General features: G+C 57.5%; 217 protein-coding genes (2 of these 217 only partly in view). 114 read left to right on the top strand and 103 right to left on the bottom strand.

What is annotated here, in order from left to right:
- The 3 genes from F6Y09_RS02795 to F6Y09_RS02805 form a co-directional block, all read left to right on the top strand.
- A protein-coding gene (locus F6Y09_RS02795; RefSeq protein WP_152205383.1) for an alpha-E domain-containing protein crosses the window boundary here: on the top strand, positions 1-262 show its 3' portion. 677 nt of this gene lie to the left of the window's left edge; 262 of the gene's 939 nt are visible here — the last part of the coding sequence; the start codon falls outside the window, past its left edge; its stop codon occupies positions 260-262.
- Positions 259-1,044, top strand: coding sequence for a transglutaminase family protein (locus tag F6Y09_RS02800; RefSeq protein ID WP_152205384.1), 786 nt, complete (start codon positions 259-261; stop codon positions 1,042-1,044). Before F6Y09_RS02795 ends, F6Y09_RS02800 begins: the two co-directional genes overlap by 4 nt.
- A gap of 99 nt (positions 1,045-1,143) precedes the next feature.
- On the top strand, positions 1,144-1,878 hold the full coding sequence (locus F6Y09_RS02805; protein WP_152205385.1) for a proteasome-type protease: 735 nt from the start codon (positions 1,144-1,146) through the stop codon (positions 1,876-1,878).
- Between the two features lie 29 nt (positions 1,879-1,907).
- Here F6Y09_RS02805 and F6Y09_RS02810 read toward each other — a convergent pair whose 3' ends face one another.
- The 5 genes from F6Y09_RS02810 to F6Y09_RS02830 all read right to left on the bottom strand — a co-directional run bounded on the left by F6Y09_RS02810 (position 1,908) and on the right by F6Y09_RS02830 (position 6,924).
- Positions 1,908-2,891: an acyl-ACP desaturase gene (locus F6Y09_RS02810; RefSeq protein WP_152205963.1), complete on the bottom strand. Its 984-nt coding sequence runs from the start codon at positions 2,889-2,891 to the stop codon at positions 1,908-1,910.
- 297 nt (positions 2,892-3,188) lie between these two features.
- Positions 3,189-4,103: an HAD-IIA family hydrolase gene (locus F6Y09_RS02815; RefSeq protein ID WP_152205386.1), complete on the bottom strand. Its 915-nt coding sequence runs from the start codon at positions 4,101-4,103 to the stop codon at positions 3,189-3,191.
- A 521-nt stretch (positions 4,104-4,624) separates the two neighbouring features.
- A complete protein-coding gene (locus tag F6Y09_RS02820) occupies positions 4,625-5,545 on the bottom strand; it encodes a lysophospholipid acyltransferase family protein (protein WP_152205387.1) in 921 nt (306 codons plus the stop codon).
- A 107-nt stretch (positions 5,546-5,652) separates the two neighbouring features.
- On the bottom strand, positions 5,653-6,024 hold the full coding sequence (locus F6Y09_RS02825; protein ID WP_152205388.1) for a VOC family protein: 372 nt from the start codon (positions 6,022-6,024) through the stop codon (positions 5,653-5,655).
- A 123-nt stretch (positions 6,025-6,147) separates the two neighbouring features.
- Entirely contained in the window at positions 6,148-6,924 is a 777-nt protein-coding gene (locus tag F6Y09_RS02830) for a sulfite exporter TauE/SafE family protein (protein WP_152205389.1), read from the bottom strand.
- 240 nt (positions 6,925-7,164) lie between these two features.
- Here F6Y09_RS02830 and F6Y09_RS02835 point away from each other — a divergent pair, with 240 nt between their 5' ends.
- The 3 genes from F6Y09_RS02835 (at position 7,165) to F6Y09_RS02845 (ending at position 10,887) form a co-directional block, all read left to right on the top strand.
- Complete coding sequence (locus F6Y09_RS02835; RefSeq protein WP_152205390.1) at positions 7,165-8,226, top strand: PA0069 family radical SAM protein; 1,062 nt, start codon at positions 7,165-7,167, stop codon at positions 8,224-8,226.
- Between the two features lie 206 nt (positions 8,227-8,432).
- The gene (locus tag F6Y09_RS02840) at positions 8,433-9,749 is read left to right on the top strand and encodes an SAM-dependent methyltransferase (protein WP_152205391.1); all 1,317 of its coding nucleotides are present in this window, start codon (positions 8,433-8,435) and stop codon (positions 9,747-9,749) included.
- Positions 9,750-9,762: 13 nt separating this feature from the next.
- On the top strand, positions 9,763-10,887 hold the full coding sequence (locus F6Y09_RS02845; protein ID WP_152205392.1) for an NAD(P)/FAD-dependent oxidoreductase: 1,125 nt from the start codon (positions 9,763-9,765) through the stop codon (positions 10,885-10,887).
- A 105-nt stretch (positions 10,888-10,992) separates the two neighbouring features.
- Here F6Y09_RS02845 and F6Y09_RS02850 read toward each other — a convergent pair whose 3' ends face one another.
- Entirely contained in the window at positions 10,993-11,466 is a 474-nt protein-coding gene (locus F6Y09_RS02850) for a Dps family protein (RefSeq protein ID WP_152205393.1), read from the bottom strand.
- A 134-nt stretch (positions 11,467-11,600) separates the two neighbouring features.
- Between F6Y09_RS02850 and F6Y09_RS02855 the strand changes: the two genes are divergently transcribed.
- The gene (locus F6Y09_RS02855; protein ID WP_343031057.1) at positions 11,601-11,984 is read left to right on the top strand and encodes a DUF2061 domain-containing protein; all 384 of its coding nucleotides are present in this window, start codon (positions 11,601-11,603) and stop codon (positions 11,982-11,984) included.
- Positions 11,985-12,000: 16 nt separating this feature from the next.
- Here F6Y09_RS02855 and F6Y09_RS02860 read toward each other — a convergent pair whose 3' ends face one another.
- Both F6Y09_RS02860 and F6Y09_RS02865 read right to left on the bottom strand, forming a co-directional pair.
- The gene (locus tag F6Y09_RS02860; RefSeq protein WP_152205394.1) at positions 12,001-13,443 is read right to left on the bottom strand and encodes a dihydrolipoyl dehydrogenase; all 1,443 of its coding nucleotides are present in this window, start codon (positions 13,441-13,443) and stop codon (positions 12,001-12,003) included.
- A 91-nt stretch (positions 13,444-13,534) separates the two neighbouring features.
- Positions 13,535-14,569, bottom strand: a complete 1,035-nt coding sequence (locus F6Y09_RS02865) for a 3-deoxy-7-phosphoheptulonate synthase (RefSeq protein WP_425481808.1) — start codon at positions 14,567-14,569, stop codon at positions 13,535-13,537.
- Between the two features lie 362 nt (positions 14,570-14,931).
- Between F6Y09_RS02865 and F6Y09_RS02870 the strand changes: the two genes are divergently transcribed.
- Positions 14,932-15,705 (top strand): secretin, encoded by a 774-nt coding sequence (locus tag F6Y09_RS02870; protein ID WP_152205396.1) that lies wholly within the window; start codon positions 14,932-14,934, stop codon positions 15,703-15,705.
- Between the two features lie 16 nt (positions 15,706-15,721).
- On the opposite strand, the gene F6Y09_RS02875 is transcribed toward F6Y09_RS02870, so the two are convergent.
- Positions 15,722-16,228, bottom strand: coding sequence for a DnaJ domain-containing protein (locus F6Y09_RS02875; RefSeq protein ID WP_152205397.1), 507 nt, complete (start codon positions 16,226-16,228; stop codon positions 15,722-15,724).
- A 297-nt stretch (positions 16,229-16,525) separates the two neighbouring features.
- Here F6Y09_RS02875 and F6Y09_RS02880 point away from each other — a divergent pair, with 297 nt between their 5' ends.
- From F6Y09_RS02880 to F6Y09_RS02905, 6 genes are all read left to right on the top strand, one after another.
- On the top strand, positions 16,526-17,653 hold the full coding sequence (locus tag F6Y09_RS02880; RefSeq protein ID WP_152205398.1) for an efflux RND transporter periplasmic adaptor subunit: 1,128 nt from the start codon (positions 16,526-16,528) through the stop codon (positions 17,651-17,653).
- Positions 17,653-20,724, top strand: a complete 3,072-nt coding sequence (locus F6Y09_RS02885) for an efflux RND transporter permease subunit (RefSeq protein WP_152205399.1) — start codon at positions 17,653-17,655, stop codon at positions 20,722-20,724. Before F6Y09_RS02880 ends, F6Y09_RS02885 begins: the two co-directional genes overlap by 1 nt.
- A gap of 105 nt (positions 20,725-20,829) precedes the next feature.
- Entirely contained in the window at positions 20,830-21,156 is a 327-nt protein-coding gene (locus tag F6Y09_RS02890; RefSeq protein WP_152205400.1) for a DUF3301 domain-containing protein, read from the top strand.
- 141 nt (positions 21,157-21,297) lie between these two features.
- Positions 21,298-22,224, top strand: a complete 927-nt coding sequence (locus F6Y09_RS02895; protein WP_152205401.1) for an esterase/lipase family protein — start codon at positions 21,298-21,300, stop codon at positions 22,222-22,224.
- A gap of 93 nt (positions 22,225-22,317) precedes the next feature.
- On the top strand, positions 22,318-23,433 hold the full coding sequence (locus tag F6Y09_RS02900; RefSeq protein ID WP_152205402.1) for a lipase secretion chaperone: 1,116 nt from the start codon (positions 22,318-22,320) through the stop codon (positions 23,431-23,433).
- Positions 23,434-23,510: 77 nt separating this feature from the next.
- Complete coding sequence (locus F6Y09_RS02905) at positions 23,511-25,343, top strand: hybrid sensor histidine kinase/response regulator (RefSeq protein WP_152205403.1); 1,833 nt, start codon at positions 23,511-23,513, stop codon at positions 25,341-25,343.
- A gap of 32 nt (positions 25,344-25,375) precedes the next feature.
- Here the strand turns inward: F6Y09_RS02905 and F6Y09_RS02910 are convergent, their stop codons facing one another.
- Both F6Y09_RS02910 and F6Y09_RS02915 read right to left on the bottom strand, forming a co-directional pair.
- On the bottom strand, positions 25,376-26,029 hold the full coding sequence (locus F6Y09_RS02910; RefSeq protein WP_152205404.1) for a response regulator transcription factor: 654 nt from the start codon (positions 26,027-26,029) through the stop codon (positions 25,376-25,378).
- 164 nt (positions 26,030-26,193) lie between these two features.
- Positions 26,194-27,828: a methyl-accepting chemotaxis protein gene (locus F6Y09_RS02915; RefSeq protein WP_152205405.1), complete on the bottom strand. Its 1,635-nt coding sequence runs from the start codon at positions 27,826-27,828 to the stop codon at positions 26,194-26,196.
- 237 nt (positions 27,829-28,065) lie between these two features.
- Here F6Y09_RS02915 and F6Y09_RS02920 point away from each other — a divergent pair, with 237 nt between their 5' ends.
- The 4 genes from F6Y09_RS02920 to F6Y09_RS02935 all read left to right on the top strand — a co-directional run bounded on the left by F6Y09_RS02920 (position 28,066) and on the right by F6Y09_RS02935 (position 32,847).
- Complete coding sequence (locus F6Y09_RS02920; RefSeq protein WP_152205406.1) at positions 28,066-29,742, top strand: acetolactate synthase large subunit; 1,677 nt, start codon at positions 28,066-28,068, stop codon at positions 29,740-29,742.
- Positions 29,743-29,904: 162 nt separating this feature from the next.
- A complete protein-coding gene (locus F6Y09_RS02925) occupies positions 29,905-30,582 on the top strand; it encodes a substrate-binding periplasmic protein (protein WP_179959323.1) in 678 nt (225 codons plus the stop codon).
- 88 nt (positions 30,583-30,670) lie between these two features.
- Positions 30,671-31,966 carry a pyridoxal phosphate-dependent aminotransferase gene (locus F6Y09_RS02930; protein WP_152205408.1) on the top strand — a complete coding sequence of 432 codons (1,296 nt, stop codon included), beginning with the start codon at positions 30,671-30,673 and terminating at the stop codon, positions 31,964-31,966.
- Between the two features lie 83 nt (positions 31,967-32,049).
- Positions 32,050-32,847: an inositol monophosphatase family protein gene (locus F6Y09_RS02935; protein WP_152205409.1), complete on the top strand. Its 798-nt coding sequence runs from the start codon at positions 32,050-32,052 to the stop codon at positions 32,845-32,847.
- Between the two features lie 201 nt (positions 32,848-33,048).
- Here the strand turns inward: F6Y09_RS02935 and slmA are convergent, their stop codons facing one another.
- From slmA to F6Y09_RS02980, 9 genes are all read right to left on the bottom strand, one after another.
- On the bottom strand, positions 33,049-33,645 hold the full coding sequence (gene slmA, locus F6Y09_RS02940; RefSeq protein WP_152205410.1) for a nucleoid occlusion factor SlmA: 597 nt from the start codon (positions 33,643-33,645) through the stop codon (positions 33,049-33,051).
- Between the two features lie 77 nt (positions 33,646-33,722).
- Entirely contained in the window at positions 33,723-34,532 is an 810-nt protein-coding gene (locus tag F6Y09_RS02945) for a thiazole synthase (protein ID WP_152205411.1), read from the bottom strand.
- 59 nt (positions 34,533-34,591) lie between these two features.
- Positions 34,592-34,792, bottom strand: coding sequence for a sulfur carrier protein ThiS (gene thiS, locus F6Y09_RS02950; RefSeq protein WP_152205965.1), 201 nt, complete (start codon positions 34,790-34,792; stop codon positions 34,592-34,594).
- Positions 34,793-34,794: 2 nt separating this feature from the next.
- Positions 34,795-35,136 carry a DUF423 domain-containing protein gene (locus F6Y09_RS02955; protein ID WP_152205966.1) on the bottom strand — a complete coding sequence of 114 codons (342 nt, stop codon included), beginning with the start codon at positions 35,134-35,136 and terminating at the stop codon, positions 34,795-34,797.
- Positions 35,137-35,197: 61 nt separating this feature from the next.
- Positions 35,198-35,998, bottom strand: a complete 801-nt coding sequence (locus F6Y09_RS02960; protein ID WP_152205412.1) for a symmetrical bis(5'-nucleosyl)-tetraphosphatase — start codon at positions 35,996-35,998, stop codon at positions 35,198-35,200.
- Positions 35,991-36,824 (bottom strand): 16S rRNA (adenine(1518)-N(6)/adenine(1519)-N(6))-dimethyltransferase RsmA, encoded by an 834-nt coding sequence (rsmA, locus tag F6Y09_RS02965; RefSeq protein WP_152205413.1) that lies wholly within the window; start codon positions 36,822-36,824, stop codon positions 35,991-35,993. The genes F6Y09_RS02960 and rsmA overlap by 8 nt, the downstream gene beginning before the upstream one ends.
- Positions 36,821-37,819, bottom strand: coding sequence for a 4-hydroxythreonine-4-phosphate dehydrogenase PdxA (pdxA, locus tag F6Y09_RS02970; protein WP_152205414.1), 999 nt, complete (start codon positions 37,817-37,819; stop codon positions 36,821-36,823). The genes rsmA and pdxA overlap by 4 nt, the downstream gene beginning before the upstream one ends.
- Positions 37,816-39,147 carry a peptidylprolyl isomerase gene (locus tag F6Y09_RS02975; protein ID WP_152205415.1) on the bottom strand — a complete coding sequence of 444 codons (1,332 nt, stop codon included), beginning with the start codon at positions 39,145-39,147 and terminating at the stop codon, positions 37,816-37,818. Before F6Y09_RS02975 ends, pdxA begins: the two co-directional genes overlap by 4 nt.
- Positions 39,148-39,191: 44 nt before the next feature.
- Entirely contained in the window at positions 39,192-41,504 is a 2,313-nt protein-coding gene (locus tag F6Y09_RS02980) for an LPS-assembly protein LptD (protein ID WP_425481809.1), read from the bottom strand.
- Between the two features lie 276 nt (positions 41,505-41,780).
- Between F6Y09_RS02980 and F6Y09_RS02985 the strand changes: the two genes are divergently transcribed.
- The 3 genes from F6Y09_RS02985 to F6Y09_RS02995 are packed head-to-tail and all read left to right on the top strand — an operon-like array spanning position 41,781 to position 44,253.
- On the top strand, positions 41,781-42,812 hold the full coding sequence (locus F6Y09_RS02985; RefSeq protein ID WP_152205416.1) for an aminoglycoside phosphotransferase family protein: 1,032 nt from the start codon (positions 41,781-41,783) through the stop codon (positions 42,810-42,812).
- 4 nt (positions 42,813-42,816) lie between these two features.
- Complete coding sequence (gene murU, locus F6Y09_RS02990) at positions 42,817-43,503, top strand: N-acetylmuramate alpha-1-phosphate uridylyltransferase MurU (RefSeq protein WP_152205417.1); 687 nt, start codon at positions 42,817-42,819, stop codon at positions 43,501-43,503.
- Between the two features lie 3 nt (positions 43,504-43,506).
- On the top strand, positions 43,507-44,253 hold the full coding sequence (locus tag F6Y09_RS02995; RefSeq protein WP_246180274.1) for a co-chaperone DjlA: 747 nt from the start codon (positions 43,507-43,509) through the stop codon (positions 44,251-44,253).
- A gap of 17 nt (positions 44,254-44,270) precedes the next feature.
- Here F6Y09_RS02995 and F6Y09_RS03000 read toward each other — a convergent pair whose 3' ends face one another.
- Entirely contained in the window at positions 44,271-45,185 is a 915-nt protein-coding gene (locus tag F6Y09_RS03000; RefSeq protein ID WP_152205418.1) for a DUF3530 family protein, read from the bottom strand.
- 126 nt (positions 45,186-45,311) lie between these two features.
- On the opposite strand from F6Y09_RS03000, the gene rpe reads away from it, so the two are divergent.
- The 7 genes from rpe to F6Y09_RS03035 all read left to right on the top strand — a co-directional run bounded on the left by rpe (position 45,312) and on the right by F6Y09_RS03035 (position 51,816).
- Positions 45,312-45,983: a ribulose-phosphate 3-epimerase gene (gene rpe / locus F6Y09_RS03005; protein ID WP_152205419.1), complete on the top strand. Its 672-nt coding sequence runs from the start codon at positions 45,312-45,314 to the stop codon at positions 45,981-45,983.
- Positions 45,980-46,669: a phosphoglycolate phosphatase gene (locus F6Y09_RS03010; protein ID WP_152205420.1), complete on the top strand. Its 690-nt coding sequence runs from the start codon at positions 45,980-45,982 to the stop codon at positions 46,667-46,669. Before rpe ends, F6Y09_RS03010 begins: the two co-directional genes overlap by 4 nt.
- Before the next feature lie 251 nt (positions 46,670-46,920).
- Entirely contained in the window at positions 46,921-48,408 is a 1,488-nt protein-coding gene (trpE, locus tag F6Y09_RS03015; protein WP_152205421.1) for an anthranilate synthase component I, read from the top strand.
- A gap of 15 nt (positions 48,409-48,423) precedes the next feature.
- Positions 48,424-49,002, top strand: a complete 579-nt coding sequence (locus F6Y09_RS03020; protein ID WP_152205422.1) for an aminodeoxychorismate/anthranilate synthase component II — start codon at positions 48,424-48,426, stop codon at positions 49,000-49,002.
- 42 nt (positions 49,003-49,044) lie between these two features.
- A complete protein-coding gene (trpD, locus tag F6Y09_RS03025; RefSeq protein ID WP_152205423.1) occupies positions 49,045-50,076 on the top strand; it encodes an anthranilate phosphoribosyltransferase in 1,032 nt (343 codons plus the stop codon).
- A 37-nt stretch (positions 50,077-50,113) separates the two neighbouring features.
- A complete protein-coding gene (gene trpC, locus F6Y09_RS03030; protein WP_152205424.1) occupies positions 50,114-50,926 on the top strand; it encodes an indole-3-glycerol phosphate synthase TrpC in 813 nt (270 codons plus the stop codon).
- 119 nt (positions 50,927-51,045) lie between these two features.
- On the top strand, positions 51,046-51,816 hold the full coding sequence (locus F6Y09_RS03035; protein WP_152205425.1) for a substrate-binding periplasmic protein: 771 nt from the start codon (positions 51,046-51,048) through the stop codon (positions 51,814-51,816).
- Between the two features lie 26 nt (positions 51,817-51,842).
- Here the strand turns inward: F6Y09_RS03035 and F6Y09_RS03040 are convergent, their stop codons facing one another.
- From F6Y09_RS03040 to F6Y09_RS03055, 5 genes are all read right to left on the bottom strand, one after another.
- Complete coding sequence (locus tag F6Y09_RS03040; RefSeq protein ID WP_152205426.1) at positions 51,843-52,508, bottom strand: glutathione S-transferase family protein; 666 nt, start codon at positions 52,506-52,508, stop codon at positions 51,843-51,845.
- A gap of 51 nt (positions 52,509-52,559) precedes the next feature.
- Positions 52,560-53,174 carry a glutathione S-transferase family protein gene (locus tag F6Y09_RS03045; protein ID WP_152205427.1) on the bottom strand — a complete coding sequence of 205 codons (615 nt, stop codon included), beginning with the start codon at positions 53,172-53,174 and terminating at the stop codon, positions 52,560-52,562.
- Between the two features lie 99 nt (positions 53,175-53,273).
- Positions 53,274-53,672 carry an alpha/beta fold hydrolase gene (locus tag F6Y09_RS20445; RefSeq protein WP_246180275.1) on the bottom strand — a complete coding sequence of 133 codons (399 nt, stop codon included), beginning with the start codon at positions 53,670-53,672 and terminating at the stop codon, positions 53,274-53,276.
- A complete protein-coding gene (locus F6Y09_RS20450; protein WP_246180276.1) occupies positions 53,669-54,007 on the bottom strand; it encodes an alpha/beta fold hydrolase in 339 nt (112 codons plus the stop codon). The genes F6Y09_RS20445 and F6Y09_RS20450 overlap by 4 nt, the downstream gene beginning before the upstream one ends.
- 2 nt (positions 54,008-54,009) lie before the next feature.
- On the bottom strand, positions 54,010-54,255 hold the full coding sequence (locus F6Y09_RS03055) for a hypothetical protein (protein ID WP_246180277.1): 246 nt from the start codon (positions 54,253-54,255) through the stop codon (positions 54,010-54,012).
- Positions 54,256-54,419: 164 nt separating this feature from the next.
- On the opposite strand from F6Y09_RS03055, the gene F6Y09_RS03060 reads away from it, so the two are divergent.
- The 3 genes from F6Y09_RS03060 to F6Y09_RS03070 all read left to right on the top strand — a co-directional run bounded on the left by F6Y09_RS03060 (position 54,420) and on the right by F6Y09_RS03070 (position 56,966).
- Positions 54,420-55,607: a M24 family metallopeptidase gene (locus F6Y09_RS03060; protein WP_152205428.1), complete on the top strand. Its 1,188-nt coding sequence runs from the start codon at positions 54,420-54,422 to the stop codon at positions 55,605-55,607.
- Positions 55,608-55,851: 244 nt separating this feature from the next.
- Entirely contained in the window at positions 55,852-56,301 is a 450-nt protein-coding gene (locus F6Y09_RS03065) for a PAS domain S-box protein (RefSeq protein WP_179959324.1), read from the top strand.
- Complete coding sequence (locus F6Y09_RS03070) at positions 56,277-56,966, top strand: EAL domain-containing protein (protein WP_246180278.1); 690 nt, start codon at positions 56,277-56,279, stop codon at positions 56,964-56,966. Before F6Y09_RS03065 ends, F6Y09_RS03070 begins: the two co-directional genes overlap by 25 nt.
- Positions 56,967-56,978: 12 nt before the next feature.
- On the opposite strand, the gene F6Y09_RS03075 is transcribed toward F6Y09_RS03070, so the two are convergent.
- Positions 56,979-57,869, bottom strand: a complete 891-nt coding sequence (locus F6Y09_RS03075; RefSeq protein WP_152205431.1) for an NAD-dependent protein deacetylase — start codon at positions 57,867-57,869, stop codon at positions 56,979-56,981.
- A gap of 92 nt (positions 57,870-57,961) precedes the next feature.
- The gene (crp, locus tag F6Y09_RS03080; protein WP_152205432.1) at positions 57,962-58,603 is read right to left on the bottom strand and encodes a cAMP-activated global transcriptional regulator CRP; all 642 of its coding nucleotides are present in this window, start codon (positions 58,601-58,603) and stop codon (positions 57,962-57,964) included.
- A gap of 314 nt (positions 58,604-58,917) precedes the next feature.
- Between crp and F6Y09_RS03085 the strand changes: the two genes are divergently transcribed.
- The 4 genes from F6Y09_RS03085 to F6Y09_RS03100 all read left to right on the top strand — a co-directional run bounded on the left by F6Y09_RS03085 (position 58,918) and on the right by F6Y09_RS03100 (position 61,931).
- Positions 58,918-59,337: an OsmC family protein gene (locus tag F6Y09_RS03085; RefSeq protein ID WP_152205433.1), complete on the top strand. Its 420-nt coding sequence runs from the start codon at positions 58,918-58,920 to the stop codon at positions 59,335-59,337.
- 178 nt (positions 59,338-59,515) lie between these two features.
- Positions 59,516-60,307 (top strand): adenosylmethionine decarboxylase, encoded by a 792-nt coding sequence (gene speD / locus F6Y09_RS03090; protein ID WP_152205434.1) that lies wholly within the window; start codon positions 59,516-59,518, stop codon positions 60,305-60,307.
- 148 nt (positions 60,308-60,455) lie between these two features.
- Positions 60,456-61,058 (top strand): FMN-dependent NADH-azoreductase, encoded by a 603-nt coding sequence (locus F6Y09_RS03095; RefSeq protein ID WP_152205435.1) that lies wholly within the window; start codon positions 60,456-60,458, stop codon positions 61,056-61,058.
- Positions 61,059-61,085: 27 nt separating this feature from the next.
- Complete coding sequence (locus F6Y09_RS03100; protein ID WP_152205436.1) at positions 61,086-61,931, top strand: pirin family protein; 846 nt, start codon at positions 61,086-61,088, stop codon at positions 61,929-61,931.
- A gap of 63 nt (positions 61,932-61,994) precedes the next feature.
- Here the strand turns inward: F6Y09_RS03100 and F6Y09_RS03105 are convergent, their stop codons facing one another.
- The gene (locus tag F6Y09_RS03105; protein WP_152205437.1) at positions 61,995-62,861 is read right to left on the bottom strand and encodes a phosphoribulokinase; all 867 of its coding nucleotides are present in this window, start codon (positions 62,859-62,861) and stop codon (positions 61,995-61,997) included.
- A 21-nt stretch (positions 62,862-62,882) separates the two neighbouring features.
- Complete coding sequence (locus tag F6Y09_RS03110) at positions 62,883-66,662, bottom strand: DUF1631 family protein (protein ID WP_152205438.1); 3,780 nt, start codon at positions 66,660-66,662, stop codon at positions 62,883-62,885.
- A 162-nt stretch (positions 66,663-66,824) separates the two neighbouring features.
- Here F6Y09_RS03110 and F6Y09_RS03115 point away from each other — a divergent pair, with 162 nt between their 5' ends.
- Positions 66,825-67,895, top strand: coding sequence for an aminopeptidase (locus F6Y09_RS03115; RefSeq protein ID WP_152205439.1), 1,071 nt, complete (start codon positions 66,825-66,827; stop codon positions 67,893-67,895).
- Here the strand turns inward: F6Y09_RS03115 and argA are convergent.
- The 7 genes from argA to coaBC all read right to left on the bottom strand — a co-directional run bounded on the left by argA (position 67,866) and on the right by coaBC (position 77,202).
- The gene (argA, locus tag F6Y09_RS03120; protein ID WP_152205440.1) at positions 67,866-69,176 is read right to left on the bottom strand and encodes an amino-acid N-acetyltransferase; all 1,311 of its coding nucleotides are present in this window, start codon (positions 69,174-69,176) and stop codon (positions 67,866-67,868) included. The two genes, F6Y09_RS03115 and argA, sit on opposite strands and share 30 nt — an antisense overlap.
- A 43-nt stretch (positions 69,177-69,219) precedes the next feature.
- Positions 69,220-70,395 carry an acetylornithine deacetylase gene (gene argE / locus F6Y09_RS03125; protein ID WP_152205441.1) on the bottom strand — a complete coding sequence of 392 codons (1,176 nt, stop codon included), beginning with the start codon at positions 70,393-70,395 and terminating at the stop codon, positions 69,220-69,222.
- Between the two features lie 16 nt (positions 70,396-70,411).
- The gene (locus F6Y09_RS03130; RefSeq protein ID WP_179959325.1) at positions 70,412-71,791 is read right to left on the bottom strand and encodes an acetylornithine deacetylase; all 1,380 of its coding nucleotides are present in this window, start codon (positions 71,789-71,791) and stop codon (positions 70,412-70,414) included.
- A gap of 45 nt (positions 71,792-71,836) precedes the next feature.
- Positions 71,837-72,733, bottom strand: coding sequence for an acetylglutamate kinase (argB, locus tag F6Y09_RS03135; protein ID WP_152205442.1), 897 nt, complete (start codon positions 72,731-72,733; stop codon positions 71,837-71,839).
- A 34-nt stretch (positions 72,734-72,767) separates the two neighbouring features.
- On the bottom strand, positions 72,768-75,401 hold the full coding sequence (locus F6Y09_RS20665) for a phosphomannomutase/phosphoglucomutase (protein ID WP_152205443.1): 2,634 nt from the start codon (positions 75,399-75,401) through the stop codon (positions 72,768-72,770).
- 107 nt (positions 75,402-75,508) lie between these two features.
- Positions 75,509-75,970 (bottom strand): dUTP diphosphatase, encoded by a 462-nt coding sequence (gene dut / locus F6Y09_RS03145; RefSeq protein ID WP_152205444.1) that lies wholly within the window; start codon positions 75,968-75,970, stop codon positions 75,509-75,511.
- Positions 75,967-77,202 (bottom strand): bifunctional phosphopantothenoylcysteine decarboxylase/phosphopantothenate--cysteine ligase CoaBC, encoded by a 1,236-nt coding sequence (gene coaBC / locus F6Y09_RS03150; protein WP_152205445.1) that lies wholly within the window; start codon positions 77,200-77,202, stop codon positions 75,967-75,969. Before coaBC ends, dut begins: the two co-directional genes overlap by 4 nt.
- A 141-nt stretch (positions 77,203-77,343) precedes the next feature.
- Here coaBC and radC point away from each other — a divergent pair, with 141 nt between their 5' ends.
- The 3 genes from radC (at position 77,344) to rpmG (ending at position 78,649) form a co-directional block, all read left to right on the top strand.
- Positions 77,344-78,018, top strand: coding sequence for a RadC family protein (radC, locus tag F6Y09_RS03155; protein WP_152205446.1), 675 nt, complete (start codon positions 77,344-77,346; stop codon positions 78,016-78,018).
- A gap of 227 nt (positions 78,019-78,245) precedes the next feature.
- Positions 78,246-78,482, top strand: coding sequence for a 50S ribosomal protein L28 (gene rpmB / locus F6Y09_RS03160; protein ID WP_152205447.1), 237 nt, complete (start codon positions 78,246-78,248; stop codon positions 78,480-78,482).
- Positions 78,483-78,493: 11 nt separating this feature from the next.
- Positions 78,494-78,649, top strand: a complete 156-nt coding sequence (gene rpmG / locus F6Y09_RS03165; protein WP_152205448.1) for a 50S ribosomal protein L33 — start codon at positions 78,494-78,496, stop codon at positions 78,647-78,649.
- 86 nt (positions 78,650-78,735) lie between these two features.
- Here the strand turns inward: rpmG and F6Y09_RS03170 are convergent, their stop codons facing one another.
- The 3 genes from F6Y09_RS03170 to F6Y09_RS03180 all read right to left on the bottom strand — a co-directional run bounded on the left by F6Y09_RS03170 (position 78,736) and on the right by F6Y09_RS03180 (position 81,059).
- Complete coding sequence (locus F6Y09_RS03170) at positions 78,736-79,596, bottom strand: endonuclease/exonuclease/phosphatase family protein (protein ID WP_152205449.1); 861 nt, start codon at positions 79,594-79,596, stop codon at positions 78,736-78,738.
- Positions 79,597-79,670: 74 nt separating this feature from the next.
- Complete coding sequence (locus F6Y09_RS03175; protein WP_152205450.1) at positions 79,671-80,306, bottom strand: thiol:disulfide interchange protein DsbA/DsbL; 636 nt, start codon at positions 80,304-80,306, stop codon at positions 79,671-79,673.
- A 144-nt stretch (positions 80,307-80,450) separates the two neighbouring features.
- Positions 80,451-81,059: a c-type cytochrome gene (locus tag F6Y09_RS03180; RefSeq protein WP_152205451.1), complete on the bottom strand. Its 609-nt coding sequence runs from the start codon at positions 81,057-81,059 to the stop codon at positions 80,451-80,453.
- Positions 81,060-81,232: 173 nt separating this feature from the next.
- On the opposite strand from F6Y09_RS03180, the gene yihA reads away from it, so the two are divergent.
- Positions 81,233-81,859, top strand: coding sequence for a ribosome biogenesis GTP-binding protein YihA/YsxC (yihA, locus tag F6Y09_RS03185; RefSeq protein ID WP_152205452.1), 627 nt, complete (start codon positions 81,233-81,235; stop codon positions 81,857-81,859).
- Between the two features lie 157 nt (positions 81,860-82,016).
- On the opposite strand, the gene F6Y09_RS03190 is transcribed toward yihA, so the two are convergent.
- Positions 82,017-82,688, bottom strand: a complete 672-nt coding sequence (locus F6Y09_RS03190; protein ID WP_152205453.1) for a TetR/AcrR family transcriptional regulator — start codon at positions 82,686-82,688, stop codon at positions 82,017-82,019.
- Between the two features lie 154 nt (positions 82,689-82,842).
- Between F6Y09_RS03190 and F6Y09_RS03195 the strand changes: the two genes are divergently transcribed.
- The 4 genes from F6Y09_RS03195 (at position 82,843) to ggt (ending at position 86,896) form a co-directional block, all read left to right on the top strand.
- On the top strand, positions 82,843-84,288 hold the full coding sequence (locus F6Y09_RS03195) for a coniferyl aldehyde dehydrogenase (protein WP_152205454.1): 1,446 nt from the start codon (positions 82,843-82,845) through the stop codon (positions 84,286-84,288).
- 117 nt (positions 84,289-84,405) lie between these two features.
- A complete protein-coding gene (gene coaD / locus F6Y09_RS03200; RefSeq protein ID WP_152205455.1) occupies positions 84,406-84,891 on the top strand; it encodes a pantetheine-phosphate adenylyltransferase in 486 nt (161 codons plus the stop codon).
- 45 nt (positions 84,892-84,936) lie between these two features.
- The gene (locus F6Y09_RS03205; protein ID WP_152205456.1) at positions 84,937-85,185 is read left to right on the top strand and encodes a YfhL family 4Fe-4S dicluster ferredoxin; all 249 of its coding nucleotides are present in this window, start codon (positions 84,937-84,939) and stop codon (positions 85,183-85,185) included.
- A 4-nt stretch (positions 85,186-85,189) separates the two neighbouring features.
- Entirely contained in the window at positions 85,190-86,896 is a 1,707-nt protein-coding gene (gene ggt / locus F6Y09_RS03210; RefSeq protein ID WP_152205457.1) for a gamma-glutamyltransferase, read from the top strand.
- 25 nt (positions 86,897-86,921) lie between these two features.
- Here ggt and F6Y09_RS03215 read toward each other — a convergent pair whose 3' ends face one another.
- From F6Y09_RS03215 to F6Y09_RS03230, 4 genes are all read right to left on the bottom strand, one after another.
- Positions 86,922-88,217, bottom strand: coding sequence for a DUF945 family protein (locus F6Y09_RS03215; protein WP_179959326.1), 1,296 nt, complete (start codon positions 88,215-88,217; stop codon positions 86,922-86,924).
- A gap of 66 nt (positions 88,218-88,283) precedes the next feature.
- Positions 88,284-90,431, bottom strand: a complete 2,148-nt coding sequence (ppk1, locus tag F6Y09_RS03220; protein WP_152205459.1) for a polyphosphate kinase 1 — start codon at positions 90,429-90,431, stop codon at positions 88,284-88,286.
- A gap of 21 nt (positions 90,432-90,452) precedes the next feature.
- Entirely contained in the window at positions 90,453-91,463 is a 1,011-nt protein-coding gene (gene hemB / locus F6Y09_RS03225) for a porphobilinogen synthase (protein ID WP_152205460.1), read from the bottom strand.
- A gap of 318 nt (positions 91,464-91,781) precedes the next feature.
- Positions 91,782-92,003, bottom strand: coding sequence for a hypothetical protein (locus F6Y09_RS03230; RefSeq protein ID WP_152205969.1), 222 nt, complete (start codon positions 92,001-92,003; stop codon positions 91,782-91,784).
- 279 nt (positions 92,004-92,282) lie between these two features.
- Between F6Y09_RS03230 and F6Y09_RS03235 the strand changes: the two genes are divergently transcribed.
- From F6Y09_RS03235 to panP, 4 genes are all read left to right on the top strand, one after another.
- Entirely contained in the window at positions 92,283-92,915 is a 633-nt protein-coding gene (locus F6Y09_RS03235) for a TetR/AcrR family transcriptional regulator (protein WP_152205461.1), read from the top strand.
- A 2-nt stretch (positions 92,916-92,917) separates the two neighbouring features.
- Complete coding sequence (locus F6Y09_RS03240) at positions 92,918-94,621, top strand: isovaleryl-CoA dehydrogenase (protein ID WP_152205462.1); 1,704 nt, start codon at positions 92,918-92,920, stop codon at positions 94,619-94,621.
- A gap of 80 nt (positions 94,622-94,701) precedes the next feature.
- A complete protein-coding gene (locus tag F6Y09_RS03245; protein ID WP_152205463.1) occupies positions 94,702-95,040 on the top strand; it encodes a DUF503 domain-containing protein in 339 nt (112 codons plus the stop codon).
- Positions 95,041-95,234: 194 nt separating this feature from the next.
- A complete protein-coding gene (gene panP, locus F6Y09_RS03250; RefSeq protein ID WP_152205464.1) occupies positions 95,235-96,911 on the top strand; it encodes a pyridoxal-dependent aspartate 1-decarboxylase PanP in 1,677 nt (558 codons plus the stop codon).
- On the opposite strand, the gene F6Y09_RS03255 is transcribed toward panP, so the two are convergent.
- Positions 96,908-97,174 carry a hypothetical protein gene (locus F6Y09_RS03255; protein ID WP_152205465.1) on the bottom strand — a complete coding sequence of 89 codons (267 nt, stop codon included), beginning with the start codon at positions 97,172-97,174 and terminating at the stop codon, positions 96,908-96,910. The two genes, panP and F6Y09_RS03255, sit on opposite strands and share 4 nt — an antisense overlap.
- 95 nt (positions 97,175-97,269) lie before the next feature.
- On the bottom strand, positions 97,270-98,832 hold the full coding sequence (locus F6Y09_RS03260) for an inorganic phosphate transporter (RefSeq protein ID WP_152205466.1): 1,563 nt from the start codon (positions 98,830-98,832) through the stop codon (positions 97,270-97,272).
- Positions 98,833-99,044: 212 nt separating this feature from the next.
- Here F6Y09_RS03260 and F6Y09_RS03265 point away from each other — a divergent pair, with 212 nt between their 5' ends.
- Positions 99,045-99,494: a flavodoxin gene (locus F6Y09_RS03265; RefSeq protein WP_152205467.1), complete on the top strand. Its 450-nt coding sequence runs from the start codon at positions 99,045-99,047 to the stop codon at positions 99,492-99,494.
- Positions 99,495-99,538: 44 nt separating this feature from the next.
- On the opposite strand, the gene F6Y09_RS03270 is transcribed toward F6Y09_RS03265, so the two are convergent.
- The gene (locus tag F6Y09_RS03270) at positions 99,539-100,402 is read right to left on the bottom strand and encodes an acyl-CoA thioesterase (RefSeq protein ID WP_152205468.1); all 864 of its coding nucleotides are present in this window, start codon (positions 100,400-100,402) and stop codon (positions 99,539-99,541) included.
- Positions 100,403-100,466: 64 nt separating this feature from the next.
- Here F6Y09_RS03270 and F6Y09_RS03275 point away from each other — a divergent pair, with 64 nt between their 5' ends.
- Positions 100,467-100,928, top strand: coding sequence for a hypothetical protein (locus F6Y09_RS03275; RefSeq protein ID WP_152205469.1), 462 nt, complete (start codon positions 100,467-100,469; stop codon positions 100,926-100,928).
- 10 nt (positions 100,929-100,938) lie between these two features.
- Here the strand turns inward: F6Y09_RS03275 and F6Y09_RS03280 are convergent, their stop codons facing one another.
- Both F6Y09_RS03280 and rd read right to left on the bottom strand, forming a co-directional pair.
- Positions 100,939-102,093 carry an NAD(P)/FAD-dependent oxidoreductase gene (locus F6Y09_RS03280; RefSeq protein WP_152205470.1) on the bottom strand — a complete coding sequence of 385 codons (1,155 nt, stop codon included), beginning with the start codon at positions 102,091-102,093 and terminating at the stop codon, positions 100,939-100,941.
- A gap of 24 nt (positions 102,094-102,117) precedes the next feature.
- On the bottom strand, positions 102,118-102,285 hold the full coding sequence (gene rd / locus F6Y09_RS03285; protein WP_152205471.1) for a rubredoxin: 168 nt from the start codon (positions 102,283-102,285) through the stop codon (positions 102,118-102,120).
- Positions 102,286-102,487: 202 nt separating this feature from the next.
- On the opposite strand from rd, the gene F6Y09_RS03290 reads away from it, so the two are divergent.
- From F6Y09_RS03290 to F6Y09_RS03315, 6 genes are all read left to right on the top strand, one after another.
- Positions 102,488-103,045 carry a hypoxanthine-guanine phosphoribosyltransferase gene (locus tag F6Y09_RS03290; protein ID WP_152205472.1) on the top strand — a complete coding sequence of 186 codons (558 nt, stop codon included), beginning with the start codon at positions 102,488-102,490 and terminating at the stop codon, positions 103,043-103,045.
- The gene (locus tag F6Y09_RS03295) at positions 103,026-103,586 is read left to right on the top strand and encodes a chorismate--pyruvate lyase family protein (protein WP_152205473.1); all 561 of its coding nucleotides are present in this window, start codon (positions 103,026-103,028) and stop codon (positions 103,584-103,586) included. The genes F6Y09_RS03290 and F6Y09_RS03295 overlap by 20 nt, the downstream gene beginning before the upstream one ends.
- A gap of 63 nt (positions 103,587-103,649) precedes the next feature.
- On the top strand, positions 103,650-104,537 hold the full coding sequence (ubiA, locus tag F6Y09_RS03300) for a 4-hydroxybenzoate octaprenyltransferase (protein ID WP_152205474.1): 888 nt from the start codon (positions 103,650-103,652) through the stop codon (positions 104,535-104,537).
- Between the two features lie 115 nt (positions 104,538-104,652).
- A complete protein-coding gene (phoB, locus tag F6Y09_RS03305) occupies positions 104,653-105,348 on the top strand; it encodes a phosphate regulon transcriptional regulator PhoB (protein ID WP_152205475.1) in 696 nt (231 codons plus the stop codon).
- 43 nt (positions 105,349-105,391) lie between these two features.
- Positions 105,392-106,711, top strand: coding sequence for a phosphate regulon sensor histidine kinase PhoR (phoR, locus tag F6Y09_RS03310; RefSeq protein WP_152205476.1), 1,320 nt, complete (start codon positions 105,392-105,394; stop codon positions 106,709-106,711).
- Between the two features lie 203 nt (positions 106,712-106,914).
- On the top strand, positions 106,915-108,102 hold the full coding sequence (locus tag F6Y09_RS03315; RefSeq protein ID WP_246180344.1) for a lytic murein transglycosylase: 1,188 nt from the start codon (positions 106,915-106,917) through the stop codon (positions 108,100-108,102).
- On the opposite strand, the gene arfB is transcribed toward F6Y09_RS03315, so the two are convergent.
- The gene (arfB, locus tag F6Y09_RS03320) at positions 108,099-108,512 is read right to left on the bottom strand and encodes an alternative ribosome rescue aminoacyl-tRNA hydrolase ArfB (RefSeq protein WP_152205477.1); all 414 of its coding nucleotides are present in this window, start codon (positions 108,510-108,512) and stop codon (positions 108,099-108,101) included. The two genes, F6Y09_RS03315 and arfB, sit on opposite strands and share 4 nt — an antisense overlap.
- 38 nt (positions 108,513-108,550) lie before the next feature.
- Between arfB and F6Y09_RS03325 the strand changes: the two genes are divergently transcribed.
- Together F6Y09_RS03325 and F6Y09_RS03330 are read left to right on the top strand one after the other, a co-directional pair.
- Positions 108,551-109,597, top strand: coding sequence for a metal-dependent hydrolase (locus F6Y09_RS03325; RefSeq protein ID WP_152205478.1), 1,047 nt, complete (start codon positions 108,551-108,553; stop codon positions 109,595-109,597).
- 2 nt (positions 109,598-109,599) lie between these two features.
- Positions 109,600-110,292: a pseudouridine synthase gene (locus F6Y09_RS03330; protein WP_152205479.1), complete on the top strand. Its 693-nt coding sequence runs from the start codon at positions 109,600-109,602 to the stop codon at positions 110,290-110,292.
- Here the strand turns inward: F6Y09_RS03330 and F6Y09_RS03335 are convergent.
- The 4 genes from F6Y09_RS03335 to ilvD all read right to left on the bottom strand — a co-directional run bounded on the left by F6Y09_RS03335 (position 110,281) and on the right by ilvD (position 114,099).
- Positions 110,281-110,769 carry an asparaginase domain-containing protein gene (locus F6Y09_RS03335; protein ID WP_152205480.1) on the bottom strand — a complete coding sequence of 163 codons (489 nt, stop codon included), beginning with the start codon at positions 110,767-110,769 and terminating at the stop codon, positions 110,281-110,283. The two genes, F6Y09_RS03330 and F6Y09_RS03335, sit on opposite strands and share 12 nt — an antisense overlap.
- A 28-nt stretch (positions 110,770-110,797) precedes the next feature.
- On the bottom strand, positions 110,798-111,718 hold the full coding sequence (gene pbpG / locus F6Y09_RS03340) for a D-alanyl-D-alanine endopeptidase (RefSeq protein WP_152205481.1): 921 nt from the start codon (positions 111,716-111,718) through the stop codon (positions 110,798-110,800).
- A 12-nt stretch (positions 111,719-111,730) separates the two neighbouring features.
- Positions 111,731-112,186, bottom strand: a complete 456-nt coding sequence (locus F6Y09_RS03345; RefSeq protein WP_152205482.1) for a CopD family protein — start codon at positions 112,184-112,186, stop codon at positions 111,731-111,733.
- 236 nt (positions 112,187-112,422) lie between these two features.
- Positions 112,423-114,099: a dihydroxy-acid dehydratase gene (gene ilvD, locus F6Y09_RS03350; RefSeq protein ID WP_152205971.1), complete on the bottom strand. Its 1,677-nt coding sequence runs from the start codon at positions 114,097-114,099 to the stop codon at positions 112,423-112,425.
- Positions 114,100-114,279: 180 nt separating this feature from the next.
- Between ilvD and F6Y09_RS03355 the strand changes: the two genes are divergently transcribed.
- Positions 114,280-116,910 (top strand): EAL domain-containing protein, encoded by a 2,631-nt coding sequence (locus F6Y09_RS03355; protein WP_152205483.1) that lies wholly within the window; start codon positions 114,280-114,282, stop codon positions 116,908-116,910.
- Here F6Y09_RS03355 and F6Y09_RS03360 read toward each other — a convergent pair.
- Complete coding sequence (locus F6Y09_RS03360; protein WP_152205484.1) at positions 116,907-117,518, bottom strand: Yip1 family protein; 612 nt, start codon at positions 117,516-117,518, stop codon at positions 116,907-116,909. The genes F6Y09_RS03355 and F6Y09_RS03360 overlap by 4 nt on opposite strands.
- A gap of 300 nt (positions 117,519-117,818) precedes the next feature.
- Between F6Y09_RS03360 and F6Y09_RS03365 the strand changes: the two genes are divergently transcribed.
- Positions 117,819-118,811 carry an LLM class flavin-dependent oxidoreductase gene (locus tag F6Y09_RS03365; RefSeq protein WP_218944087.1) on the top strand — a complete coding sequence of 331 codons (993 nt, stop codon included), beginning with the start codon at positions 117,819-117,821 and terminating at the stop codon, positions 118,809-118,811.
- A gap of 35 nt (positions 118,812-118,846) precedes the next feature.
- Here the strand turns inward: F6Y09_RS03365 and F6Y09_RS03370 are convergent, their stop codons facing one another.
- Positions 118,847-119,419 (bottom strand): glutathione S-transferase family protein, encoded by a 573-nt coding sequence (locus F6Y09_RS03370; protein ID WP_152205485.1) that lies wholly within the window; start codon positions 119,417-119,419, stop codon positions 118,847-118,849.
- Positions 119,420-119,567: 148 nt separating this feature from the next.
- On the opposite strand from F6Y09_RS03370, the gene F6Y09_RS03375 reads away from it, so the two are divergent.
- The gene (locus tag F6Y09_RS03375) at positions 119,568-120,368 is read left to right on the top strand and encodes a dienelactone hydrolase family protein (RefSeq protein WP_152205486.1); all 801 of its coding nucleotides are present in this window, start codon (positions 119,568-119,570) and stop codon (positions 120,366-120,368) included.
- An 81-nt stretch (positions 120,369-120,449) separates the two neighbouring features.
- Here F6Y09_RS03375 and F6Y09_RS03380 read toward each other — a convergent pair whose 3' ends face one another.
- The 6 genes from F6Y09_RS03380 to cysZ form a co-directional block, all read right to left on the bottom strand.
- Positions 120,450-121,361: a bile acid:sodium symporter family protein gene (locus tag F6Y09_RS03380; protein ID WP_152205487.1), complete on the bottom strand. Its 912-nt coding sequence runs from the start codon at positions 121,359-121,361 to the stop codon at positions 120,450-120,452.
- A 247-nt stretch (positions 121,362-121,608) separates the two neighbouring features.
- Positions 121,609-121,815 (bottom strand): cold-shock protein, encoded by a 207-nt coding sequence (locus tag F6Y09_RS03385; RefSeq protein WP_152205488.1) that lies wholly within the window; start codon positions 121,813-121,815, stop codon positions 121,609-121,611.
- A gap of 253 nt (positions 121,816-122,068) precedes the next feature.
- Positions 122,069-122,449 (bottom strand): fluoride efflux transporter CrcB, encoded by a 381-nt coding sequence (gene crcB, locus F6Y09_RS03390; RefSeq protein WP_152205489.1) that lies wholly within the window; start codon positions 122,447-122,449, stop codon positions 122,069-122,071.
- Positions 122,450-122,519: 70 nt separating this feature from the next.
- Positions 122,520-124,967: an acyl-CoA dehydrogenase gene (locus F6Y09_RS03395; RefSeq protein ID WP_218944110.1), complete on the bottom strand. Its 2,448-nt coding sequence runs from the start codon at positions 124,965-124,967 to the stop codon at positions 122,520-122,522.
- A gap of 118 nt (positions 124,968-125,085) precedes the next feature.
- Entirely contained in the window at positions 125,086-127,938 is a 2,853-nt protein-coding gene (gene rapA, locus F6Y09_RS03400) for an RNA polymerase-associated protein RapA (protein ID WP_152205491.1), read from the bottom strand.
- Between the two features lie 40 nt (positions 127,939-127,978).
- Entirely contained in the window at positions 127,979-128,734 is a 756-nt protein-coding gene (gene cysZ, locus F6Y09_RS03405) for a sulfate transporter CysZ (protein WP_152205492.1), read from the bottom strand.
- A gap of 93 nt (positions 128,735-128,827) precedes the next feature.
- On the opposite strand from cysZ, the gene F6Y09_RS03410 reads away from it, so the two are divergent.
- The 6 genes from F6Y09_RS03410 (at position 128,828) to F6Y09_RS03435 (ending at position 134,393) form a co-directional block, all read left to right on the top strand.
- The gene (locus F6Y09_RS03410; protein WP_152205493.1) at positions 128,828-129,217 is read left to right on the top strand and encodes a VanZ family protein; all 390 of its coding nucleotides are present in this window, start codon (positions 128,828-128,830) and stop codon (positions 129,215-129,217) included.
- Between the two features lie 483 nt (positions 129,218-129,700).
- A complete protein-coding gene (gene mnmH / locus F6Y09_RS03415) occupies positions 129,701-130,798 on the top strand; it encodes a tRNA 2-selenouridine(34) synthase MnmH (RefSeq protein ID WP_152205494.1) in 1,098 nt (365 codons plus the stop codon).
- A 170-nt stretch (positions 130,799-130,968) separates the two neighbouring features.
- Positions 130,969-131,802 (top strand): mechanosensitive ion channel family protein, encoded by an 834-nt coding sequence (locus F6Y09_RS03420; protein ID WP_152205495.1) that lies wholly within the window; start codon positions 130,969-130,971, stop codon positions 131,800-131,802.
- A 234-nt stretch (positions 131,803-132,036) separates the two neighbouring features.
- A complete protein-coding gene (locus F6Y09_RS03425; RefSeq protein ID WP_152205496.1) occupies positions 132,037-132,603 on the top strand; it encodes an aminoacyl-tRNA deacylase in 567 nt (188 codons plus the stop codon).
- Between the two features lie 65 nt (positions 132,604-132,668).
- The gene (locus F6Y09_RS03430; protein ID WP_152205497.1) at positions 132,669-133,997 is read left to right on the top strand and encodes an FAD-dependent monooxygenase; all 1,329 of its coding nucleotides are present in this window, start codon (positions 132,669-132,671) and stop codon (positions 133,995-133,997) included.
- Positions 133,998-134,027: 30 nt separating this feature from the next.
- Complete coding sequence (locus tag F6Y09_RS03435) at positions 134,028-134,393, top strand: histidine triad nucleotide-binding protein (RefSeq protein ID WP_152205498.1); 366 nt, start codon at positions 134,028-134,030, stop codon at positions 134,391-134,393.
- Between the two features lie 4 nt (positions 134,394-134,397).
- Here F6Y09_RS03435 and F6Y09_RS03440 read toward each other — a convergent pair whose 3' ends face one another.
- The 6 genes from F6Y09_RS03440 to F6Y09_RS03465 form a co-directional block, all read right to left on the bottom strand.
- The gene (locus F6Y09_RS03440) at positions 134,398-135,231 is read right to left on the bottom strand and encodes a DUF2059 domain-containing protein (protein ID WP_152205499.1); all 834 of its coding nucleotides are present in this window, start codon (positions 135,229-135,231) and stop codon (positions 134,398-134,400) included.
- 142 nt (positions 135,232-135,373) lie between these two features.
- Positions 135,374-136,096: a phosphate signaling complex protein PhoU gene (phoU, locus tag F6Y09_RS03445; protein ID WP_152205500.1), complete on the bottom strand. Its 723-nt coding sequence runs from the start codon at positions 136,094-136,096 to the stop codon at positions 135,374-135,376.
- 34 nt (positions 136,097-136,130) lie between these two features.
- The gene (pstB, locus tag F6Y09_RS03450; protein ID WP_152205501.1) at positions 136,131-137,021 is read right to left on the bottom strand and encodes a phosphate ABC transporter ATP-binding protein PstB; all 891 of its coding nucleotides are present in this window, start codon (positions 137,019-137,021) and stop codon (positions 136,131-136,133) included.
- A 10-nt stretch (positions 137,022-137,031) separates the two neighbouring features.
- Entirely contained in the window at positions 137,032-138,309 is a 1,278-nt protein-coding gene (gene pstA / locus F6Y09_RS03455; protein WP_152205502.1) for a phosphate ABC transporter permease PstA, read from the bottom strand.
- Entirely contained in the window at positions 138,302-139,690 is a 1,389-nt protein-coding gene (gene pstC / locus F6Y09_RS03460; RefSeq protein WP_152205503.1) for a phosphate ABC transporter permease subunit PstC, read from the bottom strand. Before pstC ends, pstA begins: the two co-directional genes overlap by 8 nt.
- Before the next feature lie 149 nt (positions 139,691-139,839).
- The gene (locus tag F6Y09_RS03465) at positions 139,840-140,898 is read right to left on the bottom strand and encodes a substrate-binding domain-containing protein (RefSeq protein ID WP_152205504.1); all 1,059 of its coding nucleotides are present in this window, start codon (positions 140,896-140,898) and stop codon (positions 139,840-139,842) included.
- Positions 140,899-141,176: 278 nt separating this feature from the next.
- Between F6Y09_RS03465 and F6Y09_RS03470 the strand changes: the two genes are divergently transcribed.
- Positions 141,177-141,575, top strand: a complete 399-nt coding sequence (locus F6Y09_RS03470) for an acyl-CoA thioesterase (RefSeq protein ID WP_152205505.1) — start codon at positions 141,177-141,179, stop codon at positions 141,573-141,575.
- Between the two features lie 22 nt (positions 141,576-141,597).
- On the opposite strand, the gene uvrD is transcribed toward F6Y09_RS03470, so the two are convergent.
- Positions 141,598-143,763, bottom strand: a complete 2,166-nt coding sequence (gene uvrD / locus F6Y09_RS03475) for a DNA helicase II (protein ID WP_152205506.1) — start codon at positions 143,761-143,763, stop codon at positions 141,598-141,600.
- A 227-nt stretch (positions 143,764-143,990) separates the two neighbouring features.
- Entirely contained in the window at positions 143,991-145,445 is a 1,455-nt protein-coding gene (locus F6Y09_RS03480) for an NAD-dependent succinate-semialdehyde dehydrogenase (protein ID WP_152205507.1), read from the bottom strand.
- 206 nt (positions 145,446-145,651) lie between these two features.
- Between F6Y09_RS03480 and F6Y09_RS03485 the strand changes: the two genes are divergently transcribed.
- A complete protein-coding gene (locus tag F6Y09_RS03485; RefSeq protein WP_152205508.1) occupies positions 145,652-146,668 on the top strand; it encodes a histone deacetylase family protein in 1,017 nt (338 codons plus the stop codon).
- A gap of 82 nt (positions 146,669-146,750) precedes the next feature.
- A complete protein-coding gene (ppnN, locus tag F6Y09_RS03490; RefSeq protein WP_152205509.1) occupies positions 146,751-148,136 on the top strand; it encodes a nucleotide 5'-monophosphate nucleosidase PpnN in 1,386 nt (461 codons plus the stop codon).
- Positions 148,137-148,208: 72 nt separating this feature from the next.
- Here the strand turns inward: ppnN and F6Y09_RS03495 are convergent, their stop codons facing one another.
- Positions 148,209-148,496, bottom strand: a complete 288-nt coding sequence (locus F6Y09_RS03495) for a c-type cytochrome (RefSeq protein WP_152205973.1) — start codon at positions 148,494-148,496, stop codon at positions 148,209-148,211.
- 266 nt (positions 148,497-148,762) lie between these two features.
- Between F6Y09_RS03495 and F6Y09_RS03500 the strand changes: the two genes are divergently transcribed.
- Positions 148,763-149,866: an enoyl-CoA hydratase/isomerase family protein gene (locus F6Y09_RS03500; RefSeq protein ID WP_152205510.1), complete on the top strand. Its 1,104-nt coding sequence runs from the start codon at positions 148,763-148,765 to the stop codon at positions 149,864-149,866.
- Here the strand turns inward: F6Y09_RS03500 and F6Y09_RS03505 are convergent.
- Together F6Y09_RS03505 and F6Y09_RS03510 are read right to left on the bottom strand one after the other, a co-directional pair.
- Positions 149,815-152,040 carry a tRNA(Met) cytidine acetyltransferase TmcA gene (locus F6Y09_RS03505; RefSeq protein WP_246180283.1) on the bottom strand — a complete coding sequence of 742 codons (2,226 nt, stop codon included), beginning with the start codon at positions 152,038-152,040 and terminating at the stop codon, positions 149,815-149,817. The genes F6Y09_RS03500 and F6Y09_RS03505 overlap by 52 nt on opposite strands.
- A 5-nt stretch (positions 152,041-152,045) precedes the next feature.
- The gene (locus F6Y09_RS03510) at positions 152,046-152,429 is read right to left on the bottom strand and encodes a DUF2237 family protein (RefSeq protein WP_152205512.1); all 384 of its coding nucleotides are present in this window, start codon (positions 152,427-152,429) and stop codon (positions 152,046-152,048) included.
- A 106-nt stretch (positions 152,430-152,535) separates the two neighbouring features.
- On the opposite strand from F6Y09_RS03510, the gene F6Y09_RS03515 reads away from it, so the two are divergent.
- The 4 genes from F6Y09_RS03515 to F6Y09_RS03530 all read left to right on the top strand — a co-directional run bounded on the left by F6Y09_RS03515 (position 152,536) and on the right by F6Y09_RS03530 (position 158,261).
- Positions 152,536-154,809, top strand: a complete 2,274-nt coding sequence (locus F6Y09_RS03515) for an ATP-dependent helicase (RefSeq protein ID WP_152205513.1) — start codon at positions 152,536-152,538, stop codon at positions 154,807-154,809.
- A gap of 169 nt (positions 154,810-154,978) precedes the next feature.
- Complete coding sequence (locus tag F6Y09_RS03520) at positions 154,979-156,178, top strand: OmpA family protein (RefSeq protein WP_152205514.1); 1,200 nt, start codon at positions 154,979-154,981, stop codon at positions 156,176-156,178.
- A 104-nt stretch (positions 156,179-156,282) separates the two neighbouring features.
- Positions 156,283-156,759, top strand: coding sequence for a DUF4124 domain-containing protein (locus tag F6Y09_RS03525; RefSeq protein WP_152205515.1), 477 nt, complete (start codon positions 156,283-156,285; stop codon positions 156,757-156,759).
- A gap of 11 nt (positions 156,760-156,770) precedes the next feature.
- Positions 156,771-158,261: a flavin-containing monooxygenase gene (locus tag F6Y09_RS03530; protein WP_152205516.1), complete on the top strand. Its 1,491-nt coding sequence runs from the start codon at positions 156,771-156,773 to the stop codon at positions 158,259-158,261.
- A gap of 9 nt (positions 158,262-158,270) precedes the next feature.
- On the opposite strand, the gene F6Y09_RS03535 is transcribed toward F6Y09_RS03530, so the two are convergent.
- A complete protein-coding gene (locus F6Y09_RS03535) occupies positions 158,271-159,542 on the bottom strand; it encodes a D-amino acid dehydrogenase (protein WP_152205517.1) in 1,272 nt (423 codons plus the stop codon).
- A gap of 202 nt (positions 159,543-159,744) precedes the next feature.
- Between F6Y09_RS03535 and F6Y09_RS03540 the strand changes: the two genes are divergently transcribed.
- The gene (locus F6Y09_RS03540; RefSeq protein WP_152205518.1) at positions 159,745-160,182 is read left to right on the top strand and encodes an acyl-CoA thioesterase; all 438 of its coding nucleotides are present in this window, start codon (positions 159,745-159,747) and stop codon (positions 160,180-160,182) included.
- A 1-nt stretch (position 160,183) separates the two neighbouring features.
- Here F6Y09_RS03540 and F6Y09_RS03545 read toward each other — a convergent pair whose 3' ends face one another.
- The 4 genes from F6Y09_RS03545 to F6Y09_RS03560 form a co-directional block, all read right to left on the bottom strand.
- Positions 160,184-161,482 (bottom strand): ABC transporter substrate-binding protein, encoded by a 1,299-nt coding sequence (locus F6Y09_RS03545; RefSeq protein ID WP_152205519.1) that lies wholly within the window; start codon positions 161,480-161,482, stop codon positions 160,184-160,186.
- Position 161,483: 1 nt separating this feature from the next.
- Entirely contained in the window at positions 161,484-162,860 is a 1,377-nt protein-coding gene (locus F6Y09_RS03550) for a sigma-54-dependent transcriptional regulator (protein WP_152205520.1), read from the bottom strand.
- Complete coding sequence (locus F6Y09_RS03555; protein ID WP_152205521.1) at positions 162,835-164,577, bottom strand: sensor histidine kinase; 1,743 nt, start codon at positions 164,575-164,577, stop codon at positions 162,835-162,837. Before F6Y09_RS03555 ends, F6Y09_RS03550 begins: the two co-directional genes overlap by 26 nt.
- A 74-nt stretch (positions 164,578-164,651) precedes the next feature.
- On the bottom strand, positions 164,652-165,686 hold the full coding sequence (locus tag F6Y09_RS03560) for a DUF2235 domain-containing protein (RefSeq protein ID WP_152205522.1): 1,035 nt from the start codon (positions 165,684-165,686) through the stop codon (positions 164,652-164,654).
- A 191-nt stretch (positions 165,687-165,877) separates the two neighbouring features.
- Between F6Y09_RS03560 and F6Y09_RS03565 the strand changes: the two genes are divergently transcribed.
- From F6Y09_RS03565 to F6Y09_RS03615, 11 genes are all read left to right on the top strand, one after another.
- On the top strand, positions 165,878-166,657 hold the full coding sequence (locus F6Y09_RS03565) for an SDR family NAD(P)-dependent oxidoreductase (RefSeq protein ID WP_152205523.1): 780 nt from the start codon (positions 165,878-165,880) through the stop codon (positions 166,655-166,657).
- A gap of 13 nt (positions 166,658-166,670) precedes the next feature.
- The gene (locus tag F6Y09_RS03570; protein WP_152205524.1) at positions 166,671-167,867 is read left to right on the top strand and encodes an acyl-CoA dehydrogenase family protein; all 1,197 of its coding nucleotides are present in this window, start codon (positions 166,671-166,673) and stop codon (positions 167,865-167,867) included.
- Between the two features lie 3 nt (positions 167,868-167,870).
- Positions 167,871-168,917 (top strand): phosphotransferase family protein, encoded by a 1,047-nt coding sequence (locus F6Y09_RS03575; RefSeq protein ID WP_152205525.1) that lies wholly within the window; start codon positions 167,871-167,873, stop codon positions 168,915-168,917.
- Positions 168,914-169,282: a DUF6285 domain-containing protein gene (locus F6Y09_RS03580; RefSeq protein ID WP_152205526.1), complete on the top strand. Its 369-nt coding sequence runs from the start codon at positions 168,914-168,916 to the stop codon at positions 169,280-169,282. Before F6Y09_RS03575 ends, F6Y09_RS03580 begins: the two co-directional genes overlap by 4 nt.
- Before the next feature lie 48 nt (positions 169,283-169,330).
- Positions 169,331-170,953, top strand: coding sequence for an AMP-binding protein (locus F6Y09_RS03585; RefSeq protein WP_152205527.1), 1,623 nt, complete (start codon positions 169,331-169,333; stop codon positions 170,951-170,953).
- Between the two features lie 46 nt (positions 170,954-170,999).
- Entirely contained in the window at positions 171,000-172,229 is a 1,230-nt protein-coding gene (locus tag F6Y09_RS03590) for an ABC transporter substrate-binding protein (RefSeq protein WP_152205528.1), read from the top strand.
- 81 nt (positions 172,230-172,310) lie between these two features.
- Entirely contained in the window at positions 172,311-173,183 is an 873-nt protein-coding gene (locus F6Y09_RS03595; RefSeq protein ID WP_152205529.1) for a branched-chain amino acid ABC transporter permease, read from the top strand.
- Entirely contained in the window at positions 173,180-174,124 is a 945-nt protein-coding gene (locus F6Y09_RS03600) for a branched-chain amino acid ABC transporter permease (protein ID WP_152205530.1), read from the top strand. Before F6Y09_RS03595 ends, F6Y09_RS03600 begins: the two co-directional genes overlap by 4 nt.
- A complete protein-coding gene (locus tag F6Y09_RS03605; protein ID WP_152205531.1) occupies positions 174,121-174,909 on the top strand; it encodes an ABC transporter ATP-binding protein in 789 nt (262 codons plus the stop codon). The genes F6Y09_RS03600 and F6Y09_RS03605 overlap by 4 nt, the downstream gene beginning before the upstream one ends.
- Positions 174,906-175,610 (top strand): ABC transporter ATP-binding protein, encoded by a 705-nt coding sequence (locus F6Y09_RS03610; RefSeq protein WP_152205532.1) that lies wholly within the window; start codon positions 174,906-174,908, stop codon positions 175,608-175,610. Before F6Y09_RS03605 ends, F6Y09_RS03610 begins: the two co-directional genes overlap by 4 nt.
- A 53-nt stretch (positions 175,611-175,663) precedes the next feature.
- A complete protein-coding gene (locus tag F6Y09_RS03615; RefSeq protein WP_246180284.1) occupies positions 175,664-176,377 on the top strand; it encodes a TetR/AcrR family transcriptional regulator in 714 nt (237 codons plus the stop codon).
- Between the two features lie 41 nt (positions 176,378-176,418).
- On the opposite strand, the gene F6Y09_RS03620 is transcribed toward F6Y09_RS03615, so the two are convergent.
- A complete protein-coding gene (locus tag F6Y09_RS03620; protein WP_152205533.1) occupies positions 176,419-177,252 on the bottom strand; it encodes a polyphosphate kinase 2 family protein in 834 nt (277 codons plus the stop codon).
- A 126-nt stretch (positions 177,253-177,378) separates the two neighbouring features.
- On the opposite strand from F6Y09_RS03620, the gene F6Y09_RS03625 reads away from it, so the two are divergent.
- On the top strand, positions 177,379-178,185 hold the full coding sequence (locus tag F6Y09_RS03625; protein ID WP_152205534.1) for a TatD family hydrolase: 807 nt from the start codon (positions 177,379-177,381) through the stop codon (positions 178,183-178,185).
- Positions 178,186-178,258: 73 nt separating this feature from the next.
- Here the strand turns inward: F6Y09_RS03625 and F6Y09_RS03630 are convergent, their stop codons facing one another.
- Positions 178,259-179,479: an EAL and HDOD domain-containing protein gene (locus F6Y09_RS03630; protein WP_179959328.1), complete on the bottom strand. Its 1,221-nt coding sequence runs from the start codon at positions 179,477-179,479 to the stop codon at positions 178,259-178,261.
- An 88-nt stretch (positions 179,480-179,567) separates the two neighbouring features.
- A complete protein-coding gene (locus tag F6Y09_RS03635) occupies positions 179,568-180,851 on the bottom strand; it encodes an NAD(P)/FAD-dependent oxidoreductase (protein WP_152205536.1) in 1,284 nt (427 codons plus the stop codon).
- 152 nt (positions 180,852-181,003) lie between these two features.
- Between F6Y09_RS03635 and F6Y09_RS03640 the strand changes: the two genes are divergently transcribed.
- Positions 181,004-182,503 carry an aldehyde dehydrogenase gene (locus F6Y09_RS03640; protein ID WP_152205537.1) on the top strand — a complete coding sequence of 500 codons (1,500 nt, stop codon included), beginning with the start codon at positions 181,004-181,006 and terminating at the stop codon, positions 182,501-182,503.
- Positions 182,504-182,558: 55 nt separating this feature from the next.
- On the opposite strand, the gene F6Y09_RS03645 is transcribed toward F6Y09_RS03640, so the two are convergent.
- Positions 182,559-183,923, bottom strand: coding sequence for a glutamine synthetase family protein (locus tag F6Y09_RS03645; RefSeq protein ID WP_152205538.1), 1,365 nt, complete (start codon positions 183,921-183,923; stop codon positions 182,559-182,561).
- Positions 183,924-184,260: 337 nt separating this feature from the next.
- Here F6Y09_RS03645 and F6Y09_RS03650 point away from each other — a divergent pair, with 337 nt between their 5' ends.
- From F6Y09_RS03650 to F6Y09_RS03705, 12 genes are all read left to right on the top strand, one after another.
- Positions 184,261-185,073, top strand: a complete 813-nt coding sequence (locus tag F6Y09_RS03650) for a gamma-glutamyl-gamma-aminobutyrate hydrolase family protein (RefSeq protein WP_152205539.1) — start codon at positions 184,261-184,263, stop codon at positions 185,071-185,073.
- A gap of 58 nt (positions 185,074-185,131) precedes the next feature.
- Positions 185,132-186,238, top strand: coding sequence for a polyamine ABC transporter substrate-binding protein (locus tag F6Y09_RS03655; protein ID WP_152205540.1), 1,107 nt, complete (start codon positions 185,132-185,134; stop codon positions 186,236-186,238).
- Positions 186,239-186,255: 17 nt separating this feature from the next.
- Entirely contained in the window at positions 186,256-187,338 is a 1,083-nt protein-coding gene (potA, locus tag F6Y09_RS03660) for a polyamine ABC transporter ATP-binding protein (RefSeq protein WP_152205541.1), read from the top strand.
- Between the two features lie 18 nt (positions 187,339-187,356).
- Positions 187,357-188,274, top strand: a complete 918-nt coding sequence (locus F6Y09_RS03665) for an ABC transporter permease subunit (RefSeq protein ID WP_152205975.1) — start codon at positions 187,357-187,359, stop codon at positions 188,272-188,274.
- Positions 188,267-189,100 (top strand): ABC transporter permease subunit, encoded by an 834-nt coding sequence (locus tag F6Y09_RS03670; protein ID WP_152205542.1) that lies wholly within the window; start codon positions 188,267-188,269, stop codon positions 189,098-189,100. Before F6Y09_RS03665 ends, F6Y09_RS03670 begins: the two co-directional genes overlap by 8 nt.
- A 275-nt stretch (positions 189,101-189,375) precedes the next feature.
- Positions 189,376-190,698 (top strand): ABC transporter substrate-binding protein, encoded by a 1,323-nt coding sequence (locus F6Y09_RS03675; protein WP_152205543.1) that lies wholly within the window; start codon positions 189,376-189,378, stop codon positions 190,696-190,698.
- A 63-nt stretch (positions 190,699-190,761) separates the two neighbouring features.
- On the top strand, positions 190,762-191,661 hold the full coding sequence (locus tag F6Y09_RS03680; RefSeq protein WP_152205544.1) for a branched-chain amino acid ABC transporter permease: 900 nt from the start codon (positions 190,762-190,764) through the stop codon (positions 191,659-191,661).
- Complete coding sequence (locus tag F6Y09_RS03685; protein ID WP_152205545.1) at positions 191,661-192,602, top strand: branched-chain amino acid ABC transporter permease; 942 nt, start codon at positions 191,661-191,663, stop codon at positions 192,600-192,602. Before F6Y09_RS03680 ends, F6Y09_RS03685 begins: the two co-directional genes overlap by 1 nt.
- Positions 192,599-193,381: an ABC transporter ATP-binding protein gene (locus F6Y09_RS03690; protein ID WP_152205546.1), complete on the top strand. Its 783-nt coding sequence runs from the start codon at positions 192,599-192,601 to the stop codon at positions 193,379-193,381. The genes F6Y09_RS03685 and F6Y09_RS03690 overlap by 4 nt, the downstream gene beginning before the upstream one ends.
- A 1-nt stretch (position 193,382) precedes the next feature.
- The gene (locus F6Y09_RS03695; protein ID WP_152205547.1) at positions 193,383-194,075 is read left to right on the top strand and encodes an ATP-binding cassette domain-containing protein; all 693 of its coding nucleotides are present in this window, start codon (positions 193,383-193,385) and stop codon (positions 194,073-194,075) included.
- Between the two features lie 19 nt (positions 194,076-194,094).
- Positions 194,095-195,225, top strand: a complete 1,131-nt coding sequence (locus tag F6Y09_RS03700) for a zinc-dependent alcohol dehydrogenase family protein (protein ID WP_152205548.1) — start codon at positions 194,095-194,097, stop codon at positions 195,223-195,225.
- A 105-nt stretch (positions 195,226-195,330) separates the two neighbouring features.
- Positions 195,331-196,374: a cyclase family protein gene (locus F6Y09_RS03705; protein WP_152205549.1), complete on the top strand. Its 1,044-nt coding sequence runs from the start codon at positions 195,331-195,333 to the stop codon at positions 196,372-196,374.
- A gap of 30 nt (positions 196,375-196,404) precedes the next feature.
- On the opposite strand, the gene F6Y09_RS03710 is transcribed toward F6Y09_RS03705, so the two are convergent.
- The gene (locus tag F6Y09_RS03710; protein WP_152205550.1) at positions 196,405-197,100 is read right to left on the bottom strand and encodes a YciC family protein; all 696 of its coding nucleotides are present in this window, start codon (positions 197,098-197,100) and stop codon (positions 196,405-196,407) included.
- Positions 197,101-197,271: 171 nt separating this feature from the next.
- The gene (locus tag F6Y09_RS03715) at positions 197,272-197,478 is read right to left on the bottom strand and encodes a cold-shock protein (RefSeq protein ID WP_027831301.1); all 207 of its coding nucleotides are present in this window, start codon (positions 197,476-197,478) and stop codon (positions 197,272-197,274) included.
- Positions 197,479-197,751: 273 nt separating this feature from the next.
- Here F6Y09_RS03715 and F6Y09_RS03720 point away from each other — a divergent pair, with 273 nt between their 5' ends.
- Positions 197,752-198,468, top strand: a complete 717-nt coding sequence (locus tag F6Y09_RS03720; protein WP_152205551.1) for a dienelactone hydrolase family protein — start codon at positions 197,752-197,754, stop codon at positions 198,466-198,468.
- Here F6Y09_RS03720 and F6Y09_RS03725 read toward each other — a convergent pair.
- Positions 198,465-199,025, bottom strand: a complete 561-nt coding sequence (locus F6Y09_RS03725) for an LOG family protein (protein ID WP_152205552.1) — start codon at positions 199,023-199,025, stop codon at positions 198,465-198,467. The two genes, F6Y09_RS03720 and F6Y09_RS03725, sit on opposite strands and share 4 nt — an antisense overlap.
- 163 nt (positions 199,026-199,188) lie before the next feature.
- Here F6Y09_RS03725 and F6Y09_RS03730 point away from each other — a divergent pair, with 163 nt between their 5' ends.
- The 3 genes from F6Y09_RS03730 (at position 199,189) to F6Y09_RS03740 (ending at position 201,891) form a co-directional block, all read left to right on the top strand.
- Positions 199,189-199,458 (top strand): hypothetical protein, encoded by a 270-nt coding sequence (locus F6Y09_RS03730; RefSeq protein WP_152205553.1) that lies wholly within the window; start codon positions 199,189-199,191, stop codon positions 199,456-199,458.
- A gap of 29 nt (positions 199,459-199,487) precedes the next feature.
- Complete coding sequence (gene nfsA, locus F6Y09_RS03735; protein WP_152205554.1) at positions 199,488-200,225, top strand: oxygen-insensitive NADPH nitroreductase; 738 nt, start codon at positions 199,488-199,490, stop codon at positions 200,223-200,225.
- 94 nt (positions 200,226-200,319) lie between these two features.
- A complete protein-coding gene (locus tag F6Y09_RS03740) occupies positions 200,320-201,891 on the top strand; it encodes a Na/Pi cotransporter family protein (RefSeq protein ID WP_152205555.1) in 1,572 nt (523 codons plus the stop codon).
- A 17-nt stretch (positions 201,892-201,908) separates the two neighbouring features.
- Here the strand turns inward: F6Y09_RS03740 and F6Y09_RS03745 are convergent, their stop codons facing one another.
- From F6Y09_RS03745 to F6Y09_RS03770, 6 genes are read right to left on the bottom strand one after another with little or no spacing between them, the layout of a single operon-like run.
- Complete coding sequence (locus F6Y09_RS03745) at positions 201,909-202,817, bottom strand: LysO family transporter (RefSeq protein WP_152205556.1); 909 nt, start codon at positions 202,815-202,817, stop codon at positions 201,909-201,911.
- A gap of 43 nt (positions 202,818-202,860) precedes the next feature.
- Complete coding sequence (locus tag F6Y09_RS03750) at positions 202,861-203,232, bottom strand: PA4575 family protein (protein WP_152205557.1); 372 nt, start codon at positions 203,230-203,232, stop codon at positions 202,861-202,863.
- A gap of 21 nt (positions 203,233-203,253) precedes the next feature.
- Positions 203,254-203,574: a DUF2288 domain-containing protein gene (locus F6Y09_RS03755; protein ID WP_152205558.1), complete on the bottom strand. Its 321-nt coding sequence runs from the start codon at positions 203,572-203,574 to the stop codon at positions 203,254-203,256.
- Between the two features lie 2 nt (positions 203,575-203,576).
- Complete coding sequence (locus F6Y09_RS03760) at positions 203,577-203,972, bottom strand: response regulator (RefSeq protein ID WP_152205559.1); 396 nt, start codon at positions 203,970-203,972, stop codon at positions 203,577-203,579.
- Entirely contained in the window at positions 203,965-204,156 is a 192-nt protein-coding gene (locus tag F6Y09_RS03765; protein ID WP_152205560.1) for a hypothetical protein, read from the bottom strand. The genes F6Y09_RS03760 and F6Y09_RS03765 overlap by 8 nt, the downstream gene beginning before the upstream one ends.
- Before the next feature lie 12 nt (positions 204,157-204,168).
- Positions 204,169-205,863, bottom strand: coding sequence for a diguanylate cyclase (locus tag F6Y09_RS03770; RefSeq protein ID WP_152205561.1), 1,695 nt, complete (start codon positions 205,861-205,863; stop codon positions 204,169-204,171).
- A 108-nt stretch (positions 205,864-205,971) separates the two neighbouring features.
- Here F6Y09_RS03770 and F6Y09_RS03775 point away from each other — a divergent pair, with 108 nt between their 5' ends.
- Both F6Y09_RS03775 and F6Y09_RS03780 read left to right on the top strand, forming a co-directional pair.
- Positions 205,972-207,783, top strand: coding sequence for a sensor histidine kinase (locus F6Y09_RS03775; protein WP_246180286.1), 1,812 nt, complete (start codon positions 205,972-205,974; stop codon positions 207,781-207,783).
- Positions 207,770-210,208: an ATP-binding protein gene (locus tag F6Y09_RS03780; RefSeq protein ID WP_152205562.1), complete on the top strand. Its 2,439-nt coding sequence runs from the start codon at positions 207,770-207,772 to the stop codon at positions 210,206-210,208. Before F6Y09_RS03775 ends, F6Y09_RS03780 begins: the two co-directional genes overlap by 14 nt.
- Here the strand turns inward: F6Y09_RS03780 and acnA are convergent.
- Both acnA and F6Y09_RS03790 read right to left on the bottom strand, forming a co-directional pair.
- On the bottom strand, positions 210,195-212,957 hold the full coding sequence (gene acnA / locus F6Y09_RS03785) for an aconitate hydratase AcnA (RefSeq protein ID WP_152205563.1): 2,763 nt from the start codon (positions 212,955-212,957) through the stop codon (positions 210,195-210,197). The genes F6Y09_RS03780 and acnA overlap by 14 nt on opposite strands.
- Positions 212,958-213,140: 183 nt before the next feature.
- On the bottom strand, positions 213,141-214,925 hold the full coding sequence (locus F6Y09_RS03790) for an ABC transporter ATP-binding protein (protein ID WP_246180345.1): 1,785 nt from the start codon (positions 214,923-214,925) through the stop codon (positions 213,141-213,143).
- Between the two features lie 304 nt (positions 214,926-215,229).
- Between F6Y09_RS03790 and F6Y09_RS03795 the strand changes: the two genes are divergently transcribed.
- Positions 215,230-216,699, top strand: coding sequence for a DUF4013 domain-containing protein (locus F6Y09_RS03795; protein WP_152205564.1), 1,470 nt, complete (start codon positions 215,230-215,232; stop codon positions 216,697-216,699).
- A gap of 148 nt (positions 216,700-216,847) precedes the next feature.
- Here the strand turns inward: F6Y09_RS03795 and F6Y09_RS20455 are convergent, their stop codons facing one another.
- Positions 216,848-217,579, bottom strand: coding sequence for an OmpA family protein (locus F6Y09_RS20455; protein WP_246180288.1), 732 nt, complete (start codon positions 217,577-217,579; stop codon positions 216,848-216,850).
- A 119-nt stretch (positions 217,580-217,698) separates the two neighbouring features.
- On the opposite strand from F6Y09_RS20455, the gene F6Y09_RS03805 reads away from it, so the two are divergent.
- The gene (locus F6Y09_RS03805; protein WP_152205565.1) at positions 217,699-219,147 is read left to right on the top strand and encodes a rhomboid family intramembrane serine protease; all 1,449 of its coding nucleotides are present in this window, start codon (positions 217,699-217,701) and stop codon (positions 219,145-219,147) included.
- Between the two features lie 233 nt (positions 219,148-219,380).
- Here the strand turns inward: F6Y09_RS03805 and F6Y09_RS03810 are convergent, their stop codons facing one another.
- The 5 genes from F6Y09_RS03810 to F6Y09_RS03830 form a co-directional block, all read right to left on the bottom strand.
- Positions 219,381-219,770: an MAPEG family protein gene (locus F6Y09_RS03810; protein ID WP_152205566.1), complete on the bottom strand. Its 390-nt coding sequence runs from the start codon at positions 219,768-219,770 to the stop codon at positions 219,381-219,383.
- A 3-nt stretch (positions 219,771-219,773) separates the two neighbouring features.
- On the bottom strand, positions 219,774-220,016 hold the full coding sequence (locus tag F6Y09_RS03815; protein ID WP_152205567.1) for a GlsB/YeaQ/YmgE family stress response membrane protein: 243 nt from the start codon (positions 220,014-220,016) through the stop codon (positions 219,774-219,776).
- A 118-nt stretch (positions 220,017-220,134) separates the two neighbouring features.
- Positions 220,135-220,845, bottom strand: a complete 711-nt coding sequence (locus tag F6Y09_RS03820) for a lysophospholipid acyltransferase family protein (protein WP_152205568.1) — start codon at positions 220,843-220,845, stop codon at positions 220,135-220,137.
- A 44-nt stretch (positions 220,846-220,889) separates the two neighbouring features.
- Entirely contained in the window at positions 220,890-221,459 is a 570-nt protein-coding gene (locus F6Y09_RS03825) for a sortase (protein WP_152205569.1), read from the bottom strand.
- Entirely contained in the window at positions 221,456-223,600 is a 2,145-nt protein-coding gene (locus F6Y09_RS03830; protein ID WP_152205570.1) for a marine proteobacterial sortase target protein, read from the bottom strand. Before F6Y09_RS03830 ends, F6Y09_RS03825 begins: the two co-directional genes overlap by 4 nt.
- 195 nt (positions 223,601-223,795) lie before the next feature.
- On the opposite strand from F6Y09_RS03830, the gene pdsR reads away from it, so the two are divergent.
- A complete protein-coding gene (gene pdsR, locus F6Y09_RS03835; protein ID WP_152205571.1) occupies positions 223,796-224,497 on the top strand; it encodes a proteobacterial dedicated sortase system response regulator in 702 nt (233 codons plus the stop codon).
- A gap of 27 nt (positions 224,498-224,524) precedes the next feature.
- Positions 224,525-226,510, top strand: coding sequence for an ATP-binding protein (locus F6Y09_RS03840; protein ID WP_246180289.1), 1,986 nt, complete (start codon positions 224,525-224,527; stop codon positions 226,508-226,510).
- Here the strand turns inward: F6Y09_RS03840 and F6Y09_RS03845 are convergent.
- Positions 226,507-227,289 carry an ATP-binding protein gene (locus F6Y09_RS03845; RefSeq protein WP_152205573.1) on the bottom strand — a complete coding sequence of 261 codons (783 nt, stop codon included), beginning with the start codon at positions 227,287-227,289 and terminating at the stop codon, positions 226,507-226,509. The two genes, F6Y09_RS03840 and F6Y09_RS03845, sit on opposite strands and share 4 nt — an antisense overlap.
- Before the next feature lie 170 nt (positions 227,290-227,459).
- Here F6Y09_RS03845 and F6Y09_RS03850 point away from each other — a divergent pair, with 170 nt between their 5' ends.
- Positions 227,460-227,927: a DUF4124 domain-containing protein gene (locus F6Y09_RS03850; RefSeq protein ID WP_152205574.1), complete on the top strand. Its 468-nt coding sequence runs from the start codon at positions 227,460-227,462 to the stop codon at positions 227,925-227,927.
- A gap of 33 nt (positions 227,928-227,960) precedes the next feature.
- On the opposite strand, the gene gloA is transcribed toward F6Y09_RS03850, so the two are convergent.
- Positions 227,961-228,401, bottom strand: a complete 441-nt coding sequence (gene gloA, locus F6Y09_RS03855) for a lactoylglutathione lyase (RefSeq protein ID WP_152205575.1) — start codon at positions 228,399-228,401, stop codon at positions 227,961-227,963.
- An 82-nt stretch (positions 228,402-228,483) separates the two neighbouring features.
- Between gloA and F6Y09_RS03860 the strand changes: the two genes are divergently transcribed.
- Positions 228,484-229,479, top strand: coding sequence for a bile acid:sodium symporter family protein (locus tag F6Y09_RS03860; RefSeq protein ID WP_152205576.1), 996 nt, complete (start codon positions 228,484-228,486; stop codon positions 229,477-229,479).
- Positions 229,480-229,493: 14 nt separating this feature from the next.
- On the opposite strand, the gene F6Y09_RS03865 is transcribed toward F6Y09_RS03860, so the two are convergent.
- Positions 229,494-230,222, bottom strand: a complete 729-nt coding sequence (locus F6Y09_RS03865; protein ID WP_152205577.1) for a polyamine aminopropyltransferase — start codon at positions 230,220-230,222, stop codon at positions 229,494-229,496.
- Positions 230,223-230,423: 201 nt separating this feature from the next.
- On the opposite strand from F6Y09_RS03865, the gene F6Y09_RS03870 reads away from it, so the two are divergent.
- Positions 230,424-230,686 carry the beginning of an SDR family oxidoreductase gene (locus F6Y09_RS03870; RefSeq protein WP_152205578.1) on the top strand. It continues 436 nt past the right edge of the window, so 263 of the gene's 699 nt are visible here — the first part of the coding sequence; it begins with the start codon at positions 230,424-230,426; its stop codon lies beyond the right edge, outside the window.

Here is a 230,686-nt window from a genome sequence, read left to right on the forward strand (position 1 = left end):
AGAGCTGCTGATTCTTAACGCGGATCTGCCCCGATCTTTACACGGCTGCCTGCAGGAAATTGCCAGCCTGTTAGAACAGATCGAAGGCCAGCGCGGGCGCCGGGCCAAACGTCTGGCCACCAGCCTGTTCGCGAACCTGCGTTACGGCGACCGCCATTACATCGAAGAACACGGGCTGCATGAATATCTGGCGGATTTTCTGACCCGCATCCAACGCATTGCTGATCAGATTCAAAAAGACTACATGGGGTGGCAAATATGAGACTGCGTATCAAGCATGACACCACCTACCGTTATGAATCCCCGATAAGCGGAAGCATCCAGTACATCCGGTTGCGGCCACGCAATACCACCCAGCAAAGGGTGGTGGAATGGCACCTCCACACCCCCGGCGATACCAGCCAGATGATCGACGGGTTCGGCAATCAGGTCACGGTAATGACACTGGACGACGAGTTCTCGGAAATCACCCTGACCGCCGAAGGCACAGTGGAGCTGACCGGCAAACCCCTGGCCCTCAATGATTCGGTGTTCCCGACCCAGGTTTTGCTGCGATTTACCCGCTTGACCGAGCCCGACGCTGAGCTGAAGGCCTTTGCCAGCCAGTTCTCCCCCAACAAGCGCGGTCTGTTACGAATGATGGCGCTGATTCGTGACCGCATTGCCTTCACCCCGGGCGTCACCACTGTGAACCATACCGCGTCGGAGGCATTCAAGATGCACGCCGGTGTATGCCAGGATCATACCCATGTGTTTATCGCCTGTTGCCGCTATATTGGCGTGCCGGTTCGATATGTCAGCGGTTATGTACACTCCCATGACGACCACCACATAGCTACCCACGCCTGGGCTGAAGCGTTTCTCGGGCGCAACTGGCACACCTTTGATGTGGTCAATAATCTGAACGTGGCGGAAAGCCATATCAAGCTCGCGGTCGGGCTGGATTATCTGGATGCCGCGCCCGTCCGGGGTGTTCGTCAGGGGGGTGGAGTTGAAGTACTGAGCACCGTCGCCAGGGTATCCAGAATGACGGAAGCCCAATAAACGGATATCAAACGCCAGAACCGGACACAATAAATCACGATCCTTCAGGCATAATACCGGCTAGTATGACCGCTTGAGTTGTGCCTGAAGGAGGCCTGAATGACCTACTGTGTTGCCATGCGCCTGGCTGACGGTCTGGTGTTTGCGTCTGACACCCGAACCAATGCGGGTTTTGACCAGATATCCACATTCCGCAAGATGCATACTTTCCAACAGCCCGGTGAGCGCTTGCTTACCATTATGACTGCGGGCAATCTTGCCACCAGCCAAAGTGTTATCAGCCTGCTGGAGAAACGCATTCACTCGGATCAACCCAATCTGATGAGCGTCGTATCCCTGTTCGAGGCGGCTGAATTACTGGGTGAAACCATGCGCGAAGTAGTCCGGCGGGATAACAGCACGGCGGGCGAAGCCAGCCAGGTGGACTTTACCTGTTCAATGATTCTGGGCGGCCAGGTCCGTGGCGAAGTACCGAAGTTGTATCACATCTATCAGGAAGGCAACTTTATCGAGGCTACCCCGGAAACACCCTATTTCCAGATTGGCGAATCAAAATACGGCAAGCCGGTGCTTGACCGGGTGTTGAGTTTCGAGACGACTCTCGACCGGGCCTACCAATGCGCCCTGATTTCCTTCGATTCCACCATGAAGAGCAATTTGTCGGTGGGTATGCCCATGGACGTGATGCTATACCGCAACGACGGCTTCGAGCCGGCGTACAAAGTTCGGCTGGAAGCCGATGACAGCTACTACACAGAACTCAGACGCCAATGGAACAAGGGCATCCGGGATCTGGTAGCAAGCATGCCGCTTCCTGATATCGGGGCACACTGATCATAAACAACGGATCCTGATCAGAGTTTTTACTCGAAATTGATGCCCCGCTGATAGATAAAGTCGAAAGAAAAGCCCTTGCTTTTGGTCCGGCGCTCGAGGATGTCCGACAGCTTGTCCAGCCGGGCTGGTACTGCCATCAATTTGTCCTGTGCCTCGCGCCCGGCGGCATCTTCAGGCCGCAGATCCGCAATACCCCAGGATTCCAGGCATTCTGCCACCACCCGACGATAATCTCTCGGGCCATAGATACCTGCGCGACGCACCACTTCAGCCATCTCGATATAACCACCGATGGTATGTCCCGGCATCGCCAGGCGCGGCATGACCTTGAGCGCGGACTCCATGGCACGGGTCGGATCCACTTCCAGCAGACCGATAAACGCATCCCGATAGAACTTGAAATGCCGGGATTCATCAGCTGCAATGTGGCCCAGAATACGCTGGATCATCGGCTCGTATTTGGCCGCCAGCTTACCGGTATTGGCATGGGCGGATTGGGTCGCTCGCTCCTGCAGACTGGTGTAAGCCAGCAACTGATAGGGGTCGTTATGCCAGTCCGGATCAAAGCCCGCTTCCAGATACTGGTACTGCAGACGCTCGAAGGCTTTCATATCAAACAGACGGGTATCACGGACATAGTCGTGAAGCACACAACCGTGGCGATCCTCTTCGGCGGTCCACAGGAAATTCCAGCGCGACCAGGCGTTCCCGCTGCCCATGTAAACCGCAATGAGACGGTGGAAGTGTGGTAGCCCTTCCTCGGTGAGCAGGTTCAGTGCCAGTGACACCCGAACAGCATCCGGTATGCCCCGGACACGGTCCGGCAGTTCCCGCAGATCCCGTTCTTCTTCAGCGGTCATCTGCTCACTGGCAGGCATGAAGTCGCTCGGCATCCAGAGCTTACGCTCTTCGATATGCCGGGCCATGTTCCTCTCGACCAGGGGCTCCAGTGAGGCCAGAACCTCAGTCTTTGAGGGAAGTGAAGTTTTCTGAGCCGTTGTAGTATTAATGACATGCGCCTCCTGTGGCGAAATGATGGCAAGCACCTGACCGGGGGAATTCAGCCCAACCCTAAAAATAGACCTACCAGTGTTAATCTTCAAATTAGCACCCCTATTCTGCAAGAGGCAAGTTACACAAAGGTGGCATTGTGCTGGGAGAAACCTGACTTTAATGGCTACAGCACCTGCTTAAGGACCCTGTTGTCGGTACTGGCGTGCAGTCTGGTTGGCTTGATTCCGTGTAAGTTGCTGACAAGTATGAGTATGCCACTGCAGGGGTCACCAGCGATCCAGACCCGGGGAGGGTCAGATTTCCGGGGCAATGAAATCCGGGAAGATGCCCGACTCTGCCATGCAGGTGCCTATGTTCAGCCCCTTGAGAGCCCCATGAGCCGTCACCAACATCGTGCTCAGGCCGGCACAGCGGCCCCCCAGAATGTCGGTGTGCAGGGTGTCTCCCACCATCAGTAGCCTGGAAGCCGGTATATGGGACAGCTTGGTTTTCGCCGCATCAAAGGCATTGCTGAAGGGTTTGCCGAAAAACACCGCATCAAGGCCGATGGTGTCCGCCAGTTGATGGGCATAGTGCCCCGGCTCCAGGGACAGACCATCTTCACGGGGCGCCACCAGGTCAGGGTTCGCAACCCAGACCGGTCGCAGGCGGCGGCGAAGGCTATCGGACAGACCTTGCTGCAATCGGTCAGTCCAGCCCTGGGTGCTGAGCATGAGAACCGCATCGGCGTTGTCGAGCCGATCGCGGTTGGCTTGAATATCCTGATTGGCGATCAAAAAACTGCGACAGGGCAACTGGTCGGAGCGTGCCCAGGATGGCGCCATCACAGCCCAGGTCTGGTCGGTCTCTGAACCCAACGCAGCACTTACCAGCATGCGACTGGAAATCAACTGGTCCGACGTAATCGGAAAGCCAAGGTTGCGGTACTTCTGAACCAATTGCCGTTGCGGTGCCGTGGCAGCATTCGACAGCACCAGACAGCGCTTTCCCATTGCCTGCAAATCGTGGAACCGGGCCCGTGCCGTGGGCAACGCCGTGTTACCCACATTAAGCACGCCAAACGCATCAAAGATAAAACCATCAAAACGATCTGCGATTACCCCCAGGGACGCTACCGACTGCGGCTCGACAGAATCTACAGTGACTGCAGGTAGTCGCGAGCGAATGCGCTGATACGAGTCAAAGGCCCAAAGTGTTGAAGGTGTCATGGCTGGTTCCTGCTGGCGGCCGCATAAACTGCACCGTAAGAGCGACTCCGTCACGATGCGGTGAAGACATTTCGTGTGGCGGAACCAGAGCACAGCCTGCCGTACTTCGGCAGATACCCACTCGGAGACGACGACCGTCACCAGAATAACCAGAAGTATCATGGTTACCTGGTTCCAGGCCAGTGTATTCAAAGACGACTAAAGTTGCAGGACCTGCGGCACGATGGCGTAATCAATAACCTGGGCACCAGCGGCCCCGGTCGGCAACATTCTGCACCAGAGGGGCCAATCATACCTACCAGTTGGACCGGCAGTTGTGAACCACGCCGTTGGCCCCATCAATGTTGCAAATGACTTATCGGTGCTCCTGAAAAGTCATGGGAATAAACTGCGCCTCCTGACTTGAAGAACTCCGCCGTCGGAGCGGTGCCGTTCCGGTCGAAGGAGCCATCAGGGCAGCGCAGGTCAGGGTTTTCAATTTGTTCAGGGCATACCAACTTGGGGTGCCCTTGCTATCCGCTTCAATACACTTTTTCCGCGCCCTCGGGACGGCTCTTGAAGCGCTTGTGCAACCACAGATACTGATCCGGATACTGACGGATAGTCGTTTCGATAAAACCGTTCCAGACTGCGGCGTCTTGCTGATCGTCCTCGCCGAACCCTTCCTGGATTGGAGAAAACACCACCTGATAGCGGCCCTGCGGCGTTCTCAGATGGCTGACACAAATGACTGAAGCGCCCGACTCCCGGGCCAGATGGCTGGGCATGGTAATGCAACCAGCCTCGACCCCGAAAAACGGCGTGTAGATCTTGTTCTTTTTGCCGAAATCCTGATCGCAGGCGTACCAGACCTGCCCGCCATTCTTCAGAAACGTCATCATTGCGGGCATTTCCCGCTTGGTAAAGGGCTGGATATTGAAATGGCGTCGACGGCCTTTCTCGATGATGTGGTCAATCACCGGGTTGTTATTCGGACGGTACATATAGCCGGGTTTGTCCAGCTTGCTGGCTATCAGCGGCAGGGCGAAATCCAGAATGCTGTAATGTCCGCCAATCAGCAACACACCGTTGCCTCGGGCTTTGGCTTCCTCAAGGTGCTCCAGGCCGAAAATTTCAGTGGTGTCCAGGTAAGGCGTCATATCCCGCCACCAGGCATGGGTACTTTCCAAAAAACCCCGGGCACAGGCTATAAAGCAGGATTCCACCAGTTCGTCGCGGGCCTGGGCATCCAGCTCGGGCATGCAGACTTTGATATTGGTCTGCGCCACCCGGGCGCGGGATTTCAATCGTCGGTTCAGCAGACGGCCAATGCCAGCACCCCAGCGCTGCTTGGAGGCCATGGGAAGTTGCGCCAACAAATACAACACGCCCCCCAACAACCACGAGGGCACTAAAGCCGGGTGCCACAACGGGCGGGTACGTTTGTAATGATCCGGATTCATGGCAAAGATCGCTTTTGCAGACTTGGAAACTCAGCCTGGAATTATCGCACAGAGCGGCCTTCGATCACAGGCGCCGGACCAGGCCCGTCCGGCGCTTCCAGAGACGATTAACCGAAGTGGAAAAAGGCGACTTTGTTGCCATCCGGGTCACGGACATAGGCGCCGTAAAACTGGTCCGGAATGCGCTGACCGGGTTCACCATCACAGGTGGCGCCGAGCTCAATCGCTTTATGATAGAACTTGTCTACCAATTCCTTCGAGCCCGGGTTGAAAGCTACCATGTTGCCGTTACCCGGATGGTTGGGTTCGTTATTGTAGGGTGTGCATACCGCCAGCATCGGGGTTTTCATGTTGTTGCCGATAAACGCTATGCGGTCCATATCCAGCAGCAACCTGGCATCAAGGTCCGCCAGCAGTTCCGTGTAGAATTTTTTGGCTTTCGCCATGTCGCTAACGCCAAGCGTTACATATCCGATCATTGAAATTTATCCTTGTTGTCCGTGGGAGTCATTATCACAGCAAATCAACAAATGCCATGCCTGACGTTCTACGCTTATCATCTGCACAAAGTCCACTATTCACCCAAACCCGAGCACCACACCCTAACCTGACAGGCCTTTCCAGAGCCCGATACAGCTGATCAGCAATAAAGTGCCCCCGAGCAGGCGGAAAAAAACCGGTGTTTCCGCCGACATCATACGCTCATGGAAACGCAGGCCTGTGACATGGCCGATAGCGGCGCAGGGCAGCAGCCACAGGTGATGAATCAGTTGCAGATCCACCCCCGCATAGATGAACGCCGCCATTTTGATGGTCACCAGAATAAACCAGAGTGCGAACAGGGTATCCCGCAACTTCTCTTTCGGCAGATGCTGGGCCACCACCGCAATGATCAACGGCGCCCCGATCAGCGAGGTGCCGCTGATGTAGCCGCCCAGCATCAGAAACGCCCCATCCACCACTTTGCTGTTGCTGCGAAACGGCTTGTCGAGGATATAGGAGATGGAGTAAAGCGCCACGATGGAGAAAATAATCACGCTCATAATGTTGGCCGGCAGGGTCAGCAAGCCCAGCACCCCGACCAACTTGGGCACGATCATGATAGCCAGAATTCGCCACAGGTAAGGCCAGTCCACCGTGCCGACCATCGGCTGCCCCGGAACCGTGCGCCTGCGGTTGTTGAGGACAATGGTAAGGGAGGAGAACACCAGCAGATGCACTGCAATCAGCGGCAGATAAACCAGCGGCTGATTCTCCACAAGAAGCAGGAACGGCAAAGACAACACGGCCCCACCGAAGCCCAGACCCGAACGCACAAAGCCGCTCCAGATAAAGATCAGGGCGATGAGCACATACTGGATGAGTGAGAGATCCGTCATAGGTCTGTATCAGCAGGCATAAATGAGGGGAGCACTATAGTCCGCCAGCAAAGAAAGTGCATCCAACGGACCATCAACTGCACAGCCTGGCGGAGGTCGTGTTCGATGGGGGCGTCATGGTCAAGAACTCTTTGTACCGCCCAAATTACTGTACATTTATACAGCTATATCTGCTAGACTTTTGGTACTGTGCCTCCGTGGCGAGACACCTTCGGACTCTTAATCTGGACAGGGGGCTCAATGCGAACACGCGGAACCGGCAACAATCCACACAATCGTTTTCAGACCATTGTCACAGACCGGCAGGTGGAGGATGACTGGTACCGGGACCCGGAAGACGAACTCAATCCCGACAGCCTGGCTACATCGGTCAGCGATGAGATGGTGAAAACCATTATCAGCCGCAACCAGTCGCCAGATGTGCCCTTTGACCGGTCAATCAACCCCTATCGCGGATGCGAGCACGGCTGCATCTATTGTTTTGCCCGACCCAGCCACGCTTACTGGGACATGTCCCCGGGGCTTGATTTCGAGACCCGGCTGATTGCCAAGCCCAATGCGCCCGCGCGCCTGCGGGCGGAACTGGACAAGCCCAACTACCGCTGTTCGGCGATTGCTCTTGGGGTGAATACCGATGCCTATCAACCCATCGAAAAACAGCGGCGCATTACCCGGCAGCTGCTGGAGGTGTTACTGGAATACCGTCATCCGGTGACTATTATTACCAAGGGTGCACTGATACTGCGGGACCTGGACCTGCTCTCAGAGCTCGCCGCCAGCGGGCTGTGTTCGGTAAGGGTCAGTCTGACCACGCTGGATAATGATCTGAAACGTCGCATGGAGCCCCGCACGGCCGCACCAGCGACGCGGTTACGTATCATTCGGGAATTGACCTGCGCCGGTGTGCCGGCTGGCATCATACTGGGCCCGGTCATCCCGTTTGTGAACGATCAGGAACTGGAAGCCATTCTGGAAGCCGCATTCGATGCCGGTGCGACCCGGGCGAGCTGGATCATGCTGCGACTGCCCCATGAAATTGCAGAATTATTCGAAGACTGGCTGCACCGTCACTTCCCTCATCGCGCCAGCCATGTCATGAACCGGATGCGTGATCTGCGCGGCGGCAAAGTCTACGACAGCAGTTTCGGTAAGCGCATGACCGGTCAGGGGCCTTATGCAGACCTGATCCGCCAGCGCTTCAATCGCAAAGCCCGGACTCTGGGAATGGCGCTCCACGAAGCCGAACCGTTAAGGACTGATCTGTTTCAACGCGCTGAGGGTCAACAACTGAGCCTTTTATAACCGAAGGAATAAAAGATTCTTCTTTATATCCACTAATTAACTGTCCTTATCAATTAGAATTAGCCAGCTACGTGACAAAAATCGCCTATTTTCTATACTGAAATCTGGTGTTGTTGATATCGCATCGGGAAGTAGCTGTATCCACCCTTTTACACGAGGTGTACCGCAAAGAATGAACATCAGTGATCATCAGGGAGCGAGGAGTTATGAGCCAAAGCACCAGCAAAGAGGACACGCTGCAGGAACAACTGTCTAACCGACCCCATAAGTTGTCTGAACCGGTGCCAGAGGAAAGCACGGATCGCAAGACTCACAGTTACGAACGCTGGCTGATCGCAAAGTTGTTGAGAATGGCCGGTAACCCACCCGTTCGCTTCCAACTCTGGAATGACGAAATCATAGAATCAGACGTCGGCGCCGCCAGTTTCACGCTCCGGCTGGCTGATCCCAAAGCGCTTTATCAATTGGTCAGCAACCCCAATCTGGCATTCGGTGACCTCTACAGCTCCGGGCGTTTGAAGGTCGAGGGCGATCTGTCAGACCTGATGACGGCGCTTAATCGGGCCGTGCACAAAGCACGTGAGCAGTGGCCAAAGTGGCTTGAGGCTGTCTGGCGTAATCACAACCCCCGCTCTACCAGTGTTTCGGATGCCAGGGAAAACATTCACCATCATTACGACCTTGGCAACGAGTTCTATCGGCTCTGGCTTGACCAGGCCGAAATGCAGTACACCTGCGCCTACTATGAAAGCCCGGACTTGTCTCTGGAGCAGGCGCAATTGGCAAAGTTGGAACACATCTGCCGTAAATTGCGACTCCAACCCGGCCAGACCGTGGTCGAGGCTGGCTGCGGCTGGGGCGGCCTGGCACGCTATATGGCCCGCCAGTACGGCGTCAAAGTTCATGCCTACAACATCTCTCGGGAGCAATTGGCATTCGCCCGAGCAGAGGCTGAGAAACAGGGCCTGAATCATCTGATCGAATACATTGAGGATGATTATCGCAATATCGCTGGCCAGTACGACGCGTTTGTTTCTGTCGGCATGCTGGAACATGTGGGCAAGGATCACTATGACGAGATGGCTCAGGTAATCCGGCGCTCACTGAAACCGGAAGGTATAGCGCTGCTGCACAGTATCGGTCGAAACCGCCCTATGTTGATGAACGCCTGGATCGAGAAGCGCATTTTCCCCGGCGCCTATCCACCCAGCATCGGCGAATTCATGGGCATTTGTGAGAGTGGAAATTTCTCGGTACTGGATGTGGAGAATCTGAGATTGCACTACGTCACCACCCTGGAGCACTGGATGGCACGGTTTGAAAGCGTCCAGGACAAAGTCACCGAATTGTATGATGCTCACTTCACCAGGGCGTGGCACCTGTATCTGGCGGGTTCGATTGCGGCCTTCCGGACCGGCTCATTGCAACTGTTTCAGGTTGTGTTCACCCACGGCGATAACAACAACCTGCTCCCGACCCGCAGACATCTCTACAGTTCTCCCGCTGCGCCGGAGACCTGGTGATATGGAGCCTTCCATGGAGCACTATGACATCATCGTGATTGGCGGCGGCCCTGCGGGATCGACCCTGGCGTGGTCCCTGGAAAAAAGCGGTAAACGGGTGCTGATTATCGACAAACAGGATTTCCCCCGGGATAAAACCTGTGCGGGCTGGGTGACTCCGGCCGTGATGGATACACTGGAAATCGATCTGGACGATTACGCCCAGGGCCGGACGCTACAGCCCATCCGTGCGTTCCGGATCGGCATGATGGGGCAGGCTCCTGTGGACAACGATCATGGTGAAACGGTCAGTTACGGAATTCGCCGTTGCGAGTTTGATGACTACCTGCTGGGGCGGGTGAGTGCCGACAAAAAGTTGAGAACACCGGTTAAATCCATCGAACAGAATGGCCGTAACTGGGTAATCAACGACACCTTCGAAGCACCGTTACTGATCGGGGCGGGGGGGCATTTCTGTCCTGTTGCCAAAAAGCTGGGAGACGGGCCCGGCAGCCATGAGACCGTGGTAGCGGCCAAGGAAATCGAGTTCGAAATGACGGCCGCCCAAGCCCGCGTCTGCCTGGCCCGGGGCGATACACCGGAAATCTGGTTCTGCCGTGACCTGAAGGGCTATGCCTGGGTATTCCGCAAAGGCAATTTCCTCAATATTGGCCTCGGTCGTGAGGACAACCACAAGCTGACGGCTCATCTCAATGACTTTGTTGACGAGATGAAGGCCCAGGGTCGCATTCCCGCTGACGTCCCCGGCCGTTTCAAGGGTCACGCCTACCTGCTCTACGCTCACGCCGAGCGGCCGCTGGTGGATGAAGGCGTCATGCTGATCGGCGATGCCGCAGGCCTCGCCTACACCCAAAGCGGCGAAGGGATTCGTCCCGCCATTGAATCCGCATTGATCGCCGCAGATGTGATCCGGCGTGTGCCGGATGTTTCAGCCGGCAGCCTGCAGCGTTACGGGGAAGCGATATCCGAGCGCTTCGGCACGCGCACGCTGAACGATCAATCCGGCTGGCAAACCCCCGACTGGGTCAAGCTGCCCCTGGCCAGCTGTCTGATGCGGTCCCATTGGTTCACACGCAAAGTGGTGACGGAGAAGTGGTTTCTCCATCAGCAAGTGCCACCACTGGAATCTGCCCTGTAGCGTTCAGCTGAATTTGGCAACCATCACACCACAAAAAGAAACGCCGGATAGTCCCCTGCCCGGCGTTTACCATACTGCATTCAAAACCCGTCAGATCAGTGGGTCTTACTGACCCAGATAGCTCCGGTACATCCAGACAGTTTTTTCCTGCTGGGATATGTAGTCGCTCATCAGAGCAACCGTGCCCTCGTCACTGGCTTCACCCGCAAGGTTTAAAAGACCCCGTTGCTTGCCAATCAGCTTGGCGAAACTTTCAACGATGTTCTCCACGGCTTCTTTACCGCTGTGCACATCTTTGCGCTCGGGGACTTCAGAGCGCTCGATGTAAGTGCTGTAGGCGTGAGCCGGGCGATGCCCCAATGTCAGAACGCGTTCAGCGATCTCATCAATCTTGAGCAAAAGATCGTCGTAAAGTTCTTCGAACTTGGCGTGCAGCTCGAAGAAATTATCGCCCTTTATATTCCAGTGATAGCCACGAACGTTCATATAGAAAATCTGGTAATTGGCCAGCAGTTCATTCAATGAATCGGCAAGATTTTGGGTCTTTACGGTGTCTAAACCAATAAAATTGGTGCTCATAGAGTCACTCCTTATGATTCCGAGCGAAGGATATTGACGCTCAATGTAAAACGGATACGGCAGCCAGTGAAATTCAGACCGGCAATCCCGTTCATAGCCTGCCTGTATAGTTGTGATCTGATTCGATGAATTCAATGGCACCTCTACCGATTGACCAAAGCTATCAGATATCAAAATACAATTTACTTAACAATGATTATCAATCAGCGTCTAATGGAGCCATCGAATCGCCGAGTGTGGAGAAAAACATGGGTGTCCTGAAACCATTAATGCACAATCACCATGGCAAACCTGATAATTCACTGATGAAAACCATCACGTTTGCGGCTACTCACTTCACGGTCGCATTCACGGTCGCCTATCTGCTGACAGGTGACCTTCTGATCGGCGGCCTGATCGCTATAGTGGAACCTGCAATCAATACAGTGGTTTATTTCTTTCACGAGAAGCTGTGGGCGAAAAGCGAGAAAGCCTTGGCCGAACGGCAGGTTATCTGTGAACAGGCCAACGGTTACTGAACATCTCGATGGTAGCTCAGGCACCCGGACCGCAATCCATGCAGCGTTCAACACTTTCAGGACCCAGCTGTAGCTTATAGTTAAGATCTCTCAGCGCAGTTCGCACACCCTCTTCAATGACCGGATGATAAAACGGCATATCCAGCATCTCGCTGACGGTCATTCGCTTCTGGGCAGCCCAGGCCAGCAGATGGCCGATATGTTCTGCCGATGGCCCAAACATTTCTGCTCCCAGGAACAGACCGGTACCGTGCTCGCCGTAGACGTGTAACATACCCTGGTTCTTGCCCAACACCCGGCTTCGGCCCTGGTCTTCGAAGGACACCTCGCCAACCGCGTATCCATCCTTGCAGCGGTCCTCTACCTGTTCAAGCGACAGCCCGACAGTAGCAATCTGAGGCTCGGTAAACACGACGCCGAGAGACGTGCGGCGCAAACCCGCCCGAACATCCGGATACCCGCCCGCATTATCACCCGCAATTCGACCCTCGTCGGCTGCCTCATGAAGCAGCAGCGCGTCATTGTTGGCATCGCCGACAATGAATACATGGCTATTGCCGCATCGCAGAGTGTATCGGTCAAAGAGCGGTGTGCCACGTTCGTCCAGTTCAATCTCAGCGTTCTGGATATCCAGCTTGTCAACGTTCGGACGCCGACCGGTCGCAGCCAGCAAGTAATCAAAGGTTTCGGTAAGCTCGCCTTTTTCGGGGTCGTTAAAGGTAACCTGAACACCCTTATCTGTGCGGGATACATCCGTTACATCCGAATCCGGATCAAAGCGGAATTCCTCGTTAAAGCTTTTGCAGGCGTACTCGCGGATGCCCTTGTTAGTTATCGGGCCAACCGAGCCGCTGACGCCAAACATCCGGATTCGGACCCCGAGCCGGCTGAGGGCCTGGCCGAGTTCCAGGCCAATGGCTCCGGGACCGAACACCGCGACCGATCCCGGCAAATCGTCCCATTCGAAGAGGTCGTCGTTTACAACAAGACGGTCACTCGCAGCCTCCAGAAAGCCGGGGATGCTGGAGCGGGAACCTGTCGCAATAACAATGCGATCCGCTTCAACTTCAAGATCCTCCCCCACCAGCAATCGGTGGGCGCCCAGGAAGCGGGCATTGCCGACCAGCCGGTGCTCTGCAGGCAAGCTCTCTACCGCTTCAACAACAAAGCCCACAAAACGGTCCCGCTCTCGTTTCACCCGCTCCATGACAGCCTTGCCGTCAATTCGGGAACCTTCCGGATATACGCCAAACAAGGGCGCCTTGTGCACATTGTGAGCGCTTTCGGCGGCGGCGATCAGCAGCTTGCTCGGCATACAACCAACCCGCGCGCAGGTAGTACCGTATTGCCCGCCCTCAATCAGAACCAGGTTGTCAGTATGCTTCCGGGCCGCGCGATAGGCGCCCATACCTGCAGTTCCCGCTCCGATAATCGCTACGTCAACTTTGCGCTTTTCCACCTTGCGGCCTCCTTATCAACTGTTATTCGATGACTTTACTATAGCCCGCATACGATGGAGTCCGCCGGTTTTGGCCACTGCCTGAAATAAATCAGAGTGTCCGTAGCAATGTCTCGGTTTGTTCCCATCCAATACACGGGTCGGTAATCGAGCAGCCGTAAACCAGTTCATCTCCATCGTTCTGGCGACCGTACTCGAGGAAGCTTTCCAGCATCAAGCCGCGTATGTGCGCATTACCGGCTCTGTTCTGGGCCATCACCTCCCGGGCAATGTCCAGCTGACGTTCTGCCTGTTTGCAGGCGTTGTCGTGACTGCAATCCACCATGACCGCAGTGTTCAGCCCCGCAGTGGCAAGCAGGTCGGTAGCCGATAAAATACTGTTGGCGTCATAATTTGTAATACCCCGGCCTCCCCGCAAGACCAGATGGGTGTCCCGATTGCCCGCCGTGGTAATCATCGCCGGTTGGCCGGCCTGATTCAGGCCAAACCGGTGATGGCTGTGGGCCGCCGATTTGATTGCATTGATGACCACACCGATACTGCCGTCGGTGCCATTCTTGAACCCCACTGGCATGGCACAGCCACTGACCATCTCCCGGTGAATCTGGGATTCGGTGGTTCGGGCGCCGACTGCGGCCCAACTGATAACGTCCTCCATGTAGTCCATGGCCATCGGACTCAAAGCCTCCGTCGCCAACGGCAAACCCAGGGCCGCCAGATTCAGCAACAGGCGTCTTGAGCGCATCAACCCCTGATTCAGGTCCCCGGAGCCGGTACGCTCCGGGTCATACAACAGCCCTTTCCAGCCCACAGTGGTTCTGGGCTTTTCCAGATACGCCCGCATGACAATATGAAAACGGTCACTTACCTCGTCTGCCAGCGCCGCCAGACGTTCGCCGTACTCCAGGGCAGCCACTTCATCATGCACTGAACAGGGGCCCACCACTATCAGAACCCGGTGGTCTTCCCCGTGCAAAATACGGCGAATGGCTTCCCGATGGCGACCAATTTGCGCCGCCAGCAGCGTCGATACAGGTAATTGCGCCCGCAACTGGTGAACTGTGGGTAACACCGAAGCATCTTCCGTGGGCTGGGCGGTCTCAAGGCTTTGGGCCTTCATGGGCATGGTCATTATCGGTTTTCCTGTTTCCCTGGGTCAGAATCAAAAAAGCCCCGGCTGGGCTACCAGTCGGGGCTTTTCGAGTCCGGTGGCAGCCTGGGCTTTCTCCGGGCTACCTTCCTCGCTAATCAGTCGGTGAAGATCTTACGGGCGGCCCGGGTACTGGCTAAAATAAAAGCCATATCCAAACCACCAAGAACATACAGGCGCACAGCCCGCCATCGAGTTACCGAAAGCTTTCAGAACATTCAATTGACAGGGCGCAGCTGTAGTCTTCATGCTTTTTACTATAACGCCGGCTTTCAGGTTTGCAAACCGTTTAAACGGTTTTTCCTGACGGCACCGACAGGGTCTGACAGGAAACCTTCATGAAACTACAGCTTATCAGTGTCCTGTTCGTTGTTCTTTCCGGTTTCGCAGCCTCCCTGTCAGCAGCTCCGGAGGCCCGCACCCATGCCCTCAATAACCGGCCTGCCCAGGAGATTGCGACTCAGCTGCGGGAGCTTTATCCGGGCAATCAGCTTGCCATCAGCACCAGTGGACAGCAGCTGATCATTCGTGGAGAACCTCAGCTCCTGGATGAAGTCGGCATGCTGGTGAACACCATGGATGTTGCGCCGGTCCAGATGCGCATCACTGTACGCAGCGGCAACGCTGATGACCGGTACCGCCAGGGTGGCGGTGTAACCATCAGCGACAATAATGTGAACATTGGGGCCGAACAGACAGTAACCACCACCCGCCGCAACCGCGAGCAGAACATCGTGGTACAGGATGGCCAGTCGGCGCACATCAGTTCCGGCCAGGTCCGAGCCCTTCCGATGGCCATTCGGGGTGGTCGCAACCCGGCGGCAATTTTTCAGCAGGTGGATATCCGCAGTGGCTTCATCATAATGCCCCAGGTCATTTCTGATCGTCAGATTGAGCTGAAAGTAATGGCATTCGACGACGACCCGAAAAATGACCTCCCCGGCTATGAAACCGAGGCCGTGATGACCATCCGGCGGGTCGAACCCGGCCAGTGGGTGAAGCTGGGCAGTACCGAAACCTCCAGCGCGGGCAGTCGCTCCGGAATCCTCTACGACGTTGGTGGCAGCCGGGTGCAAAGCCAATCCTTTGAGGTTCGGGTAGACATTATGTAACCGGGCCACGGGCCGCCTATGACATCCCTCGGGCAAGCAGAACACTTTTAGCTTCATTCACCTTGGCCGCCAGGTAATCGTTACCCCCCCGGTCAGGGTGTATTTTTTGCATCAGTCGCCGATGAGCGGCAACGACCTCTTCACGGCTGCAGCCCTGATTCACTCCCAGTATCTCGCAGGCCTCCCGGATACCCATCTGGCCCGTTGCAATCGGTGCTTGCTGTCTGCCCTGTTGTCTGTCGTTTTGATGTGCGCCGCCTTTGTAATCCTGATACAGCTTGTTGAGCCACGGCAAGTGCCTCAGCAGCATCGGTAATCTTTTTAAAAGCGGGATCAGCGCTGCAAAACCCGCCACCAGCACATGGACCCGGCCAGTCAGCACCAGAACCACTAAAATGGCGCCGAATATGGCCAGGGCGACCTTCCAGGTGGCCGCTTTTCTTTTTTCCGGCGTCAGACCACCCCACTGCTTCAGTATGACGAACATCAGAGCGGCAAGGCCAATGCCGAGAATCCAGTGCATTCAATCATCCTTTTGTAAGGGATATCCGTAACACCTCAGGAATGTCACGGTGACGCTGCTATCATACCGAGCTTAACGATAGGCAATGTTTACAGCATCGCCGGCATGTGCATCCGAACAAGCATTTTAACGGCCCTTCCTGACAGGTCCACTACAGCTATTCGTCAATTGCATAGGCAGCTATCTTTCACGCTATACTCACGACCATTAAATTAACACATTGAACATGCCCGCTACGGTGACTTTCCGGTGTTTCCGATTGTCACCCATGGACACATGGTAATCAGGACCCGACTCATGCGAACAGCCTCCCGTTTCTTAATCGTCATTCTCTTTCTTGGCGTTGTTCTTGGTGGCATTTTTGGCTACAAGTTTTATCAGTTTGGCCAGATGCAGGAGCAGTTTTCCCAGCCTCAGCCGCCAGCGGTTATCTCTGCGGTAAAGGCCGAGATTGCGTCCTGGCGGCCTGCTGTAAAAGCCGTTGGCAGCATCGTCGCGGTCAACGGTATTGAAGTGGCCAATGAGGTGCCGGGTGTGATTGAGGAGATCAATTTTGACTCCGGCGATACAGTACAAAGTGGCGATGTCCTGATCCGGCTCAACAGCGCAATCGATGAAGCGGCCGTTCGTACCCGCAAGGCAGAAGCCCAGCTGGCCGAACAGGAATTCAAACGGGTCTCCGACCTGCTGCCGAGGCGCGCGGTGTCGCAATCCCAGTATGACGAGTCCAAGGCTAATTTCGATGCGGCTGAAGCCAGGGTCAATGAAGCAGAAGCCCAGCTCAGCAAGAAAGTCATTCGGGCTCCCTTCGACGGCACCGTAGGCCTGCGCATGGTGGATCAGGGTGAATACCTTGCCACCGGCTCTCCGATTGTCGAAATCAATATGCTTGATCCGATTTATGCGGATTACACCCTGTCTGAGAAAGAACTTTCCGAGATCGCCATTGGCTACACTGTTGAAGTGACAGTGGCCGCCGTACGAGGAGAAACCTTTGAGGGCGAGATCACCGCCATTAACTCCTCGGTAAACCCCGAAAGCCGTACCGTTCGACTACGGGCAACACTTCCGAACCCGGGCAACAAACTCAAACCCGGCATGTTTGCCAGCGTTCTGACCCGCCAGCCGGAAGATAAAGCAGTCGTTACCGTACCCAGAACAGCCATTTCCTATAACACTTACGGTGACTACGTGTTCGTGGTCGAGAACAATGACGAGGACGAACTTATCGTTAATCGCCGCACCGTAACCAGCGGCGAGACCCGCGACGGCCGGGTTGCCATCACCCGCGGGCTGGAAGCAGAAGAGCAGGTTGTTGAGAAAGGACTGCTGCGGCTGCGGGCTGAACAGCGCGTGACCATCCAGAAGGATTCGGACTCCGGCGATGACAAGACCACCGATTCATCGGCGGAGGCCTCTGACTGATGCGCTTCACTGACATTTTTGTCCAACGGCCGGTACTGGCCACTGTTGTCAGCCTGCTGATTCTTCTGCTGGGCGCACGGGCGGCCATGGAGATGGAAATCCGCCAGTACCCCGAACTGGAAAGCACCACGGTGACAGTAACCACCGCCTATCCGGGGGCAAGCTCTGATCTGGTCAAAGGGTTTATCACCACGCCACTTCAGCAAGCCATAGCCGAAGCCAGCGGCATTGATTACCTGAGTTCTACCAGCTCCCAGGGCCGGTCCACCATCGAAGCAAAGATGGTACTTAATTACGACGCCAACGCAGCACTGGCAGAAATACAGGCCAAGGTCGCCAGCCAGCGCAACGTGTTGCCAGCGGATGCCCAGGACCCGGTTATCACTTCGACCACCGGCGACTCCACCGCCCTGATGTACATTGCGTTTTACAGCTCCGAGTTGCAGGTACCGCAAATCACCGATTACCTCACCCGTGTGGTGCAGCCCAAGCTACAGGCGCTGGCGGGAGTCGGCAAAGCGGATCTGCTGGGGCGTAAGTTTGCCCTTCGGGTATGGCTCGATCCCGAGCGACTTGCCGCCGTCGATATGACGTCCCGGGAGGTTGTGAATGTATTACTCCAGAACAACTACCAGGCCGCTGTCGGCAACACCCGCAGTGAATTCGTCAAAATCAGCATGACCAGCGATACCGATGTCGGCGATCCGGAACAGTTCAAGGATCTCGTGGTCAAGGAATCGGACGGCTCCCTGATCCGGTTGAGCGACATCGCCCGGGTCGAGCTGGGGTCGGAAACCTACGACCAGCTGGCGCTCTACAAGGGTCAACCTGCCACTTATGTCGCCATTGAACTGTCCCCCGGCGCCAACCCGCTGACCGTCGCCAAACTGGTGAAAGATGAGCTACCGGGTATTGAGCAGCAGCTGCCCGCGGGACTCGATGTACGCCTGGCCTACGATGCTTCCGACTTCATCGACAACTCGATCAATGAGGTCATCAAGACCTTGCTGGAAGCCATGGTCATCGTTCTGGTGGTGGTTTTCCTCACCCTGGGCTCTGTCCGTGCCGCTATCGTCCCCTCCGTGGCAGTGCCACTGTCGCTGGTCGGCGGCGCTTTCGTCATGCTGTTGATGGGGTTTTCGCTGAACCTCCTGACGTTATTGTCGATGGTTCTGGCCATCGGTCTGGTGGTGGATGATGCCATCATCATGGTGGAGAACGTCCACCGTCATATCGAAGCGGGTGAGTCCCGGTTTGATGCGGCCATCAACGGCGCTCGGGAAATGGCTACGCCGATTATTGCCATGACCACGACGCTGGTCGCCGTTTACGCCCCGATCGGTTTCATGGGCGGACTGGTAGGGTCGCTGTTTACCGAATTCGCCTTTACCCTTGCAGGTACCGTGGTTATTTCCGGTATCGTCGCCCTGACCCTGTCACCCATGTTGTCGGCACTGGTGCTCAAACCCCACGGCAATCCGGGCCGCTTTGAAAACCTGGTCGAGCGCACTTTCACCGGCCTTGCCAATGGTTACAAGCGTGCGCTGACGTCAACCATGCAGACAATTTCGGTGGTTATCTTCTTTGCTCTGGTCGTGCTGACCTCGATTTACTTCATGGTCGCCATGAGCCAGAACGAACTGGCCCCGACGGAAGATCAGGGCATTCTCTTCTACCAGGGTCTCGGCGCCCAAACCTCAACGCTGGAATACCTGCAGGAGCATGGCGACGAAGTGCAGGAGCGGATGGCTGGAATCGAGGGCTATAACGAGGATTTCATGATCCTCGGTATCACTGGGCCCAACGCTGTGTTTGGGGGTTTCAAAATGGCACCCTGGGGTGACCGTGAGATCAGCCAGTTCGAGGTCCAGCCCAAACTTCAACAAGAGTTGTCCAAGGTCACGGGTCTGCAAACAGCCGTGTTCCCGCGCCCGTCACTACCGGGCTCCGGGGGCGGCCTGCCCTTCCAGTTCGTACTGACCACGGGTGAGGATTACGAGCGTCTGAACGAGGTTGCCAACGAGTTGCAGGGCAAGGCCATGCAGAGCGGTAATTTCATGTTCCTGCAGAAGTCGATCGATTTTGATCGCCCGGTCACCAACGTCAAGGTGGATCGCGACAGGGTGGCGGACCTTGGCCTGTCGATGCAGGACGTGGGTCAGGCGATGTCGAGCATGCTGGGGGGCGGCTATATCAACCGCTTCAATATGCAGGGCCGTTCCTATCAGGTGATTCCTCAGGCCGATCAGCAATTCCGGACCGACGAGCAAGCCCTGAACGAATATTACATACGGGCGGATAACGGCGAACTGGTGCCCCTGAGCAGCGTCATCACCTTTGAGAAATCGGTGGAGCCCTCGCAACGGACCCAGTTCAATCAGCTCAATTCGCTCACCCTGGAGGGCGTGCCGATGCCCGGCACCACCGCAGGCGATGCCATGGCCTTTATGGAGCAAACAGCTGCAGATACGCTGCCTCAGGGCTTCAGCTACGATTACACCGGGGAAACCCGCCAGCTGGCCAATCAGGGCAGCGCCCTGATGGTGACGTTCTTCCTTTCACTGTTGGTGATTTACCTGGTGCTGGCGGCGCAGTTCGAGAGCTGGCGTGACCCCTTCATTATCCTGGTGTCGGTGCCCATGTCGGTGGCGGGCGCCATGGCCTTTATCGTGCTCGGGTTTGCCACTATGAACATCTACACCCAGGTGGGACTGATCACGTTGATCGGCGTGGTCTCCAAGAACGGCATTCTGATTGTCGAATTCGCCAATCAGCTTCAGGTCGACCGTGGTCTGAGCAAGCGTGAAGCCGTTCTGGAAGCTGCGGCTATACGGTTACGGCCGATCATCATGACCTCGCTGGCATTGATCTTTGCCATGGTGCCGCTGTTGATCGCGGTTGGGCCTGGCGCTGAAAGCCGGTTTGCCATAGGTCTGACCATCGCCACAGGCCTGGGTATCGGCACCTTGTTCACGGTGTTCGTGCTACCTGCCTTCTATATCCTGCTGGGCCGGGACCACAACGGCAGCAAACCAGAAGAGGGCGACCAGACACCGGTGCCCGCACACTGAACCGGATGGTCCCATAAGCCCGACAGCCACCTGGTTGTCGGGCTTTTTTTTGCCTACTCCCCTATACTGAGGAATGACTATCATGACTCGACGGACACCTCGCCCGTGACTCTCAGCTCGCTGTTCTGGATATTCGTTGCCGGTTTTCTGGTGTGGTACTGGTGGAAAGCCAAAGCCATAAAGGACTTCGTCCTGACCGCTGCCAAAGCCTACTGTAAAAAGATGGATGTGTTGCTACTCGATGAGGCTGTTTATCTGCGCGGGCTCTGGATCAAACGTGACCAGCAGGGCAATCTGCGGGTGTGGCGACGTTTTATGTTTGATTTCACCTCCACCGGTGAAGAGCGCTACCTGGGGCGGATCATCATGCTTGGACGCACCATCGAGCACATGGAACTGGAACCCCACCGGTTCAGCGGACCGGAATACTGAGCCCGCCACGACACTTCCCTGTTAGCCCCTCCCCCAAATGGGTGATTCTGTTAAAGCCCCCAATCGCAAATAATCTTCGACGCATTGGAGACAAAGGCTGCCAATCATGACAGCCGCAGACAAAAACAACAGGAGTCAACCATGCGAAAACTCATCACTCTGGCCGTGGTGTTGGGCTGCGTCGTGCTCGCCGCGCCCACTCTCAGCTATGCAGACTACACCAAAACCAAGTATCCGATCGTACTGGTTCACGGCGTTACCGGCTTTAACACCATCGGCGGCCTTATCAATTATTTCCACAACGTTCCCTGGAACCTCGAGCGGAGCGGTGCGCGGGTCTATTCCGCCAGCGTCTCGTTCGTCAACAGCAGTGAGCAGCGCGGGCAACAACTGGCCAACTACATCAACGGCCTCGGCCAATCAAAAGTCAACATCATGGCTCACAGTCAGGGCGCGCCGACCTCCCGCGTGACGGCTTCCCTGATCCCACACAAAATTGCCTCCATCACGTCCATTAACGGGGTAAATAAAGGCTCCAAGGTTGCAGATGTTGCTCGGGGCATCATTCCCCCTGGCAGCTATGTCGAGGGTGGCGCTAACGCCATCGCTGGCGCGCTGGGTGACCTGGTCAACGCCCTGTCAGGATCCAACAACCCTCAGGACGGTGTTGCGGCACTGGAAACCCTGACCACTAATGGCACCACCCAGCTCAATAACGCGCTGGACTGGAAAGGGGTCAACCGCTGGTCCTGTGCGGGAACCAATGAGGACGTGTGGATCAATGGTAACCGGATCAAGTTCTTTTCATGGACCGGCCGCGCGATCTGGACCAACTGGACCGACATCACCGATCCCTTTCTGGGTGTTACCTCTCTGGCCTTTGGCAATGAACCCAATGATGGCCTGGTCGGCGTTTGTGCAACTATGATGGGCAATGTCATCGGCACTCATTATGAGATGAACCACGTGGATGCGATTAATCACCTGTTCGGTGCGCGCTCCTGGTGGACAAACCCGATATCGCTTTATCGCAGCCAGGCTAACCGCCTGAAGAACCGCGGTCTTTAGCCCGAAGCTGAAAACTCTGAGCGAGCCAGGACCCCGGACCGGAGTAATCCGCCGGGGGACTTGCCGTAAGCCGCATTTTCGGGATCTGCTACTATGTCCAAACGTCATCTTTCTTCACGGGGGAAATCCCTGCTTGTGCTGTCTGGAGCAGGTCTTATTGCCGGTTCTGGCTTGTGGTTTTTCGGCTATGATCAGACCCCTCAAGCAAGCGTTGCCGAATTCAGCTCCGGCCAACAACAAACAATCTCCTCTGCGGCAGCTCCAGACCCAATTGCAAGCCAGCAGAAAGCTCAGGTTGCACCTGAAGAGCCGACACAGGCGAACTCATTCCGTACCCCCGTGAGCCTGGGCGACACACCGTTTGTAAACTCGTTGGAGGGAACCGACATTGACGGGCAATTGCGCACCAATGCCGCCGGCAATCTCGTGGTTGACCTGCAAACAAAGGACTTCTTTGACTACTTTCTCAATACCGTGGGCGAAGTGGCGCCCAAGACGGCTCTGGACAAAATTGAAAGTCTTGCCCGTGACAGCTTGCCGGGGCCCGCTGCCGGTGAGGTTATGGCATTGCTGGAGCAATACCTGGACTACAAACAACAAGCTCTTGTCCTGGGGAATGCTCAGCTTGATCCCGCCCGCCAGCAAGACCCCGCCTATCAGCTCTCAGTATTCCGACAGGCGCTGAACGATCTGAAACAGCTTCGCAGCTCAACCTTCAGTTCAGATACGCACCGGGCTTTTTTCGGCCTTGAAGAGGCTTACGGGGAATACACGCTTGCCAGCCTGGACCTTCAGCAGCGAACCGACCTCTCCGAGACGGCCAGAAACACTCTGCAAGCCTGGCACCGTCGCCAATTACCGGATGTTATCCGGCAAACCGAAACCCGCCTGATCGAAGAAGAGGATCTACACTCCCGTCGGCAGGCCATACTGGCGAAAGCATCCTCGCCAAAGGACGCCGGGGAACAGTTAAGAAAGTCGGGGATGGCCCCTGACCAAATCGATGACGTGGTGGCCTACCTGAGTGAACGGGAGCAGTTTGAGGGCACTTTTGACCAGTACCAAGCTGAGCTTACACGATTGCAACAGGCTGGCCTGGCCCCGGCTGATCTGGCGGCGCAAAAAGACCAACTGCTGGAGTCTCATTTTGACGATGAGCAGACCCGAACATGGGCCAGACTGAAATCTATGGAATCGCCATCCCGGTAATATCACCCAGTTCCTTTTTCGGTAGCAGGACAAGGTTACACTAGGGCCTCCGCTTCGCCTCTACCGGAGCCCTCCCGATGAAGCTGACCGAACTCAGAACACAACGCATTGCCGGCTTTCGACACTTACGTTTCGAATCCGGGCTCGAAGGCCGCTATCGCGCTGAGCGGGACCATGCCCTGCGCTTGCGCTCCCGCCCGGTCACCGCGGCGGCACTGGCGCTGTTCCTGCTCTATGCGCTGCTGGACTTGACGATGCTGCCCGCGGAGCTTGCCCGTCATACCATTGCCGTGCGCCTATTCTTTACCTGTCCGGTGATCGCTCTGGTGTACTGGCTGTCCTACCGCCCTATCACCCTGACCACCTTTGTGCGCAGCTATACCCTGGCCTACATGGCTGGGGGTTTCAGTGTGGTCCTTGTTATTGGCCTTGCCCGACAGGCACAGCACCCTATGCCCTACGACGGTATTCTGCTGATGCTGATGTTCGGCTACTTCGTAATGGGCTTGCCTTTCCGAACAGTCTCGGTCGCCTCCGCCATGATCATTCTGGCCTACCTCTCCATGGAACTGGCCACTGGCATGGACTCGGACGAGCTGATGACCAATGGCTTCTTTATCGGCACCACCAACATCATCGGCATGGTAGGTTCGTGGCTAAGTGAATACCGTCAGCGCGCGCATTTCCTGGACCGTCAGATGCTGGAAATTTCTCGGAAGAACGCAGAAGAGGAAAGCCACCAGAAGACCCATCTGATCACAGTCGCCAGCCACGATCTGCGCCAACCCCTGAATGTGATCAGCCTGATGCTGGAGAACCTGATCGCCGAAGGGCTGCCACGGACGCAATCGGAGCTGGTGACAAAACTGAAAACCTCGGTGGCTCACTTCAATAGTCTGCTTGGTTCTGTGCTTGATATCTCCCGCATTCACGAAGGCATGATCAGCCCGGAAAACAAAGCGCTGGACGCTTACCAGGCGCTGCTGCAACTGCAGGATGCCTGTCTGGAGGATGCCAGGAACCGGAATGTCCAACTCGATTTGTTACCGATCGCAACAGGCACCGGCGTCATTGCTGACCCCCAGTTGTTACACAGAATCCTGCAGAACCTGGTAGTCAATAGCCTTGAGCACAGTGCCGCCAGCATCATTCGTCTGCATGCCCTCCGACAAGGCAAAGAAGTCTGGTTTGAGGTAGTCGATAATGGCCAGGGCATCCACCAGGACACCGTCGGCCGAATATTCGAACCCTTCTTTCGCGCCGCTCCTGAACAACAACCACACTCAGGGCTCGGGTTGGGCCTGGCCATTGTAAAAGAACTGACAGAGCTGATGGGGGGCGTCTGCGGTGTCACATCCACGCCGGGGCAAGGCAGCCGTTTCTGGGTCAGATTCCCCGCCACCAACCCGCCGGCTCTGCCTGTCGCTATGGCACCGATAATACCCGGAACTGCTATCGGTGGCGTGACCTTGCTGGTCGTGGAAGATCATGACGAAACGCGCCACTGGCTATGCGAAACCATCAAAGGCTGGGGTTATCGCACTGTTGTATTTTCGAATGCAGAGCAAGCACTGGCAGCGCAAAACGCTGGGAGCACGACCGGAGAAATGATGGAAAGCGCTGGTGAGCGCGCGACCGGACGCCATGGTGAAGGAACCGCAGAAACTTTTGATTTGCTGGTGAGTGATATCCACTTGCCAGGCATCTCCGGACGGGAACTGTTTGACGCCCTGTCCCGCAATGGCGCCATCCGGGGTGGCATCCTGATAACCGCCGATACCAGCGTATTCCAGGGCTATGACGACAATCGGCACCGGTGGGTGATGCACAAGCCTCTGACACCCATGCGTCTGAGGGCGGCTATTGTGCAACTGGCTTCGCAGGCTGAACCCGCGTTGATCTCAACATAACCCCATCAGTTCCGGCCTGATCATTTCTGGGGTCAGATCAGCCCCAGAGCTCGGGCCCGGACAACGCATTCCGTTCGGTTGTGTACATCGAGCTGGGAAAAAACGGCTTTCAGATGGGTTTTTACCGTGTGCCCTGTCAGATCGAGGCGCTGGCAAATACGTTTATTGGGTAATCCGTCCGCCAGCAGTTTCAATACTTCCAATTGCCGGGGCGTCAGCTGTCCCGGCGCGTCCACAATGGGACCCAGGGTCGGATAGAAAATGCCACCTTCACTGATACAGCGAATCATCCGGACCAACGCGTGGCGCCCAGCCGACTTTGGCAGGAAGCCGACAGCACCGGCTGCCTTGGCGGCAAGCACAGAGATTTCATCCTCCCGGCTGGAAATGACAACCACCGCAACCGGCATACTGAATTCCGTCAACCGTTGAAACAGCGTCAATCCTGCCTCGCCCGGTAATGTCAGGTCGAGCAGGATCAGGGCGGTTTCCGGGTAGTCACGCAAATTTTCCAGCGCCGAGGCTATGGAGCCGGCCTTTCCCACCGCACTGACCAGTTTCTCCTGGATCAGGATGCTCGCCAGACCATCTGAAAAAATCGGGTGATCGTCCACAATCAACACCCTGGACAGGGGCATATCAGTTTTTGAGCGCGAACAGAGGTTGCCTGCTGACTGAATATTCATGAGCTCTCCGCGTATGCGCTGTTTTTGTTGTGGCGGTTACAGGCACTATACGCGCCCAGAAGCACACAGGCAGTCATGCGGTTAACCTATTTGTGACGCAGGTCCCTTGTTAGCAGCCCAGCGGGCACCGGCGATTCCGGGCAACGCTGGTGCCAGCATGAAGCTCAGCTGATCCGGAAGCGCTGGACGGCGGAGTCAAGGCTTTCGGAAAGATGGGTAAGCTGCTCGGCAGCCGCTGAGCTTTCGGTGGCCACATCGGCGTTCTCATTCGCCATCTGGGCAATCTGCTCGACATTGGCCGCCACGTCGTTACTTACTGTCGACTGTTCACGCAGTGCGCTGGAAATCACATGAACCACCTCAAGCACCTGTTCGGCACTCTTGCGGATATCGTCCATCGATGCACCGGCCTGGTTCACCATACCCACGCCTCCTTCAACCAGTCCTTCCGCGCCTTCCATACCCTTGACGGCGTGTTCCGCGCCTTTTTGCAGGGTTTCAATCATGCGGGCTATTTCGTCGGTGGATTTCGACGTGCGCTCGGCCAGGCTGCGCACCTCGTCCGCCACCACAGCAAAACCGCGACCCTGCTCGCCCGCCCGCGCCGCCTCAATGGCAGCATTGAGCGCCAGCAGGTTAGTCTGATCGGCAATTTCCCTGATGACGTTGATGATGGTGGAAATCTGCTGGGAGTTCTTACCCAGCTCGGCTATGGCCTTGGAAGTCGTCTGCACGGTCTCGCTGATCCGGCCCATACTGTCAATGGACTGGTTGATAATGCGATAGCCGTCGGTCGCCAACTGGCCGGACGTTGCGGAGATGGTATTCGCTTCCTCAGCACTGTTGGACACATCCGCAATACTGGCGGATAGCTCTTCCATCGCGGTCGCCATCCGGCTGGCGGCATCACTCTGCTGGCTCGAGCTGCTGGCGGTTTGTGACGAGACGGTGGAAATACGCCCGGCAGCCTGGCGCAACTCGGTAGAGCCCTGGGCAATGGTTCCCAGCATGTCACGGAGGTTTTTCTGCATCCTACTCATGGCGTCAATGACGGCGCCTACTTCATCGGACGTGTCGTTATGGATTGTGACGGTCAGATCGCCGTCAGCAATGGCCTCGGCAATCTCGCCCATGTAATTGAGACGGCGTGAGATGTAGCGTCCCAACAGGGTCGCGACCATCAGGGCAATCACGATAGCGGCAACAGCCAGGATTAACTGAAGCAGTTCCAGTCTGGCCTGGTCGGTGTCGGCCCGTTCAGTACGACGCTCGAGCAACGCTTCCTCGGTTTCACGAATCTCCCCCATCAGGGTCCGGATGCGGTCCATGCGTTTCTTACCGCGCCCCTCTGCCAGCTCTTCAATCAGGGACAGTGACGGCTGGGGACTGGCACGATTCTCCCGACGTTGCTTAATAAAATAATCAATGGCGTTGGCTTGCCAGTCCCGAATGGCCACTTCCAGCTCACCGAGGCGCTTCAGCTGGTCAGGATTATCAGACATCATTTTCTTGAGCTGAGTGAGCTCCTCCCGCAACCGGGCCTTGCCAATAGTCAACGAGCCAAGAAACTCCTCCCGAGCAGATATCAGGTACCCTCGCTCACCGGTTTCAATATTACTCAGGGCAAGTCGGACCTCTTCTATTGAGACCAGTATTTCATAGGTGTGGATATTGCGGTCATTGTTGTATTCCAAGGTCTTTCCTGCAGAATAGCTCAGAGCCACCACCGCCAGGATCAACACGATCAGGATCAGAAACCCCCCATACAGCTTCGTTGACAGGTTGAGTGACTTCAGCATGTAAATCTCCAGAACATCCAGGGGGGGGTGCAGCAAAGATCTGCTGAGCAACCTGTTTAACGGCAGTATCCGGGAGGACTTGAGTCTCTTCCTGACAATTCATACTTTACCGTGCGATGACATTACCAAACCGGCATTATCGACGGTTTGCGGGGTTTATGACGCGATCATACCTTGTCGGAATAGCGGTTTTTGCCGCATAGTCGTGACTGTTTGACGAATCTAAAAAGGATGACCATGACAACCACTGACCAGCTGCAGCCACCACTCAAAGGCTCCGACCTGTTTGTTAAGGCCCTCGAGAACGAAGGCGTCAAGTACATCTTTGCGGTACCGGGTGAAGAGAATCTTGACCTTCTGGAGTCCATCCGCACGTCCGGTATCACCCTGGTGCTGAACCGCCATGAGCAAGCGGCCGGCTTTATGGCTGCCACCTACGGCCGGCTGACTGGCCAGGTTGGCGTGTGCCTGTCGACCCTCGGTCCCGGCGCCACCAATCTGGTCACGGCCGCCGCTTACGCCACTCTGGGCGCGATGCCGATGCTGATGATCACCGGGCAGAAGCCGATCAAATCGTCCAAGCAGGGCCTGTTTCAGATTATTGATACCGTTGACCTGATGCGGCCATTGACCAAATACACGCGGCAGATCAGCAACGCCAACACCATTCCCGCGAAACTGCGGGAAGCTTTCCGGCTTGCCACCGAAGAGCGCCCCGGCGCGGTGCACCTCGAACTGCCGGAAGACATCGCCGCGGAAATGGCCGATGGCGGCACCCACATTTTTTCGGCCAGCGACGCCCGCCGTCCGACCGCCAGCAAAAAAAGCCTGCAACAGGCCTGCGATATGATTCTTGCCGCCCGCCATCCACTGATCATGATTGGCGCGGGAGCGAACCGGAAGCGGGTTTCCCAGGCCTTGCTGAACCTGGTCAATGCCACCGGCATCCCCTTCTTTACCACCCAGATGGGCAAAGGCGTGGTGGATGAGCGCCACCCGCGCTACCTGGGTAACGCGGCGCTGTCAGCCGGGGATTTTGTTCACTGTGCGATCGATCACGCGGATCTGGTCATCAATGTTGGCCACGACGTTGTGGAGAAGCCGCCTTTTTTCATGACCCCGGGCGGCAAACGGGTTATCCACATCAATTTCAGCCCGGCGGATGTCGACCCGGTGTACTTTCCCCAGCATGAGGTAGTCGGCGACATAGCCAACACCATCGACTGGCTGGCCGAACATTGTGGTCAGAGCAAAGACCACGACTTCAGCAACCTAATGGAGGTGAGGAGTGCTGCCGAGCGACACCTGGCCGAGCATATCCACGATGATCGCTTTCCGTTGATTCCCCAGCGCATCGTAAACGATGTGCGGGAGGTGATGCCTGAGGATGGCATCATCGCCCTGGATAATGGCATGTACAAAATCTGGTTCGCCCGCAATTACAAAGCCTATGACAACAACACCGTACTGCTGGACAACGCGCTTGCGTCCATGGGGGCGGGGTTGCCCAGCGCCATGACGGCCGCAATGCTCTATCCGGATCTGAACGTCATGGCGATCTGTGGTGATGGCGGCTTCATGATGAACAGCCAGGAACTGGAGACGGCAGTCCGGCTGAATCTTAATATTGTGATCATGATCATCAACGACAACGCCTACGGCATGATTAAATGGAAACAGGACCAGGAAGGCTTTACCGATTTCGGCCTGGACTACAAGAACCCGGATTTTGTCAAGTACGCCGAGGCTTATGGCGCCACAGGCTATCGTGTCAACAGCGCCAGCGAACTGAAGCCGACCCTTGAAAAAGCCCTGGCCGCCGATGGTGTGCACCTGATCGAAGTACCGGTGGATTACAGTGAAAACAAGCGGGTATTTAACGAAGAACTGAGCCAGTTAACCTGCCAGCTATAACGGCAGAGCAGTGAACTTGCTCTATACCCAACAAAATGAAGTTCGGCATATCAACTCATTACAAGACATCCGGGTAGGTTAATGACTGGTCGTACCCTCTGTTCAGTGCTCACTGCTCTCTTGCCCTTGCCGTCACTGGTTTTTGCTGACGACAGACCAGTCATGCAGATTGTCACCTCGGAGTACCCTCCCTTCGAGTACTCCGAAGACGGCCGCATTGCTGGTACCGATACCAAGGTAATCCGGCAGGTGGTCGAAGCCATGGGTTACGAGCCGCGCATTGAATTGCTGCCCTGGATCAGGGCAGAAGCCAAAGCACGCCGTGGCGACGCCGATATGGTTTACTCGCTGACCCATTCGGATGCCCGCGCGGCCCATTACCATTTTACCGACCCGATCAATCAGGTCCACGACATGTTCTTCGCACTCCGCGATGCCAACATTGACTGGCAAACCATGGATGATCTGAATGACCTCAGGGTTGGTATTTCGGCGTCGTACAGTTACGCCCCGGAATTCATGGAATGGATCGAGCGGCATCCGGCCAGTGTCACCCAGGTCAGTCATGAGCAACCGGAGCTGACCAGCCTGAAGATGCTGGTTCACCGCCGGATAGACCTGTTTATTTGTGAGCGGTCTGTCTGTGAATACCTGTTGGAAAAACATGTGGACGAGGAACCGGAATTATCCCGGGTCAGGTCCATTCCCGGTATCGTCGGTGCAAGACGTCCGTTCCGGGCGGCGTTCTCCCGTCGGAACCCCGAGGGCGAAGTACTTCGTGATGCATTCAACCAGGCCCTCCGCAAGCTCAATCCGTCCCTTGGTGACGCCGCCGAATAGGTTGCGGCAATCCCCTATCTGATTTTTTTCTCAATACTGTCGGGGTTTCCTATACTGGTTTCACGTTTCCCAGAATCAGATGGATCCCATGGATATTAATAACGATCATCGTTTTGCCATCAACCTCAACGTAAGAGGCATTCAGCCCTCTGCCACCTTGAGAATCAACGAGCTCAGCAATCAGTTGCGGGCCGAAGGCCGGGATATTATCAAACTGGGCCTGGGACAATCGCCGTTTCCAGTGCCCGAACGCGTGGTTGCAGCTCTGCAGGAAAACGCCCACCAGAAGGACTACCTGCCAGTCAAGGGCCTGAAAGGGCTGCGGGAATCCATCTCCGGTTACATCAATCGCACTGAGCGCATGCGTTGCTCCTGGGAAGACGTCTTGATCGGCCCGGGCTCAAAAGAGCTGCTATTCATTCTGCAATTGGCGTATTACGGGGATCTGCTGATCCCCAGGCCCAGCTGGGTGTCCTACGCACCCCAGGCAAGAATCATCGGCCGTTCGGTCCACTGGCTGCCCACCCATGCGGAGAACAACTGGCAACTGACCGCCGAGGAGCTGGACATCATCTGCCGGGATGACCCCTCCCGGCCACGGATCCTGATTCTGAACTACCCGTCCAACCCGACCGGATGTACCTACACCGACGATCAGCTGCTGGCAATTGCCAACGTCGCCCGCAAGTATCGACTGATTCTGTTGTCAGACGAGATTTACGGGGAGGTCCAGTTTGATGGCAAGCACAAGTCGATCGCCCGCTATTACCCCGAAGGCACCATTATCAGCACTGGCATGAGCAAGTGGCTGGGAGCTGGGGGCTGGCGCCTGGGCACCTTTATTTTCCCGAAAGAGCTGCGACCGCTGCAGGATGCCATGGCCATTATTGCCAGCGAAACCTACACCGCTACCAGCGCCCCGATTCAGTATGCCGGTATCACTGCCTTTAACGGCGGCGATGATATTGACCACTATCTGGAGCAGTCCCGGCGGGTGCTGAAGGTCATTGGCGAGTACATGCACCGCCGCCTTACGGCTATGGACGTAAAGGTGCAGAAGCCGGAAGGTGCGTTCTATCTGTTTCCGGACTTTTCCGCTTATAAAGATGACTTTGATCGGCACGACATCAAAACCAGCGCGGCCTTTTGCCAGAACCTGCTTGAGGACACGGGCATCGCTATTCTGCCCGCCAGTGATTTTGGCTTCGCGCCTGATCAGCTCAGTGCGCGGCTGGCGTTTGTCGATTTCGACGGCACTGCGGCCCTGGCGCTGGCCGACAGCAACTACGCAGACCAGGAGCTGGACGATAGCTTCATTGACCAGGCTGGCCCCAGGCTGAAACTGGCCATGGACAAGCTGGAGGCCTGGCTGAAAAGTCTCTGACAGCGGTGTAGGCTAAACGCCACCGACATTTCGCCCCGGCAGTTTCCGCTGCCGGGAGTACTTCGTTATGAAAGGATTATTCTGTGCAGAGCATCGCTGACTTCGCTGAACAACTTGCCCGGGAAGCCGGCGACCTGATCCGCCATGAACGTGAGAACAGCCCTCTCAGAACCGGTTACAAAGATCAGACCGAACTGGTGACCCACGCTGACCTGATGGCCGACAAGTTGATTACCGAAGCCATCCATAGCCGCTTTCCCGCTCACCGTATCCTGTCGGAAGAATCACGGCCCGATAAAAGTCAGGCCGCTGATCTGGACAGCCCGTTGTGGATAATCGACCCCATCGACGGTACCGTGAACTATGCCTACGGTCACCCTCAGGTGGCAATTTCCATAGCTTACGCCGAGCGCGGCAACGTGCAGGTTGGCGTCGTTCATGCTCCGTTCGCCAGTGAAACCTTTCGGGCGGTGCGCGGCAAGAGGGCCACTCTGAATGGCGAGCCCATCCATCACAGCGGCGCCACCGTGCCCCGTGATTCCCTGTTTGCGACCGGGTTTCCCTACACCAAAGACAAGCTGGCGCCGTTGCTGAAACGTCTGGATGTGATGATTCACCATTGCCGCGACTTGCGGCGGGTGGGGTCGGCGGCGCTCGATATCTGCTGGGTCGCCTGCGGGCGGCTGGATGCCTACTATGAATCCGTCAGCCCCTGGGATTTTGCGGCCGGGCGGCTGATTGCCCTGGAAGCCGGTGCCAGCGCCGGGCACTTTACGGAGGTGCCGGAGGGCTACCCGGAAGATTTGTGGGGACAGGATATACTGATCAGTGCGCCGGGAATTTATGACTCAGTTCGGGGGTTGTTGAAGGGGGCCAACTGAGCGCTTCATTTTACTGAGTAATGACTGCTGGTTCGGGAGTCGGGCGTTGTTGGGAGAGGCTTTCCCAGAGACGCTCCGAGTACGTCCCTGTAGCTTGTTTCCGGCCATCCCTGGTCTCCAACACTCTGGGAAAGCCCCTCCCAAAAACACCTTTTGAACAATTTCGCTGCCTGCAAATGCTGCAATGACTTTGCCTGACGCCTAACTTCCCGCCGCCCAAAATCCTGCTGCTAGCAAAACCCAACTTTCGTCAAAATCCGTCGAGGGCCGCCGCTCGAAAGACGATCGTACGAAGCGTTGAATGCGACCTTCGATAAACACCATCATCCAGTCAGCACTGTGGCCGGCACTGGTCAGTGGCCGTAGACCCTGGCGGATGTCGCCTTCTTTCAGAATCTGGCGTACCTGGGTTTCGAGGCGGTCGAAAAACTGCGACACACGCCGCTGCAAACCCTCGTCTTCCCCCACCAGAGCCCCTCCGGTCAACACCCGGCACAGCCCCGGATTGCGTTCTGCAAAGACCAGCACCAGGTGGGCCAGTTGCTGAAGCCGAATGCGAGCATCTTCATGCTCCTGCAGAATGAGCTGGCAGCGGGAAAACACCGCCTCTTCGGCAAACTCGATCAGGCCTTCAAACATCTTGCGTTTGCTGGGGTAGTGGCGGTAGAGCGCGGCTTCGGTAACACCGACCCGCTTCGCCAGACCGGCGGTGGTAATCCTCGCGCCGGGATCGCTTTCCAGTAAACCAGCCAGAGCCTGAAGAATCAGCTCACGACGACTGGGTTCGGTTTGCTTCATAGTCAGAGTGCCGAAGAATGAGGGTTTCATACCAATGCGGGCGTTAGTAAGCGCACAACATCGGTACCTGAAGTCTGTTAAAAGAATATGCCGTCAACCGGCGAAGACGCACTGGCATAAAGTCTCTTAGGCATGCGCCCGGACAGATATGCTTCGCGACCGGATTCAATGGCCAGGCGCATGGCGTTGGCCATCCGCACCGGGTTTCGGGCCTGGGCAATGGCGGTGTTCATCAAAACACCGTCACATCCCAGCTCCATCGCAATGGTCGCGTCAGAGGCGGTGCCGACACCGGCATCCACCAGAACCGGCACGGTCGCATTCTCGACAATCAGTCGGATGTTATAGCGGTTCTGAATACCCAGACCGGAGCCGATCGGCGCTCCCAGGGGCATGATCGCGATACATCCCATATCTTCAAGACGCTTGGCCAGCAGCGGATCGTCGGAGCAATAGACCATCACCTGGAAGCCATCGCGGACCAGCTCCTCGGTGGCGACGAGCGTCTCCGTCATGTTCGGGTACAGAGTCTTTTCCTCACCAAGCACTTCCAGTTTGACCAGGTTATGGCCATCCAGCAGCTCGCGGGCAAGCCGGCAGGTACGAACCGCATCCTTGGCGGTATAACAGCCTGCCGTGTTTGGCAGCATGGTGTAGTGGTCCGGTGAAACCACATCCAGCAGGTTGGGTTCGTCCGGATTCTGGCCAAGGTTGGTTCTGCGCACCGCAAAGGTGACGATTTCCGCTCCGCTGGCTGCAATTGCCCGGCCGGTTTCGTCCATATCGCGATACTTACCGGTTCCTACCAGTAGACGGGAGTTATAGACACGGCCCGCAATCTCGAGGGGCTTGTCTTCGGGTAACCGCGCTTCGGATGGTTCGCTCATTCAACACCTGTTTTGATCAATAAAGTAGAAAACCCGATAATCGGGTACCCGGTTCCGGATTAACCACCGCCGATCGCGTGGACAATTTCGACCCGGTCACCGGCACTCAGCTGGAATTCTGTATGCTGGCTGCGGGGAACAATGTCTTCGTTAACTTCCACTGCAAGCCGTTTTCCGGTGACCGACAACTGCGTCAGCAACACTGAAATAGTGGCATCGTCTGACACCTCGGTAGTCTTACCATTAACCTGAATTCGCATCATCATAATGACTCCTTACCTTTGCCTTGCCGTAGCCCGGCAATCACCACCAATACCCAGCCCGCCATGAAACAGAGCCCACCCAACGGGGTGACCGGGCCCAGCCAGCGCATCTCCGTCAGCACCAGCAGATACAGGCTGCCACTGAACATCACCACACCCGCCGCCAGAAAACCGGCGGCCAGCACCAACAGACGACGGGATAAATCGAGGGCGCCCAGGATGGCGATCAGGATCAACCCGAGGCCGTGAATCATCTGGTACTGCACGCCGGTCTGGAAAACCTCCAGGCTGCGCTCAGAGACGATCGCCCGCAAAGCATGGGCACCAAAGGCACCCGCCATCACCGCCAACAGGACCAACAGGGCACCCAGTACCAAGGGACATCGCAGGACACTGCCGGAGCTAACAATCACAGTGGGTTTTCTCGCCGGTGTCCAGATTCATGACCGTGAGCGCACCACCCCATACGCAACCGGTATCAAGACCGATGAACTGGTCGGCCGACGTATTGCCTTCCAGCGCTGCCCAGTGGCCAAAAATCACCCGGGTATTATCCGGCCGGGGGAAACTGAACCAGGGTGCATAACCCGCCGGCGATTCGCCTGCCGACTCCTTGGTAGTCAGTTCCAGCGTGCCATCCTCGGCAATAAACCGCATGCGGGTAAAATAGTTGGTGGCTGCGCGCCAGCGGTCCATACCGGTCAGATCTTCCCGCCAGCGGGCCGGCTCGTTGCCGTACATGTGGGTGAAATATTCAGTGGCCTCCGGGCCGCGGATCACGCTCGCCAGCTCTTTCGCATACCCCAGAGCCTGCTCCACCGACCAGATGTGAGGCAAACCGGCATGAGCCATCAAGAAGTTGCGATCCGGGTCGTAAACACAGAAATTCTGTTGTCGTAGCCACTCGATCAGCCTGTCGAGGTCCGGTGCCTGCAAAATGTCATCGAGTGTATCCTTGCCCCGGGTTTTATGGCCACCCAGAGCGACCGCCAGCAGGTGGAGATCATGATTGCCAAGCACGACTTCCGCCGACGCACCCAGACTTTCAATAAAGCGAAGGGTCGCCAGTGAAGACGGGCCCCGATTGATGATATCCCCGGCCACCCAGAGCCGGTCCCGGGAGGGCGAAAAGTCGATTATTGCCAGCACCTCCAGCAGCCTGTCGTAACAGCCCTGGATATCGCCGATGGCATAGTCAGTCATTGTCGGCTCCGTGTGAACACTGCTCGCTCTGCCCGGCGTCCGTTAACGCATCCGCTATGGCAACGTAATTTTCCAGCGTCAGGTTCTCCGGTCGAAGGCCGTCATCAATACCCAGGGCGTGGAGCTGATCCACGGTCACCAGGCTACCCAGCGCCTTGCGAAGTGTTTTGCGGCGGGCGTTAAACGCCGTGCGGACAACGACCTGGAGTGTTTTCAGATCCTTGGCCGGGTAAGGCAAGATGCTGTGAGGTACCAACCTGACAATGGCAGAATCCACTTTTGGTGACGGGCGGAAGGCACCCGGGCCGACCTCGAACAATGGCTGCACCTTGCAGAAATACTGCGCCATGATACCCAGCCGACCGTAATTGTTGTCTCCGGAAACGGCCGCCAACCGCTGCACCACTTCTTTCTGCAACATGAAGTGCATGTCCTGCACCACACCAGACTGGCCCAGCAGGTGAAAGATCAGCGGGGTTGAGATGTTGTAGGGCAGGTTCCCCACTATCCGCAGGGGTTTGTCCGTCACCAACTGGCTGAAATCGAACTTGAGGGCATCCCCCTCGTGAATCTGGAAACCCGGATAGTTAAAGAACTTGGTTCGCAGGATCGGAATCAGGTCCCGGTCCAGCTCCACAACCTGAAGATTCGGGTTAACCGCCAGTATCTCTTCTGTCAGCGCCCCCAGCCCGGGGCCGATTTCCACCATGGTGTCGTCCGGCTTCGGGCTGATCGAGCGCACAATCTGCTCTATCACCCCGGCGTCGTGGAGGAAGTTCTGACCAAATCGTTTACGGGCCTGATGCCCGTGTTTACTGCGGCTCACGCTTGAGCTCCCTGTTTGCTGGCGGCCATTTGAGTTGCCACGCTGATCGCTGCACGCAAACTGCCCGCATCGGCCTTGCCGGTGCCCGCCAGATCCAGCGCCGTGCCATGGTCGACGGAGGTCCGCACAATGGGCAAACCCAGAGTAATATTAACCGCCCGGCCAAAGCCCTGATACTTCAGCACGGGCAGGCCCTGATCGTGGTACATCGCGAGCACCGCATCGGCGTTGTCCAGCCAGTGTGGCGTAAACAGGGTATCGGCCGGTAACGGGCCGATCAGCTGAATACCTTCCCGGCGCAAGGCGTCCAGGGTAGGCTCGATAACGTCAAGTTCTTCGTGGCCAAGGTGACCACCCTCGCCTGCGTGGGGGTTGAGTCCCGCCACCAGGATACGGGGGTGATCGATACCGAAATAGTGCCGCAGATCGCGGTTCAGTATCCTTGTTACCTGGCTCAGACGTGCCGGTGTGATCGCCGCGGCAACGTCTTTCAGGGGCAGGTGTGTGGTGACCAGCGCTACCCGCAGTGACTCGGTGGCCAGCATCATAACGACACGCTCAACCTGGCACATCTCCTGTAGAAATTCGGTGTGGCCGCTAAAGGAAATACCGGCATCGTTGATTACACCTTTATGAACCGGAGCGGTCACCATGCCAGCGAAAATTCCGTCAAGGCAGCCCTGGGTGGCCACTTCCAGCGTCCTGAGCACATAGGCGCTGTTGTTGCGGTCAAGGGTACCGGCCTGGTCAGAGGCCAGGCCCTTAACAGGCAACACCGACAGCTTACCGGGGTCGGTTGCTGCGGCCATGCCCGCTTGCCAGGGCACCAACGTTACCTCAAGACCCAGCTGCTGTGCCCGGGAGGCCAGCAGTCCCATATCAGCAATCGCCACCAGCCCCGCCGCGCGCGACTCCAGCGCGATCGCCAGACATAGCTCTGGCCCGATCCCGGCAGGCTCGCCAGGGGTCAGCGCCAGGGTGACAGAATCACTCATGAATCCTCGTTCGCATCGGCTTCAGGGTCGACGTCGCTTTTGAGATCGACGTAGGCCTCATCGCGGATTTCACGCAGCCAGTTCTGCAGCTCCACATCAAACTTGCGACGGTACAGGGCTTGCCGGGCTTCGGCTTCCTTGATTTGACCGCCCATGTCCTGCCGCCGACGCTCCTGAACTTCCAGCAGATGCCAGCCGAATTGCGAACGGACCGGGCCCTTCAGTTCACCGACCGCCGCCTCTTCCATGGCCTTTTCAAAGGCTGGCACCATTTCGCCGCGGCTTACCCAGCCCAGATTACCGCCATCAGAGCCGGAGATCGGATCATCGGAGAATTCCTTTGCCAGTTCGGCGAAATCCGCGCCATTTTTCAGCCGCTCGGCCAGTTCATTGATGCGCCGCTCGGCCTCCGCGTCCGTTACTGTCTCGGTGGGACGTACCAGGATGTGACGAACCTTCGACTGCTCCACCAGTTGCTGGTCGCCGCCGCGCTTGTTCAGCACTGTAATAATGTGGAAGCCGCTGCCGCTCTCCAACACTTCGGAGGGCTCTCCAATCTCCAGAGCCGGTGCCACATCGGATACCAGCGACGGCAGCTGGTTTTCAGGGCGCCAACCCATCACGCCACCTTCGAGAGCATTACTGGCATCCGATTCCGCCACCGCCACTGCCCGGAAGTCGGTACCGGCACGAATGCGCTCCAACAGGCTATTGGCCTTTTCCCGGGCGGCTTCGACAGCCAACGGGTCGTTAAAATCATCTACGGCCACCAGAATGTGGGCCAGCTGGTATTCCACCCCGGTATCTCCGCCAGCAGCAGTAGCCGCCAGGAAATTGTCAACTTCGCGCCCGGTCACCCGGACCCGGTTGTCAACATTGCGCTGCTGTACCCGGCTCAGCAACATCTCGCGGCGGATCTGCTCACGGGCTTCGCGGTAAGTCAGGCCCTCCTGCTCCAGCTGTTGTTCAAACTGCTGCAGGGTCATGTTGTTGCGGGCAGCAATATTCTGCATGGCATCATTGAGCTCATTGTCGCTGACGCGCATGCCCATTTTCGCTGCCATCTGGAGCTGGATGGAGTCGGTAATCAACTGTTCCAGCACGCGCTCTTCAAGGGCTTCCATGGGCGGTAACCGGGTACCCTGGGTGTTGAGCCGGGAGACGATGGTGCGAACACGGGCGTCGAGCTCCGATTGCAGAATGACATCGTCATCGACAATCGCAATTACGCTGTCCAGTTGCTGGCGCTCGGCAAGAGCCAGGGGCGCACAGACGAGCGCTACCATTAACAAAACGGCTTGTGCGCATTGGCGCAGGGTCGCCTTCATAATCACCTCGGTTGTAACATGCAATAGCGGTCCGGGTTGTCGTTTTATTCACGAGGCCCGAACCGGCGGCGTTCTCTTTCATCAAAGCCATAAATGGCTTCGGAAATCCGCCCCGATGAACCGCCGCTGCCGCCCAGACCTTTTAACTGGACCTGAAACAGAATGCGGTTCTCGAGGTTCTGATCGTCGGTCAGATAATTCTGGCTGACCAACTGGACACTCCAGCAACAATTATTATATTCGATACCGGCCAGTGAGCCGGCAGTTCGGTCAGTCTGGGAATCGTAAACCCAGCGGCCGATCAGGCTGACCTTATCTGTGACAGGGAAAACCGCCCCGATATCCGACTGTTCAAATTCACCACGACGATAGGTGTGTCCGAGGGTGGCCAGATACCGGTAATTCTCCGAGTGGAACACCAGTTGGCTCCGCCCTTCCAGGGTCTGGCGGGTGCGCGGGTCCCAAAGCCCGGAGGTCCGGATATCCAGCGTATCCATTGGCCGCAGAACCGCTTCTCCCGCCAATGCCGAATCACTTCGGTCATCTGCGCCCTCACCGTTCAGGGTGACGTCACGATCATCGTAATAGTACAACTGACCGAGACTCAACCGGGCCCGCTCGGCGCCTGTATTCAGGTCATTGAAACGGGTGGTGACGGCAGTCGCCAGCTGATTGGCGTCACCTACCCGGTCGCCGCCGGTGAACCGGTTGCGGGAGAACAGATCATCGAAACGAAAGCCGCGAATGGCCGAGTCAAAATCCGGTATGAAACTCTGGTCATCGGCATCCGCCCAGGCGTAATAGAGCCTTGGCTCCAGTGTTTGATTGTACGGTATATCGAACAGTGTGGACTGACGATCAAAGTACAACCCCGAATCCCATTCGAACACCGGCACCGTGCGCTCGAAACTTCCGTCGCCAAGGGATCCATCGTCAAGGGTGTAGTCTTCCAGTTCGTAAACGGTATGGTCCAGAGTAACCGAAGGCCGGGCATAACCCCAGAGCGCTCGCATCGGCAGCGCCAGCTCGGGCAGCACGCGCAAACGCTGGCCCGTGGCACGATCAAGACCGGTCAGACCGGAGTTGTCACGATCAAACCAGGTGTACTGGCTTTCAAACACTGTCTCGACCACGCCGAGGTCCCTTTCAAAGCCATAAATGGCTTCCGGTAGCTGATCGAAGGGTTTGTTTTGATCCGCTATCCGATCCGTTATGGTCTGGTAGCCATTCACATAAAGCTCGAAAAACTGCTGACGATCGGTATACCGCACGCCACCACGACGCAAAAGATGGGTGGCCTGGCTGATTTCAAGACTGCGATTAAGATCACTCAGGTAATCGTTATCCGATACCACCGAGTAATCACCATAACCACGCCAGCCCGCCCCAAGATTGGCCCGGGTGCTGAAATCCAGTGCCCAGCGCTCGCCATCCGCGCCGGGTTCTTCATCTTCGTAGGCGCTGTCGTTGGCGATGTAGCCCAGCTGGAGAACGGACTCTCCGAATGGTGACAGATAGCGCCCCTCCACCTCACTGAATAACCCCCGACCATGGATGTACTGGGGCGTCAGAGTGGCATCATAGTAAGGTGCAAGGTTCAGGTAGTAGGGAACCGAGAGGAAAGCACCGCTGCCGGTATTCGACGTCCCGAAGGCAGGATACAGAAAACCGCTCTTGCGGCGATCATCGATCGGAAAGCTGGCGTAGGGCACATAAAACACCGGCACATCTTTTATTTCCAGGCGCACGTGCCTTGCGGTTCCCACACCTTCGATCTGATCAAGCTCGATCTCCGAGGCCACCAGAGCCCAGTCATTCTGGTCCGGAGCACAGGTGGTCAGATTACCCTGCCGAATCAATACCCGTCCTGCCTGCGGTTGCGACAGGCTGAGTGCCGAGCCGCGCATTTCTGCCTCGTGAAGCAAAAACGTTGCGGTGTTGATATCGAGACGGCCGGTGTCGGTGTCATAGTCCGCCCTGTCGCCGGTTAACAAAAAGCCCTGGCCTCGGCTGACCAGCGGACCCGACAGGCGGAGCTGACCGTCTGCCTGGTTATAACGGGCCTCTGACCCGGTGACGTCAAACTGGCCCTGGCGCAGACGGACATCCCCTTGCAGCCAGAGCGTCTGATCGATTTCATAGCGGGCGGACAGGCCGCTGGCCTGTAGTGGCTCATTACTGTTGTCTGTCGGCACGGCTCCGACGTTCTGCCGATAGCCTTCCGGTTGCAGGTAGCCTCCGGAACAGAATTCGGGCAGCGCGTCCCGCTGCTGCTCAGGCAGGTCGGGCCGTTCCCGCCAGTCGGTCTCGGCAGCGGTTAAGGGCTGCTCGGCCACTGCCTTGACGGGCACTGTCATGACCGTCACCATCGCGGCAACCATACCCAGTTGGCACAGAACACGCCCGCCAGCTGGCTGCTTTGGCAGCGCCGGGGCGAGCACATTCCTTGGATAAACTGGCACGTTGGGGGAATCCTGTCCGGAGATGGATGACGATTATTCAGGACCGCCTAGTTTACACGCCGCACTCAGCCTTGTTAACGGAAACCGTTTTAATAAAACCCTTTTACGCGCCATGGCAGCATCTGCTAACTTTCGTGTTTCACAACCCCCAAGAAACCAGCAGAGCCGTCCATGGACACCAGACTTAACGCACTCACCCGATGGGTTCACCAACAGCCCGGCTTTGAGCAGGCAACGCTGTCACCGGTTTCCGGCGACGCCAGTTTCCGGCGCTATTTCCGGGTCGCGACGCCCTCCTCCCAGCGCATTGCCATGGACGCCCCACCGGAACACGAGGACTGCCGTCCATTTGTGGCGATCGCCCGGTACTGGCACCAACAGGGTGTTTCGGTTCCGGAGATTCACGCCGAAGACCTGGCACAGGGCTTTGTGTTGCTTGAGGATTTTGGTAACCAGCTGATGCTCGACGCCCTGTCTGATGACAATGCAGATCAGCTGTATACCAGCGCCCTGGATGAACTTTGCCGGATCCAACAGATTAAGGATCAACCCGGACAACCCCTTCCACAATATGATATTGCCCTGCTCGACCGGGAAATGGCGCTATTCCCTGACTGGTTGTTAACCCGCCAGCTGGGCATGAATCTTTCCAACGGCGAACAATCCATGCTGGATACCGCCTTTGCGTTCCTCCGGGAAAGCGCGCTGGCACAACCGGAAGTGACCGTCCACCGGGACTATCATTCCCGCAACCTGCTGATTCGGAAAAACCGTACTGCTCCCGGAGTTATTGACTTCCAGGATGCCGTACGAGGGCCAGTCACCTATGACCTGGTGTCATTGCTGAAGGACTGTTATGTGCGCTGGCCCGAGCAACGGCTTGCCCGATGGATCGAGTATTACCGCACCATCAGCCTGGCAGCCGGCCTGCACCACGCCGACCCGGACACCTTCCGTCAGTGGCTGGAGCTGATGGGCATGCAGCGTCACCTGAAGGCCGCCGGGATTTTCGCCCGGCTGGCCATCCGGGATGGCAAGCAGAGTTATCTGGCGGATATCCCGCGAACCGTGCACTATCTGGTGGAGGCGAGTGGACGGCAACCGGCGCTGCGACATTTCCACGCCTGGCTCAGAGACGTGGTGGAACCAGAGCTGACAACACTTTCGAAACAGCCGCAGACAGCTGACACTGGAGGTCACTGAACAGGTGAATGCAATGATTCTGGCCGCTGGCAAAGGGGAGCGAATGCGGCCACTGACCTTAACAACCCCGAAGCCCCTGCTCGAAGCCGGTGGCAAAGCGTTGATTGTTCATCATCTGGAACGGCTGAAGGCAGCCGGTTTTTGTCAGGTAGTCATCAACCATGCCTGGCTCGGCGAACAGATTGAGTCCGCCCTGACGGATGGCTCTCGCTTCGGCGTTGTCATCACTTACTCCCGGGAGCAAGAGCCGCTGGAAACCGCCGGTGGTATTTTACAGGCACTTCCCCTGCTGACCGGTGCCGGGCAGGACTGGTTTCTGGTGGTGAACGGCGATATCTGGTGCGACTTTAACCTTGCCCTTTTGACGCCACCGGCAGGAGAAGCCACGGCGGTGCTGGTCATGGTGGACAATCCACCCCACCATCCTGACGGCGATTTCAATCTTGACCACCATGGTCGCGTTCACGATCGTGGCCGTCCCGCGCTGACATTCTCAGGCATCAGTCTTTTGCACCGCTCGTTGTTTGAAGGCCTGGAGCACGGCAAGCAAAAACTCGCGCCGATCCTGAAAGCCGCCATGGGCCGAAATCAGGTGCACGGCATCCATCATCGCGGCCTATGGTTTGATATTGGCACACCCGAGCGGCTGACCCAGCTCGACCAGCAGCTGACCACGCTGGAAGGAGCTTGAATAATGCCTCTGGCCGCCGGTGACCGAATGCTGCCTGCGCGCATTGAATCGGAATTCCATGTTCTGTTGGAAGAATTGAATGCCTGTGGTCACCAGGCCAACGAACTGATCGCCCGCACCCGGCTGCCGGGGTGGTGCAGACGAAGCCTGTTTTACTTTCTTGGTTATATTGCCAAAGCCGAAGGCCCGGTAACCAGTGCTGACATCGGTTTTGCAGAGTCACTGATGAAAGCCCTGAAGCTGTCCCAGCGTCAGCGACGTCATGCCATTAACCAGTTTCAATCGGGCAAGCAGGCAAAAGAACCCTCGTCGTGGCGCGCCTTGCGGTTGCGCCTCAGTCAATGGGCCTGGCCCTCGCCGGCATTACGGGTCGTCTTCTGCCTTTGCCACGCAAGCCAGCTGCACGGCCAGCCTACCAAGCCACGCCGATACCGCTGCGAAGACGCCATTGACCGGCTGGGATTGCCCACCGGCCTGATGCAGGAAATCCTCGATAGCTACGCACGTAAGGTCTGGATTACCCGGCCGGAACTGCAACCCTTGCCGGACAGTTATGACAAAGCCTGCAAGCTACTGGGAGTCGGCACCCGGGACGAGTTCACCAAGATGAAACAAGCCTATCGCCGACGGGTGTCTGAATGCCATCCCGACAAGCTCGACCGCAATCTCGACGCAACCGAAATTGCCCTGGCCAAGGAACGTTTGCTGCGTTATCAGAAAGCCTGGGAGCTGATCAAGCGTCGACAGTAATGTCCTGCCTGACCCGATCAGTCCCGGGGCCGTAGCCAGGCGGTAACCCGATTGACCAGTCCACGGGCGTCCCTGGGTAATGGCCGCGGCCCCATAGCCACGGCCTGCTGCTGATAGCCCGTCATACCCTCTCGCTTCATACGGCTCTGACGCACTTTTGCCGCAGCGCGGTCGGAACGACTGCTGACAATATCCAGTAGCGACAGCGTCGCCACTGCGCTCAGACTGTCGATTGCCGGCTGCCTCTCGGCCGTCTCGAATTCCGGCGCAATCAGCACCAGCGCTGCGGGCCCGGCAGCCCCGCCCGCCACCTGCGATATCGCATGGCCTGCGCCGCGGCCCACGCCGACCAATACCAGGCGCGAATAGCCGCGTGCTTTCAGATCAACCACGGCCGCAGCCAGGTGCGCCTGGATTCGGGCCCGGTAGTTCTCTCTCAGGTCATCCAGTACGTCGTCACTCTCCATCACGTCAATCATGATGGATTGCGGTTCCGGCGCAGCGTCCGCGTCAGCCGCATCGGGCGGCTGCCGTTCGGCCTTACGCGCCGGTTCGAGAGCCAGCGGTAATGGGGGCAAACCCAGGGTCATCGCCGCCCAGCCAGCTTTGGCAAAGAGCCCCCTGACCGCACCCGCCAGACCGGCGTCGGCGGACTGACCCTCATCGGCCAGCAGCAGTACAGCGCCCCTGGGCTGAGCGGTCTGCTCGGGTTCGAACAGCGCAAGGGCGCGGCCAAAACGCTCGCTTTCCAGCCACACCGCCTGATCCGGATAGGCCATGGCGAGGGTCTCTGAATCCAGTCCAGGAGACACCATCGCGCGCTCCGTTAGGGGTTCGCTATCATCATCCTGCGAGAATACAGGAGTCCAGGGCGCGGTAGCGGCGAGCACCCCGACCATGAACACCAAACCCCTTGTCAGCTCCTGCTGCATGATCAAACCCCTGCCCCCCAAACTGTTCGCAAAGTGGTAGACTAGCACTCTTTTTAAGTTGGCAGTTGCCGCTTTTGAGGTGGTAGCTGCCACCGGAATCCTTACAGCCTTGTCGAGAGAGTTGTTATGAAGCCTTATCAGATTGCACCGTCCATCTTATCCGCTGATTTCGCCCGGCTGGGAGAGGAAGTCGATCGCGTACTGGCCGCCGGGGCGGACATCGTGCATTTTGATGTCATGGACAACCATTACGTACCCAACCTGACCATTGGGCCGATGGTCTGCGAAGCCCTGAGGAAACACGGCGTTACCGCCCCGATCGATGTGCATCTGATGGTTTCCCCGGTGGATGATCTGATCCGCATGTTCATTGAGGCCGGTGCCAGCTATATCACCTTTCACCCGGAAGCGACGGGCCATATTGACCGCTCCCTTCAACTGATCCGCAACGGCGGCTGCAAGGCCGGCCTGGTATTCAACCCGGCAACACCGCTGCACTATCTGGATTATGTGATGGACAAGATCGACATGATCCTGCTGATGTCCGTCAACCCCGGCTTCGGTGGCCAGTCGTTCATTCCCGGTACGCTGGACAAGCTGCGGGAGGCCCGCAAGCGCATTGACGACAGCGGCCTGGATATACGGCTTGAGATCGACGGCGGCGTCAAGGTAGACAACATCCGTGAAATCGCAGCCGCCGGAGCTGACACCTTTGTCGCCGGTTCCGCCATCTTCAATACCGATGATTACAAAGCCACCATCGACAAAATGCGGGCTGAACTGGCTAACGCAAAATGACCCTGACCGAACTCTTCAAGGGCCAGGGGCCCGCCACCGTATTGTTTGATCTGGACGGCACCCTGGTCGACAGCGCCCCCGATTTGTCGGCCGCTATCGACCAGATGCTGAGGGCATTGGGCCGGCCACCGGTTGGCGAGGACCGGGTGCGGGAGTGGGTCGGAAATGGAGCGGCGGTTCTGGTTCGGCGCGCCCTGGCCGGCGCTTTTGATCACGAGAAAGACACGACAAGCGACGAGCTGACGTTTCGCCAGGCGCTGGATTTGTTCTTCACCGCCTACGCGGACCTGAACGGCCAGCAGGCCAAGGTCTACGATGGCGTGGAAATCTGGCTCAGAGCACTGAAGAGCAACGGTTGTCGCCTGGGTGTGGTGACTAACAAGCCTTACGCTTTTACCGACCCGTTGCTGAGAAGGATGGGCCTGGATCGCTGGTTCGAGGTGTCCGTGAGCGGAGATTCACTGCCCCAGAAAAAACCGGACCCGGCACCACTGCTCCATGCCATGTGCAAACTGGGCGGAACCCCTGAAACCACCCTGATGGTCGGGGATTCGATAAACGACATACAGGCCGCCCGCAATGCGGGTATGCCGGTGGTCGCGGTTCGCTACGGTTACACCTACGGCACCCCGATTGACGACCTGGGCGCGGATATAGTGGTTGATTCACTGGCGGAGCTTTTGTAACCTCGTGGCTGGTTCCTTTCACTTTCTTGATCTCGGGGGATTCCTGCCGTGCAGGGACTGACTCTGACTGCAACTCACAGTGTACTGACCACCCGGGCCACACGATGGTGGCGATGGCGTACCGGCTGAATTGAGCCCGGCGGTTTAGAGTGCCACTTTGCCGGTGGTAACCAACCGCCCAACCGCTGGACCGGTGTTGTTGCCACAGCGCCGCCGGTCAGCCCAGCAGATCAGAATTCAGGACGATTATCATGACACCCGAGCACTTCGCCTCGCTCGCCGAGGCTGGTTTCAATCGTATCCCTGTGTATCGCGAAGTACTGGCCGACCTGGATACGCCGTTAAGCACCTATCTCAAGCTCGCCAACGCGCCTTACTCCTATTTGCTCGAATCCGTTCAGGGTGGGGAAAAATGGGGCCGCTATTCCATCATCGGCCTGCCCTGCCGGGAAGTGTTACGGGTGGACAACCATCATATTTCCATCAGCCGTGACGGCACAGTGGTCGAAGAAACCCACAGCGAAGACCCCCTGGCCTTTATCGAAGCCTACCAGCAACGCTTCCAGGCACCGGATCTTGAGGAACTGCCCCGCTTTAACGGTGGTCTTGTGGGCTACTTCGGCTATGACACCGTGCGCTACATCGAGAAACGCCTGAAGCAGAGCTGCCCGCCCGATAAAATCGGCACGCCGGACATCCTGCTGATGGTTTCCGATGATCTGGTGGTGTTCGACAACCTCCGGGGCCGATTGCACCTGATCACCCACGTTGACCCCTCCCTTGAGGATGCCTATGGTAACGCCCAACGTACTCTGGACGAGCTCGAAGCCCGCTTGCACCGACAGGTGGCTGATGCCCCGGCGACACCCGCCCATCTGCGCGGCAAGGTAGTGGATGAGAGCGATTTTGTCTCCGGTTTCAACCAGGAAAAGTTCGAGGCCGCCGTGGGCAAGATCAAGGATTACGTGTTGGACGGTGACGTCATGCAAACGGTGATTTCCCAACGCATGTCGATTCCGTTCGAGGCCCCGCCGCTGAATCTCTACCGATCCCTGCGGGTACTGAACCCTTCTCCCTACATGTATTTCCTGGACCTTGGGGATTTCCAGATTGTCGGCTCGTCACCGGAGATCCTCGCCCGGGTGGAAGATGAAGAAGTCACTGTCCGGCCCATCGCCGGCACCCGCAAGCGCGGCGCCACCGACGCCGAAGACAGGGCGCTGGAAAAAGAACTGCTGGCCGACCCCAAGGAAATTGCCGAACACCTGATGTTGATCGACCTGGGTCGCAACGACGCTGGCCGCGTATCAGAAACCGGCACGGTAAAACTGACCGACAGAATGATCGTGGAACGTTACTCCCACGTGATGCATATTGTGTCCAACGTGACCGGTCGTCTGAAAGAAGGCATGTCCTGCATGGATGTGCTGCGGGCGACCTTACCGGCTGGCACCCTCAGTGGTGCACCCAAAATCCGCGCGATGGAAATCATCGACGAGCTGGAGCCGGTCAAACGTGGGGTCTACGGCGGCGCTGTGGGCTACCTGTCGTTCAATGGCAATATGGATACCGCCATCGCCATCCGCACCGCCGTCATCAAGGACCAGACACTCCACATACAAGCCGGTGCCGGCGTCGTGGCGGATTCAGTACCTCGTCTGGAGTGGAAGGAAACCATGAACAAGGGCCGCGCAATTTTTCGCGCGGTGGCCATGACCTACAACGATTTCGACCACTGAGGCGAGGAGACGATTATGCTGATGATGATCGATAACTACGATTCCTTCACCTACAACGTGGTGCAGTATCTGGCGGAACTTGGCGCAGACGTGCAGGTGTACCGCAACGATGAAATCACCATTGAAGAAATCGAAGCCCTGAAGCCCGAACGTCTGGTGATTTCACCGGGACCCTGCACGCCCAACGAAGCGGGCATTTCCATGGCCGCCATCCGGCATTTTGCCGGCAAGTTGCCGATCCTCGGCGTCTGCCTGGGCCATCAGGCGATTGGCCAGGTGTATGGTGGTAATGTCATTCGGGCCGGGCGGGTCATGCATGGCAAGGTGTCGCCGGTCTATCATTCCGACACCGGGGTGTTTCGGGGTCTCAATAACCCGGTGCAAGCAACCCGCTATCACAGCCTGGTCATCGACAAGACTACCCTGCCGGACTGCCTCGAGGTCACCGCCTGGACCCGCAATGACGATGGTTCGGTGGAGGAAATCATGGGCGTGCGGCACAAATCCCTGCCCATCGAAGGCGTACAGTTTCATCCGGAATCGATCATGACCGAGCAGGGGCATGAATTGTTGCGGAACTTTCTGAGAAGCTAATATCTTTAATCCGGAAGACCACAAAGACAAGAGGCCATTCAGATGGACATGAAAGAAGCTCTGAACCGAATTGCTTCCAATCTCGACCTCTCCCGTGAGGAAATGAAGCAGGTCATGGGAATCGTCATGAATGGTGAAGCGACCGATGCCCAGATCGGCGGATTCCTGATGGGGCTGCGCCTGAAAAGCGAAACCATTGACGAGATTACCGGCGCCACGGAAGTCATGCGGGAGCTGGCCAGCAACGTATCGATTAACGCCGAACCCCTGGTGGACATTGTCGGCACCGGAGGCGATGGCGCCAACCTGTTTAACGTCTCATCGGCCGCCTCGTTTGTGGTGGCTGCGGCTGGCGGCTTTGTTGCCAAACACGGCAACCGGGCCGTGTCGTCCAAAAGCGGCAGTGCCGACCTGCTTGAAAAAGCCGGCATCAACATCGCCCTCACACCGGAGCAGGTCGCTCGCTGCGTCGAGCAGATTGGCGTCGGCTTCATGTTTGCTCCCGCCCACCATGGCGCCATGAAAAACGCCATAGCCCCCAGGAAAGAGCTGGGCATCCGCACCCTATTCAATATCCTTGGCCCGATGACCAACCCTGCCGGGGTGAAGCGTCAGCTCATCGGCGTCTTCAGCCGGGAGTTATGCCTGCCAATGGCACAGGTACTGCAACGTTTGGGTAGCGAGCACATTATGGTGGTGCACTCCAGAGACGGGCTGGACGAGATCAGTCTGGCCAGCGCCACCCACGTGGCTGAACTCAAGGACGGCGAAATCCGCGAGTACGACATTACTCCGGAAGAACTCGGGGTCCAGAGCCAGTCCCTGGTAGGCCTGAGCGTTGACACCGTGGAAGGCTCCCTCAAGCTGATCCAGGCCGCTTTTGGCCGGGGCCACGACAATATGGCGGAAAAAGCCCGGGATCTGATCGCACTCAATGCCGGCGCCGCCATCTATCTTGCTGGCCTGGCAGACTCGCTGGCCCACGGTGTGGATATGGCACAGGATGCCATCGGCAGCGGCCTGGCCGCCGGTAAGATGTCGGAGCTGGCGGACTTCTCCCATTGTTTTGACTGATTCCGGCTTTTATCAACGATCTTGGTGACCAATATCTATGACCACTCCCGATAACGACAGAACTCCCACTATCCTGCGCAAAATTGTGACGCGTAAATGGGAAGAAATAGAGGTCCGCAAGCGGTTGGCATCCACGGAAGACCTTCGTGCCCGGGCGGGAGATCAGCCGCCAACCCGGGGCTTTGAAGCTGCGATGCGCCACCGTATGGACCAGCGTAGGCCAGCTGTGATCGCGGAAATCAAGAAGGCCTCCCCCAGCAAAGGGGTCCTGCGCGATCCATTTGATCCTCCTGCGATCGCAGAAAGCTACGCCGAAGGCGGTGCCACCTGTCTTTCGGTACTGACGGACCAGGATTTTTTCCAGGGCCACGAAGACTTCCTGATCAGCGCGCGCAACGCCTGTGAACTACCGGTTATCCGCAAAGACTTTATGGTGGCGCCCTATCAGGTTTATGAAAGCCGCGCCATTGGCGCCGACTGCATACTGCTGATTGCTGCCTGTCTGAACCGCAACCAGTTACAGGAACTTGAAGGCATCGCTTTTGAGCTCGGGATGGATGTGCTGGTGGAGGTGCATGATGACGAGGAACTTGAGGATGCGCTGACACTGAAAACACCCATGGTCGGTATCAACAACCGTAATCTGCATACCTTTGACGTGGCCCTGGCCACCACGTTTGAACTTCACCACCGCATTGCCTCCGACCGGCTCACCATCACGGAGAGCGGTATCCTTACCCGGGATGACGTCAATGCCATGACCGAGCACGGGATCTTCGGATTTCTGGTGGGGGAATCGTTTATGCGGGCGGAAGCACCGGGCTCCAAGCTGCGGGAACTGTTCTTCTGAGCCGTCTTGCACCGGTTACCTGCGTTAACCATTGTTTACGATTGAGTACGCCATAGCCAGGTCAGCCGCATTATACTCCGTGGGCAAGCTCCACTGCTCCCCATGGAACCCCCTGCATCATGAAGCGTGTTGCTCGACTCGTTGTGACGATCGGCGCCATTTTTTTCCCTGTCCTGGCGGGCGCCCAATCGCTCCAGATTCGCACACTTGAAAACCCTCCCCTTGAATTCGTGTTCGACGGTGAAGTCACCGGCGTAGCCGTTGACCTTACCCGTGAAGCTGTTCGGCGCACGAACCTTGAAGCAAACGTTGAAATTCGACCCTGGAAGCGGGCACTGTATGAGGTGGCCGAGGGGCAGGCGGATGCCGTCATCAATACCGGCCGGTCGGAGGAGCGCGAAGCCTGGGGTCTGTTTCCGGACGAAAGCCTGATCGATGAAACCTACGTTTTGTTCTCGTCCAGGCCGATGTCATTACCGAAAGACCTTGCCGGCATCGAACATCTCTCACTGGGGAACCAGCTCGGATATTTCTATGGCGAGCACTTTCACACCAAGGTCACCAACGACCGTTTCCGATCAGTGGAGACCACGCTGACGATTGAACGGAATCTTGAAAAGCTGGCGGCCAAACGGATCGACCTGTTTATCGGTGATATGCTGCCGACCCACTATTACATCAGCCGGAAGGGGTTCGGTGACGATGTCCATATCGTATTGGAGGAAGGCACCAATCAGCCGTTGGTGGTCTCCATATCACCCACCTACGCAGCCTTCTCTCGCAAGACCGTGTCGCCGGAATATGTCGAGCGCTTCAGTCAGGCACTCAAAAAAATGAAAGCAGACGGCACCTACGCCCGGATAGTGAATTCCTACCTCCAGGAATTCTAGCCGTCGCTCTCTCGACCAGTCCGGCCTCAGCGAGTCACCATGTTGCGGGCATGCTTGATCAGCTCCTCTGAATCCTCGATCCGGACCGGTTTGGCAATACCACTCTGGCAGCCGGGCCGATCATAGAGTTCGTCCAGCCAGCGGTTGAGATGCTCAAGGCCTTCTACCGATGCCCCGGACCAGTTATGGGTGCGCACCCAGCACCAGTTGGCAAAATCCGCGATGGTGATTTCGTCCCCGGCCAGATAGGGGGCTTCCGCCAACCGCCTGTCCAATACCTCAAACAAACGCCGGCATTCGTTCTGGTAACGTTCGATGGCCGGTTGGATTTTCTCCGGAAAGTACCGATAGAACACGTTAGCCTGGCCCATCATCGGACCCACCCCACCCATCTGGAACATCAGCCATTGCAAGGCCCGGGAGCGAACTTTCGGGTCCCGGGGGTAGAACTTGCCGTATTTTTCGGCGAGGTACACCATGATCGCACCGGACTCGAACACCACAAAATCGTCGTTGTCCCGGTCCACGATAACCGGAATCCGGCCATTGGGATTCATCGCCAGAAATGCCGGGATTTTCTGTTCCCCACTGGCGAGATCTACCGGAATCAGATTGTACTCAACCCCCATCTCATCGAGCGTAACAGTGACCTTATGGCCATTGGGGGTCGGTGATGTGTAAACATCGATCATGACAGAACGTCCTTCTGATATCTGTGGTGGTCAGGGCCGGGATGACGGAGGTTAAACCCGCGCAGACGGACGGGCCTTGATACGCTCATACCAGGCCTGCAAGTTCGTCTGTTCCGGCTTGATACGAATATTGTTGACCTTATTGAATTCGATGGCGGTAAAGGCATTGATATCCGCAGCGGTGAACTCGTCACCACAAATGTAATCACGATTGGCCAGTTCTTTATCAAGAAAATGGAAGAACTTTTCCACCGTAACCCGGCATTCTTCACCCCATTCCTTGATCGGATTCATCCGGTCCTTGAAGTAACCGGTGGAGTGCTGGAAACACATTCCCGTAGGCATGAAAAAATAGTACTCAATCCACCGCAGCCATTGCTCAATCTGGGCTTTTTGCAGTGGCGAGGTACCCAATAGGGGCCGTTCCGGGTAGCTTTCCTCAAAATATCGGCAGATGGCCATGGTCTCGGCAATACAGGTGCCGTCATCCAGTTCCATCACCGGAACCTTCTTCATCGGGTTGCGGGCCGCGTACTCCGGCGTCAGATTCTCACCTTTCAGCAGGTCGATCTGAACAAATTCCGCTTTGTCGAGCAAACCTTTCTCTTCCATGAACATTCTTACGCGGCGGGGATTGGGTGCGGTTTTGGTTTCGTATATTTTCATTGTCATGACCTCGTGTTCGTTAGGTGCCTAGGCAATAGCCCACACTGAAGACTGCCGCTCCGCAGAGCGGTCGTCAAGTCTGATTGGCCTGGCAGAAAGTTAACTGCGCAGATAACCCACTATCTGGGAAATGACCCAGTCGGGCGCGTCCAGCGGCAAGTCGTGCCCAGCACTCGGATGCACCCGGAGGGACCATTGCCAGCGCCGTTCGAATTCCTGGCTGCAGCGCCAGTCAACGATCCGGTCACCCTGACTTGCCAACACCAGAGCACTTCCAAGCGGGCGCTTTGCCGACAGTTTGAAGCGGGCAGCAGCTGCAATCTGGCGCAGCGCCGTTTGCCAACTGACCGGACGCTGGCGCTGGATGCTGTACCAACGTTTGATGGTAGCGGTAGCCACCGGCTGATTCGATGTCAGAGCCAATATGCCAGCTTCGCGCTCGAACAGCTCTCGCCGCGCCAGCAGCCCCAGCATCCGGGGCAATGCGGTCGGTTTCATGCGATACCAGGGGGGCTGAAACCGGAGCTGGTGTTGATCAGAACCAGATGCTGGATTTCGCCAAGGGCGGCATGTTGCGCCCAGTCAAGCGCCACCATACCGCCCATTGACAGCGCGATAACCCCATAGGGACCGGGAATGTGACTGATCTGGTGACTGACCTGCTGGCGGATCTCGGCAATGGTCCACGGGCTCTGTTCTTTGTAATGAACACCGGTGCCGGGCAGATCAACCGGGTGAAAATGGTGCTCGGGTAACGCATCCCGGAGGGCACTCAACAGCCCACCCCAGTGAGTCTGTTCCCGAGTAAAACCCCGCAACAGAATCCAGTGCATGATCAACCGTGCTCCCGATACCAGTGCATTATCGCGGCCTCTCTTAGCATGGACTCCTGCTCTGCCCGGGGCAACCAGCTTTCGTGGCTGGCCGCTGCACTCATCAAAAAGTCAATGAAGCTCAGGTGGCTGCGCAATACCCGCTGGTGCCGATGAGGAACCTGGGGGTTAAACAGCCCGTCAAGCCGTAATAATTGCCGGGGGCGATTCGGCGCATGGGACGTTTGCGATAGGCATAAGGAAACCATATCCGGTCCTGCCAGCCAAAACCGGATTGGCAATCAAGCGACACGCTGAACGGTCGAGCAGACAGTAGCTGCTGGATTGCCGCCTCCGGGGTAGGATGTTAGCGGGCAAATGCTACAGGTTTGCTACACTTTCACAGTGAAGCCGTTTTCAACGGGAGCCTGACATGGATCACAAAGCGTACCGATTTGCCCTTGCCTCCACCCTGAAAGCCTCCGAGCTGGCGTTTCCCGAAGCCGAATTTGCCGCGCGCTGCCAGCGCGCCCGCCACACGATGGCAGCGGAGGGCCTGGACGCGCTGCTGGTCACCGACCCCTCGGACATCTACTACCTGACCGGCTACAACACCTTTGAGGTGTCCGTGCACACCTGCCTGGTATTTTCGCTCCAGGAGGCCATCCTGCAGGTGCCGTCGATAGAAACCGGCCCTGCTGTTGTGACCGCCGTTGCCGATGACATTCTGGGTTATCGCTGGGAAAGCATTGCGGAGGTGATTGATCCTTTATGCGAGTTGCTGGCGGACTTTCAGGCTATCGGCCTGGACACCTGGAGCCCCACCCTGCGCCACGGTGTCATCAGCCAGTTACAGGACCGGCTGGGAGCACAGTGTTTCAGAGATGGCGGCGCCATACTCGACCGCCTTCGTATTGTGAAAACCGAGGCGGAGCTGGGTTGCCTGCAGGAAAGTGCCCGTATTACCTCTGCCGGAATGCAGGCCGCGCTTCGTGTAATCCGGCCCGGCATCAGTGATAACGAGATTGCAGCCGAAGGCGCCCGGGCGCTTTTAGCCGGGGGCAGCGAGTTTATGAGCCTCCAGCCAATTGTCACCAGTGGCAGGCGCATCAGCGTGATCCATACCAACCACCGCAGGAACCTCATTGCGCCTGGAGATCCGGTGTTTCTGGAATTCGGCTCAGCCTACAAGCGCTACACCGCCCCCATGATGTGCACTGCGGTTGCCGGGCCCGCCACAGCGAGAATGCAGCAAATCCGGGATGTTTGCCTGGCCCTTTACGAAACGCTCAAATCCAACATGCGGCCGGGCAAGAGTTTCCATGACGCAGCTGTTGCCGCTGAAGAAGTGCTCGCGCCCTGGGGCGAGACGGTGTTTTTTTCCGGCGTGTTCGGCTACGCGGTGGGTGCCCAGTTTCCGCCCAGCTGGGTTGAAGGTACCGGTTACATCGCCCGCAATCAGCACGAACCGTTCCAGACCAACATGGTGTTTCACTTGCCCCTGTGCCTGCGGCTGCCGGGACTCTGGGGCATCGGGATCAGCGATACCGTTCAGGTTACCGGGCAAGGTGGCCGGGCGCTGACCGACAATGACTGGCAACTCCAGATCTGTAGTCAGTAACCGCAGCTTCAGACCATTGCCGCGGCTTTGACCCGAGACAAGGTTTGTGGCGGTATTCGCAAATTACCCACGCCTACCCCGGAACGGGGGATATAATTAAAACATAGACGCTTATGTTCAAATGAAGGCGGAGCCATGCCCAGCAACCCAGCCCACTACAACCCGGTGGCATGAAGCTGCCAGGAGATACAACTGGAACAGCAGTGGTGCCTTTCCTGTTCCACTGGATAACCAGCCCTTCAACATGCTTTCGGTGTACCACAACGCCCGGGGCTTCTTTGATGCGGAGACCCGGCACCTCTTCGAGGAACTCGCGATCAACATCAGCTTTGCCCTCACCACTTTCAGACTTGAGCGGCAACGTCAAGCCGTAATGGAAGCGCTACAGAGCAGTGAACAGCGGGATCAGTTGCGCAGCAGCACCCTGGAGAGCGTTGCCCGCGGCCTGCCGCTTCCCGAGGAAGAGCGCCACCTGACTGACCTGATCTACCAAAGCAGCAGCGAAGCGATGGGGGTGACAGATGCGCAAAACCGCATCATAACCGTCAATCCTGCCTTCACGCAGATGACCGGATACACGTTGGAGGAAGCCTACGGCAAAAGTCCCGGCATCCTGAAATCGGGCAAACATGACGACGCCTTTTTCACCGCCATGTGGCAACAGGGGCCGTGGCCAAGGCCGAAAGTCTGCTGAGATGGCACCATCCGCAGCTCGGCCTGATCGGCCCGGCAGACTTCATACCGCTGGCGGAGGAGACCGGACTGATCATTGAAATCGGTGATTGGGTATTTCGCCAGACAGCCAGTTATGCCGCAGGCTTGCAACGGGCAACCCCTTTGCAGCTCTCAATCAGATTGTCCGCCCTGCAGTTCCAGAGCGATTCCCACCAGATTGAGGAATGGCTGGCATTACTGGCGCAGCTTGATCTTGCCGGACAGTCACTCAACATAGAGATTACGGAATGTCTGCTACTGAACGCCGTCACCCATGTTACTGCAAAGCTTCTCAGCTTCCGGGATGCCGGCATCCAGGTCTCCCTTGACGACTTCGGCACAGGCTACTCCGCCTTGTCCTATCTGAAGCGGTACGATATTGATTACCTGAAGATTGACCCGTCTTTTATTCAGAATCTTGAGAGCGATTCCAACGACCTGGTGCTGTCCGAAGCCATCGTCATCATGGCCCACAAGTTGGGCCTCAAAGTCATTGCGGAAGGTGTGGAAACCGAGGCCCAACGCCAACTACTGCTGAGTATCGGCTGCGACTACGGGCAGGGCTATCTGTTTTCCCGGCCGTTGCCCGCCAGCAAATTCGAGCAGTTAATCGCCCGGACTGCCCAGGGCAACGAACTCTGGTAACCTGGCAGGCAGTTAAAGATTTGCCAATGCAACCTCCAGTGTCTCCGCAATGCGGGCGCAAAGCTTCAGATCCACCAGACTGTCTGCACGTGTGCGGCCAAGATTGAGCGTGGCAATCGGTTTGCCCATCTCATGGGCGTGGCGGCAGAAACGGAAGCCGGAATACACCATCAGGGAAGAGCCGATCACGAGCAGGCCATCACTCTTGCGAAGGACTTGCAGAGTTGAATCCACTCGCTGCCTGGGCACATTGTCGCCAAAAAACACCACATCCGGCTTGAGGATACCGCTGCAGCAGGGGCAATTGGCCAGTTCGAACTCAGTGAAATCGACTTCCAGGTCGGCATCACCGTCTGGCGCAGCGGTGGCATGGTACTGATGAAAAGCCGGATTCAGTTCGTGGCAACGTTGGTGGACCTCCTCCCGGTCACATCGGTAACCACAGGCCATGCAGATCACTTCATCCGCGCGGCCATGAAGATCCACAACCGACCGGGTACCGGCACGCTGGTGTAAACGATCCACGTTCTGGGTAACCACCAGACCGCTAACGGCCCGGCGCTCAAACTCCGCAATATGGAAATGCGCCGGATTAGGACGGGCGTTACGAATCACCGGCCAGCCAATCAGGCTACGCCCCCAATAGCGCTGGCGAGTCGCCTCGGATGCCATAAAATCCTGATGCTGGACCGGCTGCTTGCGTTTCCAGGCGCCCTCACCGTCCCGATAATCAGGAATACCCGAATCGGTACTGACGCCTGCACCGGTAAGAACCATCAGCTTCGGGTTTTGCGCGATGAACGCTGCCAGCCGGACGCCAGCTTCGGCGGGGCTGTGGGAAATGACCCGTTGATCCGCTACCGGCAGGGTGACGGATCGAGGGGCTTGCTCATTCTGGGCCATGATTCCAACCTGCTATAAAGCATGCTTCAAACTTCAACTTTAAGGGTTGGATGAAACGATACCAAGGGTAATGCCGATTAAATTGCTGACAGTCAGCGGGTGCCGTAAACCACCATGGTCTTGCCTTTTACTTGCACCAGCCCCTGCTCTTCAAGGGTTTTGAGAACACGGCCGACCATCTCCCTGGAACAACCTACAATACGACCAATCTCCTGGCGGGTAATCTTGATCTGCATGCCGTCCGGGTGGGTCATCGCATCCGGCTCTTTACAGAGGTCCAACAGCGTTCTGGCTACCCGACCCGTTACATCCAGAAAGGCCAGGTCGCCCACTTTACGGGTGGTCTGGCGGAGCCGTGTCGCCATTTGTTCGCCAATGAAATAAAGCACCCGCGGGTCCTGCTGGGCGATCTCGCGGAACTTGGTGTAACTGATCTCGGCAACTTCGCACTCGCTCTTGGCTTTTACCCAGGCGCTGCGGGAATCCAAATTATCGAACAACCCCATCTCGCCGAAGAAATCACCGGCATTGAGATAAGCCATGATCATCTCGCGGCCGTCGTCGTCCTCGATAATGATGGTGACGGACCCTTTAACGATGTAGAAAAGTGAATCGCTTTTGTCGCCGGCATAGATAATGGTGCTTTTGGCGGGGTAGCGCCGGCGATGACACTGCGACAGGAAATAATCGAGATGTTTTGTCTTTTGCTCAACCGGTCTGACGATCGTGGCCATAATGCGAATCGCGCCTCCTTTACTGACGAATACCGATGTTATTTTAATGTCCCGGCTTTCCGTGCGGGTTTCTTGTGATGTTGCCGTTCTTACATTGCGGTATTGGGGGCACTGACTGGCACCCCGGTAGCGCTCCGCATACGACCAACGTCAAACCTTATAGCAAGATGGCCCGGTTTCAGCAACCGGGGTGCGACCCTTCGCAAGTATAGCGCACTTTGTTTTTTTGCACCGGCCCCTCTCCGGGCCTCAATTCAGTGAAGGAAACCGCAATGATATGCTAGCATTGGCGGCTGACTAATTGGAGGAACCCCATGAAAGCATCCATCGACTGGGCCGGAGAGGCCAGCTTCAAGGCCACCAGCGGCAGTGGGCATACGGTGCAGATGGATGGCCCGCCGGATCATGGCGGTCGTGATCTCGGGCCACGGCCCATGGAAATGCTGCTAATGGGGCTTGGTGGCTGCTCGTCTTTTGATGTCATGAGCATTCTTCAGAAAAGCCGGCAGGATGTTACCGACTGTCGTGCCGAGATCGAGGCCGAACGGGCAGACGAAGTACCTGCTGTCTTCACCCGCATCCATCTGCATTTCGTCGTAACCGGACACAAACTCAAGGACAATCTGGTGAAACGGGCCGTCAGCCTGTCGGCTGAGAAATACTGTTCGGCCTCGATCATGCTTGAGAAAGCCGGAGTCGCTATCACCCACAGCCACGAAATTCGCGAAGCCTGACGTCCCAAAACGCTATTCAATGCCTTACCGGGTGTGCATAATACGCACCTTTTCCGCCGGTCTGTTCAATTGGTGATCACCCGTTCAGCTATCGGTGGCGGCCTCGGTGCCTTAAATCGTTGGCATGTTCGAGCAGGCATGACCACACTCATTCAACTCCAGAGCTGGGGGGCTGAACATGGAATCAAAGCTTAAACTACATGGGTTTAACAACCTCACCAAGTCGCTGAGTTTCAATATCTACGATATCTGTTTCGCGCAGACCGAAGAGCAGACCGAAGCCTACATCGACTACATTGACGAAATGTACAATGCCGAGCGACTGACCCAGATTCTTTCAGATGTGGTCAAGATTATCGGCGCAAACGTTCTCAATATCGCCCGCCAGGACTATGAGCCTCATGGCGCTTCGGTGACAATGCTGATTGCCGAGCATGAGCTGACCAATGGCGAGCCGGACAACGAAGAATCCCCGGGCCCACTGCCGGACACCATTGTTGCTCATCTGGACAAGAGCCACGTCACGGTACACACCTACCCGGAAAGCCATCCTTATGAGGGCATCAGTACCTTTCGGGCCGACATCGACGTCTCGACCTGTGGACTGATTTCGCCGCTGAAGGTATTGAACTATCTGATCCACAGCTTTGATTCAGATGTGGTAACCGTGGATTATAGGGTCCGAGGCTTCACCCGTGACGTTGATGGCACCAAGCATTACATCGACCACGACATCAACTCGATCCAGAATTACTTGACCGAAGATACCCAGAACGCGTATCAGATGATCGACGTCAACGTGTACCAGGAAAACATGTTCCACACCAAGATGATGCTGAAGAACTTCAAGCTTGATAACTACGTGTTCGGAGTCAATGCTGAAGACCTCGACCCGGCGGAAGCGGAATCAATTGAACAACGCCTCAAGCGCGAAATGCTGGAGATCTTCTACTCCCGGAACGTCGAGTAACCTTCCTTGATGGACGGGTGCGCCAGCGCACCCGTCCATCATTCAGTTTTTTTGAACTGCCTGTCCAGTTTTCTCCGTTTTCATCTTAGTACTGAACAGCGTTAAATAGGTCCATGTCCTGAATTCACAGGCTTGGAGACACCTACCCATGAAAAATATCCTTGTCATCACCACCAGTATTTTTGGTCAAAACGGTCAATCCTCTCAGCTGGTCGAGCAAACCATTACTAACCTGAAGGCACAACACCCGACCGCCGCGGTGATCTATCGCGACTTGTCGAAACAGCCGGTACCCCACATCGACGCGGACCGGTTCGGTGCTTTCACAACGTCCGCCAACGATCGGTCCGACCTGGAAAATCAGGTCATTGCTTACTCCGACGAGCTGATTTCAGAAATTGTCGGGGCCGATGCCATCATCCTTGGCGTGCCCATGTACAACTTTGGCATTCCTTCCACGCTGAAAGCCTACTTCGACCACATCGCGCGGGCCGGGGTGACCTTCCGCTATACTGATCAGGGTCCGGTTGGCCTGCTGGAGGATCGACCGGTCTTTATCATGGCGGCAAGGGGAGGCATCTACGCCGGCACCGGGAACGATACCCAGACCCCCTACCTCCGGACGTTCCTGGGCTTTCTCGGCCTCAAGGACGTCAGCTTTGTCTACGCAGAAGGGCTGGCCATGGGAGATGACAAGAAGGACGCCGCACTCGACAAGGCATCCTCCAAAATTGATGCGTTAACCGCATAATCACCCCAACATGACAGGAGGTGTACGATGACAGCACGTTCAATCAAACAGGTGATTCCCGCTATCGACACCTCCGATGGTGCCGGCGTGAAGATAAAACGTTCCATCGGCCAGAGCCAGACTGTGCGGCTCGACCCCTTTCTGATGCTGGACGAGTTTGGCTCCGATCAGGCTGCGGACTATCTGGCCGGCTTTCCGTCTCATCCCCACCGCGGGTTTGAGACGGTAACCTACATGATCGAAGGTCATATGCTACACGAGGACCACCTTGGCAACCGTGGCAACCTCAGGAATGGTGGCGTGCAGTGGATGACCGCTGGCCGCGGCATCATCCACTCGGAAATGCCGCAGCAGGAAGAAGGTGTCATGCGGGGGTTCCAGCTGTGGCTGAACCTGCCGGCAGCCGAGAAGATGACCGCCGCAGGCTATCGTGATATCCAACCGGAAGCTATCCCCGAAATTCCGTTTGACGGCGGCAAACTCAAGCTGATAGCCGGTGAACTCGACATCGAAGGGACGTCGCAGCGTGGCGCGGTAAGCGGGGGTACCACTGCCCCCGTCTATGCCGACATTCACCTTGAGACCGGCGGCCACCTGGAGTTGCCGCTATCCGCGGCACTTGACGGTATGCTGTATCTTTATGAGGGTAGTGCCCATCTCGGGGAGGATCCGCTAAGCCACAGTGCCGCCAATGTTCTTGGCGCCGGTGACAGCATTACCTTGACGGCGGGCTCTGAGGGTGCCCGACTGCTGCTTATTGCGGGCAAACCCATCGGTGAGCCCATCGTGCAGTATGGCCCGTTCGTCATGAACACCCAGCAGGAGATCGAGCAAACCTTACAGGACTATCGGGACGGGCGCCTGACCGCCTGAACAGCACAGCACCGTGGCACACGCCGGCAAAACCGCCCGCCAGGGCGGTTTCTTGTCCGCGCGTCAGGCAAAAGATTTCTGCGCCATCAACTCCGTTACCATGGGCCGCATGATCAGATCCATCGCCAGGGAGAGCTTGGGACCCGGGATTACCAGGGTATCGTGTCGCGATACGCTGCTATTACCGATGAGCTGCAGCAGGTAGGGGAAATCGATTGCCGACGGCTCACGAAAGCGGATGACGATCAGACTTTCGTCTTCGGTCGGTACATCCCTGACGACAAAAGGATTGGAGGTATCGACCAACGGGATGCGCTGGAAATTGACATGGGTGTGGGAAAACTGCGGGACGATATCATGCACATAATCGTCCATTCGATTGATGATGGTTTTTACCACCTCGTCCTCGGAATACCCGCGAAAACAGGTATCACGGCGGATTTTCTGTATCCATTCGAGATTGACAATCGGCACCACGCCGATCAGAAGATCAACATACTGCGCAATATTGTAGCTTTCACTGATCACGCCGCCGTGTAGGCCTTCGTAAAAAAGCAGATCGGTGTCAGGGGGCAGCGGTGACCAGGCGGTAAACGTCCCGGGTTTATGGCCGTGCCTGATCAGTTCCCGGTCTTCATCGTGGACGTAGCGGCGGAACTGGCCACTGCCTGAGTGGCCGTAGTCATAAAACAGCGCTTCCAGTTTATCGATATGGTTGGCGCCGAGCGCGAAGTGGTTGCGCTCGCCAAACTGGCCCTTGGCCGCCAATCGCGTCATCTGGTCCCGGGTATAGCGATGGAAACTGTCCCCCGCCACCATGGCGGCATCAATACCTTCGCCGGTGAATATACGGCTGAAGCTGTTACTGGTCGTGGTCGTACCGGCACCGGAGGAGCCGGTTACGGCAATAATGGGGTGACGTCGGGACATAGGATGACGGTTCCGGAAGCGTTAAATCAGGCTGTTTAACAGCCGTGGCTTTTCAATAAAATAGCCTTGCGCATAGTCCACCCCAAGCACCCTGAGCGCTTCCAGCGCTTCCCGGGTTTCGACCTGAGAGGCAATGACTTCCCGCTTCATATAATGGGCCATTTCCACCATGGAGCGAACCATGGCGTAGTCAGTCTCGCTCGTGGCTACCTGTTGTGTAAAGGCCCCGTCGAGCTTGATCAGATCCACCGGCAAGCTTCGCATATACTGGTACGATGTCGGCCCGCTGCCGAAGTTGCCAAGACAGAAGCGGCAGCCCAGTTCACGCATCTCCTCGATGAATTCCGCTACCCCCTGGACATCATTGATAGCCGCAGCCTCGGTAATCTCGAACCAGAGCCGCTCTATGGGCGCATCTTTCTGGCTCAGCTTGTCATAAATGAACTCCAGCAGCGACTCATCGTTCAGAGAATAACCCGACAGGTTAATGCACATGCCCCCCAGGTCTGTAGCCTTGGGGGCGGTGTCCCGGAGCCAGTCAAGCATGTGGCCAACCACCCAGCGGTCGACCGCCTGCATCCGGTTATAGCGCTCTGCCATTCTGACAAAATCAGCCGCGACGATCAGGTTACCAGCCTCGTCATACATACTGATCAGGATTTCGTACTGGGTTGGCAACCGGGCCCCGGGGTGCAGAGGGATGATTTTCTGGCAACGCAGCAACATATGCTCCTCGTCCAGGTTGCTGAGGTTCGCCACCTTTGCGGTAATCTGCTCCTGCCGGGCCTGAGCCGTCGCACCCAGGCTGTAAGTGACGGTATGCCGATTGCCTTTTTTCCGGGCCAGCTTGCAGGCCTCATCCGCTGCCCGCAGCCATCGTTCGGCGGTCGCCAACGCTGGCAGCATAGCAGCCAGACCGGCACTGCCGGATAGCTGATGCCGCTTGCCCCCGTATGTCAGATCCATGGCCTCTATCGCGTCGATGACACCAGCTGTCAACACTTCTGCCTGCTCCGCCGGCACCAGAAAAGCAAATTCGCTGCCTGTCAGCCTCGCCAACGGCATGCCATCGCCAATCCGGTCCTGCAGAATACCGCCAACCGCCTTGATAGCGTCGTCGCCCGCCGAATAGCCAGCGGTATCGTTCAGCAGTCGCAGCTGGCGTAAGTCCAGCCTCACCAGAACACGCTCATCTTCATGTCGGGAAAGCTGTTGCTCAAGCATGCGCTCGAATTCCCGCCGTGCCAGTAACCCGGTCAATTCGTCATGGGTTGAGGCCCAGGACAGCTGGTCGTAAACCTTGCGAACCATCTGATCAATACTTTCATCCACCAGCGGCCGATCATACAGGCTGTCGGGCACAATCATGCCTTTTTGCATCTGCCGTGCCAGGGCGTTGAGCTCCAGCTCCACTACCCGCATACCCTGATGGTTCACGAATACAAAACGACTGAAACCCCGCGCGATCCAGACCAGGCGAATAAACTGGGGCTGTTCCGGGATTTCCTGATCTTTCAACCAGTCGCCGGTACGCAGTTTCTGAGCCCTCGCCACCCAGCGCTGCAAGCTCTTGTGTTCCCGCTCACGGACCACCAGATCTTTCTCATCCGGTGATCTGGCTGCTGGCGCCACCTCTACCATTTCCACCACCGTATCCGGCTTGCGAACCAGGAATTGCTTGAGCTCATCCCGGATCTGGGATGACGGCATGTGATTGCTGGATATGGACGCCAGACCATCCTGGATGACCCGCAATAATTCCGGCAAATTAATGGAGGCCCCGGCATCGTTCCCGATGGTGATCAATGAATCGATCACCGACAGATAGTCCTGCCAAAGCTGACTGTCGGGCCCTTGCCGTATCCAGGTCAGCGAGAGCAGGTCCCGCCAGCCGCCGTTAAGCAAGCTCACCAACGCCTTGGGCACCTTGCGCCCAGCCAGCCGCTGGTCCAGCGCAGCGCTGACGGCGGCCTTGGATTCCGACACTTTCTGCGCGCCTTCAGCAGCGGCAGTCACACGTTCAACATTTCGGCGATAAACCAGATTCTGCCGGTCAATCAGGGTATCGAGCTCGCCAACCGCATTCTCGAAAACCCGGGTATCCTGTTCGAAGTCGGTGGTGATGCGCTGGACCAGTTCGTCCAGGCGACGCTGAATGACCGGATTCATGCGGCCACCCTTCACGCCCAGTTGCGCCAGGCGGTTCATCACGCCTCTGACCGGGCTTGTCTGATCATCAAAAAAGGCCCCGTCCCGTAACACCACTTTGAGTACCGGCACCTCCAACTGACGCATCTGTTGCTTGGTGGCTTCGCTCAACTTGGGGCTGGCCACTACACTGCTGAAAAACCGGTCGACGACATCAAGTGTGCCCTGCTGGTCCTGATCCAGTGCGCTGTTGCCGGAGGCCTTCACTCGCTCGATAACCCGGTCTTTGAGGGGCACCGGGTCAGACACAGTTTGGGGGCTTTCCACCTGCAGCTGCTGCAGCTCCCGCTGAAACTCACCAGCCGACAATGGACGGGCCTGGGGGGAGAATGGCATCGGATCAACATCACCACGGCTCAAACGACTGGCGGCCAGGGTAGACACCAGATTGCGTACCGTGGCAAAAGCAGATTGCGCGGTCTGCGAGTAGTTACGGAAACCTCTCGACGAAGCGCCGGCACCTCCTTTTTCGGGTGCTTTCTCCAGCGATGACCCGGAGGCCTCATCGGGCTGGGCGAGATCATCGGTGCTGCGGGGTCTGACCGGACGCTCCGGCGGCGGGCCCGGAGGCGGCGTGGAAGGCGCCGGCTCCGGTCGGGGGACGCGTTCACTGAGATATTTGCTGAGGTCCAGGTCCGGCAGAATCCCCTGTCGGATCAACACCTGGTTGAGGTCAGTGTAGAGGGGCCCGAGCTCTTGCAACACAGAGGTTTCAAACGTACGCAAGCAGACTTTCTCAGCGTTCCGGGCTGCTTTGAGATGCTGTACACCACGACGAAAGGCCTCGCAGATCAGCGAAGGTCCCAGCGGATTCTGGTGACCGGTGGCGTTACTGACCGACAGTTTATCCAGCCGCATTTTCAGCTGTAACAAGTCCCCACGGTATAACGTGTCGGCCTTGGTAACCATCACCTTGATAGTGAGCCAATCTTCAAATTCGCTTTTTTCCACCAGTGACAACTCGGCCCCCGGCACACCTTTGCGCTCGGGTTTGAGAGGCGACTCCAGCGTCTGCAGCATCTGGTGCCAAACCGCCCGTTGACGGACACCGATCTGGCCAGCGGTATCCATATAATCATTGGCCTGCTGATCATTCGAGGCGCTCTGGGCCGCTTTTTTAAGAGCCTCTGTCAGGGTGACAAAACACGACTCCATCAACGGCTCAATGTGCTGGACCAGGGTTTTTGCGCACTGGCGCAGCACAAACTGGACCTTTTCATTGGGCGGCTTCAGCGCCGATCGTTCCTGGCGGCGGCTAGCGCCACATTGCTGGAGCATGGCATCCAGCGCCTCCGGGTTGGCCCGGGTAAACAACACGCCCATGGCGCCCTCAATATGGCGGGTAACACGGACCGTCAGCTCATGACGCTTGCTGCCATCCACACTGCGAAATCTCACCGTCAGCTCGTCGCTACCGCTTCGGGCCAGACTCTTATCGACCTTCCGGGCGGTTTCCCCTGAATAGCGTATGAACAGGCCTTCCGCGCAAAAGTCAGCGATCTGGCACGGCCACGGCTGTTCCGGCTCCAGCACAATCTGGGCGGCGAGTTTAATCGGTTGACGAGGACTGGCTCGACGTTCCTTGGGATCCATTGACGACCTGGCAGTTGAAAAAACCGACGAAGATGTTGCGACAACACCAGTGACATCGATCTGTAAATAAGTCCGAGAGAACTGAAGCCGGCGGCACGTTCATGCCAGCCATCCAGACTCCTGCTAATATATCTTGCTTCGACCAGCTTTAAAGACAATCACATGCAACAGCTTAGTCAGATCTATCTTCTTTCGCTACTGATAATCACGGTATCTGGCTGCTCTACGCTCAATTACTATGCTCAGGCCGTTGGCGGCCAATGGTCGCTAATGACCGCGCGTCAGCCCATTTCCGACGTGCTTGCACGTGACGAGACCCCGGCCGCCCTGAAACGATCCCTGGTGACCGCAGTGGAGGTGCGGGACTTCGCCCAGCAGGAGCTCGCGCTGCCGGTTTCAGGATCCTTTACCGATTATGTAGCTCTGGATCGCCCCTATGTGGTGGTCAATCTGGTCGCCGTGCCGGAGTTTTCATTACAGCCGCACCAGTGGTGCTATCCGATGATCGGATGCCAGGCCTACCGCGGATATTTCAATGTCGACCAGGCCAGCGCCGAAGAACAGACCTTCAAAGCCAGGGGCTATGACACGTTTATTGGCGGCGTCACCGCTTATTCAACTCTGGGATGGTTCAATGACCCGCTGCATACCGGCTTCACCCGCCTGCCACCGGCACAAATGGCAGCGCTGATCATTCACGAGCTCAGCCATCAGGTGGTGTATATCCCCGGAGACACCGCCTTCAACGAGAGTTTTGCAACGGCGGTGGAACTGGAAGGCCTGGAGCGCTGGCTGAACAGGCAAGGCCAGCAAGCAGAGTTTGGACGCGCCCTTGCCCGCTTGCAGTACCGCAACCAAACCCTGGCCCTGGTGGCCGCTACCACCGACAAACTGGCTGCGCTCTACCAGCAGCAGGACGGGTTGCCCGACGACCGATTACGGAGCCGGAAAGCCGCGATATTGGATCAGCTTCGAGAGGCCTATGTCCTGATGTCCGCGCAGTGGAGCGAGTCGGGGCCTTTGGGCAGTGAACCACCATCGCTCAATAACGCCAATCTGGCACTGTTCCGGCAATACAATGAATATGTCCCCGGCTTTCGCCAACTGCTGCGGACCCACAACAGCGACTTCAATGCCTTCTACCAGGCCGTCATTGCACTATCGGAACAACCGCAGGCTGAGCGCCAGGCTCAACTGGCGCGGCTAACCGAGGCGTTTAACGAAGACCTTTGAATTGCGCTGGGTGTTGTAGTTGGCCAGCTTGGGCCCGGGCAGGAACTGCACCTTCGACGGTTCGAAGCCCCGTTCACGGAACCAGTGCTCGGTCTGGGTCGTCAATACAAATAACTGTGCGAGACCCAGGCTCCGAGCCTTCGATTCGATCATGGCCAGGATGTCATCGCCACGACCTGCCCGACGGTAGGCAGGATCAACGGCAAAACAGGACAGCTCACCGGCGGTTTCCTCCGGATAAGAATACAAGGCCGCGCAGCCGACAATCATGCCGTCCCGCTCAGCGACCACAAATCCGTCAATTTCAGTTTCCAGCAATTCCCGAGAGCGCCTGACCAGAATGCCCTGATCTTCCAGCGGCTGGATCAGCTCGACGATGCCGCCGATGTCTTCCACCCGTGCCCGGCGTACCTGTTCGTAGTTATCGCCACTGACCAGCGTACCGGAACCGTCCCGGGTGAACATTTCCTCCAGCAAGGCACCGTCTTCGCCATAACTGATGATATGGGACCGCCGCACACCTTTTACACAAGCGTCACAGGCGGCGCGCAACAGATCGCTGTCGGCATCGGCCGCTTTGAGGGTGGCCAGACGATCACAGGCCTGACGCACGGTAAGCTCTCTCACCAGGTCACCGGCTTCATCCAGCACACCTTTGTGTTCGGTGAAAATGATCAGCTTTTCCGCCTGTAGGGCGGCAGCGACATGGCTGCCAACATCTTCGTAGGAGAGGTTGAACGCATCGCCGGTGGGCGAGTAACCTAACGGTGGCAGCAGCACAATGTGGCCTGCCTCAAGCAGCTTTTCGATACCGCTGATATCCACCCGACGAACCCGGCCAGTGTAACCGTGATCAACCCCGCCCAGAACGCCGACAGGACGAGCGGCTACATAATTGCCGCTACTGACCCGGATGCGCGCGCCGTGCATGGGGGAATTGACCAGTCCCATCGACAGCCGGCTTTCCAGATAGGCCCGTAAGGCGCCAATGGCTTCCAGGGCAAAGGGCAACTGTGCTTCTTTGGTGATGCGCAGGCCATCCTTGAATTCGGATATTTCGCCAGCTTCGTCCAGCCTTTTCTGAATCTGGGGGCGGGCACCGAACGCCACCACCAGTTTGACCCCCAGACTGCTTAACAGGGTAATGTCATGAATGATGTTGATCAGGTTGTCATGGGCGATTGCTTCGCCACCCAGGGTCAACACCACTGTGCGGCCACGATGGGCGTTGATGTAGGGTGAAGAATGGCGGAATCCATGCAGCCAGTCGTTTGATTTCAATACCTTGCTCCCGAGCAATGTTGGTTTTGGGGATGCGGCTGGGCTATTTCAGACAATAATGCCGAATCAGGCCCTGCAGTATTTTTACGGCCGGATCCAGTTGTGACAAGGCCAGAAATTCATCTGGCTGATGGGCCTGGTCGATTGAGCCCGGCCCCATGACCAGGGTTTCCAGGCCCAATTGCTGTAACCACGGCGCCTCCGTGGCGAACGCGACGGCCTCGGCGGTGTGGCCGGTGAGGCGTTCGCAGACTTTAACCAGATCGGCATCAGCGGCAGTTTCAAAGGGCGGCACCCCGTCAAACAAAGGCTCAAAGGACAGCTTGAGACCACGACTTGTGGCCAGCGGCTGCATTCGGTCGAGAATCATCTGCCGCAACTCGTTCATTTTCATACCCGGCAGTGGACGCAGGTCAAAGTGCAACTCACAGCGCGCGCAAATCCGGTTGGGATTGTCGCCGCCATGGATGCAACCGAGGTTAAGGGTTGGCACCTGAACCTTGAAATTGGCATTCTGGTATTGCGCCTGCCAGCCGGCTCTCAACGCCAACAATTCACCCATGGCCTCGTGCATGCCTTCCAGGGCGTTGTTGCCCAACGACGGGTCAGAAGAATGCCCGGACTGACCTTCGAAAATCAGCCGCTCCATCATGATGCCCTTGTGCATGCGCACCGGCTTCAGACCTGTGGGCTCACCGATTACCGCGTAGCGCGCTTTCGGCCGACCGGCCTCTGCCAGCGCCCGGGCGCCGTTCATGGAGCTTTCCTCATCGGCCGTGGCGAGGATGATCAACGGCTGTTTGAGGTTCTGTCCAACAATCGATCTGGCCGCCTCAATCGCTAATGGAAAAAATCCTTTCATGTCACAGGTGCCCAGACCATACCAGCGGTCATCCCGCTCGGTCAGGGTAAAAGGATCGCTCTGCCAGCGCTTGTCATCAAAGGGCACCGTATCCGTGTGGCCGGACAGCACCAGGCCGCCGGGGCCGCTCCCGAGGGTGGCAATAAGGTTGTATTTTCCGGGCATGCCCGGCACCGGCATGATTTCAGTGACAAAGCCCATGGGCTCCAGCCATTCGGCCAGTTGCCGGATAACAGGCTCATTGCTGTGATCCCAGGAGGGGGTAGCGCTGCTGATGGAAGGCAGGGCGATCAACCGGGTAAGCATGTCCCGGATGCCCGGGGTTCTGGCGGTAGCAGAAAATGTATGGTCAGACATGGTGCACCCTTGATGTTCAGGAGGTAGGGCTTTGTACTTCCGTGGTGAATTCGGGTCCGGCCTCTGTTTCCAGCTCGTTCTCCGGCGCAACTTCCGGCTCTGGCTCTGGTTCCGGCTCAGGGGCGACAAAGGGCCGGCCCTGATCGCTGGCTCGGCGCCAGACATCGAACCGCTCTACAGCCCGAATGACCATGGGATAGGCAACTTCACCGCCATCGACCATTCGGGACACTTCAAGCCGGTCTTCACTCACCCCGGTAAGACGACCTTCAACAATTCGCCCACTTGCTAGCGTAACTCTGACGGTGCGTTCAAGCCAGCGGCTTGCTTCAGCAACCGGGGCCGGTCGCCAGTCCGCCATGGCGGATTCGGATTCGTCCGGCACCACCGGTTCAAAGGCCTGCTCTGGCAACTCTGCACGTTCAGGCTCCATTCGTGTCAGATACACATCCGGAACACCTGCCCGGTTATAGGTCATGTCAAACGAGGCATCGTTGGACCCCGCTTCCTCAAGGGTATGAACCGGCACACCCAGCGTCGGGCTGGCCGCTGCCAGGGTAAACTCCAACTGCCCCCCTTCACTCAACCAGCGCTGATATAACGCCACCAATTGTTTGCTGGGCTCATAACCCCGGGCATTAAGAGCATCGCGAAAGCCACGGGTGATGAGCGCAACCCATTCCGGCACATCCATCTGTGATTCCCGGGCGCAATAGACCGCTACCTTACGCATTAACCCGCCATCCCTGAGGACCACGTCTATGTGTTCTGGTCGCGGAGGCTGAACATCGTCCACGCCGGCCTGCCCGAAGACCAAGGGAAGACGATAATTCCGGGCGGTCATTTCAACGCTGCCAGTGCCCGCGGTACTCAGCTCAAAGTGCAGATGATCCCGGGACTGCCGGAGCAGGATTTCACCGCTGATATCGGAAACCCCCATCCGGACCAGGTCGCCGCTACCCAACTGTTGCCGATGGTCCGGCCCACAGGTGAGCCCGAATAAAGCAGGATTTGTGTCTTCTTCCGGCGCCACCCAGCTCTTGATCATGGCAGCATCAAGCTGAAGCCTTACACCCTCAGCATCGAGTTGCCACTCCTGCGGTAACTGAGCAGGGTCCAGCAGGGCGCGCATCAACGCCACCGGTGAGCCTGCAGAGAAGTTCAGCAGGCTGATATTCAAAGGCTGGGTCAGTCGAAACTGCTGGTATCTGACACCGTGCAGAGTAACTTCGCCGGACAGATTGGAGCTCAGACGCTGCCAGTGCACCACGCCCGACTCAGTAATCTCATCGCCAAGCTCAGCCATGCGTTGTTCGGTCAGCCACCAGACCGCGCCCTTGAAGGCAACAAAAGCAACCAACGCCAATACGACCAACGTGTAAAACAGCTTCTTCATGCCGGCCTCCCGATGGCCCTGACTCCAATGTCCGTCAACGGTTCATCAACCCCGTGAAATCAATGTGCCGACACCCTCGTCGGTAAAGATTTCCAGCAGAGTGGCATGTGCCACCCTGCCGTCAATAATATGGGCCGTGCGAACGCCGTGCTCGACCGCGCTCAGCGCACACCGTATTTTCGGCAACATGCCGCCGTGGATGGTGCCGTCCTCAATCAACGCATTGACCTGACTTGCCGTCAAACCGGTCAACACTTTGTCCTCTTTGCTCTTGAGACCGGATACGTTGGTCAGCAAAATCAGCTTTTCTGCCTTCAACGCCTCTGCTACCTTGCCCGCAACCAGGTCGGCATTGATATTGTAGGAGGCTCCATCCGGGCCAACACCGATGGGTGCAATTACCGGAATCACGTTGCTCCGGGTCAGCATGTCGATCACCTCCACGTTGACGCTTTCCACTTCGCCTACATGACCGATGTCGATAATTTCAGGTCGCTTGAGCTCGTCGGCCTGGGACATCACCTCAAGTTTACGAGCGCGGATCAGGTTGGCATCTTTACCGGTCAGACCGACAGCAGTGCCGCCCTGGCGATTGATCAACGATACGATTTGCTTGTTAACCTGGCCACCCAGCACCATTTCAACGACATCCATGGTCTGACTGTCTGTCACCCGCATGCCATTGATAAAGTGCGATTTGATATTGAGCCTTTCCAGCAGGTCGCCGATCTGGGGCCCGCCCCCATGAACCACGATAGGATTGATACCGACCAGTTTCATCAGCACCACATCCCGGGCAAAGCTGCTTTTCAGCTCTTCGTTTTCCATCGCATTGCCGCCGTATTTAATGACGACAGTTTTGCCAGTGAAACGCTGGATATAAGGCAGGCCCTTACTCAGTACTGCTGCCACCTGCATAGCGGTTTCGCGATCCAATGCCATTTTCAAGCCTTGTTAGATAGGTTCGATTAACGTTCTAGAATGTCGGCACCACACCTGGCGCGACGTTCATGAGCTGTTCCCGGAAGACCGCTTTGATGCGTTCAAGGGCTTCCCCGGATTCTGCCTCAAATCTCAGCACCAGCACCGGGGTGGTGTTAGACGCCCGACACAGCCCCCAGCCATCGGGATAATCCACCCTGACACCGTCAATGGTATTCAGGTTGCCGTCCCCGAAATCCCCTTCGTTGCTGAGTTTCTCGACCAGTGCAAACTTGGTCTCGTCGGATACCTCCACATTCAGCTCGGGGGTGCTGATATCATCCGGGAATTCGGCAAATACTTCATCACACTGACGATCCTCCACCCCCAGAATTTCCAGCAGCCTGGCGGCGGCATAGATGCCATCGTCAAAGCCGTACCAGCGCTCCTTGAAAAACACGTGGCCACTCATCTCCCCGGCCAGCAAGGCGCCGGTTTCCCGCATCTTGGCCTTGATCAGCGAGTGACCGGTTTTCCACATGATCGGGCGGCCTCCGGCCTGGCTGATTACCCCGGCCAGGCGGCGGCTGCACTTGACGTCATAAATCACGTCCGCACCCGGATTGCGGGAGACCACATCCCGTGCAAACAACATTAACAGGCGGTCCGGCCAGATAATCTTGCCGGTGTTGGTCACCACCCCGAGGCGGTCACCGTCGCCATCAAAGGCCAGGCCGATATCGGCTTTCTCGGCCTTCACCCGCTCGATAAGATCAACCAGGTTATCGGGTTTGCCCGGGTCCGGATGATGGTTGGGAAAATCACCGTCAACGTCACAATACAACCTTATAACCTCACAGCCGAGCTCTTCCGCCAGCAGTGGGCCAAGCTCCCCGGCAATGCCATTGCCGGCATCCATGACGATTTTCAGCGGCGCTGCGACTGCAATATCCTCAATAATACGATCCAGATAGGCACGGCGCATATCCTGCTCTGAGCGGGCGCCGTGGCCCTGTTCGAAATCGCCGGTCTGAATCCGATGCAACAGCTTCTGAATGGCGTCACCAGACAGCGTCTCACCGCCGAGCATGATCTTGAGGCCGTTATAATTGGACGGATTGTGGCTCCCGGTCACCATCACCCCGGAACCGGTGTTCAAATGGTGCGTGGCAAAATACAGCACTGGCGTGGGCACCGCACCCACATCAATCACGTCGCAACCGGTCGCCATAATTCCGCGACCCAGGGCCTGGGCCAGTTCCGGGCTCGAATGCCGGCCATCATAGCCGACACACAATGTGGAGGTCTGGCGCGCGAGGGCTTCACTGCCGATGGCCTGGCCAATGATCATCACCACGTCTGCGGTCAGCGTGTCACCAACAATACCGCGGATGTCATAGGCCCGGAATATACCGGGCACCACTTCAACACCTGGCATACCAGTCTCCTCGACACCCAGACCGAACTCATCAGGGCGGTCCTGGCCGCCGAATCCCAGCACGTCTTCATCACCGTCCAGCATATCAATGTCGAGCATATCCTTGTCTTGGAACAGGGGCTCTGCAGTCTTCATGGTATCCGTTTTTGCCCGCCCCGAACCCGGGGCCGGTCTGGCAGGCTGCGCGCGACTGGCTTCGGTTGCCTTGACCAGCCGCTTGTCGACCGCCTGGGCAAGCCTCAGTAGCACCTCGCCCACTGAGGCCACCATATCCCACTTGAAATTCGGCAATTTGGTCCGTTCGCCACTGAACGCTTTGTGAGCCCACTGGATAAGCGTTGCAACCTCCCGGCGCAGTGAACGCTGAGTGTTGGCCATCAATAGCCAGACCACAATAGCAGCAAGCAACGACGGCGCTGCCACCAGGACCATGGCAATTATCGGGCTGGCCGCCGGCAGGGCCTTCGCGGACGGGGTGAATCGCAGTGTCCAGTTTGGCGGCGTCAGTTGGCTATCCATCACACCTGCGGCACCCTCACCGCGGCCAATCAGCGTCTGACCCCGCCCGGAAACGGTTTGTATGATTTCCACCTTGCCGGCGTCAGAGGCCAGTGCCGGAGCCAGTATATCGGCGCTGAACACCACCAGAACCGTGCCCTGCACAGCCTGACTGGAAGGATTTCTGACCGGTGCTGCCAATTGGACAAACCATTGGTCATCACGGGGGAACGCATCGGCAGCTATCTGTCGCCCGGACTCGGCCCTGCGGGCCAGGTCGAGGCTGGCAAAACCAAGCCCACGACCATTGTCGGACCGGCGTGGTATATCCCCGTATGGAAACACAAACACTTCGGTGGTGCCGGGCATCATGGTAACGAGATCTCCGGCAATGGCGCGCTGGCTAGCCGTCTCCGTGAGTGCATTGCGCACCGCTGACTGGGACCCGTAACCATTGACCAGATTCTGCAGAATGGACAGACGTTGCTCTACCCGGGCAACCGCTTGCTCAGCCATAGCCTCGGAGTGAACAGCTCGGAAGCGCGATTCGGCCGGGGCCAGCACCAGGAAAAAAAGCAAGACTGAGGCCGCAACGCCCGCCAACAGTATCACCACCACTTGCTGTAACAGGACATCCGCCAGGCGTTTCAGCTTTGGCCCTTGGCCGGGTTTTTCCGCCTTTGTCCTCTTCTTTCTGGTATCGGTGGAGTCCATCGCCAGCGCTTCCGATGATTTTTTTTTGCCGAGTTTCATAGTGAGGGTCCACTCGATAGTTGCCGCCTGAGACGGTTCTTGTTGGGTTGGATGATTTTTTTGGATTGCAGGCGTAGAGAGTCCCTGCCTGGAGGAACCGGAAACCGCTAACGGGTTCCAGTGGATCCAAACCCACCGTGGCCCCGTTCACTGGATTCAAACGCTTCCACGATTTCAAAATCGGCCTGCACAACCGGAACCAGAATCAATTGAGCAATACGTTCGCCCACCTCAACCGTGAAGGCACTTTGTCCCCGGTTCCAGCATGACACCATCAACTCGCCCTGATAGTCCGAGTCGATCAAGCCGACAAGGTTACCCAACACAATTCCGTGCTTGTGGCCCAAACCACTGCGGGGAAGAATCATCGCGGCCAGTGAGGCGTCACCAATATGAATGGACAGCCCGGTGTTGAGCAGTTCGGTCTGGCCTGGCGCCAGGGTAAGCGGCTCGCTCAGGCAGGCCCGTAAGTCGAGGCCGGCCGAGCCGTCGGTCGCATAGGCGGGAAACGGAATACTCTCACCGATACGCGGATCCAGCACCCGCACCTGCAATGACTGTCTGGTCATGATTTTTCCTTACTGCTGACAGGATGTTTATTGGAATGAGCGGTTGCCCGATAATGCTCCGCGATCAATGTAACGAGCTTGCCCGAGAGGTTGACCTTGGATTCCTGACCGAATACCTGCTGGCCTCCCTGCCATACGGCGGTTACCGCATTCTCATCGCCGTTGAAGCCAACACCGGTCCGGGACACATCATTGGCAACGATCATATTGAGATGCTTGCTTGTCAGTTTGTCGGTGGCATGCCGGATAACATCGTTGGTTTCGGCGGCAAACCCCACGGTAAACGGCGCATCGGCCCGGCCAGCGACCGCCGCCAGGGTATCGGGGTTGCGCACCAGTGCCAGCGACAGGTTTTCCCGGGACTTTTTAAGCTTCTGATCGGCACAGTCCAGCGGACGATAATCTGCTACCGCAGCGGTGGCGATAAAGATGTCACATCCCTCGTCAACTGCCTTCATGGCAGCCGCCAGCATGTCTTCTGCTGTCACCACCATACGCAAGGCCACGTCCGCAGGTCGCGCTAGCGCAACCGGACCACTGACCAGAGTAACTTCAGCGCCAGCCGCGCGGGCCGCCGCCGCAAGGGCATAGCCCATCTTGCCGGAGCTGTGGTTACTGATATAACGCACGGGGTCGATTGCCTCCCGGGTAGGGCCGGCTGTAATCACCACTCGCACCCCTGCCAGAGACTGAGGCGAATCGAGCAGGATCCGGTCAGCGATAGCCTGGGGCTCCAGCATCCGGCCAGGGCCGACATCACCGCAAGCCTGACCTCCCTGGTCCGGACCCAAAAGTGTAATTTGTGGGTCGGCCTCCAGCAACGCCAGGTTGCGCTGGGTACGATGATTTTTCCACATGGCCTGATTCATGGCCGGAGCCAGTACAATAGGTGCTTCGGTGGCGCAACAAACGGTGGTCAGAAGATCATCCGCCATGCCTTGGGCGAGTCGCGCCATGAAGTTAGCGGAGGCCGGTGCCACCAGGATCCTATCCGCCCATTTCGCCAATTCGATATGGCCCATGCCGGCTTCTGCCGTCGGGTCCAGCAATGAGGTTCTGACGGCTTCGCCGCTGAGCGCCTGGAATGTCAGCGGCGTTACAAATGCTTCTGCACCCCCGGTCATCACAACACGTACGGCACAGCCCGCCTTTTTCAGCAGCCGCACCAGCTCAGCGCTTTTATACGCGGCAATACCACCTGTCACACCCAGCAGAATACGTTTCTGCGTCATGCTTGCTCCGCATTCAGATTGAACAAAAAAAGAGGCCTTAAGATAGCATCGCACGGGCTCTCCCGACAGCCCGACAAGCGTGTTAAACTCCATCCGCACGCAGGAAGCGTTGAACAAACCCACTGTTGCAAGGATTCGAGCATGGATAATTCCGCCTGGCCCACCGATGAACGTCCCCGGGAGCGGCTGCTGACTCATGGTGCAGGCAGCCTGTCGGACGCTGAATTGCTGGCGATTTTTCTGCGAACCGGCACAGCGGGCATGCCTGTGATGTCGCTGTCACGCCATCTGATTGATATTTTCGGTGGCTTGCGAGGCATGATGACGGCGTCAAGACGTCAATTTTGTGATGTGAAAGGCCTCGGAACGGCAAAATATGCCCAGGTTCAGGCGGCGATGGAAATGGCCCGTCGTGTCATGGATGAGCCGCTCCGCCAGGGCGATCCACTGCGATCACCCGAGGATACCCGGGCTTACCTGCGCAGCCGCCTCGGCACTTACCCCCACGAAGTATTTGCGGGCCTGTTTCTGGACAACCGGCATCGGGTTATCCAGTATCACGAGCTGTTTCGAGGTACCATAGATGGGGCGGCGGTCTACCCGAGGGAGGTGGTTCGCTATGCTCTGGAACAGAACGCCGCGGCGGTTATCTTTGCCCACAACCACCCATCGGGCGTTGCAGAGCCAAGCCAGGCCGATATCAGCCTGACCCGGCGACTGAAGGAAGCCCTCGGGCTGGTGGATATTCGGGTACTGGATCATATGGTGGTGGGCCACGGTGAAGTCATCTCGCTGGCCGAACGAGGCCTGATGTAATGGGTAAGGCGGGAACAAACTGAAACCCTGGCCAAAATCCCAACAATTTTTTGCGTTCAGGGCTCGGTTCTGGTATAAAAGCGTCCCTTAATTTTCAGGTTGTGCCAAAACGTCGCGAGCGCTGGCCCGAGTTTCACATAGCCTGGTATGGCGGCGTCTGGCGAGCACCGAAAGGCGCGATAAACGAATTCGTATTTTCAAGACCTTAGCTCAGGTCGGAGGCAAGTATGTCCAGAGTCTGTCAGGTTACAGGTAAGCGTCCGCTTTCCGGTAACAACGTATCACACGCGATGAACCACAGCCGTCGTCGTTTTCTGCCCAACCTGCAGAACCACCGCTTCTGGGTTGAATCAGAAAAGCGCTTTGTAAGGCTGCGCGTATCTACCAAAGGTATGCGCGTCATCGATAAAAAAGGTATTGACGTTGTGCTGGCCGATCTTCGTGCCCGCGGCGAGAAATTCTAAGGAGCCCCATCATGCGCGAAAAAATCAAGCTGGTTTCATCAGCAGGTACTGGTCACTTTTACACGACCAACAAGAACAAGCGTAACACCCCGGAAAAGATCGAGATCAAGAAGTACGATCCGGTGGTTCGCAAGCACGTTTCCTACAAGGAAGCCAAAATCAAGTAACACTGATTTTGGGTGCGATAAAACCCCGGCTATATGCCGGGTTTTTTTATATCTGGAATTTGCCTCCAAGAGCCACTTCTGCGTTTTTAAAACTTCTCTACATAACCTTTCGGCAACGCAATATCCATCGCGATGGGAAGGTGATCGGACATGGGGTAACTCACAACTTCAGCGCGCCGTATCTCAAGGCTCGGGCTCACCAGAATATGATCAAGCGCGCGCTCGGGGCGCCAGCTGGGGAAACTGTGGGCCGTATCCGGCAACGGAATCAGGTTCGTTTCGCTGAGCGGCGAGTGATTCAGCAACTCTTCTGCATGATTGTTCATGTCGCCCATCAGTACCACGTGCTGGTAGTCCGCAATCTGGTCGCGTATAAAGCCTAGCTGTCGCTGCTGGGCTGACTTGCTGAGTGAAAGATGCATCATGACGAGCACGAGCGGATCTTCCTCCGACCCGTAACGGGCGATGATGGCTCCGCGTCCGGGGATCAGGCCCGGTAAGCGATGCTCGGTGACATCCAACGGCCGATATCGGCTCAACAGACCGTTGCTATGCTGGGCAAACTGCCCCAGGTTGCGATTCAGCTGCTGCCGCCAATAAGGCAGACCACTGGCCTCCGCAAGATACTGGACCTGGTTGATATAACCACTGCGCAAACTGCCACCATCACACTCCTGAAGAGCGACCACGTCGTAATTCCGTAACAGGGTGGCAATGCGGTCAAGATTGTCGTTGCGGTGACGGTGAGGCAGGAAGTGTTGCCAGCTTCTGGTCAGGTAATGCCGATACGACGAGGTGTTGATGCCAACCTGAATATTGAAGGTAAGCAGCCGGATATGTCGATGAGGTTCAAATTCGGGCACATGATCCATACCCGAACAGGCCCCACGGTTGGCACCGTTAGCATCCCTGAGGCCGTCGAATTGTTTTTTGATGCGTCTGTACATGGGGCTGGTACCCGCCACGATTGACACCGAATCACAGGCCGAGCCGAGAAATTCCGGCCTGTGCTATCACGCAGTTACTGCTGGGCAGCGCGCTCTTTCTCAACAAGGTAATCCACTACTTCAATCATGTTCTCGTGGCTTCCCGCCATCGAGGCACTGATGGTGTACTTTCCATTTACCAGCATAGTCGGTGTACCGGTTATGCGCGCGCCCCTGACCCGGGCTTGAGACTGCTGCATCTTTGCGTTCACACCAAAACTGTTGAATGTCTTGATAAACTCTTCCTCATCCACGCCGTAATCCGCCAGATAGTCGGCAAGTGCTTCAGCGGTTTCAAGCTGACGCCGATCCCGGGCAAGCGCATTGAAGAGCGCATCGTGGGTTTCATCAAGCTTATCAAGAGCCTCAACCGTGTAATAAGCGCGCGCATGGGGCTCCCAGGAACGGCCCAGGGCAGCGGGAATCAGTTCAAAGTGAACATCCTCGGCCATATTGGCCTCCCACTCCTCAATCAGGGGCTTGAAGGTGTAACAATGGGGGCAGCCATACCAGAACACCTCGGCAACTTCGATCTTATCGTTGCTGGTGGTGGGCACCGGGTTGCTCAGCTCTGTATAGTGCCGGCCTTCCTGCCAGGTATCATCTTGTGCCTGGGCGCCGAAAGAAACCACCACCATCATCAATAACGCCGCTTTTAACATCTTTGTCATGAGAAAAACCTCTGTTGTTATAACCACCATCAAACACAATTGAGTGCCAACAAGTCAACTAAGACCACGATAACCTTACAAAGTTCGCCGGCACGAGACAAAAAACCCCGCACTCAGGCGGGGTTTTTTGGCCACCAAAACCGGTTAGTGCAAACCGGAAATGTAGCTCGATACAGCTTCTATTTCTGTGTCGGTCAGTTTCGCCGCAATATCCATCATCACCTGGCTCTGACCACCTGCATCACGCTCACCCTTGCGGTAAGCGATCAGCTGTTTCTGCACATACTCCGCAGTCTGCCCACTCAACCGCGGATAACCGGCAGGGCCATTACCCTTGCCTGAGGGACTGTGACATGCCGAGCACGCTGCAATACCGGACGCCAGGTTACCACCGCGATAAAGCGACCTGCCCGCTTCGACCAGCTCGGGATCAGCCTCACCGATGGTCATTTCTTTTCCATCAAAATAGGCTGCCAGATTCTGTAGATCCTGATCAGACATGTTATCCAGTATGCCGGTCATCTCCGGGATTGGCCGGTCACCAGACTTGATAAGCGCCAGTTGCTGATATAAATACTTTTCTCCCAAGCCAGACAGTTTGGGGTAAACCGCCATAATCGGAGCCGCACCGTTTTCACCATGGCACCCCGCACATACAGCTGCGTTCGCCTCGCCCGCTTCAGGATCTCCAGCGCCATACGCTGTTGCTGCCAGGCTGACGCCGAGAACAACACCTGCGATCAATTTTTTCATGCTCGCTCCACTTCTCTCATCTGAAACATGTTATTTGTTGTTCAGCCGACAGACACTGACTTCGATAGCCTGAATAAGGCCGTCAGTACCAACACTCTGCGCGCTGCCCGGATTTGGTGTAGCATTATACATTAATCCCCGATAACTGAAATCCAATAGGAAGTCCCCTGTCCGTGTCGGAAGATCTGTCTGCCAAAACCATTTCGTTCAACAGTGCCCGCTTTCTGGTCAGCGCCTCCCGTTTTGAGGAGTGCCCACCGGATACCGGGGCTGAAGTCGCTTTTGCCGGGCGCTCCAACGCCGGTAAGTCGAGCGCCATCAATTCCATCACAGTCAATGGCAAACTGGCCCGAACCAGTAAAACACCCGGTCGCACCCGGCTGATCAATTTCTTCTCACTGAATCGGGAAAACTGCCGCCTGGTTGACTTGCCGGGTTACGGCTACGCCAAGGTGTCCCGGGACATGAAGGATGACTGGCAGAAGCATCTTGACCATTACCTGTCCCAACGTCTGAGCCTGAAAGGCCTGGTTCTGGTCATGGATATCCGGCATCCACTTACGGATTTTGATCAGATGATGGTGGAATGGTGCGAACATAACCAGCTTCCATTGATGATTCTGGCCACAAAAGCCGACAAGCTGAAATATGGTCAGGCCAAAACCGCGCTGCTGGGCATCGCCAGCAAGCTGAAACCCTACAGTTGTGTGCAGCACCTGATCATGTTCTCGGCAACGTCAAAAAAAGGCATGGAGGAGAGCCGAAGCGCGTTGACCCAATGGCTGCAACAAGCAGAATAACCTGTACAAAAAAACCCGGCCCTTCACAGACCGGGTGAAACGTCAGGGTTTGCGACGTGCTAAAACCTGAGATCAACTCAGGATGACGCCTTGGAATGTCCGAATTCTTCAGCGTCAAAAATAGGACAGCACCCCCCACGCAAAGTTCCGTTGCTATCTATCCGGTCCGTTCATCTCCCACCACCGGCAACTGAGGCCGATATTTCTCCCGCAGGTCCATCACCGGTCGGTAAAATTCAGGGGTCAGATAAGGAATCTCCAGAGTAAGCACCTGATAGATTCCTTGTTTGAGCTGGCCAAGCGACAGGTCGTTGGATAACTCCGAGCCGTGGGCAGTCTTGAGAAAGGCCAGCCAGTTGGTGATCACCAGCCAGACGTTCAGCGACATCGCCGCGCGCAGATCCTCGGACTGGGGCTGGATCACGCCGCCCTCGGCCAGACCATCAAAAATCCGGTTGATCGCCGCCAGACACCGGCTGGTGAACTTCCGGTAGTCCTCTCTCAGGCGCTGGTCACTGTCCAGCAGAAACTCCAGCTCGCGATGAAAAAAACGGTAACTCCACAAACCGTCAAATACCGATTCCAGATAGAACGTCAAATCGTCGAGCGTGAGTGGTCGGTCGTCGGGAATTTGCAGGTAGTAATCCACCAGCTTTTCGTATTCCAGATAAATCTCGTAAATGATGTCGGACTTATTCCTGAAATGGTAATAGAGATTGCCCGGGGATATCGCCAGATACGCAGAAATATGGTTGGTCGTGATGTTTCGCTCACCCCGTTCATTGAATAGCTCGAGGCTCGACAACAGTATTTTGTCTCTGGTTTTCATATGCTCACTGTTGGAAAGGTTGATTTACAGCAGGTTGCGCGACGCTTCCCGGAGCGACGCGGTGAGCGGGTCCGGTTCGCCAGGGACCCGTTCTTGACTCACTAGAGTATATACTCTAATAATAACGTCGGATGCAATTAAGGGGAGAAAAACCATGGTCGCCAATGTTGTTCAGTTGACCGAGAGCAAAAAACATATCCAATACACCGGGCGCATTTTTGAAGAACAGCGTCTGGCTTTCCGTCGCAACCCTATGCCTTCAGCCACCGAGCGAAAAGAGAACCTCAAACGCCTCAAACGGGTGCTGCTGAAGAACGAATCCCGCATTCTGGACGCCATCGACCGGGATTTCAGCTGCCGCTCCCGGGACGAGACCCTGATCGCAGAGGTCATGCCCTCCGTTCAGGGCATCAATTATGCCCTCAGACACCTGGAGGGCTGGATGAAGCCTTCCAGGCGCAGCGTGTCGGTATTGTTCCAGCCTGCCAGCAACAAAGTCCACTACCAGCCCCTGGGGGTCGTGGGCATTATCGTGCCCTGGAACTACCCGCTTTTCCTGGCCGTCGGGCCGCTGGTGGCAGCATTGGCCGCAGGCAACCGGGTGATGGTGAAAATGTCCGAGTTCACTCCCCATACGTCGGCACTTTTCAAAGAGCTGGTGGAATCCACCTTCCCCCAGGACCTGGTCGCGGTAATCAACGGTGAGGCGGATGTAGCCGCGGATTTCTCCAGCCGGGCCTTTGACCACCTGCTGTTTACCGGCTCAACCTCGGTCGGCAAGCTGGTCATGCGGGCCGCTGCCGAGCACCTGACCCCCGTCACGCTGGAACTGGGCGGCAAGTCCCCGGCCATTATTTCTGCCAACGTGCCCATGACAGACGCAGCTCAGCGCATTGCGTTCGGCAAGGCTATCAACGCGGGCCAGACCTGCGTGGCGCCGGATTACGTACTTTGTCCCGCCGACCGGATCCAAACGTTTGTTGATGAATTCCGCACCCAATTCGCTGAAATGTACCCCAACCTGCGGGATAACGATGATTTCACTGCAATCATCAACGAGCGCCAGTATGAGCGCTTGCAGGCCTGGCTGGATGATGCCCGCAATAAAGGCGCAGAGATCATCGAGATCAATCCGGCCCAGGAAAACATGAAAGACGGCACTCGCAAAATGCCCATTCATCTGGTGTTGAACGCAACCGCCGACATGAAGGTTCTTCAGGATGAAATTTTTGGCCCGATACTGCCGGTGGTCAGCTACAACGGTATCGACGAAGCCATCACCTACATCAATGACCGGCCCAGACCACTCTCGCTCTACTACTTCGGTTATGAGCGTGACCTGCAGGACTACGTCATCGCACAGACTCACTCCGGTGGCATGTGTATCAACGACACGCTGATGCACGTGGCCCAGGACGACCTGCCATTCGGTGGCGTCGGCGCCTCCGGCATGGGCAGCTATCACGGCAAGGAAGGCTTCCTGACCTTCTCCCATGCCCGGGGTATTTTCAGCAAACAACGCTTCAACAGCGGCAAATTCGTCTATGCGCCTCATGGCACAGCCATGCACAAGATGGTGTACAAAATGTTCATCCGCTGACAGTCGGCAACCGATGACGCACCGCACCCGGATTTCCCACCGGAATCCGGGTGCGGCTCCCCGATTTACCCACTAAACTGTTATCCTATTGGCGATTTAACCAGCAGGAGCAGACTTATGACCACGGTCATTTATCCGGGCACTTTTGACCCCATTACCAACGGCCATACCGATCTGATCGAGCGGGCTGGCAAACTGTTCGACACCGTGGTCGTTGCCATCGCCTACAGCCCGAAAAAACAACCTTTATTGACGCTTCAGGAGCGGGTCGCGCTGGTGGAAGACGCCACCTCTCACCTGCCCAATGTGCGCGTAACGGGGTTCAGTAACCTGTTGGCAGAGTTCGTCAAACAGCAGAATGCCAGTGTTATTTTGCGAGGCCTGCGGGCGGTATCGGATTTCGAGTATGAATTCCAGCTCGCGGATATGAACCGTCGCCTGGCACCCAATGTCGAAAGTATATTTCTTACCCCAGCCAACCACCTGTCCTACATATCCTCCTCCCTGATTCGGGAAATTGCGTCCCTGGGCGGAGATGTGTCGGAATTCGTAGACCCGAAGGTTGCCGCTGCCCTTAAAAGCAAATTCGGTCAAGCCACCTGAAATATCAACAACAGGTGTTCGACGCCGCTCCCGAGGTAATACCGAATGGCTCTGATTATTACTGACGAATGCATCAACTGCGATGTCTGTGAACCGGAATGCCCCAACGAGGCCATCTCCGCCGGCGCAGAAATTTACGTAATTGATCCGGGCAAATGCACCGAATGCGTCGGACACTATAGTGAGCCCCAGTGCCAACAGGTTTGCCCGGTCGATTGCATTCCGGTAGACCCTAAGCACGTGGAAACCGAAGCCCGGTTAATGGAGCGTTATCATCAACTGACAGGATTATAAGCCCATGCGCCTGCTGGCAACGTTGAAGACCCGCACGCTTACCCTACTCATTGCAGTGATGGTGTTGGCAGGCTGCGCCGGTAAACCTCCGTCAAGCTCACCACTGTCGAGCTATCAACCTGCAGTTGCCAGCGCCCACCCTCTGGCCACCGAGGCCGGCATGAACGTGCTTTCCGGAGGTGGTAATGCTTTCGATGCAGCGGTCGCGACGGCCGCGGTGCTTGGCGTGGTAGAGCCCTACAGTGCCGGCATTGGAGGCGGTGGCTTCTGGCTACTTCAACAATCTGATGGCAGTACGGTGTTTGTGGATGCCCGGGAAACCGCACCCGGTCATGCTCACGAGGCCATGTATCTGGACGCCGACGGAAACGTACACCCGGACAAACTGTCGGTGAACGGGCCTTTGGCGGCAGGTATCCCCGGTCAGCCAGCAGCGTTTGCCCACATCAGCGCCCGTTTCGGCAACCAGCCGTTGCAGCGCAGCCTGCAAATGGCCATCGATCTTGCCCGGGACGGTTTCCCGGTAGATCAACGTTATCGTCAGCTTGCCGACTGGCGGCTCGACGTATTGCAGCACTATCAGGCCACCAGCCAGGTCTTTCTGGAGGATGATCAGCTTCCCGCCATCGGCACCCTGATCCGCCAACCTGCCCTGGCGCAAACGTTGTCCACACTTGCCCAACAGGGGCATAAAGGCTTCTACCAGGGCGACATCGCAGCCAGGCTGGCCGGCGATGTCTCTGCTGCCGGCGGCTTGTGGACCGTCGATGACCTGGCGAATTATCGTATTGTTGAACGGGAACCCATACGGATCGAGCACGGCCCCTACACGCTTTGGAGTGCGCCACCGCCCTCTTCAGGAGGCATCGCATTGGCACAGATGTTCGGCATGATGAGCGCCCGGCCACTCTCGCCGGCTGCATCAGAGACCACCTCAACGCGGGTTCACTACCTTGCCGAGACTATGCGGCGGGCCTATCGGGACCGGGCATTATATCTGGGCGATCCCGATTTTACCGATGTACCGGTTGCCAGGCTGGTGGCGCCGTCCTACCTCGCCCGCCAGGCCAGCACCCTCAGCATGACTGCGGCCACGCCGAGCGAGCAACTGAAGGGCGACTTTTCCAGTGGCACTCACACCACCCACCTCTCGGTGCTGGATCGGGACGGCAACCGGGTGAGTGCAACGCTCAGTATCAACCTGCCATTCGGTTCCGGCTTCCTGTCGGCCAGCACCGGAGTGTTACTGAACAATGAAATGGACGATTTCTCCATCAAACCGGGTGTCCCCAACGCTTACGGTCTGGTTGGCGGCGAAGCCAACAAGGTGGAACCGGGCAAGCGCCCGTTATCCAGCATGACCCCCACACTGATGCACGGCCCGACACGGAGCGCTATTATCGGCACCCCCGGGGGCAGTCGCATTATCACGATGGTGTATCTCGGATTACTGGAGCTGATGGCCGGAAGCACGGCCGAAGCGGTTGTGGCCGCCCCGCGGTTTCACCATCAGTATTTGCCTGATCAAATCCAGCACGAACCCGGCTTTCTCACTGGTGCGCTGGCCGACGAATTACGGGCACTGGGACACGATCTCAAGGACGTGGGACGAGACTACGGCAACATGCAACTGATTGTAATTGATCATCAGAAGGGCACCACCAGTGCTGCTTCGGACCCCAGAGGTATCGGCGCAGCATCGGTGGAGTGAGCTTCCGGGTTTCGTTAGGCGAACGTTAAATCATTGGGGGCAAAGGAATTATCTGTCCGTTGAGGTCCACGTCCAGATCTTTCAGTTCAGCTTCGAGCCTGAAGGTGTCGTTGTCTCTCACCAGAAAACCCTGTTCGATGAGTGGGCGCAGTTCGGTCATCAATCCAGGCTTCGCTTCTGCCAGCGCGACCGGAATGGCTATAGATAACTCCCCGGTCAAACGTTGCATCACCAGAGTCATGGCGGCCCGGTCATCGTCAGACAGCTCCGGATGGCGCAGCATGAGGTTCCCGGACACTTCTCCGTGGGAGGTGGCTACGCTGAATGCGGGAATACCCACTGACATGCCGGCACCCGCAAGCGCCTTGACAGCGTCGCTTACGTTCATCATCAGATTCATCTGCTTTTCAACCAACGCCTGCCTGGAAGTCACCCCATTGGCCTGGTCCGAACTCAATTTCCGTAAATCAATGAAAGAGTCCACCAGCCGATTCCAGGCAACCACCTCCATGTTCTCCATGGCGAACTCGACTTCATAGGGACCGGATTCATCATCCCGGGAGGCAATCCGGGCAATATCCATCCGGACCTCAGAGCTGAACCGCTCATCGCCTTCTGCCGAGGTATCGCTCTGGAGCGCAAAATCCTCCAGTACAACCGCAGGCTGATTCTGATACTCCGCCTGCAGCCGCGCCATGGAGACCTTGCCTTTACCTGTCCAGACATTGCCTGCCAGCCTACTCATTGTTTGGGTGACTCTGACGTCATCCACCGCGAAACGCGCTTCCGGACCGCGGGCGACAAGGCCGGGCCAGCGCAGATCCACCTCAAGGTCATTACCGGCATCGGAAATCCTTGCCCAACCGTAACTCTCGGTGACCGTCAGGGATTCGCCGGTGTCGTCGTCCAACCGGTCGATCGCCGGCACGTTGTATTCTATTTCAACTGTTCCCCATAGCCTGGTACTCAGGGTCACTGTCGGCAGGCGGTCGGGGAAAAACCCGGCGATCAGATCGGCGCTGGCCTGATCCGGATAGAAGGTGATTTCACTGCCAGTCACCCCATGGGAGACCTCGCCGCGATATCCCAGCTGATGGGCTTCGCCAGGGTGGGCAGGATTGCGGAAGTGGACGGTACCTTCCACCTCGGCGCCGAAAAGGTCACGCTGATAGCGTGCGGTTTCCACCGTAAAATAGGGCTGGGACTTGTTAACCTCCAGGGTTGTCTGCTGCCATTGTTGTTCTGTCACCATGCCCACGCCCCAAGGCGCCGCAATGAGAACCACCAGCATCACACCGATGACCCCTAGCCATTTTTTCATAAATCCCTGCTCCAGATAGTTGACCTCCAGCGCGGCCCTGCGCCGGGACGGCATCGTGTGTCCGGGTTATTTACCGGTCAGGCGTTCCAATAACACTGCCTGGGACGCATAGCGTTCCTGGTCCGGGGCCGGCTGATTCTGAACGTAACTGCCGTCCGGCTGCAACACCCAGCTCTGGCAATTATCCCGCAGGTAGGCATCGAGATCGTCACGCACCCGCGCAGCAAGATCGCGGTCCTCAATGGGAAACGCCACCTCGACACGATTGACCAGGTTTCTCACCATGGCATCGGCGCTGGAGCAGAACACTTCGGTTTTGCCGTTGTTGGCAAAATAGTAAACCCGGGTGTGCTCGAGAAACCGCCCGATGATCGAGCGCACATGGATATTTTCGGACAAGCCCGGGATTCCCGGTCGCAAACAGCAAATGCCCCGGATGATCAGATCAATACGCGCACCGGCCTGGGAGGCGCGATACAGGGCCTGCATGACGTCCGGATCGGTCAGGGCGTTAATCTTGAAGATAATGTGTCCTTTGGCACCCAAACCCGCTTCGCGCTCGATCAGCTCAATCAGGCGACGATGCAGCGTAAACGGCGCATGAAACAGCTTCTTGATTTTCAGGGCTTTGCCCATACCGGTCAGCTGCTGAAACAGCTTGTTGACGTCGTCCCCCAGGGCGTCGTCACAGGACAGCAGACTGTAATCGGTGTACAGCCGAGCGTTCCCGGCATGATAGTTTCCGGTACCCAAATGCACGTACCGTTTGAGTTTGCCTTCCTCACGCCGCACGATCAGGATCATCTTGGCGTGGGTTTTATAACCGACAACGCCATACACCACGATCACCCCGGACTCCTGCAGACGACTCGCCAGCTCCAGGTTTTCGGCCTCATCAAAGCGCGCCCTTAGCTCGATAACTGCGGTGACCTCCTTGCCACGGCGGGCAGCGTCCATCAAGGCCTCAACGATTTCGGAGTCGGCACCGGTGCGATAAAGCGTCTGGCGGATAGCCAGAACCTGAGGGTCTTTGGCTGCCTGGCGGAGGAAGTCGATTACCGGCGTGAAGCTCTCAAAGGGATGCAGCAACAACACCGGTTGCTGACGGATAGCATCAAAAATCAGTTCTTTGTTACGAATCAGTTTGGGTACGGACGCCGAATAACCGGGGTAACTGAGATCCGGACGGTCAACCAGGCCCACCAGAGCCATCAGCCGGTTCAGGTTCACCGGTCCATGGACCTTGTAGAGATCACGCTCGGTAAGACCAAACTCCCGCAGCAAAAACTGGATCAATTCTTCCGGACAGTTATCCGCGACCTCGAGCCGCACGCCATCGCCGAAGCGCCGGCTCAGTAACTCACCGCGCAGCGCCGAAGCCAGGTCCTCAAGGTCGTCCTCAAGCTCAAGGTCGGCGTTCCGTGTCAGGCGGAACTGATAGCAACCCTTGATTTCCATGCCGGGGAACAACTCATCCGTGTGAGCGTGGATCATTGAGGACAGGAACACCAGGTTGTCGCCGCCGTTGCAGACATTGTCAGGCAACCTGACCAGTCGCGGCAACGAGCGCGGGGCTGGCACAATGGCCATGCCGGTTTCCCGGCCGAACGCATCCTTGCCGTCCAGCTCGACAATAAAGTTAAGGCTCTTGTTGACCAGTCTCGGGAACGGATGCGAGGGGTCGAGACCAATGGGATTCACCACCGGCAGAATTTCGTCCTCAAAGTACCGCTGCACCCACTCTGTCTGTGCCGGCGTCCAGTCACGACGACGCACAAAGTGGATGTTCTCCCGCTCCATGGCCGGAATCAGGATGTTGTTCAGGATATCGTATTGCTGGTAGATATAAGTGTGCGCCACCCGGCTGATTTCATTGAGCAATTGCTCAGGCAACATGCCATCAGGGCCAACACTCTCACGACCATATTTCATCTGTTGGCGCAGGCCCGCCACCCGGATCTCAAAAAACTCGTCCATATTACTGCTGAAAATGCAGCAGAAAATCAGCCGGTTGATCAGTGGATGACTTTCATCCAGAGCCTGCTGCAGAACCCGGTTATGGAACTGGATATGACTCAGCTCGCGGTTGAAATAATGCTCGCTGGCGGCAGGGTCGAGCGGCGGAAGTATCTCCGGAATGCCAGACTCTGGCTCTGAGCCGGTTTCGGTCAGTTCGTTTGCGGATTTCAGTATGTTGGCAGAGTCCGTATTCATCACTCGAATGTCCTTGCTGTATCAGCGTTGTTTGAGAAGCCGCGCTGCGCGCACCGCGAAATAGCTCAGAATGGCATCGGCACCAGCGCGGCGCATGGCCATCAGGCTTTCCATCATGACAGCATCGCCATCGAGCCAGCCGTTCTCCGCGGCCGCCATGTGCATGGCGTACTCACCGCTGACCTGGTAGACAAAGGTAGGCACTTTCAATTCAGTTTTTACCCGATAGACAATATCCAGATAGGGCATGCCCGGCTTGATCATCACCATGTCGGCGCCCTCAGCCAGATCTACTGCGACCTCATGCAAGGCTTCGTCGCTGTTGGCCGGGTCCATCTGGTAACTGGCCTTGTTGCTTTTGCCGAGATTGCCCGCTGAGCCCACCGCGTCCCGGAACGGACCGTAATAGCTGGACGCATACTTGGCGGCATAGGACAAAATACGGGTATTGACGTGGCCGTTCGCCTCAAGTGCCTCCCGGATCGCCCTGACCCGACCGTCCATCATGTCCGAGGGTGCGACCACATCAGCGCCTGCATCAGCGTGGGAGACCGCCTGCTTAACCAGGGCCTCTACGGTGATGTCGTTAAGAACGTAGCCATCATTGTCGATAATGCCGTCCTGGCCGTGGGTGGTGAAAGGATCCAGGGCCACATCGGTGATAACACCCAACTCGGGAAACTGCTGCTTTAGCGCCCGGGTTGCACGCTGGGCCAGGCCTTCAGAATCCCAGGCGCCGGAGCCTGACAGGTTCTTGGCCGCTGACGGCACCACCGGAAACAACGCTACCGCAGGAATGCCCAGAGCCACCCACTCGGCAGCCTGCTCGACCAACAGGTCTATGCTCAAACGCTCCACACCGGGCATGGAAGCCACGGCTTCACGCTCGTTCTGCCCTTCCAGTACAAACACCGGGTAGATAAGGTTATCCACCGATAACCGGTTTTCGCGCACCATACGACGGGAAAAGTCATCCGCCCGGTTCCGGCGTAGCCGAGTGGCCGGAAAGGTACGATTAAAGGCTGAAAACATTAAATAATCTCCCGGCCGGCTTTAAATCACCGTGCCAATGAACGCGTTTATGACACCATTATGACAATCGCAGATGACAGTTTCGGGTCAACAGTTTCGGGCCAGCAACGACGCACATTGCCCGTTGAACATTCAAAGACAAAGGAGTTGCCGACGCTGTATTCATCATACACGGCCGTAAGGCATTGCGTCAGGCGACAGCTGGATGCCCGTCACCCGCTGTTCAGGAAAGTCTTCTTACCGCCCCGAAAAGACCGGGATCAGGATCAAAAACAGGAAGGACGGCGTCGCCCGTAAGCGACGCCGCACAGCAACAAACTAGAGCGAACGGTTATTGAAACCGATATCCACTTTGCGGGGCGTGTCAGTACGGAACATAGTATCCACTTCCACTATTTTTCCGCCCTGACTGAGGAACGCTTCCATATCCGCTGCCAACTGAGCCCTGATCCGGGCCCGACCGGCAATAGAATGGGTATCGTCCCCATCGGACACCCAGTTACTGGAACTTTCCAGATTGCTTTCGTCGAATTCACTCATGGTTTTACCCCCCATCAGCGAAGACAATGCCACGAGCACATTCCGTCTATGGGGACGGCTGGCCCTGTCTCGACGATGAATGATCGAGCATCATCGTCTTGGCGTCTTTATAATCCGGTTTCGATGACAGCGCCATTTCTGGCCAACAGTTATTTTGTAATTTTTTGTAACAGTGCCGACTGTATCGACCCTTAAGTCGCCAAACTGGCCTCATAGAGCTTGCTCAACACAATTGACACAAAGAATGAATAGTGATTCACTTATTAAACGGGAGTCGGCATGGCGTATCGCGAAACGGAAAAAATGCGCAATCGCAAATCTGAGGCCAGAAAGCGCATTTTTCAATGTGCTTTCCAGTGCGTTATGAAAGGAGGCTTCCGCAATGCACAGATAACACACGTAGCTCAGGCTGCAGGGGTCGCCACCGGTACGATATACCGCTACTTCGATTCCAAAGAAGAGCTGTTCGCTGAAATTTTCCGAAGCGCCACCCAGCGGGAAGTTGACAAAGTCGCCGAGGCGCTGGCGACCGAAGGCAACGCCGTTACCCGTCTGGAAGCGGCTTTGCGTCAGTTTGCCGAGCGCGCGCTCCGGGGTCCCACCATGGCCTGGTCACTGATCGCAGAGCCGGTTGACCCGAAAGTAGAAGCGGAGCGCATACTCTACCGTCAGGCCTACGCCCGACATTTTGAACAAGCCATACGCGACGGTATTGAAGAGGGCTCGATACCACCGCAGGAAGCCCGTCAGAGCAGTACCTGTCTGGTGGGCGCCATCGCCGAAAGTCTGGTTGGCCCACTGTCACCGGCGCAGGCGGAATCGGATCAAACCAACAGCCCCGAGCACCAGCAACCGCTGGTCGACTCAATTGTCTGCTTTTGCATACAGGGGTTGACTGGCACCCGGAGGTAACCATGAATGCCCATCAGCCCAAGCCAGATGCAATGAACGACGACCATGGCGTTGATCCCTACCTGGCGGTCACCCATGAAGTGGTTAACCAGCCTCCTGCATTGGAAAATTACAACCTGTTCGAGCAAGACAGGGCGCTCCAGGAAGGCATCGGGCGGGAGGGCGCAACCTGGGCGACCGCCGATCTGGCCGCTTTTGGCAATCTGGCCGGTGCCAGGGCTACCATCGAGCTTGGCTTCCGAGCGAATGAAAACAAACCGGTCTTTCATACCCACGACCGGTTTGGTCACCGCATTGACCAGGTCGAGTTCCATCCGGCCTACCATCAGCTCATGACCATTGCCATGGAAAACGGGCTCCATAGCAGCCCCTGGACCCATCCTGGCGCCGGAGCCCATGTGGCACGGGCAGCCAAGTATTATATGCATTCACAGGTCGAGGCCGGTCATGGCTGCCCCATCACCATGACTTTTGCTGCCATACCCTCCATTAAAAGACAGCCGGAGCTGGCGGCAAAATGGTCGGACAAGATACTCGCCAACCATTATGATCCGCGTAACGTGCCGGACAGCGAGAAATCCTCGGTCACGATTGGCATGGCAATGACCGAAAAACAGGGCGGCACCGACGTCAGGGCCAACAGCACCCGGGCTTATCCAATGGCCCAGGGGGGCTCCGACCAGGCCTATGAACTGGTCGGCCACAAATGGTTTGTATCAGCGCCCATGTGTGATGCTTTCCTGGTTCTTGCCCAGGCGCCGGGCGGCTTATCATGCTTTCTGATGCCCCGCTGGCGCCCGGACGGCAGCAAGAACCCGTGGCAGATCCAACGGCTGAAAAACAAGATGGGCAATGCCTCCAATGCCTCCAGCGAAGTGGAACTGCGGGGGGCGCTGGCCTGGATGGTCGGCGAGGAAGGCCGCGGAGTTCCCACCATCATCGAGATGGTCGCGATGACCCGGTTTGACTGCATGATTGGCAGCTCCGGCGGCCTGCGGCAAGCTACCGCACAGGCGCTGCACCACTGTCGTCATCGCCAGGTCTTCGGACGTAATCTCAATGACCAGCCGTTGATGCAGAACGTGCTTGCCGACCTGGCCCTGGAGAGCGAAGCGGCGCTGGCCTATACCCTGCGCATCGCCCGTGCGCTGGACAACCAGCACCTGGAACATGAACGCCTGCTGGCACGACTGGCGACGCCGGTCGGCAAATACTGGATCTGCAAACGGGTGCCGAACCACGCGTATGAGGCCATGGAATGCATCGGTGGCAGCGGCGTCATGGAAGACTGCATCATGCCCAGGCTGTTCCGCGAATCCCCGGTCAATGCGATCTGGGAAGGCAGCGGCAACGTTCAATGCCTGGACACCCTGCGAGCACTGAATAAGGAACCCGAGGTGCTGGCGGCATTCTTCACGGAAGTCAGGGAGGCCCGGGGCAGCGATACCCGGTTCGACCGTTTCCTGGCGACGCTTGAACAGGACTTTACCGATACCGACCAGATCGAGTACCGCGCCCGCAACATGGTCGACCGACTCGCGCTGGCGATGCAGGCCTCCCTGCTCATCCGGCATTCCACCCCTGCCGTTGCCGACGGGTTCTGTGCCTCGCGACTGGCACAACACGGGGGGCTGAACTACGGCAACCTGCCAGCGGGAACCGATGCCCGCTCCATCATCGAACGGGCAACCCCTATCGTAAACTGAAATCCGTAGTAGACTGATGGAACACTCCTGCGGCGGTCGGACAGGCTCCCTGATCCGACCCCGAACCGGAAGGCGGCATCATGTCCGACGCACTCAGACGACTACTCGACACACCCACACCAGGCCCGACAATTACGCCACATGTGGGTGTACTCACCCTTCACTTCCAGCTTTATGGCTGTGCCGACCTCAAGGCCAAGCGCAGAGTCTTCACGCCCCTGCGGGCGGTTTGGGGCAAAGAGCCCGACCTGGCTGTTGCTGAAACCGCTGACATCGAAGCACTGGATTGCGCCACCTGGACCATAGCCGTTCTGGGTACCTCGTCCCAACAAATCCAGCAGCGGCTGGATCTGGTTGAAAAGGCCATTGCGGAACGCATCGACGCACCGGTGCTGGATGTACAGCGGGAAATACTCTGACGTGCAGCCACACCAGAGACCCGCTCGCCTGGTGGCAGTTACCTGACTGACGCCGTATACTACGCGGCCCCGATTGCTGGAATCATGGAACAGGATTTCATCGAGTCAGGAATTCTTTCTTCCTGAATGTTACCGTTGGAGTCACGGGAAATGACCCCTGCGGCATACCACCGACAGTAAAGTGCGTGGCGCATATGACTGGCAAGAAGAAATCCGCTCAAGCCTCCGTTGAGACAATGTACCGCGTCTTCACGGTGCCAGAAGCCCCAGACTCTACCCTGAGCCGGGTGGACCAGGATATTTCGCGCAATCTGGCGGGCTTTCTGCAGGAACATATTGTCGCGGTCGAACGCGACCTGAGTGAGGTTGAAAAGAACTTCGCCGATTCCGCCGTGCCCGAAAAACCCATCTTTGTGTCTGAGCAGGCCCAGTTCCTGCTCGACAAGCTGGTAGCCAACTCGGTTCACACGGCGTCTCCGAGCTTCATCGGTCACATGACGTCGGCGCTGCCCTACTTCATGCTACCGCTGTCAAAAATCATGATTGCGCTTAACCAGAACCTGGTCAAAACCGAGACCTCCAAAGCCTTTACGCCCATGGAGCGTCAGGTTCTGGGCATGATTCACCGTCTCGTGTACCAGCAGGATGGTGCCTTCTATCGCAAATGGATGCACGACCCCCGCCACGCACTTGGCGCCATGTGCTCAGGGGGCACCGTCGCCAATCTGACGGCGCTCTGGGTGGCTCGCAACCACGCCTTCCCGGCAGAAGGCAGTTTCCGGGGCCTGCATCAGGAAGGCCTGTTCCGTGCACTCAAATACTACGGTTACGAGGGCGCTGCTATTGTGGTGTCGCGCCGTGGTCACTATTCCCTGCGCAAGGCTGCCGACGTGTTGGGGCTGGGTCGCGATTGTCTGGTAGCCGTTGATACCGATAACGACAACCGGATCGACACCGATGCCTTGCGTGACAAGTGCCTGGCATTGCAGAAACAGAAAATCAAGGTAATGGCTATTTGTGGTATTGCTGGCACGACGGAAACCGGCAACATCGACCCTCTTGATGCCATGGCGGATATTGCCCGGGAGTTCGGTGCCCATTTTCATGTGGATGCCGCCTGGGGCGGGCCAACCCTGTTTTCGCGCCAGCACAAGCAGCTGATGAAGGGTATTGAAAAGGCCGATTCCGTGACTTTTGACGCCCATAAGCAACTGTATGTGCCCATGGGAGTGGGCCTGGTCGTCTTCCGGGACCCGGCGTTGGCAAGTGCGGTTGAGCATCACGCCCAATACATCATCCGGAAAGGCTCCAGGGACCTGGGTAGCACGACCCTTGAGGGCTCACGACCCGGAATGGCCATGCTGATCCATTCGGGCCTGAAGATTCTGGCGCGGGAAGGGTATGAAATATTGATTGACCTGGGCATCGACAAAGCCCGGAGCTTTGCGGAGATGATTGATAACCATCCGGATTTTGAGCTGATCACCCGGCCCGAACTGAACATACTCACCTATCGCTATTGTCCGGATATTGTCCGCCAGGCGCTGGCGGTGGCGAACCCACAGCAGACAGAACGCCTTAACACCAGCCTGAACCGGATCACCAAGTTTATCCAGAAAACCCAGCGGGAGCACGGCAAGGCCTTTGTTTCAAGGACCCGGCTCGAGCCTGCCGGCTACCATCACTTTCCCTGCATCGTGTTTCGGGTGGTCCTGGCCAATCCGCTGACGACCACAGACATCCTCCGGGATATCCTGCTGGAGCAGCAGGAACTGGCAGGCGAGGAAAATATCAGGGATGAGATCGAGATACTCAATCAGCAGGCCCGGGCAACCCTCACCGAACATCACTCGAAGATTCGCCAGGCTTAGTAGAGCGCTTCCTCGTCATCAAGCACGTCGTGCAGGATTTCCAGAAACATGCGGTCCGCCTCGCTCCAGCTTTCAGGGATACGGACCGTCGTGTTGGCGCCGATTTCCCGCGCTATAAGTTCATCCGCATTGGGTTGGTTACGGTGTTTTCTGGCAATATCGACACACTTCACTGCAATGGTCGGGTCACTCAACACTTTCTTGATAAAGACCTTTAATTCGTCAATCACTTTCGCCTGGCGGCTTTCTGATGCACTGCTCATCCTGGACTCCCGGCATGGTTCTGTGTGGGCAGCACCGCGCTGCTCACTATTTGTCTAGTATGACGGATTCAACGCCATCGCGACCAGCCCTGCAATCAGAGCAACAGGCCTCGCAGCGTGAAAAACAGCAGCGCCGCCATAGAAGCCGACGCCGGCACGGTGATGACCCAGGCCGCAATGATGCGTATCAGATGTGAGCGTTTGACCAGTTCTTCACGGTAGATCTTTTTCAGGCGTTTGCGCTCGGACTTGGACAGCGGAAGCTCTCCTTTATTCTTCCGCGCCTTCTTCAGCAAAGCTTCCATCTCTTCCACCGAGGCGTTTCGGAAATCGTCCAGAAAAGGCTGCAGGCGCTGCAGATCCGCTTCATCGTGCTTTTCGATAATGCTGTGAATCTGGGTTGCGTAGTTGGACTTGAGATACTCGCGCAGGAAACCGACACCAAACACACCGCCGATGGCGATATGGGTTGAACTTACGGGCAGGCCGAGCTGCGACGCGATGATCACTGTCAATGCGGCGGACAGCGCAATACAGAAAGCGCGGGTTTTATCCAGCTCTGTGATCTCGCTGCCCACGGTTTTAATCAACCTCGGGCCAAACAGCATCAGGCCCACACCTAGGCCAAGCGCACCCACCATCATGACCCAGAATGGAATGCTGGCAGACGTGACCACAGCGCCGGCGCTCAGGGCATCGTTGATCGCCGCCAACGGACCGATGGCGTTTGCAACATCGTTTGCGCCATGGGCGAAGCTGAGCAGGGCAGCCGCAAAGATCAGCGGCCAGGTGAACAGGCTGTTCACCCCATCCGGATTATTCTCCATGGTGGCCGCTTTGCGCCCCACCAACGTGCGCATCAGCAGAAAAACCACCGCCGCCACCGCGAGACCGACCAGAGAGGCACCCAGAAAATCTACTTTAACCAGTTTTTTGACACCCTTGATCATCAGATAGGTGCCAAAAGCCCAGGCCATGATGCTTACCAGCCAAGGCACGAAGGTGCGGGCCGAAGCGATCAGGTCCTGACGGTACAATACCGTTTTTTTGATGATAAACAGAAAAAGTGCGGCGAACACACCACCCAACACCGGGGATATCACCCAGCTCGCAACAATTGCTGTCATCACACCCCAGTCAGCAATGCCCCAGCCACCTGCGGCAATACCCGCACCCAACACCCCGCCGACGATGGAGTGCGTGGTTGAAACCGGCGCGCCCATCCAGGTGGCCAGATTCAGCCATAGGGCGCCAGCGAGCAGAGCTGCGGTCATCAGCCAGACAAAACTGGCGGTGTCGGGCACCCGATCCGCCGCAATGATGCCACCCTTGATGGTCGACACCACGTCGCCGCCGGCAATAATGGCACCACCGGCTTCAAAGACAGCAGCCAATAGCACCGCCGCGCCCAGCGACAAGGCACCGGAACCCACCGCCGGCCCCACATTGTTGGCCACATCATTGGCACCAATGTTGATTGCCATGTAACCACCGATCACGGCTGCGGCCATCAGCAGCAAGCTGCCCGGTGTGCCGGCACTGATTTGCCCCACATACAACCAGACTCCCAGCAGAAACAGCAGACAAATGCCGAGCCGGAAGCGTTCAGTAGAGGAACTGGTGAGAGCCTTATCGAAGAAACCGGTGGTCTTTGCCATATCAGATCAACGCTCGCTCAGGGGTATTTGAGGGCGTCACTATAGGATTTCTGTCATAAAAATGGAATGCTGCCGTCACATTCCGCTGACCGGTTCAGAAGCCCATCGCTGGCAAGGGCGGTTTCGGTCCGCGACATCACGCGGATATACTTGAGCAGGCCTGGCGCGGTGGCTACTATGTGCGCACTTATTCGACAGGCACGAGGGCGAGCATGGCAGCAATACACATTCTGGTTGGCAGCGTTTATGGAGGCGCCCTGCTGACCGCTCGGGAAATCAGCAAGCAGCTGGCATCCGAAGGACACCGGTTCACGGTATTGGAGAGCCCGGTACTCAACGATCTGACCGAAAGCGATGAGCCATTACTGGTTTGCACCTCCACCACCGGCCAGGGCGAGGTGCCTCCGACGTTGCTACCGGTTTACCAGGAGCTCAAGGATCTGTTACCCCTGAAACCGGGACGGGCCTTTGGCGTCATTGTGCTGGGTGACAGCTCCTATGGCGATACTTTCTGCGGAGCCGGTGACCTGATGGAGGAGGTATTGCTGGAAATGGGCGGGCACAAAGTCGGTGAAACCCTGCGCATAGACGCCCTGGAAACCACCGAGCCTGCCGACGAAGCGTTACCCTGGGTACGAAACTGGATACGGCAGTTGCCTTGAGTCGTTCCGATTGTGTGAACCGGTCGCCCTCAGTCCTCGCGCCATCAGGCCTTCGGACGATGCCGAATGAGCGCCTCCTGAGCAGTTGATGCCACCATCACTCCATCCCGGGTGAAGAAACTACCCCGGTTGAACCCCCGCCCGCCAAAAGCACTCGGGCTGTCCTTGTCATAGAGCAGCCAGTCATCCATGCGAAAATCCCGGTGAAACCAGATAGCATGGTCGAGGCTGGCTACTTGCATATCCGGGCTCATAAACGTGATCCCATGGGGATGCAGCGAGGTACCCAGAAAGCTGAAATCCGAGGCATAGGCCAGCAGGCATCGATGCAACACGGGGTCATCCGGCAACTCCCCCTGGGCACGGAGCCAGCTTTGTTTCTGCGGAGGCCGCGGCTCCGGCTTTAGCGGATTGACCGGATTAACCGGACGAATCTCAATAGGTCGTTGCCGCGTAAGCAACTGTTGCAGTCCTTCGGGTATGTAGGGCCGGAGCATCTCGCTATACTCCTGCTCAGACTTGAGGCCATCTACATCTGGTGCCGGAGGCATAGCCATCTGATGCTCATAGCCATCTTCTGCAATCTGGAAAGATACCGAGCCGGTGAGGATTTCCTTGCCCTCTTGCCGGGCAATCACACGCCGGACGGTGAAGCTGCCACCGTCCCGAACGCGCTGAACCTCATAATCAATGGGCAGGCGGTGATTCCCGGGGCGCAGAAAGTAAGCGTGCATGGAATGCGGCAACCGGGACTCGACGGTCCGGCTTGCAGCCATCAGGGCCTGGCCCAACACCTGACCACCAAACACATTGGGGAACCCCAGATCTTCGCTTTCACCCTGAAAATGATCGTCTCCGACCGGGGCGATATCCAGCAACTCAACCAGTTTTCTGGTGACGTCCAGCATGCCTGCTCCTGTGTGTAGCTTATTAAAGGGTACGTTGTTCTACCCCAGAGCATGCTCTGGTGCAATGACGATACATTCAACGGCGACCGGCATAAAACCACAGGCAAAAGCCTTCAGCTTGCCGGCCGTGCTGCTGGTGGTGACTTGCAGCGTACAGGCCGCGACAGCGGCAGCGATGGAATGGCGTTATGAGCCCCGCCGGGACAGCACCATGGTGCGGCAGACCCCGGAGCAGCCTCCCGTTCGCGAATGTGAGCAACCACCATCGCCAGTGGTGCTACCGAAAGCCGAATGGCCTGAAGACGCCCGCACATCCGCTCATGGCTGGCAGTTCATGGACCCGGCTGTTGGCACCGGACGGGCTGAAAGCTACCAGGACTCCCGCACCGCAGTTAAGCTTGCCCAGGGCCAGCAAGACGCCAGCCTTGCCAGCTCCGCTGCACCACCTCCCGGTCTGGAAAATCTGCCCGACGCCTTACAGGGCCTGAACTACCGGATTGATTTCGGCATCGAATACCGGTTCTGAGGCGAAACCACTAACCGTGAATGGGCGGCACTTCTTTCGATAGTGCCTGTTTTTCCATGGCGAAGTCCCCGGTGACGGCAAACCCGAGGGTTTCGCCTCCTTCGCCGACAAACAGCGCCTTGACACTGTTACCGGTACGTTCGATTTTCCACTCGCCGGCCGCATCTTTCGGTGGTGGACACACCGCTGTTGGACAGCAGGGGGTCTTGACCATCACGGGCATGGTGCCGTAACGGATCTCGGTACGCTCGCCCAGAAGGGTTTTCGCCAACGCCCGGGCACAGGCCATCAGCGGCAAAACGTACATCAGCACGTGGCCATCCACCTCGGCACAATCCCCCAGTGCATAAATGTCCTTAGCGCTGGTCTCAAGGGCCCGATTCACCTCGATACCCCGATTGACCTTAAGGCCGGCCGCGCGAGCCAGATCAACGCGAGGCCTCAGCCCCACAGCCGAAATCACAAGGTCCGAGTTCACAATATTACCATCGGACAACGTCAGCCTGACGCCTTCGCCTCGTTTTTCAATTCGCTCAACCACGGTTTCGAGATGAAAGTTGACGCCAATGTCGGTCAAGCCGTCCATTACCGCATCGGCCGCTTCCGGTGGCAACAAGCCGGGCATCAGGGTATCCGAGGGCGCAATCACATCCACTTCGTAGTCGCCGTTGCGCAGGTCATTGGCGAACTCACAGCCGATCAGCCCGGCACCCATAATCGCTACGCGCTTTCGACCGGCCAGGTCCTTGCGAAAAGCGCGGTAGTCCATCAGGTCGTTTATGGAATGGATATGTTCCTGTCCCTCACCCGGGATTGTCAGCCGGATCACATCGGCACCCCAAGCCAGTACCAGGCTGGAATACGCCAGCCGCTCCTCACCGATACACACCTCATGGGCATCGGCATCAATGCCGGTCACCGTAGTGTGAGTACGGAGCTCAATGCCCAGCTGCTCGACCATGCCGCCGGAGGTGGCCTGAGCAAGCTCATCCGCTTCCTTGCCTTTGGTGAAACCAGTGGAGAGCATGGGCTTGGAGTAACTATGGCCATCATCAGCGGTAATCATCATGACCGCTGCCTCCTTATCCTGCTTGCGGATTTCCCGCGCCAGGGAATAGCCGGAAAGTCCGGTACCTATAATGATTATGGGGGCATCCGCGCTCATAGACTGCGCTCCTGAGGATTTTGATTAGCCAATTTCAATCATTTCGAAGTCTTCTTTACCCACGCCGCAGTCAGGACAAACCCAGTCCTCGGGCACGTCATCCCATTCGGTGCCCGGCGCAATACCATCTTCCGGCCAGCCCTGAGCTTCATCGTAAATCCAGCCACAAACCACACACTGCCACTTCTTCATCAGAAACCTCCACACACCCGGAGTGAGTGCGATCATGATTATAAAGGATCGTTATCAAAAATACGGGAGGCCTATGATACGCATTGTTCGGTGATTGACCAATGCCGGTGCCGACGCTCAGCCTCCTCCATTTAGGCCACCCCCTCCCTTCCTGGGGCACGCTTCGGTATAATCCGCCGTTTTACGACAGGATCAGATCACTATGACCGACACCGTCGATGAGTTGAACCAGGTGTTTGCAGAAGCAGACTGCCTGGTCAGCGAGCAACAGGTTAACGCTGCCATCCAGTCAATGGCCAGTGCCATCACCGAGCGCCTGAGCGGCAGCAACCCTTTGTTGTTCTGCGTCATGAACGGCGGGCTGATTCTGACCGGTCAACTGCTGCCTCAGCTGAAGTTTCCGGTTCAGGCCGAATACCTCCACGCGACCCGCTACCGTCAGGAAACTACCGGCGGCATCCTTGAATGGAAGCTCAAGCCGGATGCGAACTTCCATGACCGGACCGTGCTGATCGTTGATGACATTCTCGATGAAGGCACCACTCTGGAGGCCATTGGTGACTATTGCCGGGCCCAGGGCGCAAAAGAAGTGCTAACCGCCGTATTGGTAGACAAACAGCACGATCGCAAAGCCCGCCCCGGACTGAAAGCGGATTTTACCGGCCTGGAAGTAGAAGACCGCTTTCTGTTCGGCTTTGGCATGGACTACAAGGGATACTGGCGCAACGCGCCGGGGATCTATGCCGTCAAAGGGCTTTAATCCGGCGGCCTCACGCGCCCATCAAAGGATCCCCCCGACCCGGTGGTACCCGTCGCTGATCTCAGCGGCATTGAACAGTCCGCTGCCACGAGGTGGCGCGCGTTATTGGCTAACGCTGGAAGGCTCCCTGACCCGTGCCCTGCAGGTGCGTTGTCGGGAACGATTTCATGTGGATGTTCTTGACGAGGGCTTTGCGCTGCCGACGCTGGAAGAGGCCCGCACTCTGGGCATCCCGCCGCGCCAGGTTGCCTGGATAAGGGAAGTTCAGCTTTGCGGGGATGGCCAGCCCTGGGTCATGGCTCGCACGATCATTCCCCGGGCTACTCTGGCCGGCCGGGGGCGCCGCCTGCGCCACCTGGGACGCAAACCGCTGGGTGCCTATCTGTTCAGTCGCCCGGAATGGCAGCGGGGGCCGTTCCAGACCGGCTTGTGTCACCCCGGTGCCAACGGCAATCAGCCCTTGGTCGCACGACGATCCCGGTTTTATTCCGGCGGCGCGGCGCTGCTGGTGGGAGAATACTTCCTGCCTGCGGTTTTGTGACTATTCTCACACCGCTATACTCCTGACAGCCTGCCATTAACCCAGCGACTGACCGGACCCTTTATGAAACCCGATTTTTTACCTTCCCACCTCCAGGTTCGGCTCATCGACTACGCCATACTGCTGCGTCTGAACCGGCCGATCGGAAGCTTGCTGTTGCTATGGCCAACGTACTGGGCACTATGGCTGGCGGCAGATGGTGTTCCCGGCATCACCAATCTGCTGGTCTTTACGCTGGGTGTGTTTTTAATGCGAGCTGCAGGCTGCGCCATCAATGACTTTGCCGATCGCAAGGTCGATGGCCATGTAAAGCGAACCCGTGACCGCCCGCTTGCTTCCGGACGGGTCAAGCCCAAAGAAGCGGTCGCGCTGTTTCTCGGCCTGGCTCTGTTGGCCTTCCTGATGGTGATCTTCCTCACCAATACATTGACGCTTTACCTTTCATTCGGGGGCCTGTTGCTGGCCTTTATCTACCCCTTCATGAAACGCCACACCCATTTGCCCCAGCTTTTCCTGGGTGCCGCGTTTTCCTGGGCCATTCCCATGGCGTGGGCGGCTGAAACCGGCGAATTGACCAACCTGGCGTGGTTGCTGTTTACCGCCAATGTGCTCTGGACCGTAGCCTACGACACCTTTTATGCCATGGTGGACCGCGACGATGATCTGACAATAGGCGTTAAATCCACCGCCATCCTGTTTGGCGACGGCGACAAGGCCATTATCGCGGTACTTCAGGCCCTGGTCATTCTGATCCTGCTGCTGGTAGGCCAGCAGGCGGGACTTGGCGCCTTTTATTATCTCGGGGTGATTGTCATGGCATGCCTGTTTGTCTACCAGCAGTATCTGGCGAGAGACCGGGAACGAGAAGCTTGCTTCAAAGCTTTCCTGAATAATAACTGGGCGGGTTTTGCGGTATTCGCCGGATTATTCTTGGACACGCTTTTTTGGTGAATGATCTTTTGGCGAGTGGTCTGTCATGTTTTACAAGTGAACTGTCATATACTTGTAACACTTCCGGGCTGTAATGAGACAGCAACAAACATCGGTCTGATACAGGTTAATTCTCATGTCTGGAAAAACTGTCCTGATTGTTGATGACGAAGCGTCGATCCGCGAAATGATCGCCGTCGCCCTCGAAATGGCAGATTATGACTACCTTGAGGCAGCGGATGCCAGAGAAGCACACGCGCTGATTGTTGATAAACACCCCGATCTGATTCTGCTCGACTGGATGCTGCCCGGCACCAGTGGCGTTGAATTGGCGAGACGCCTGAAACGGGACGAGGCCACCGCCGAGATTCCGATTATCATGCTGACCGCCAAGGTGGAAGAAGATAACAAGATCCAGGGCCTCGAGGTTGGCGCTGACGACTACATCACCAAGCCTTTCTCGCCCCGGGAGCTGGTTGCCCGCCTCAAAGCGGTGCTCAGGCGAGCGACACCGGCTGGCGTGGAAACCCCGATTGAAGTCGACGGTCTGACCCTCGACCCGATTGGCCACCGGGTCAGCACACAAAACAATGGCGCCCTGACTATCGGCCCGACCGAGTATCGCTTGCTGCAGTTTTTCATGACTCATCAGGAACGGGTTTATACCCGCTCCCAACTGCTGGATCAGGTCTGGGGTGGCAATGTCTATGTTGAGGAACGCACCGTGGACGTCCACATCCGGCGCTTGCGCAAAGCCCTCGGAAACCAATACGATCACCTGATCCAGACGGTCAGAGGTACGGGCTATCGATTCTCCACGCGAGCTGCCTGAAACCCTCTGTTAGCCGTTTCTTTTCTAACAGACGGACTGACCCATGCAGCACAGCTGGACGCGTTATCTGCGCCTGATTGTCGTTTTGCTGATCACAACCACAGGCATCGGCCTTTTCTTCGGTTATCCATCGGCAGGATTAATGGCAGGCCTGGCGATATACCTGGTCTGGACCCTTGCTCAGATCCGCAAGCTGCACCACTGGCTCGCCCACCCGGATGCCGGTGACGAAGCGCCCGAGAGCATCGGGTTATGGGGCAATATTTTCGATAACCTGCACCGGCTGCACCGGGACCATCTGCGCACCCGGGACCGGTTGCAAGCCTCGGTGAACCGGGTTCAGGAGTCCACCAATGCCATGCGGGACGGTGTCGTCATGACCGACGCCCAGGGCCGGATGGAATGGTGGAATGGTTCAGCCGACCACCTGCTCGGGTTCCGGCGTCAGACCGACCGGGGCCAGTATGTTCACAACCTGATTCGCCACCCCTCTTTTAAAGCCTATTTCGACGCCCGCGATTACCGGGAGCCATTGGAACTGAACTCTCCGGCCAAACCCCACATTCACCTGCAGATCCAGATCAGCCTGTTCGGTGATGACGACCGGTTGATTGTCGCCAAGGACGTCACCCGCCTGTTCCAGCTTGAGCAAATGCGGCGCGACTTCGTCGGCAACGTTTCCCATGAAATGCGAACACCGCTCACAGTGATCAGCGGCTACCTCGAAACCATGGTGGACAACGCCGATGATCTCCCTCCCAAATGGCGCCGTGCGATCAACACCATGGCGCAGCAATCATCACGGATGGAAGCGCTGATCACCGACCTTATCCTGTTGTCCAAACTGGAAACCGGCGAGCAACTGGTGAATGCCGACGTCGTCGACATTCAGGCGATGGTGAACCACATCTGTGCTGACGCCAAAGCGTTGAGCGGTGACAAGCAACATACCTTCAGCGTTGAGATCGGAGAACGCAGTTTTCTGAAAGGTGATGAGGGGCAGCTTCGAAGTGCGTTTTCGAACCTTATTTTCAACGCCGTCAAATACACGCCTGCCGGAGGTCATATCAAGGTAACCTGGACCGCCGACCGCCATGGTGCACATCTGTCAGTCAAGGACACCGGTATCGGCATTGACCCGGTACACATACCGAGGCTCACGGAACGTTTTTATCGGGCGGATCCCAGCCGCCACCAGCAAACCGGCGGCACCGGCCTGGGTCTCGCCATCGTCAAACATGTGCTGTTGAATCACGATGGCAGTCTCGAAATCAAGAGTGGCCCGGGCCAGGGCAGTGAATTTACCTGTCACTTTCCCCGCGAGCGCATCGCCGAACATCTTGAGGAAACCGGTCCGGCATAGTCAAACGTCAACTCTGGCCGGAAGTGAATCGTGCCCTGCTTTCTTAAGGAAATGTCACTCTCGTGGCACTGAAAATTTCCCAGACCGCCCTTGAAACAGGCTACCATGGCCCTCTACGCCCTTCGCCCCGAATAGAGGTTTACGTGCAGAACAAACTACCACCCGGTCTTCACTGGTCGTTTAATCGCAAAACCATGCTCGGCATGGGCCTGACTGCGGCGCTCATGTCTGGCATGGCCCACGCTCAAGCCCCGGATAACTTCCAGCAATGTGTCGCCGACCTGACCGAGAAGGCCATCGCTGAGGGCGTGTCCAGGGCCACCGCTGAACAGGTGATGGCAACAACCGAGCATCAGGACAGGGTCATCGAACTTGACCAGCGCCAACCCGAATTCACCACCACCTTCGCCGACTACCTTAACCGCCGGGTGAACGATAGCCGCATCAGTCAGGGCCGCGAGTTAATGCAGGAGCACCGCGACTTGCTGGAGCGGGTAACCCGCGAAACCGGTGTACCACCGGCTTACCTGCTTGCTTTCTGGGGTCTGGAAACCAATTTTGGCAGCTACTTCGGCAAGATGTCCGTGCCCAACTCGCTGACCACTCTGGCCTGTGACGAGCGGCGCAGCGAATATTTTACCGGCGAACTGATCGCCGCCCTGAAAATTGTCGATGAGGGCGCTATCTCCGTTGAACAGATGGAGGGTTCCTGGGCGGGCGCCATGGGGCACGTGCAATTCATGCCTTCGGTCTTTCTGCGTTATGCCGTCGATGCAGACAACGATGGCAAGCGGGATTTGTGGAACAGTCTGGATGACGCCCTGATGTCCGCTGGCACCTTTCTGAACGATCTTGGCTGGGACAAAGACTACCGCTGGGGCCGCGAAGTGCTGCTGCCGGAAGATTTTGATTATGCACTGGCGGATGGTAAAAAGCGGCCACTGAAAGATTGGCGTCAGATGAACATCACCGACGCCTTCGGTAATCTTTTGCCAGCCGAGGATATTGCAGCGGGCCTCGTGGTGCCTGCCGGCCATGAAGGGCCCGCCTTTCTTGCTTACGACAATTTCAATGTGATCATGGGCTGGAACCGTTCGGAGTTTTACGCTATTGCCGTCGGCCACTTGGCAGACCGTATCGCTGGCGCCGGTGGATTGCAGAATCCGCCGCCCACCGATACGCCAAATTTATCCAGGGCTGATATTGAAGCACTGCAGGCCGCCCTGGTCACCCAGGGCTTTGATCCGGGTAAGCCGGACGGCATCCTTGGTCCAGCCACCCGTTCGGCCATCCGACAGTTCCAGGCCGGAGAAAATATGATCGCTGATGGCTACCCGAGTGCCGAGGTATTTCGCGCGATGGATATTCAGCTCGCAGCGAAACCTGGTTAGGTATCCACCTTGCCACGCAGGGCCTTTTTCTGGCCCCGCTGTTTTTTGTTCTCTATGCGCCGTTTACGCGCGCCCAGGGTCGGGCGTGTCGCCCGGCGTGCTTTCTGGACAACCAACGCCTCCTCGATGAATGCCTTCAACCGCTCCAGCCCCTCAGCCCGGTTCTTTTCCTGGCTGCGAAACTGCTGGGCCTTGATAATCAACACCCCATCGCCGGAGATCCTGCTGTCCTTGCGCTCCAGCAGCCGCTGCTTGAGAAACTCCGGCAGTGAAGATGCGGCAATATCGAACCGGATATGCAGGGCCGAGGATACTTTGTTAACGTTCTGACCCCCGGCGCCCTGGGCCCGGATCGCCTGAAATTCGATTTCAGCTTCGGGAATCGTGATCTGATCCGTAATTCTGAGCATAATCACTAAACCTTATTCTCTGTTGTTGAGCCAACCTTATGGATTCAATCACACAAGCGGCCCTTGGAGCGGCACTGGGCAGTGCGGTCGCCGGCAAAACTCTGGGTCGGTCAGCCATACTGGGTGGTGCGCTGCTGGGCACTGTACCGGATATGGACGTGCTGATCGATTATGGCTCCGCTGTCGCCAATTTCACTCAGCACCGGGGTTTCAGTCATTCCCTGTTGATACTGACTCCACTTGCTGCCGTGCTGGCCTGGCTGTTTCATCGCTGGCGACCGGTATTATCTTATCAGCGATGGCTCGCCTTCACCTTGCTGATCCTGCTTACCCATCCGCTGCTGGACGCTTTCACCACCTATGGCACCCAGTTATTCTGGCCTTTTGGCCCGCCGGTGGCGATTAACAGCATTTTTATTATCGACCCGCTTTACACCCTGCCGCTGCTGTTTGCGGTCATCTGGACACTGTGGCGTCCCGATCAGATAAAGGCAGCGTGTACAGGGCTGACCGTGTCAACCTTGTATCTGGGCTGGACTCTGTTCGCCCAGCACGCCATCAGCCAGAAGGTGGAAGCGACCCTGGCGGCTGAGGGACTTGTAGATGCCCCCATACTGGTGCAGCCGATGCCGCTTAACACCTTACTCTGGCGAGTTACGGTGATGGCCGCGGATGAACGGCTGGAAATCGTGACGGGTTTTCTGGATGGCGACATCCCCCTGAGTGTGGAGCGATTTCCCCACCATCCTGAACTGGCAGAAGCCACCATGGGTCTGCCTGAAGGCCGCCGCCTGATCTGGTTTACCCGCGGGTTTCTGGCCTATTCAATTTCCGACCGCCAGCTGGCGGTCACCGATATCCGTCTCGGGGTGCCAGGGGCGCACCCATTCACCTTTATCCTGGCGGAGGCTGTGGAAACGGATTCAGACACCGTGCAATGGTTACCGGTAACCAGCTATCAAAACCCGAGGCCGACTATTCGGGCGGGTCTGTTTACTGCGTTGTGGGAACGAGCTTCAGGGCGGGCTCCAATCCTCTGTCTGGCGACCCTGGAAACCAGACAACTCGGAGACCACTGCAGCTGACCATGCGACTGGACTACTATCTGGCCAACGCTACGGCCATGTCACGAAAAGACGCCAAGCAGGCGATCAGCCGCGGGCAGGTTCGCATTGATGGCCAACCCTGCCGACAGGCAGCACATCATGTCGCTACCGGACAACACATCACGCTCCGGGGACAGCCGCTATCATTGCCCGGCGAGCGGTATCTGATGCTGAACAAGCCCGCAGGTGTGGTCAGCGCAACGACCGACCGTGACCACCTGACGGTGCTCAGCCTGTTGCCCGCCGACCAGCGCAGCAATCTTCACGTTGCCGGGCGGCTGGATATCGATACTACAGGCCTGGTTCTGCTGACCACCGACGGCCAATGGTCGCACCGGGTAACGTCGCCAAAAGTGGAGTGCGAAAAAATCTATCGGGTCGAGCTGGCCGAGCCCATGACAGCGGAAGCGGAACAAGCCATCGAAACTGGCCTGCAACTGCACAATGACGCCAGGCAAACCCGACCCGCCCGGGTGGTAGCGGTCGCGGAAACAGTCATCGAGTTGGCGATTACCGAAGGTCGCTACCACCAGGTCAAACGGATGATGGCGGCAGTAGGAAACCATGTAGTGGCGTTGCACCGGTTGCAAATCGGCGCGATTCGGCTGGACCCGGCGCTTGCACCCGGCGAAAGTCGTCCACTGACCGGGCAGGAGATTCAGTCAGTCTGCTGAGGTGCGCTCGAAACGCTGGGCCTTGAGGTTTTTCCGGACTGTGCCCGCTTCGAACACTTCACCGTTCATCGCGATATAGACCCCAGCAGGTAGCAGACTGGCCGCCGCCCAGGCGAACCCGATGTTGAACACCGCATCGCTGCGACGCATTCGGGCAGGTTGCATGGCGCCGGTGAGCACAATGGTCTTGCTGCTTACACTGGCCAATACTGATGCGGTGTCCGGCATGGTGTCGGTACCATGGGTGATCAGGATGCGACCCGCGGTGCATCGCTCCACCGCTTGCAGGATCAGGTAGCGGTCATTGTCGGTCAGGTCCAGGCTGTCCTTGCACAGCAGCCCCGCGACATTGTATTTTCCGGTAATGTTGGCCTCGGCCAGCAGTTCATTCAACAACGACTCACCAATCTTGAATTCGCTGTTGGCATCAAAGTAGACCTTGTCAATCGTGCCACCGGTGGTGAATACCTGGATCATAAAGGAATGACTCCTCGGCTGTCGTATCTCAGTTGGTTGCCTGCATGCTTTCACTGCCTTCTGCGTACTGGGCGTTCTTCGTCTGCTCATAGCGTTTAGCCGCCCCGGCCACCTCGCCGCTGTCACCGGTGGTCAGCCAACGCTTTACCCGGCCCGCATCACCCATAGGCGAACGCGAACCAAAGGAGTCCAGGAACACTGTGATCACTTCTTTACCGGTTATTTTCGATACCATGGCCAGGCATCGACCGGCTTCTGTCAGGTATCCGGTCTTGCTCAGGCTCACGCCCCAACTGTCGCGATGTACCAGGGCATTGGTATTGCCATAGGCCAAGGAATAACGGGGCTGACGGAATCTGGCAGAGAAGTATCGCGTAGTCGAGTAATCGCCGATTTGCGGATGTTTGATCGCGGCTCTGACAAGCTTGACGACATCCGAGGCCGAAGCCCGGTTGCGCTCTGACAGCCCGGTCGGATCAACGAATACACTGTTGGACATCCCCAAGGTCAGTGCCTTCTTGTTCATATCAGCAACGAAGGCGTTATAGCCTCCGGGATGATGACGGGCGAGCGTGTAGGCGGCCAGGTTTTCCGATGACATCAGGGCGATGCGCAGCATATCCGAGCGTCGCAATTCAGAACCGATCCGGATTCGGGAATAGGCGTTGTTGGGGGCATCTTTATGTCTGGGAAGCACCGCCAGCCACTCGGTCAACGGTTCGCCGGACTCCATGACCACCAGAGCCATCATCAGCTTGGTGAGCGACGCAATCGGCACCGGCCGGTCTGCGTTCTTATCCTGTAGCAGCGTATCGGAGTCGACATAGGCGACCGCCGCATTGACCGACGCGAGATGAAAATTGTCCGCTGCCCCTTGGTGGGCGTTCAGAGCCGCCGTTGAAAAAACCAGGCCGATCAGGACCGCCGCTGCCGCATACCTCCGGAACATGAGCACAGATCCTTAAACGTAACGGCCGGCAGAGCCGATCACCACGACCAGCAAACCAAGCACAAGATTCAGTCCGACAAACATCCTTATCTGCCCTACCCGGCGCACGGCCTCATCGGTATCGTTACTCTCGACTGCTTTTTTGAGCCGACGAAAGGGTGCGAAATAAATATGCAGAAACAGCAGCATCATCAACAGCCCCAGCCCCTGCATGGCGTGAATGTGCCAGCCAGCGCCGGCCATGCCGCCGAAATAAGCGCCGATCATGCCGTAGCCGGTGACCAGCAGGACAATCACACAGGCCCAGACCCAACGGAAAAATACCGTCAGGGTGTGGCACCAGAGCACTGACCGCGGGCCGTGCTCAAGAGTTTTGGCCACAGCCGGTCGCAACACCACATAGGCGAAAAACATCCCGCCGACCCAAATCACCGCTGCCAGGGTATGCAACGCAACAAATAAACTCATCAGAACGTTCTCTTTATGTATTAAAGCAATGTAGCCGAACTATACCAGCAACCCGGTATTAATTTATTGCTTTACCTTGTTCGCGGTTGAAACCGCTTCTACGAACATAGTGGCAGGCTTGTGGGCTTTGGTGCGATTGGCAACCTTGTTCGCGGTTGAAACCGCTCCTACGGGTTCGTGCACCTTGCCTACTGTAGGAGCGACTTCAGTCGCGAATCTTTGGTTGGTAAAAAATCTCAGAGCAGATCCGTCACGGCGCCCAGGGAGGCGGAGCTGACTGTTTTGGCGTATTTGGCCAACACCCCGCGGCGGTATCGGGGCTCCGGGGGTGACCAGCGTTTGCGACGCTCCGCCAACTCCGGCTCGGACACCGCCAGCGCAATGGAATTGGAGTCCGCGTCGATGGTGATTTCATCGCCGTCTTCAACCAACGCTATGGGACCGCCCTCGGCGGCTTCCGGCGTAATGTGCCCAACCACAAAGCCGTGGCTGCCCCCGGAAAACCGGCCATCGGTAATCAGCGCTACATCGCTGCCCAGGCCTTTACCCATAATAGCCGACGTGGGAGTCAGCATTTCCCGCATGCCGGGCCCACCAACGGGGCCCTCATAGCGAATAACCAACACATCACCGGCGACGACGGTGCCGTCCATGATCCGTTCCTGGGCTTCCTCCTCGGAATGAAAAACCCGGGCCCGGCCGGTGAAACGGGTGCCTTCTTTGCCAGTAATTTTTGCCACCGCACCGGTGGGTGCCAGGTTGCCGTACAGAATGCGTAAGTGGCTGTCTTTTTTGATCGGTTCATCCAGAGCGTGGATGATATTCTGACTGTCCGGATAGGGGGCGACGTCTACCAGGTTCTCCGCCAGCGTCTGTCCTGTGACCGTCAGGCAGTCTCCGTGCAGCAAGCCCGCGTCCAGCAGCATCTTCATCAGCGGCTGAATACCACCAATGGCCACCAGCTCCGACATCATGTAGTGACCACTGGGGCGCAGGTCCGCCAGCACCGGCACCCGCTTGCCAATCCGGGTGAAATCCTCCAGCGACAACTCAACCCCAACGGTGCTGGCCATGGCCAACAGGTGCAACACCGCGTTGGTTGAACCACCAAGGGCAATCACCACAGTGATCGCATTTTCGAATGCCGGCTGCGTCATGATGTCCGATGGCTTCAGGTCCTTTTCCAGCAGGTTCAGTACGGCGGCACCCGCGGCCCGACAATCATCCAGCTTGGTCTGGGAAACAGCATTCTGGGCGGAACTGCCCGGCAGGCTCATACCCATAGCTTCTATGGCCGAAGCCATGGTGTTGGCGGTATACATGCCGCCACAGGAGCCAGGGCCGGGAATCGCGGTTTCTTCAATCTGCTTGACTTCAATCAGGTCCATATCGCCTTTGGCATAGGCGCCCACAGCCTCAAAAACCGAGATAATATCAGTATGGTTCTTACCGGGCTCAATGGTGCCGCCGTAGACAAACACCGAAGGACGGTTCAACCGGGCCAGGCCCATGACACAGCCGGGCATGTTCTTATCGCAGCCGCCGATGGCGACCAGACCGTCAAAGCCCTCGCAGCCTGCGGTGGTTTCGATAGAGTCGGCGATAACCTCCCGGGAGACCAGTGAATACTTCATACCCTCGGTCCCGTTCGCAATGCCGTCAGACACCGTGATGGTATTGAAGATCAGGCTCTTGCCACCGGCTTCATCCGCCCCGCGGCCAGCTTCCTCTGCCAGGCCATTGATGTGCATGTTGCAGGGCGTCAGATTGCTCCAGGTGGACGCAATACCTACCTGGGGTTTACAAAAATCCTCATCGGTAAATCCGACGGCTCTGAGCATGGCCCGGCTGGCAGATTTCCCGATCCCGTCTACCACCGGGGCGGAATGGCGGCGCTTGCTATTGTCAGTCATCATCGCTCTCTCTGTTGATCCTTGATTTTACACAGCATTCTCCGAACAGTCGCTAACTGCAAGCGCACCTTTGAAAACCGCAAATGCAATAGCATGAAGAATACTATAAAATATCCAAATTTTCAGCGTGTTACATACTACTTCACGACGTATCCAGATCCTAACCAGGCCAGCTTCTGAATGGACTCGACACCACCGCCCAACCATGATGACCCCGACGTGACCCTGCATCGCGAAGCGATCGGGCGTCCGAACGGTCACCGGCGGAGGGCTTTCTGGGTCGCAGTGCTGATGGTGGTGCTGGCCGTTCTTTATGGCCTGGCAGTAGCCGCCAACCAGGCCCATGGAGCCTCCGGTGGCAACTCTGCCACCCTGGAACTGATTGATAGCAACCTGAACAGCTCCCAGCTAACCACTACTTATACTGAACGTCCACTTGCCGAAATTCTCGCCACCGGAGCCTGGCGCGATAACGACTGGATAATTGCTCCGGACAACGGGGCCGGTCTGGGTTACCTGGACACCCCCGTCACCTTTCGTTTCAGCCTGAAAAACCCTACCCAGGTCCCCCTTGAGCGTTTTCTGATCGTGTCTGCACCCTTTCTCGATCGCATCACGCCGGTGGCTATAACTTCGGAGGACACCGTCCGGCGCATGCCCGCCATGGGGGATACCTACCCTTTCCATCAGCGCTTCTATGACTTGCCTCAATGGATCTGGCCGGTAACCATTCCGCCTCAGTCAGAAACCCTGTTCCTGTTTGAAGTCATCACTACCGGCCCTACCATGCTGCCCGTCTCAGTCAGGAGCGCCGATGCCCTGATCGGGTCCAGTGCCGGAGCTATCGCCGGGAAGGCCTTCCTTTACGGCTTGCTGATGTTCGCGCTGGCATTCAACCTGATTATGGTGGCTCTGTTGCGAACCCCCGCGATTGCCTGGCTCACGCTGCTGGTGGCTTCGGTGGTACACAGCCAATTGGTGATCGATGGCTTCGGGATGTGGTTGTTATGGCGTGACTGGCCGCTGATCAACAGCTTGATTTCGGTTTCGATACCGCTTTCCTTGGTGGCGTTGTGTCAGTTCACCCGCCACTTTCTGGCCCTTACCGGGCGTCAGGCTCTGGCATTGAACCTTCTGAGCCTGAGTGCACTTGTCATTCTTATTACCACCCCGTTCCAGGGCATGCTGCCAGGCCAGGGTACGCTTTTGGTAGTGGGACTTTTAACTTGCCTCTTCAGCCTGATATCGGCACTGCGCATAGTGCGGAAGAACATCTACGCCCGCTATTACGCGGCCGCCGTACTTGCCATCATTGCGGGCATTCTGTTGGCTTCCCTGCGCACGATCGGCTGGCTGCCGGTCAACGAGTTTACTAACTCCGGCTTCTATCTCGGAACTGCGCTGGCCTCCATCATTCTTACCATGGCAGTGGCACAGCGGCTGCTGGACGAGCGGCGGAGACGGCTCGGTGCCTTCGTCAAAGCGCGCCATGAACGAGAACTGAGAACACGGCTCGAGAGTGATTACGCTCGCCTGCTGACGACCCATCCGGTGACCCGAAAACCCAACCGCCCCATCCTGGAAGAGCATCTCGGGCGGCTTCACCAGAATGGAGAGGCCTACGGGTTGTGCCTGGTAAGGCTCGAACGTTACACCGAGATTGAACAAACCCTCGGCCACAAAGCGGCGGAACAACTACTGCGAATTTATCTGACCCGGTTTGACCGGTTTCTCAAGCACCACTACGCTGACCAACTTGTCATGATCCAGGGCTACGCTGTGGCTTCTATTGATACTGTAAGCCACGCTTTTGCCTTGCGGGTAGGACAGCACCAGCCGATGGCAGAATCTGCCTGGTTCGCCATCACCCGCTGGCTTGAAAGCAGTTTCAACGAGGGCCAGTACACCTTCAGCTGGAATCCCTCCCTTGGGCTGGCCTATGCACCCGAACACGGCAAAACCAGCTCAGACCTGCTGTCCTATGCAGGTTTTGCTGCCCTCAATCCAACCCATACCCTGACGGTGTATGACCCGGCTATCGCTGATCAGCAATATGAGCAACAGATGCTGATGCTGGACCTGGAAACGGCTCTCACCAACGATCAGATCCAACTGGCTTACCAGCCCAAAGTACGCGTGGCTGATGGCGAGATCACCTCCTACGAAGCATTGATCCGCTGGGAGCACCCGGATTTCGGACGCGTTCCGCCCGACCGTTGGATACCCATAGCCGAACAGATGGGGGTTATCCACCAAGTGACGCTATGGGTGCTTGGCCGCGCCTGTCAGGACTGGCATATCCTGACCAGAAAACACGATCTGAACCTGACCGTTGCCGTTAATATATCCGCACGGGATCTGAGCCACCCCGCATTTGATAAAACAGCTCTGGATATTCTCAGGCATCATGAGGTGACGCCAGGCAACGTAATACTGGAAATTACCGAGACAGCGGTGATGGTCAACACCAGCCAGGCCCGAGCCATGATCCGGGCTCTGAGCCGGGCTGGGTTCCGGATTGCGTTGGACGACTTTGGCACCGGTCACTCGTCCCTGAGCACGTTGGCAAGCTTTGAACTTGATGAACTCAAAATCGATCGCAGCTTTTTACAGAACATCACCCAGGACGCAACCCGCCAACGAATATTCCGCACGGCGGTGGAGCTGGGTGACGCTCTGGAGTTGAACATCACTGTGGAGGGCGTAGAAACCGAGGCTACTGCCCAGTGGCTGAAGCAGTTCCCCGGCCTTTACGGCCAGGGTTACTACTGGGGCTTTCCCAGCCACCTGGATTCGAATGGCGGCAGTTAGCCCTGAATAAACTGCGGGGCGAAGCCAAAGTTCCAGAGCAGAACCGAGCCAACCCGGGTCGCCACCAGAATCACCAATGCAACGGTCATTAAGGCGCCGGCATACATAATGGCCTGATCCTTGGGAATTCTCATCACGATGGGCAGGCCATCGTACATCAGGTAAGCGCCATACACCGTTGCTGCCAGGAAAACCATCGCATTGAACCAGGGCACCGGATACAGCAAAGCGAAGCCCGCGAGAAACAGTGGTGTGCACGAATATGACGCCAGCGCCAAAGCGTTTGATCGATCGTACTCTTCCTGGGCGCCATAGGTTTTAGCCATCCAGTTTATCGCATAACCCAACGCAAAAACGCCCACAATAATGGCTATATACGTCAACAGACTTAATTGAAAAGCACTGATTTCAGTCAGCTTGATCAGGCGTTCGTTGCCCACGGTCCAACCAAAATGAGCCGTTGAAATGTAAGCACAAATTGGCCCTATCAGTGCCAGGATCAACACGTATGCAACGTATAGCCGACGGGGGGGTGCGTGTTCTTTCCTGATCGAATCCCACTCCCGATCGGGATGAATAAACAAACCAAAAGCATGCCCTATAAGCATCGCCGTTCTCCTCTTTGTTGTTAAGCCTGATTACGCTCGTGCACCCACTCCGGATCAGACGGAATGACGCCAGACACCGCTCATGGCCGGACAGAATGCAGCAAAGCCGCTGTCAGGTTATTCAGTTCCTCAGGCGTCGAATGCTTCACTCGTTGAGAGCAACGTCAAAAATCTCATACCAGAACTTGTGACAAAAAATGAGTATAGAAGGTTTCTGAAACAATGTTTGCTGACCTACCCATTGAAACCCATGACTCGGCCCTCCATTAACTCACTACAGCTTTAACTTGCAGGATATTCATGCTCACCAACATGCCATTTTCATTGCTCGAACTTGCCTCCGTGCGAGAGGGCGATTCCGTCACTGCCACACTGGAAAATACCGTTGCCTATGCCCGACATGGCGAGGCGCTGGGATTTAACCGATTCTGGCTGGCAGAGCATCACAACATGGAAGGCATCAGCAGTTCGGCAACGTCGATCCTGATCGGCCATATTGCAGGCGCAACCCATTCGCTTCGGGTGGGCTCCGGTGGCGTGATGCTGCCGAATCACCCACCACTGGTCATTGCAGAACAGTTTGGCACCCTCGCAAGCCTGTATCCCGATCGCATTGACCTCGGGCTCGGCCGTGCCCCCGGCACCGACCCGATCACCAGCAGGGCATTGCGACGGGACGGTCTTGGGGCGGAGCAGTTCCCCAACGATGTGGGTGTCTTGCAGTCACTGCTTGGACCGTTACGGCCCGGCCAGCAGCTCAAAGCCATTCCCGGTGCAGGCACTGAGGTGCCCATCTGGCTGCTGGGCTCCAGTCTTTACAGCGCCCAGCTGGCCGCCATTAAAGGCTTGCCCTATGCCTTTGCCGGCCACTTTGCACCCCGCCTGTACCGCGAAGCCATTCAGGTGTATCGGGACAATTTCCAACCTTCCGAGAGCTTGTCAAAACCCTACGCCATGCTCTGCGTGCCCGCGGTTGCAGCCGACAGCAACGAAGAAGCCGCATTACTGGCCACCACAAGCTACCAGCGAATTCTGGCATTGTTCCGGGGCCAGCCGCTGTGGCTGAAACCCCCGGTAGAAACCATGGACGGGCTCTGGAGCCGTGAGGAGGAAGCCGGTGTTCGGGGCTTCCTTGATCTGCAAATCAAAGGCGACCGCGTGGCTGTCAAAAGCCAGCTGGAAGAGCTTCTCACTACTGTGAGGGTAGATGAACTGATGTTTACGGTGGATCTGTACGACCCTGAAAAGCGGCGCCATGCACTGGATATTCTGGCCTCAGTAAAAGCAGACTGATACCCGGGGCGACGCCCCCAACGATCACAGGGAAATCAGGCGTTACGGGGGTCGGTTTCCGCTACCATGGCCTGCTGAAGGTTGTGGTCGCGGAATGACAGCAAGCTCTCGATGCCCTGAAAATCCACAAGGGCCCGGAAATCCAGCCAGTCAATCAGGCAGAACAGGCAAATTGACGGATACTGCCAGTCGGTAAACTCGCCCGCATCCACCATGGCCGACAACGTGCGCAGACTCGTCATGATGCGTTCGCGCTGGAGGTTATAAAACAGCGCATCCTGCTCGATATCCAGGCCGGACCTTTTTGACAACAGCATCGTGACACAGGAATCGTTGGCCGCATCAATCAGCGTCAGCTGGTTTTCCTGATCCCAGCTCAGGCCGGCGAGGCCCAGCTTTACTCCCAGGTAACGGGCAATAACCCGGGAGTCATAAATTTCCTGACCCTCGTCATCCAGCACCGGAATTTTAAGCGCCGGGTTGTTTTTACGCAGCTCATCCCGCCCCTCTCCGTATATATCCAGGCTCACAAAATCATAAGGACGGCCTGCCAGCAGCAGCCGGGTACGCCGAACATAGGGGGATGTAGTTGAGCCTATCAGCTTCATGGAGCCTCCGGTTTATCGTATTATTGTGTGAGTGTCTGTAGCCATTTACAAGGCATCAGACCGGGTAAAAGGCAGTCCCGACAATATGGCATGGAGCGGGCACCCATGGCTAGTAGCTGAAAAAAACCAAACCAAAAGGATTCGGCCAATGAACATGATGCAACGACTCGCCGTTACAACAGCGGCTTCCCTTGCTTTCACCACGGCGGCTATTGCCGAGATTACGTCCGAAACCCTGGAGTATTCCGTCGATGGTGAGTCTTTCACCGGCTACATGGTTTACGACGACGCTATTGAGGGCGAGCGCCCGGGCATATTGGTGGTTCACGAGTGGTGGGGCCACAACGAATTTGCCCGCAGCCAGGCTGAAAAGCTGGCGGCAGAAGGCTACACGGCTTTTGCGCTGGATATGTATGGTTCCGGCAAGCTGGCAGAGCATCCTGATGACGCCAAGAAATTCATGCAGGCCACCATGGGCGACAAACAGGCACTCGAAGCCCGCTTCCGCGAGGCCATGAGTATTCTGCAGGACCATGAAACCGTTGACGAATCCCGGATTGCAGCCCAGGGTTACTGTTTTGGTGGCGCTGTGGTGCTCAACATGGCCCGACTCGGGCTTGATCTTGATGGCGTGGTCAGCCTGCACGGGTCCCTTGGCAGTGATATTCAGCCCGAACAAGGTGCGGTCACCGCCAGAATCCTGGCCTATACCGGTGGTGCTGACCCGTTTGTCCCAGTGGAACAGGTTACCGGTTTTGTCAGTGAAATGACCAAAGCCGGCGCGGACCTGAGCCTGACCGTGTTCCCGGGCGTCAAACATTCCTTCACCTCCGAAGCGGCTGACGAACTCGGAGAAAAGTTCGGTCTCCCCCTGGCCTATAACCAGGAAGCCGACAAACGCTCATGGCAAGGTACCATGGCGTTCTATAAAAGTATTTTCGCTCAATAAGCCCCTGCCCATGGCAGGGAGGTGCCATTAAGCTGATTGATGGCAGGCGCCACATTTGCGGCGCCTGCCATCAGCAAACCCTCAGCTCTCTTGACGAGCGGGCACGATGTTGGAGTCAGTGTCTGATTGTTGGCGGCCCAGGTAATACACCAACACCCCAGCGGTGATAAACATCACCCCGGTGTAAATCGCGGGGACCAGTGACATCCCATAGTTGTTCAGCATGCCCAACGCCAATACCATCGACAGGCCGCTGTTCTGAAGGCCGGTCTCCAGGGTGATCGAAATGCTTTGCTGACGGTTAAGGGCAAACAACCGGGCGCCGTAAAAGCCGATAAACATGGTGGACAGGTTCAGTAGCAACGCGACCGGTCCGGCACTGATGACCGAATCAATGAACGTCTCCCGCTGTTGGTAGACCAGGAAGGCAATCAACAAGGCCAGGAATATCACCGCAAAATACTTGACCCTTTGCTCAACGGCGATCGCAAGCGCCGGTTTGAAGCGCCGGACTGTCATACCGATTGAAATCGGGATAATCGTTAATAACACCAGGCTGGCCATGGTACGGCCGATCGGCAGCGCGAGTTCTTCGCTCTCACCCATAAAGTGGAGCAGCGATCCATTAACGATGAAGGGAATGGAAAACACCGTTACCACACTTGCGACCGCCGTCAGGGTCACCGACAACGCCACATCCCCCCTGGCGATGTGAGCGTAAAGATTTGAGGTGGTTCCCCCCGGGCAAACCACCAGCAACATCACGCCAACTGCAAGTTCTGGTGCAAGTGGTACCAGATTGGCGAGGCCAAAGCCAATCAGCGGCAACACTATCAGTTGGCAGCTGAGGCCAATGGCAACGGCCTTGGGGTAAGAAACTACACGCCTGAAATCATCAGGAACCAGAGATAATCCCATTCCCAGCATGATGAGAAACAACGAAATCGGTACTATCTGAACGTTAACAAGGTGGACGAGCTGTTCCGCACTCATGATTACTCCTGTGCCAAGCCGGTTTTGCCGGGGCAACGTCATAATATATTTTTATTTTTGGACCTGGTCACCGTCTGAAAGCAATGCACAGCTGCCAGACGAGAATTTCATCAGAGTCTAGCGGTTAGAAAGGCATGCGGGAAATTCATTTGCCGAATTGAAGGGCATAAAGGCAAAGCATAGAGGAGAAATTCAGGGCAATAAAAAAGGCAGCCGAGGCTGCCTTTTCCGAGAAGCTGTCTGTTATTTACAGAGCAACTACGTTCTCTGCCTGAGGACCTTTCTGGCCCTGAGTAACAGTGAACTCGACCTGCTGGCCTTCAGCCAGAGTCTTGAATCCTGAACCAGTGATGGCACTGTAGTGAACGAAAACGTCCGGGCCGGACTCACGAGTGATGAAACCAAAACCTTTTGCTTCGTTGAAGAACTTAACAGTACCGGTAGTAGTAGACATACTTAAACATTCCTGAAATCAATAATTTTTTCTGCCTGCATCCTCATGGACGACAGACGTTTACGGAAAAACGAGCACTTGCTGAATCAAAAACAGGACGATGAACTACTAACTACTGCGGTATACGTCTTATTCATGAACTGCTGAACTAATCTTTCCTACCCTTCAAACTTTACACTTTGTATCGGAGAATGCAAACATTTTTTCCATATGTAAGTACAGATACCAAGGCCCTGCCAGAGCGGTGACAGCTTCAGCTTTTGAGCAGGGTGTAGCCCATAAGGCCCAACGCCGTCATGGCAATAGAGCCCACCACGTGGAGCGAAATCCCTGCCAATGCCATCATCCATTTGCCTTCCTGCAGGGCGGCAAACATCTCCAGTGAGAACGTCGAAAATGTCGTCAGCGCCCCACACAGACCGGTAATCGCAAACAGGCGCCATTCGGGCGACAGGGTGGAGCCATGGCTGAAAAAACCGATCAGAAAACCCACAAGCCCGCCACCAATAAGATTGGCCACCAGGGTTCCGACGGGAATCGCATGATAACTGCTGTTGAGCCACAAGCTCAGTGCCCAGCGCAGGTTTGCGCCCACCACAGCCCCACCACTCACTGCGAGAACAGACAACCACATCCCGATGACTCCCGATGGATAAAGGAAAAAACCCGCGATCACCTGAATGTCGCGGGTTCAGGTTTCCTGCTTAGGCGGCGTTGTGGTTTATGACGGTCTCTTTGTTCTGGGCAAACGCATCAAACGGAAAGTCGTCAACACTCAGCATTTCGAGCACATCGGCTTCATACTTACGCATGAACTCGGCCTCTTCCTCGCTGAATATCTCGGCTTTCAGAGCTGCCTCGAAGCGCTCTTCGGGGTGCAACGCTTCCATCGGCAGCTCACCTTTGGCATACGCCTTGGTGGCCTTGCGATACAGCACTTCTGCTTTGTCGTAATCTCTCAGCAGCGCATTATAAGTGGCGACCGGGTTTTCCGCCGGACCCTCGCTTTCAGTCGACCAGATGCTTGCTGTGAGCTTGTGGCGAATCGGCGTATCCGTCGAGATCGCCCTTGCCAGAGCCCGGGTGGTGTCATCATGGGGTTTATCCCAGCGACGACCCAGCGGCATGGTAAGTGCCCGCAAAGCCCAGGCTACCGGACGATTCGGCAGATTCTGAAGGAACTCGTCAAGGGCGTTTTCAGTGCGATATAACAGCATCGCCAGGCTGTATTGCATGACTTCCCGCTCCCCGGTCACCGGCTGGCATTCATGCCAGTTTTTCAACACCATCGAGGCCAGGTAAAGGTTAGCCAGCATATCCCCAAGTCTTGCCGAAATCAGCTCGCGCATTTTCAATTGCGACCCCAGCGTCGTCATGGCCGCATCGGCACACAGTCCGAAAGCGGCACTGAAGCGGGCAACACCCTGGGCGTAGCGACTGGCAGCGCAGTCAAACGGCACATCGGCCTTACCGACGCCGAAGGCCTGCGTGAGAGCCCGGGCAGCGTTGCCAAAGATCAGGCCAGCATGACTGAAGAAGGCATCGTCAAAGGCATTGATATCATCGCTGTCTTTCGCCGCCAGTTCCCTCAACACATAGGGATGGCATCGAATGGCACCCTGCCCGAAGATCATCAGGCTGCGGGTCATGATATTGGCACCCTCAACCGTGATCGGGACGGCCGCACCACTGTAACCGATACCCAGATAGTTACGGGGGCCAAGGGTGACGCTTTTACCACCATGAACATCCATGGCATCGGTCAGAATGTTGCGCTGCATTTCGGTCAGGTGGTATTTGAGAATCGCGGACGGTACCGCGGGCTTTTCACCCTTGTCGATCATATTGGCGGTTTGATTGACCGCGGCCTGGGCGATATAGGTTTGGGCGGCAATACGAGCCAGGGGCTCCTGCACACCTTCCATATCAGCTATCGGCGAATTGAACTGGCGTCGGATCCGGGTGAAACCACCTGCCGTGCCAACCGAATAGGCTGCAGCACCGGCGGCGCCTGACGGCAGCGTGATACAACGCCCCACAGACAAGCACTCCACCAGCATACGCCAGCCTTCCCCGGCCATTTCCTGGCCACCGATCAGGTAGTCCATCGGGATGAAAACATCCTTGCCCTTGATCGGACCGTTCATGAACGGCGTGCCGATGGGACAATGGCGACGGCCGAGTTCCATGCCCTCGGTGTCTCGGGGAATCAGTGCACAGGTAATACCGAGGTCTTTTTCTTCGCCCAGCAAACCGTCGGGGTCAAACATGCGAAAGGCCAAACCAACCACTGTGGCTAATGGCGCAAGGGTGATCCAGCGCTTTTCAAAATTGAGCCTGAGGCCGACAACTTCCTCACCATTGAACTGGCCTTTGCAGACAATGCCGGTATCCGGCAAGGCCGTGGCATCGGACCCGGCACGGGGGCCGGTCAAGCCGAAGCAGGGGATCTCGCGGCCATCGGCCAGACGCGGCAAATAGTGTTTCTTCTGCTCTTCGGTACCGTATTTCAATAGCAGTTCACCGGGACCGAGCGAGTTGGGAACACCGACGGTGACCATCAGCGCTTCGTTACCGGCCAGACGTTGCAGGACAGCAGACTGGGCTTTGGCGGAAAATTCGAGGCCGCCATACTCCTTCGGAATGATCATTCCGAAAAATTTTTCTTTCTTGAGGAATTCCCAAAGCTCGGGCGGCAGATCCGCGCGCTCGACCGCAATATCCCATGCGTTGCACATGGAGGCTGCCTTGACACACTGGTTGTCCACGAACGCCTGTTCCTCTTCGGTCAGCCCGGTATTACGGTTGATCAGCAAATTGTGCCAGTCCGGCTGACCGGTAAAGAGCTCGCCATCCCAGCCCACGGTGCCGGCGTCAAGTGCTACTTTCTCGGTATCGGAAACCTTCGGGGCAACTTCCTTGAACATGGCGAAAACACGAGGAGTCAGCCAGCTCCTGCGCAGCTCAGTCAGGCCGCAGACCGCGGTCAGAGCCGCACCGACCAGCAACACAAAGGCCAGCCAGCCAGAGGCGAAAATCAGGGACACAAACCCCACCCCGGCCATAACGCCGATGGCAGCCTTGGCGCCTGACTCCCGGCGCATAACGATCAACAGTCCGGCGATCGCAACCACAAATAGAATGAACGTCATCATAGGCACTCTCTTTCATCCGTGTTCAAAGTAGGTCAGGCAATTAACGCCCGTGATGGGACTACGACTAAAGTACATTATTGGATGTCGCCCTACCAGTTTACCCGAGGCCAGCCCCTCAGGCTGTGACGACCACCCGAATTCCCTCCAGAGCCATGCTGGCGCGGTCAATGGCGGCTTCCGCAGCCGCCAGCTGATCGCTGAAAAACTGCACTTCTTCATCCCGGATGGCAGGATTGTGGCGCCGCAGGGATTCCAGTCGCCTTATTTCCGGCTGCAAAAACTCCCTCACCCGCTGGCGCGCAGCATCTCGCAATGGCTCAAGCCGCTCTGCCGCCAGCCCGTCACAGTGATCAACCATGGTTTCCACCTCGGCTCTTATCCGGGGCACGATCGCCTGGGCCGTGCGACGCCGGATATTGGCACACAGCTCGTTCAGCCGGTCGTGGGGCAATGCTTCTGACAGGTTACGCCCGCTGACATCCACCAGCAGACGGACTGGTGATACCGGCAGATACCGTGTCAACTGGAGGGCTTCCGGGGCCGGGCAATGCACCGTATAAAGGGCTTCCAGCAGCAGAGTCCCTGCCCGCAGGCTCTTCACAGACAGACTGGCCAGCGCGGCCTTACCCAGATCTGAACTGGTGACGGCATCCATAACGCCGGTCACCATCGGGTGCTCCCAACTCAGAAAGCTCATGTCCTCCCGCTCCAGCGCCTGTTGACGATTCCAGGTCACGGTCACGCCATCCTCGGGTAATTCGGGGAAATGCCCGGTCAACATGTGCTCGCCGGGACGCAGAATATCGATATCATCAGAGTGGTAGTCTACGTCAACACCGAAGATATCGAACGCCTCCATCATGTATTCCTTGACCTGGGCCGACGATTCTTCATCTTCGATCCGCTCGATCAGGGCATCCGCCTGGTCACGGCGGCAGGAGTTGAGCTCAATCAACGCGTCCCGGCCCTGCTGCAACATGGCTCTCAGGCGAGCGGCCTCTTGTGCGGTCGCCGCGATCAGGCCGTCAAGATCGGCGTTTTCGAGCTCCAGCGCGGCGCGCCACTGATCCTTTACGGTTTCCCGGACCGCTACGCCTACCGCATTGCTTTGGGTAAACGCCTGCAGCCCTTCATCAAACCAGCGGAACTGAACCTGCTGAACCGTGTTTTCGAGATACGGCACGTGAATGCTGATGGTTTCTGCCTGCCCGATCCGGTCAAGCCTGCCGATGCGTTGCTCAAGCAGGTCCGGATTGGCCGGCAGGTCAAACAGGATTAAATGATGGGCAAACTGGAAGTTGCGGCCTTCACTGCCTATTTCCGAACAGATCAACGCCTGAGCGCCCTGCCCGCTCTCCGCGAAATACGCGGCGGCCCGGTCCCGCTCGATCAGGCTCAGATGTTCGTGGAACGCCGCGCTCCGGATGCCGGCACGCAGCTGCAGATGCATCTCCAGCGCCATGGCGGTTTCGGCATGAGCGCAGATGACCACCACCTTGGCGGGTCTGAGACTGACCAGGGTTTGCTCGAGCCAGGCGACACGCGGATCCTCAGCCAGCCAGGTCTCATCCGGCACCATTTGCTCGGGCGTCAACGCTGCCAGACCAAGCTTCTGCTCAGGCTGGGAGTAGATGTCAGGGCAACTTAGCGGCGCCGGCCTGAGCTGGCGCTCAGGAAAACCGCGAATTGCCGCCCGGGTATTTCGGAACAGCACCCGACCGGTGCCGTGACGATCAAGCAGTGCATTGACAATCGCGGATACCGGATCTGCGACAGCCAGCAGCTCATCCAGCTCCGCTCCCAGCCATTGCCGAAGAATTTCTTGCTGAGCCCGACCCGGCGACGCGTTGGCATCCAACAGTTCACGGACTACCTGATTGACCTGCTCATAGTCGGCTTCCTGCGCCTGAAACGCTGCAAGATCATGAAAACGGGCCGGATCCAGCAGGCGCAAACGGGCAAAGTGACTGGCCACACCCACCTGTTCAGGAGTGGCAGTTAACAGCAACAGCCCTTTGGTCTCGTTTGCCAGCGCCTCGATGGTTTCGTACTCGGCGCTGGCCGCTTCCGGTGTCCAGGCCAGATGGTGGGCTTCATCGACCACCATCAGATCCCATCCTGCCGCGACAGCATCGGCTTTGGCGCCCGGGTAATGGGTCAGGAAACTGAGACTGCAGAGCACCAGTTGTTCACTCTCGAACGGATTGCTGTCGAGTTCCGCTTCCTCACCCAGCAGATCATCCAGTTCGGGAATCGCTTCATAGCGCGACTCATCCACAATGGAAAAACGCAGGTTGAATCGGCGCAGCATCTCGACCAGCCACTGGTGTATCAGGGAGTCCGGCACCACAATCAACACTCGGCGTGCCCGCTCAGTATGGAGCTGATAATGCAGGATGAGACCGGCCTCAATGGTTTTGCCCAGCCCGACCTCATCCGCCAGCAATACACGGGGCGCGTGGCGGCGGGCGACTTCGTGGGCGATGTAGACCTGATGAGGCAAGTGCTGGGTACGGGCGCCGATCAGGCCCTGTACTGGCGAAGCACGCAGGCGATCCTGATGCTGCACCGTGGCCAACCTCAGACGAAACGCGCCACTGCGATCAAACTGCCCGGCAAACAGACGCTGGTGAGGTTCGGTAAAGTGCACGTAGCTGTTGAGCCTTACCTCGGAAATCACCCTCAGTTCGGCATCCGCAGTTTCGCCGTGATACATCAGCACGCCGGCAACTTCCTCAACCGCTTTGACCGTAAGGTGTTCGCCCTCAAAGGTTTCTATGGCCTCGCCAGGCTGATAGCGAACCCGCGCCAGTGGAGCGCTATCAATAGCGTAGGTGCGCTCTTCGTCGATGGCAGGGAAACCCAGGGTGACCCGACGACCGGAGACATCGGTTACAATCCCCAGACCCAGGCCGGTATCACTGTGGCTGACCCAACGCTGGCCAATTACAAAATCTGTGTTGTCCAAAAAACCTCCAGACAGGTTTTAAACATAAGAATGATATTCATCACTTCAACGCCGGCTGGCCCGACGTCTCGCGTACCCAATAGGCTGTTGCGCCACAAACTGCCGCTGGCACCACAAAAAGATTCAACACCGGGACCATTGCCCCCAGAGCAACCGGCAGGCCAAACCCCAACGCCGTCAGCCGCGTGTCTTGCAGGTTAAGTTTCAGGCTTTTGAAACTGACCCGGTGATTGTCCGCTGGATAGTCAACATATTGCAGCGCCATCATCCAGCAGTTGAAGGCGAACCACAGGGCAGCGGCGACCAGATTAACCACCGGGATCAGGCCCAGGATAAGCAACCCCAGAGCCCGAGGCAGGTAGTACAAAATCTTCTGGATTTCGCGCCCGAGTGCCCGCGGGATGTCCCGGACAATCTGCCCCCAGCCGCCTTCCGTACTGACTTCCTGTCCAGTCAGGTGCTTTTCAGTCAACTCTGACAAATAACCGTAGAAAGGCGACCCGATAAGATTGGCGATGATAACAAAGCCGTAGGCAAGCATTAACAGAATGACAACGCCATACAGAATCCAGAATAGCCAGTCGAGGCTCTGCAACCAGGCCCAGTCCGGCAGCATACCCATGGCGGAGGCAATCAGTACTCCGAAGAATTCGGCGAGCAGATAGAACAGCGCACCGAACAGCAGGATATTAAGCAGCAGAGGAATCATCACGAACAAACGCAGGCCGGGCTGGCGAATCAGGCGAAAACCTTCACCCAGATACCCCAAGCCTCTGAAAAAATTACCCTTTACCATGGCGCCCTGACCTCTATTTTGCGGTTGGTTAATGGTAATAATGGGGCGCAGAGCATACCATGTCGCGACGTTTACGGCAGCCGGAAGTACCCAATGACCCTGAAAAATCACCTCTTCACCCTGTTGTCCTGCCAACCTCTTTGGCGAGCGGCCCTGATGATTTCCGTTATTGCCGTGATTTACCTGGCCACCACCAGTCAGGCCTACCCGGTGCCGGCGGCGGCCAACGACAAGACCAACCACTTCATCGCATTTATGGAGCTTACTCTGCTGGCGTTTCTGGCCTGGCCCGGGGCTCGGCTTCTCTATGTTGTGCCACCCATGCTGGTGTTCGGTCTACTTATCGAATTGACCCAAAGCTTTTTGCCCTACCGCGAATTTTCAATAATGGATGTAGCCGCCGACGCCGTTGGTGTGGCCGCTGGCATTGTAATCTGGCACCTGTTGCTCCGGAAAATCGTTTTGGTGAACTCAACGGATTAGCGATATTCGCCCATCTTGATGTGCGATTTTTCCTACGCCGGCTGTAGGATAATTCTGCGAACTGCCGTGCGCAGAACGATTAATCCCAGTCAGGTAGATTTTAACCTATTGAACAAAAACAGTTTGTTTATTAAATCCGAAAACCATGAATGTACGTTAATGCAGACGTCACACGATTGTTATCTGCAGATTGCTATAGTGGCGGTGTCAGGGATGACAAGGAACTGGACGAAGCATTGGACGTGTCCTCACAGGATGTGAGGGGAAGCAAGGATGGTATGGACGCAAGGCTTAAGGGATAACCATTTGGATCGCCGGCTCGGATGCTGGCGCCACGGAGCTGGCCTCAGGATTAGATAGCGACACGGTAGTTGCAACCGTCGCAAGGACGCGTCGACCTGTTCCGACCAAAGGGCAACATATGTTGCCCTTTTTTTTTCAGTTATACTCCCGCCTTAATCAATGCTTCACCGGTTGCCGCAGATGACGTCCAGATCAGACACTGATGATTACCTCTCGCTTTTCCTCAACGATGTGCCCCTTATGGATGTCCGCGCCCCGGTTGAATTCGGCAAAGGCAGTTTTCCCCTCGCCCTGAATGCACCGCTGATGAATGATGAAGAGCGCCATCGGGTAGGTATTTGTTACAGGGAAAAAGGCCAGGACCAGGCAATCGTGCTAGGTCACCAGCTGGTTTCCGGGGATATCAAAGCTGCCCGGATTGCAGCGTGGAAGCGCTTTGCCATCCAGAATCCTGACGGCTACCTGTACTGTTTTCGCGGTGGGCTTCGCTCACGACTGACCCAGCAATGGTTGCGAGACGCAGGCATTGAGTACCCGATCATCACGGGCGGCTATAAAGCCCTTCGACGCTTCCTTATTGATCAGCTTGAAGCGGTGATCGCAAGCGAAACCTTTACTCTGGTCAGCGGCAGGACCGGCACAGGCAAAACCCGTCTGCTGAACAACCTGCCCAGCTCCGTTGATCTAGAAGGTCTGGCGAACCATCGTGGCTCCAGCTTCGGTCGTCAGATAACACCACAGCCTACCCAGATCGATTTCGAGAACCACCTGTCCATCGCGCTGTTGAAAACGGCTCATCAACCGCATCGCAGCATCTTTCTGGAAGACGAAAGTCGTCTGGTGGGCCGTTGTTGTCTGCCAGACAGCCTCGGGGCCCGGATGATGGCAGCGCCCATGATGGTCCTTGAGCGCCCGATCGAAGAGCGCACGGCCATTATCAAGGAGGATTATGTGATCGACATGGCCAGAGATTTTATCGGACGGGACGGTGAGGAAGCCGGCTGGCTCAATTTCCGGGACTATCTCCTGAACGCCCTGGAACGGCTCCGCAAGCGGCTTGGGGGCGACCGTTACGCGCACCTGAGATCCACCATGGAAGCAGCGCTGGACCTTCAGCAAACCAGCGGTGACCTCGGAGGTCACGATGAGTGGATTCAAGCCCTTCTGAAGGACTATTACGATCCGATGTACGACTACCAGTTGGGTCAGAAACAGGGCCGCGTCGTCATCAGCGGTGGCCCGGAGACCTTGCTGAACTGGACGCAACAGAGCGCTTGATGGCCGTTGCGGCTAACTGTCTGCCGGCCTGCGGCGCCCATTGATCACTGTTATCTGTTATAACAATTCCGAACCCTGGCATCGGGCCGGGCATCTTATTGCCAGGCAAGTACGTATCCAGCGTGTGCCCTTTCGCAATACCAAAAATGAACCGAGAACAAGGAGTCTTTATGGAAAACCTATTGAATGGTGATGGCCAGGCAGCGGAGTTGCTGCAGCAAGCCATTGCCATGATCATGACTTATGCGCCGAAAGTGCTGCTTGCCATCGTAACGCTGGTGATCGGTCTCTGGCTGATCAACCGCTTCATTAACATACTCGACAAGAAGCTGGGCGCCAGGGACCCCACTCTCAACAAATTCGTGTGTGGCTTGATCGGGGTGATATTCAAAGTCCTGCTGTTTATCTCGGTCGCGTCCATGATCGGCATCGCAACCACCTCGTTTATCGCTGTCATCGGTGCTGCCGGCCTGGCTATCGGCCTGGCATTGCAGGGCAGTCTGGCCAATTTCGCAGGTGGTGTGCTGATTCTGATCTTCAAACCATTCAAAGTCGGCGACACCATTGAAGCACAGGGTTTTCTGGGCGCTGTAGCCGAAATCCAGATTCTCTACACGGTCGTGAACACCTTTGATAACCGTCGCATCGTGATACCCAATGGCAGCTTGTCCAACGCCACGCTGATCAACGTCAGCATCTACTCGACCCGCCGTTGCGATATGACTTTTGGCATCCATTACAACGATGATATCGACAAGGCCAAAGCCATTATCAAACGGCTGATTGAAGAAGACGAGCGTTCGCTGACCGATCCTCCACCGCGCATTGCCGTGGGCAGCCTTGGCGATAACTCCGTCAACCTGATCGTGCGCCCCTGGGTGCCCACCGATGATCTGTGGCCGTATTACTGGGATATGCAGGAGAAGGTCAAGAAAGCCTTTGATGCTGAAGGTATTACCATTCCCTTCCCCCAGCGCGATGTGCACATGTACCAGGAAAAATAACGGCCGGGTAGCCGTCCACCCGGGGCTGGATCATCAGCTCCGGACTGGTTTTTTTCGCATTCTTCCAAACCTCGACTAAGCTCACTAAAGAACGCCCAGAAGGAAGCCGCTGACGCAAAAAATTTGCGGGCAGGTGGTTTCCCCAGCCCCCGGGGCCGACCGGTTGTTTGAGCTTCAGCGCAACAGGTATCAGGGCTCGGGATACGCTGTCATTGCTGGTAGGAGGTTGTCACTATGCCGGTACAGCAATTAACAGAATTTCTCGATTCCGCAGGTACGGAGTACATGTGCCTTACCCACCCCCCTGCCTTTACAGCCCAGGAACTTGCCCGCCATGTCCAGATTGCCGGCGATCAGGTTATTAAAACCGTGATCCTCGAGCTCGATGGCAAAATGGCGATGCTGGTCATGCCCGCCACCTGGCGCATCCGCTGGGATCGATTGACCAAGGTACTCGAGACCGACTTCGTGCAACTGGCAGACGAGCAGGAATTCGAAGCCCGCTTCCCGGATTGCGAAGTAGGCGCCATGCCGCCCTTCGGGAACCTGTTCGATATGACGGTTTACTGCAGCGAGGCCTTGACCTCTCAGTCAGAACTGGCCTTCTCAGCGGGCACCCATACCGAATCCATTCACATGAAAACCGCAGATTTCTTGCGCCTGGTGCAGCCAACAGTGATCAATCAGGGCTTCATCAAGTCCGGCACCCCAAAACCTGCCTGGCTGGCCAAAGGTCGTTCGAGCCGAAAATCAACGCCGATGCATACGGATGCACCAACCCTGGAGCCAATCCACTACTGAGTACTGCGGTTGCTTGCCTGTCTGCCCTCTTCGCGTAAACTGGGATTCACAGACGAGGAACCGACATGAAAGAACAGGTTGATATTGTGGTGGTCGGCGCTGGCATGGTCGGTGCGGCCCTGGCAACCGGCCTCGGTCAGGCAGGGCTCTCCGTCGTATTGGTTGACCGCGACAGTGCTCCCCGATTTGATGCGCACCAGCAGCCCGACATCCGGGTGTCTGCACTGAGCGCCGGCAGTGAGCGCTACCTTTGCCAATTGGGCGCCTGGGATCAGATCAAACAGATGCGTGCCACACCCTACGCCCGCCTGTCAGTCTGGGACGCCAGCCCCTATCCATTTTCGGCTCTGGTGCCGGCAGGGCTCAACCGCACCACCTTTAACGCGGGCGATCTTGGCGTCAGCCATCTCGGGCACATCGTGGAGAACCGCATCACCCAGCAAGCGCTCTGGGACAGCGCCACGGCTCAGTCCACGGTCTCGGTGCTGGCGAATGACGGGGTCGTCAGCCTTGTTAACGGGGATCCCCTGGCGGAAGTGACCCTGGAGAGTGGCCGGTGCTTTGACTGCCAACTGGTGATCGGTGCCGACGGCGCACAATCCCGGATTCGTGAACTGGCCGGTATCGGCACCAGCCGGGACCAATATACCCAACAGGCCCTGGTCGCCTCGGTGACTTACCGGGGCCTGCCCGAAGATATTACCTGGCAGGCATTCTATCCCAGCGGCCCAAGGGCCTTCCTGCCCCTCCAGCAAGCTCATTCGGGGCCGGAAACCCCGGAATCTGAAACCTTGCAACCGGAAACCTGGGCATCCCTGGTATGGTACGACCGGCCAGCAGTTCTTGAGGAACTGAAAGCCATGCCCGAAGCAGAATTTATCGCCGCCGTGCAGAAAGCCTTTCCCGACGACCTGCCACCCCTTGTTTCCGTTGCGGCCAGAGCAAGCTTCCCTATTGCGCGCCAACATGCAAATCGCTATGTGCAGAACCGTGTGGTGCTGGCAGGTGATGCGGCCCACACCATAAACCCCCTTGCCGGGCAGGGAGTCAATCTTGGTTTTCAGGATGCCGAATGTCTGCAAGGGCTGCTCCGCGAAGCACGGCGGGCGGGTGACGATCTTGCACACCCGAATTGGCTGGCCCGGTACGAACAGAACAGGCGCCCCGCCAATGGCCGTATGATGCTGGCTATGGATGCGTTCTATTACCTGTTCAGCAATCGTATACCGCCGGTGCATTTATTGCGGAACCTCGGTCTGGGGCTGGCCCAAAGGCTACCTGGCGCCCGCAATCGGGTTGCGCGTTACGCCATGGGGCTCGAGGAACGCTCGCCCCCTGCCTTGCAGCGACTGCTTGGGGCGCTACCGAAGCCCGGCTTTCTGAACAAACGCTGACTTAAACAAGACCCAGAGAGGAATCCGTATATGTCAGGAACACTGTTTACCAAGATCATCAACCGGGAAATTCCCGCCGACATCGTCTATGAAGACGACCTCAGTCTGGCTTTCAAAGACATCAATCCCCAGGCGCCGATACATCTGCTGATCATTCCGAAAAAGCCCATTGCGACGACCAATGACATGGAAGAAGGCGATCGGGAATTGATCGGGCACCTGTTTCTGGTGGCGTCCAGATTGGCCGCCGAGATGGGGTTTGCAGAGCAGGGCTACCGGGCGGTGATGAACTGCAACGAGCATGGCGGCCAGACCGTCTACCACATCCACTTGCACCTGCTGGCAGGCAAAGCGATGGGCTGGCCGCCTTACACGGACAAACTCAAGCAGGCGTGAATGATCAGGCCTGGGGTCCAAACAGACGCATCAGGCCATTGCCGATGCTTTCCACCGGCCTGATGATAGCTTGCTGGACCGAGTTGGTGACCACTTCGTTGTAACGGTCGCCTTCCTGGCTCTGCATGAAGGCAACATAGTTTTCGAGCTGAGCGTCCGACAACGATTCATAGGTATGAAGATAAGCGGCATACACCTGCTGCTCAACCAACCCTGTCAGCATGGGTCTCTGAGCTTCCACCTGAGCCCGGATGCTGTCGAAATCAGCGGTCTGGCCGTTAAACGCCGCCATGGCGGTACCAAAGGCGGTCTGGACGGCAATCGCTGTGTCTACCGCACTTTCTGTGGCCCGGGAGGCGCGGTCAAACCGGGTGAACAATTGCTCCCGCTCGGTACCCTGAAACTTTTTGATCAGCTCCGGACCACGACGTTCGATTGCCTTCCAGGCCGCTGGTTTCGCCGCTGAGGCTTCCAGCGAGCTTACCTGTTCGCCTAACGGCGACTGGTACCAGTCGAGCACGGTTTGCAGGGTTGTCTCGGATAACCCGTCGTCCAGATCAGCCACCACCTGGCCGCGGATTTTGGTGCTGCTGAACGCCTGCCCCACCATGCCGGTAATGGCGCCTTTCAACATCGGGTCAAGATTACCGGTCTGGCTCAGCCCCTGGGAAATACCCTCGGTCAGCATAGCCGGGTATTGCTCGATGACTTCGCCCAGGGCCGAGCTACGAATCACCGATTCCGCCAGTTCAGACGCCACCACTCGATGGCTGGATAGCATGAATAGCGCAGGCAACAGCAGGCTGGCAATAACGCGGGTAGGAACAGTGGCAAACATGATGGCTCTCTTTGCGTAAAAGGTTAAACAGCCCTACTTATGACACGCGACCGGAACCAGAACAAGGCTCAAACCTTTACAAAAAAGACAGCTTGGCAACCCGCAGGTGATGAAGCGTCAAACCTGCAGGTTCCCACAGCTATTAACGACCAACAACTTTCTCTGCTGTCTCAACCGACGAATGACGAACGTCCTCCCCCTCGACCATGAAAATAACATGTTCAGCCACATTGCAGGCATGATCGCCCACCCGTTCAAGGGCTCTCAGCACCCACATCACCGACATACAACGTGAAATGTTGCGGGCATCTTCCATCATGAACGTCAGCAGGGTCCGGGTGGCGGCTTTGTACTCTTCATCCACCATTTTATCTTCCTTCATGACCCGCAGCGCCTGCTCGGAATCCAGCCGGGCGAAGGCATCCAGCGCATCGTGAAGCATCGCTGATACGTGGCTGGATATATGGCGCACTTCAATATAGCCACGAGGTGCCTGGCCTTCTTCTGCCAGGACCATGGCAAACTTGGCAATTTTCTTGGCTTCGTCCCCCACCCGCTCCAGGTCTGCCACCATTTTGATCACGGCGATGACCAGGCGAAGATCCTTGGCAGCAGGCTGACGACGGGCAATTATTCGGGTAGCTTCTTCGTCGAGTTCCAACTCCAGTTTGTCGACGATTTTATCCTTCGCCCGCACCTCATCAGCCAGATTACCGTCGCCATCTATCAGCGCAATCACCGCGTTATTGAGCTGCTCTTCAACCATGCCGCCCATTTTCAGGAAATCGGCTTTCAGGGCCGCCAGGTCATTGTTGAAATCATGGGAGATATGGTCGCCGTAGGCATTTTCCTTATCTTTCTTCATTTTAGTCATCTCCTGATGCTCTTCAGCGCGCGGCCTAGCCAAAACGGCCAGTAATGTAGGATTCGGTAAGCTCGTGTTGCGGTGAAGTGAATATCTTGTTGGTTTCGTTCACTTCCACCAGGTGCCCCAGATGGAAATACGCGGTGCGATCGGACACCCTCGCTGCCTGTTGCATGGAGTGGGTCACAATGACAATCGTATAACTCTTGGACATATCGGCGATCAGTTCCTCAATCCTTGCGGTTGCAATCGGGTCCAGTGCTGAACAGGGCTCGTCCATCAGAATCACTTCCGGGCTCACCGCGATGGCCCTCGCGATGCACAGACGCTGCTGCTGGCCGCCGGACATGCCCGTTGCGATGGCGTCGAGACGGTCCTTCGCCTCTTCCCACAATCCGGCTTTGCGCAGGCTATTCTCGACAATTTCGTCGAGATCGGACTTGCGATTCGCCAGGCCGTGAATTCGGGGGCCATAGGCGACATTATCGTAGATGGATTTGGGAAACGGGTTCGGCTTCTGGAACACCATGCCCACCCGAGCGCGGAGCTCAACGACATCTCTCTTCGAATGGTAAATATCCTCGTCGTCCAGCATGAGCTGACCTTCAACCCGACAGATCTGGATACTGTCGTTCATGCGATTGAGACAACGCAGGAACGTCGATTTACCGCAGCCGGACGGGCCAATAAAGGAGATAACCTCGTGTTTACCAATATCAATGCTGATGTTTTTGATGGCGCGATCACTGCCATAGGAAACGTTCACGTTACGCAATTTGAACTTGGGGTCGTTGACAAACGGCTTTCCAACCGTCTTGCCTTCTTCGATTACCGTGTCCTCTGGCTTGTCTTGCGGCACCGGAATCTCTGCTCCTTGGTCTCGCCTGTCGGCTTTCGCGGAAATACTCGGATTCATCGTGTTCATATCGTTCTCCTTACCAGCGACGCTCAAGCCGCTTGCGCAGCCAGATCGCCAGTGCGTTCATACTGATCATGAAGGTGAGCAGCACCATGATGGCGGCCGATGCCAGCTCGACAAACCCCTGTTCGGAGCTGCTGGCCCAAAGGTAAATCTGTACCGGCAGTACAGTGGCTGAGTCGAAAAAGCCGCCCGGTACGTCCACGATAAAGGCCACCATGCCAATCAATAGCAACGGGGCCGTCTCCCCCAGGGCCTGGGCCATACCGATGATGGAACCGGTCAGCATACCGGGCATCGCCAGAGGTATCACGTGATGGAGCACCACCTGCATCTTGGAAGCTCCGACACCCTCGGCCGCCTCACGTATAGAGGGCGGCACGCTCTTGATAGCGGCGCGGCTGGAAATGATGATCGTCGGCAGCGTCATCAGCGCCAACACCAGACCGCCCACCACGGGCACCGAACGCGGCATGCCAAAGAGACCAATGAAGACCGCAAGGCCCAGCAGACCGAAGATGATCGACGGCACCGCGGCCAGGTTGTTGATGTTGACCTCGATGAAATCGGTAAGCTTGTTCTCGGGCGCGAATTCTTCCAGGTAAACTGCCGCCGCAATACCCACGGGAAACGAAATGGCCAGAGTCACCAGCATGGTCAGCAGAGAGCCGACAATCGCGCCAAGAACACCCGCATTGGCAGGCTCCCTGGAGTCACCACGGCTGAACAGCACGTCGTTGAAGCTGGTATCGATAACCCCTTTCTCCAACAGCTCATCCACCCAGCGTTGTTGCTGCTCGGAGAGTTTAATGCTGTACCGGGGATTGCCCGCGTGCTTGACGTATACCGATACCCGGTCATGGGCGAGGAACTCAATAGTCTGAGTAGTATCCAGAAGTTCCGGATTATTTATCAGTACATCGCTAATTTCGCTAGCGGCATAGGTTCCCAGCAAACGACCCAACTCACGCTTCTCACCTGCGCCGTCCACTTCCGGAAGCTGCTCCTGCAATGCGGCGACAATCGGTGCGACAAAATCCGCCATGGACCGTTGATCCGCATCGGTCGGATCCTCCAGATACATCAATTCGGAATCGAGATTCACATCCAGGGTGATGGTGGTCTTTACGAACCCTGTGTGCCCTTTGCTGATAATGTCGGCGAAAAGGGTGACCAGGGACGCAAGCGCGATGAAAATCGCCAGCATACCGTACAGACGGAACCTGCGTTCCTTACGGTACCGGCGCTTCAGGGACTTGCGGACTATCTCCGCCTGAGAACGTTGATCAGTCATACTGTTCCCTATATTTGCGTACAATCTTCAGTGCGACCACGTTGAGCAGCAGCGTCACGATGAACAACAGCATGCCCAATGCAAAGGCAGACAGGGTCTTGGCGCTGTCAAACTCCTGGTCACCCACCAGCAATGTTGCAATCTGAACGGTCACTGTCGTTACCGATTCCAGCGGATTGGCTGTCAGGTTGGCTGCCAGCCCTGCTGCCATCACCACAATCATGGTTTCGCCAATGGCACGGGATGCCGCCAGCAGGATACCGCCGATAATGCCCGGCAGCGCCGCCGGAAAAATGACCTTCTTCATGGTTTCCGACTGAGTCGCACCGAGCGCCAGGGAGCCATCTCGCATGGTCTGAGGTACTGCATTGATCACGTCGTCCGACAGCGATGACACAAACGGCACTATCATGATGCCCATTACCAGGCCTGCGGCCAGTGCGCTCTGGGAAGAAGCTTCCATACCCACCAGTCCTGCGAGATCTCGAATAAAAGGGGCAACGGTTAGCGCAGCAAAAAAGCCGTAAACGACGGTGGGAATGCCCGCCAGCATCTCCAGCACGGGCTTTATGGTCGATCGCATTCGTTTACTGGCATACTCTGAAAGGTAAATGGCAGACAGTAAGCCAATCGGCACCGCAACTAACAGAGCAATGGCAGAAATCAAAAGGGTGCCCGTGAACAGAGGGATGACGCCAAAAGCGCCGTCGGAACCAACCTGATCAGCCCGCAAAGCGGTCTGCGGGCTCCAGCTGGTCCCGAACAAGAACTCTGTAATCGGCACTCGGTTGAAGAAGCGTACCGTTTCAAAAAACACCGAAAATACGATGCCCGCTGTGGTCAAAACTGCCAGCGCGGCGCATACAAAGAAAATTCTGCGCAGGGTTGTTTCTACGTTTTTTCGGGCGTTGATATGGGGCGCGACTCGGGTCCACGCAAACGTGCCCCCCAATACTGCGATCAATAAAACAAGGGTGGCCTTGAAGTTTTCGCTCCGGCTTTCCATCGCTTCAAGTACCGACGCTGCCCCGGCAATATGCTCCGGCACAAATTCAGGATTAAGCTTGCCGGCTGCGACGTTGCTGATCTGGGAGAGAATCAGGCTGGCCTGCCCGGGAGATTCGGGCCAGGTATCCGGAGGCAAAGTGGCAATCACGATGCCCTGTATAATCTTGCCTTCGAAACCGGCCCAGGTCGCCAGCACAATCAGTGCTGGAATGGCGCACCAAAGTGCGGCACGCGCCGCATAGTAAAAAGGAAGAGCCTTGAGGTTCCGGATGCCGCCGAGGGGCGCTGCCACAGCGCGGGATCGCATGTACGCGAGGCCATAGGCAACCACGGCAAGAACCAGAACCAGTGGCAGAAGATTGGCCGTCTGCATATCAGTCTCCGTATTGGTGGCTTTGAGTTAGCTGGGCGCCTATTTTGCCAGTTTGCCGCACAAAAATATTCATCCAGCTGTAACAAAGGAGCGCGGACCCGATGGCCCGCGCTCCTTTACCGTCATCCCTGACGCGACCTAACCAGATCCTACAGTTCGTTACCGGTCATCGGCTTCAGTTCTTTCACAGCTTTGGCAATCTCCATGCGCTCGTTACGAGGGTTTGGGATCAGGCCTACATCTACCAGGTAACCGTTATCACCCCAGGTGCTTTCGCTGGTGAACTCGGCTACGTATTCCGGAATACCCGGAACAACACCTACGTGTGCCTTCTTGACGTAGAACCACAGTGAACGGGCAACCGGATAGTCTTCGCTGGAAATGGCTTCAGGCGTCGGCTCAACGCCGTTTACGCTCGCTGCCTGGATCTGGCCACTGTTTTCCATCAGGAAGCTGTAACCGAAGATACCCAGAGTTTCCGGATCCTGCGCCAGGCGCTGTACGATCAGGTTGTCGTTTTCGCCGGCTTCAATGAACGGGCCGTCTTCGCGCATGCTGTGACACACGCTCTTGAACTTGTCCTCGTTCTCATCTTCCATCTGGGCGATCATATCGAACTGTTTGCAACCGCTCTCCATAGCGAGTTCAACGAATGCGTCGCGGGTACCTGAAGTGGGAGGCGGACCCATTACGCTGATTTCAAAGTCTGGCAGGCTGGAGTCTATGTCGCTCCATTTCATGTAAGGATTGGCGATCAGCTCGTCACCACCGTCCGGGTTTGGTACGTCCTTGGCCAGGGCCAGGAACACCTGCTCCAGGGTCAGGTCAAGCTTTTCCGCATCTTTGGAGTTAGCGATAACGATACCGTCAGCACCGATACGTACTTCGATGATTTCCTTGACGCCGTTGGCCTGGCAGTTCTCGAACTCGCTAGTCTTCATACGACGGGAAGCGTTGGTAATATCCGGGTGCTGGGTACCCACACCTTCACAGAACAGCTTCAGGCCGCCACCGGAACCGGTAGATTCAAGCTTCGGAGTCGGAAAGTCGGTGTTACGGCCAAAACGCTCGGCCACCACGGTAGCGAACGGGTAAACAGTGGAAGAGCCGACGATGTTGATGGTATCGCGGGCCATGGCCGGTGCAGAAATAGCGGCAATGCTGCCTGCAAGGGTCAGAGATGTGAGGGCTGTTTTCAGTTTGATCACGTTGGTTCTCCGTCATTCGCGTTAGCTGTATCAGCTATTTATCAGTGCTGAAAGTCGAGAAACCTCAGTCTTGGCTGAGCCTGTTCTGTTTCTGTCCTTCAGGCAAACCGGCGCGGGTGAGCCGATGGATGAAGAATAAAGGCACAGTATGACAACTTTGTGACATCCACTGAAATATATCCATGGGAATGATTATTTCTTGCAGCCGGCGCCCGGAGCTTTACCATGAGAGCCCATCCGATCACGGCAACCGTTCAAAAAGAAAAAAGGTAGCTCTCATGACAGCGCTTGATGACGATAAACCCACGCCCCGCGGGGAACTGACCATTCAGGTAATTCCATTACCGTCGGACACCAACGCCAATGGCGACGTCTATGCTGGCTGGGTGGTCAAACAAATGGACATTGCGGCTGCATCCAGGGCCGGGCGGATATCCCGGGGCCGCAACGCCACCGTCGCCATCGACCGCATGGAGTTCCTGTCGCCGTTACGGGTCGGCTCCCAGGTGAGCTGTTATTGCGAGCTGGTGGATATTGGCCGCAGTTCCATGAAAATCAGGGTCGAAGTCTGGACTCTGGACCGCAGCGCCAGCACACCACGCAAGGTCACCGAGGCCCTGTTTGTCTTTGTTGCGATAGACGAGCACGGTCGGATTCGGGAAGTTCCGGAGCAGTAGTACTGCCCCCCCGATCCCGTTTCTAACAGGCTTCCAGCGGCGCATACGCCAGTACCAGCCATTTCGCGCCCTCGTCAAAGTTGACCTGTACGCGGGTGTGATGGCCGGTGCCTTCGCAGTTCATCACCACGCCTTCACCGAATTTCGGATGCCGCACACACTGGCCGAGACTGAAACCGGACTGTTGAGCAGAGTCCTGGCTGAACATGCTCTGGTTCGGCCGTTGCATACTGACCGGTCGGGTCACCGTGTTACGCAAACGCACTTCCTGCAGACAGTCACTGGGGATTTCCCGCACAAATCGTGACAGCGCGTTGAATTTTTCCTGGCCATAGAGGCGGCGGGATTCGGCGTAGGTCAGCACCAGCTTTTTCATCGCCCGGGTAATACCGACGTACGCCAGGCGGCGTTCCTCTTCCATCCGCCCGGGCTCTTCCAGAGACATGCTGTGAGGGAACAACCCCTCCTCCACGCCTGCCAGAAATACCAGGGGAAATTCCAGGCCCTTGGCCGAATGCAGGGTCATCAACTGGACGCTGTCTTCATGGGCTTCGGCCTGGGATTCTCCGGCGTCCAGGGCGGCCTGAGCAATAAATTCAGACAACGCGTCCATTTCACCGTCCACCTCGAAATCCGCCATGGCGTTGATCAGCTCATCGAGGTTCTCGACCCGGGCCTGACCTTTCTCGCCTTTTTCATTGCGGTGATAGTCGCGCAGGCCACTGTCGGCGATGGTCTGTTTCATCAGCCCCTGTAGCGTGGCATTGGGGGCAAGGACCGAGAGTTCCTCTATGATATCGATAAATCGCTGCAGTCCCGTTTTGGCACGGCCTTTCAGTTGACCTGCTGCCAGCAACCGGTGGGACGCCTCCCACAAAGACAGACTCTCTTCGCGGGCCAGTTCGCGGACATCCGCCAGACTCTTGGCGCCTATGCCCCGGGGCGGGATGTTCACCACCCGCTCAAAGGCCGAGTCATCATTGCGGTAATGCGCCAGCCGCAAGTATCCCAGGGCGTTGCGGATTTCCTGACGATCATAGAATCGCAGGCCACCATAAACCCGGTAGGGCATGCCCTGGCGCATCAGGGACGCTTCCAGCACCCGGGACTGGGCATTTGAGCGGTAAAGAATGGCGCATTCACTGCGCAGGTTGCCCTCGGACACCCAGCTGGCAATGGTATCGGCAATGTAGTTGGCTTCGTCCTGTTCATTGAAGGCCGCGTACAGGCTGATCGGCTCGCCCTCGTCGCCCTCGGTCCAGAGCTCTTTGCCTAACCGGCCCTGATTGTTGGCAATCACCGAGTTGGCAGCCTTCAGAATAAGCTGGGTAGAGCGGTAATTCTGCTCCAGCCGCACCAGACGGGCGTTGGGGAAATCGCGCTGGTATTGCTGGATGTTCTCGATCTTGGCGCCGCGCCAGCCGTAGATGGACTGGTCGTCGTCCCCCACGACAGTCAGGGGCACACGGTTACCCGCCAGCACTTGCAAGAAAGCGTACTGAATAGTGTTGGTGTCCTGGAACTCGTCTACCAGAATGTGCCGGAAACGGCTCTGGTAGTGGGCCAGCAACTGGGGACGATAGAGCCAGAGTTCATGGGCCCGTAGCAATAACTCGCCAAAATCCACCAGACCCGCCTGTTGGCAAAGCTTCTCGTACTGGCGGTAGATCTTCAGCATGGTGGAGGTGAAGTGATCGTCCGGGTTGTCCTGGCTATGATCCGCCCGCAGCCCTTCGTCCTTCTGGCTGTTGATAAACCACTGGGCCTGCTTGGGTGGCCACCGGCTCTCGTCAATCTGGAACTCCCGCATCACCCGCTTGACCATGCGAATCTGGTCGTCGCTGTCCAGCACCTGGAAATTCTCCGGCAGACCGGCATCTTGCCAGTGGGTACGCAGTAGCCGGTGGGCAATACCGTGAAAGGTGCCAAACCACATTCCCCGGGTAGGCAGGTTCATCATCTGCTCAATCCGGTAGCGCATTTCCCGCGCCGCTTTATTGGTAAAGGTCACCGCCAGCAGGCTGGTGGGTGGCAACTGATCCACCTGCATCAACCACGCCATCCGATGCACCAGCACCCGGGTCTTGCCACTACCGGCACCGGCCAGCACCAGCAAATGGTCATTCTGGGCAGTAACCGCCTCCCTCTGGGCGTCGTTGAGGGGGTCAATGATCGGGGAAACATCCATGGGCAGACATCGCTGTGTGCAGGTGAATTGGTGGCCGGATTATAACAGGCCGGGCCGGTCACGTGGGCAATACACTGCGGGAGGAGTTCAACGAACTTGCTGGCGAGCGCACGGACCCACGACTCGGGGTCGGTCATAGCGGTATTGTTACCCTGTTTCCGGTCTTGACGCTGGCCCTGGCCAGCAACAGGAATCGAAAACAGGGCTTTATTTATGGCAGGATCAGATCAGAACGCCCGAGGTACCGTCTGCGCTTCGACAAATTCGAACAAGCCTTCAAGCCCGCCTTCACGGCCAATACCTGAGGCCTTCATGCCGCCAAACGGTGCCTCCGGCGTCGGGCCGGTACCGGTATTCCAGCCGACATGGCCGAATCGCAGTTCCGCCGTGACGCGCTGGGCACGCTCCGCATTGGCCGTAAAGACATAAGCGGCCAGCCCGAACTCGGTATCGTTACCCGCCTTGATGACCTCCTCTTCGGTGCGGAACGAGGCCATCGGCACCAATGGACCAAAGGTTTCCTCTCGCGAACAGGCCATCTCCCGGGTAACACCGGAGAGCACCGTCGGCGGATAAAACAGGTCTTTACCGCTGAGTTCTGAAGGATTGCGGCCGGCTACCAGGCCGGCGCCTTTTTCCAGCGCGTCTTCGACATGCCGGCGTACTTTATCGAAACCAGCCTTGTTGATCAGCGGGCCAAGGTCCACATCCCCCTTGATGCCATCACCGATGGTCATGCGATTGACGCGTTCTGCCAGTTTTTCTCCGAACGCATTTATGACGTTTTCATGGACAAATATGCGGTTGGCACACACACAGGTCTGACCGCCACCCCGAAACTTGTTGGCCATCAGGTTATCGGCGGCTGCGTCCAGGTCGGCGTCTTCGAATACGATGAAGGGTGCGTTGCCACCCAGCTCGAGGGCCAGCTTTTTCACCTGATCGGCAGTGTCTACCAGCAGTTTCCGACCCACCTCGGTGGAGCCGGTAAAGCTCAGCATCGGTACATCCGGATGCTCACAGAGCACCTTGCCGATCACGCTGGCTTTGCCCATGACCAGGTTGACCATACCCGTGGGCAGGTCGACCTTTTCGTGCATGAGAGAGAACAGTGCAATCATGGTCAGGGGTGTTTCACTGGCGGGCTTGATGACCGACGGACAACCGGCAGCCAGGGCCGCAGAAAGCTTCTTGGCTATCATGCCGACCGGGAAGTTCCAGGGTGTGATCAGCCCTGTGACGCCGATGGGGCGATAGTGAACCGTCCAGGTGCAGTCCTTCGGCTTTTCAGTCAGGGTATGGGCATCCAGCGCCTGAATGTGCTTGGCGCAATAATCGAAGAAGCCGGCGGCGTATACCGCTTCACCCTGTGCTTCCTGAAGCGGCTTGCCATGCTCCATGCACAGAATACGGCCAACTTCTTCCTTGTTGTCAATCAGTGCATCCCGGATGCCTTCGAGCCAGCCACGACGGGTCTCGAGAGAATAGGGCGAGCCCAGCCTCAGGGCTTGCTTACCGGCCTCGACTGCGGCGTTGACGTCGTCCGCCGTCATCGAAGCCACCTGCGCGATCCGGTCGCCGGTTGCCGGGTTATACACGTCAAACCGGTTACCATCGGATGCATCCGACCAGCGCCCGCCGATGTAGCCTGTAAGATTTTTCAATAAGGGTGACTCAATCATATCGGCTCCTTAGTGTGCATTAGTGTGCATTATTGTGGATTGGTGTCGTGAGCTTTCTGTGGTGCTTTCAACAACAGGGTTTGCACACGGCCCAGGGTTAGTTGGTTTATAGTGGCTGCAGATTTCAGCTCTGTAAAGCAACAGGGCTTTTGACCCGCCCCCCGGTATGCCTATACTCGGTGGATAAACTCAGAGGAGGCCGGACAATGAAAGCATTTTTCCACCCTGCACAAGATCAGCACATCCCGAAAACCTACTTTACCCGGGGCCAGATGCGCCAGCCCCAGGAAGTGCCGGACCGCACGGGACAAATGCTGGAGGGCCTGAAAGCGTTGGGCGTGCCGGTGCTGCAACCGGCAGACCAGGGCGCCGGTGCAATCTCAAAGGTTCATGACCTTGGCTATCTGAGATTCCTTGAGTCCGCCCATCGGCGCTGGAAGGAGATCCCTGAAGACTGGGGCGATGAGGTGATGTCCAATATTTTTGTCCGCTCCCCCAATGCCATGAAGGGCATTCTTGCGGAAGCGGCCTGTTACCTTGCCGATGGCAGTTGCCCGATTGGAGAAAATACCTGGCATGCTGCGTACTGGTCGGCCCAGACAGCCCTGGGCGCCGCCGACGCATTGTTGGCAGGCGAGCGCACCGCTTACGCCGTCTGCCGCCCCCCCGGACATCACGCCCGCCGCGCAGCGGCAGGTGGGTTTTGCTACCTCAACAACGCGGCCATCGCCGCCGAAAAGCTGACCCGCAAATTCCCTCGGGTGGTGATTCTTGATACCGACATGCATCACGGCCAGGGCATTCAGGAAATTTTTTACCAGCGCAGCGACGTGCTCTACGTTTCCATCCACGGTGACCCAACCAATTTTTACCCGGTAGTCGCTGGCTTCGAAGACGAACGGGGCGAAGGTGAGGGCTACGGCTACAACATCAATTTGCCGATGCCCCACGGCTCGTCCGAGCAGGATTTCTTCAACCGTCTGGAAGAAGCCATGGCCGCCATCAAACTGTTCCAGCCTGACGCCATGGTGCTCACCCTGGGGTTCGATATTTACAAGGATGACCCTCAGGCCAAGGTATCCGTGAGCTCCGAGGGCTTCAGCCATCTCGGCAAGCGCATCGGTCGCGCCGGATTACCCACGCTGGTGGTTCAGGAAGGCGGCTATGATATCGAAACCCTGAGCGAAAACGTGCAGCAATTCTTTAATGGCTTGGGAATCTGATTCCGGAGCAGGACTGCTCAGTCATTACCTAAAGGGCTTCCAGTTCGATGGAAGCCCCCCATTTTCAGGAGCTTTCTGTTACATGAGTCAGGCCAAAATGAATGCGTTGGTGTCCCCCGAGGGCAGTCTTGAAATTCTGTCCAACCACGAGGTAAACCGGCTCAAAGACCGCAGTGAAGGGGGTTTGTACCAATTGTTCCGGCAATGTGCCCTGGCGGTACTCAATACCGGAGTGGAAACCGACGACTGCAAGAGACTCATGGAGGCCCATGCCGATTTCGATGTGCGGCTGGTGCCGCAGCCAAGAGGCCTGAAGCTGGAGTTGATCAATGCGCCCGCAAGCGCCTTTGTGGATGGCGAAATGTTACGGGCGATTCGCGAGCACCTGTTTTCGGTGCTCAGGGATATCGTCTATTCAAACTCGATACCTACCACTGCCGCCGGCTTCAATCGCCAGGAACCGGCAGATATCACGAACCTGATTTTCCACATCCTGCGTAATGCACGAGTGCTTCAATCCGGGCGACAGCCGGACATGGTGGTATGCTGGGGCGGCCATTCCATCAGCCGGGAAGAGTACGTTTACAGCAAGGATGTCGGGCACGAACTCGGCCTGCGCGGCCTGAGCATCTGCACCGGCTGCGGACCGGGTGCCATGAAAGGACCGATGAAGGGCGCCACCATAGGCCACGCCAAACAGCGAGTGAAAAACGGCCGCTACATCGGCTTGACCGAACCCGGCATTATCGGCGCCGAAGCACCCAACCCGATCGTCAATGAACTGGTGATCATGCCGGACATCGAAAAGCGCCTGGAGGCATTCGTACGGGCGGGTCACGGCATTATCGTCTTCCCCGGCGGCGTCGGCACGGCGGAAGAAATACTCTATCTGCTGGGCATACTGCTACATCCGGACAATATTGATCTGCCGTTTCCGGTTGTTTTCACTGGTCTGCCGGAAAATGCCGAGTATTTTCACATGATCGACGAATTCATTCGCAACGCCCTGGGCGAAAAAGCGGCTGAAAAGTACGAGATCATCATCAACGATCCGGCCCGGGTGGCCCAGACCATGAAAAAAGGCATTGCGGATGTGGAGACCTTCCGGCGGGCCATGCAGGATGCCTACTACTTCAACTGGATGCTTAAGATTGACCCGGTCTTCCAACTGCCGTTTGAACCTGACCACGCCAGTATGCTGGCGCTGGAACTGCATAAAGACCAGCCGGTCCATATGATTGCCGCCAACCTGCGTAAAGCCTTCAGCGGTATTGTCGCGGGCAATGTCAAAGCACAGGGTATCCGACAGGTTCAGGAGAAAGGACCGTTCGAAATCTCCGGCGATCCGGCTCTGCTAAAACCGCTGGAAGCCATGCTGGAAGCGTTTGTGAAACAGAACCGTATGAAGCTGCCCGGAACCTCGGCCTACAAGCCCAGCTACCGGATCGTCACAGCAGAAAAAGTTTAACAACACATCCGGGCCATCCGGGTCGCTGCCAACGAGCGCCCGGGGGGATGCCAACGCAGCAGTCGAACCCGATTACTTGCCGCCAGCAGGCAAACTTGCGTAATAGGCGGCAAGATTGGCGATATCGTCATCGCTCAAGCCACTTGCCTGAGCCTGCATAATGGCCGCCTGGCCACCGTTACGCTGCTTGCTTTTGTAGGCTTTCAGTGAGGACACCAGATAGGCCTCATTCTGGCCGGCCAGGTTCGGATACCCGGGAATCTGTGCAATGCCGTCAGCGCCGTGGCATGCCGCGCATACTGCGGCCTTTGCCTTACCGGCGGCCGCATCGGCAGCCAGAGATATGCCCGGGCTGGCCATCAACAAGGTCGCAAAACACAGAGCAACTTGGTTCTTCAGTTTCATGGATTCTACCCTCTCATCTCTCTTAATATGCATCAGCTCAGGCTGACATTTTTGGTCGCTTGATTTATAGCACAGACGACAGCAGACACAAACAACCCAGGTCACTATGGGGGGTTCTACGAGGGTTTGCGACGTTTGTCCTGTTCTTTCGGCGGGCAATTCAATCGAAAGTGTCGCCCTGTGCGAGACTGGTTCCAATTCTTGAGGAGGCCACACCTGACATGCCGATACACAGTGAAGAGCGTCAATGCCTGGAAGGAATGCTTGGTGTGGTAACCCTGGACGCCCCGGAGACCATGAATGCGTTGTCCGAGCAGATGATCGACACCATGCAGGCGCAGCTGGACCAATGGGAAAACGACGACCGCATTTGCCTGGTGATGATCCAGGGCGCGGGTGAAAAAGCATTTTGCGCAGGCGGTGATATCCGGCAGTTATATCCGGCCCTCAATGGCCCGGAGGCAGAACGCACCGCTGCCCGGGTTTTCAGCAAGGAGTATCACCTCGATTACACCCTTCATCGGTATCCCAAACCGGTAATCGGCTGGGCCCGGCGGGTAGTGATGGGGGGTGGCCTGGGCATTCTGGCCGCCTGCCGCTACCGGCTGGTCACACCGGATCTGATCATGGCAATGCCGGAAGTGGGCATTGGTTTGTTTCCCGACGTCGGCGCCAGCTGGTTTCTGAACCGGCTACCTGAGGGCCTGGGGCTTTTCCTGGGCCTGACCGGTGCGTGCCTTAATGCCACCGATGCCCTGAGGATTGGCCTGGCAGACATCGCCGTATACGCCGACCAGCGCGATAGCTTGCTGGACGCCTTGCAGTCCCAACGCTGGAGCGGCGAGGTCGCTACCGACGACAGCCGGTTGTACCGTCTACTCAACCGGATCAGCACGCCACCCTATGAAACCTTGCCACCAAGCCAGCTGATGCAGCATGAACAGACTATCGGCCGGATATGTGGTGAAGGTGATCTGGCCGACATTGTTGATCGATTGCAGGCTGAGCCGGTGAACTCGGAGTGGTGGCACAGGTGTATGCAGTCTCTTGTCGGCGGTAATCCGGTGTCAGCCTGGTTATTGCACGAGCAGCTGAAGCGAGGGCGACAGATGTCGCTGAAGGACATCTTCCGGATGGAGCTTGTGATGGCCACCCGGTGTGCCGGTCAGCCGGATCTTGCCGAAGGGATCCGCGCCCGGCTGATTGACCGGGACCAGGCACCCAGATGGTCCTGCCACCAGATCCGGGAGGTATCTCACGAACACGTGGAACTCTACTTTGTGCCACCCTGGAGTGACCGGGACGATCCCCTGGCCAATCTCTGAGTTCTCTCCAGCTTTTCCAGCTTCTCCGGGTCTTCCAGATCGCGATTATTGTAAGTACGGAGTAGCTCAGCGGCGCGCTTTCTCAGGCGGTTCTCCGCTTCGCGACGGCCGGTGCTATAACCTGCCGTCTGTAGCTCCGCCCAGTGCCAGGTTTGCAGCACCATCCGGCACCAGAGATCTGCATCCTCAGCACTCTGGAGCTTGTCAACTACCCCGACCTGCCGGGTCAGCCGCTGCAGCGGTAAGAGCGTGATCTCGAAACCCCGGGCGCCTTCGCTGAACCCCGCCAGCTCGCGCAGGTCATCCGTCGTCAGTGCCGGACCCGCTGGCAACCGGGCCGTCAACGCTATCAACAAATCCGGTGCCAGCGCGCGCCATACCCGAGGCACCAGCGTTTGCCAGTGTTCACTCAGACGCACCTGCATTCGTCCGGCCAGGTCGACCCCTGCGTCGCTGAGACCGCGGAGCATCTGCACCGCAAACTCGCCGCTGCTGGCTTCCCGCTGCAAGCCCAGACGCATGACCGACAGCCCGCATTTATGCCAGAACGCCAGCAAATCGAGGCTGGCGCCAAAGCTGGTGCCAAGGGCATCCAGCCCCACGCTTTTCCCATGGCGGCGGGCGGCGGCAACCAATTGCTGCCCCAGGCCGCGGCGGCGCTCACGGTCGTTGACAGCAATACGCACAATACGCCCCATCGACAAGGTTGCCGCCTCGGCAAAACCGCTGTGGTTCGCCAAAGATTGCGGCAGCAGGTGCCCCCGCATGCGGCGCCTGCCCTGCATCACCTGCTCAGCAAGCGGTTTGGGGAAATTGCCTTCCCGGGTCATCCACAGCACACCGACAACCTGGTTGCCACGGCGCGCCAGCCAGGTTGTGGCCTCGGGGTCATCCAGCCATTGCCGCAAATCCCCCGGGGTGGTGCGGTAATGAGCATCCACCAGCAGCCCGAACGCGGCATCCAGATCCGCCTCGGAGCCCTCAGCAGGGCGCCATTGTTCGATATGGCAATCACCAGCCTCCGCATCGGCCTCGGACTGCCCGGCCCGCAGCAGATACAAGCGGTCGACCAGTCGTTCCAGCGGATCGTCGGCGGCCCAGCGAATGGGCTGATCGAGCCGCAGGGCGTGCCAGTTCGGCGTATGTTCGTCCAGCACCTGCCGGAAACGGATGGTGAAGCCCCGTCCCGAGCCCTCGTAGCCATGAACGGTTGAGGCAAACACCACCCGTGGCCAGCCCAACAGCACGCGTTTCAATAACGGGGCCGGAATCGCCGCAGCCTCGTCCACCAGCACCAGTTCGGCCGGGGGCTGCAACCGCAAAAGTTCATCAATGGCGTAAAACTTCAGGCTGCCGCCATTAAGAAGGCGAATTTCATGATCGGAATCAGCAGCGACCTGATCTACCCCCGCGGCCTGACGGGCATGCAGGAACAGCGTATGGACTGCGTCCGGTGAAGGCGCCGTCACGGCAAGATGTTGACGACCGGCGTTCAATAAGCCAACCGCGGCGATGCCCAATGCCGCGGATTTACCCCGGCCCCGGTCGGCGGTTATGACCAGTGGCCGACGGCGTCGGCCCAGCCCGCAGCGTACAACCTGCTCGACAGCCCGGTTCTGGTCCGATGTTGCAGCTATCTCAAAGGCTCGCGGAACAGAGGTCTCCGGTTTCAGCCCAAGGCATTGACCGGTAACGGTATTGATCCGGATTACATCGGAGTCTGCCAGTATCAGCCCGGCCATTCGCTGTGCAAAAGCGTGAGCCTTCGCCCCGGTCAGCGCGGTCCGGGCGTAATCCGGATCGTCAAACTGTTGCCATTCCGGCAGCGGCGGCATCAGCCAGAACCACAGTCCGCCCGCCATCAAGGTGCCGGTCAACGCCGCCAGACTGTCCGGCGGGTTGCCCTGCCAGCCGTCCCATACCAGCAGGTCGGTCTCCCGGCCCAACCATTGACGGCCGTTTTGTGGCTTGATGATGGCCAGGCCTGGCTGCGGGCAATCCTCAGCCGGCCCGCTCCAGACACCCCTGGCGCGGGACAACGCTGGCAGGTGTTGCACCAGCCAGGCCAGGGAGGCCGCCCGGTCGCCCTCCAGTAACACCAATTGGCGATGGCCGGCCTGTTGCAAAGAGCTCTGCAACCGCGCCCACTCCACCGGCTGTATGGACTCTGGCACGGTTATCAGCTCAAATCGATTGCATGGCGTTTGAGATCATCCAGCGCACAGTGCTTGAGGGCTTTGAGATGGGTCGACCGAAGTTTCACCTTGGGCGCGCTGTCTGCCTCATTGGCTTCCTGCCAGCGGGCGGCGCACAGGCACCAGGAGTCGCCCTCTTTCAGGCCGGGAAAACCAAACTCCGGGCGCGGTGTACTCAGGTCGTTACCCTGGGCACTGGAAAAGGCGAGAAAACGATCAGTGACCACAACACAGACCACATGCAGACCCAGATCGTCCGGGCCGGTGTTGCAGCAGCCGTCCCGGTAAAATCCGGTTTTGGGGTCCGAGCCGCAGGACTCCAGTATCTCGCCCAATACATTAACGGCTTCGGCTTTTGAGCTAACCATGGTTTTTCTCCTGTTGGGGGAAGAGTTCGAGGAATCGAGGCATTGAATTCCGGCCCATTATGGTTGACGGGTTACGGAGACGCCAATTGCCCATTACAATAACGCCATGCCCACAGACCTGCCCGATTTTCTCACCGACGAACAGCGTGCCATCATCACCGCCGGCTACGAGCACGCTGTCATTACGGCGGTTGCGGGCAGTGGCAAAACCTCCACCCTGGCCTGGCGCATCCGGTATCTGCTGGAGCAGGGCCACGACCCGGCCCGCATGCTGGTGCTGATGTTCAACCGCAGTGCACGCAAGGATTTCGAATTCAAACTGCGGGCAATCAGCCGGGATTCCGGCCTCGCGTTGCCGGAAGTCCGCACCTATCACGCCATGGGTTTACGGCTGTATCGGCGTTTTATCAAAGAGGGTTACTTACCGGCTTTTTCAGAGTCGATCCTGACCGAGCAGGAGATCAACTTCCAGGTCTGGATGCTGACCCGGCGGCTGGCGCCGGAAGATCTGCAGGATGAGATCAAACGCAGCAAGAAAGACTTTGTGGAAACAGCAGCAAACTTTATCGACCGGGTAAAAACCTCCCTGGCACCGGCCGAAATCGTGTTTGAGCAGGAAGGCTTTAACGAGCGTCACCGATACCTGGTCGACCTGTTCCACAGCTTTGAGCAATGGCGTAAATCCGAAAGCCGTATCAGTTTTTCCGACATGCTCTATGAGCCTGTGATGGCGATACATCAGAACCCGCCACTGCAGCGTCTGGTGGGCAATAAAATGGACCTCATTCTGGTTGACGAGTATCAGGACACCAACGAAATACAACATCTGCTACTGCGTTATGCGGCCGGTGACCGTGCCCGGGTAACGGTGGTCGGTGATCCGGACCAGACCATTTACGAGTTCCGGGGCGCCAAACCGGAATTCATCCTCAGCCGCTTCAGCGACGAGTTCGACAGTCCCCTTGAGCAGACCCTGAGCTTCACCTTCCGCTACGGTCATCGGGTCGCCCTGTTGGCCAATCACCTGATCAGTCACAACACTGGCCGCAAGGATGTGCTTTGTCATTCCCACCCGAGCACACCCGCGACCGAGGTCCAGCTCCACGAATGTGCCAGCGATAGCGACACGGTCGTCAGCCTGCTGGAGCAATCGGCACCGGAGGCACTGGCGGATACCGCCATTCTGTTCCGGGTCTGGAGCCAGAGTGTTCCTATCGAGCTTCGCCTGCTTGCCCGGCAGATTCCCTATCGCATTGATGCGGGTAAAGGCGCCCTGTTCAGTCGCGAAGTGGATGCCATTACCAGTCTGTTAACGGTGGTGACGGGCGCGATCGGCCAGACACCGGAAGCCGATCGACAGAACACTGCCCGCCAGTTACTGCGGTTTCCCCACGTCGGCCTGAAGGAGCCGGAACTGAACCACCTGGCTCAGTTCCTGTCCGGTTTTGGTGACGGCTGGGGTGAGCGCCTGCTGGCAATGGATTACGGTGCCCTGTCACCGATGGCGGGACGCAAGCTGAGGAAACTGGGCGAAGCATTGGTCGCGCTGAACCACTTCCCGGGCAGAGTCTCCGAACTGATCCGTCAGTATGCGGATAAAACCGAACTGTTCGACGGTATCCGCAGTCTGGCACTAACCCATGAAACTGCAGATGAGCGCATCGATACCATCACCGGATTTCAACATTATCTGGACAGTCTCGACGTCGGCGCCGAGGAAGCCCTGACTCACCTGCGCACGCTGAAAGACCAGGCCCGGAATAGTCGGGACGAAGGCGTTTTACTGTCCACCATTCACCGCACCAAAGGCTTGGAGTGGCAGGTAGTCATTCTGCCGGGGCTGCAGGAGAAGTACCTGCCCTACAGCCCGAGACAGGCAGACGATCACCGGGCCTTTATCGAAAGCGAACGCCGGCTGCTATACGTCGCCATGACCCGTACCCGGAACCAGTTGCACTTACTCACCCGCCCGGGAGGTTCCCGTCCCGCCGTGGATGCCGACCAGGCGCCGAGTCGATTTATCGGCGAACTCTGTATTCCTCTGTCCGAGACCCTTGGCCGCTATTGTGATGAACGCAGCAAGAATAATGGCGACGAACAACAGGATCCACAGCAGGAATTGTCTCTGGCTTGCCCGCTCTCGCCGGTCAGCATCCGCTATGCCGCCCGCGAGGGAATTCAGCTGCAATCGGAACACGTCGGTGGGGCAGCCCCGAATAATGCGCCGCTCTGGGCCCAGTCCCGGCTAAGCCATCCCATTTTTGGCAATGGCTCTGTCATTGGCGAAGACGAAAGCGCCTTCGAGGTCAGATTTGACTCCGGCCGGACTCTGAATTTCAGCAAGAAAAGCGCCCATCTCTACTTTAGCCCTGCGGAATAATCGCTTACCGACATGAAATCTTGGTAAGTATCGCCCCGAACACCTCTGAAACCCTGTACGGTCCGCATCCGTTGGCTTAGATTCATCGTAGGTGGTGAAGCTTCCAAGCGAAAAGTTTCAATGAAATCATAATGACTGCTAATAACGACGAACGAACCGGAGGTTCTGCATGAAAATCATGCTTCCATTAGCCGTAGCCACATTAGGCGCTGCGATCGCACTTCCCACCCTGGCCCAGGAAAGCGTTGACCAGAAAGTTTATCTCAGTCCTTTCGCGGGCTACCAGCTGTTCGATGACAAGCGGGACCTCAGCGAGACCGGCACTTTCGGGTTCGGCCTGGAGTATCGCTTCCAGCCCAACTGGGCCGCCGAAGTGGTGTATTCCAGGGCCGATGCTGACCGCAAGCACAATGCCGGTTCCAGTGACTTTGAAGAACTCCGTCTGGACGGCCTGTACTACATTGGCAACTTCAATGAAGCGTGGAACCCATACCTGGCAGCCGGTGCCGGACATGCGGATTTCGGCGGCTCCATTCCCGACCCGCAGACTGCCGGCACGGATCATGACGAAACCCGCGTCAACGTAGGCGGCGGCGTGCGATACAACGTCAGCGACTCGATCTCCCTGCGCGCGGACATCCGGGAATTCCACGGCATCGATGAAAGCACGTTCGATACCGTAGCCTCCCTGGGCATCAGCGTCGGCTTTGGTCGCTCTACGACTCCGCCCGCGCCGGAAGACAGTGACAATGACGGTGTGCCCGATACCCGTGATCAGTGCCCTGGCACCGCAGCTGGCGTTTCAGTTGACGCCAATGGCTGTGAACGGGATGGCGATGACGACGGCGTCGTCGACAGTCGCGACCAGTGCCCGAACACCCCCATGGGCGCTGAGGTAAACAGCCGCGGCTGTGAGCTCGATAGTGACAACGACGGTATAGTGAACAGCAAAGACCGCTGTCCCAACACCAGCGCCGGTGCAACGGTGGATGAAGCAGGCTGCGAGGGTATCGAAGAGACCATCGAAACCATCGAGCTTTCGGTCAAGTTTCCGACCGAAAGTGCAGTGATCGGCAATACCTATGACGACGAAATCCGTCGGGTCGCTGACTTCATGAACGAGTATCCGGAAACCTCTGTCGAGATTGCCGGTCACAGTGACAGCTTGGGTGAAGCAGGCTATAACCAGCAGCTTTCCCAACAACGCGCCCAAGCAGTAGCAGATCGCCTGATTGATGCTCTTGGCATCGACAGCGACCGTGTCCGCGCCGTCGGCTATGGTGAAGCAGAACCTATGGCCAGCAACGAAACGGCTGCGGGTCGTGCCCAGAACCGCCGGGTTGAGGCTCGTATTCAGGTTCGCCGCTGATCCTGAGTGTAAGGTGATACAGAAGGCGCCTTCGGGCGTCTTTTTTTTGCAGTCTTTTTACAGGCTTATTTGCAAAGGACGTTTGCATTGAGCGGAGACCGGAGATGATCAAGTTATGGTTATTGCCTGCCTGGATGTTCATCCTGATGCCCCTCTCGGCGTCCTCCGTTTACCGCTGTGACAATGCCGACGGCGTGACTTTCTCTGATCAGCCCTGTGGTGACAATGCCGAGCCCGTGACCATCCGGGACAACCACATTGGCGGCAGCTTCGGTGACAACCTGCCGGAGCCAGTTCCTGAAACACCGGATCGCCAGAACAACCCGGCCGAGGTCCAGCTGCAGGACCCTTGCCGTTTTATCAACTCCACCGAGCTGCGCACCTATCTGGCCCGCGGTCAGGTGGTCAAGGGTATGACCAAAGAGCATGTCCTGAAGGCCTTCGGTCGGCCACCAGAGACCTATCCCGTACCCCAGGAAACCTGGGTTTACCAGACCGACTACTACGGCAAACTCTACGAGCTGACTTACGTGTACTTCCGGGACGGCTGCGTGGAAAGCGTTCAGTACCGGAAACCGTGAAGGTCAAGACTATGTCCGAACAACATTATGACGTCCTTATCATTGGTGCCGGGTTGTCCGGCATCGGTGCCGGCTACCATCTGAAAACCCTTTGCCCGGGCAAGTCCTTCGGGATTCTTGAAGCACGCAGTGCCATCGGCGGCACCTGGGATCTGTTCCGCTACCCCGGCATTCGCTCGGACTCCGACATGTATACCCTGGGGTACGCCTTCAAGCCCTGGCGGGAAGGCAAGGCTGTCGCCGATGGCCCTGCCATTCTGAATTACGTAAAAGCCGCCGCCCGGGAAAACAACCTGGAGCAGAAAATCCGATACAACCACCGCGCCACCCGCTACAGCTGGTCCAGCCGCGAGGCCCTCTGGACCGTGGAAACCGACAATACCGCCACGGGGGCCAGGGAGCGCTTCACCTGCAACTTTTTGCTCAACTGCAGTGGCTATTATCGGTACGACGAAGGCTATACGCCTGAGTTCAAGGGGCGTGAAATCTTCCGGGGCGAGATCATTCACCCGCAACACTGGCCAGACAATCTGGATTACGCAGGCAAACGTGTGGTGGTTATCGGCAGTGGCGCAACGGCGGTTACGCTGGTGCCCTCGATGGCGAAAGCAGCTGCCCATGTCACCATGTTACAGCGCTCACCCAGCTATATTGTGGCTTTGCCCGATGTCGATCCCATCGCGCAAACGCTGAACCGGTTGTTGCCCGCAAAGCTCGCCTATCGCCTGATGCGGCTGAAAAACGTCTTCATGCAGACGCTGTTTTACCAGCTTTGCCGACGTTACCCAGCCCTGGTCCGAAAGCTGCTGCGTAACCATCTCAAGTCTCAGCTCGGGCCGGATTTCGACATTGATAGCCACTTTAACCCCAGCTACAACCCTTGGGATCAGCGGCTTTGCCTGGTGCCGAACGGCGATCTCTTCCGCTCATTGCGACGGGGTGACGCCTCCGTGGTCACCGATCACATCGACTGCTTTACCGAGACCGGTATACGTCTTGCCTCTGGAAGGGAACTGGCGGCAGATATCATCGTGACCGCGACCGGCCTGGATCTGGTGGCCCTGGGTGGGGCGGAACTGGTCGTGGACGGCGAGAGCAGGGCCCTGTCCGAGACGATGAGCTACAAAGGCATGATGCTGAGCGACGTGCCCAACCTTGCGCTGGTGGTGGGCTACACCAATGCGTCCTGGACCCTGAAAGCGGACCTCACCGACCAATACGTCTGCCGCCTGATCAATTATATGGATCAGCATGGCTATAACTACTGCACCCCGAAAGCTGACCCGGCGGTTCAGGAGGCGCCTTTTCTCGATCTTGACTCGGGTTATGTCCAGCGCGCGCTGGATCATCTTCCCAAACAAGGTGACCGGGCACCCTGGAAACTCTACCAAAACTACCTGCTTGACCTGCTGAAACTCCGCTACGGCCCGGTCACTGACCGCGTAATGACCTTCAGCCGTATAACCGGGAATCCTGGCACAGTCGAAAATGCTCCGGTCTGACGGGGCTCACTACTCACTAAACCGGCCGGGCCGGAAAGCATCCAGCGACAGCACGGGCTCCCGACCATCGATCACTTCGGCGATCAGGTCCGCGCTGGCGGCACAAAGCGTCCAGCCGAACGTGCCGTGACCGGTATTGAGGTACAGATTGTCAAGCGGTCCCGGGCCAATGATGGGAGGGCCGTCCGGAGTCATCGGGCGAAAACCGGTCCAGGCGGTCGCGGCCCCCATATCCGCCGCACCGGGGAACCGGGACTCCACCGAGCGGCGGATCACTTCCAGCCGGCGCTCAGGAATCTGGCGATCAAATCCCGCCAGCTCCACAAAGCCGGTGGCGCGCATGCGATCACCCAGGCGGGTGGAAACCACCTTGAAATGATCATCATGGATGGTGGAGGTCGGTGCCCTGGAGGCGTCTGTCAGGGTCGCGGTCAGGGAGTAACCTTTGACCGGATAGATCGGCAACCGCAACCCCAGGTTTCGGGTCAGCGCTGGCGAATCACAACCGGCGCTGAGTACGAAGACATCGGCCTCCAGGCGTTCCTGACCGGCCCCGTCGGGCCTGATATCCACGCCGTGGACCCGGTGATGATCACAGACCAGCCGCTCAACCGCGGTGTTATAACGAAATGTCACCCCACCCGCTTCGCAGGCCGCGGCCAGTCCCTGTGAAAACAGATGGCAGTCACCGGTGCCGTCAGTGTCGTATTTCAGGGCGCCATACAACGGGCCGGGGCCGGTCATGCCGGGCTCGGACTCGCGGACCTGCGCCGGGGTCAGGAGCTGATAGGCGATCCCGAGCTCCCGTAATACCTTGGCGGTTTCCCGATACTCCGCCATCGCAGCCGGGGTGCTGGCCAGGTGCAGCAGGCCACCGTGGTCGCCATCGAAATCCAGCGCCAGCTCACGCTCGATGTCATCAAAACAGGTACGGCTGTATATCCCGAGCCGCAACATTGCCCGCTTGTTCAGCCCGAACACCCCCGGCGCATAGGCAAACCGGAGCGTCGCGATCATGAACCGCAAAGCCTCGAGGGACGGCGGAAGCTTTAATTTCAGTGGACCGTCCCGCTGCAGTAGCCACGGCAGGGCTTTTTTGACCATGGCCGCAGATGCCCAGGGGTAGACCACCCCGTAGGAGCGCTGACCGGCATTGGCCTTGCTGGTTTCCAGCCCGGCACCGGGATGCCGTTCGATTACCGTGACCTGATGCCCACGGCGGTGAAGAGCCCAGGCTGTGGTTACGCCGACCACACCGGCGCCAATTACGACAATATGCATGGCATCTCCCTGTTGCCTCTCTGAACAGAGTAGACGCTAGATGTCAGAGTGCACGCTCAATAAGAGATTTCGAACCTTAGTAAGAGAGTTCCAAACGCAACAGGCCAAGGTAAGCCCTGTGGGTATTTGCCGAAAGGCCGCAATTTCGCTACTTTGCTTCTCAACGTTTACGAAGCCGAAACCTTAAAACAGGGGTTGCTGGATGTCCCGGAAAACACCGTTAACACGCAAAGACTTTGCCGATTTTCAACCGATAACCACCCGCTGGGCGGACAATGACATCTACGGCCATGTCAACAATGTGACCTACTACGCCTGGTTTGATACCGCGGCCAACCGATTTCTGATCGAAGCCGGTGGGCTGGACATTCACAACAGCCCGATCGTGGCTTACGTGGTGAGTTCCCGGTGTGATTATTTCCGGCCCGTGGCTTATCCGGAACGAATCGAGGCCGCGCTGAGGGTTACCCACCTGGGACGCAGTTCCATTACTTGGGAGATCGGGATTTTTCCGGCCGGTGAAGACACTGCCTGCGCCCAGGGCCAGCTGGTTCATGTGTTCGTGGATCAGGCCAGCCAGAGCTCGGTGGCGATTCCCGAACCGGTCCGCCAGGCCCTCGACCGGCTGGTCGTCAGCTGACTCAGTTTGCCCGCCCGCCGCGACGGCGCTGCACCAGCTCCGGAGATGGTTTCAGCAGCTCAGCCTCATAAACCACCCAGCCACCCAGCATAACGCGGGCGGGTGGGTACCGGTCACTGGCCACGGGTCGCCCGATGGCCTGGGCCTGAACGATCTGGTGCGTATCGGCATCAAGATAGGAGGTAAACCCTTCAGGGTCCTTGGGAAGCTCTATGTGCAGGCCCTCCAGTGCTGCAATCATGGCATCGGTGTCTGACACATCACCCACCATAGCCACCGCTTTTGCGATAACCAACATGCCGGCATAGGCCCCTTGCGCCGAATAACTCGGGTAACGGCCAGACAGCTCATAAAACGCCTGCACGAAACGGCGGTTGCGCTCGGTGTCGGGCCAGTTCAGATGATGGCGGGCCGACAGGATCAACCCCGGCGGAGGGTCTTCGCCTAACGCGACCAGAGTATCGTAATTACCACCGGTATCGAAGTTGGCGACCGCCATCTGCTGGAACAGATTGGTGGTACGCGCCTGTTCGATAAACGCATTGAAATCCCCACCCCAAAGCGCTGTCACCAGGATATCCGGCGGCGATTCCAATAACGACTGGATGTAGAGGGTGTAATCGGGCTCGTACAGCTTGGGCCAATAGTCACCGGCCACCTGGTACTCCACCCCCAGCATGCCCAATGCCTGCCGCAGATCCCGCCAGGCCACACGGCCATACTCGTAGTCCGGGCCCAGGAAAGCCAGCTTCTGCCAGCCGGTTTTGGCCTGCAATTCCTTGAGATAGCGGGCACCGGCGGCGTGGGAGTACCAGGTGTCGCTGGAGACGCGAAAATAGTAACGGTGGCCCTCTTCCAGCACACTGCGGGAGCTGGCGTGATCGGTACCAATCATAATGACGCGCCGCTTCCGGGCAACCCGGCTGACTGCCAGCCCCACCCCGGAACTGACCATACCGCAGAGAATATCGGCCTGATCGACGGCAATAAAATCCTCCGCCATTCGCACCGCGAAGGACGCTTTGGAGCGGGAATCGTCGACGATCACCCGCAGCCGGGGGGCGTCCGGCTGCTGTGCCAGCTCCGCCAGCGCCACACGGATCCCGGCGATACTGTCACGGCCGTAGCTGGCAGGCCGGCCTGTCATGGGGTACATGCAGGCCACCGTCACATCCGCCTCGGCTGCCGGCGCGCCCAGCTCAACCCGCCCGACGGGTTCAGCGGCTGCAGCGCTCTCGTCCGCCGCGAGCGGGCTGATCGCGAGCCACAATATCGGTGTCAGATACCGCCAAAAGGTCATGTCAGATTCTCCTGCGACCATGGCCTGAAACGCTCGTCATTGTTGTTCCCTCCAGCCCCAGACGTTGCAACCGACGCTTGAAGGCATGGCGCGACAGCCCCAGAAATTCTGCTGCCCTGCCCTTGTGGCCGCCGGTTTCTGTCAGCGCCTCCAGCACGATCTGACGCTCAGTGCGCTTCATGCGCTCGCCGAGATAATCCGGATGCAGATCCTCCCTCTGCATTTCCAGGGGCAGCAGCGACGGTTCGATTAGCTGGCCCGGGTAGAGAATGGTGAGTCGCTCGACGAGGTTTTTCAGCTCCCGGACGTTGCCCGGCCAGGCGTAATGGCGCAGCTGCTCCAGGGTTTCCAATGCGTAGTGAATGGGTTGGCAGCGCTCCTCCCGAGCCTGGATTCCGGCAAACTGCTCCAGCATCAGGCCGATGTCGTTGCCACGCTCACGCAATGGCGGTATCAACAATTCGATCACATTGAGTCGGAAAAACAGGTCTTCCCGGAATCGCCCTGCCCGCACTTCGGTTTCCAGCGGGCGGTTGGTAGCGGCGATGACGCGGGCATTGGCGGTGCGCGGACGGTTGGAGCCCACGGGCCGGTAACTGCCATCTTCCAGAAAGTGCAGAAGTTTTGCCTGCAGCGGCAGCGGCAATTCGCCCACCTCGTCCAGAAACAGTGTGCCACCGTCTGCCAGCGCCACCAGCCCGATCCGGGTCTGGTGGGCGCCGGTGTAGGCGCCTTTTTCCGCGCCAAAAAGTTCCGCTTCGATCAGCTGTTCCGGCAAGGCCGCACAGTTGATTTCCACAAACGCCTCAGCGGTGCGGGGACTACTGGAATGGATCGCCCGGGCCACCACGGCCTTGCCGGTCCCGGACTCCCCCTGCAGCAGGATGCGCCCGGCACTGCTGCCTGCAACCCGTTGAATGGTGTTCCAGAGCTGGCCCATGGCGTCGCTTTCCCCCACCAGACCAGAAGCCGACGCCGCGCGGTCACGGTGGTAATCGAGCTCACTTCGCAAGCGGATACGCTCGGTGGTGTTGCCGATCAGGTGCAGTAACTCGTCCAACGCAAACGGCTTGGTCAGATAGTCGGCGGCGCCGGCCTTGGCCGCCTGAACCGCTGCGCGGGTATCGCCATGGGCGGAAATCATCACCACCGGCAAGCCGGGATAATCCCGGCTCAGGGCCTCCAGTACCTCCATGCCCCCGATCCCGGGCAACCGGAGATCCAGCAGCACGATATCCGGCCGCTCCCGCGCCACCATGGCCAGGCCATCTTCGCCGGAATAAGCGCAAACCGCCTCGATATCGGTCTCTTCGAGGGCAAACATCAGCGATCGAACAAAGCTCTGCTCGTCATCAATAATCAGTATTCGTGTCGGCATGGTAGTGTTTTTGTAAGTTGTTGACATGGTCTGAAGCGGGCAGCAGCAGGGTCACCGTGGTGCCCTCGCCCGGTTCACTTTCGATGTTCATTTCACCGCCGTTCAGCTGCACCAGCTGACGGGTGATACTGAGCCCCAGGCCAGTACCCTTGGCACGGGTGGTAAAAAACGGCTCGGTGACTCGCGGCAGCACATCCGGCGCTACCCCGATACCGTCATCGGTCACATCCACCCGAATGCGCGCGCCCTCCCGGTGGGCCCTCAGCCGCACCGAGCCGCCGGCTCCGCGCACCCCGCCGCACGCCTCTATGGCGTTAGACAACAGATTGACCAGACATTGGCTGACCTGGTCAGGATTGGCGTACAACAGCAGCCTCGAGTCACCACTGGCTGTGACTGTAATGCCCAGTTCCCGGGCGCGGCTTGAGGTCATTGCCACAGCCTGCCGGAACGCACGCCTGACTTCAAAGTGCTCTGGCTCGGCGGCTACCGGGCGGCCGTAATCCAGCAAGTCCCCCACCACTCGGTTAAGACGATCGATTTCACCCTCCACATCCTGCAACAGCCCTCGTCGTCGCATATCCGCTTCACGGCGCTCAAGAGCCTGAACCGTCAGTTTTATAGTCGCCAGCGGGTTCCTCACCTCATGGGCCACCCCGGTTGCAAACTCCCCCAACACCGCCATTTTCTCGACCTGTATCGTGCGCTGGATCATTTCGCGCAGCCGTTGCGCCATGGCGTTGAACGCATAGGCCACCTGGTCAATTTCGTCCTTGCGCGGGCCCGGGACGTCGAGCTGGAAGTGCAAGTCGCCGGAGGAGAACGCCTCGGCCCCCTGCACCAACCGGTCGATCCGGCGTCGCAGGCTCCGGGCCAGCGCCCAGAACAGCAGCACAGTACCCAGGGCCATCAGGCAGGCCAGTCCATACATGCCCAGCTGGGCATTGCGTAACGGGCTCAGAATATCCGCGGCGGTGATTACATAGTCAATGTGCCAGCCGGGAAACACCTCCGGCCCACGAACCAACCCGGCAGGTTGGCGGGGCACCGCAGTGCCGGTCGGGTCTAGTAACGCGCCGCCCGGCGCCCGCAGGTACGGCCTGACCACACCGGCAAGATTTTCCGTCCGGATCTGTTCGGTTAGTGAAGCCAGGCGCACGTGCAGGCCCACAGCTCCCTCGGCGCTTTCGTCGAACAGATAACCCAGGGGCTGACGAATCAGCAGCCACCCGGGCTGCCCCGCACGCGGCAAGGCCGGGCCAATGATCTCGGTATTGTTCTTCTGCACCCGGGGCAGATCGGCCAGTGACCAGTTCTCGGTACCCCAATAGGGTGGACCGGAGGCGGCCTGGCCGGCGACAACCTGGATCAGACTGTCAGTGGCATCGAAAAACAGGATACCGTACAGATCCGGAGAGTCCGCTTCTACCCGGACAAGCTCCTGGACACCATCCGGCACGGCCTCCGTGTAGGCGAGGTAGAGCGGCATGGCAGGATGGCGTGACAGTGTCTCAAGCTGGTAGATGCGATTGTCCAGAAACGCACTGAGGCGATTGGCAGTGGCTGCCATCTGGGCCTCCAGGTGTTGCCCCGCCAGGCGTTCGGTAATGGATTCTGCCACCCTCATATGGAGGATGCTGAGCGCCGTCACCGAGCCGATGATCAACACCAGCGAAAGCAGGGTATAGCGACCCACCAGACTGAGTTTGGACTTCATTGCGTTGCCTTTGGCACAGTGACATAAGCTCTGACGCAGCATAGCCCAGGTTGGTCGCGGGTGAATACCGGCCCTCAGTCAACCAGTTCGAGTTTTGACCAGTCGTCGCCTACCGAGGCAAGCAGTTGGGCCAGCGCCTTGCTTTTCTTGCGATAGTCATGGGCGTCTTTGTCCCAGCGTTGCTTGACCGATTGATGCAGGGGGCCATCCACCATCCGGACAGATTCCGGCCGGGCGAGATAAATACCCCGACGCTCATTGTGGTGCTTGTCAGCTTCGGGCTGCTTCGCCAGTCGGGTCTTGACGGCCTTCAGCAGGTGGGGTTCAAACTCAAGCCCGACATCCTGGGCCTCACGGACCATCCAGTCCATTGCCAGGGAGCTCAGTCCATTTTCGTCATAGCCACCGCCAACGTCGGAATGCACCCCGGCAAACCACACCTGTTTGAGATCCAGTTCCGGCTTGGCACTCCAGAGCGTGGGCTCGAAGTCCTTCCGGTTCTCATCAATGGAGACGGCATGACGGGCGTGGCGGACGATTTTGCTGGGTTCGGTATCGTGGAACAGAAACTCCCGCTCACCCAGATTGCCCCAGAATGGCACCGGAATTCCCAGTGCCCCCACCGTATCCCAGACCCCCACAAACTCGATGGGCGTAATGTCCGCCACTGCGTAACGGCTTCGAAAAAGCGCTGGGCCGTCTTCATTCGGGCTGCTGGCTCGGCTGCGTTTGCGATACAGCAAAAAAGCCTCGGGAATGCGAGCGCCATGCTCCCGCTTCATCAGCCCACAATTGCGGATAAAGCCCGCCAGCGAGCGCACCGTATAGGCGCCCCGGCTGAAGCCGAAAAAGAACAGCTCGTCCTTGGGTTCATAGTTATGCACCAGGAAGCGATAGCAATCCATGATGTTCTTGTCGATGCCGGCACCGCTGATGCCGCCCGCGATTTTCTTGCGATCGGTGCCCACCCCCCAGTCATAGAACGCCACCTGTTCGACGCCGTCCGCCGTTTTTGGCTTCACCGCCCGGGCCATCTGAATCACATTGGTGGGGTTATCTTTTTCGGGATCGTTCCAGGTGCCGTCACTGAATATCGCGATGCGCTTCATAACGTCAAACTCCCTTTGAGGCATAGGGAAGCAACTGCAGGCCACTTTTAGTTTTCTATGCGATCCATTCACGTTAGCACATGATTTATAAGTCGGGAACGCAGAACGTATGACCTCTGGTTATCTGCACCGGCTCTGCTAGTCCGAAATATTATTTGTATATTTCGAGCGCTCGCTCTATTTTTAGTCAAATGACTATTACAAAAACAACAGAGCTTACCCTAAACGGAAAAACTGCGTTGGTCACCGGGGCCAGTGGCGGCCTTGGGGAGCATTTTGCCCGTGTCCTTGCGGCTGCCGGGGCCAGGGTCATTCTGGCCGGGCGACGTCCGGACCCACTGACCAGGCTCGCTGAAAACATTACCGATGAGGGTGGCCAGGCACTGCCCGTCACTATGGATGTGACCAGTTCCACCGGGGTTTCCGGTGCCTTTGACCGCATCCGGTCTGAAGGCTGGCTGGCCGACATTGTGGTCTGCAACGCCGGGGTCGTCACCGGGACCAAGTCACTCGACACCAGCGAGGACGACTGGGACAAAGTACTGAACACCAATCTCAAGGGTTGCTGGCTGGTTGCCAACGAAGCTGCCAAACGCCTGATTGCCGCCGAGACACCGGGCAGCATCATCAATATCACCTCCATTCTGGGTCATCGCGTCGCCAGCAATGTGGCCCCCTACACCACCTCCAAGGCCGCACTGGAGCAACTGACCCGGGCATTGGCACTGGAATGGGCGCGGCATGGCATCCGGGTAAATGCCCTGGCTCCGGGTTACATCGAAACCGACCTCAACCGGGATTTTTTTACCACCGACCCCGGCCAGGCCATGATCAAACGGATTCCACAGCGCCGTCTCGGGCAACCGGACGACCTGACCGGTCCACTGCTGTTATTGGCTTCAGATCTGTCGGCCTACATGACCGGCAGCACCCTGGTCGCCGATGGCGGTCATCTTCAATCGACTTTGTAAGGATCACCCTGCCATGGATTTTTCACTGGACGCGAGATCAGAAGACTTTCGACAGCGGATCAAACAGTTCGTCGAGCGGGAGCTGATTCCGTTGGAGCAGGATCCGGCGTCTTATGACGAGCACGAGAACATTGCCCCCGCATTGCTGAAAACCACCCAGGAAAAAGCCCGAAAAGAAGGTTTGTGGGCTCTGCAAATGCCCCAGGACGTAGGCGGCCAGGGTCTCAACATTGTCGGTATGGCGGCCTGCTATGAAGAAATGAACCGTTCGATTTTCGGCCCGGTGGTGTTCAACAGCGCTGCGCCGGATGACGGCAATATGATGGTGCTTTACAAAGTCGGCACCGAGCAGCAAAAAGCCCGCTGGCTGCAGCCGATTGTCGATGGCGAGGTAAAGTCCGCGTTCGTCATGACCGAACCGGCGCCGGGCTGTGGCTCTGATCCGTCCATGACACAGACGACCGCCACCCGGGACGGGGACAATTGGGTCATTCACGGCCACAAGCACTACATCACCGGCGCTGGCATCGCCAGTCATTTCATACTGATGGCACGGACTTCGGACGACACCCGCAAAGGGCTGACGGCTTTCCTGTTCCACAAGGACGATCCGGGCTGGGAGATTATCCGCCGTATTCCCATCATGGGGCCGGAGGAGCACGGCGGCCATTGCGAGCTTAAATTCAATGGCCTGGTGATTCCCGACGAGAACCGCCTGATGAATGTTGGCGATGGTCTGAAAGTAACCCAGATCCGTCTCGGTACCGCCCGTCTCACCCACTGCATGCGCTGGCTGGGCCTGGCCAAGCGGTCCATGGAAATTGCCACCGCCTATGTGGCCGAGCGCGAATCTTTCGGCGTGCGGCTGGCCGATCGTGAGGGCGTGCAGTGGCTGCTGGGTGAGGCTGCCATGGATATCCAGATCGGTCGGTTACTGACCATGCACGCAGCCTGGAAACTGGATCAGGGCAGTTTTGCAAAAAAAGAAGTGTCCATGGCCAAAGTGGCCGTCGCCGACACGCTCCACAAGGCTGTGGATACGGCCATTCAACTGTGCGGTGCCCGGGGTTACTCCAAGGACACGCCGCTGGAGTGGATTTACCGTTATGCCCGCCAGGCCAGGCTGGTGGACGGCGCCTCGGAAGTTCACAAAATGGTGTTCTCGAAGAATCTGCTCGCCGACGGCGCAGATTTCTGGAGCTGGGGTTAAGGTATGACACACTCCGAGCTCGCCGCCGCACTGGCCGGGTACATAGCGGCTCAAACCGGTGCCCCCCACGTTCAGGTGGAGGAGTTCAGCCGCTTGTCCGGGGGCGCAATCCAGGACAACTATGCCTTGACCCTAGTGCTTGAGGGCGGTTATCAGCCCGGGCGGCAGCAGTACGTTGTACGCTGCGATGCGCCCTCCGGCGTATCGGCCAGCCTGAGCCGGCCGGAGGAATTTGCGGTCCTGAAGAAAGCCTTCGAAGCCGACGTTACGGTGCCAGAGCCCTTCTGGCTGTGTGATAACAAAAGCGTTATCGGGCAGTCCTTCTATGTCATGAGCCGGGCGATGGGGACGGCCTCACCGCAGAAACTGGTGGGTGGCGATCTGACCGACGCACAACGGTCCGAGCTGACCCGCCAGTTCGGACGGGAGCTGGGACACTTGCACCGGATCAAGCCGCCCGTAAGCGGCCTCGACTTTCTACCGCAACCAACCGAATCCGCCGCCCAGGCCAGGATAGACCTTTACCGGGATTACCTTGCGGCCATTGCCGAGCCCCATCCGGTGCTTGAGTGGGCGCTGAACTGGCTGGAAGACAACCAGCCGGCCAATGGCCCTTCCGTACTTTGCCACTGTGATTTTCGTACCGGCAATTACATGGTTGATCAGGGCCGACTGACGGCCGTCCTGGACTGGGAGTTCGCAACCTGGAGCGACCCGGCAGAAGACCTGGGCTGGCTGTGTTCCCGCAGCTGGCGCTTTGGCGCCGATGAGCGGGAAGTTGGTGGCATTGGCCACAAAGCCGAGTTGTTTGCCGGCTACCAGGAAGTGACGGGCGAACAACCCGACCCGGACCGGGTGAATTACTGGGAAGTCATGGCGCTGGTACGCTGGGCGGTGATTGCCCTGCAACAGGCCGAGCGCCATCTGTCCGGTGAGCAATCGTCGCTGGAGCTGGCGTTGACCGGTCGCATGTTGCCGCAAATGGAGTACGACCTGCTGCAGCAGGTCAGGGAGCTGTCCGACCCGGAGAAAAGAGGAACCAAATCATGAAAACATCGCGCCCGGACGCCGGGGCCTTGCTTGCGACTGCGCGGCAGGAATTGCTCGACACTGTGCTGCCTGAGGTGTCGGGGGCCCTGAAGTATCAGGTTCTGATGACTGCCAACGCGATGAAAATTGCGGCGCGGGAAATCGAAACCGGAGCCTCCACCGAGCAACGGATTCTGGACAGCATCGGCAAACTGTACGCCGAGCTGTTGCCCGACCATGCGGGCAACACCGACGAGCAAGCCCTCGCCGACGATATTCGCAACCGCCGGCTGCCAACTGAAGATGAAAGGCTTTACGACCTGTTGCTGGCTATCACCCGGAACAAGTTGCAGATCAGCAACCCGAAATACCTGAAAGATCGCTAACAAAACGGATGTGCACGAGCGCACCCGGCAACAGTCCGGAGTCAGGCTATGACCCACAAATACAATAACGGACTTGAGAAGAACCCGGCCAATTATTCGGCCCTGACACCGCTGAGTTTTCTGCAGCGGTCAGCCACCGTGTTCCCCGGTAAAACGGCGGTGATCGACGACGACATGTCTCTCAGTTACGAGGCACTGTTTGGCCGCTGCTGCCAGATGGCCAGCGCGCTCAGAGCCCTCGGCATCACGACCGGTGACACCGTCGCGCTGCTCTGCCCCAACAGCCATGAAGTGCTCGAATCCCACTACTCGGTACCCATGTGCGGGGCGGTGCTCAATACCCTCAATTTCCGGCTCGACGCGACCAGCCTTGAGTTCATTCTCGACCACGGCGAAGCGCGGTTACTGTTCTACGACACCGAATTCGAAGCCCTGGTTAAAGCCGCGGTTGCCGGGATGGAAACTCCCCCGGTACTGGTCAGTATCGAGCGCAAGGGCGGAGTTTCTGATGGCCTGGCCCGGTATGACTACGAAACCCTGCTGGCCAGCGCCGCACCAACCACAGACTGGCAACGGCCAGCGGACGAGTGGGACGCCATTTCCCTCAACTACACCTCGGGTACCACCGGTAACCCGAAAGGCGTGGTTTACCATCACCGCGGTGCCTTTCTGGCGGCCATGAGTGATGCCATGGCGTTCAATATGTCCGCCGACACCGTCTATCTGTGGACCCTGCCGATGTTCCACTGCAACGGCTGGGCCTATACCTGGGCGATCACCGCCATCGGTGGCACACACGTCTGCCTGCGCAGCATCGACACCCACGTCATCCATGACCGTATCGAGCGTTACGGCGTCACCCACATGTGCGGCGCCCCAATCGTGATGAACATGCTGCTCCACGAACTCGGCCAGCAAGGTAAAACCCTGAGCCGAAGCGTTCAGTTTGCGCTGGGGGGCGCAGCTCCGCCCAGTTCCGTTATCCGCAAGGCCCAGACCATTGGCTTTGAGATCACCCACCTCTACGGCCTGACCGAAACCTATGGTCCGGCGACCCTGTGCGTGCCGCAACCGGAATGGTCCGAGCTCAGCGTTGAGGATCTGGCCGCCAAGATGGCGCGGCAGGGTGTCGGCACTCTGGCCATTGACGAAGTGCGGATTGCTGATCCGGCAACCGGCAAGGCCGTCGAGGCGGATGGTAAAAGCCTCGGTGAGATACAACTGCGGGGTAACACCCTGATGAAGGGCTACCTGAAAAATCCGGACACCACCGCCCGGGCCTTTGCCGATGGCTGGTTCAGTACCGGTGATCTGGCGGTCATGCACCCGGACCATTACGTCGAAATCAAGGACCGCTCCAAGGACATCATCATTTCCGGCGGCGAGAACATCTCCAGCCTGGAAGTGGAAGAAGTTCTTTACCAGCACCCGGCCGTGGCCGAAGCCGCTGTCATCGCCATTGCAGACGAAAAATGGGGCGAAGTGCCCTGTGCCTTCATCAATCTGGTTACCAGCCATGACGCGCCGACCGAGACTGATGTCATGGCGTTCTGCAAGGAACGCATGGCCCGTTTCAAGGTGCCCAAGAAGGTCATCTTCGGAGAATTGCCCAAAACCGCAACGGGCAAGATTCGCAAGAATGTGTTGCGGGACAGGTTCAGGGACGAATGAATAACGCTCGAAACTACAACAACAGTGCAAGCACAGGAGCTCAATCATGACGAAACTCAAGCCCGGAAAACTCGTTACCTCCCTGGCGGCAGCCACGCTGCTCAGCACAGGGGCTATCCAGGTAAGCGCGGATGAACATCCGATCAAGCTGGGTGCTATCTACATACTCTCAGGCAGTGCCGCTACCTATGGGCAATTTGCCCAACGCGGCATAGACCTGGCCATCAGTGAAATCAATGGCAATGGCGGCGTACTGGGCCGTGACCTGGAACTGGCCATCGAAGACAGCCAGGGCAAGGCTGCTGTTGCAATCCAGGCGGCCCGGAAACTGGTCTATGAGGACGAAGTCGACGTTCTGATGGGGCTGGACAGCTCCGGTGTTGCCCAGGGCCTGGTACCCACCATCCCGGAGCTTCAGAAACCGCTGATTATTACCCACGCGGCCACCCCGGATGTGACTGGTAACCTCTGTAATGCGTTCACTTTCCGCATCAGCACCAACGTGGCGCAAAACATGAACGCGGCGGCCCAGATTGCCGCTGAATCCGACGCCAACCGCTGGACCACCATCGGCCCGGACTACGCCTTTGGCCATCAGTCCTGGGAATTCTTCGGTAATGCTTTGAAAGATCTCAAGCCCGATGTGGAGCTGATGGAGGACACTGCATTTCCGCGCTTTGGCGCCGAGGACTTCACCCCCTTCATCAACGGCGTGATGGATTCCGATGCCGAGGGTGTGCTGATCTCACTCTGGGGCGGCGATCTTGTGAACTTCGTCCGTCAAGCCACCAACCTCGGATTCTTCGAAAAGGATCTGGAGCTGATGTTCACGGTTGGCGCGGCCACCGAAGTGCTGACCGCACTGGAAGATCGCATGCCCGAAGGGGTCTGGCTGGCCACCCGCTACTGGTATGACGCCTACGATAACGAGATCAACAAGAACTTCGTCAAAGCCTATATCGACGCTTATGGCAACCCGCCGAGCTATAACGCAGAGGGCGCCTATGCCGCCGTTTATGCCTATAAAAAAGCCATGGAAACCACCGGTAATACCGACGGCCCGGCCCTGGCCAAAACCCTTAAAGGCATGAGCTTCGATGCCCCCAACGGTAAAGTGACCTTCCGTGCCGGGGATCACCAGGCCATGGTCAGCCCAAACTGGGGCCGCTCAGGACCGATGCACCCGGAACACGGTATTCGCACCCTGGAGGATCTGCGCATCTTTGATGCTGAAAAAGTATCCCGGACCGTCGCGGAGACCGGCTGCACGTTTTAACCAAACCGGTTAACCCATAGCCCGGCCGACCTGCTTGAAGGTCGGCCGGCATCCTGATCTGGTGACCTCTCGGGAGGATTTATGTCCGGTCTCGGCGCTGCTTTGCTGAACAGTCTGGATATCGGGCTACTGCTGTTTGTAATAGCGGTAGGCCTCAATATTGTGTTTGGCGTACTGAACGTCATCAACTTCGCCCACGGGGCGCTGTACATGCTGGGGGCCTACCTGGCCTTCACGCTGATGAATCTGTTGGGGTTGTCCTTTATCGTCGCGCTGATCGTTGCACCCCTGGCGGTGGCGGTCCTTGCGGTCATTATCGACCGGTTGGTGCTGCGGTTTATCTACGAGCGGGATATCGCCGACAGTCTGTTGCTGACCTTCGCACTGCTGCTGATCATTAACGAATCGGTGCGGATGATCTGGGGGTCCGGCATTCACACCGTGCAACCACCCGAGCTGTTGCGGGGTTCTGTCGGTATTTTTGGCGACACGCTCTATCCGGTGTACAGCCTGTTTGTGATTGTGGTGGGGCTGGTGCTGGTGGCTGCGCTCTGGTTTATCTTCAACCGCACCCGGGCAGGCAAGATCATGCGGGCTGCGGCCCTGGACCGTGACATGGCGGAAGCCCTGTGCATTAACACCAAGCTGGTGGTGACCGGGGTGTTTGCCTTCGGCGCCTGGCTGGCCGCCCTTGGCGGTGTGGTCGCAGCACCCATGCGGGCAGTTGACCCGGGCATGGGCGACAAGATCATCATCGAATCTTTCATCGTGGTGGTCATCGGCGGCCTCGGCAGCTTTCCCGGCGCGCTGGCCGGAGCCATGGTACTGGGCCTGATTCACGGCCTCGGCGGTCGTTACCTGCCGGAAATCAACCTGCTGCTGCCATTTATCGGCATGGCTCTGGTGTTGTTGTTCAAGCCAAACGGCCTGATGGGCAAGGGAGCAAACGCATGAAATCTGCCATCCTTCTGGGTGCCCTGGTGCTGACGGTCATTCTGCTGATCGCCCTGCCCTGGGTGGTGCCCTATTTCTACATTTTTATCGGCACCGAGATCCTGATCATGGGTCTGTTCGCTGCCAGCTTTAACCTGGTATTCGGCTATACCGGCATGCTGAGCTTCGGCCACGCGGCCTTTTTCGGCATCGGCACTTATGCCACCGCCATGCTGCTGCTTCACCTGCAATGGCCGCTGCTGGCCTGTCTGCTGGTGTCCATGGGCATGGGTGCACTGCTCGCGCTGGTGATCGGTTTTCTGAGCGTGCGTCTGAACGAGGTCTATTTCGCCATGCTGACGCTGGCCTTCGGCATGATGGTGTTCTCGATTGCCCATATGTGGCGCTCGGTCACCAACGGCAGCGACGGCATAGCCGGCTTTACCCTGGGGGCGTTCGGCCTCGGCATTGACCTGACTCTTGGTAATCCGGCGGTTTACTACCATGTGGTGCTGGCTATCGTAATTGTGGCGTCGCTGGTGCTGTACCTGATTTGCCGGTCATCGTTCGGACTGATCCTGCAGGCCATTCGCCAGAACGCCGAGCGAGTGTCGTTCTGCGGTCTCAATATCCGCCTTTATCGGCTCGCGGCCTTTACCATTTCAGGGGCATTTGCCGGCCTGGCTGGCGGCATGATGGCACCTTTCCTTCGGGTAGCAAGTCCGGAAATGATGCATTGGTCGACTTCGGCGGAACCGGTCCTGATGTCCATTCTCGGTGGCACCGGCTACTTTCTCGGCCCCTATGTCGGCTCGGCGCTGTTTGTGCTGCTGGAAACCTGGATAACCAGTGTGACCCAGGCCTGGATGCTGTTTCTCGGCATCGTCCTGGCGTTGATGGTGATGTTTTTCCGTCGCGGCATTCTGGGAACCTTTCTTGACTGGTGGCTGGACAAAAAATGACCGATCCAATCCTGAACATTCACAATCTGACCAAACGTTTCGGTGGCAATACCGCGGTTTCCGGTATCAATCTGCAGGTCATGCCCCGGGAGACCCTCGCCATCATCGGTCCCAACGGGGCTGGCAAAACCACCTTCTACAATATGGTGTCCGGCCGGATGCAGCCAACCGAAGGCACCGTGGAGCTCAACGGCCATGACATCACCGGTCTGAAACCTCACAAAATCAGCCGCATGGGGGTGTCCCGGTCATTCCAGATCAACAACATATTTCCGGAAATGACCGTGCGCCAGAATGTGGAAGTGGCGTTGTCGGCTTTTCATGGCTATAGCCGCAAGCTGTTCAACCTCGCCTCTGGCAATCGCAAGGTGCAGGAAGAAGCCGATGAACTGCTCAACCGATTGTCCATCGGCGAGCTTTCGAGTCAACGGGCCGGGATTATAAGCTATGGCGATAAACGGCTATTGGAAATTGCCGTGGTGCTGGCGACCCGACCCAAACTGGTGCTGCTCGATGAGCCGACCGCAGGCATGACGCCGGAGGAAACCCGAAGGGTGACCAAACTGATCCGCTCGCTGGCTGACAGCGGCGACTATACCTTCCTGATCACCGAGCATGATATGGGTGTGGTGTTCGATCTGGCAGACCGGATACTGGTGATGCATCGGGGCGAGTCCCTGGCCGTCGGTACCGTGGAGGAGGTAAAAAATAATCCGGATGTCAAAAAGGCGTACCTCGGCGAAGATGAAGATGATGAAGATGGCGAAAAGGAGGCGGCGGTATGATTCTGCAAATGGAAGATGTGCATACTTACTATGGCGAGAGCCTCGCGCTGCAGGGCATCACCTTGTCGCTGAACCAGGGGGAAACCGTATGCTTGCTGGGCCGCAACGGCGCGGGTAAAAGCACAACCCTGAAAAGCATCGTTGGCCTGACCCCACCCCGAAAGGGCCGGATTACCTTCCAGGGCAAAACCATCAGTGGCCTGCCAGCCTACAAAATCGCGCGCATGGGCATAGGGTACGTGCCCGAAGACCGTCGCATATTTCCCGGGCTGTCGGTGCAGGAAAACCTTGAAGTGGCTGACCGCAAGAACTCTGATGGCCAGTCCAACTGGTCCGTGGAACGCATCTTTGATGAATACCCCATGTTGGCTGAATTGGCCAGCCAGGATGGCAGCACACTCTCTGGGGGGCAGCAACAGATGCTTTCGGTTGCACGTTCCCTCATGATTGAACCACGGCTGATGTTGCTGGACGAACCCAACGAAGGCCTGGCTCCGGTCATCGTCAAACAGATCGGAGCCCTGATTGATGAGCTGTCCAAAACCACCACCATCCTGTTTACCGATCAGAGCGTCCACTTTGCATTGAAACACGCCCAACGTGCGTACATCCTCGAAAAAGGCCAGGTGGTTCACGAGGCGACCACCGACGAACTACGCAACGACGAGGCCACCCAGCACCGGTTCCTTTCCGTTGCATGAGAAGCCGTTGCATGAGAAGCGGTTGCCTGAGAGGGGTTAACCCAGGAGACAACATGACGGTGATGAACACGGCGGTAACGGACTACGATGCCTTCAGAGTCAAGGTAAGTGTTTCCAAGGATGATATCTGCCGTGAGTTATACCGGCAAAACCAGGCGATGATCCGCATCAAGAAGGAAACCGTTGCCGTGCGCAATCTGGTGCGGATCATCGACTCCACCCTCAAACTCGCCAACTCCAAAGGCTTCCGGGCCATGACCCTGCGGGATTTGTGCGCGGATTCGGGCCTCAGTATGGGTGGCCTCTATGCCTACATCAAAAACAAGGATGACCTGATTCACTTGATACAGGGCCACGGCTTCATTCTGACCCGTCGCACCCTGCTGGACTTTATCGCACCTGAAACCGACCCTCACCGGCGCCTGTTTGCAGCGGTAAAGGCACATTTATACCTGAGCGAGCTGATGCGGGCCTGGTTCTACTTCTCGTTTATGGAAGTCAAAAGCCTGCCGGCCGACGAGAAAAAGGACGCCATCGCGATTGAACAGGAAATTGACGATATTTTCCACGAAATACTCGAAGATGGCGTAAAAGAGGGCGCATTCCGCCCCATTGAGACCCGCATTTTGTCCGCCATGATCAAGGCTCTGCTGCAGGACTGGTACCTGAAGCGCCGAAAATACCGGGACAATGACATCAGCGTCGAGCAATACGCCGCTACGGTGCGGGAGCTTCTTGAACGGTATCTGGCCCGAGACTTCGCCTAGGATCAGTGTCCCGTCTGGCTAATTCGTTAATCTACTGCGAATTAGCCAGACGGGGCACTAGCCGTCAATAACTTCCGATAAGCCTTCAGAACCGATTCATCCTCGCTCGGATACTCCGGTGCCATTGCCCGCAAACGCTCCGCCAGCACCGCCGCCACCAGGGCCCGGGCCACCGGCTTGCGGTCAGCCGGGATAATCAGCCATGGTGCTTCCGGGGTATGGGTGGCGGCCATTGACTGCTCGGCATAGCGAGTATATTCATCACGTTTTTGCCATCCATCGATGTCTGACGGGTCAAATTTCCAGCGTTTACGGGGTTTGTCCAGGCGTTTGATCAACCGGCGCCGGTGCTCTTCTGCCGAGAGTTTCAGCCAACACTTGATGATCACCGTGCCCTCTTCGACCAGATGCTGCTCGAACGCGCGGATAGACCCATAGCGAACCTCCCAGTCATAGCGTTCAGGCTCATGCACCGGCCACAGGCGCTCGGCAATAACGGCCTCGTGGTGACTGCGGTTAAACGCGACTACCTCACCAAAGGCCGGCAGCAACGGTACCACTCGCCAGAGAAAATCGTGCCGGGTTTCAGCTCCGGTCGGGCGACCGAAGGACCAGGCATGAAATCCGGCCGGATCCATATAGGTGGCAAGCGTGCGAATCAGGCTGTCTTTGCCGCTGGCATCAAGGCCATGCACGATTAATAACACCGCCTTCTTGCCATTAGCCCAGAGCCGTCGCTGGTACTCACCAATATCCTCCAGGCTGGTTTCCAGCGGCACCAGGGCGTCATCATCACTGATATCACTGGCATAATCGGATAGCCGAGGCTGGTCGGGCTGGTAAAGCCATGGCTGCATACTGACTTGGTCGGTCATTCGGCACTCCCGCTGATCAGGTCCGGGGTGGGCACCCTGCCCTAAAGCATTGGGGTATCCCTTCAGAAACTGTAGACTACAACGATTGAAAACATCAGCAACACTTCAGCGACAACACGGTTAACCATGAGCACGAAACGACGCGAGATTCCGGTCTTCGATCACCCCATCATCGAAACCCATTGCCATCTCGACTACCTGAAAGACCGCCCCCTCGAGGACACCCTGGCCGAAGCCCGGCGGGTGAATATCGAGCGCATCATCACCATCGCGGTGTCGCCAAAGAACCTTGGCGCCGTACGTGAACTGGCACAGTCGGCGCCCTGGGTTTACGGCACGCAAGGTGTGCACCCCCATGACGCCGAAAGCTACACCGATGAAGCCGAGGCGGAAATTCGCGCCCACGTCGGCGATGAAAAAATGGTCGCCGTAGGCGAAATCGGGCTGGATTATTTTTACGACAACGCCGATCGCAATGTGCAACGGAACGTGTTCCGCCGGCAACTCCAGATCGCCTGTGATACTGACCGCCCGGTGGTGATCCACAGCCGCGACGCCGATGACGACACCATCGAGATCCTCAGCGAATTCGAAGGCACTCTCAAGCGCCGCGGTGTGATACACAGTTTCACCTCCGGCCCCGGTCTGGCCCGCTATGCCCTCGACCAGGGCTGGTGTCTCGGCTTCAACGGTATCTCCACCTTCAACAAGGCGGAGAACGTGCGGGACATCATCCGCATGACGCCCATTGAACAACTGCTGCTGGAGACCGACTCACCGTTCCTGACGCCGGCGCCTTACCGGGGCCGGGAAAACGCACCGTTCTATATTCCGTTTGTGGCGGAAAAAGTCGCCGAAGTAAAGGAATTGCCCCTCGATGAAGTGGTAAAGACCACCTACCAGAACAGCCTGCGCGTGTTTTTCGGCGGCTAGGAGCCAAGTGGGGATAGGGTTTCCGGAAGGTTTTGAGGCCAGGCATCGGGACGTGACCCTGTAATCTACTGTCTCAACTCCTGGCTCTTGGCCCGCCGATTTCTCGCAGCTGCGCCTGCACCTCCCGTGCGGACTGACCGTACAGCATCAACATGCGGTAATCGAAACGGTCGAGGCCCCGCTTCAGGGCGACGGCCTGTTCGATATCCACCACCAGTTTTAACAGCTTGCCCAACGGTCCCTGGTGGTCTGTGATGGCCTGCTGAACGGCCTCGTCCACTTTGATCTCCTGCAAAAACATCGCGGGCTCGATACCCATCATTATGTCCACTCCGGAGAGCAGGCCGGTAAGAAACGCCGTCGAGGGCTCGATCTGTTGGTTCTTCATGCGTTTTGCCAATGCCTGACAGGCGCTGGCCCTTACCAGGACCAGGCGGGCTTGCTCGGTGGAGCTGGCATTGAGAGCGCCGATCAGTGTTGACCACTGCCGCAAGTGATCAATGCCGAGACGGACAATAACTTCACGGATTGAGGAGATCGTAGCCTGTGACCGGTAAAACGGGCTGTTGACGATCTTGATCAGGCTGATAGACAGGTTGGGGTCAGCAGACAGCACCTCTGTGAGCTCGTCAAAATCCGGCTCGTCCTGATACAAAAGTGACACCACCCGAACCAGCTGCCAACCGGCAGGGTCGAGCTTGCGGCCGGAAATAAGCTTGGGGCGCGCCATAAAATAGCCCTGGAACAGGTCGAACCCGAGCTCCATGAACCGGTCCCGCTGGGCTTCCTCCTCAACCCGCTCCGCCAGCCAGCGCACCGGGTAACCCTGCAATCTGGAGCGTTCATGAACAATAACGTCTTCGGTGAACTGCGACAGATCAACTTTAACCACCGAGGCATAATCCAGCAGCGGCCGCCAGGCTTCAGTGAAGTCAAAATCGTCAAGCGCAAACCGGAAGCCCTTCTCGTGCCACTCATGGACTGAACGGATTAACTCCGGCGTAGGCGTGATACGTTCGACCAGCTCAATGACGACACGACTTGGATCAACGGGCAGGAAGGCACCCGAGAGCAGGAAATCCGCCGAGACATTGATATAGACATCACACTTGTAGTGGTCGGCCTGGTCGATAACGCCGGTGCACAAATTAAACAGCAGCTCGCTGGTCGCACGGTACTCTCCCACGCTCAACGCACTTTCACCGGCGTCGTTGCGGTAAAGCAACTCTACTGCTTCAATCCGGTCTTCCCGGTCGTAGATAGGCTGGGACGCTAACAGCGTTGATTTTTCCATTAACCATCCAGATTGATTATATGATCCCGCACGCTGGGGCCCGCTAACTGTAGCGAAGATTAACAGTTGAAAGGCAAGGGACGCCAGATCAAATCCCCAGCCGGTCACGCAAACCATAATACCAGGCGCCAAGCGCGGTAAACGGCACCCGGAACAAGCGGCCGCCGGGAAACGGATAATGGGGAAGACTGGCAAAGGCATCGAAACGGTCAGTCTGGCCTTGAATAGCGAGAGCCAGAGATTTGCCCGCGACATGGGTGAAGGTGACTCCGTGACCGGAGCAGCCCTGGGAGTAGAAAATATTGTTATCCAGGCGGCCCAGTTGCGGTAACCGGGACAGAGTGAGCAGGAAATTCCCGGTCCAGCTGTAGTCAATTTTCACAGCGGCCAGCTCCGGGAAGGTTTTCAGCATGTTGGGGCGAATCAGCCGTTCGATGTTGTCAGGATCCCGGGCACCATAAACCACGCCACCGCCGTAGATCAGCCTCTTGTCGCCGGACAACCGGTAATAATCCAGCAGGTAATTGCAGTCCTCTACACAGTCATCTTCCGGCAGCAGGCGTTTTGCCAGCTCGGCGTCCAGCGGCTCGGTAGCAATGATCTGGGAGCCACAGGGCATGGATTTGGCTCCCAACTGTGGGATCAGCCCGCCTAGATAGGCATTGCCTGCTACCACCACAAATCGGGCCCTGACCCTACCATGATCTGTAACGACTTCCGCCGGCTCGCCTGGGTTGACGGCGACGACTTGGGAATGTTCATGAATCACCCCACCCAATGATTCAAATGCTGCGGCTTCGCCCAACGCCAGGTTCAACGGGTGAATATGCCCCCCGGTATGATCCAGCGCGCCTCCAACATAGCGGTCCGTGCCGATGCGCTGGCGAATGGCAGCCTTGTCCAGCAGTTCCAGCTGATCATAGCCAAAGCGACGCCAGAGTTTTTCCTGTGACGCCAGGTGGCCCTGCTGCCCGGGTGTTATCGCTGCAAAAATACCGCCGTCTTTAAGGTCACATTTTATCCCGTATTGCGCCACGCGCTGACGGATTATCTGACCACCTTCAAAAGCCATATCCGCCAGCAGTTTGAGGTGGCCCGGGCTGGTCTGCTTTTCAATGGCATCCAGGTCACGGCTGTAGCTGTTAACAATTTGCCCGCCGTTGCGACCAGAGGCACCCCAACCCACGGTAACCGCTTCCAGCACAATCACCCGGAACCCACCTTCTGCCAGAAACAATGCAGTGGAGAGCCCTGTGAAGCCGGCGCCAATCACACACACGTCCGCCTCGGCAGGACCCTGCAAGGCAGGACGCTCAGGGGCAGTGTTGGCTGACGCTGCATAGAAGGAGGGAACCGGAGCAGTCTGGGTCATGGTGATCTTGCTGTAGGTGTGGCGTTGATCGGAGGTACGGAAAAGATGCCCAGTCTATGTCAGCGAAAAGAATCTGGGAAGCTGCGTTCTTATGCACTCTTATGCGTAGTTGTTGCTATGATTCAGCGGTCAGAAATTAACCCGAGGCCACCATGTCGACACCCCGCACCCAGCAACAGTGGCAGCAGCTCGCCGCCAGCCTCACCATTAACGGTCAGGCCTATATCAATGGCCGCTTGCAACCCGCCATCAGCGGCGAAACCTTTACCTGCATCAGCCCTGTAGATGGCCGGGGTCTGGCTGAAGTGGCCAGTTGTGATCTGGCGGATGCCGAGTTGGCAGTGACTGCCGCCAGGCAGGTATTCGAATCGGGCAAATGGAGCCAGTTGGCTCCGGTCCAGCGTAAGCAAGTGCTGCTGCGTTTTGCCGAGCTGATACTCGAGCATAGGGATGAACTCGCCCTGCTGGAATGTCTCGACATGGGCAAACCCATCAGCAATGCCCTGAACGGGGATGTGCCTGCTGCCGCCCGAGCCATCAACTGGACCGCTGAAGCCATTGATAAGGTCTACGGTGAGCTGGCGACCACGCCTCATAACCAGGTCGGTATGATTTCCCGGGAGCCGATTGGTGTGGTTGCAGCCATTGTGCCCTGGAACTTCCCGATGATCATGGCGGCCTGGAAAATTGCCCCGGCCCTGGCCACCGGTAATTCCGTGATCCTGAAACCTTCGGAGAAATCCCCTCTGACCGCCATCCGCTTCGCCGCCCTGGCAGCGGAGGCTGGCATTCCAGCCGGGGTGTTCAACGTGTTGCCGGGCTACGGCCACACAGTTGGCAAGGCTCTGGCCCTGCATATGGACGTGGACTGTCTGGTATTTACCGGCTCTACCGCCGTGGCCAAACAACTGATGATTTATGCTGGTCAATCGAACATGAAGCGGGTCTGGCTGGAAGCGGGTGGCAAGAGCCCCAATATTGTCTTCTCCGATGCCCCCAACCTGGCAAAGGCTGCGGCCGAAGCTGCCAGTGCCATTGCCTACAACCAGGGTGAGGTCTGCACTGCTGGCACCCGGCTGTTGGTGGAAGAAAGCATTCGCGAGCGTTTTGTCGGCATGGTCGGCGAAGCTCTGAAGGCGTGGAAACCCGGCCACCCGCTGGACCCGGCAACCATGTCCGGGGCTATTGTCGATCAGCAACAACTGGACCGTATTATTGACTATATCGGGATTGGTCAGAGCGAAGGCGCCAGGCTGGTGGAAGGCGGCCAGCAAGTCATGCAGGAGACCGGCGGGCTGTTTGTGCAGCCGACGGTATTTGATGGCGTCAGCAACCGCATGCGCATTGCCTCGGAGGAAATTTTCGGGCCGGTATTGTCGGTGATCGGTTTTACCACTGCCGAAGAAGCCATCGCCATCGCCAACGACTCCATCTATGGCCTGGCCGCGGCGGTCTGGACATCCGATATCAACACCGCGATGAAAACCGCCAAAGCACTGCGGGCAGGCAGTGTCTGGATCAACCACTACGACGGCGGCGATATGACGGCGCCTTTTGGCGGTTTCAAGCAATCAGGCAATGGCCGCGACAAATCGCTGCATGCGTTCGACAAATACACCGAACTGAAAGCCACCTGGCTGGTGCTGGAATAATTCCCGCCACCGCACTAGTGCGGTTCAAACAGGCTATTGCGGCGGGGTGGGAGGATCAGACAGTATGCAGGTACCAGAGATATTCCAGATCGGAGATGGTCCTCTCGAACTCGGTGAGTTCATGTTCCTTGCAGGCGGCGAACACATCCAGGAACCGGGTGCCCAGATAATCGTTCATCACCGGTGACTGGGTCAGCCCGCGCAGGGCATCCCGCAGGTTATTAACCAGCGAGGCATCATGCTGTTCATGGGCGTTGCCGACCGTCATCGGGGGTGGCTCAATCCGGTTGGAGATGCCGTAATGGATACCCGCCAGCACTGCTGCCATGACCAGGTAGGGATTGGCATCGGCGCCCGCCACCCGGTGTTCGATGCGTAACGCGTCCGGATCGCCCCCCGGCAGGCGCAACGCGGCGGTGCGATTATCCACACCCCAGGTAGGCGCACTGGAAACATAGTACTCCGGGCTGAAGCGTCGGTAGGAGTTAATGTTGGGGCAGAACATCGCCATCGAGTCGTTCATGGTCTCAGCCAACCCGCCTATGGCCCAGCGCAGAAGGTCATCAGGTGCGTTGGCGTCGCCCGCGAACACGTTCTTGCCGTCACTGTCGATCAGGCTGACATGCAGATGCATGCCACTGCCGGCCTGGTTGTGATAAGGCTTGGCCATGAACGTGGTATCCATCTCATGGTCGTAAGCCATGTTCTTGATCAGGCGCTTTAGCAGCGTGGCGTGATCACAGGACTGCACCGCGTCAGCCACATAGTGCAGATTGACCTCAAACTGGCCCGGCGCGGATTCCGCGACCAGCGCATCCGCAGGGAGGTCCTGTTCACGGGCGGCGTCCAGCACATCGGCCAGAAACTCAGCGTACTCGTCCAGGTCATCGATGGAATAGGCCTGCACCCCCGCCGGACGTTTGCCCGACATGGGTGATTTCGGAGGCTGCGGCCGGCCGGACAGGTTCTCCTGGTCAATCAGGTAGAATTCCAGTTCAAACGCCGCCACTGGCGTCAGGCCCAGCTCGTCAAAACGCCTGACAATGTTCTGCAACACCACCCGTGGATCGGCAAAAAACGGCGTCTTGCGATCGAGTTCGTACATGGTCAGCAGCAACTGCCCGGTCGGTCGTTTCTGCCAGGGCTCCATAGTGAGCGAGCCGGCAATGGGCAGGCAGACCCGGTCAGCTTCGCCAATATCCAGACCCAGCCCGGTTTCTTCCACGGTGGTGCCCTGGATATTCATACCGAAGATGGAAGCAGGCAACGCGATACCTTTGTCGAACACTTTCAGCAAAGCTGAGGGATCCACCCGCTTGCCGCGAACGATGCCGTTCATATCGGGGATCAGCAAGTCGACAAACTGCAACTCGGGGTGTGCCTGAAGAAACGCTTTGGCGTTCGCAGAACCGGAGCTCATAACAGAAACCTTATACAGTCACTAAGTGCACTATTTGCCTGTGTTAATGGTCCACAGGATCTTACCAAAACGCCGTTTCACCGAGCCTTGAGCGCTCTTTATCCGGCTTTCAAGGAGCCTTTGCAACCAAAACCTGCAACCACCGGATCAGCCGCTAAAAAATCCCTGGCGCAGAGCGAAACTTGGTGCTAAATATTGCTTGTTTTCAATGGTGGGAAAGGAGCCTCTGAAAGCCAGAATTTATCCAGAAGCTATTCAGAAACTCCTTCAGTAATAATAGCAGAAGTTTGTATCGGGTTATCCGGACCATAATGCTTTGCTGGAGTAAATATTTGGTATGCCCCAAGCCCTTGATCCTGACAGCCCCACTCGGCCACTAATTGGTGTCAGTGCCTGCAGCCAGCAAGTACCGGGACGTCATCCGGCTTTTGCTGTTGGCGAGAAATACGTCCGGGCGGTGAGCGAAGGGGCTGGCGGCATTCCGCTGGTGATTCCCGCCCTGGGAGATGCCTTACCCCCTGACCAGTTGGTGAATGCCCTCGACGGCCTCCTGCTGACCGGCTCCCCCTCCAATATCGAGCCTCATCATTACCAGGGTCTGCCCAGTGCTCCGGACACCCTGCATGACCCCCGCCGCGACGCCACTACACTGCCGCTGATCCGGGCGGCGATTGCCGCCGGAGTGCCCATACTGGGGCTGTGTCGGGGTTTTCAGGAAATGAACGTGGCGTTCGGTGGCACCCTGCACCAGAAGTTGCATGAAACCGGCCAGTATCAGGAACACCGGGAAGACAAAGAACTTCCCCTCGATGAACAATACCGCCAGGGTCACCTCGTCCGGATCGCCAAGGGCGGCGTACTGGCGGGCATCTGGCCGGCGTCTGACACCGTGCCGGTAAATTCTCTCCACGAACAGGGCATCAAGGACCTTGCCCCGGGCCTGGTGGTCGAAGCCACGGCGGAGGACGGCCTGGTGGAAGCCTTTTCCATCGCCAACGCCCGAAGCTTTGCCCTGGCGGTGCAATGGCATCCTGAATGGCAGTGGCAGCCAGGGGTGTCCGCCAATGAATTCCCGTTTTACCGCGCACTTCTTGAATCCTTCGGCGAGGCTTGCCTGGCGCGCCGAAGGGAACGGACCCATCCAAATTGAACAGGCACCCCAACGAAATCGGTTTTTTGGCATTCCAAACCCACTGTGAGGTTTCAACATGATCAAATTGTGTGAAAAAACCGCGATTGCTGTCTCTGTCGCACTGGTTATGGGCGTTACCTCGGTGTATGCCGCTGAGGAAGTCCGTGTTTACAACTGGTCCGATTACATCGCCGAGGATACCCTGGCGAAGTTCACCGCTGAAACCGGCATCGAGGTGATCTACGATGTCTACGACAGCAACGAGATTCTGGAAGCCGCACTGCTGTCAGGACGTTCCGGATATGATCTGGTTGTCCCCTCGAACCACTACGTCACCAAGCAGATTTCTGCGAATGCGTTCGTACCGCTGGACCACAGCAAATTGCCTAACCGGGTGAACCTGAACCCGGATCTGATGGACGAACTCGAATCGGTCGATGCCGGCAGTGCCTATTCCATTCCCTATCTCTGGGGCACCAACGGCTATGGCTTCAATGAGGGTCGTATTAAGGAAATTCTGGGTGAAGATGCCCCGACCGATTCCTGGGCCCTGATCTTCGACCCGGCAGTTACCGGCAAGCTCGCAGAGGGCGGCTGTGGTATCAGCATGCTGGATTCCGGCGAGGAAATGTTGCGGGCCGCCATGGCTTATCTGGGTCTGAACCCCAACAGTAACGACGACGCGGATATTGCCAAGGCCGCCGAGGTAATCAAGTCGGTGCGCCCAGACATCACTTATTTCCATTCCTCCCGCTATATTGCAGACCTGGCCAATGGTGACATCTGCGTGGCGGCGGGTTATTCCGGCGACCTGCTGCAAGCCGCTGCGCGCGCGGAAGAAGCGGGAAATGGCAACGTCATAAAATACACCATTCCGAAAGAAGGCGCTGCGCTGTGGTTTGACATGATGACCATCCCCCAGGGCGCGCCCAACGTCGAAAACGCTCATGCCCTGATGAACTTCCTGATGAAGCCGGAAATCATTGCCGACGTTACCAACTACGTCTGGTACGCCAACCCTAACAAGGCTGCCGACCCATTTGTAGACCCCGAAATCCTGGCGGACAAATCCATCTATCCGTCCGATGAGGTGATGCAAAAACTTTACATCATGGAGGGTCGTCCAATGGCAACCCAGCGTCTGGTGACACGCACCTGGACTAACGTGAAGTCCGGTCGTTAGTGGCCCGGGACAACAACATGTTGCTCCAAATCCAGGGCGTCAGTAAATCCTACAATGGCCTGCTGGCGGTAGACGATGTCAGCCTGACCATCCAGAAAGGTGAAATTTTTGCCCTGTTGGGTGGTTCCGGATCCGGCAAATCCACCCTGCTGCGCGCCCTCGCCGGCTTCGAGAAGCCTGACCAGGGCCGAATCATTCTGGATGGGCAGGACATCACCGACCTGCCGCCCTATGAGCGGCCCACCAACATGATGTTCCAGTCCTACGCGTTGTTTCCGCACATGTCCGTGGAGCAGAACATCGCCATGGGGCTGAAACAGGACAAACTGCCGCGCCAGGAAATTCGCCAGCGGGTGGCGGACATGCTCAAGCTGGTCAAGATGGAGCCCTACGCCAGGCGAAGGCCCGCGCAATTATCCGGTGGCCAGCAACAGCGGGTCGCCCTGGCTCGCTCGCTGGCGAAACGGCCCAAATTATTGCTTCTCGACGAGCCCATGGGCGCCCTGGACAAGAAGCTGCGCACCGAAATGCAGCTGGAAGTCGTGGATATCCTCGAGAAGGTGGGCGTGACCTGCCTGATGGTTACCCACGATCAGGAGGAAGCCATGACCATGGCGGGGCGTATCGCCATCATGTCCAGCGGTCGCATTGTTCAGATCGGCTCACCGGTGGATATCTATGAAAGTCCCAACAGCCGTCTGACGGCGGAATTCATTGGCTCGGTGAATATCTTTGAATCCACCATTCTGTCGGATGAGGTCGACAGCCTCACTCTCGACTCGACGGATCTGGACGCCAGGGTCTTTATAGACAGGGGCGTCACCACGCCGGCCGAAACCACCCAGACCCTGATTGCCTTGCGGCCGGAGAAAATCCTGATCAGCCACGACAAACCGGCCGACGAGTTCAACTGGAGCGCCGGCACGGTTCAGGATATAGCGTATCTGGGCGGGGTCTCCACCTATTACGTCGAGCTTGCCAGCGGTAAACGGGTTCAGACCAGCATGGTAAATAGTGAACGGCGTGCCGAACGCCCGACCTGGGGCGACAAGGTGTTTATCGCCTGGGATGCCGCCAGTCCCATCGTACTCTGGAACTGACACATGGAACCCCAACCGATGAAACCAGGGCCAACTAAAAGCCTGGTCCGGCGGGTACTGGCCAGTCGCTCGACTGTCTTCGGCGTGCCGTTCATCTGGCTGTTGCTGTTCTTTCTACTGCCGTTCGGCCTGGTACTGAAGATCAGTTTCTCGTCTGCGGTCATGGCGATCCCGCCCTACGAGCCGGTTTTCAACTATATTGATGACACCTTCTCGGTGGTGCTCAATTTCGGCAATTACCTGTTCCTGATATCCGACAGTCTGTATGTGGCGGCTTATTGGGGCTCGATCAAGATCGCCTTTATCGCCACCCTCTGCTGCCTGCTGATTGGCTATCCCATGGCCTACGCCACCGCTCGGGCGCCGGTGCAGTTGCAGCTGGTGTTACTGCTGTTAATCATGATGCCGTCCTGGACCTCGTTTCTGATTCGGGTGTATGCCTGGATGGGCATCCTCGGCAACCAGGGCCTGCTCAACAACCTACTGCTCTGGCTCGGCCTGATTGATGCCCCGCTCAGGATGCTCAACACCAACTTTGCGGTCATCCTTGGCATTGTGTACGCCTACCTGCCATTCATGATTCTGCCGATCTACGCCAATCTGGTTAAGCTCGACACCCGGCTGCTGGAGGCAGCTTCGGACCTGGGTTCACGGCCCCTGAATACCTTTTGGACCATCACCCTTCCGCTGTCCAAAGGCGGCATCATAGCGGGTTCAATGTTGGTATTCATTCCGGCGGTGGGCGAGTTTGTGATTCCGGAACTTCTTGGCGGCCCTGACACCCTGATGATCGGCAAGGTGCTTTGGGAGGAATTCTTCAACAACCGGGACTGGCCAGTGGCTTCGGCCCTCGCCATCGTTATGCTGGGGCTGCTGCTGATCCCGATTATCCTGTTCCACCGCTATCAGGCCCGGGAGCTGGAAAAAAATGGTTAGGGCGAAAAGCGTCAGTTTCTCCCGGGTGGTGCTGGTAATCGGCCTGCTGTTTCTCTATTTGCCGATGTTCGTCCTCGTCGTCTATTCGTTCAACGCTTCCCGGCTGGTATCGGTGTGGGCCGGTTTTTCCACCGAGTGGTATGGTGCGCTGCTGCAGGATCAGCAGTTGCTGTCGGCGGTGTGGATGAGCCTGAGAATTGCCTTCTACTCCGCCTCCATGGCGGTCTGTATCGGCACCCTCGCATCGTTTGTGATGACCCGGTTCCAGCACTTTCGGGGCCGAACCATGCTTTCGAGCATGATTACTGCGCCGCTGGTGATGCCGGAGGTGATTACAGGGCTGTCGTTGTTGCTGCTGTTCGTGCAGATGGCGCAACTGATCGGCTGGCCTCAGGACCGCGGCATGGCTACCATCTGGATTGCCCACACCACCTTCTGCAGCGCCTATGTGGCGGTGGTGGTGTCAGCCCGGCTGCGGGAAGTGGACCGCTCCATTGAAGAAGCCGCCATGGATCTGGGCGCCACACCTTTGAAAACATTCTTCATTATCACCATCCCGATGATCGCGCCGGCGCTGGTATCGGGGTGGCTGCTGGCCTTTACCCTTTCCCTGGATGACCTGGTCATTGCCAGTTTCGTCTCGGGTCCCGGTGCCACAACCTTGCCAATGGTAGTGTTCTCTTCCGTACGGCTGGGCGTCTCACCGAAGATCAACGCCCTGGCTACCATCATCATCGTGACAGTATCCATTGTGGCGTTCATTGCCTGGTATCTGGTGCAGCGCAGCGAAGAAAAGCGGCGACAACCGCTGCCTGAGTCGTCATAAGAATCTGAAACCAGGACTCCGGCTTAAAAAACCAAAGCGAGCGGTTTTCGCTCATCTTCCGAGCAATCATGAGCGGTATCCGCTCATTCCGATAGTCATACTCTCCCTAAACCCCGGATAGACGCCTCTCCGGAGCTGGCCCCGCATTTGCTTTAGTCTATTATTTAAATACATCCCAGAAACCGTCATCCGCTCTCGTCGAGAAGCGACGCGGTGAATCCGATGGTTGAGCGCTCCGCCGGCCATTTCGCACAACAACAATCAAGGAGAACACAATGGGACATCCCACACCACAGGCAGGCTTGCGGCGTACGCTGCTCAGCACCGCCACCTCCGTCGCACTGGTGTCTGCCGGTGTCATCGGCTTCGGTCAGGCCGCGCATGCCGAGGACACCTTTAAGGTCGGTCTGGTCACCTTCCTGTCCGGCGGCGCCTCCGGACCGTTCGGCGTGCCCGCCGCCCAGGCCGCTGAAACAGTCATCAGGGCCATTAATGCCGGCGAGCTGCCGGCACCCTACGACACTGCCGGGGTCAACGGTTTGCAACTGGAATCGGTAGTCATTGATGAGGCGGGCGGGCCCACCAAACAGGTGGAAGAGTACCGTAATCTGGTCCAACGCCAGAACGTCAACGCCGTCATCGGCTATATCTCAAGCGGTGACTGCCTTGCGGTCGGCCCGGTCGCGGAAGAAATGAAGACCTTTACCATCGCTTTCGATTGCGGCACACCACGGCTGTTCGACGAAGTGGATAACCCCACCTACCTGTTCCGCACCGGGCTGGACGCAGTCGCTGACAATGTCGGCGCCGCCCATTATCTCAACGACGCCAAATCCGATGCCAAACGACTGGCAGGCATCCAGCAAAACTACGCCTGGGGCCAGGACTCCTGGCTCGACTTCACGCTCTCCATGGAACAGCTGATGCCGGATGTGGAGATTGTCGATAATCAGACGCCACAGATATTCCAGGGCAGCTATGGCACCGAGATTTCTGCGTTGCAAACCAGCCGCCCCGACATCATCCATTCCAGTATGTGGGGTGGTGATATGGAGGCCTTTGTGGCCCAGGCCAACGTTCGCGGGTTACTTGACCAGGCAACGGCCATTCTGACCACCGGTGAGTCGGGCCTGCACCGGTTCAAGGATCAGGCTCCCAACGGCACCATTCTGGGTGGTCGTGGCCCGTTCGGCGGGTTTATGCCCGAGAACGAGCTGAGTGAATGGTTCTCCAAAGCCTATGAAGAGGAACACGGCACACCGCCAAGCTACCCGGCCTCCAAGATGGCCCAGGCCCTGCTCGGTCTGAAATACGCGGCTGACAACTCCGGCGCCGAAGGGGTTCCCACCAGCGAGCAACTCGCTGAAGCACTCAAGGGTGCCTCGTTTGAGTCCGTCAGCGGTACCGTCGACATGGGGCTGGCTGGTGGCCACCAGGCCCTGCAGCCGATGCTTTACGGCGAATATCACTACTCTGATGAGACCGGTCCGGAATTGCGGAATGTCCGGTCCTACAAAGGCGCATGTGTATCTCCACCTGACGGTCAGAACGCTCAGGAATGGATCAAGGCAGGCTTCCCCGGAGCCGACTGCAACTGATCCGTTGACCCGGTCCGGCAACCTTCGGGTTGCCGGTATTACCGATAACAGGAGTACACACAGATGTTAACCGTCTGGGCGATTCTTATTGACGGGCTTATCTACGCCTCGTGGCTGTTTCTGGTAGCTGCGGGCCTGACCGTTATATATGGCGTAATGCGAATTCTGAATATGGCTCATGGCAGCCTCTATGCCTTGGGGGCCTATGCCGCCGCCTCTGCCATCGGCTGGTATTACAATGGCGGCGGCGACCAGCTCTGGATAGCGCTGACTCTGATCGCGGTGTGCGCGATAGCGATCGGCGCGCTGGCCGGGCTGATCATGGAACGCGGTGTGTTGCGGCTGATGTACGGCCGTGACGAGGTGCTGATGCTGATCGTGACCTTTGCCATGCTGCTGGTTCTCGAAGACGTCATGAAAATTATCTGGGGAACCACGCCCTACTTCGCCTATCAGCCGTATGCGGCGATGGGACGATTCAATATCGGTGTACTCACCGTTTCCGGCTATCAACTGATGGTGGTCGGGGTTTCGGTTGCGGTCGGCCTGGCGCTCTGGTTCTGGCTGGAGCGCACCAAGATCGGCAAAATTCTGCGCTCCATAATCCATGACCGCGAAGTGTCCGAAGCCATGGGCGTCAATGTGCGGCGGATGTTCACCATCACCTTTATGATTGGCGCGGCCCTGGGGGCCATTGCCGGCGGCGTTACCGCGCCCATTATTTCCGTGGTTCCAGGGGTGGGCGTGGAAGTGATTGTCGTCGCCTTTGCGGTGGTGGTCACCGGCGGCCTGGGTAGCATCACCGGTGCTGCCATTGGCGCCCTGATTGTGGGCCTGGCCCGTGCCATCTCCATACACACCATGCCCGAACTGGAATTGTTCATTGTCTATGCCGTGATGGCCGCAGTGCTTATCTTCCGGCCCCATGGACTGTTCGGTCAGGCCGTAGCGAGGAAAATCTGATGGGTCTGCAAAAATCAGAGATTATGTTGGTTGCCGCCGCCCTAGCCATCGGGCTGCTGTCGTTTGTGATTCCGGACTGGCTAGCGTTCACCACCACCCTCGCCATTGCCAGTGCCTTGGTGGTGCTGGGTGTCGTCATGCTGATGCGGGCCGGGCTGGTGTCCTTCGGCCAGGGTCTTTATTACTGCATCGGCGGTTATGCGGTGGGTATGGGTGGCCGCTTCCTCGGCGTCACCGACGCCCTGTTGCTGATCGGCATGGGCGTCGTCGTTACCGTCGCACTCGCTATGGTGCTGGGTTTGCTGCTGACCCGCTATCGGGAAATCTTCTTTGCCATGCTCACCCTGGCGTTTTCGATGATCCTTTACGGCATTCTGGTAAAAAGCCACAACCTGGGGAGCACCGATGGTTTCGGTGTTGGGGACTGGACCCTGCTGTGGTTCGATCCCGAGGGTGGCAAGGGCAGCCGGACCGTGCTTTGGCTGGCAACGGGTGTCGGCCTTGCAGTGGCGTTGTTTCTCAACCGCTATTTCGGGTCCTCCATGGGCCTCGCCTGCGAAGCAATTCGCGAGAATGAGGTCCGGGTCGAATACATGGGCATGTCCCGGCGCCAGATTCTCTACATCAATTACGTTATCGCAGCCGCCATCGGTTCCGTTGGCGGTTCCCTAACCTCGTTGGCCGCCGGTCATGTCGACCCCACCATGGCGTACTGGACGATCTCCGGTGAGTTTGTGTTCATTGCCCTGTTGGGCGGCACCGGCCATGTGGCGGCATCGTTCATAGCAGCGATGATTTTTATCATGGTCAGAACCTACGCGGTTGAGCTGTTCCCCAACTCCTGGCAGATGATTCTCGGCATTGTCTTGCTGATGATCATCCTGTTCCTGCCCAAGGGTATCTGGAGCCTGTTCACCCGTAAGCGGAGGGTCGCATCATGACCGAGATTCTCAGAACGGAGGGCTTGTCCAGATACTTTGGCGCTGTGGTCGCGGCGGAAGATATCAACGTCACCATTACCGAGGGTGAAATCGTCGGCGTCATTGGCTCCAACGGAGCCGGCAAGACTACCTTCATCAATATGGTGACCGGTTACCTGCCCCCATCGGCTGGCACCATCGCGTTTGATGGCAGCCCGATCAAAGGTCTGGGCCCGCGCAAACTGATGCGCAAGGGGCTGTCGCGTTCATTCCAGATTCCGCAGCTGTTCCTGGAATTGTCGGTGCTGGACAACCTGTCGATGGCGCTGTCGGCGTCGGAGTCGCGACACCTGGAGATGATGCGACCGGTCCGCACCCCGGAGCGGATAGCGGCGGCGGATGAAATTCTGACGCAAATGGGCATCACCCAGTATCGCGAGGAGATGGTCACCGCCATGCCCCAGGGCGCACGCAAGCTGCTGGACATCGCCATTGCCATGCTCGCCAACCCGCGCATGCTGTTACTGGACGAACCTACCAGCGGGGTTAGCACCGAGGAGAAGCACACTCTCATGGATACTGTGATGGAGGTGGTGAAACGGCGTGGCCTGACGGTACTCTTTGTAGAGCATGACATGGAGATTGTGCAGAAGTACGTTACCCGGGTACTGGCCTTTGCCAGCGGCGTTGTGATCAAGGATGGCCCGGTGGAAGAAGTGCTGGCCGACGCCAAGGTCCAGGAGCTGGTGACCGGCAAACGCCGGGGGAAAAACATCGAAACCCAAGAAGGGGGCGCCTGATATGAGCCTTAAGATTGTTGATCTGGACGTCTCGATCGAGCGCATCGGTATATTGCGGCAGGTGAATATGGAGATCGCCACCGGCAAGATGGCCGGTCTGATTGGCCATAACGGTGCCGGTAAAACCACGCTTATCCGGGCCATTATGGGCCTGCTTCCTGCCAGCTCTGGCTCCATCAAGTTCAAGGGCGAGGAACTGGCCAAAAAGGCCTCTCATCATCGGGCAAAGCTCGGGATCAGCTACATGCCGGAGGACCGCCGTTTGATTCCGGAGCTGACGGTTACCGAAAACATGCTGATGCCAGCCTGGGCCAACGGCCTCAAGGATGGCGAAAAACGCCTGCAGTGGATTTATTCCCTGATGCCGGAAATCGCGGACTTTGGCGAGCGCAAGGCGCTGCAGTTGTCCGGCGGCCAGCAAAAACTGGTGGCCCTGGGCCGGGCATTAATGCCAGGACGTCAGCTGATCCTGCTGGATGAGCCCTTCGAAGGGGTAGCGCCGGTGCTGGCACAGCGGTTGTCATCGGTCATCGGGGACTTGCGAGGCGAGGGCCTGACGGTTCTGATCGCCGAATCCGATGACATCCATTCGGCTGAACTGGTAGACAGTACCTGGCGCATCGAACGCGGTGAAGTGACCGCCGGCCCCCACAAAGATCCGTCCGCATCCATTCAGGATGCCCACTCTGCCTGAGCAACCCGGGAGAATCGAGATGAAGATTCATGCAGCAGTTTTACAGTCGATTGGCGCGAAGCGGCCATTCCAGGACACCCGCCCCCTGGTTATTGAAGAGCTGGAACTGGACCCACCGGGCGATAACGAGGTCCTGGTCCAGATCAAGGCCGCCGGGCTTTGCCATTCAGACCTGTCAGTGATTGACGGCAATCGTCCGCGGCCGGTACCCATGGCTCTTGGCCACGAAGCCGCCGGCATCGTCAAGGCGGTGGGCAGCGGCATACGTGACCTCAAAGAAGGCGATCACGTGGTGGCGGTGTTCGTGCCCAGCTGCGGTCATTGCTCGCCCTGCGCCGAAGGTCGGCCTGCGTTGTGTGAACCGGCCGCCAAGACCAATAACGCCGGCACCCTGGTGAGCGGCGCCCACCGCCTGCATCGCGCGGACGGTACGCCGGTGAACCATCACCTGGGGGTCTCGGCATTCGCCGACCATGCAGTGGTGTCCCGGGATTCCCTGGTCAGGATTGACCCCGCCTTGCCTTTCCATCACGCCGCCCTGTTTGGCTGTGCGGTGCTGACCGGCGTCGGCGCGGTGATAAACTCGGCGAACATCAAGGCAGGACAAACCGTCGCCGTGATCGGGCTCGGCGGCGTCGGTCTGAACAGTGTGCTCGGCGCCCTGGTGGCAGGCGCCAGTGACGTCCTGGCGATTGATCTGGATGACAGCAAGCTGGCGCTGGCCAAGGAGTTGGGGGCCTCCCACGCTTTCAATAGCAAGGACGCGGACTGTGTTGAGAAGATCAAAGCCCTCACCAACGGCGGCGTTGACTGCGCCATTGAAATGGCGGGCTCGGAAAAAGCCCTGGAGTTGGCGTATCTGATCACCCGTCGCGGCGGCACCACGGTGACCGGCGGGCTCGCGCACCCCGATAAAAAAGTGGCGATTCAACAGGTCAGCCTGGTGGCAGAGGAGCGCACCCTCAAGGGCAGCTATGTAGGCAGCTGTGTGCCGGTGCGGGATGTCGCCCGCTATGTGTCGCTGTTCCAGCAGGGCAAGTTGCCGGTGGACAAACTATTGACCCATACCCTGACCCTGGACCAGATCAACGAGGGCTTCGAACGTCTGGCTGCAGGCGAGGCCGTTCGCCAGGTGATCGAATTTGATTGAAAGTGATTGAAGGAGATTGAATTCAACTGAAGATTATTAAGGGCACCATCCCCGCACGGAGTGCGGAACTGTTCCAACAACGACAATGACAACAGGAGAAACCCCATGGTCCTTAACACCCACTGTAAATGCATCATTTCGGCGCTGTTAGCCGGGTCAGCCCTGCTGCTGTCAGCGCCGGCACTGGCTGAAACCGGTATGGAGCGGGTACAGAAAAACGCGCCCAACAACTGGGGCAAATGGGGCGAGAACGATGAGGTTGGCGCCCTGAATCTGTTGGGTGAGGAGCAGGCTCTGCAGGCGGCCAAAGCAATCCAGAGCGGCAAAACGTTTACCCTGCAGATCCCTATGACTCACGGCAAGGGGCCGGTATTCCCGGGCCGGATACCCACCATGCACTTCATGGCGCAGGATGAGAGTATTTACTCCTCAGGCAAATCCGAAGCACTGGCCGGAGGCGTCAAGTTCTCGGACGATGTCGCGTTCATGTACCTTCAGGGCACTACCCACGTGGATGCTCTCGCCCATGCCTGGTACGGCGATCAGGTCTACGGTGGCAAGAGCGCTGACAGCACCGTGCATGGTCATGCTCACGGTGATGTGGCTGCCATCGGCAAAAAAGGCATTGTTGGACGCGGGGTATTGCTGGATGTCGGCCGACACGCGGGTGGGGGCGACAAGCATCGCCTGGCGCCGAATTCCTGTGTCACTCTGGAGGATCTGGTTAACACCGCCGAGGCCCAGAATGTCGAGATCAGGAAGCGGGATATTCTGGTGCTTCGTACCGGCTCCATCCCCCGCTTCTATGAGGACGAACCCGATGCCGAATGGACCGCCATGAGCGAGCCGGGCCTGTGTTACAGCCATCAGCTGCTGGACTGGATCGCCGAGATGGAAATTCCAATGATTGCTGCCGACAACCTTGCCATTGAAAAGGTCGTTCAGGAAGTCGACGGCGAGCAGATGATCATTCCTCTGCACGGTGCTCTGATGCGGGATATGGGCGTGGTACTGAGCGAGATCTGGTGGCTGGATGACCTCGCCGCTGACAGCGCCGAAGACGGTCAGTACACCTTTATGCTAATAGCGGCGCCGCTAAAGATGGAGGAAGGCACGGGGTCACCGGTCAATCCGGTCGCTATCAAGTAGTACGGACAAAACAGAGCCCGATGCGCCGGTTTACGGCGTATCGGTGCCTGTCGGGCGACTGGCTTCTGTACGTGAGAGGTCATACACCCGAAAGGCGAATACGGTGTAGAAGACCGCCAGGAACTGGTAGGCAATATTGATGAACGTCGTCACGAGGCCGTGAACACTGCTGGTCTCATCAAACGCAGCACCCAGAAAATACAGCGGAATATAGATGCCCGCGGTGATAACGGCGTACCCGCCCAGTATTACCCACATATACTCCCGCGTACCCTCCCAGCTGATCCTGATCGCATCCATCGGCGTCCTGTCATTCAGCAACAGCTCGAACTCAGCAAAAGCGACTCGCACCGCAATGATCACCCCTGGCAGAATCAACAGGAACAATCCGAACATCACGGCAATGGTCACCAACAGGCTCAGAATAATAAACGGCTGCCAGTAACGGAGGCCCAGGGCCCAGAGTTCGCTGGTAGTCCGGGGCTGGCCGGAAATAATCGAAGCTATGTAGAACACAACCGCCACTGAATACACCGGATAGGCCAGTAAGCTGACAATCATCGGAACGGCCTGCTCCGCCAGCACAACCTCATCGCTGACCACAAATGCCTGATACAGGGATATCAGTATCTCGATCGGCGCCACGACAGGAAGCACGATCATTGCAAGCGCAACCCCGTGGATTCTGAAAAACGACCAACTGTCCGACAACGACTTACCGAGCATGGCAAAACCTGTTTAGACATTAAGCCCGAATCATAAACGGACCCTGTCTCAAATGCATCGTCCGCAGGAACCTCATGGCAGCAAACTTCAGCGGCAACAGCTGCCTGGCTAAAAGACGCCCACAAAAAAAGACAGCCGAAGCTGTCTTTTTTTGAACGTGTTGCGTGCTATTTAAACAGCAACAACATTTTCCGCCTGCGGGCCTTTCTGGCCTTCGGTAACGGTGAAGTCGACTTGCTGGCCTTCAGCCAGAGTCTTGAAACCGCCGCCTTGAATAGCGCTGTAGTGAACAAAAACGTCTGGGCCGCTTTCGCGAGTGATAAAGCCAAAGCCTTTTGCTTCGTTGAAGAACTTAACAGTACCGGTAGTAGTAGACATATATAAAATCCTGAGATCGATTATTTAATGTGCCGCCAGACCATCGTTACGATGACTGATCAGCGTTGTGCGGAAACAGAAAACACGCGGAATCAAAAACAGGACGGTACACTACTATCAAACAACAACAGAGAAGCGTCTTATTCGTGAAATGCTTTGCTAAATCTTTCCTACGGCAGTCACAATACGTCAAGTACCGAGGAATGCCAAGCCTTATTTACAAAAACCTCTTGAAGCCCAGCCAGTAATCCATCATCTGACCAGGAGATACGTATGTTCCAGCCCCCCGTCACCACCCAATGGATCGATATCACAAGCAATGACGGCGAGACCTTCAATGGCTACCTCGCGCTGCCCCCAGCGGGCATAGGTCCGGGCATCCTGCTGATTCAGGAGATCTTCGGGGTTAACCATCACATCCGGGCAATAGCAGAGCAATATGCGATGGATGGCTATGTGGTGCTGGCCCCGGATATATTCTGGCGACAGGAACCCGGCGTTGAACTGGGTTATGAGGGCGACGACATGCAGAAGGCGGTCCGGCTGGTCAATGAGATCGACTTTCAGGTTGCCGTCACAGACTTGACCAGCACTACCGAAGCACTGCGTCAGCGGCCCGAGTGTGAAGGTGAAGTTGCCGCCATCGGATACTGCATGGGGGGCATTCTTGCCTACCTGGCAGCGTTAGAGGCCGGGGTTGACCGCGCCGCCTGCTTTTACCCGGGCGGCATTGCTCAGCACCTCGACAAAGCCGAGAACCTCAAGGTGCCGATCCAGTTTCACTTCGCCGGAGACGACCAGCACATCACGACTGACCACGTCGAGCAGACCCGGCAGGCCTTCACCGGGTGCAGGGATGCGAGCATTCACACCTACGAGGGCGCCGACCACGGCTTCAACTGCTGGGCTCGTGGCAGTTATCAGCGTCACGCGGCGGCGCTGTCGCACGGGCGGGTATTGGGCTTCCTTGAAAATAACACGCTCGGTTAATGCCACTTTTCCTGGGGCGGCCGATAATTCCGGAGGCCGTCCAGCAGCTCGCCAGGGGTGTTTTCGACCACCAGCATGTCAACATATTCCTGGCTCAAAAAGCCCGCACCCTGCATGGTTCTGACCATGGTAAGCAGGGAGTCGTAAAAGCCGGCCACATTGTAGAAAGCGCAGGGCTTCTGGTGAAAACCGAGCTGCGCCCAGGTCCAGACTTCGAAGATTTCCTCCAGGGTGCCAATGCCTCCGGGCAAGGCCACGAAGGCATCCGCCAGTTCCGCCATCCTGGCTTTGCGCTGGTGCATGTTCTTGACCACGTGCAGTTCCGTCAGCCCGGAATGGGCCAGCTCCCGGTCCCGCAGGTGTTCCGGAATAACCCCATACACCTTGCCCCCACTGGCCAATGCCGCATCGGCAACCACGCCCATCAAACCGACATGGCCGCCGCCAAAAACCACCCCGACCCCATGGCTGCCCAGGAAGTCCCCGAGCTCCCGTGCCTTGTCCGTAAACATCGGATCGTTACCAGACCTGGAACCACAAAAAACTGCGATTTTCATGCCCGCCCCCCGGTTCAATAGGTATCGTATTATGATAAACCAGGATCGTCTTGCATTGCCTCGATAGACCAAGGGATAAAGACGATCTTCATCACATCGCGTAGACTTCTGTCAGCGAAGCAACAATCTTCTGCACCGAGATACCGTATATAAGGAGCCAACAGTGAAATTCCTTTTGGGGGCGCTGATGATCCTTGCGCTGCTGCTGATCACCGGTTTTGCACATTGGCGAATTCACCTTCAGATCGCCAGGACCAGCCAGCGCCTGTTGCTGCACGGCCTGTTGCTGACGGTGGCTATCGCCTTCGGCTGGGCGATGGGTTCGGTGTATACCCAGAATGAGGAAGGTGGCGCCTGGTTTATCTTTCTCTACGCCTTTGGCGTAGTACATGTACCGGCGGCCATCATTCTCTGGCTGAAGAGACAACAGTGACCACACTTACGCATAATTTACGAGGCTCCATGAACCCGACTATCGAACTACTCAAGTCCCACCGCTCGATCCGGAAATTCACAGAACAGAAAATTCCTCGCGAGCTGTTTGAAGAACTGATCCGCGCCGGCCAGAGCGCTGCAACGTCCAGCCATGTGCAGGCCTACACGATTATTCATGTGGTCAACCCCGAAAACCGCGCGAAGCTGGCGGAACTGGCGGGGGGACAGGCTTATGTGGCTGAGAGTTCAGACTTTCTGGTGTTCTGCGCCGACATGAAGCGCTCCACCGAGGCCGCCGAACGGGCCGGCGCAGACGTCGTGCGCGGCATGACGGAGCACCTGCTGGTGGCCAGTGTGGATACCGCCCTGATAGCCCAGAATATTGCCATTGCAGCTGAATCTGAAGGCCTTGGAATTTGTTATATCGGCGGTATTCGCAATAACCCCGCCGAGGTCAGTAAAATTCTTCAGTTACCGGAGCACGTGTACCCGGTTTTCGGTATGTGTCTCGGCTATCCCGACCAGAATCCGGAAGTCAAACCCCGCCTGCCACTGGCGTCCATTCTCAAGGAGGACGTTTACCGGTCTGACGAGGACGAAGCTCTGGTCGCCGAGTTCGACGAAACCATGCGCAGTTACTACCTGGAGCGCACCGGTGGTAAAAAAGAAACCAATTGGTCAGAACAGCTTAAGCCGCTGTTCACCACCAAAATACGCGCTCACATGAAGGCGTTCCTGGAGGCCAGGGGCTTCAAGATGAAATGAAGGATTACCAGCCGGAATGGTGGTGGGCCGCGGTCCATCCACATTGGCTATGGTGTAATAACCGAATACAGCACGGCTACAGGGAAGGAAGGCATTGAGCACCGAACTGGTATTCCAGGCCGCCGGCGGCCTTGCGCTGTTCCTGTTGGCCATGCAGATGATGACGGACGGCCTCAAAGCGTTTGCAGGGCAGCAATTGCGGACGCTTCTGGGCAGCTGGACCCGAACACCCCTGCGGGGCGTCGGTGCCGGTGTCCTGATAACCGGCCTGGTGCAATCATCCAGCGCGGTTACCGTTGCGACCATCGGTTTTGTCAACGCTGGATTGCTTTCCTTGCAGCGCGCGCTGGGAGTGATATTCGGCGCCAATGTGGGCACCACCATGACCGGCTGGCTGGTCAGTCTGGTGGGGTTCGGCTTCAAGATTGAGAACTTTGCCTTGCCCATTCTGGCTATCGGTGTCGGGTTACGCCTGGTTGCCAATCGTCAGCGCTGGCAATCTCTCGGCGACGCCCTGGCCGGGTTCGGCCTGTTTTTCCTGGGGTTGGCGTTGTTGCAGGCCGCGTTCAGTGGCATCACCGGCGACCTGGAGGCGGACACGCTGTTTGCCGAGCACTACGGCTGGCCCATGTTCATTGCTATGGGTTTTGTCGCCACCTTGATGACACAGTCCTCGAGTGCCGCGCTGGCGATTATCCTGACGGCAGCCGCCGGTAATCTGCTGGCATTGGATGCCGCAGCGGCGGCGGTGATCGGAGCCAACCTGGGGACCACATCCACGGCCGCCTTCGCCGTTTTGAAAGCCACCGCCAGTGCCAAACGCCTCGCCATCGGACATATCCTGTTTAACGCCATCACCGGGCTGATAGCTCTCGCCATCCTGCCTGCGATGCTGTGGTTTATCGCAAGGCTGGCAGATTGGCTGGATCTGGAACCCGGCCCGGTGGTGTTCCTGGCCATGTTTCATACGCTGTTCAATGTGCTTGGTGTCGTGGTGATGTTGCCACTGACCAGAGTACTGGCACGGCAGCTTGAGCGTCTGTTTCACAGCGCCGAGGAAGACAACGCCCGGCCCCGGTACCTGGACAATACCCTGGTGAAAACGCCAGAGTTGGCGGTGGCAGCACTGGGACAGGAAATGAAGCGGCTGCACAATCTGGTAGAAGGGCTGCTGCGTGCGGTATTGAACCGTGAAGGCCTCAAACCGGAGCATATCCGTGGACCAGTGGAAGCCATCCGGCAACTGGGAAACGCCATTACCCTCTTTGTCGGGAAGGTTCGTGGTGAGAAGCTCTCGCCGGAACTGGTCGCCCAGCTAACCGCAAGTATTCGGTCAGTCCGTTATTACGAAGAAGCTGCTATCCAGGCGGAAGACCTGCTGACACTGCGGAATCAGGGCAGTTCACCCAAGCTGGCAGAGGTAGCGTCTGATCTGACGGCTTATTTCGATACCCTGCGCGCAGCGCAAGAGCCCGACGCAGATTATACAGCGATCAACGTCCGTGCGGAGGAGGTGTACCAGTTGCTGAAGTCGGCCCTGTTGACCATGGTGGTGGAACAGAAGTTATCGGTGGATGATGCGGATATCGTTCTGGATGCCCTCAGCGGCTCACGACGCCTGAAAGACCAGTGGCTAAAAGCCTGTACCCGATTCCCCTTGTCATAGTGCCGGCGCCCGCGCTCTTAACCGAGAGACAGGAACAGGCCCATCAGCACCGGCGAAATAAACGACAGCACGAAACCCGAGGCGATGGCGACCGGCACGCAAGCCAGCCCGCCGCTGCTGCGGATTATCGGTAAGGTGAAATCCATGGCGGTGGCTCCGCCATAGCCAATTGCCATGGCTGGCCGCCGGCTGATAATCACAGGAATAATCGCCAATGCGATAATTTCCCGTAGCACATCATTCAGAAAGGCAACCCCACCCCAGGCCGGGCCCAAGGCTTCTCCTACCACGATCCCGGACAGCGAATACCAGCCAAAGCCCGAGACCAGGGCAAGAGTGTCGTGCCACGGCAATGCCAGCAGCGGCATGACCAGCACCCCGGCCACCAGAGAGCTTAATGCCAGGCTGAGGGCAACGCCCATGCCCTGGCGGTTCAGCAGCAGGCGCCGCAATGACAGGCCGGCATTGCGCAACTGAAGACCGATCAGGAACAGCAGCAACATCAACGCCCAGGTGGCCGCATCCTCCACCAAAGGCAGTTCCGGAAGTAGAAAATACCCGAGCAGCAAACCCGCTACCACAGCGCCCAATGGCTTTAATGCGGCGAGAAACAGACGCTGATAGCTGGCCTTTCCGGTGGCGGCCGGCGGCTCAATCGCCATCGGTTGCCAGCGATGCCAGAACCAGAGCCCCGCCATATTCGCTGCCAGCAAACCAGACGCCAGCACCAGCACCTGAACGGCCATGCCCCCGAGCTGCTGCCATAACCCCTCCATCTGGCCAAGCCCGAGGCCGAGCAGGCCCAGAATGAAGTAGACCAGTCCATCAACGCTGTGATGGATTGCAGTCATGACGTTGCGGTTCTCAAGCGCGATAGCAAAGCCCACAAACAACGGCACAAGAATCAGCAAGGCACCGGTTAGCATTGAAACCTCGGAGTGATAGTAAAAGGCGCATTAGAGGGACGGCTTAACCGATGGGTTCGTGCTGGTCCGGATCAAACTGATAATCGCCGGCATTGGCATCCCTGTCCTTCCGTATGGTGCGGGCAAGCCGCTGAGCGGAGACGGACCAGACCGCATGCTCACCCGGCTGGGCTTCGTAACTTTGGCCCAGCAAGGTGCCGGCAACACCGCGCAACGCGGCCTCAGCCTGAGCGGCACTGTGATAGGGGCCCTGGCAACGTTGGCGCTCTGGCTGGCGCTCATCGGAGCCGCTCATGGCGACCAAAGCCCAGATCTCACCACCAACGTTTTTTACGTGCAGCTCGACGCGCCGGTCCCGACGGGTCAATACCAGTTCGCGTAGCGGGCCACGCCCGTGAAAATAATGCAGCTTCATCAAGGCTTCTTTGATTTCGGATTAATGCAAGGCGGCGCCGGTTCTGTCCTGAACCAGTACCCAGGGAGCAACCACTACCGCCCAAAGCTCGACATTGCGATCGTACCAGGCTTGCGCCAGCGGAGGCGGCACATCCCCTACCTGGTCAGCTGTCATCCACTGCTCAAACTGCTCTTTGTTATCGGCGGTGAGCTCAAGCGCAACATCCAGCAAATCAAGTTCAGGCGACACCCGGACCACATGACCTCGGGCATAATAGATTTGCAGATCCCGCCAGCAGATGATGGAGGTTTCCAGATTCAGTTTTTTTTTGAGTTCTTCCGGAGATTCTCGGATAGTCATATTCAAACCTTGGACGTCCATATTTTTCGTATCTGGTCCGCCAGAGTCATGGGGTCGAATGGCTTGGGTATCACCTCAACAGCCCCCAGTTCCCTGTAGAACGCTATTTCCTCAGTTTGCACCTTGGCCGTCATGAATACCAGCGGCGTACCTTTCAAGGCGGGGATCTCCTGCATGGCGTGGAAGGTCGACGGACCATCCATGCCAGGCATCATGACATCCAGAAGGATCAGGTCGGGCGCAAAATCAGGGCCTTCAAGGAGTGCTTCCTGGCCAGAGCTGCAGCTCTTGATCGTGAACCCGCCCACAGCTTCCAGAGCCAGCTCGGCTACTGCCCTGATGTCCGCGTCATCCTCCACATAAAGGATTCGCTGGAGTTCCTCCGTTTGCCTACCCATCATGACTCTCCGTGCTATGGTCGCTCAGAACCAACCTGCGTAACAAACGCAAACACTTCTCGCTGGGGCTCTTTTCATCCACCACTAATGCGGCGGTCGCGCAACTGTCCGGATAGAGCCCGTCCACCAACGTTTCTATCAGGTCGGCCAGCAATACGTCGTCTTCAAGAATCAGTGCTTTCATAAAGGTCGCGTTTCAAACCTGATGGAAAACGGTTACGCCATTTCGGCCGGCAGTCTTGCGCTCATACAGCGCCTGATCGGCAGCATCGAGAGCATCGCTACCGAAGTCAAATGCATCCAGCGCAGCAATCCCGACACTGAGGGTGACTGACAGGTCTCCATCAGCGGTGGCGAACGATATATCCGAAAAGGCGTTACAGATCTGGGTCAGCACTTTCTGTGCTTCACAGGTTGTACATTGCGGAAGAATCACGGCAAATTCTTCTCCCCCATACCGCCCTATCTGGTCTGTTGAGCGCAGGCGATTTCTGAGCAGGTTGGCAAGTGCCTTGATGACGATGTCGCCCGTTCGATGACCATGCTGATCATTCACCGCCTTGAAGTGATCAAGATCCAGCATCGCCACTGACGACACATGTGACATTCGCTGGCACCTTGCGTGTTCGTTCTCGACCTCCTGTTTGATGACCGAATGCTTGAGCAGTCCCGTAAGACTGTCCTTTATCAGGAGTTCGTTCAGCTGCCGGGCACGATAACACCGTATCTGAGCTGTCCGCACAAGGTAGTCGTCAGAAACCGGTTTGGTCATGAACTCATCCGCCCCTTTTGCCAGGGCTTCGAGCTGAACATGTTTGTCCTGTTCAGATGAGAGATAGACGATAGGCAGGCTCACCCACTCTGGCTCAAAGCGGATCAGCTTCGCTACTGTGGTTCCCGAGTAGGCGCCCATACGCACGTCCAGAAGCATGATATCCGGCCGAAACTCCGACAGCTCGGAAAGGACTGTTTCCGGATCACTGATTGCTTTGACGCGAAAACCGGCATTTTCAAGGACGGTGCAGTAATGGGCGACCAGATGTTCGTCATCGTCCAGAATCAGTATCTTCCCGGAAACGGACTCATTCTGCTCATTGACCAGCCGCTCGATCCTTTCTGCCAGTTGCGGTGCATCAATCGGCTCTGGAAAAAACGCGTCCGCACCCGCATCAGCCAGAAAATACCGGCTTTTGAAATCATCCTGGCGCCCTACGCACAACAGCGGAGGCCTGGATGCGCCGCCTGCGCATTCAAGCGCCCCCAGTACCCTCGACACCTCGACAAGCGTGTCTTCACTGGTCACTACCGCTGACATTCCCGGTTTCCCATTCAGTGACAGGGAATCAACATCCATTCTCGATATCAAAAATCCGTAATTGGAGAGCGCGTGTTCCAGAAAATCCGCCGCTTCGTCCCGGAGTCCACACAGAATAACGTGAATGTCCGGTGTTGGTTCGCTCCTCGGGTCACTCGAATACGGGTGCTCAAGAATACCCTTCACCGGCTCGTCCGTTACATCAAGCAGCGAGCGCAGGCCTTCTATCTCAACAATAATGTCGAGCGGCTGTTGCGCATGCTCTTCCGGAAAGCCCAAGGGCTTATTCGTGTCGGGGGGCCGCCGTTCCGCCATCGGTTTCAAGCGTTGCTCGAGCCGACGGGCCTGATCACCCAGAGCGGTGTACCCAAAGGTCCCGGCAGAACCTGCCAGCCGGTGCAATATGCTGTAAGCAGATGCAATGTCTTTTATACTGCCAGGCCGTGGCTGACCACCACGAGCCAGACGGGAAGCAGTTACCGTCAACTCATCGAGTTCGCCTTCCGCTTTCTTACGAAAACTCAGGCGCAAGCGAGCAAGTTTGTCTGCGACACTTGCTTGTGAAGTTCTGCCCATAAAATGTCCGACACCTCAAAATTTTGCTGAAACAACCACTTGAATTGGGCTACTCTCCCGGTTCATCACAAAACATTCTCCTGCAAAACGCAACAGCGAGGAACCTCATTGCGGTCAGGCAAATTCCTTTCCCTCGGCAGCCGGGTGGCTCTGATCATCATCATAGGCAGCCTGTTAACCCTTGCCGCCATCGTATCCACCGCTTATCAGGCCCTGGTTGAGGATTTCGAAGATTTACTGATCCAGCGCCAGATACTGGAGGCCAAGAGAACGTCAGAGCAGGTCGACCAGAAACTTCAGCTCCGCCTAAACGCTCTCTCCGCCTTTGCAGCTCAACTTGCCAGCAGCGATCACCTGCCCGACCCGGTCGATCTGGCGGTAGCCCTGGGGCACCAGACAATGCTTCGGGAACTGCTGCCGGCCGGTATAGTGGTATTCGATGAGAAGGCGCGCGCCTTAGCCGAAAACATCTACGTTTCCGATCGCATTGGCACCCAGTACCTGGACCGTCCCCACTTCCAGGAGGCGCTGAAAACCCGGCGACCGTTGGTCAGCAAGCCCCTTATCGGACGAACCACCGGCAAACCCCTGCTGTCGTTTCTGGCGCCGATTGAAACCAACAACCAGGATTTGCTGGGCTTTGTTGGCGGCATTCTGGATCTGGGCGAGACCAGCCTGCTGCCGGCGCCGCACCAAACCGGCAGGCACAGTTCCCAGAGCATTGAAAAAATCATCGATACCAAAAATTTTCTGTATGTTGATTCTGGACAAGGCTCACAGCGCCTCACACCCTTGCCACCACCGGGGGTAGATCCCCTGACCGACGCCGCGCTGTCTGGCATCACCTTTGGCCAGGTAGAAAACCTGCAGGGCCAGACGCTCATATACGCCACCACTCACCTGCAAAGACTGGGATGGATCTTCGTCCGCGCCGTACCCTATGACCAGGCAACGACACCTGCCAGGCAATCCTTTATTCGGTTTTCCAGTATCAGTATATTGATCACCCTGGCGTTGGCTGTCTTGAGCTACCTCCTGGTCAGATCCACCATGTCACCACTGGACCGGATGACCGCGCAAATACAGCGCATGGCAGAACATCCCGACTCCGCGATGCGTCTGAGAGAAACCGGCCTTCCAGAGCTCAAGAGCCTGGCCGGTGCCTTCAACAGACTGCTTGAGGAGCGGGACAGCCTGGCCAGACTCAAGGAACACTTCATGTCGTCTGTCAGTCACGAGCTGCGCACGCCACTCACGTCACTGACCGGCGCCCTGAAATTACTGTCCTCCGGCACCATCGGCCCGCTCAACGACAAAAGCCTGGAAATGACCAATCTCGCACTGAGAAATGGGGACCGCTTGCAACTGTTGATTTCTGACCTGCTGGATTTCAATAAGCTTTCGGATGGAAGTCTCAAAGTCCGCATTCAGGCAGAGGCACTCAAACCACTGCTGGACGCTACCATCGCGGATAATGTCACAATGGCTGCCGAGCATGGGATACGACTCGAATCCGAGGCAAGTGTCTCCCTGGACCTGCTTTGCGACAAGCACAGAGTGCGACAAATTCTCGACAATTTCATCAGCAATGCCATCAAGTTTTCCCCCCGGGGAGGAGTTGTCAGGGTAACCGCTGACGTTCATTCACCGGGGTGGGCCCGCATCATCGTCAGTGACCAGGGCTCCGGGGTGCCGGATTCCTTTGCCGCCAGCGTCTTCAAACGATTTGCTCAGGCCGAGACCGGCACCGCCCGGTCGGTCAAAGGTACCGGCCTGGGGCTCGCTATTTGTGATGAGCTGGCAAGACTGATGGATGGTGTTGTGGGCTATTACAATGATCACGGCGCGCATTTCTGGGTCGACATCCCTATGTCCCGAGAAGCAGGTTCGACACGGGAGCAAACCGATGAAAGTACCTGAAACTCCGGGCGATGAGTCAGCACGGCTCCTCGCTCTCCAAAACACGAACCTGCTGGATACGCCACCGGAGGAGCGCCTTGACCGATTGACGCGAATGGCGAAACTGGCCTTCGGCGTTCCTGTTGCCCTGATGTCGTTGATCGATGAAAAAAGGCAATGGTTCAAATCCTGCCAGGGCCTTGATACCAATCAGATGCCGCGGGACATATCCTTTTGTGGTCACGCCATTCTCAGCGACCATCTTTTAGTTGTTGAAGACACCCACAAAGACTCCCGTTTCGTCGACAACCCCCTCGTCACCGGCCCGCCCCACATACGTTTCTACGCCGGCGCGCTGCTCCATAATCATGAGGGTTACCGCCTCGGTACCCTCTGCATTATTGATACCCGCCCCCGCTCGCTCGACCCTGACCAGCAAGAACTGCTCCAGGAGCTTGCCCGGTGTGTTGAAGACGAGATCAACGATTTCGAGGCGCGAAAATCCCGCCAGGAACAGCTGGAAAAGACCAGAATTCTGAGTGCGCTCAACAGGCTCTCCGTCGATGCAACCGGTTCCCTGGAACAGAAGACAGCCATGGCTCTGGACCTGGGCCGAGACCACCTGGGACTGGAAACAGGCATCGTCAGCGAAATCAACGAAGAGATGTACACCATCCGATGGTTCAGGGCGCCGGAGAATTCAACACTGGAGGTCGAGCTGTCAATGCCGGTCCGGCAGACCTATTGCGCCCTGATGCTCGAACAACGCGATCACCTGGCGATCAGCCATATGGCCAGGTCCGAATACCGGAATCAACCCTGCTATACCGAGCTGGGCCTGGAGAGCTACATTGCAGCGCCAATAGAGTTTGGTGGCAAATTGTTCGGCACCCTGAATTTTTCTTCGGTTTTACCAAGGACGACACCCTTTGCAGACCTGGACCGCCTTTTCATCGTGGGGTTGGCCCAGTGGATTGCCGCCCTCCTCCAGCAACAGGTCCACGAAGACACGTTGAAAAAACTATCGGTTCACGTGCCTGGAATGCTTTACCAGTTCCAGCGGTATCAGGACGGCCGGTCAAGGTTCCCCTACAGCAGCGAAGGCATATACAACATCTATGGTGTTTCACCTGAGGCTGTCAAGGACGACGCCAGTAGTGCGTTCAAAGCTATCCATCCGAACGACATTGCCCGAGTGGCAGAGTCCATCCAGCAATCCCAGGACTTGCTGAGTGTTTGGGAGTGCCAGTATCGGGTCAGGAAATCAAGTGAGGAATGGAAATGGGTCGAGGGCCGCGCCACACCGGAGCACCGCCCCGACGGTAGTTCGATCTGGCACGGATTCATTGCCAACATCGATGAGAAAAAACGCGCCCAGCTGGCTCTTCAGGAGAGTGAGCAGCAACTGCGGGCGTTCTTTGAACTGTCACCGATCGGCATTTTACTCACCGGTTTCTACAGCGGACGCAACCGGGATGTAAACGCAGCACTCCTGGAATTCACCGGTTACTCCCGGTCTGACTTCATGGCCATGGAATACTGGGACGTAACGCCACGGGAATACGAAAGCAAGAAACATCAGGCGGCCATTGATTTGAAAGAGTGCGGTCGTTATGGCCCCATTGAACAGGAGTTCATACACAAGGACGGGACCCGGTTTCCCATCCTCATTCAGGGCGTTCTGGTTGAGCAGGCTGGCGACGAACCGCTGATCTGGTCGCTGATAAAGGACATTTCCGAACGCAAGAGAATGGAAAGGCTCAAGAGTGAGTTTGTCGCTACCGTCAGCCACGAACTTCGCACCCCCCTGACCTCCATAGCCGGTTCCCTCAACCTGCTCGCGTCTGGTGTCGCCGGCCCCCTGACCGACAAGGCCCGGGGAATGCTTGAAATCGCCAACCGCAACAGCCAACAGCTTACCCACCTGGTCAACGATCTGCTCGACATTGAAAAACTGGCAGCCGGCAAGATGGCATTCGATACTCGCATACAGCCACTGGCTGAAGTGCTACACCAAACCCTGGAAAATTTCAGGGATTATGGCGCCAAACGCGGCATATCTATCTGCCATGATGAGTTACCGCAAGGGCTCTGTGCCGACATTGACCCTCACCGATTAACGCAGGCCATTGGCAACCTGCTTTCCAATGCCGTGAAGTTCTCCCCCGATCAGGGCAGAGTGGAGGTGTCACTGAAGCAAGGCAATGGCACGGTGATTATCGAGGTGACCGACTTCGGGAAGGGCGTTCCGGAAGAGTTCAAACCCCGGATTTTCGAAAAATTTGCGCAGGCGGACACCTCGAATACCCGCACCGGTGGCGGCACCGGGCTTGGACTGGCCATAACCCGGGAACTCATCGAGAGAATGGAAGGTGCCGTCGGATTCCGCTCCAGTGCCGGCACCGGATCAACATTCTGGATTGAGCTGCCTCTCAGGCAGCCTTGATCATCTCCCGCAGCACATAGTGCAGGATACCGCCGTGCTTGAAATAGGTCGCTTCATTGGCGGTATCGATCCGTGACTTCAATTTGCAGGTTTCAGTTTTGCCGTCAGGGTAGGTCACCGTCATTTCCAGTGTCGCCCCGGGCTGAACATCACCAGCCAGGCCTGTAATACTGATGGTTTCTTCACCGGTCAGTTTGAGGGACTTACGGCTGGCACCGTCCTGGAACTGCAGCGGCATAACACCCATACCGATCAGGTTGGAGCGGTGGATGCGCTCATAGGATTCCGCCACCACAGCCCTTACGCCCAGCAACCGGGTGCCCTTGGCGGCCCAGTCCCGGCTGGAGCCGGTCCCGTATTCCTTGCCGGCAATGACCACCAGCGGCGTGCCCTCCTCCTGGTACTTCATGGCAGCGTCGAAAATCGACATTTCTTCGCCGCTGGGCACATGGCGTGTCATGCCGCCTTCAACGCCATCCAGCATCTCATTCCGGATGCGCACGTTGGCAAAGGTGCCGCGCATCATCACCTGGTGGTTGCCCCTGCGTGAGCCATAGGAATTGAAGTCTTTCGGCATGACGCCGTGCTCCTGGAGGTACTTGCCCGCCGGGCTGTCAGCCTTGATTGAGCCGGCTGGCGAGATGTGGTCCGTGGTGACGGAATCTCCCAGCATGGCCAGGATGCGCGCGTCCTTAACGTCCTCTACCGGCTCCGGCTCGGCCCCCATGCCTTCAAAGAACGGTGGGTGCTGGATGTAGGTGGACGTTTCGGACCACTCATACACTTTACTCTCGGGTACCTTGATGGCCTGCCAGGTTTCATCACCGTCAAAGACTGCGGCGTATTCGGTACGGAACATGTCGGTTTTGACTTTTTCCACCGCCTCGGCAATTTCCTGCTGTGATGGCCAGATGTCCTTGAGGTAGACCGGCTTGCCATCCTTGCCCTCACCCAGGGGTTCAGTGCTCAGATCAAGACGCACATTACCCGCCAGCGCATAGGCCACCACCAACGGTGGCGATGCCAACCAGTTGGTTTTGACCAGCGGATGCACCCGGCCTTCAAAATTGCGGTTACCGGACAACACTGAGGCCACCGCCAGATCGCCCTCGTTAATGGCTTTCTCGATCGGTTCCGCCAGGGGACCCGAGTTACCAATACAGGTAGTGCAGCCATAGCCCACCAGGTTAAAACCGAGTTTGTCCAGATCGTCCTGGAAGCCACCGGCCTTGAGATATTCCGTCACCACTTTGGAGCCCGGCGCCAGCGAGGTTTTCACCCATGGTTTCACCTCCAGCCCTTTCTCCAGCGCCTTGCGGGCCACCAGACCGGCGGCCATCATCACACTGGGATTAGACGTATTGGTACAGGAGGTGATTGCCGCAATGACCACTGCGCCCGGGTTCAGACGGAGCGTCTCGCCCACCAGCTCGATATCCTGACTGGTGTGGTGCTCATAACTTTCGGATATACCGACGGCAGACTGTCCGCCTTCTGCGACCATACTGGCGTCGCGCTGATTATTTGGCGCCTGGTCCGTCTGACTCATCAGCAGCTCGAAGGTGGATTTCATATCCTTGAGCGCCACCCGGTCCTGCGGACGCTTGGGGCCCGCCAGGCTGGCTTCCACATCGCCCATATCCAGTGACAGACTCTCAGTATAGGACGGCTCCTGGCCGGGCTCCCGCCACAGGCCCTGGGCCTTGGCATAGGCTTCAACCAGGGCAATCTGCTGGTCTTCACGACCGGTCAGGCGAAGGTAGTTGAGGGTCTGATCATCGACCGGAAAGAAGCCACAGGTGGCACCGTATTCCGGCGCCATATTGGCGATGGTTGCCCGGTCCGCTACCGGCATATCCTTCAGCCCGTCACCATAGAATTCGACGAATTTTCCGACCACGCCTTTGTTGCGCAATATTTCTGTGACCGTAAGCACCAGATCGGTGGCGGTGATGCCTTCACGGAGCTTGCCGGTAATCTTGAAACCGACGACTTCCGGGATCAGCATCGATACCGGCTGTCCCAGCATCGCGGCTTCTGCCTCAATACCGCCGACGCCCCAGCCAAGGATACCGAGGCCGTTGATCATGGTGGTGTGAGAGTCGGTGCCTACCAATGTGTCCGGAAACGCAAAGGTCTTGCCCTGCTGTTCCTTGGTCCAGACGGTCTGGCCCAGATACTCCAGGTTCACCTGGTGACAGATACCGGTGCCCGGTGGCACCACGCGGAAGTTATCAAAAGCCTGCTGCCCCCAACGGAGAAATTCATAACGCTCCTGGTTGCGCTCCATCTCGATCACCACGTTGTCCCTGAACGCTGAGGCATCGCCAAAATGGTCCACCATAACCGAGTGGTCGATGACCAGATCCACCGCCGACAGAGGTTTGATCAGGGCGGGGTCTTTACCGGCTTCCTTCATTGCGTTGCGCATCGCCGCCAGATCCACGACGCCTGGCACACCGGTGAAATCCTGCATCAGAACACGGGCGGGACGGTATTGGATCTCGGTATCGGAATGACGCTTTTCCAGCCACTGTGCCATGGCTTTGAGATGGGACTCATCAACGGTGGTGCCATCTTCGTTACGGAGCAGGTTTTCCAGCAGAACCTTGAGGGAAAACGGCAACTTGTCAATGTCTCCGAGGTGCTTGGCAGACTCGGGCAGACTGTAGTAATGGAAGGTCTTGCCGTTCACGTCCAGGGTTTTCAGCGTCTTGTAGCTATCATGGCTGAGCGTTTCGTTAGACATGTTCGCCTCCTGTAAAGGTGAGTCAGGGAACCCCGGGGCAGTGCCGGTCGCCGATAATGCAGACAGGTTGGTTGAACGATTCCCGGATATGAAGCCTGTCTTAACTATCGCAGCTATTCACAGGACTTCAACCATTGCCCGGTGAATGTTCTTTATTGATCCGATGAATGGGTCTGCCAGACCCTAGCTTTGTCGATCCCCGTAGAGTTGCGCATAAAGCCCCGCGCTGGCAATCAGCTTATCATGATGACCTTCTTCAATAATGCGGCCATCCTCAAACACCACCGCCCTGTCCGCCCGTTTAACCGCACTCAATCGATGGGCGATAATCAGAGTGGTCCGGTTTTCCAGAAAAGACTCCATCGCTTTATGAAGCTGGAATTCGGTTTCCGCGTCCAACGCCGAGGTCGCTTCATCCAGAATCACCACCGAGGGGTTCGAAAGCACCATGCGCGCAATGGCAAGCCGCTGACGCTGGCCACCGGATAACCTGACGCCCTGTCGGCCCACCAAGGTATCCAGCCGGTTCGGCATGGCCGCCACGGTCTGATCCAGCTGGGCAATTTGCAAGGCTTCCCACAGGCTGGCTTCCGGCACATCCCGACCGAGTGTCAGGTTCTGACGTAAGGTATCGTTGAACAAGGCGGGATGCTGCAGAACCGTCGCCACGTGCTCTCGCAGACACGGCAAACCGATTCGCTGCAAGGGTACACCGTCGATCAGGATTTCACCCCGGTCCGGGGTATACATGCCCAGAAGTACCTGCACCAGGGTGGACTTGCCACCTCCACTGGCCCCCACCACCGCGACTTTCTCGCCGGCTTCGATGTGCAGGTTGATGCCCCGCAGGATGTCCTCATCCTCGCTGTACCGGAAATGGATATCCCTCAGCGTGACACTGACCGTATGGCGGCCCCGAAACGGATTCTCGAGTGCCTGATAACGAGGCTCCTGCTTGAGCTCCAGCAGCCGGTTGATCCGAGCCAGGGCTGCGTTGGCAGCGTAAAAGGCATACTGCATGTTGAGCATTTCCTGGACCGGAGTCAGCATGAACCAGAGGTAGCCAAACACCGCAAACATCATCCCGATGCTGAGGTCACTGAGCAACACCGCCACCATGGCGGCCGCCCTGAAGGCGTCGACTCCAAACTGGAACAAGGCAAAACTCGCCCGGCTGGCGGCATCGCTGCGCCATTCAAACTGCACGGCGTGGTCCCGCACATCCCGGGCCCGGCGGATCAGATGCTGCAAATAATGCCCTTCCCGATTGGCGGCCCGCAGCTGGTGAATAGCGTCCAGGGTTTCTGACAAGGCGCTCTGGAATACCTCATAGGCGCTGTTCTCCTTGCGCTTGAGCTCTTTGACCTGCTTGCCAATGATCGTGGTGATGAAAATCACCAGCGGGTTGAACAGCAAAATCAGCAGCGCCAGCTGCCAATGTACCCACAGCAACACAATGGCAGTGCCCAGCACCGTCAGGCTGGCCACCAGAAACCGGCTGATGGTGCTGCCGAGGAACTGGTCGATGGTATCCAGGTCGGTGATGAAATGACTGCTGATTGCGCCAGAACCCAGGGTTTCGTATTCGGACATGGCAACGTGCTGTATACGCCCGAGTAACCGCGAGCGCATACGAAACACCACGTCCTTGGAAATCTTTGAAAATTGCAGTGACTGCATGACGTTGAAGCCCAGCGCAGCCAGCCGCATAAGAAACGCCGCTATCACCATCAATCCGATGTAAACCACAGGCTCATGCCAGGCCGCAGGTAATAGCGACTGCATGACCGGCAATACGGGACCGGCCTTATCAAGCAGGACCTCATCCACCAGAACCGGTAACAGCAACGGGATGGGCACACTGACCAGAGTCGCCAGGATGGCAAGAATGTTGGCCCGCACCAACCGGGGCCGGTGCTTGAGAGCCAGCGCAGCGATGGTCTTCCAATTGTAACCCCTGGTTTCCACACCGGAGACCTTCGCTACTGGCGGCACCTTGCCGGCTTTATCAATTGACTCCAATACTCCTCCTGCCCGGCTGCCTATCCGGTTTGCTGACCAATAAAATGCCCTACGCTAAAGGCTTAACGAAGAGATACGGCCCAAATGCCCGGATCGCCCAGCGCCTATGGTAACTCATGGGCCTGTGACCGGGCACAAGCAGCGTTATCCGCAGCGCCGGCACTCGATATGCGGCGTCGCTGGCCCCACATCGCTTCATCTGCGATCATTACGACCTGTTCACTGATACCCACCGGCACCTGGCGACACTGTGAAAAACGACTGTCATTATCACCCCGGCGAACCTGCCAAATGGCACTGTGGCGAATGCCTGATTCATTACTGCACCGGGTGCATACCGGATGCAGATACTCGCAAGCGTCACGGCCTGTGCCCGAAATGCGGGCGCTCCATGCGATACCTGGGTGCCGCGACCGAGGTGGTCCCTTTCTGGAATCGGTTGTCGGCATTTTTCCGTTATCCCTTCCACATGGATCCGCTCATCGTTATCGCCATCTGCACTATTGTGCCGATGATACTCAGCGCCAATATCGTTGGCCTGATCGTCACGCTTCTATTGTTGGTGGCACTGTTCAAATACACCTACGCCGTGATTCGGCATACCGCCGACGGGCATATGACGCCACCGCCTCTGGCAACCGCCTTCAGCGGCGGCGGCTTCGAGATTGTTTTCCTCCAGTTGCTGGTCTTTTTGCTGATGGGCGGACTGGTCTTCAGTGCCGCACTGATTGGCGGACCCTTCCTCGCCATGCTGGTGCTGGCCTTTGTGGTGCTGGCGCTGCCGGCCAGCATCATGGTGTTGGCCATGGAGCATTCCGTCGGCGCAGCCGTTAACCCGATGAACCTGGCGGTACTGATCTCCCGAATCGGGTGGCCTTACTTTCTGCTTTATGGCTATCTGATCCTGCTGACCCTGGCTTCCGGGGCCGCCCAGGAATTTGCAGTCCATCATTTCGAGCCGCAAATCGCGCAGCCCTTGGCAGGCTTCCTGAACAGTACCTTTACGCTGATTCTGTTCCACATGCTCGGCTACCTGTTGTTCCAGTATCAGGAAGAACTCGGTTTCGCCAGCGATTTCCAAGGCGACGAAGCACCGGACCTAGATCATCAACGTGACCGCAGCCTGCGCTTTGACGCTGACCTGAATATGAATCTGAAGGATGGCAATTACGACCGGGTGTTTTCGATGCTCAAAGAGGCCCTCCAGCAGGACTCGAAGAATGCCCAACGCATCGGCCAGCTCTACCTGCTGCTCAAAGCCCGCAACGATACCGCCGAGCTTTACCGCTATCACCCGCGATTGCTGCAATGGCTGGCTGAGCGCAATGATGCCCGCGGTTTGACTGAGTTGCTGGCTACCCTGGAGAAAGCAGAACCCGGCTTTCGCGTGGAAGAGCCGGAACTGGCAGTCAGGTGCGCTGGTGCACTCTATCGACAGGGTGAATACAAGGCCGTACTGAAGCTCCTGCAGGATTTCCACAAACGGTTCCCGGACAGTGAACACCTGGCCCCGGCCTACCTGCTGGTCGCCCAGGCATTGGCTAACGGCCTGGACCAGTGGGACAAGGCCATCGCGTTTTTGAAGTTCGTCCAGAAGAAGTGCGCCCAACATCCATTGCAGGCGCAGATAGCCATCTACCTCACCCAGGCGGAAAACCGGGAGCCTTTGAAAGGCCCCAAAGCCAACTTTGCTGAGGGGGATGGCTCCCTTCGCGACTGAAGTCGCTCCTACAAGGGGCGGAACCAAGGTGCTTCGGTCGTTGTAGGAGCGGTTTCAACCGCGATCAGGGCAACCGCCTTCGTACAGACTCGCGACTGAAGTCGCTTCTACAGGGGCTGCCTTGGCGCAGGTCGCCGGTTAACCAAGTCTATTGGGCCTTGGCCATGTGGCCGGTGTGGTATTCAAGCTCCAGGCGACGGTTAGCGGCATGGTCTTCCGGTTTGGTCAGAGGTTTGCTGCTGCCCCAGCCGGTGGTGCGGATCTGGGCATCGTTTACGCCCTCGGCCTTTAACAGCTTGGCGGCAGCGCTGGCCCGCAACTTGGCCAGGAAGATGTTGTAATCGTCGGCCCCGAACTGGTCAGTATGAGCGTGGATATGCACCGTTACCTCTGGGTGGGCGCGCAGGTAGGCCGCGTGCTTGCGCAGTAGGTCCTGATCCTCGTCATTCAGGTCGTGCTTGTCAAAACTATAGTGAAACCGGGTCCGGTGCGGACGGCGTGGTGTGTCGTCTGTGGTGTTCACCGGCATAACCATGCCGGCTTCCAGCGCAGCGGATTTTGCGATCAGTTCCGGATCATCCATTACCAATACAGTCATGTCGGTGTCCTTGTTCGATGTTTTCAGGCTATCTGATTGCTGGGCTGAACTATTGTCGCTTGCGGCCGCGACCACAATTGGCGATTGGTCGATAGTCGTCCCTTCAGTGGGCTTTGGTGGCGTGGTGTTGGAGCCGGACGTTGCCATTGGCTGAAGGGCGTCTTGGGGCTGTTCAGCGGTGCTGGAACAACCGGCAAGGGTGGCCAGCAACGCACTGCCGCATACTGTCAGCCAGATCGGTTGTAGGGATTGAATGCGATTTCTGTGACGGGATTGTGACATCTCTGAATTCTCCTGATCTGCGTGTTGATGTGTCAGGATCTATTTGAACGCGAAAATAAGGCCATGCTGTGGTAAAAAGCAGACCAGATCCGACCAATTATGATGAAATGTGACCACCGATGCTGATTGTTCCCGTTGAAAACACCATAAACTGGAAACGCCCGCCCTGGGTCACCCTTGGATTAATGCTGGCTTGTCTGCTGGTGTTCATCTTCTACCAGGGCTCCGACCCCCGATTGATGACGACAGCGCTCGAGCGCTATCTGGCGTCCGACCTGATTGAACTGGAAGCCCCGGTTTACGAGCACTATCTCCAGCGCGAGATCAATCTGGAGGGTGAATCCGGTCGCCTTGAGGAATTACAGTCGTTCCGGCAAGCGACGGCTGAGGACAACCGCCTCTGGATGGCTGTCAGCCTGCTGTCGGACCGTCAATTCTACAGTTACATGCAAGCCAACCAGTCGCTGATCTGGGCGTCCCGGGAGCAACAACTCTGGCAGTCTCAAAGGCCGCCAATCCAGGAAGAGCTGATCGAGCAGCTCAGCGCCAACCGGGTGGGGCTGATTCCTGACGAGCTGAGCCTTTCCAGTCTGATTACCTATCAGTTTCTCCATGGTGGCTGGGGGCACTTGCTGGGCAACCTGGTCTTCCTGTTCCTGCTGGGCTTCACCGTTGAAAAGGCCATGGGCCCTGGCCGGTACCTGTTGGCGTACCTGCTTTGCGGCGCGTTATCGGGGCTGGTTTACACCGCCTTTTCGATAGGCAGCAAAATGCCCTTGGTAGGCGCTTCCGGTTCGATTTCCGGCCTGATGGGTATGTACGTGGCTATTTACGGGCTTCGAAAAATCCGGTTTTTCTATTTTTTCGGTGTTTACTTCAACTACTTTCGGGCGCCTGCCCTGGCCTTGTTGCCGGTGTGGCTGGGCAAGGAACTTTACGATTACTGGTTTGCCGGTGCTACCGGTATTGCCTACATGGCTCACGCCGGCGGGCTGCTGGCCGGGGCAGGGTTAGTGCTGATCCTGGGCAAGAGCTGGTTCCAGGTGAAAGAGACGTTTTTTGAACCGGAACAAGACGAGCAGGATGAGCGTTTCACCACCAGTTATGCCCAGGCCATGGGAAGCCTGGGACGAATGGAGTTCGAACTGGCGGAGCGGCAGTTCGAGGCGCTTCGCCAAAGTTATCCGGACCGCCCCATACTTCTTGAGCATTTGTATCAACTTGCCAAGTTACGGCCCGACCTGCCCACTTACCGGGAACGGGCACGAGAATTGATGGCGTTTGCGCTCAGCAGTAAACAGTCGGAGCGTATGATAGAGGTCTGGCAGGAATACCTGGCAAAAGGCGCTGCCTATGGGCCGCTGTCAGCGGAGGACCATAATCGGGTGTTGTTTGCCTGTTTGCGGAACGACGACCTGAAAACCGCCGAAAAAGCGTTTGAGCGGTTACGGGAGTGCGGCGATAACACGCTCGCCAGCGAAGCCTGTAGGTTGCTCGCAAACGAATTCGAAAAACGCCAGATGGCCCTCAAGGCCCGCCATTACCGACAGCTGCTCGAGACCACCTGACCGCGGCGCTTGTGGCGGCCGGAGCATCTGATCGCGGTTGAAACCGCTTCTACAACAACCAAAGCACCCTGGTTGCACCCCTGTAGGAGCGACTTCAGTCGCGAATCTGTACGAAGGCGGTGGCCCTGATCGCGGTTGAAACCGCTCCTACAACAACACATTGATTGCTGCCAATGTAAGAAGGCCACTCTCCGATGGCCTTCTTACATTCTACGATTGGTGACAGTTACCGTTTAGAGCGCGTTAATCAGCACCAGCACGGCCATCACCAGAATTGCCAGCCAGTTCAGCAGGATACCCACCAGCCTCGCCGGGTGGGCACCGCCACGGCCTTTATGCATGCCCCAGGCATGAAGGAGACGCCCCGCGATAAAGGCCAGGCCGACCAGATACACCCATTGCGTGTTTACACCATTGAGCTCGCCCACCCCCAGCAGGATCAGAGTGATCGGCGCGTATTCGGTCAGGTTGCCGTGGGCGCGAACGGCGGATTCGAAATCCCGATCTTCCGTAAAGCCCAACCCTTTCTTGTATTTGAGCCGGAAACTAGACACACGATAGGCCAGGAACAACATCAGAAAGCCGGTAATACTGGCATAGACCGCCGTTACAGGAATAATCATGGTTTAAGCCTTCTTGATGGCACTGACAATGGCGAGTAACAACACCGCGCCAGCCGTCGCCGTTACCAATTCACCGACAGCACCCTGAGCTGCCAGCCCGAGCAACCGGAATACAAAGCCGCCAATAATGGAGCCGACGATACCGATGCCGATATTAGCCAGCACCCCGAAACCGCGCCCCTTCATAATCAGGCCAGCGAGCCAGCCGGCGACACCACCGATGATCAGGAACAGAATAAGATTCATGACTTGCCTCTCCGTGCAGGTATAGGCACGCCCATAGATCAGGACATGCCGGGGACAATAACGGGTAGAGACTGCCCTGTTTTCAGAGGCGCTTCAAGAACTTCAATCGGCAAGACCGCTATTCAGCAGCTGGCAGGGCATTGACGGCTTGCTGCATCTGATTGCGGCAGCGCTCAACGAGATCGGGAATATCGGCATTGGTCAGGCCGGCGGTTTCGACCGGCGGCAAAATCTGAACGGTAACCGGCTGACGACGTCCCAGCAGGCCGCTGGTTCTGGAGTCATAGGGGCTGGCACAGACCATGGTGATCGGCGCTTCGGCGGCAACGGCGACATAGAACGCCCCTTTCTTGAAGGGCTGCAGGCCCCGACCATGACTGCGGGTGCCTTCCGGAAATACCCAAAGGCTCTTGCGGTCTCTGGTTATAGCGTTGCTGGTGGCTTGCATCACCGCGACGGCACGGCCTGATTTGGCACGGTTAATCATGATATTGCCGCCGAGCCAGAACACCTGGCCGAAAAACGGCAGCCAGGCCAGGGCGGATTTGCCCACGGTTACGGTCCGGGGCGGCAACAGGTCACCCATAACGAACAGGTCGTCGTTGTGCTGGTGGTTGGCGATGACAACAATGGGACGGTCCCGGGGCATATTTTGCAAGCCCACCAGCGGGCGTTCCATACCCAGTATCCAGCGACCGCTACGGGCTAACACCCGACCCAGCCAACAGTTATTGTTCGGGTTGAACGGCTTCGCAAGGTAAACCACCAAACCCGCCACACAGATAACCGGCACAAGAAGCCATGCCAGCACGGCACGCAATACACCCATGATACTGCCCTGCTTTGCCTGGAACTTTGGCGCAAAAGTGTACGCTAAAAACCGGTATCGGCAAGTCCCTGGCGGTTCGGCCCGGCTGTTGCGCGTGCCGGCGATGGCTCCACCTTCCGGGCTTCCACCAGATATCTGAGCGGGCCCTGATTGTCGATACTGTTAAAAGGATAGCAGGTCACCAGCAACAGGCTGTTATCGGGCATGGTAGCGAGATTCATGGCTTCCTGACGGCTATCGGCAACTCGTAACTGTGTAACGCGGTAGTCAGACCATTTTCCGCTGCGGCTCTGCAACCGGATGGTGCTGTCGATGTCCACAGTCTCCAGCCCCCGGAAATGGGTATCCCGGTGGCCGGCAATCACTACCGGGCCGCGCATGCCGGGCTCAGCAGAGCCGGTTACATGGCCGGGGCCAAAGGCGAGGCTTTCGCCGTGGGCGCCCGCCAGCACGATCAGCGGCTGGGCAGACTCTCCCAACTGCAGGCGCGCCTGGCTTTCGGCCCAGGCCAGGGTCAGCAGTTCCTGGGCCACCATCGCCTTGAGCGGAATCCACAGCCCGAGGGTGAAAACAATACCGAAAGTGATGGCAAGGGTGAGCAGTATCCGGCTCATTCGAATACCCTCCGGCGCAACATCATCAGCGCAATACAGGGCAGCAGCCCGATCAGACCCAGTGCCATCAACAGGGCGGCCGGGGTGGCCGTCTGGGGGTAACGCAGCATCGCGTGCTCACTGCCGGCGGGCAATAAGGTCGGCACATGATCCGTGGCCACGGGCATGCCCGTTGGCCGCACCGGCGACTTGTCCACCGCAATGAAACTGGTATATCGCGTCACCAGTTGGTGCGCCAGTGCCAGCCGGGTGACTTCGTTTTGATCGTCTTCGTTGATGTGGCCAGACAGACTGCTATCCATCAACAGATTGATTTTCTCCCGTGCCCAGTGACGATGCAGGCCTTTGGCGGACGCAGCCTCATGCAACGGCAGACTTTGCCGCCACGCGCTGCCATCCGGTAACCGACCCGACACCGTGACGTCACCGTGCGGCGCCCGCCCCCGGATAATCTGGATCATCGGCTCACCCCGGAACAGATCTCCCGGTCGCCGGGGCAAAACGTCATGGCCGGTGTCTGCGCCCCAGTCAGTGACGATGTCCGCCAGCACCGGCGACTGCATTTTGCTGAACAGCTCATCCAGTGGTTGTTCCATCGCGTTCAGATCGCTGATGGCCGTGTACGTGCCCCGGCCGAAACGGGCAGCTTCCCCCATGAGATGCATGTTCGGGGCAGAACCAATACCCACGGTAAACAGGCGGGTATCGCCAAGCTGGTCCTGGATTTTCCGGAACAGCGCCGCTTCATTGCCAACCGCTCCGTCGGTAATAAACACCACCTGACGGATGTAGCCGCCTTGCTCCGGCGCCTGCCCGTTCAGAGCCACATCCAGCGCGCCCGCCATCTCGGTACCCCCGTCTGCGCCCAGGCCACGCACATAACGCCGGGCCTGGTTCAGGTTGGCGATGCTGGCAGGCCTGGCATCACCGTATAGGGAAGTGGTCTGGCTGTTGAACTGGATCACGTTGAAGCGGTCATCCACGGACAAGGTATCCAGGCCCCTCAGCAGGGACGCCCGGGCCTGCCGGATCGACTCCCCTGCCATGGAGCCGGAAGTATCGATCACAAAAACCAGCTCCCGTGGCAAGGAATCGGTGTTATCCAGCCCCGGCACCAGCATGGTCATCAGATAGTCCTCTCCTTGCCAGGTTTCATGGAAAACCGCCGCTGAAGGGGCCTGACCCCGGACTGGCGCCCAACGAACCACCAGGTCACGATCCATCAGGATGGCCCCTGTCTTCGGAACCACGATGACCGTGTTGCCATCCCAGGTGCTGGTCAAACCATGGCTGGAACTGGTCACCGAGCCGATAGGCAGGCCCGCATTGAGCTGCAACTCCACGTTGGCCCGGTGACTGGTTGCGGCCACATCCTGAGGTAAGACTGTCAACGGGCTGATCGCGTCAGCGTCTGGCACTTCGTTTGTAGGCGCCGCCCAGCCGCCTTGCCAGCTCACCGGTGCGCTGGCTTCCGCCATCACCACACCGGGTATGTAGCGGGGTGTCAGCGTGGTGGGCAGGCGCAACTCGAATTCTCCGGACTGGTATCGCACCGCCTGCTGATAACGCAGTTCAACCGATACCGTCTCGCCCGGCGGAATGTTGGCGAGCCGGGTGGTAAACAGGTTGGGTCGCTGCTGGTCAACCTTTGCGGCCTGTCGGCCCTCCGATTTCGCCTGCTCATACTGGCGCCTGGCCTCATCCCGGGTCTGGATTTCTCCGATGATGACCCGCTCGCCAGCGGTCATTTTCAGGCTGTAAACGCTGGCTTGCGCCGGTAACGGGAAAACATACACACCCTCCTGCCACTGCTGGCTGGTGTTCTCGAATGACTGCACGAGCCGGGTGTTTGCGATCAGGCCTCCGACCTCCACCTTGTAGTCGGTTTGCAGCAGGGTGGCCGGTTGTTTGCGACCGCTCTCCTGATCAATAAAATGCAAGGCGCCTGCGCTGTCTTGTCCGCGTTGTTCCTGCTCGCTGGCCTCCGCCACCACCGACTGCAAGAAGAAGAACAGAAGCACCGCCAGCCACAGGCTGATACCTTCAACCACCGCCAGCCACCTGGATTGACGGGCGGGGCCGGAACAACGGGTTTCAGAAGCACGACTGGTCATTTCCCGGGACAGCGCATTGGATTGCATCGGCCAGATTCCTTATTCTCGATGAGGCGTTGATGGCGTTGATTTCAACCCATTGAAACGGCAATACCGTGGCGGAATCTGGCGAGGCGAAGGCAGAATATGATCAATTGTGGCAAACCGGCCCGCGATGCTTGTGCCGGGCGGTTTCCATGGTTAAATGGCGAACAGATTCAGCACCACACCCCAGGGCTCACCATGAAGCGTCACATTGCATTGATCGAAGACGAACCGGCGATTCGCGAAAACTATCGCGATGCTTTCGAGCGCCGGGGCTACCGGGTATCCGTTTATGGCGACCGCCAGAGTGCCTTCCAGGCTCTGCGCAACGGCCTGCCGGACCTGGCGATTATTGATGTGGGACTGGGCGATGAAATGGACGGCGGCTTTGACCTTTGTCGGGACTTGCGTCAGCTCTCCCCGACCCTGCCGATGATTTTCCTGACTGCCCGGGACAGCGACGCCGATTCCGTCCTCGGGCTCAGGCTGGGCGCCGATGACTACGTCACCAAAGACATGAGCCTGGACCACCTGTTCGCCCGCCTTACTGCCCTGTTTCGCCGCGCCGATGCCTGGGCCGAATCCCGCCAGCAGCCGGACGAAGAACTCGAGCGCGGCCGCCTGCACCTGAATGTTGACCGCATGACGGCAGAATGGGACCGCAACCCGATCGACCTGACGGTGACCGAATTCTGGATGCTGCACGCCCTCGTTCATCACCCCGGTCATGTCAAAAGCCGCACCCAGCTGATGGAAGCCGCCAATACGGTGCTTGACGACAACACCGTGACCTCCCACATAAAACGCATACGCCGCAAATTCCAGCAATCCGACAGTACCTTCGATGGTATCCAGACCGCTTACGGCTTCGGCTATCGCTGGAATGCCCATGAGGCCTGAGCTTTGAGTCTCAAGCGGCAGCTTTTCATGGCCAGTTTACTGATGCTGCTGATTCCCTGGGCGGGCCTGCAGTTTGTGCTGGAACTTGATACCGCGTTACGGGAGCAATCCTCCAACCAGCTCAGCGCCCAGGCCAACCGCATGGCCCTTGCCCTGTCAAACCAATTGCCCGTAACGGACAGCCGGGAGACCTTTTACGCCACCACGCTCAACCGAGCGCTCAACGTCGACGGCTACGGGGATGACTGGCCCGGTTATGACGATACCGAAGCCCCGCCCGATGCGACCCATGAACCCCTTCAATGGCAGGCGGCCGTTCATGGCGACCTGCTGTATCTTTTGATTCGGGTACAGACGGCATCACCGATCTACTTTGATCCCGGGCAGCCCGACCGGCCTTTCGAGCACGTGCGGATTTACTGGCAAGGCAGCGACGGGCTGCGTGAGCGCCACATCAGAACGCCGGCCCCCGGCCCTGTTGTCGGCTGGCGGCCCGGGCGCGAGCCCGCAGCGGACTATCAGATCAGTGGCGTATGGCAGGCCACTGGCCGGGGCTATCAGCTGGAGCTGCAACTGCCCCGTCCGAAGGAGAACAGCCTGTTCAGTTTTGCCATCCACCGGCCCGTGCCGGACAGCGCCGCTGCCGGGTCCCGACAGACCGAGCCGGTTGCAGGCCCGGCGGTGAATCCCAGAATGCCGCGAGTGGTTACCCGACTGCCCCGGCTTGAGGAGGGCCTGTCAGCCTCTCTGTTGCCTGGCCAGCATGTTCGTGTGTTGACGCCTGCAGGCTGGATACTGGCTGACAGCCATATTCCGGCACCGAAAACTCAGGCGGATTTCAACGCCATGAGTCCACTGGAAATCGTCGAGCAGATCAGTCTGAATGGCTTGCGGGCTCTTGTACGTTACTTCCGGCCGTTACCTCTCCAACTGCCTGAAACGGGCGACCGGATAGCGCCGGAGCAGCTGGGCGAAAGCGCTATTGTGCGTCACGGCGACGGCGACGCCCATCTGATGGTCACCACCGAACTGCCTGCTGGCCACGTACTGGTGCTGGAGCAATCCCTGGAGCAGATTCTGGCACTATCAGGCAACACCCTGGGTTCGGTGATTGTCCGTAGCACGTTTTTGATCATCAGTTTGATGCTGATACTGCTCGGTTATGCCAGCTGGCTATCCTGGCGCATCGCAAGGCTGCAGCGGGCGGTTCATGCCAGTGTCGATGACGATGGCCGAATCCTTGGCGTCATGCCGCCGTCAAAAGCGCGGGATGAGCTGGGCGACCTCTCCCGCCAGTTCAGCCAGATGGTTGACAACCTGCAAGGCTATACCCGCTACCTGGAGAGTTTTGCCCGCCGCCTCTCCCATGAGCTGAAAACCCCGGTGGCCGTGGTGCGCTCATCGCTGGAAAACCTGTCCCAGGATAGCCGCCCGGACCAGCAGGCGATCTACATCGAACGGGCCCACCAGGCCACCGACCGCCTGAGCCAGATCCTGCAGGGCATGAGCGAGGCCGCCAGACTGGAACAGAGCTTCGATCAGGCCGAAAAGGAGGTGTTTGATCTTGCCGTCGTCGCGGCCCAGGCTGCTGGCGCTTATCAGGAGCTCTCCCCCCAGCACCGGATTTGCTATGTCGGGCCTGCTAATGGCTGCACCCTGAGCGGCTCACCGGAACTGCTGGTGCAACTGCTCGACAAGCTGGTAGACAACGCCCGGGACTTCACGCCGGCCAAGGGGCGGATCGAGATTGGCCTGAAACATCAGGCCAGCGGCCTCGAACTGAGCGTATTTAACGAAGGCTCCTCCCTGCCCGACCATCTGGCGAGCGAGATTTTCAGCCCGTTTATCTCGATCCGGGACGGCAAGGATCAGGGCCATCTGGGGCAGGGTCTGCTGATTGTACGGCTGATCGCGGAATATCATGGCGGAACGGTTCAGGCCACCAACGACAAAGCTGGCGGCGGTGTCCGTTTCCGGGTCTCGTTGCCCGGAACAGGATTACCGGAGAGCTAACTCTCGAAGCGATAGTCCGAGAACTGGCGGTAGAACTGCTGCGCAGTGCGGCCATTACGCACGCCGCGACCCAGCGCAAACCGAATAGCTTCCTGGTGCAGCGCCTGCCGGTTAACCACCTCTGGAAACAGCGCATCGACAGCCTGCAGATACACCTCCTGAGCAAAGGCATAGAACGACAACTGCAGACCAAACCGGTCCGCCAGCGAGACCTGTTCTTCAATGGCCTCACCCGGGTGCAGTTCGCCGTTATGGACCTCACTGTTGAGATTATCCGCCATAAACTCCGGCATCAGGTGGCGCCGGTTGGAGGTGGCGTACACCCGCACATTCTCCGGGGGCAACTCCAGTGAGCCTTCCAGCACACTTTTCAGCGCCTTGTAGGCGGATTCCCCGGCTTCAAAGGACAGGTCATCGCAATAGATGAGGAAGCGGTACGGCAACTCGCAGAGGCCGTCGACAATCTCCGGCAAATCCACCAGGTCATCCTTGTCTACTTCAATCACCCGCAGACCGTCGTTGCCATAACGGTTCAGAAGCGCCTTGATGAGGGATGATTTGCCCGTACCCCGAGCGCCCCATAACAAGACGTTGTTGGCGGGCAGGCCCTGCAGGAAACGCTCGGTATTGGTGGCGAGTGCAGCCTGCTGGCGCTCGATGCCCTGAAGCTGGTGCCACTGCACCGGGTCAAGCCTGGAAATGGCCCTGAGCCCCTGGCGATGACGGCGCCAGACAGCCGCCCGGGTATGGGACCAATCAACCGGATTATCTACTGGCATAACAGCGAAACCTCTGGTGTTAATTCTAGTGGCACAGCAAACCATCTTAACGTTGTTCGCCGGACATGCCTGCTCGCTCAAGGTCGTAGTGTCGCCAGCAGCGGTCTGATAAACTCCTGAGACAGAACACTCAATGACCCCCATGGAATGGGACACACCGGAGACGCAGGATGCGACAATTTCTTCCGGGCCTCACGTTTATCGTGAGCGCTCTGCTGTTATTTCTAATCTCATATCTACTCTCAACCCCCGCCAGCGCGGACATCTACCGCTGCCAGCAGGCCCATCAAACGGTCTTCTCGGACAGCCCCTGCGGACGCAATGCCGAAACCGTCACCGTTAATCCGACGTTAACCGGTGGCAGGCTCGATACCGGCACCGACGTGGAATTCTGGCAGGCGCCGGCCCGAAAGCCATCAAAACCCGCTCCTGGTTGTTCCGGCGGCTATATCCAGTCCACCGAGCTGCGTCACCTGCGGGTGAAGCAGCAGGTTCGCGAAGGGATGACGGAAAAACAGGTCCGGTACATTCTCGGGGCCCCGGACCACCGCGACGGCCAGTGGTGGGTCTACCGCCGCAAGGGCGAGGAGACCGGCCGCTACCGGATGCGCGGCGGCTGTCTGGACCAATGGCGCTGAACGACGGAAATAACCACAAGCCTCCTGAAAAACCTACCAGGTGCCGGTATTTTCCATGCTGGCCCAGGGTTCCCTGGGCACCAGTGCATCGCCTTTTTGCAACAGCTCGATCGAGATGTTGTCCGGCGAACGCACAAAGGCCATATGACCGTCCCGGGGCGGGCGGTTGATGGTGACGCCATTAGCCTGCAAGTGCTCGCACAACCGGTAGATATCATCCACCCGATACGCGAGATGACCAAAATTACGCCCGCCGGTGTAGGTTTCCGGATCCCAGTTATAAGTCAGCTCGATCATTGGAGCGCGATCTTCCTGCGCCCGGACTTCATCGTCCGGAGCGGCCAGGAAGACCAGTGTGAAGCGGCCTTTTTCATTGTCCTTGCGGCTGATTTCCTGCAGACCCAGCAAATCACAGTAGAACCGTAGCGAGTCATCCAGATTGCTCACCCGGATCATGGTGTGGAGATATTGCATGGTGGTACTCCTTAAAGCATTGGCCGATAAAACCAAAACAGATTAAGCTGCGCGCTGAATTAGTGCAATTTCGGTAGCAGCCATGTCCCGTCTTCGTTTGCTGTTTGATAATTTTACGCTGGTCATGATCGTTGTGATCATTACCGCCACGGTGCTGCCGGCCCACGGCGCCGGCGCCACCTTCTTTGGCTGGCTGACCAGCTTTGCGATTGCCCTGCTGTTTTTCATGCACGGCGCCAAACTGTCACGCAAAGCCATCATCGCGGGCGCGACCCATTGGCGGCTGCACCTGTTGGTTTTCGGTTCCACCTTCATCCTGTTCCCCATCGTGGCCCTGATTCTCCAGCCTGTTCTGCGGCCTATGCTGGGTGACGCCCTCTGGGTTGGCGTGCTGTATCTGAGTGTCTTACCGGGCACGGTGCAATCAGCCATTGCCTTCACGTCGCTGGCACGAGGCAACGTACCGGCCGCCGTCTGCAGCGCTTCGGCTTCGAGCCTTCTGGGCATTTTCATCACGCCAGTTCTGGTGAATATCCTGCTGGATGCGGACGCAGGTACCGCCGGAACGTTGGAGGCTATTCTCAAGATCAGCGTGCAACTGCTGTTGCCCTTCCTGGCCGGACATATGCTGCGGCCCTGGATCGGTTTCTGGGTGGATCGTAACAAGCACTGGCTGAAGAACGTCGACCAGGGCTCTATTCTGCTGGTGGTCTATACCGCGTTCAGCTCGTCCGTAATTGCCGGTCTCTGGCAGGCAGTGCCACCTACGTCGCTGCTGATTCTGACGGTGGTGTGCTGCGTGCTGCTGGCGATCATGCTGGTTATCACCACCTGGTTGGCGCGGCTACTGAAGTTCAACAAGGAAGACGAGATCACCATCGTGTTTTGCGGCTCCAAGAAGAGCATGGCCACCGGTGTGCCCATGGCCCAGGTGCTGTTCGCCGGCGGTGCCGTAGGCCCGGCGATTCTGCCGCTGATGGTCTTTCACCAGATTCAGCTGATGGTGTGTGCGGTCATGGCCCAGAACTACGCCCGTCGTGAACAGCCTGACGATGAGGCGGTCCAGGAAGCCCGCTGACGCGGGCAAACCCATCAGGCTGCGGGAGTCACGCCAACATAGACGGTGTTGGTGGATTCGCAGTTCTGCAGGGGATTGTAGAACGCCACCACGTGAGACGCCGTCTCGGTAAACAGCTCGTTCAGGGTCACCATGAAGTCTTCATCCGGCGCATCGTTTGACCAGAGCGCAAACACTCCGCCCGGCCGTAACTGCCGGGCCATGCGCTGCAGACTGTCGGTGGTGTAAAAACTCGCGTTGGAGTCGTTCAGCAATGCCCGCGGGGAGTGATCAATATCCAGCAGGATGGCATCAAACAGACGGCCGGGCTGCTGCGGATCGAAGCCGGACCCTTCCTTGACCGCCAGATCGAAAAAACTGCCATGAACGTAGCGGCAGCGGGGGTCCGCATTCAGAGTCTGCCCCAGCGGCACTTTCTCCTGCTGATGCCAGCCGATCACCGTATCCAGTGCCTCAACTACCAGCAGCTCGCCGACCCGATCACTGCGCAGGGCAGCCTCGGCGGTGTAACCCAGCCCAAGCCCGCCGACCACCACACTCAGGTCATCGCCATTCACAGCGGCAAGCCCAAGATCCGCCAGTGCGACCTCGGCCTCCACAAACATGCTGGACATCAGGAATTCCTCGCCCAGCTTTACCTCGTAGATATCCCGGTTGCCCAGGGCGGGTATACGACGCCGGCGCAAGGTAATCTCCCCCAGAGAGGAGGGCTGGCTATCAATCTGCTCGAACAAAAGACCCATGGTTTACTCTATTAACAAAAACGGAATGTTATAAACGGTGTCAATAGTAACATCTCTTGGGCAACAGGTTGGCGCTGGGGCAATAGTTCCACCCTATTCCGATCTTTAATAGCACCCGCCTTGATTAGTGACAGAGTCGCTACCAGAAACACTTACTAAGACTTTCAGTTGTACCATCCGTAAATCAAAGGGGAAAACGATATGGCAGATCCCGTACTACTGATCACCGGCGCGTCCTCGGGCATCGGCGCCGCTACCGCCCGGGCAGCAGCCAAGGCGGGCTACCGGCTGGTGCTGGCAGCCCGCTCCGAAGACAAACTTCAGAGCCTGCAGCAGGAACTCGGCGGTAGTGAGCGGGTACTGACCACCCGCTGCGACGTGCAAAGCAATGACGACCAGAAGGCCATGGTGGAGAAAGCACTGGCGACCTTCGGACAAATCGACGCCGTGTTCGCCAACGCCGG

Source organism: Marinobacter changyiensis (genome assembly GCF_009193265.1).
Taxonomy (GTDB): Bacteria; Pseudomonadota; Gammaproteobacteria; order Pseudomonadales; family Oleiphilaceae; genus Marinobacter; species Marinobacter changyiensis.

Bases quoted from the DNA above. Each gene is read 5' to 3' on its own strand.
- F6Y09_RS03035 (WP_152205425.1), top strand. From the start codon at position 51,046: ATGAAGCGTGTTGCTCGACTCGTTGTGACGATCGGCGCCATTTTTTTC.
- F6Y09_RS03170 (WP_152205449.1), bottom strand. From the start codon at position 79,596: ATGTACAGACGCATCAAAAAACAATTCGACGGCCTCAGGGATGCTAAC.
- rpe (WP_152205419.1), top strand. From the start codon at position 45,312: ATGAAGCCTTATCAGATTGCACCGTCCATCTTATCCGCTGATTTCGCC.
- hemB (WP_152205460.1), bottom strand. From the start codon at position 91,463: ATGTTTTCAGCCTTTAATCGTACCTTTCCGGCCACTCGGCTACGCCGG.
- F6Y09_RS03375 (WP_152205486.1), top strand. From the start codon at position 119,568: ATGAACATGATGCAACGACTCGCCGTTACAACAGCGGCTTCCCTTGCT.
- argB (WP_152205442.1), bottom strand. From the start codon at position 72,733: ATGGCATTGGATCGCGAAACCGCTATGCAGGTGGCAGCAGTACTGAGT.
- F6Y09_RS03260 (WP_152205466.1), bottom strand. From the start codon at position 98,832: ATGGCAAAGACCACCGGTTTCTTCGATAAGGCTCTCACCAGTTCCTCT.
- F6Y09_RS03315 (WP_246180344.1), top strand. From the start codon at position 106,915: ATGGGCCTGACTGCGGCGCTCATGTCTGGCATGGCCCACGCTCAAGCC.
- F6Y09_RS03265 (WP_152205467.1), top strand. From the start codon at position 99,045: ATGGCAGCAATACACATTCTGGTTGGCAGCGTTTATGGAGGCGCCCTG.
- F6Y09_RS02855 (WP_343031057.1), top strand. From the start codon at position 11,601: ATGGCACCTCTACCGATTGACCAAAGCTATCAGATATCAAAATACAAT.
- F6Y09_RS03235 (WP_152205461.1), top strand. From the start codon at position 92,283: ATGGCGTATCGCGAAACGGAAAAAATGCGCAATCGCAAATCTGAGGCC.
- F6Y09_RS03565 (WP_152205523.1), top strand. From the start codon at position 165,878: ATGACTATTACAAAAACAACAGAGCTTACCCTAAACGGAAAAACTGCG.
- F6Y09_RS03530 (WP_152205516.1), top strand. From the start codon at position 156,771: ATGTCCGAACAACATTATGACGTCCTTATCATTGGTGCCGGGTTGTCC.
- F6Y09_RS03690 (WP_152205546.1), top strand. From the start codon at position 192,599: ATGACCGAGATTCTCAGAACGGAGGGCTTGTCCAGATACTTTGGCGCT.
- F6Y09_RS03470 (WP_152205505.1), top strand. From the start codon at position 141,177: ATGACAGCGCTTGATGACGATAAACCCACGCCCCGCGGGGAACTGACC.
- F6Y09_RS03680 (WP_152205544.1), top strand. From the start codon at position 190,762: ATGTTAACCGTCTGGGCGATTCTTATTGACGGGCTTATCTACGCCTCG.
- F6Y09_RS03635 (WP_152205536.1), bottom strand. From the start codon at position 180,851: ATGACCCAGACTGCTCCGGTTCCCTCCTTCTATGCAGCGTCAGCCAAC.
- F6Y09_RS03670 (WP_152205542.1), top strand. From the start codon at position 188,267: ATGGTTAGGGCGAAAAGCGTCAGTTTCTCCCGGGTGGTGCTGGTAATC.
- F6Y09_RS03700 (WP_152205548.1), top strand. From the start codon at position 194,095: ATGAAGATTCATGCAGCAGTTTTACAGTCGATTGGCGCGAAGCGGCCA.
- F6Y09_RS03545 (WP_152205519.1), bottom strand. From the start codon at position 161,482: ATGACCTTTTGGCGGTATCTGACACCGATATTGTGGCTCGCGATCAGC.
- phoU (WP_152205500.1), bottom strand. From the start codon at position 136,096: ATGAAGAAAGATAAGGAAAATGCCTACGGCGACCATATCTCCCATGAT.
- F6Y09_RS03765 (WP_152205560.1), bottom strand. From the start codon at position 204,156: ATGAAAGCACTGATTCTTGAAGACGACGTATTGCTGGCCGACCTGATA.
- F6Y09_RS03180 (WP_152205451.1), bottom strand. From the start codon at position 81,059: ATGAAAAAATTGATCGCAGGTGTTGTTCTCGGCGTCAGCCTGGCAGCA.
- acnA (WP_152205563.1), bottom strand. From the start codon at position 212,957: ATGTCTAACGAAACGCTCAGCCATGATAGCTACAAGACGCTGAAAACC.
- F6Y09_RS03810 (WP_152205566.1), bottom strand. From the start codon at position 219,770: ATGATTATTCCTGTAACGGCGGTCTATGCCAGTATTACCGGCTTTCTG.
- F6Y09_RS02900 (WP_152205402.1), top strand. From the start codon at position 22,318: ATGTCCAAACGTCATCTTTCTTCACGGGGGAAATCCCTGCTTGTGCTG.
- uvrD (WP_152205506.1), bottom strand. From the start codon at position 143,763: ATGGATGTTTCCCCGATCATTGACCCCCTCAACGACGCCCAGAGGGAG.
- F6Y09_RS02830 (WP_152205389.1), bottom strand. From the start codon at position 6,924: ATGACGGATCTCTCACTCATCCAGTATGTGCTCATCGCCCTGATCTTT.
- F6Y09_RS03515 (WP_152205513.1), top strand. From the start codon at position 152,536: ATGCCCACAGACCTGCCCGATTTTCTCACCGACGAACAGCGTGCCATC.
- F6Y09_RS03770 (WP_152205561.1), bottom strand. From the start codon at position 205,863: ATGGGCAGAACTTCACAAGCAAGTGTCGCAGACAAACTTGCTCGCTTG.
- ppnN (WP_152205509.1), top strand. From the start codon at position 146,751: ATGAGTCAGGCCAAAATGAATGCGTTGGTGTCCCCCGAGGGCAGTCTT.
- crcB (WP_152205489.1), bottom strand. From the start codon at position 122,449: ATGTGGTTGTCTGTTCTCGCAGTGAGTGGTGGGGCTGTGGTGGGCGCA.
- F6Y09_RS03695 (WP_152205547.1), top strand. From the start codon at position 193,383: ATGAGCCTTAAGATTGTTGATCTGGACGTCTCGATCGAGCGCATCGGT.
- F6Y09_RS03725 (WP_152205552.1), bottom strand. From the start codon at position 199,025: ATGAAAATCGCAGTTTTTTGTGGTTCCAGGTCTGGTAACGATCCGATG.
- F6Y09_RS03760 (WP_152205559.1), bottom strand. From the start codon at position 203,972: ATGGGTAGGCAAACGGAGGAACTCCAGCGAATCCTTTATGTGGAGGAT.
- pdxA (WP_152205414.1), bottom strand. From the start codon at position 37,819: ATGAGTGATTCTGTCACCCTGGCGCTGACCCCTGGCGAGCCTGCCGGG.
- F6Y09_RS03440 (WP_152205499.1), bottom strand. From the start codon at position 135,231: ATGTTTGCCACTGTTCCTACCCGCGTTATTGCCAGCCTGCTGTTGCCT.
- F6Y09_RS02975 (WP_152205415.1), bottom strand. From the start codon at position 39,147: ATGAAGGCGACCCTGCGCCAATGCGCACAAGCCGTTTTGTTAATGGTA.
- mnmH (WP_152205494.1), top strand. From the start codon at position 129,701: ATGACGTCCAGATCAGACACTGATGATTACCTCTCGCTTTTCCTCAAC.
- F6Y09_RS03100 (WP_152205436.1), top strand. From the start codon at position 61,086: ATGACAGCACGTTCAATCAAACAGGTGATTCCCGCTATCGACACCTCC.
- F6Y09_RS03580 (WP_152205526.1), top strand. From the start codon at position 168,914: ATGAAAACATCGCGCCCGGACGCCGGGGCCTTGCTTGCGACTGCGCGG.
- F6Y09_RS02920 (WP_152205406.1), top strand. From the start codon at position 28,066: ATGACAACCACTGACCAGCTGCAGCCACCACTCAAAGGCTCCGACCTG.
- F6Y09_RS02815 (WP_152205386.1), bottom strand. From the start codon at position 4,103: ATGACACCTTCAACACTTTGGGCCTTTGACTCGTATCAGCGCATTCGC.
- F6Y09_RS02820 (WP_152205387.1), bottom strand. From the start codon at position 5,545: ATGAATCCGGATCATTACAAACGTACCCGCCCGTTGTGGCACCCGGCT.
- F6Y09_RS03255 (WP_152205465.1), bottom strand. From the start codon at position 97,174: ATGAGCAGTGCATCAGAAAGCCGCCAGGCGAAAGTGATTGACGAATTA.
- F6Y09_RS03270 (WP_152205468.1), bottom strand. From the start codon at position 100,402: ATGCTGGACGTCACCAGAAAACTGGTTGAGTTGCTGGATATCGCCCCG.
- gloA (WP_152205575.1), bottom strand. From the start codon at position 228,401: ATGCAATATCTCCACACCATGATCCGGGTGAGCAATCTGGATGACTCG.
- F6Y09_RS03190 (WP_152205453.1), bottom strand. From the start codon at position 82,688: ATGAAAACCAGAGACAAAATACTGTTGTCGAGCCTCGAGCTATTCAAT.
- F6Y09_RS03430 (WP_152205497.1), top strand. From the start codon at position 132,669: ATGAAAGAACAGGTTGATATTGTGGTGGTCGGCGCTGGCATGGTCGGT.
- F6Y09_RS03420 (WP_152205495.1), top strand. From the start codon at position 130,969: ATGGAAAACCTATTGAATGGTGATGGCCAGGCAGCGGAGTTGCTGCAG.
- pstB (WP_152205501.1), bottom strand. From the start codon at position 137,021: ATGAACACGATGAATCCGAGTATTTCCGCGAAAGCCGACAGGCGAGAC.
- F6Y09_RS03365 (WP_218944087.1), top strand. From the start codon at position 117,819: ATGCTCACCAACATGCCATTTTCATTGCTCGAACTTGCCTCCGTGCGA.
- F6Y09_RS03705 (WP_152205549.1), top strand. From the start codon at position 195,331: ATGGTCCTTAACACCCACTGTAAATGCATCATTTCGGCGCTGTTAGCC.
- F6Y09_RS03585 (WP_152205527.1), top strand. From the start codon at position 169,331: ATGACCCACAAATACAATAACGGACTTGAGAAGAACCCGGCCAATTAT.
- F6Y09_RS02870 (WP_152205396.1), top strand. From the start codon at position 14,932: ATGAAACTACAGCTTATCAGTGTCCTGTTCGTTGTTCTTTCCGGTTTC.
- slmA (WP_152205410.1), bottom strand. From the start codon at position 33,645: ATGAAGCAAACCGAACCCAGTCGTCGTGAGCTGATTCTTCAGGCTCTG.
- F6Y09_RS03845 (WP_152205573.1), bottom strand. From the start codon at position 227,289: ATGCCAGTAGATAATCCGGTTGATTGGTCCCATACCCGGGCGGCTGTC.
- F6Y09_RS03435 (WP_152205498.1), top strand. From the start codon at position 134,028: ATGTCAGGAACACTGTTTACCAAGATCATCAACCGGGAAATTCCCGCC.
- F6Y09_RS20450 (WP_246180276.1), bottom strand. From the start codon at position 54,007: ATGCACTGGATTCTGTTGCGGGGTTTTACTCGGGAACAGACTCACTGG.
- F6Y09_RS03570 (WP_152205524.1), top strand. From the start codon at position 166,671: ATGGATTTTTCACTGGACGCGAGATCAGAAGACTTTCGACAGCGGATC.
- dut (WP_152205444.1), bottom strand. From the start codon at position 75,970: ATGACCAGACAGTCATTGCAGGTGCGGGTGCTGGATCCGCGTATCGGT.
- F6Y09_RS03055 (WP_246180277.1), bottom strand. From the start codon at position 54,255: ATGGTTTCCTTATGCCTATCGCAAACGTCCCATGCGCCGAATCGCCCC.
- F6Y09_RS03275 (WP_152205469.1), top strand. From the start codon at position 100,467: ATGACGATACATTCAACGGCGACCGGCATAAAACCACAGGCAAAAGCC.
- F6Y09_RS02915 (WP_152205405.1), bottom strand. From the start codon at position 27,828: ATGCTGAAGTCACTCAACCTGTCAACGAAGCTGTATGGGGGGTTTCTG.
- radC (WP_152205446.1), top strand. From the start codon at position 77,344: ATGGATAATTCCGCCTGGCCCACCGATGAACGTCCCCGGGAGCGGCTG.
- F6Y09_RS03675 (WP_152205543.1), top strand. From the start codon at position 189,376: ATGGGACATCCCACACCACAGGCAGGCTTGCGGCGTACGCTGCTCAGC.
- arfB (WP_152205477.1), bottom strand. From the start codon at position 108,512: ATGCTCAGAATTACGGATCAGATCACGATTCCCGAAGCTGAAATCGAA.
- F6Y09_RS02805 (WP_152205385.1), top strand. From the start codon at position 1,144: ATGACCTACTGTGTTGCCATGCGCCTGGCTGACGGTCTGGTGTTTGCG.
- F6Y09_RS02880 (WP_152205398.1), top strand. From the start codon at position 16,526: ATGCGAACAGCCTCCCGTTTCTTAATCGTCATTCTCTTTCTTGGCGTT.
- F6Y09_RS03850 (WP_152205574.1), top strand. From the start codon at position 227,460: ATGCGACAATTTCTTCCGGGCCTCACGTTTATCGTGAGCGCTCTGCTG.
- F6Y09_RS03840 (WP_246180289.1), top strand. From the start codon at position 224,525: ATGGCCAGTTTACTGATGCTGCTGATTCCCTGGGCGGGCCTGCAGTTT.
- argE (WP_152205441.1), bottom strand. From the start codon at position 70,395: ATGTCTGACCATACATTTTCTGCTACCGCCAGAACCCCGGGCATCCGG.
- F6Y09_RS03550 (WP_152205520.1), bottom strand. From the start codon at position 162,860: ATGCCGACACGAATACTGATTATTGATGACGAGCAGAGCTTTGTTCGA.
- F6Y09_RS02825 (WP_152205388.1), bottom strand. From the start codon at position 6,024: ATGATCGGATATGTAACGCTTGGCGTTAGCGACATGGCGAAAGCCAAA.
- F6Y09_RS03620 (WP_152205533.1), bottom strand. From the start codon at position 177,252: ATGACCGACCAAGTCAGTATGCAGCCATGGCTTTACCAGCCCGACCAG.
- F6Y09_RS03590 (WP_152205528.1), top strand. From the start codon at position 171,000: ATGACGAAACTCAAGCCCGGAAAACTCGTTACCTCCCTGGCGGCAGCC.
- F6Y09_RS03665 (WP_152205975.1), top strand. From the start codon at position 187,357: ATGAAACCAGGGCCAACTAAAAGCCTGGTCCGGCGGGTACTGGCCAGT.
- F6Y09_RS03395 (WP_218944110.1), bottom strand. From the start codon at position 124,967: ATGACGTTCATTCTATTTGTGGTTGCGATCGCCGGACTGTTGATCGTT.
- F6Y09_RS02905 (WP_152205403.1), top strand. From the start codon at position 23,511: ATGAAGCTGACCGAACTCAGAACACAACGCATTGCCGGCTTTCGACAC.
- F6Y09_RS03205 (WP_152205456.1), top strand. From the start codon at position 84,937: ATGGCTCTGATTATTACTGACGAATGCATCAACTGCGATGTCTGTGAA.
- rpmB (WP_152205447.1), top strand. From the start codon at position 78,246: ATGTCCAGAGTCTGTCAGGTTACAGGTAAGCGTCCGCTTTCCGGTAAC.
- F6Y09_RS02980 (WP_425481809.1), bottom strand. From the start codon at position 41,504: ATGACAGTGCCCGTCAAGGCAGTGGCCGAGCAGCCCTTAACCGCTGCC.
- F6Y09_RS03115 (WP_152205439.1), top strand. From the start codon at position 66,825: ATGCAACAGCTTAGTCAGATCTATCTTCTTTCGCTACTGATAATCACG.
- F6Y09_RS03805 (WP_152205565.1), top strand. From the start codon at position 217,699: ATGCTGATTGTTCCCGTTGAAAACACCATAAACTGGAAACGCCCGCCC.
- F6Y09_RS03630 (WP_179959328.1), bottom strand. From the start codon at position 179,479: ATGGAAAAATCAACGCTGTTAGCGTCCCAGCCTATCTACGACCGGGAA.
- F6Y09_RS03595 (WP_152205529.1), top strand. From the start codon at position 172,311: ATGTCCGGTCTCGGCGCTGCTTTGCTGAACAGTCTGGATATCGGGCTA.
- F6Y09_RS03290 (WP_152205472.1), top strand. From the start codon at position 102,488: ATGACCGACACCGTCGATGAGTTGAACCAGGTGTTTGCAGAAGCAGAC.
- F6Y09_RS20445 (WP_246180275.1), bottom strand. From the start codon at position 53,672: ATGAAACCGACCGCATTGCCCCGGATGCTGGGGCTGCTGGCGCGGCGA.
- F6Y09_RS03295 (WP_152205473.1), top strand. From the start codon at position 103,026: ATGCCGTCAAAGGGCTTTAATCCGGCGGCCTCACGCGCCCATCAAAGG.
- phoR (WP_152205476.1), top strand. From the start codon at position 105,392: ATGCAGCACAGCTGGACGCGTTATCTGCGCCTGATTGTCGTTTTGCTG.
- F6Y09_RS03605 (WP_152205531.1), top strand. From the start codon at position 174,121: ATGACCGATCCAATCCTGAACATTCACAATCTGACCAAACGTTTCGGT.
- F6Y09_RS03195 (WP_152205454.1), top strand. From the start codon at position 82,843: ATGGTCGCCAATGTTGTTCAGTTGACCGAGAGCAAAAAACATATCCAA.
- F6Y09_RS03625 (WP_152205534.1), top strand. From the start codon at position 177,379: ATGAGCACGAAACGACGCGAGATTCCGGTCTTCGATCACCCCATCATC.
- F6Y09_RS03000 (WP_152205418.1), bottom strand. From the start codon at position 45,185: ATGCAGCAGGAGCTGACAAGGGGTTTGGTGTTCATGGTCGGGGTGCTC.
- trpE (WP_152205421.1), top strand. From the start codon at position 46,921: ATGACACCCGAGCACTTCGCCTCGCTCGCCGAGGCTGGTTTCAATCGT.
- F6Y09_RS03655 (WP_152205540.1), top strand. From the start codon at position 185,132: ATGATCAAATTGTGTGAAAAAACCGCGATTGCTGTCTCTGTCGCACTG.
- F6Y09_RS03520 (WP_152205514.1), top strand. From the start codon at position 154,979: ATGAAAATCATGCTTCCATTAGCCGTAGCCACATTAGGCGCTGCGATC.
- F6Y09_RS03095 (WP_152205435.1), top strand. From the start codon at position 60,456: ATGAAAAATATCCTTGTCATCACCACCAGTATTTTTGGTCAAAACGGT.
- F6Y09_RS03130 (WP_179959325.1), bottom strand. From the start codon at position 71,791: ATGAAGAAGCTGTTTTACACGTTGGTCGTATTGGCGTTGGTTGCTTTT.
- F6Y09_RS03230 (WP_152205969.1), bottom strand. From the start codon at position 92,003: ATGAGTGAATTCGACGAAAGCAATCTGGAAAGTTCCAGTAACTGGGTG.
- F6Y09_RS03010 (WP_152205420.1), top strand. From the start codon at position 45,980: ATGACCCTGACCGAACTCTTCAAGGGCCAGGGGCCCGCCACCGTATTG.
- F6Y09_RS02945 (WP_152205411.1), bottom strand. From the start codon at position 34,532: ATGAGCGAACCATCCGAAGCGCGGTTACCCGAAGACAAGCCCCTCGAG.
- F6Y09_RS03425 (WP_152205496.1), top strand. From the start codon at position 132,037: ATGCCGGTACAGCAATTAACAGAATTTCTCGATTCCGCAGGTACGGAG.
- F6Y09_RS03715 (WP_027831301.1), bottom strand. From the start codon at position 197,478: ATGTCTACTACTACCGGTACTGTTAAGTTCTTCAACGAAGCAAAAGGC.
- F6Y09_RS03650 (WP_152205539.1), top strand. From the start codon at position 184,261: ATGCCCCAAGCCCTTGATCCTGACAGCCCCACTCGGCCACTAATTGGT.
- F6Y09_RS03860 (WP_152205576.1), top strand. From the start codon at position 228,484: ATGTCCCGTCTTCGTTTGCTGTTTGATAATTTTACGCTGGTCATGATC.
- F6Y09_RS03380 (WP_152205487.1), bottom strand. From the start codon at position 121,361: ATGAGTGCGGAACAGCTCGTCCACCTTGTTAACGTTCAGATAGTACCG.
- F6Y09_RS02800 (WP_152205384.1), top strand. From the start codon at position 259: ATGAGACTGCGTATCAAGCATGACACCACCTACCGTTATGAATCCCCG.
- F6Y09_RS20665 (WP_152205443.1), bottom strand. From the start codon at position 75,401: ATGAAACTCGGCAAAAAAAAATCATCGGAAGCGCTGGCGATGGACTCC.
- F6Y09_RS03240 (WP_152205462.1), top strand. From the start codon at position 92,918: ATGAATGCCCATCAGCCCAAGCCAGATGCAATGAACGACGACCATGGC.
- F6Y09_RS03750 (WP_152205557.1), bottom strand. From the start codon at position 203,232: ATGAAGCTGCATTATTTTCACGGGCGTGGCCCGCTACGCGAACTGGTA.
- F6Y09_RS03280 (WP_152205470.1), bottom strand. From the start codon at position 102,093: ATGAGCGCGGATGCCCCCATAATCATTATAGGTACCGGACTTTCCGGC.
- F6Y09_RS03075 (WP_152205431.1), bottom strand. From the start codon at position 57,869: ATGGCCCAGAATGAGCAAGCCCCTCGATCCGTCACCCTGCCGGTAGCG.
- F6Y09_RS02840 (WP_152205391.1), top strand. From the start codon at position 8,433: ATGAGCCAAAGCACCAGCAAAGAGGACACGCTGCAGGAACAACTGTCT.
- F6Y09_RS03645 (WP_152205538.1), bottom strand. From the start codon at position 183,923: ATGAGCTCCGGTTCTGCGAACGCCAAAGCGTTTCTTCAGGCACACCCC.
- F6Y09_RS02885 (WP_152205399.1), top strand. From the start codon at position 17,653: ATGCGCTTCACTGACATTTTTGTCCAACGGCCGGTACTGGCCACTGTT.
- F6Y09_RS03345 (WP_152205482.1), bottom strand. From the start codon at position 112,186: ATGAGTTTATTTGTTGCGTTGCATACCCTGGCAGCGGTGATTTGGGTC.
- ggt (WP_152205457.1), top strand. From the start codon at position 85,190: ATGCGCCTGCTGGCAACGTTGAAGACCCGCACGCTTACCCTACTCATT.
- F6Y09_RS03720 (WP_152205551.1), top strand. From the start codon at position 197,752: ATGTTCCAGCCCCCCGTCACCACCCAATGGATCGATATCACAAGCAAT.
- F6Y09_RS03780 (WP_152205562.1), top strand. From the start codon at position 207,770: ATGAAAGTACCTGAAACTCCGGGCGATGAGTCAGCACGGCTCCTCGCT.
- speD (WP_152205434.1), top strand. From the start codon at position 59,516: ATGGAATCAAAGCTTAAACTACATGGGTTTAACAACCTCACCAAGTCG.
- F6Y09_RS03360 (WP_152205484.1), bottom strand. From the start codon at position 117,518: ATGCTTATAGGGCATGCTTTTGGTTTGTTTATTCATCCCGATCGGGAG.
- cysZ (WP_152205492.1), bottom strand. From the start codon at position 128,734: ATGGTAAAGGGTAATTTTTTCAGAGGCTTGGGGTATCTGGGTGAAGGT.
- F6Y09_RS03065 (WP_179959324.1), top strand. From the start codon at position 55,852: ATGCTTTCGGTGTACCACAACGCCCGGGGCTTCTTTGATGCGGAGACC.
- F6Y09_RS03510 (WP_152205512.1), bottom strand. From the start codon at position 152,429: ATGGTTAGCTCAAAAGCCGAAGCCGTTAATGTATTGGGCGAGATACTG.
- F6Y09_RS03325 (WP_152205478.1), top strand. From the start codon at position 108,551: ATGGATTCAATCACACAAGCGGCCCTTGGAGCGGCACTGGGCAGTGCG.
- ubiA (WP_152205474.1), top strand. From the start codon at position 103,650: ATGAAACCCGATTTTTTACCTTCCCACCTCCAGGTTCGGCTCATCGAC.
- F6Y09_RS03610 (WP_152205532.1), top strand. From the start codon at position 174,906: ATGATTCTGCAAATGGAAGATGTGCATACTTACTATGGCGAGAGCCTC.
- ppk1 (WP_152205459.1), bottom strand. From the start codon at position 90,431: ATGAATACGGACTCTGCCAACATACTGAAATCCGCAAACGAACTGACC.
- potA (WP_152205541.1), top strand. From the start codon at position 186,256: ATGTTGCTCCAAATCCAGGGCGTCAGTAAATCCTACAATGGCCTGCTG.
- F6Y09_RS02895 (WP_152205401.1), top strand. From the start codon at position 21,298: ATGCGAAAACTCATCACTCTGGCCGTGGTGTTGGGCTGCGTCGTGCTC.
- F6Y09_RS03755 (WP_152205558.1), bottom strand. From the start codon at position 203,574: ATGACTATCCGAGAATCTCCGGAAGAACTCAAAAAAAAACTGAATCTG.
- F6Y09_RS02865 (WP_425481808.1), bottom strand. From the start codon at position 14,569: ATGCCCATGAAGGCCCAAAGCCTTGAGACCGCCCAGCCCACGGAAGAT.
- F6Y09_RS03600 (WP_152205530.1), top strand. From the start codon at position 173,180: ATGAAATCTGCCATCCTTCTGGGTGCCCTGGTGCTGACGGTCATTCTG.
- thiS (WP_152205965.1), bottom strand. From the start codon at position 34,792: ATGCGAATTCAGGTTAATGGTAAGACTACCGAGGTGTCAGACGATGCC.
- phoB (WP_152205475.1), top strand. From the start codon at position 104,653: ATGTCTGGAAAAACTGTCCTGATTGTTGATGACGAAGCGTCGATCCGC.
- ilvD (WP_152205971.1), bottom strand. From the start codon at position 114,099: ATGACTGACAATAGCAAGCGCCGCCATTCCGCCCCGGTGGTAGACGGG.
- F6Y09_RS03745 (WP_152205556.1), bottom strand. From the start codon at position 202,817: ATGCTAACCGGTGCCTTGCTGATTCTTGTGCCGTTGTTTGTGGGCTTT.
- F6Y09_RS02955 (WP_152205966.1), bottom strand. From the start codon at position 35,136: ATGGCGGGTGCCTTTGGTGCCCATGCTTTGCGGGCGATCGTCTCTGAG.
- F6Y09_RS03485 (WP_152205508.1), top strand. From the start codon at position 145,652: ATGAAAGCATTTTTCCACCCTGCACAAGATCAGCACATCCCGAAAACC.
- F6Y09_RS02960 (WP_152205412.1), bottom strand. From the start codon at position 35,998: ATGACTGACTATGCCATCGGCGATATCCAGGGCTGTTACGACAGGCTG.
- F6Y09_RS03525 (WP_152205515.1), top strand. From the start codon at position 156,283: ATGATCAAGTTATGGTTATTGCCTGCCTGGATGTTCATCCTGATGCCC.
- F6Y09_RS02925 (WP_179959323.1), top strand. From the start codon at position 29,905: ATGCAGATTGTCACCTCGGAGTACCCTCCCTTCGAGTACTCCGAAGAC.
- F6Y09_RS03555 (WP_152205521.1), bottom strand. From the start codon at position 164,577: ATGAAGTCCAAACTCAGTCTGGTGGGTCGCTATACCCTGCTTTCGCTG.
- F6Y09_RS03495 (WP_152205973.1), bottom strand. From the start codon at position 148,496: ATGGCCAGCCCGGGCATATCTCTGGCTGCCGATGCGGCCGCCGGTAAG.
- F6Y09_RS03060 (WP_152205428.1), top strand. From the start codon at position 54,420: ATGGATCACAAAGCGTACCGATTTGCCCTTGCCTCCACCCTGAAAGCC.
- F6Y09_RS03540 (WP_152205518.1), top strand. From the start codon at position 159,745: ATGTCCCGGAAAACACCGTTAACACGCAAAGACTTTGCCGATTTTCAA.
- F6Y09_RS03370 (WP_152205485.1), bottom strand. From the start codon at position 119,419: ATGAAGCTGATAGGCTCAACTACATCCCCCTATGTTCGGCGTACCCGG.
- F6Y09_RS03640 (WP_152205537.1), top strand. From the start codon at position 181,004: ATGTCGACACCCCGCACCCAGCAACAGTGGCAGCAGCTCGCCGCCAGC.
- F6Y09_RS03410 (WP_152205493.1), top strand. From the start codon at position 128,828: ATGACCCTGAAAAATCACCTCTTCACCCTGTTGTCCTGCCAACCTCTT.
- coaD (WP_152205455.1), top strand. From the start codon at position 84,406: ATGACCACGGTCATTTATCCGGGCACTTTTGACCCCATTACCAACGGC.
- F6Y09_RS03560 (WP_152205522.1), bottom strand. From the start codon at position 165,686: ATGAAGCGCATCGCGATATTCAGTGACGGCACCTGGAACGATCCCGAA.
- F6Y09_RS03480 (WP_152205507.1), bottom strand. From the start codon at position 145,445: ATGATTGAGTCACCCTTATTGAAAAATCTTACAGGCTACATCGGCGGG.
- F6Y09_RS03615 (WP_246180284.1), top strand. From the start codon at position 175,664: ATGACGGTGATGAACACGGCGGTAACGGACTACGATGCCTTCAGAGTC.
- F6Y09_RS03175 (WP_152205450.1), bottom strand. From the start codon at position 80,306: ATGACAAAGATGTTAAAAGCGGCGTTATTGATGATGGTGGTGGTTTCT.
- nfsA (WP_152205554.1), top strand. From the start codon at position 199,488: ATGAACCCGACTATCGAACTACTCAAGTCCCACCGCTCGATCCGGAAA.
- F6Y09_RS03020 (WP_152205422.1), top strand. From the start codon at position 48,424: ATGCTGATGATGATCGATAACTACGATTCCTTCACCTACAACGTGGTG.
- trpD (WP_152205423.1), top strand. From the start codon at position 49,045: ATGGACATGAAAGAAGCTCTGAACCGAATTGCTTCCAATCTCGACCTC.
- F6Y09_RS20455 (WP_246180288.1), bottom strand. From the start codon at position 217,579: ATGTCACAATCCCGTCACAGAAATCGCATTCAATCCCTACAACCGATC.
- F6Y09_RS03830 (WP_152205570.1), bottom strand. From the start codon at position 223,600: ATGCAATCCAATGCGCTGTCCCGGGAAATGACCAGTCGTGCTTCTGAA.
- F6Y09_RS03105 (WP_152205437.1), bottom strand. From the start codon at position 62,861: ATGTCCCGACGTCACCCCATTATTGCCGTAACCGGCTCCTCCGGTGCC.
- F6Y09_RS03500 (WP_152205510.1), top strand. From the start codon at position 148,763: ATGCCGATACACAGTGAAGAGCGTCAATGCCTGGAAGGAATGCTTGGT.
- F6Y09_RS02875 (WP_152205397.1), bottom strand. From the start codon at position 16,228: ATGCACTGGATTCTCGGCATTGGCCTTGCCGCTCTGATGTTCGTCATA.
- F6Y09_RS02910 (WP_152205404.1), bottom strand. From the start codon at position 26,029: ATGAATATTCAGTCAGCAGGCAACCTCTGTTCGCGCTCAAAAACTGAT.
- F6Y09_RS03110 (WP_152205438.1), bottom strand. From the start codon at position 66,662: ATGGATCCCAAGGAACGTCGAGCCAGTCCTCGTCAACCGATTAAACTC.
- panP (WP_152205464.1), top strand. From the start codon at position 95,235: ATGACTGGCAAGAAGAAATCCGCTCAAGCCTCCGTTGAGACAATGTAC.
- F6Y09_RS03385 (WP_152205488.1), bottom strand. From the start codon at position 121,815: ATGTCTACTACTACCGGTACTGTTAAGTTCTTCAACGAAGCAAAAGGT.
- coaBC (WP_152205445.1), bottom strand. From the start codon at position 77,202: ATGACGCAGAAACGTATTCTGCTGGGTGTGACAGGTGGTATTGCCGCG.
- F6Y09_RS03040 (WP_152205426.1), bottom strand. From the start codon at position 52,508: ATGATCGATGTTTACACATCACCGACCCCCAATGGCCATAAGGTCACT.
- F6Y09_RS02845 (WP_152205392.1), top strand. From the start codon at position 9,763: ATGGAGCACTATGACATCATCGTGATTGGCGGCGGCCCTGCGGGATCG.
- crp (WP_152205432.1), bottom strand. From the start codon at position 58,603: ATGGCCACGATCGTCAGACCGGTTGAGCAAAAGACAAAACATCTCGAT.
- F6Y09_RS03865 (WP_152205577.1), bottom strand. From the start codon at position 230,222: ATGGGTCTTTTGTTCGAGCAGATTGATAGCCAGCCCTCCTCTCTGGGG.
- F6Y09_RS03535 (WP_152205517.1), bottom strand. From the start codon at position 159,542: ATGCATATTGTCGTAATTGGCGCCGGTGTGGTCGGCGTAACCACAGCC.
- F6Y09_RS02835 (WP_152205390.1), top strand. From the start codon at position 7,165: ATGCGAACACGCGGAACCGGCAACAATCCACACAATCGTTTTCAGACC.
- rpmG (WP_152205448.1), top strand. From the start codon at position 78,494: ATGCGCGAAAAAATCAAGCTGGTTTCATCAGCAGGTACTGGTCACTTT.
- F6Y09_RS03330 (WP_152205479.1), top strand. From the start codon at position 109,600: ATGCGACTGGACTACTATCTGGCCAACGCTACGGCCATGTCACGAAAA.
- F6Y09_RS03245 (WP_152205463.1), top strand. From the start codon at position 94,702: ATGTCCGACGCACTCAGACGACTACTCGACACACCCACACCAGGCCCG.
- F6Y09_RS03815 (WP_152205567.1), bottom strand. From the start codon at position 220,016: ATGAATCTTATTCTGTTCCTGATCATCGGTGGTGTCGCCGGCTGGCTC.
- rd (WP_152205471.1), bottom strand. From the start codon at position 102,285: ATGAAGAAGTGGCAGTGTGTGGTTTGTGGCTGGATTTACGATGAAGCT.
- F6Y09_RS02995 (WP_246180274.1), top strand. From the start codon at position 43,507: ATGCCTCTGGCCGCCGGTGACCGAATGCTGCCTGCGCGCATTGAATCG.
- F6Y09_RS03820 (WP_152205568.1), bottom strand. From the start codon at position 220,845: ATGGGTGTATTGCGTGCCGTGCTGGCATGGCTTCTTGTGCCGGTTATC.
- pbpG (WP_152205481.1), bottom strand. From the start codon at position 111,718: ATGTTCCGGAGGTATGCGGCAGCGGCGGTCCTGATCGGCCTGGTTTTT.
- F6Y09_RS03215 (WP_179959326.1), bottom strand. From the start codon at position 88,217: ATGAAAAAATGGCTAGGGGTCATCGGTGTGATGCTGGTGGTTCTCATT.
- pstC (WP_152205503.1), bottom strand. From the start codon at position 139,690: ATGCAGACGGCCAATCTTCTGCCACTGGTTCTGGTTCTTGCCGTGGTT.
- F6Y09_RS03825 (WP_152205569.1), bottom strand. From the start codon at position 221,459: ATGAGCCGGATACTGCTCACCCTTGCCATCACTTTCGGTATTGTTTTC.
- F6Y09_RS02850 (WP_152205393.1), bottom strand. From the start codon at position 11,466: ATGAGCACCAATTTTATTGGTTTAGACACCGTAAAGACCCAAAATCTT.
- pstA (WP_152205502.1), bottom strand. From the start codon at position 138,309: ATGACTGATCAACGTTCTCAGGCGGAGATAGTCCGCAAGTCCCTGAAG.
- F6Y09_RS03085 (WP_152205433.1), top strand. From the start codon at position 58,918: ATGAAAGCATCCATCGACTGGGCCGGAGAGGCCAGCTTCAAGGCCACC.
- F6Y09_RS03575 (WP_152205525.1), top strand. From the start codon at position 167,871: ATGACACACTCCGAGCTCGCCGCCGCACTGGCCGGGTACATAGCGGCT.
- F6Y09_RS02930 (WP_152205408.1), top strand. From the start codon at position 30,671: ATGGATATTAATAACGATCATCGTTTTGCCATCAACCTCAACGTAAGA.
- F6Y09_RS03355 (WP_152205483.1), top strand. From the start codon at position 114,280: ATGGACTCGACACCACCGCCCAACCATGATGACCCCGACGTGACCCTG.
- F6Y09_RS03335 (WP_152205480.1), bottom strand. From the start codon at position 110,769: ATGATCCAGGTATTCACCACCGGTGGCACGATTGACAAGGTCTACTTT.
- F6Y09_RS03045 (WP_152205427.1), bottom strand. From the start codon at position 53,174: ATGAAAATATACGAAACCAAAACCGCACCCAATCCCCGCCGCGTAAGA.
- pdsR (WP_152205571.1), top strand. From the start codon at position 223,796: ATGAAGCGTCACATTGCATTGATCGAAGACGAACCGGCGATTCGCGAA.
- trpC (WP_152205424.1), top strand. From the start codon at position 50,114: ATGACCACTCCCGATAACGACAGAACTCCCACTATCCTGCGCAAAATT.
- F6Y09_RS03685 (WP_152205545.1), top strand. From the start codon at position 191,661: ATGGGTCTGCAAAAATCAGAGATTATGTTGGTTGCCGCCGCCCTAGCC.
- F6Y09_RS02985 (WP_152205416.1), top strand. From the start codon at position 41,781: ATGGACACCAGACTTAACGCACTCACCCGATGGGTTCACCAACAGCCC.
- F6Y09_RS03710 (WP_152205550.1), bottom strand. From the start codon at position 197,100: ATGCTCGGTAAGTCGTTGTCGGACAGTTGGTCGTTTTTCAGAATCCAC.